The sequence below is a fragment of the Caenimonas terrae genome (genome assembly GCF_042655405.1).
Classification (GTDB): Bacteria; Pseudomonadota; Gammaproteobacteria; order Burkholderiales; family Burkholderiaceae_C; genus Ramlibacter; species Ramlibacter terrae_A.
The window spans coordinates 342,468-568,342 of the sequence record NZ_JBHSMF010000010.1 but is presented as its reverse complement, the minus strand read 5'-3'; the positions used below and the strand labels follow the sequence as shown (position 1 = coordinate 568,342).

The window sequence follows — 225,875 nt, the reverse complement described above, 5'->3', positions numbered from 1 at the left end:
ACGCCAAGTTCGACGACGAGAGGAGCGAGTTCTCGGGCTACCTCAAGCTGTGGCAGTGGATCCACGATGCCCGTGGCGGTCACGACAACGAGCACAAGCTGTCCAACCGCCAGTACGAGCAGCTGCTGCGCCAGAACTTCGTCAACATCCGCCGGGTGCGCGAATGGCGCGACATCCATTCGCAGCTGCACACCGTGGTGGCCGAACACAAGTGGAAGCTCAACACCCAGCCGGCCAGCTACGAGCAGCTGCACAAGGCGATGCTGTCGGGCCTGCTGGGCAACGTCGGCTGGAAGCTGGAAGAGGCGTCGAGCAACGCCGCCACCGGCGCGCGCGGCCCTTCGACGGGGCTCAGGACAGGCGGCGGCGAATACCTGGGCGCGCGCGGTATCAAGTTCTTCCCGCATCCGGGCGCCCACCTGAAAAAGAAGCCGGGCCGCTGGATCGTGGCGGCGGAACTGGTGGAGACCACGCGCCTGTTCGGCCGCGGCATCGCCAACATCGACCCGACCTGGATCGAGGAGGTGGCCGGCCACCTGCTGAAGAAGCAGGTGCTGGACCCGCACTGGGAGAAGAAGGCCGGCGACGTGATGGCGCTGGAGCGCGCCACGCTGTACGGGCTGGTGGTGTACAGCGGACGCCGGGTCGCCTTCGGCCCGATCGACATGCACGGCGCGCGCGAGATCTTCATCCGCGAGGCGCTGGTGGCCGGCCAGTGGGAAACCAAGCTGCCGTTCCTGGCCGCCAACCTCAAGCTGGTCAAGCAGGTGGAGGAACTGGAACACAAGTCGCGCCGGCAGGACGTGCTGGTGGACGACGAACTGATCTACGCCTTCTACGACCAGCAGCTGCCGCCGGACGTGTTCAGCGCGCACGGCTTCGAGCACTGGTACCGCGAGGCCAGCCGCGCCAACCCCAACCTGCTCAAGCTGTCGCGCGACGAGCTGATGCGGCACGAGGCCGCCGGCATCACCACCAACTCGTTTCCCAAGACCATCCGCCTGGGCGGCGTCGATTGCGCCGCGACCTACCTGCACGAGCCGGGCGACGCACGCGACGGACTGACGGTGGACGTGCCGCTGTTCGTGCTGAACCAGGTCAGCGACGACCGGGTCGACTGGCTGGTGCCCGGCATGCTCAAGGACAAGGTGCAGGCGCTGCTCAAGAGCCTGCCGCAGCGGCCGCGGTCGCGCTTCGTGCCGCTGCCGGAGTCGGCCACGAAGCTGGCGGCCATCCTTAGCGCTGACACGCACTGGGAGCGCGGCTCCTTGACCGACGCATTGCTCAAGATGGTGCGCGACCAGACCAGCCTGGACGTCAAGCGCGCCGACTTCAAGCTGGACATGGTGCCGGCCCACCTGTTCATGAACCTGCGGGTGGTCGACGAGCACGGCCGCCAGCTCGGGATGGGCCGCAACCTCGGCGCGCTGAAGGCGGAGCTCGGTGTGCAGGCGCGCGGCGCGTTCCAGGCGCTGGCCGGGATGAAGGCGCGGACGCTGGAGCAGGTCCCCGCCGCCGCTGCGGCCGGGAACCGGGGTGGGGCCGGTGGCGCCGCGCAGGGGCGTGCGCCGGCCAGCCTGCCCGCCCGCGCCGCAGGTGCGGAGCAGCGTTACACCGCATGGACCTTCGGCGAGCTGCCCGAGCTGATGGAGATCCGCAAGGGCGGCACCAGCCTGGTCGGCTTCCCGGCGCTGGTCGACCAGGGCGACGCGGTGGCGATCGAGGTGTTCGACGAGCCGGACGTCGCCGCGGCCAAGCACCGCGCCGGCCTGCGTCGCCTGTTCGCGCTGCAGCTGAAGGACGCGATCAAGTACCTGGAAAAGAACGTCCCCGAGCTGCAGAAGATGGCGGTGGCCTACATGTCGCTGGGCACGCAGGAAGAACTGCGCGACCAGATCATCGAGGTGGCGCTGGACCGCGCCTTCCTGCTCGACCCGCTGCCGACCGACGAAGCCGCGTTCAAGCGGCGCATCGAGGAAGGGCGCGGCCGCCTGACGCTGATCGCCAACGAGGTGGCGCGGCTGGCCGCCACCATCCTGCTGGAGTACGGCGCCGCGGTGCGCAAGATCAAGGACACCAGGATCCAGCCGGAAGCGACGGCCGATGCGCTGCAGCAGCTGCAGCGGCTGATGCCAAAACGCTTCCTGGCCGTGACGCCGTGGCCGCAGCTGCAGCACTTCGCACGCTATCTCAAGGCCGTCACGCTGCGCCTGGACAAGCTGCGCGCCGACCCGGCGCGCGACGCCTCCAGGCTGTCGGAACTGCGGCCGCAGGAGCAGCGCTACTGGCGGCTGGTGGCCGAACGCAAGGGCGCGGTGGACGAGCGCATGAGCGAATTCCGCTGGCTGCTGGAGGAGCTGAGGGTGAGCTTCTTCGCCCAGGAATTGCGCACTCCCCAGCCCGTCAGCGTCAAGCGGCTGGACAAGGTCTGGGCGCAGTTGAACAGCTAAGCGCGGCGGCCGCCTTTCAGTGCGCCGGCGAGGGCAGCGCCAGCGAAGCGCCCTGAGCGTGGCTGCCCACCCGGAACGCGTCGACCACGTTCTTGAGCCGCCCGGCCTGTTCCCGCATGCTGCCGGCCGCCGCCGCCGCTTCCTCCACCAGGGCGGAGTTCTGCTGCGTCATCTCGTCGAGCCGGTGGGCCGCGCTGTGCACCTCGCCGATGCTGACCGACTGGGCCGTCGCCGCGGTGCTGATCTCGCCGATCATCACCGTCACGCGCTGCACGCCGGAGACGATTTCCCCCATCGCCTTGCCGGCGTCCTGCACCAGCCGCGAGCCGCCTTCGACCTTGTCGGTTGAGGTGGCGATCAGCGCCTTGATCTCGCGGGCCGCCGTGGCCGAGCGGTGCGCCAGGGTGCGCACTTCACCCGCGACCACCGCGAAGCCGCGGCCCTGGTCGCCGGCACGCGCCGCCTCCACCGCTGCATTGAGCGCCAGGATGTTGGTCTGGAACGCAATGGCGTCGATGACGCCGATGATTTCGCTGATCTTGCGCGAGGCGACGGTGATCTCGTCCATGTTGGAAACCACCTGGGCCACAATGTCGCCGCCGCGGTGGGCGGCCTGGCTGGTGATGCCGGCCAGGCGGTTCGCTTCCTGCGCCGCCTCGGCGCTCTGCTGCACGCTGACGGTCAGCTGCGCGATCGACGATGCGGTGTGCTGCAGGTTGGACGCGGACGCTTCGGTGCGGGCGCTGAGGTTGGCGTTGCCGGCGGCGATCTCGGCCGAGGCCTCGGCGATCGACTCGCTGGCGGCACGGATCGTCCCCACCGTGTCGCGCAGCCGTCCCGCCATGGTGGCGATCGCGGCATTGAGCGAGCGGCCGTCGCGCTCGGCGGGCCGGCCCTCGAGCTGCAGGTCGCCGTCCGCGATCCTGCGGGTCAGCAGGTGGAGGGTGTCGGGCTCTTCGCCCAGCTCGCGCCAGACCGAGCGGATCACGACCTTCGACGCCAGCCCCAGCACCGCGAGCACGACGATCCCGATCGCCAGCGTCACCCACAGGCCGGAGCCGACGCCGGTGACCGCCTGCGCCTGCAGCGAATCGGTCAGCGCCACCGCCTGTGCCAGGTCGCGCCTGACCAGCGCGTCCAGCGCCGACTGCGCCGACTGCATGCGGCGCACGTCGTCGCCGGCGTCGGCATGGGTGAGCATCTTGCTGGCGGCGCCGAGCGCGGCCACGTGATAGCTGTCATAGGCGGCGAGCAGGTCGGCGGCCAGCTGCGACTTGCCGTCCAGCGCCCCAAGCGCCTGGACGACGCCGCGGGTGCGGTCGACGGCGGCCCGCACTTCCTTGAGCTTGTCGGCGTCGCCCTCGACCGCGGCCGATTGCAGCAGCAGCCGGAACTGCTCGATGCCCTGGTCGGCCAGGCGCAGCTGCTGCAGGGCCGGCGCCTCCACCTTGCTCAGGCGGTTGAGTGCCTGCAGCGTGCGGGCACCGACGTAGTAGCTGGCGGCAACGCCGACCACGAACACGAGAGCCGCCGCCAGCGGCAGCATCCAGATCTTGGTTCGGAACTTCACCGGTGCCTCCGCGCGGATTCAGTCAAGGGAGAGAACCACTTTCACCGTGGGATCGACAGCGGATTTCTCGATGTAGCCGACCGCCTTCGGATCGGCGGCCACCGCCTTCTTCACCGCGGCGGAGTCGGCCAGCTGGCGCGGCGCCTGCGCCTTGCCGCTGAACACCAGCCGGGCCCAGGTGGCCTTGACCTGGGCGACGTCGCGGCCGGTGGCCTTGCGGTAGAAGTCGGCATAGACGCCGGAGCCTTCGGGCTGGTCGACCGGCGCCAGCGACTGGCTCTTGCCCAGGAACAGGTCGGAGACCTGGTCCTTGCTCAGGGGGGTGGCGGATGCGGGGTTGGCGATCACGACCAGGTCGGCGGCGCCGGCGCAGGTGGCGACAAGTGCGAGGGCCGCGATGAATGGGGAACGCAGTTTCATGGCAGCCTCCTTCAGAACACGAAGTCCAGCGCGACGCTGAGCAGGTTGTAGCTGCTGCCGCGCACCAGCGCCGGCAGCGGATGCGCCAGCTGGCCGGCCGAGCCCGCGCCGTTCCTGACATGGTCGTATTGCAGCTTCAGCGCCGTGTTCTTCATGAAGTCCCAGCGCACGCCGGCCGAGACCGTGGTCTGGGAGCCGTTGAACTGGTTGTTCAGCAGCGCGTTCAGGCCGGCGTTGAGCGGCGCGGCGGGCGGGAGGGGAATGCCCGGCTCGTTGGCGACGCTGGACCTGGACCTGGCATAGGTGGCATACGGCGTGAAGCTGGCGAAGCGGTAGCCGCCCGTGAGGTACCACGAGCGGCTGTCCGTCAGGATGCCGGCGCCGCGGAAGTCGACCAGCTCCGCCATGGCGAACCACTGGCCGGGGTCGTAGCTGGCGGCCAGCGTGAAGGACGAGGTCTTCATGTCGGTGAGGCGGTATTTCTGGACGAGGGCGCCGGCCTGCGGCCCGATCGGCGCCGGCAGCGCGGAGAACTGCCCGATCGCGCCGAGCAGGGTGTCAACGTTGGCCAGCTGCATGTCCAGCTTGTTGGCCGTGTAGCCGGCGCGCAGCGTCAGGTCGCCGGACTGGACCGAATCGTTGATGCCCCAGCCGGCCTTGGACTTGACCTTGCCCGATTCCAGCCGCGCGGTCGCCGTGCCGTAGTAGGCCTGCAGCGTGTTGGTGAAGCTGCCGAACTGCTTGCGGTAGGACAGGTCGACGCCGTCGTTGCTGGTGATCGGGATCACGCCATAGACCTCGACCGGCGGGCGCACCCAGGGTTGCGCGTAGCCGACGAAGCGGGTGTCCGACACCAGGAACGACGGCGCGGCGATGCGGCCGGCGCGCAGGCTCAGCTCCGGTGTGGCCTGGAACTTGACGTTGGCCCACTCCACGTTCGGGCGGTAGTTGTTGTCGTAGGTGTGCTGCGAGACCACCTGCAGCACCGCGGACCAGCGGTCGCCGAACTTCGCGTCGACCTGGGCGCCCAGCTTGCTGTCGACGCCGAAGGCCCAGTCGCTGGTCGCGCCGGCGCCGTTCGGCTGGAAGATCGTGCCGACGAAGTCGGCGTTGTGCTCGCTCGAATGGGTGGCGGCCAGCGTGCCGAAGCCGCTGAACTTGATGTCGGGCGCGGTCTGCGCCTGGGCCGCGCCGGCCAGGCTGGCGGCGGTCAGGGCGAGGAGGAGGGGTCTCAGCGAAAGCGTCATAGTGGGGTTCTCTTGAAAGATAAACTTACTAAAGTTACAAGAGAATACAATTGACGTGGCAAAGCCGCACCCTGAAAAGTGGGGGCCTGCGCGCGACGACGCCCGCTTTCGTGCGCTTTTCCACAAAGCCGCGTCCGGGACGGTCGCGGAGCGGCCGGCGTCGTGGCGCCAGGGCAACAACTGGGCGGGAATCAGCTGGTCGAGAGCGCCTCGAGGCAGTGCCACGGCAGCTCGAAGCCGCGGTTGGCGTCCAGGATGGCGCGGGTGCGGATCAGCGGCGCCTGCGACTGCACGTTGCCGAAGATGGTGGCGAAGGCCACCTCGGCGGCGTCGCGGCCGGTGCCGATGCGCATGAAGCCCATCGGGATCGAGGTCCCGGACGGGTCGAAGATGTACCAGCGGCCGCCCAGGTACACCTCCACGTAGGCGTGGAAGTCTGGCGGACCCAGCGCCGGGTCGGCGCCGAAATCGGTGCCGGTGGCCATCCGCGCCGGGATGTTGACCGCCCGGCACAGGGCGATCATCAGGTGGGCGAAGTCGCGGCAGACGCCGACCTGCTCGATCAGCGTGTCGACGGCCGACGTGTTGGAGTTGCTGGTGTTGGACGTGAAGGTCACGTGCTTGCGCACCCACTCCTGGATCGCCAGCACCCGGCTGTGGCCCTGGCGCAGCTGGCCGAACTCGTTGATCGCGAACTTCACCAGCCGGTCCGACTGGCAGTAGCGCGACGGATAGATGTAGGCCATCACGTCCAGCGGCATCTGCCGCACCGGCACCTCGGCCAGGGTCGACGGATCGGCCCGGTGCTGGTTCAGGTCCACCGTTCCCGAGTAGGACACGGTGAGCGGGCCCTGTTCGGCGTGCAGCCGCATGAAGCGGTTGCCCGTCACCAGCTCGGTGCTCACCTCCGCCGCCACCGGCTGGCTCAGTGCCAGGTTCTCGTGCGAGATGGTCTGCCACGGCGTCTGGGCCGGGTGGATGTTGAAGATGAAGTCGGCGCCGTACGGATCGTTGACCTGGTAATACAAGTCGATTTGCAGTTCGAGTCGGATCATTGGGTATTGCTCATGGCCTGGCAGGCCGCGGATTGCGAGACGCAGAACTGCACGAACTGTTCCAGGCCCAGGGATTTGTCGAAAAAGGCGTCGGCGCCCGCCTGCCTCGCGAAGTCGGCAACCGGTGCCCGGCTGTAATTGGACAGCACCACCGCCTTCTGGTGCGGCTTGCGCCGGCGGCAGCGCCGCAGCACGTCGAAGCCGTGGCCCTCGCGCAGGAACAGGTCCACCACGGCCAGGTCCCAGCCGGCCGGGTGCCGCTCCAGCCACTCGCCGGCCTGCGCGCCGGTGGCAAACACCTCGACCAGCCGGGTGCCCGGAATCGCTTCCAGGATGCCCCCGATCTGCTTCTGGATCTCCATGCTGTCTTCCACCAGCAGTACCTTCATCACCGCGTGTCTCCGTTGTTCGAAACGATGCCCCGATGTTCTCAGCAGTTGACCGCGGCCGCTGTAGGAAGGCAGCGCCTCTGCACCATGGCGGACAAAAAAGAAGGGCGCCGAAGCGCCCCTGGGATGCCGGCAGCGGCCGCTAGCGGCGCAAGCCGCTGGCCGATGCGAGCGTGCCCGGCCGCGCCTGCGGCGCCCGGGGCTCACCCATCGCGCCGGCGCCGGGCAGGGCCTTGGCCGGCTGGGTGGCGATCCGGCACTGGCGCTCCGGATCGAGCGTGATGAAACCGCGGTTGGACGAGCCGACCACCTTGCTGATGCCTTCGTAGATGCTGCGCTGGTTGTTGCAAGCCATGTCTGGAACTCCTGTACTGCCGCAGGCTGCGCGCCTGCGGCCAGGAATTTGCATGCAGCGCCGGTTGCTGGCTGTCGGACAGCACCACACCGGCCTGTAGGAATGGCCTTCTGCCGGGCTGGTATGCCCCGGCCATTGCGAAGCCCGGTCAGGCGGCGGGAAGCGGCTTGGGCGCGCTGTCCAGCGGATCGTCGTCCACGTGGTTCTCGCCCATCTTGCGTTTGCGGATCATCGCCGCCAGGGCGGTCTGGGCGCCTTCGCCGCTGCCGCCGGCGCCGGCGGGTTGGGCCGGGTGCGAAGCGGGGATCGGGAGGATGGGGTCGCTCATTGGCCCTGCACTCCCGCTGCGTCGTCGGCCCCGCCGGTCTGGTGCCGGTGCTCCCGGCCCTGCGAAATCATGTGGGCCAGGGCGCTGGCGGCCCCGTGGCCGCTGTTGCCGCCTTCGGATTGTTCCGGGTGCTGCTGCGGCTCGCTGGAGCCGTGTTCTTCCTTCGTATCGTTCTGTCCGCCCATGGGGTCGCTCCTTTGTTTTGCCGTGCAGGCACAGGGGCCCGGCTTGGTGCAAGTCTGCGCAACCTCGGCCGCAGGAGCGGTCGGAAAGGCCCCAGACGATTTGTAGGAAAGTTTTGACCGCGAGCGCCGGAGCGTGGCCATCCGCGCTGTGCGGGCCCGGATTGCGTCGGTAAAAAAGAAAGGCCGGCCGCCAACTCATCCGGGCGTACCATGCGCTGAATCAGTCAAGGACAGCTTTCCGTGCCCACCCAGGACAGTCGCAAGCTTGCCGGCACGCTCGAGCGCCTGGCCGCCGAAGGCGACAACACCACCCGGATTGCCGATGCCGTCGTCTCGACATGGCAGGCGATCGACTCCGCGCTCGCGCCCGTCATCGGCGGGCGGGGCGTCTCGGCACTTTATTGCCGCAGCCTTTACCTGGTGCGCGAGCGTCATCCGTGGCTGGCCGCCGTCAATGGCGGCATCGGGTCGGACATGGACCTTGGCCTGCTCGCCGCGGCGCTGGCGCAGCAGGACAGTTGCACAGCGGCCAGCGCCGCCGGCGACCACCTGCAGGCTGTCTACGAGCTGCTGCGCAGCCTGATCGGGCCGGCGTTGACCGGACAACTTCTGCGCTCGGCGTGGGACAACCCATTCGGCGGAGCGCCCGCCCAGGATCGCACGCAATGAACGAAAAAGTCACCATCAATCGACTGCCCACCGGCGTGCCCGGACTCGACGAAGTTCTGGGCGGCGGCCTGCCCGAGTTCTCCTTCAACCTGATCGCCGGCCCGCCGGGCTGCGGCAAGACCACGCTGGCGCACCAGATGATGTTCGCGCTGGCCTCGCCCGAGCGGCCGGCGCTGTACCTCACGGTGCTGGGCGAGCCGACGCTCAAGATGCTGCGCTACCAGCAGCAGTTCGACTTCTTCGACGGCAAGCTGGTCAACCAGGCGGTGCGGTTCATCAACCTGGGAGAAGACGCGCTCACCGGCAACCTGGACGCCGTGCTGGCCCGCATCGCGGCGGAGGTGCACGCCCACGGCTCGTCGCTGGTGTTCGTCGACTCGTTCCGCTCGGTGGTGCTGGCGGGCACCGCGCCCGGCGACCCGCACAACAACCTGCAGCACTTCATGCAGCAGCTGGCGATGCTGATGACCAGCTGGCAGGCCACCACCTTCCTGATCGGGGAGTACTTCACCGAGACCGACGCCAACCCGGTGTTCACCGTCGCCGACGGCCTGATCTGGCTGCGCCAGAGCGTGCAGCGCAACTCGATGGTGCGCAAGCTGGAGATCATGAAGATGCGCGGCCAGTCCACCCTGCCGGGCCTGCATCCGTTTCGCATCAGCAACCGCGGCATCGAGGTGTTCGCGCCGCCGCAGCTGGCCACCCACACGCTGGACGCGCCGGTGGTCAAGGGCCAGGCGGCGCCGCGCCTGCGGCTGGGCGTGGACCGTCTAGACGACATGCTGGGCGGCGGCCTGCCGCGCGGCTATTCGTTGCTGGTGGCGGGACCCTCGGGCTCCGGCAAGAGCATCCTGGCCGCGTCCTTCCTGGCCGAGGGGGCGCGCAACGGCGAGACCGGCGTGATCGCGGTGTTCGAGCAGCGGCCCAACCAGCTGCGCAGCCCTGTCATCACCGAGCTGATCCGGGCCGGCCGGGTGGGGCTGGTCAACACCCATGCGCAGGACCTGTCGATCGCCGAAGTGCTGCGGATGCTGATGGCCGAGATCGAGCGGCTTGGCGCGACCCGCGTCGTGATAGATTCGCTGTCGGGCTTCGAGCTGAAGCTCGCCCCGACCTTCCGCGAGGACTTCCGCGAGTCGCTGTTGCGGCTGGTGTCGGCGCTGGCCAGCGTGGGCGTGACGGTGCTGATGACGTCCGAGCTGGAGGACCGCTATACCGACCTGCGCTTCAGCCCCTACGGCACCGCCTTCCTCACCGACGCCATCATCGTGCAGCGCTACATCGAGGTGGACAGCCGGCTGCGCCGCATGCTGGCGGTGGTGAAGGTGCGCGGCAGCATGCATTCGAACGAGTTGCGCGAATACACCATCGACGACGGCGGCCTCGTGATCGGCGAGCTGCTGGAGGACCAGGAGGGCTTGCTCGGCGGCCGGCCGACCCGCAAGGACGGCACGGACGCGGCAGATCGCTCGCCATGAGCGCCGGTCCCGATCCGGTCCTGCGCGCCGAGGCCATGGCCGAGGCCAGCCGCATCCAGGCCGAGATCGACGCCTCCCGCGAGGAGCTGGCGGGGCTGCGCAGGCAGGTCGCTGCAGCGCGCATCGAACTGGTCAGCGGCCGCGCGGCCCACCTGGTGGAGGCCAACGAACACCTGGTCCTGGCGGCGCTGGCGGCCAGGCGCCAAGCGGAAGCCAGCGAGCGGGCGCTGCGCGAGATGGCGGAGGCGGCGGAACTGGACAGCCTCACCGGGCTGCCGCTGCCGGGCCTGCTGCGGTCGCGGCTGGCCACCTTGATCGCCGACGCCAGGGAGGACGGCAGCGGCGCCCATGTGGCGCTGGTGCTGCTGAACCTCACAGACTTCAAGCTGATCAGGGACACGCTGGGCCATGCGACCGGCGACCAGGTGCTGCAGCTGGCCGCCCGCACGCTCGAGGCCGCGGCGCGCCCGATCGACACCGTCAGCCGGCACCGCGGCGACGAGTTCCTGATCCTGCTGCCGCAGCTGGCCGATGTCTCGGAGGCGGTGGAACATGCGGCCAGGATCGTGGGCGCGCTGGGAGCGCCCACGATGCTCAACCAGCAGGTGCTGCGGCTGACCGCCAGCGCCGGCATCGCCGTCTACCCGCAGGACGGCACCGACGCCGATGCCTTGACCGAGCGCGCGGTGGCTGCGATGTACCTGGCCAAGTGGCGCGGCCTGGGCAGCTATGCGTTCCAGGGCGAGTCCGGCGGCGCTGAACGCAGCCCGCAGCTGCGCACGCTGGAGGCGCTGCGCCAGCCGCTGGTGGACCACCGCTCGGCCGCGACCGCATCGATGCGCCGCAACGACCAGCTGCAGGAGGCCAACACGCAGCTGCTGCTGGCGGTGCTCACCGCGCAGGACCTCAAGCAGGCGGCCGAGCAGGCGCTGGAGCGGCAGACCAATTTCCTGGGCGTGCTGGCCCACGAGCTGCGCAACCCCCTGACCCCGATCCGCAATGCCGCCGCCATCCTCGGGCGCATTCCCACCGAAGGCCCGCTGCTGGGCAAGCTGCAGGGCATCATCGAGCGCCAGGTGCGCAACATGTCGCGCATGGTGGAAGACCTGCTGGACGTGTCGCGCGTGAGCAGCGGCAAGCTGCGGCTGGAACTGGTCTCGGTGGACATGAATGGCCTGATCGACGACGTGGTGCAGGCCTGCCGGCCCTCGATGGACACGCGCTTGCAGCAGTTCGACGTCCACCTGGCGGCCGGCCCGTTGCAGGTCTGCGGCGACGCGCTGCGGCTGGCGCAGGTGCTGGGCAACCTGCTGGACAACGCATCCAAGTACACGCCCGAGGGCGGCCGGGTCGGGCTGCAAGCCTCTGCCGACGGCGATCGCATGGTGCTGACGGTGAGCGACAACGGCATCGGCATCACGGCCCAGGCGCTGGCCACCATCTTCGAGCCCTTCGTGCAGGAGCAGCACGCCACCCTGTTCAACGGCAGGGGCCTGGGAATCGGGCTGACCGTGGTGCGCGAACTGGTGGAAGGGCACGGCGGCACGGTGAGCGTCGCCAGCGCCGGCAAGGGCCTGGGCAGCCGCTTCACGGTGACGCTGCCGCTGGAGCGGGATCCTCCGGCCGGCTAGGCCTGGTCGCTATTGAGCTTGTGGCGCGTGAGTTCGCGCAGGTGCTCGATCACGCTGGCCGAGCCCTCGCCCGAGCGCGCACCCGGCGAGGACGAACCGTCGGCCTCGCGGGCCGCCTGCTCCAGCCGCTGGCGGTCCCTCTCCTCGGAGCTCAACAGCTCGGCGACCACGTTCAAACTCTCTCCGGCGTCGCGCAGCTTTTCCTCGACCTGCTCGGTGTGGCTGACCGCCTTGGCCAGCTCGGCGTCGCTGACGCTGCCGGCCAGCTTGTCGGTCATCACGACGTTGGCCAGGTGCAGCTCCGCCTCGGCCAGCTGGATGTCCTCCTGCACCTTCTCGGTGGTGGACTTGGCGCTGGCAACGCGGTTGCCGATCAGGTGTCTGGAGGGGGAGGGGCTGCTGCTGCGCATCCGCGCATTTTGCGTCAAACGCCGGGGGCGGGATACGGGGCCGGCCCGCGCCGGATCGAATTGCGCGTGAATGCGGGACAAGTTTGTGGATAAGCTGGGATTAGCTGTGGGTTGCCCGGCCGATCGCACGGCCCGGCGCGGCTTCGCCCCGGCCGTGTAGTTAGATTGCTTATGCAACGGGCAGCGCCGCCGGTTTGCCGGCGCCGGGAAAGCCGCCGGCGCACGCTTTGCGCCCATGGCGGCGCGATTGCAGTACGCTGGCGGGCGTCGTCCGGACGCTGCCCTTACCCATCATGAAATACAAAGACTATTACGAGGCGCTCGGCGTTCCCCGCGACGCCGACCTGGCGCAGATCAAGAAGGCCTACCGCAAGCTGGCGCGCGAGCACCACCCCGACGTGTCCAAGGCCGGGGGCGGCAGCGAGGCCCGCTTCAAGGAAGTGGCGGAGGCCTACGCCACGCTCAAGGACCCCGAGAAGCGCAAGGCATACGACGAGCTCGGGCGCCGGCCGCAGGGCGAGGAATTCGCGCCACCGCCGCAGTGGGAGCAGCACTTCGGCAGCCGCGCCGGCGGCTTCGGCGACATCGACCTGGAAGAACTGCTGGCCTCGCTCGGGCGCGGCCGCGGCGCAGCCGGCGCGGGTGCGCGCGGGCCCCGGCCGGTGGACGGCCGCGACTACGAGACCACCGTCTCGCTGGGGCTGGAAGACGCGCACCGCGGCACCACGGTCAACCTGGAGGTCGGCGAGGGCCAGGGCGCGCGCACGCTGGAAATCAAGATCCCGCCCGGGGTCACCGACGGCCAGAAGCTGCGCCTGAAGGGCAAGGGCGGCAAGGGCCGCAACGGCGGCGCCGACGGCGACATCTACCTGCACCTCACGCTGGCGCCGCACCCGGTGTTCCGGGTGGACCGCCACGACCTGTACTTCGACCTGCTGCTGGCGCCGTGGGAGGCGGCGCTGGGTGCGGAAGTCGAAGTGCCCACGCTCGACGGCCCGGTGGTGCTCACGGTGGCGCCCGGCACCCGGTCGGGCCGCAAGCTGCGGCTGCGCGGACGCGGCATGGCCAACGGCAGCGGCGGCCGCGGCGATTTGTATGCGGTGGCGCTGATCGACGTTCCGCCCACGCTGAGCGAGCGGGAACGCGAGCTGTTCGCGGAACTGGCCAAGGTTTCCAACTTCAACCCACGCGGAGGGCAGCATGGCAACGCAAGCAGGTGAGCGCGGCGAGTTGGCGTGGCTGGACGGCCGCGAGACCATCACCGTGACGGAGCTGTCGCGGGTCTGCGCGCTCAGCGCCGCCGACCTGGAGGAGCTGGTCGGCTACGGAGCGCTGGAGCCGCTGCGCGCCCCGCTGCCGGAAACGCTGTTCAGCGCCGAATGGGTGATGCCGCTGCGGCAGGTCGCCCGGCTGCGGCGCGACCTGGACCTGGACCTGTACGCCGTCTCGATCCTGCTGGGCCTGATCCAGCGCATCGAGGGCCTGGAAGGCGAGCTGCGCTCGCTGCGGGCGCGCAGCGCAGGCTGAGCGCGGCGCCGGTCCGCCGGGCGCTCAGCCGGCGGCGGCCGGGCGCGAGCAGGCCACCTTGTGCAGCAGCTCCACCAGGATCATCTGTTCGCCCGCGCTGAGCGTGGAGAGCGCCGCCCGTTCGCCGTCCACGATGGCCTGCGTGGCCTTGCGCGCCAGCTCTTCCCCCAGCTGCGTCGCCTGCAGCGCCTGCGAGCGGCGGTCGTCCGCGCTGCGGCCGCGCGCGATCCAGCCCCTGGCTTCGAGGCGGTCGATGATCGCCGTGATGTGGGGCGCAGTGACGGCCAGCGCGCGTGCCAGCCGCGCCTGCGAGCCGCCCGGGTTTTCCGCGATCAGCGTCAGCACCGTGTATTCGACCGGCCGCAGCGCGAACGGCTTGCCGGCATGGCGCGCGAACAGGCCGTTGGTGACGATGGCCGCCTGCGCCAGCTGGTACCCCAGCACGAAGTGCAGCTTGGCCTCGGCCAGCTGGCCGGCGGGCGTGACGTCGGGGCGGGGGGCGCGCTTGGCTGGCATGGCCAATTGTGCCTGCTCCGATTGCATCATTAGCTGAACCATATGAGCCGCGTGTGTGCAGGGAAACTACCGATTCTTGGCGATCATTGATTCATTAACTTAATGGTTTTACCCAACACCAGGAGACGCCGAATGTTCCATCCTTCCATGCAGGCCGCGTCGGCGCTCGCCGTCTGCGCCGCGCTGACCGCCTGCGGCGGCGGCGGCGGGGACGACCCGGTGCGGCTGTCCGCCGCCACCGGCGCCCCCCTGTTCGGCAGCTGCGCCGACCTGGCGCCGCGCCTGTCGACGCTGGCCAACACCACCATCACGGCCGTGAATTCGGTGCCCGCCGGATCGCTCACCGTCGCCGGCCAGCCGATTGCCGCGCACTGCCAGGTGCTGGGCAAGATGTTCAGCCGCACCAGTGCGGTCGACGGCAACGCCTATGCGATCGGCTTCGAGATGCGGCTGCCGCTGGCCTGGAACGGCCGCTTCTACCACCAGGGCAACGGCGGCATCGACGGCGCGGTGGTGCCGGCCACCGGCCCGGTCAACGGCGGCGGCGCCCTGACCAATGCGCTGCAACAGGGCTTCGCGGTGCTCAGCTCCGACGCCGGCCACGCCGGCGCGCTCGGCCCGAACTTCGGCATCGACCCGCAGGCCCGCCTGGACTACGGCTACCAGGCCGTCGCCAAGCTCACGCCGATGGCCAAGAGCGTCATCAGTGCCGCCTACACCAAGGGCCCGGACCGCTCTTACTTCGGCGGCTGCTCCAACGGCGGGCGCCACGCGATGATCGCGGCCACCCGCTACGCCACCGACTACGACGGCATCCTGGCCGGCTCGCCGGGCTACAACCTGCCCAAGGCGGCGATCGCCAGCATCGCCGGCGGGCAGCTGTACGCGAGCGTCGCGACCAACCCGGCCGACCTGTCCACCGCCTTCACCACCGCCGAACGGGCGCTGCTCGGCGCCTCGGTGCTGGCCAAGTGCGATGCGCTGGACGGCGCGACCGACGGCCTGATCCAGGACGTGGCGGCCTGCCAGGCGGCGTTCGACCTGCAGCGCGACGTGCCGACCTGCACCGGCGCCCGCGACGGCACCTGCCTGTCGGCGGCGCAGAAGACCGTGATCGGCAAGATCTTCAGCGGCCCGACCACCAGCAACGGCGCGCTGATCTACTCCAGCTTCCCCTACGATTCCGGCGTCTCCGGCTCCGGCATCCCGTTCTGGGAGTTCATCTCGCCGCTGGCCCTGGACTCGGGCGCGGTCGGCCTGATCTTCAAGACGCCGCCGGAGAACGCCAGCGGCTTCAACGGCCCGGCCTTCACGCTCAGCGCCAACCTGGACACGCTGGTGGCGCAGATCTTCGCGACCAATGCGCTGTACACCGAGTCGGGCATGAGCTTCATGACGCCGCCCAACCCGACCGACATGTCGGTGCTGAACAAGCGCGGCGGCAAGATCATCCTGTACCACGGCGTGGCGGACCCGATCTTCTCGGTCAACGACTCGCAGGCCTGGTACAAGGGGCTGCAGGCCAACAACGGTGGCGACGCTTCCGGCTTCGCGCGCTTCTACCGCGTCCCCGGCATGGGCCATTGCTCCGGCGGCCCGGCCACCGACCAGTTCGACGCGCTGACGCCGCTGGTCAACTGGGTGGAGAAGGGCATCGCGCCCGATGCCATCGTGGCCCAGGCCCGCGGCGCCGGCAATGCGGGCGGCGTCAACCCGGACGTGCCGGCCGGCTGGGCCGCGGACCGCACCCGGCCGCTGTGCCCCTACCCGAAGGTCGCGCGCTACAACGGCAGCGGCAGCCTGGAGCTGGCCAGCAGTTTCAGCTGCAAGTAGCGCCCGGAGTAGCACCCGGCGGGGGATGCGCGGGCCGGACGGGCTGATCCAGATCAAGCACCGGCCGGTGCCGCCGGAGCACAATCGGCCGGCTCCGGGAGTCACTCATGGCTGGCTTGCTCCGCTCCATCCTCCGCGCCGTGCTGGGCGCGGGCGTCCTGTCCCTGGCGATCGGCACCGCCGCCGCCCAGGGTGTGCGCCCGGCCGGCGCGACCGAACTGCAGAACCGCTACGCCGCGCTGCGTCCGCAACTGGAGAAGAACGCCTACGGCGGCCCGATCTACATCGAGTCGGCCGAAGGCTCGCGCAGCAGCCGCGGCGATATCTACGCGGTGCTGAACTCGCCGTTCGCCGCGGTGAACGCGGCGCTTGCCGATCCGGCCCACTGGTGCGACGTGCTGATCCTGCACCTGAACACCAAGCTGTGCCGCAGCGGCACGGCCGGCGGGACCACCCAGCTGGACCTGCGGATCGGCAAGAAATTCGACCAGCCACTGGTGGACGCGCCGAGCGTGGTGTTCTCCTGGCGTGCCTTGCCGCAGGCCGCCGACTTCCTCAACGTGCAGCTGGACGCGCAGGACGGCCCCTTCGACACCCACGACTACCGCATCATGCTGGAGGCGGTGCCGCTGGACGGTGGCCGCACCTTCCTGCACCTGGGCTACTCGTTCGAGTACGGGACCGCCAGCCACCTGGCGCTGCACCTTTACCTGGCCACCATCGGCCGGTCCAAGGTGGGCTTCTCGACCCTCGTCGCCAGGCCCGGCGCCGAGCCCGAACTGGTGGGCGGCGTGCGCGGCATGGTCGAACGCAACACGATGCGCTACTACCTGGCGATCGAGGCGTACCTGGGCGCGCTGTCGGCGCCGCCGGCGCAGCAGCTGGACAAGCGGCTGCAGGCGTGGTTCGACGCCACCGAGAAGTTCCCGCGCCAGCTGCACGAGCTCGATCGCACGACCTACCTGGAGATGAAGCACCGCGAGTACCGGCGCCAGCAGGCAGGCCAGCAATGATTCGCGGGCCGCTTGATTTGCATCAAGCGCCCCCGGCCGGTGGGATGCAAAACTTTCTGCGTGCTTCCCCCTCATCAACTTCCAAGGAGAGACCTCAATGAACAAGACCCTGCTTGCCGTCGGCCTGGTGCTGGCGCAGATGCTCGCCGTCAACGCCTTTGCCCAGAGCAAGGGCGAAGCCGATCCGGCCGGCGCCATGGCCATGCCCGCGGCCAAGGCCACCCCCGCCGAAAAGGCGGCTGCCAAGGCTGCCCGCAAGTCGGAAGGCGCCAAGGTGGCCAAGACTGCCACGCCCGGCGATGCCATGCCGGCCAGCGAAGGCGTCGCCAAGAAGCACACCAAGGCGGAACGCAAGGCCGCTGCCGCCAAGCGCAAGGCAGAGGCCGCAGCCGCGGTCAAGAAGGGTGAAATCCCGGCCGGCGAAAAGTAAGCTGAATTACGCCGCAGGCTGCTGCCTGCGGCCACCCGGGCCGGTGGTTTCCGCAAGGAGGCCACCGGTCTTCTTTTGCGCGGCCGTCCTCACTGCCAGACGAAATACAGCCAGACGCACAGGCCCGCGCCCACCAGGTACATCAGCCAGGTCTGCGGGGTGACATAGGGGTAGAACATCAGCGCGACGCCGATCCACTTGGGCCGGGGCAGCTTGGCCCGCCGGCCGTGCCGCCACGCGGCCAAGCCGACGATGCCGAACAGGATGGCGCCGACGATGTAGGGGGGGCTGGGAATTTCCAGGCCGAAGGCCTGCAACATGTCGGTGAAGCTCACTCCAGCGTGAACCCGATTTTCAGCGTCACCTGCCAGTGCGCGACCTTGCCGTCCTTGACGTGGCCGCGGGTCTCGGTGACGGTGAACCACTGGATGTTGCGCAGGCTTTCGCTGGCCTTGGCGATGGCACCGCTGACGGCGTCCTCGATGCTGGTGGTGGACGATCCGGTCAGTTCGATGCTCTTGTAGACGTGGTCCTGGCTGCTCATGGTGTGCTCCTGGCCGCGGGAGGGCGGGGGCCCAGGATACGCCAACGCGGTGGCTGTGCGCCGGCCCCGGCACGGCCGTCCGCCCTAGCTCGGCATTGGATGTTTTCTGACAAGCCCATCCATGCACCCGCTGCTAATCTGGTCGCTGTCGAGTCTGTCCGAACCCAAACCATGGGCCACCAATGACCATCACAACGAAAGCCGCGCCGCCATCGATCTCCACCGGCATCGAGGGCCTGGATTCCATCCTCGGCGGCGGCCTGACGCCCTACCGCACCTACCTGGTGGAGGGCGAGCCGGGCACCGGCAAGACCACCACCGGCCTGCAGTTCCTGGCCGAGGGCGCACGCCACGGCGAATCGGTGGCCTACATCACCCTGGCCGAAACGGCCGAGGAGCTGGAGGCGGTGGCCGAGTCCCACGGCCTGAACCTGGATGGCATCCACGTGCACGAGGTGCTGCCGTCCGAGGACCTGCTCAAGGCCGAACAGCAATACACGATGTTTCACCCGTCCGAGGTGGAGATGGCCAACACCACCCAGCTGATCCTGTCGGTGATCGAGGAGCGCAAGCCCACCCGGGTGGTGCTCGACTCGCTGTCCGAGCTGCAGCTGCTGGCCGACACGCCGCTGCGCTACCGGCGCCAGGTGCTGGCGCTCAAGCAGTTCTTCTCGCGCCGCAACTGCACCGTGATGCTGCTGGACGACCGCACCGCGGCGGCGGCCGACCTGCAGGTGCGCAGCATCGCCCACGCCGTGATCCAGCTGGAACAGACCGTCAAGGACTATGGCGCCGAGCGGCGCCGGGTGCGCGTCATCAAGTACCGGGGCCGCAACTTCGTCGGCGGCTTCCACGACTACAACATCCTGCGCGGCGGCATCGCGGTGCACCCGCGGCTGGTGGCCGCCAGCTCGCGCGGCATCCGCCAGCGCGTCCAGCTGCGCAGCGACCTGCCGGCGCTGGACGCCATGCTGGGCGGCGGGCTGGAGGAGGGCACCAGCACGCTGATCGTGGGACCGCCGGGCACCGGCAAATCCTCGCTGGCGGCCCAGTTCGTCGCCGCCGCCAACAAGCGCGGCCAGCACGCGGCGATGTTCCTGTTCGAGGAGTCGACCAGCAACCTGCTCAATCGGACCGACGGCCTGGGCCTGCCGCTGCGCCAATGGGCCGACCAGGGCGTGCTCACCATCCAGCAGGTGGACCCGGCGGAGCTCTCGCCCGGCCAGTTCGCCGCCGCCGCCTGCCGCGCGGCCGACGCCGGCGCCAAGGTGATCGTGATCGACAGCCTCAACGGCTACCTCAACGCGGTGCCGGACGAGCGCTTCCTCACCACCCACCTGCACGAGCTGCTCACCTACCTGGGCCAGCGCGGCATCGTCACGCTGCTGGTCGGCGTGCAGCAGGGCATGCTGGGCGGCAACATGTCCAGCGCGCTGGACGCCAGCTACATCGCCGACAACATCCTGATGCTGCGCTACTTCGAGGACGAGGGCGAGGTGAAGCAGGCGATCTCGGTGTTCAAGAAGCGCGGCAGCCTGCACGAGCGCACCATCCGCGCCTTCTCGATGTCGGCCCGCGGCATCCAGGTGGGCGGGCCGCTCAAGGGCTTCCGAGGCATCCTCACCGGCGTCCCGGTGCCGACGGCGCCGCCAGCCGTCAACGCGGACAGCTGATGGAACGCCGCATCCTGATCTACGTCGGCACCACCCAGGACGGGGTGCTGGCCAGCCAGGTGCTGCAGTCCGCCGGCCTGGTGTCGCAGGTGGTGGTCGGCATGCAGTCGCTGCTGGCCGAACTGGCGCGCGGCTGCGGCGCACTGCTGGTGGCCGAGGAGGTGATCGCCGGCTCGGCGATGCAGCCGCTCAAGGTCTTCATCGGCCTGCAGCCCGCCTGGTCGGACCTGCCGGTGCTGGTGCTGACGCTGCGCGGCTCGCCCTCGGTGGAAGTGCAGCGGGCCGTGGAAAGCCTGGGCAACGTGACGCTGATCGAGCGGCCGGTGCGCACCATCGGCCTGGTCAGCGCCGCCCGCTCGGCATTGAGAGCGCGGGATCGCCAGTACCAGGTGCGGCTGGCGGACCAGCGCAAGGACGAATTCCTGGCGACGCTGGCGCACGAGCTGCGCAACCCGCTGGCGCCGATCCGCACCTCGATGTCGATCCTGCGCCGGCTGGCGCCGGCAGCCAACGTCGCCCGCATCGTCGACGTGGTGGACCGGCAGGTGGTGCACCTCACGCGGCTGGTGGACGACCTGCTGGACGTGGCCCGGATCAGCACCGGCAAGGTGGCGCTGCAGGCGCGCCGCACCACGGTGCGCTCGGTGCTGACGCACGCGCTGGAGATCTCCGGTTCGGCCATCCAGGACAAGGCCCACACGCTGAAGGTGGAGCAGCCCGAGGGCGAGTTCGCGCTGAACGCCGATCACGCGCGGGTGGTCCAGAGCGTGGCCAACCTGCTGGTCAACGCCGCCAAGTTCACGCCCGAGCACGGCGAGATCGAGCTCGCTGCCGAGGTGCAGGGCGACACGGTGCGCTTCCGCGTCAAGGACAACGGCCGCGGCCTGCAGGAGCAGTCCAAGGGCCGGATCTTCGAGCTGTTCGCGCAGGCCACGGTGCCCGGCGAGCCGGCCAGCGGGCTGGGCATCGGCCTGAACCTGGCCAAGCGCTTTGCCGAGATGCACGGCGGCAGCATCAGCGTGAGCAGCGACGGGCCGGACCGCGGCAGCGAGTTCGTGCTCAGCCTGCCGGTGGTGCTCACGTCCGACGGCGCCGAGGCGCCTGCGACGCCGCCGCCCGCCGCGGCGCCGCAGGCCCATGGCGCCGCCCGCAAGATCCTGGTGGTGGACGACAACGTCGACGCCGCCGACACGCTGGAGGCGCTGCTCAGCATCGAGGGCTTCTCGGTGGCGGTGGCCTACGACGGCGAGGCCGCGCTGGCGGCGGTGCGCAGCGATCCGCCGGCGATCGTGCTGATGGACATCGGCATGCCCAGGATGGACGGCTACGAGGCGGCCCGCCGCATCCGCCAGGAAACCGAGGGCATCCGCCTGATCGCGCTGACCGGCTGGGGCCAGGACCTGGACCGGCACAAGGCCGAGGCGGCCGGCTTCAACACCCACTTCGTCAAGCCGGTCGACCTCGAGCAGTTGCTGTCCACGATCAACGAATAGCGCTCACGCGGCCTCGGCCCGCCGGCGCAGCCCGCGCGCGAAGCTCCAGCCGGCCACCGGCAGCGCCAGCGCCGGCAACAGCAGCAGCGGCGTCGCACCGAAGCGGTCGAACAGGAAACCGGCGACGCTGACGCCGATCGCCTGGCCGGCGAACAGGCAGAACGCGAACAGCGCCACCGCGGTGCCGCGCACCGCCGGCGCCATCTGGGTCGCGTGCGTCTGCAAGGTGTTGTGGTACAGGTAGGTGCCGAAGCCCACCAGCAGCGCGATCGGCCCCGCCAGCTGCCAGAACGGCAGCGCCAGCCAGGCCAGGAAGCCACCGCCCATCACCCAGCCGCCGGCCAGCGCCATCCGCCGTTCGCCGTAGCGCCGCACGATGTGGCGCGCGCTGAGGGCGTACGCCAACCCGCCCAGCGCGTACAGCGCGAGCAGCGCCGAGGCCGCCGTCAGGCTCAGGCCGAAGCGCCTGTGCAGGTAGGCCGGCAGGTAGGCCATCGGCCCGAGCAGGAACACGCCTTCGGCCAGCGCGCAGGCCAGCACCACGCGGGCCCAGCGTTCCTGCAGCACGGTGCGCAACTGCAGCAGGTAGCCGGCGCCGCCGCGGCCGCCGGCCGGTGCCGGCCGCGGCGCGCTGCGCAGCCGCGCCAGCATCAGCACAGCCACCGCAAAGTAGCCCGCCGACAGCGTGAAGAAGGCGCCGCGCCAGCCGGCTGCCGAATCGGCGAACAGTCCGCCGGCCAGCTGGCCGGCCATCATTCCCGACAGCGTGCCGGTCAGGAAGCGGGCCAGCGTGGCCTGCCGCTGCTCGTAGGGGACGGCGTCGCCGATCCAGGCCATCGCCATCGGGATGATGCCGGCCGCCGCCATGCCCCAGGCCGCCCGCGTTGCGACCAGCACGCCGAAGCGCGGCGCCAGCGCGCTGGCCAGGGCGCCGGCGGAGCAGCCGAAGACGGCGGCGCACATCAGGCGCGCCTTGCCGTAGCGATCGCCCAGCGGCCCGAACCCCAGCTGCATCAGGCCGTAGGCGACCGAGAAGGCGATGATCACCGCGCCGGCGGCGCCGGCCGTCAGGCCGAAGTCGGCGCCCAGCCGGGGCAGCAGCGAGTCGCAGATGCGCAGCGCGGCGCCGCTGAAGAAGCCGGCGCTGGCCAGCAGCATGATGGTGGTTTCGGCACGGGGGGCGGGGACGGGATCGATGGCGGTAGTCATTCGCGGCCAAGTGTGCCACCGACGACGCGGCGGTCTCCGACATCGATCGCGGCTGCTGCTGGCTAAGCTGCGGCGATGAGATTGCTTGCCCGCGCCACCATCACCGTCGACTGCGAACGCGATTGCCCGGTGGTCGCCATGCTGCGTCCGCGCAGCGGCACCGCGCAGTGGGTGATTTCCGAGCGCTACGAGGTGGCGCCCTGGGTGCCCGCCACCGAATACGTGGACGGCTTCGGCAACCTGTGCCAGCGCTACACCGTGCCGCAGGGCCGCTCCACCATCGCGGTGGAGTCGGAAGTGGAAGTGGCCGACCAGCTCGGCGTGGACCTCCATGCGCCGGCGACGCCGATCGCTGCGGTGCCGGACAACGTGCTGGTGTACCTGCTGCAAAGCCGCTACTGCCCCTCCGACAAGCTGGAGGACGAGGCCCGCGCGATCGTCCAGGGGACGGCGCCCGGCTATGCGCAGGTGGAACGGATCCGCCAGTGGATCCACGACAACCACGACTACCGGTACGGCGTCAGCCACGAGAGCACCGACGCGATCGACACCATGCAGGCCAAGGCCGGGGTCTGCCGCGACTTCGCGCACATCGGCGTGGCGCTGTGCCGCAGCCTGAAGATCCCGGCGCGGGTGGTGGTGGGCTACCTGCACCAGCTCGATCCGATGGACCTGCACGCCTGGTTCGAGGCCTTCGTCGGCGACCGCTGGTACACCTTCGATGCGACGCAGACCGAGCCGCGCGGCGGCCGCGTCGTGGTCGCCTACGGCCGCGACATCGCCGACGTCGCCTTCCTGTCCAACTACGGGCCGATGGAGATCAGGGAGATGACGGTGAGCGTGGAGAAAGTGTGATGCGCTGAGCGCATTCGCTTTTTGATGTGACTGGCACGGCCGCCGACCGGGCCAACCGGCGGACGCGCGAGCCTAGGTAGCGACGGCAAGGCCGGATCAGGTCCGGCATGACAGTCAGCGCAGGTTGCCCGTGTGCCCCAGTGAATAGCGGCCCGGCTGCGGCCAGACCGTCAGGCCGTGGGGTTCGCGGCCCACCTTGACGCGGTCGACCGCGCCGGTGCTGGTCTCGAAGCGGTACACCTCGTTGTCGTAGCGGCCGGACAGCCACAGGTAGCGGCCGTCGGCGCTGACGTTGCCCATGTCGGGGCTGCCGCCGCCTGGCACCGGCCAGGTGGTGAGCACCTTGCCGCTGGCGAAATCGATCACCGCCACGCTGCCCTGGCCGTGGCGGCGGCCGCGGATCTTGTTGCTGCCGCGGTTGGCCACGTACAGCCGCTTGCCGTCGCGGCTGGGATAGAGCCCGTGGGTGCCGACGCCGGTGGGGATGAAGCCGATCTGCTTGAAGCTGTCGAAGTCCACCAGGTGCACGCCGTCGGCGATCATGTCGGCCACGTAGAAGGTCTTGCCGTCGGGCGAGGCCCGCACGTCCTGCGGCATCCCGACCAGCACGCTGCCGTTGGTGCGCGGCTGCATGTGGCCCATCATGTCGTGGCCGCCCGGGTTGCGGGCCCGGGCCAGCCTGGCGGCGGCCTTCTCGAGCTGCTCCATCGCCTCGGGCCGGTTGAAGTGCGGGCTCAGCGTGATGGTGCCGACCACCTTGCGGTTGACCAGGTCGATCTTGGTCAGGCCGCTGTTGAACTCGCAGGTGAAGAGGGCGTAGCGGCCGTCGATCGAGAAATCGGCGTGGTTGATGCCGGCGCAGTCCGGCGTCGGGATCGAGAACGCCAGCTTCATGGTCTGCGGATCGCGGAAGTCCAGCCGCTTGTACGCCTCCGCCACCACGATGGCGTACTTGCCGTCCGGCGACCAGTACAGGTTGTACGGGTCGTCCACCGCGATCGCCCGGCCCGGCTTGCCGGTGAGCGGATCGATCGGCGTCAGGCTGCCGTCGGTGCGGCCCTCGGCATTGTTGGCCACCCACAGGGTCTTGAGGTCCCAGGACGGCACGATGTGCTGCGGGTCGATGCCGACCTTGAAGGTGTCCACCACCTTCAGCGTGGCCGGGTCGATGACGGAGACCGAGTTGTCCGAGCGGTTCGGCACGTAGACCCGCGGCAGCGCGCCGGCGACGGCGGGCGACAGCTTGCCGGGACCGATCTCGCTGTAGAGGTTGAGCGGGTCCGCCACCGGCGGCATGCCGGGGATGGTGGCCACAGCAGGAGCCGCACGGGGCGCCGGCGCCTGGGCGGCGGCGGGTTGCAGGCAGGCTGCGATCGTGGCGATCGCGAGCGTCGACAGGCTGGTTCGGTAATGCATGGAGTCGGGAGCTCTTGGTTCTGGTCTAGTGGGTCTTGACGGCTTGCCGGATCGCTTCGACGGTCCGCTCGACCGTCATGTCGATGCCGATTGTGCCCAGTGCGGCGCTGGCGCGGGACGGATCGCCGACGATGCCGGTGGCGGCTTCGCCGCCGGAGGACTGCATGCGGTCGGCGCGCACCTTGGCCGGATCGACCGCCAGCATCAGCGCGGTGTCCGCCGCGCCGGCGTGCACGCCGATCTGGGCATCGGTCAGGCCCTTGGCCCGCAGCGCCTGGTTGAAGCCGTCGCTGGCGGCCTGGTAGTAGGCGCCGATGTAGTGGACGTGGGCGCGCGAGCCGGCCCATTCGCGGTTCAGGCGCTGCGCCAGGTCGCGCAGCTGGCCCTGGTAGCCGCCGTGGTCGCCGAGCAGCACGATGTCCAGGAAGCCGGCCTGGCGAAAGCTGCGGGCGGCGCCGGCCAGGATGCCGGCGAAGGCGTCGTCCGGAACCGAGATCGTGCCCGGGAAGCGCATGTGGCCGGCCGGCGGCGTGATCCGCCCCTCCGGCACGTAGGCCAGCACCGGCGCCACCAGCGCATTGCCCAGCTTGGCGGCGATCCGGGCCGACAGGGCGGCGGCGCGGAAGTTGTGCTTGCCCAGTGCCATGTGCGGGCCGCTCTGCTCGGTGCCGCCCACTGGAATGATGATGGTGGTGTGGCCGGCCTGCACGACGTCGCGCACCTCGGTCCAGGTCATGTCCTCCAGCAGCACGCCGGGCGCCGCCAGCGCCGCCAGCGGCTGGGCCAGCGTGAGCGCGGCCAGCAACGCTGCGGCAGCGCTGCGCCGGAGAAACGTGAGATTCATGCCCCGATTCTAGAAGGCCGGCATGGCGGGCCTCAGGCCGCCGCCGCTTCGCCTTCTTCCACCTCGCCGCCGAGCGCTTCCAGCAGGTCCGGAATCAGCGCCGACAGTTCGCCGGTGAGGATGGCGGCGTCGGCGTCGAAGCCGTCGTCGTCCTTGCCGGCCTTCTGCACGCCGTCCATCACCACGTCCAGCAGCTTGAGCTTGCGCACCTGGGCGCTCTCGGTCAGCACGAAGGAGACGCGGTCGTCCCAGGTCATGGCCAGCTGGGTCGGCAGCTTGCCGGCGGCGATGTGCTGGGCCACCTCGTCGATCTCCAGCGTGTGGCGCGAGTAGCGCACCGCCGACTTCTGTTCGTCCGGCGTCTTCAGTTCGCAGTCGCGGTCGACCGTGAAGCTCACCGGCGCCTCGCGCGTGGCCAGCCAGTGCGACATGCACGCCACTGCCGATTCGTTGGTCTGCACCGGCCGCACCAGGATCGGCACTGCGCCAGGCACTTCGCTCAGCGCCTCCACCAGGGCGGTGACAACCTTGTCGGCGCCGGTGATGCTGCCGGAGTCGACCACCAGCAGCTTGTTGACCGGGTCCAGCCACACCAGGGTGGTGGAGCGCTTGGTGAAGGCGCGCGGCAGCAGGTCCTGCACCACTTCCTCCTTCATTTCCTTCTTGATGCGCGCCGACACGCGCTCGTTGCCGGTTTCCTGCTTGTACTTCTCGATCCGTTCCTCCACCGCCGCCTTGACGGCCGAGGCCGGCAGCGCGCGGCGCTCGGTGCACAGCTTGAGGATCAACTGGCCGCCGACGCTCTCGGCCAGCAGCTGGCTCTTGTTGCCGCGCGGCGGCACCCAGCCGTGCGAATCGGGTTGCGTCGGGCCGCAGGGCAGGAAGCGCGCGCCCTGCAGCGCCTGCTCCAGGGCGTCCAGCGGCGGCAGGACGAAGTCGTTGGCGATGCGAAAAAAGGATGCAGTCTTGAACATGGAATGGGGAATGCCGGGCGCCGGGCCCGGAAGGCGGCAAAGGGGCGGATTCTAGGCGAGCGCGGCGGGCCGCCTACGCTCGGTCCACTGTGTTAGGGACTCGCAGGCCCGCGCCAGCGCCAGCACGTCCAGGTCGGCCAGGGCCGGCCCGACGATCTGCATGCCCATCGGCAATCCTTGCGCACTGAAGCCGACCGGCATGCTCGCCACCGGCAGGCCGGCCAGCGTGAAGGGCGTGACGATCTCCATCCAGCGGTGGTAGGTGTCCATCGCCGTGCCAGCGACCTGGCCCGGCCAAGTGAGGGTGGCGTCGAACGGAAACACCTGCGCCGTCGGCGCGACCAGGTAGTCGTAGCGCTCGAACAATTTGCGCAGCGCCTGGTACAGCGCCGTGCGGTTGGCCGAGGCCTGGTACAGCTGCGCCGCGGTCAGCGCGTGGCTCTGCTCGATCTCCCAGACCGCCTCCGGCTTGAGCAGCGCGCGCTTGTGCGGATCGGCATAGAGCGCGCCCAGCTTGCCGCCCACCAGCAGCTGCCGCAGCCGCAGCCAGGCGCTCCAGTTGCGCTCGCGCGCGAACTCCAGGGTGCAGGGCTCAACCACGCAGCCGAGTTCCCCGAAGCGCTTGAGGGCCGCCTCGCACAGCGGCACGATGCCCGGCTCCAGCGGCAGGTCGGGCCAGATCGACCCCAGCCAGCCGATGCGCTTGCCGTGCGCGCGGCCGATCGGGTCCGGCGCCTCGGCGTCCGGCAGCGTGTCGGTGAGCGAGAGCGGGGCGCGTGCGTCCCAGCCCGACATCGTCGACAGCAGCCGCGCGACGTCCTCCACGCTGCGGCCCATCGGGCCCTCCGTGCCCAGTTGCTGGAAGAACGCGTCCTCCGCCGGCACCGCCGGCACGCGGCCGCGCGACGGCCGGAAGCCAACCAGGTTGTTGAAGGCCGCCGGATTGCGCAGCGAGCCGCCCATGTCGCTGCCGTCGGCCACCGGCAGCATGCGCAGCGCCAGCGCCACCGCGGCGCCGCCGCTGCTGCCGCCGGCCGTGCGCGAGGGGTCGTAGGCGTTGAGCGTGGTGCCGAACACCGGGTTGTAGGTGTGCGAGCCCAGCCCGAATTCCGGCGTGTTGGTCTTGCCGATCACGATCGCACCGGCTGCCTTCATGCGTTGCACGAACAGCGCGTCGGCCGCGGCGGGCCGCTGGCCGATGGCCGGCGAGCCCATGGTGGTGGGCAGGCCCTGCGCATCGGAGAGGTCCTTCACCGCCACCGGAAAGCCGTGCATCCAGCCGGCGCGCTGTCCCTGCGCCAGCGCGTCGTCGCGCTGCTTCGCCTCGGCCAGCAGCGTCGGCGCGTCGCGCAGCGACACGATGGCGTTGAACTGCGGATTGAGCGCCTCGATGCGCGCCAGGCTGGCCTGCATCAGCTGCACGCAGGAGATGTCGCGCTGCGCGATGCGGCGCGACAGGGCGGTGGCATTGAGGTCGAGAATGTCGGTGTCGGTCATGGGTGGATGCTAATCGCCGTGCCGCACGATGCGCAGGCCTTCGTCGCGGCCCGGGGCGACGAAGTGCCGGGTGATCTCGTCGTACTGCGCCTCGCTGGTGCGGAAGGGATGCAGGCCCGACGCGTTGCGCAACCGCAGCCGCTCCTTGCAGACGCTGTCCGGCACGTCGAGCCAGTGGACAACGTGTGCCGCTGCCGCGTCGTCGGCCAGCGACCTGGCCCAGGCGCGGGTGGCGAGGGTGTTGGCCGGAAAGTCCAGCACCACCGACACCGCGGCGCGCAGCAGCGCTTGCACGTGCGGCCCCATGGCCTGGCGCAACAGCGCGGCACAGCGCTGGTAATCGGCCAGCTCCAGGATCTCGCCCGGATACAGGCGCGACAGCCAGTCGTCCTCGCTGATGCCGATGGTGGCCGGCTGCGCCGCCAGCGCCTGCACCAGGCGCGACTTGCCCGCCGCGATCTTGCCGCAGACCGAATGCAGCGTGGCTGCAGGTGCGATCGGGTCCATCGCCGGAGTATGCCGCACGGCACGGCGTGCGCCGCAGCAGGTACAGTGGGCCGGTCCACCTGCATCACCCATGGAACCAGCCGCCCTCTACCGGATCGCCGTCGACGCCATGCGTGCGCGCGGGCTGCTGCCCGAGTTCACGCCGCAGGCGCTGGGCGAGGCGCAGGCGGCGCGCGGCACCGGCGCCGGGCCGGGCGCGGACGTGCGCGACCTGCGCCAGCTGTGCTGGTTCTCGATCGACAACGACGACACCCGCGACCTCGACCAGCTCAGCGTGGCCCAGCCGCTGGCCGGCGGCAGCGCGCGGCTGCTGGTGGCGATCGCCGACGTCGACGCCATGGTGCGCCCCGGCGGCGCGGTCGACGACCATGCCGGCGCCAACACCACCTCGGTCTACACCGCGGCTGGCGTGTTCCCGATGCTGCCGGAGGTGCTGTCCACCGACCTCACGTCGCTGCACCAGGGCCAGGAACGGCTGGCGCTGGTGGTCGACATGCTGGTGCAGGCGGACGGCACGGTGGCCTCGGCGCAGATCTACCGGGCATCCGTGGTCAACCGCGCCAAGCTCACGTACGACGGTGTCGCCGCCTGGCTCGACGGCCAGGGACCGCAACTGCAGCAGCTGGCGGGCGTGCCCGGACTGGAGGAGCAGCTGCGGCTGCACGACGCCCTGGCCGCCCGGATGCGGCAATGGCGCCAGCAGCGCGGCGCGCTGGACCTGAAGACCGCATCGGCGCGGCCGGTCTTCGTCGACGGCGCGCTGGTGGACCTGCGGCCCGAGATGGGCAACCGGGCCAAGGACCTGATCGCCGACCTGATGATCGCCGCCAACGGCGCCACCGCGCGCTTCCTGGCCGCGCGGGGCATGCCATCGCTGCGCCGCCTGCTGCAGGCGCCGCGGCGCTGGGACCGGATCGTGGCGCTGGCGACGGCGCAGGGCGGCCAGCTCCCCGCTGCGCCCGACGCGCTGGCGCTGGACCGCTTCCTGTCGGCGCGCCGGCTGGCCGACCCGGCCGGCTTCGCCGACCTGTCGCTGGCGGTGGTCAAGCTGCTGGGCTCGGGCGAGTACGCGGCCGCGCCGGCCGGTGGCAACGGCGGCGGCCACTTCGGCCTGGCGGTGGAAGATTACGCGCATTCGACCGCGCCGAACCGCCGCTTTCCCGACCTCGTGACCCAGCGGCTGCTGAAGGCGGCGCTGGCGGGCGAGGCGCCGCCGTATTCGGCCGACGCGCTGGCCGCCATCGCGCAGCATTGCACGCTGCAGGAGGACAACGCCAACCGGGTGGAACGGCAGGTGCTGAAGGCGGCGGCGGCCTTCCTGCTGGCCGGCCGGATCGGCGAGAGTTTCGACGCCATCGTCACCGGCGCCGCCGCCAAGGGCACCTTCGTGCGCATCGCCAGCCCGATGCTGGAGGGCCGGGTGGTGCGTGGCTTCGAGGGGCTGGACGTGGGCGACACGCTGCGGGTCCGGCTGGTGGCGGTGGATGCCGAGAAGAGCTTCATCGACTTCGAGCGGGCCTGAACGGGATGGCGCAATGGCGGACGACGAAGGCACGGTGTAACGTCCTGAAAGCGGCCTTGCATCCCGCCGCTGCCGGCGCCATGTGCGGCAGACTGGCCCGCCGGGCCTGGAGACGAAAGGATCTGCGATGTGGAAACGGCTGACCCTGCTCTGGGTCCTGGTGCGCGGCGATGCCCGCCAGCTCTGGTTCGCGCTGCGCCATCCGCAGGCGCCGGCCTGGCTGAAGGTGGGCACGGCGCTGGTGGCGCTGTACCTGGTGTCGCCGATCGACCTGATCCCCGACTTCATTCCCTTCGTCGGCTACCTGGACGACATGATCATCGTGCCGCTGGCCATCCGCTGGCTGCTGGGCCGCCTGCCGCCGGAGATTGCGGCGGCTGCCGCCGCGCGCCGCGCCGGCTGACTGTGTACGATGGCTCCTCCCGAAACCGGAGGACGCCATGGAGACCGTGATCCGCCGCCAGACACTGGCCGACCTGCTGCACCGCAGCGCCAAGCGCTTTCCGGCAAAGACCGCGATCGTCTGCGGCCAGACCGCCTGGACCTACGCGCAGTTCGACGCCGTCTGCGACCGCGTTGCCGCCGGCCTGGCGCAACGCGGCGTCGCCAAGGGCTCGCGGGTGGCGGTGCTGGCGCGCAACTCGCACGCCTTCGCGGCGATGCGCTTCGCGCTGGCGCGGCTCGGCGCCGTGCTGGTGCCGGTCAACTTCATGCTCAAGGCCGACGAGGTGGCGTTCATCCTGCGCCACGCGCAGGCGCAGATGCTGGCCACCGATTCCGGGCTGGCGGACCTGGCCCGCGCCGCGGCGGCGCTGGACACCCAGGTGCGCGATTTCGTCTGGCTGCCTTCGGAGGACCCGAGCACGCCGGCGCCGGGCATGCTGAGCTTCGACACGCTGGCCGCCAGCACCGCCGCATTGCCGGAGACGGAACTGGCCGGGACCGACCTGGCGCAGATCGTCTACACCAGCGGCACCGAGTCCAGCCCCAAGGGCGCGATGCTCACGCACGACGCCGTGATCTGGCAGTACGTGAGCTGCGTGGTGGACGCCAGCATCGCCTCGGGCGACATGATGCTGCACGCGCTGCCGCTCTACCACTGCGCGCAGCTCGATGTCTTCCTCGGCCCGGCGATCTACGTAGCGGCCACCAACGTCATCACCGCCAAGCCGACGCCCGACAACCTGCTGCCATTGATCGCGCGCCACCGCATCAGCTCCTTCTTCGCGCCGCCCACCGTGTGGATCTCGCTGCTGCGCTCGCCGCTGCTGGAGAACACCGACCTGTCGACGCTGCGCAAGGGCTACTACGGCGCTTCCATCATGCCGGTGGAGGTGCTGCGCGAACTGGCGGCGCGGCTGCCGGAGGTGCAGCTGTGGAACCTGTACGGCCAGACCGAGATCGCGCCGCTGGCGACCATGCTCGGGCCGCAGGACCAGCTGCGCAAGCCCGGCTCCTGCGGCCGGGCGGCGCTGAACGTGGAAACGCGGGTCGTCGACGACGCGATGCAGGACGTGGCGCCCGGCGCGGTCGGCGAGATCGTCCATCGCTCGCCGCACCTGATGCTGGGCTACTTCCACGACGACGAGCGCACCAGGGCGGCGTTCGAGGGCGGCTGGTTCCATTCGGGCGACCTCGGCACCATCGACGACGAGGGCTACATCACGGTGGTGGACCGCAAGAAGGACATGATCAAGACCGGCGGCGAGAACGTCGCCAGCCGCGAGGTGGAGGAGATGATCTACCGGCTGCCCGGCGTGTCGGAGGTGGCCGTGATCGGCGTGCCCCATCCGCACTGGGTGGAAGCGGTGGTGGCCGTGGTGGTGGTGAAGAACGGCCAGACCCTGGTGCAGGAAGAGGTGCTGGCGCACTGCGCCCGCCAGATGGCCTCCTTCAAGAGCCCCAAGGCGGTGGTCTTCACCGACGCCATCCCCAAGAATCCCAGCGGCAAGCTGCTCAAGCGCGAGCTGCGCCAGCGCCACATCGACCTGTTCAAGACACGCTAGAAGGAACGCAATGGATCTCCAGCTCCAGGGCAGGCATGCCCTCGTCACCGGCGGCAGCAAGGGCATCGGGCTGGCCTGCGCCCGCGGGCTGCTGGCGGAGGGCGCCCGGGTCAGCCTGGTGTCGCGCGGCAAGGACAACCTGGCGGCCGCCAGGCAGTCGCTGCTGGCCGAATTCCCCGGTGCCGGCGAGCGCATCGCGCTGTATCCGGCCGACCTGCAGGACGCTGCAGCGGCGGCGGCGATGGTGGCGCAGGCCGAGGCCGGCGGGCCGATCGACATCCTGGTCAACTCCGCCGGCGCGGCCCGCCGCACGCCGCCCGACGATCTGACGCCGGCCGACTGGCATGCGGCGATGCAGGCCAAGTACTTCACCTACATCCACGTGATCGACCCGGTGATCAAGCGGATGGGCGCGCGCGGGCAGGGCGCGATCGTCAACGTGGTCGGCGCCGGCGGCAAGGTGGCGGGCGCCACGCACCTGCCCGGCGGCGCCGCCAATGCGGCCCTGATGCTGGCCAGCGCCGGCCTGGCCGCCGCCTACGGCCCGCGCGGCGTGCGTGTCAACGCGGTCAATCCGGGCATCACCCGCACCGAGCGCATGCAGCAGGGACTGGAGGCGGATGCCAGGCTGGCCGGCAACACGCCCGAGGAGGCGCTGGCCCAGATCAGCGCGCGCCTGCCGCTGCGCCGCATCGCGACGCCCGACGAGATCGCCAACGCCGTGGTGTTCCTGTGCTCGCCGCGCGCCAGCTACATCACCGGCGCCATCGTCGCGATGGACGGGGCGATGACGGCGATGGTGGTCTAGCCGACGCGATGGACCGCGCGCAAGGAACTGACATGTCGAGAATGCGTTGACGCCATGAGTGCAGCTGCTCCTCCCACCATCCGCGACCTGCGCCCGGGCGAAGCGCCGGCGCTGGGCCGGCTGCTGGTCGCCGCCTATTCGCAGCTGGAAGGCTTCCCGACGCCGCAGCAGCAGCCGCGCTATTACGAGATGCTGGCCGGCATCGGCAGCTTTGCCGACAAGCCCGGCGCCCGCGTGCTGGTGGCCGTGTCGGCCGACGGCCAGTTGATGGGCGGCGTCGTCTACTTCGGCGACATGGCCCAGTACGGGTCGGGCGGCGCCGCCACCGCGGTGCGCAATGCGTCCGGCATCCGCCTGCTGGGCGTGGACCCCGCGTTCCGCGGCAGCGGTGCCGGCAAGGCGCTGACGCTGGCCTGCATCCGGCTGGCGCGGGAGCAGGGCCACGGCCAGGTCATCCTGCACACCACGCAGGCGATGCAGGTCGCCTGGCGGCTGTATGAAAGCCTGGGCTTCGTGCGCGCGGAGGACCTGGATTTTTCGCAGCAGGGTTTGTCGGTGTTCGGCTTCCGGCTGGCGCTGGCTTCGGCGCCACCGGCGCTGGAACGCATCGACCACATCCACGTCTTTGTCGCCGACCGGGCGGCCGCGCAGCGCTGGTACGCGGAGGTGCTCGGACTGACGCCGGCGGCGGGCCAGGAAGCCGCGGCTGGCGGAGCGCCGGTCACCGTCGGCAATCCGTCGGGCAGCGTGCAGCTCGCGCTGTTCGAGCGCCCGCCCCAGGCGTGCCGCTCGGTCGTCGCCTTCGCGGCGACCGGCAGCGAGTTCCTGGCCTGGCGAGCGCACCTGGCGGCCAGCCTGGGGCGCACCGTCGACGCCGTCGACCACGACGACGCCTGGTCGATGTACTTCCACGATCCCGACGGCAACCCGTTCGAGATCACCACCTACGACTACGACGCGGTCCGCGGCCGGCTTTGAGCGCTTCCACGCCGCCACCGATGCTCCGGTTCGTCGCGCTGTTTCGCGGGATCAACGTGGGCAAGGCCAAGCGCATCGCGATGGCGGACCTGCGCGCGCTGCTGGAATCGCTGGGCTACGCCGATGTGAGCACGCTGCTCAATAGCGGCAACGCGGTGTTCGAGGCGGCGGCGGCCCCCGCGGAAAAGCACGCCTACGGCATCCGCGACGCGGTGGCCAGGCAACTGGGCGTCGACGCGCTGGTCGTGGTCAAGTCCGCGCGCGAGATCGCCGCCATCGTGGCCGGCAACAAGCTCGCCGCCGTCGCCACCGATCCGAGCCGGCTGCTGGTCGCCGTCACCAACCAGCCGGCGGCGCTCCAGGCCATCGAAGCCCTGGGCCGCACCGGCTGGGGCGAGGAGGAGGTCCTGGTCGGCAAGCACGCCGCCTACGTCTGGTGTCCGCAGGGCATCCTCCAGAGCAAGGCGGGCGCCGCCTTGCTCAAGGGCCTGGCCGAGTCGGGCACGACGCGCAACTGGGCCACCATCGAGAAGCTCCACGCGCTGCTGCAGGCCGGCGCTGCACCGACAACCTAGGAACCGCCATGCTCGAACTGCGACCAAGCTGCGAACACTGCAACAAGGCGCTGCCGCCGGACGCGACCGACGCGCGCATCTGCAGCTTCGAGTGCACCTTCTGCGCCGCCTGCGTCGATGCGGTGCTGGCCGGCGTCTGCCCCAATTGCGGCGGCGGCTTCGCGCCCAGGCCGGTGCGGCCGGCGACCAACTGGAAGGGCGCCAACTTCCTGGGCAAGTATCCGGCGAGCACGACCGTCAAGCACCGGCCCGTCGATCCGGCGGCGCACGCGGCCTTCGCCGCGCCGATCCGGGACATCGCGCCGGAACGCCGCTGACGGCGCGCCTAGCCTGCGCGCGCCGGGTCTGGCCCGTGCATGCGCTGCAACTGCGCGAAGCTCACCAGCCGGCCGGCGATCGCGCTGGCGGCGACGGTGGACGGGCTGGCCAGCCAGACCTGGCCCGGCCCCGAGCGGCCCGGGAAATTGCGGTTGATGGCGCTCACCGTCACCTGGTCGGCCCGCTCTGAAACGCCCGGGCCGGCGTTGATGCAGGCGCCGCAGCCCGGCTCCACCAGCTCCACCCCGGCGCGCTGGAACACCTCCATCATGTTCTCGGCCTGGCAGTGCTCGCGTACGTCCTGGCTGCCGAACTGCAGGTAGAAGCGGGTGTGGGGCGCGATCGCCAGTCCCCGCTCCAGCGCCCACTTGAGCACCTGGTGGTAATGCCGCAGGTCCTCGCGCTTGCCGCCGGTGCAGGAGCCGCCGTACGCGATGTCGACGGCGACCGGTTCCTGCAGCTGCGACAGCTCGATGCCGTTGCCCGGGTCGCCGGGCCGCGCCAGCATCGGTTCCAGCGCGCTGCAATCGACGTCGATGGTGTGGGCGAACTCGGCGTCCAGGTCGCTGCGCATCCACAGGTCCAGCACCATCGCCACCCCGCGCCGCTCGCGCAGGAAGGTCAGCGTCTCGGCGTCGGGCGCGACGATGCCGCAGAAGCCGCCGATCTCGGCCGCCATGTTGGTCAGCGTGGCGCGCTCGTCGGTCGTCATCTCCAGCAGGGCCTCGCCGCTGTACTCGATCACCTGGCCGATGGCGCGGCCCTCGCGTACGTAGGGCAGCCGCAGCAGGTGCAGCACCACGTCCTTGGCCTGCACGCCGGCCGCCAGCCGGCCATGGAGCCGCACCCGGCAGGTCGGCGGCACCGTCACCCGCACGTCGCCGGTGAGCCAGGCGTTGGCCATCTCGGTGGCGCCGACGCCGAAGGCCAGGGCGCCGAGCGCCCCGCAGTGGGGCGTGTGCGAGTCCGTGCCGATCACCAGCTGGCCCGGCTCCACGTAGCGTTCGGCCATGATCGAATGGCTGATGCCCTCGGCGCCGTCGCGCCCGCGCAGGCTGCCGTGCAGCGTGAGCTTGTGCTTCTCGCAGAAAGCCTGCTGGTAGCCCGCCATCGCCTGCGCCGCGTCCAGCAGGCCGATGGCCCGCCGCCCGGCCGGCATGCTGCTGTGGATGAAGTTCAGGTGGTCGGCGAAGCAGACGATGGAGCGCGGCTCGCGCAGCTTCAGGTCCGCGCCCATCTCCTGCTCCAGGAAGCGGATCGCCATCGGCGACACGTACTCGTGCGCATAGCGCCAGTCCGCGCGGGCGAACAGCGCGTCGCCCGGCTGCACCGCGGCGCGCCGGCCGGCCCGCGCCCGCGACAGGATCTTCTCGGCATAGGTCATCGGCCGCGGCGGCGCCGCCGGCGGGATGGCGACCTCGCCGTTGGCGCGGGCCCGGCTGAAGGCGAACAGGCCGCCGCGGCGGATGATGTCGGCGGTGATCGGGTCTTCCCCGCGGGTGAATTCCTCGATCGGGATCGGCTCGCCGCGGCGGATGCGCTCGATCAGGCCGAAGTCCGTGGACGTGAGCAGGCCCAGGTTGTGGCAGTTCTGGCGGTAGATGCGCTCGAAGCTGCGGGCGATCACCAGCCGGATGCCGGCCAGCCGCTCGGCGTAGGGGCTGGCCTCGCGCGACGAGCCCTTGCCATAGCGCTGGCCCGCCACGGTGACGGCGAAACCGCCGTGGCGGACGCTGCCGGCGGCCACCGGCGCCTGGCTGCCGCACTTCAGGCCCAGGTAGGGGTATTGGCCCAGCCTCTCGTCGAAGTAGTAGCAGATCCAGGCCGGCGTGATCTCGTCGGTGGAGACGTCGTCGCGCAGCGGCAGGGCCTGCTCCAGCGACAGGTCTTCGCCCGCGAGCTGGCGCCGCACGGCATCGGCGTCCTGCGCCAGGAACAGCACGCGGCCCTCGAATGTCACTTGCATCGCAGCTTCTCCTCGGACGGATGCGCGGTGGCCGCGACGGCGGCTGCCACCGTGCAGGATTCTCGCACCGGGCCGGGGGCTGCGGCGGGGGCCGCGGGTGTGGCGCCGATGCCGACGCCGGGCCCTCCGTTCATCCGGCTGCCCGGGCCTGCTGACCGAAAGTCCGATACCCTAGGCTGGCATTCAGGGACCCAGGGAGCAACAGCATGACCAAGCGCCCCATTGCGGACTTCGACGAGACCCGCGCCGGCTTTCGCTCCGGCGAAGGCACGGACAGCGTGATGCGGCACCTGATGGCCGCGGCGCGCCGCCTGCAGAAACGCAAGAACGAGGCGCCCGATTCGCGCGGCCCGGCCCGGGACAGCGGGCCCGGGGACGGCACGCTGGACATCCAGCTGCCGCCCTGAGCGCCAGGGCGCGGCCGTCAGAACTGCGCGGGCAGGGCCGCGGCCTTCGCGTTGAGTTTCTGCTCGTAGAACTCGTCGGTCGTCCCGCCCGGTGCCAGCGCCTGCTGCATCGCGACCTCGCCCATCGGCGCGAGCTCCTGCGCCGTCCCCTGCTCGAACCACCTGCCGCCGGACAGGATGCCGACGCCGGCCAGCACCGCAACCAGCAGCGCAGAGGCGCCGATCCACTGCAGGGTGCGGACCTGCTTGACGTTCAGATTGCTCATGGCTTCACCTCGTGAAGGAAAAGAGGGAAGGCCAGTCTGCGCGCCGGCCGTGGGCGCGGCATCACCCATCCGAGGGAGGTGTCGCCGCTCAGCCTGCCACGCTCCACCACGATGGGAGGAGGTCGCGCACCGCGGGCTGCGCGAAGCGGTCGTCGATCAGGTAGACCACGCCGCGGTCCTCGCGGGTGCGGATCACGCGGCCGGCCGCCTGCACCACCTTCTGGATGCCCGGATAGAGGTAGGTGTAGTCGTAGCCGGCGCCGAAGGCCTGGCCCATGCGCGCCTTCATCTGCTCGTTCACTTCGTTGACCTGCGGCAGGCCCAGCGTCGCGATGAAGGCGCCGACCAGCCGGTCGCCGCGCAGGTCGATGCCTTCGCCGAAGCTGCCCCCCAGCACCGCGAAGCCGACGCCGCGGCCGCCGGGCGCGAAGCGTTCCAGGAAGGCCGTGCGCGCGCCTTCGTCCATGCGCCGCTCCTGCTCCCACACCGGCAGCAGGGGATGCTGCTCGCGCAGCAGGGAGGACACCAGCTGCAGGTAGTCAAAACTGCTGAAGAAGGCCAGGTAGTTGCCCGGTGCGTCGGCGTAGCGCTGCGCGATCAGCCGCACGATCGGCGCCGCGGAGCGCTGGCGGTGCGGATAGCGGGTGGAGATGGTCCTGACCACCTGCACGGCGAGCTGCTGCGGCTCGAACGGCGAGGCGACGTCGATCCAGGCGCAGTTCTCCGGCAGGCCCAGCATGTCCCGGTAGTAATCGCGCGGGCTGAGCGTGGCCGAGAACAGCGCCGCCGACTGGGCGGCGCCAAAGCGCGCCTTCAGGAACGGCGCCGGCACCACGTTGCGGATGCACAGGGTGGCGTCGTCCTGCCTGCGCGCGGCGCCGGCCGGCTCCAGCGTGACGTCGAACAGCGAATGGCTGCCGAAGGCCTCGGCCAGCCGCGTGAACTGCAGCGCCCCGAAGTAGAACTGCTGCAGCGACGCATCGGGCTGGGCCGGCGTTTCGGCCAGGTGGTCGGAGACGGCCGCCGACGCCTGCTGCAGCGCCGTCACGAAAGCGTCGGGCAGGGCGTCGCGCGCTTCATACGGTTTGAGCTGCACGCTGTGGACCGCGTTCCAGGCCCGCTGAAGTTTGTCGAACGGGCGCTTGAGCGCCGCCGGCGCCTTGCGCCGCACGGCGCGGAAATCGTCCTGCCGCAGTTCGGCGCTGTACATGCGGCGGGCCCGCTCCACCATGTTGTGGGCCTCGTCCACCAGCACGCCGACCTTCCACTCCTGCGCCAGCGTCATCGCGTACAGCATGGCGCTGCCGTCGAAGTAGTAGTTGTAGTCGCCCACCACCACGTCGCTCCAGCGCGCCAATTCCTGCGCCAGGTAGTAGGGGCAGACGCCGTGCCGCAGCGCGACCTCGCGGACGGCGGCGCGATCCATCACGGGGGCGGCCAGGCTGTCGGCGCGGGCGCCGGGCAGGCGGTCGTAGAAACCGCTGGCCAGCGGGCACGAGTCGCCATGGCAGGCCTTGTCCGGATGCTCGCAGGCCTTGTCGCGCGCGGTCAGCTCCAGCACCCGCAGGGGCATCGCCGGCGCGCTGGCGCCGATCAGGGCGAGCGCATCCAGCGCCAGCCGGCGGCCCGGCGTCTTGGCCGCGAGGTAGAAGACCTTGTCGATCTTCTGCGCCGGGCAGGCCTTGAGCAGCGGGAACAGGGTGCCGACGGTCTTGCCGATGCCGGTGGGCGCCTGCGCCAGCAGGCAGCGGCCGTTGGCGGCGATCTTGTAGACCGCCTCGGACAGCTCGCGCTGGCCGCTGCGAAATTGCGGGTGCGGAAAGGCCAGCACGGCCAGCGCCGCATCGCGCGCCTCGCGGTGCGCCAGTTCCTGCGCCGCCCAGGCCAGGAAGCGGCCGCACAGGGTCTCGAAGAACAGCCGCAGCTGCGGCGCGGAGTGCGCTTCCGAGATCGCCGTTTCCTGCTGCGTCGCGATGTCGAAGTACACCAGCCGCAGCGTCAGCTCGCTCAGGCCGCGCGCTTCGCACAGCAGCCAGCCGTAGACCTTGGCCTGGGCCCAGTGCAGGTGCCGGTGGTTGGCCGGCTGGCGCGCCAGGTCGCCGCGGTGGGTCTTGATCTCCTCCAGGACGTTCCGGGCGCTGTCGTAGCCGTCGGCGCGGCCGCGCACCGTCAGGTGCATGAACTCGCCGCGCAGGCTGAGCTCGCGCTCGTAGTGCGGGCCGCGGCGGCCGGTGACCAGCTGGTGGCCGGCGATGCCTTCCTGGGCGCTGGGCGCGGGCGTGAAGCGCAGGTCCAGGTCCCCCTGCCTGGCCGCGAATTCGCACAGGGTGCGGACGGCGACGACGTACTGCATGGACCCACTGTACAAGAAACCAGTGGCGGGGCGCCGGTGCGGGCCGCACTGGTCCGCAAAGGATGACCAATGGCAGGGCGGTTCGACTACGCCGCTAGCGCGGCAGCGGCATTAATTTGCTGGATGAACCAAACCCCCGACCACCACGAGCCGGCGTCCGACGGCGCCGAAGAACGAGTGACCGGTCCGTTCCTGGGCTACCACGTCGCCGCGCTCGGCTGCTTCGCCGGCGAGGGCACGGGCTTTCGCGGCTTCTACCGCATCTGCCGCGAGCCACCGGCCAGCTACTGGACGGCCGACTACATCGTGCAGGGCCGCTGCGGTCCCGAAGCGTCCTGCTGCGACGATGCGATGCGCATGGCCGAACAGGCCGCGGCCTCGCAGATCGAAGCGATGGGTGCCGGCACGGCGGAGCACAGCCCGACAAGCACCCGGCGCTTCGGCTGACACGGCCGGGCTGCGTGGCACCACACCATCGCATCCTGCCGCGCCAATCCGGACGCGGTGCAAATCGAGACCTGAACCAAGGACTGCCATGAGCTACAAGAATCCCGAGAACAAAGACGCGATCACCGGCGAACCCGGCTCCCACCCCGTCGGCACCGGTGTCGGCGCCAGCGGCGGCGCGGTGGCGGGCGCAGTGGCAGGCTCCGTCGTGGGTCCGGTCGGAACCGTGGTCGGTGCCGTGGTCGGCGCCGTCGTCGGCGGCCTGGCCGGCAAGGAAGTGGCGGAGCACACCAACCGCACCGCCGGCGGCGCACCCAGCGAGCACAAGCTCGGCGAAGGCACCGGCGCAACCGCCGGCGCCCTGACCGGTGCTGCGGTCGGCTCGATCGGCGGCCCGGTGGGCACCGTGATCGGCGCTGCCATCGGTGCAGCTGCGGGCGGCTCGGCCGGCCGCGGCGCTGCCGAAGTGGTGAACCCCAAGCGCACCGATGCGCTGGCTGAACACAACCTGGGCTCCGGCGTGGGCACCGGCACCGGCGCCATGACGGGCGCAGCCATCGGCGCGATGGGCGGCCCGGTGGGCGCGGCTGTCGGCGCGGTGGTCGGCGCTGTCGCCGGCTCGGCTGCAGGCAAGGGCGTGTCGCAGACCTTCAACCCGAAGGCCGAAGACAACTTCTGGCGCGACAACTACAACCGTTCGCCCGACTACATCGACGGCTACACCTATGACGACTACGCACCTGCGTACCGCACGGGCTACGAGGCCTTCGGCAACAACCGCGGCACCAGCTACGAGGCGGCCGAAGCCACCATGCGCAGCGACTGGGAGCGCACCAAGGGCACCTCGCGCCTGACCTGGGAACAGGCCCGCAGCGCCACCCGCGCCGGCTGGCACCGCGTCGAGCGCGCCATTCCGGGCGACTTCGACGGCGACGGCCGCTAAAAGGGCTTGACCTTGCCATTGGGGCAAGGTTGAGACTGGCATGGCTCGATTTGAGGCCATGTCCAAACGCATCCGTTACCTGTTCGCCTGGCTGGTCCTTGCAGCGTTGCCGCTGCAGGGATTCGCCGCCGCCTCCATGCTGTTCTGCGGCATGGGGGCGGCCGTCGTTGGGACGGCGCAGGCCCACCACGACCACGCGGCGCATTCCCACGCGCATGCACATGCGGTCAAGGGCGTGGAGGGCGGCGTGGCGCAGCAGCTGCCGGACGCCGGACACAGCTGCGGCGTCTGCGCCGCCTGCTGCCACGGCGGTGCGATCGCCCAGACCCCGCACGTGCTGGCGATGGCCTCGCTGCCGCTGGCCCCGGCTGCCGAGCCTTTCGTGCGGATCGATCCGCGCCCTTCGTCGGTCCCCGACAAACCTCCCCGTTCCTGAAGCAGTCCCGCGCCATCGCGCCCTGCGCGCCGCCGGCGCCTTGCTTCCATTTCCGAACGTGCGAGAGGTCTCCATGAACCACCTGCTGCGGGCCGCGTGCCTGCTTGTCCTTCCATCCCTGCTGGCCGTCCCGCTGGCGGCGCAGCCGTTGCCTGCCCCGGCCGCCCTCGAGGGCTACCGCAGTTTCGACGAGCCCAAGCCGATCCCGTGGCGGGAAGCGAACGACACCGTCGGGCGCATCGGCGGCTGGCGCGCCTACGCCCGGGAAGCGCAGGGCGCCACCGCGTCCACTGCGCCGGCGCCCGCGCCCGCAGCGTCGGCGCCGGGCCGGCCCGCCGCCCAGCAGCATCCGGGGGCAAGGCCATGACGCCGCGCCTGCGCCTTGCCGCCGTCGCCGCCGTCGCGTTGGCACTGTCCGCCTGCGCCACGCCCGGCATCGACGATGCGCTGCGCCAGGCCAATGCCGGCCTTGGCGATTTCACCGGCGGCAAGCTGGAACTGAGCCGCTCGCCGCAGCAGGACCTGGCGCGCAGCCAGCTCAGCGACGGTCTGTTGTCGGCCCCGCTGGCGATGGATGGCGCGGTGCAGCTGGCGCTGGCCAACAGTCCGGCCCTGCAGGGCCTGATCGCCGAACGCTGGGCCGATCTGGCCGAAGCTGAGCGGGCCGGCCGCATCGCCAACCCCCTGTTCACCTTCGACCGGATGCGGATCCGGGGCGACCTGGAGCTGGGGCGCCTGCTGTCGATCGGGCTGCTGGACCTGCTCACGCTGCCGCAGCGGCGGGCGCTGTCGCGCATCGAGGGCGAGCAGGCGCGCGTCCAGCTGGCCGCCGGGGTGGTGGACCAGGTCGGCCAGGTGCGGCGGGCCTGGGTGCGGGCGGTGGCGTCGCAGCAGTCGCTGGCCTATGCGCAGCAGGTCGACCGGGCCGCGCAGGCCGGCGCCGAACTGGCGCGCCGGATGCAGCAGGTCGGCAATTTCAGCAAGCTGCAGCGGGCCCGCCAGCAGGCGTTCTACGCCGACGCGGCGGCGCAGCTGGCCTCGGCCCGGCACGCGGCGCTGGCGGCGCGCGAGGAACTGGTCCGGCTGCTCGGGCTGGACGACGCCCAGGCCGCGCGGCTGCAACTGCCGCCGCGGCTGCCGGAGCTGCCGGCGCAGCCGCGCGACCCGCAGCAGCTCACCGCGGCGGCGCTGCAGCAGCGGCTGGACGTGCAGCTGGCGCGGCTCAAGCTCGACGCCGCCGGCAAGTCGCAGGGCCTGAACCTGGTGGCCAGCCTGGTCGACGTCGACCTCGGCGTGCGGCACGACACGGTGGACGAAGCGGGCCAGCGCGCCAACCGCAACGGCTATGAGCTGGCGATCCGGCTGCCGCTGTTCGACCTGGGCGATGCGCAGCGCGCCGCGCTGGACGCGCAGTCGCTGGCGGCGGCCAACCGCTACCAGGGCGTGGCGCGCGCGGCTTCCTCGCAACTGCGCCAGGCCTATTCGGCCTACCGCACGGCCTACGACCTGGCTCGCCATTACCGCGACGAGATCGTGCCGCTGCGCAAGACCATGCAGGAGGAAAACGTGCTGCGCTACAACGGCATGCTGATCGGCGTGTTCGAGCTGCTGGCCGACACCCGCGAGCAGATCGCCAGCGTGATGGCGGCCATCGACGCGCAGCAGCAGTTCTGGCTGGCCGATGCCGCGCTGTCCTCCACCCTGATCGGATCGCCATGAACAGCAGAAGAAACTTCCTCTCCGGGGCCGGCGCCATCACCGGCGCGCTGGCCGCCGCCTCGGTCAGCCGGGTGGCGCTGGCTGCGCTGCCCGAACCGGTGATCCAGAGCAAGCCGGACACGATGGCGCCGCTGGTGCCGGACAGCGGCCGGCCGTACAACCCGGTGGTCACGCTCAACGGCTGGACGCTGCCCTGGCGCATGAACGCCGGCGTCAAGGAATTCCACCTGGTGGCCGAGCCGGTGGTGCGCGAGATGGCGCCCGGCTTCAAGGCCCACCTGTGGGGCTACAACGGCCAGTCGCCCGGCCCGACCATCGAGGTGGTGGAGGGCGACCGGGTGCGCGTGTTCGTCACCAACCGGCTGCCCGAGCACACCAGCGTCCACTGGCACGGCCAGCGCCTGCCCAACGGCATGGACGGCGTCAGCGGCCTGACGCAGAAGGCGATCGAGCCGGGCAAGACCTTCGTCTACGAGTTCGTGGCGCGCCATCCGGGCACCTTCATGTACCACCCGCATGCCGACGAGATGGCGCAGATGGCGATGGGGATGATGGGCTTCTGGGTGACGCACCCCAGGGGCCGGCATCCGCTGATCGACCAGGTGGACCGCGACTTCGTGTTCCTGCTCAATGCCTACGACATCGAGCCGGGCTCGGCCACGCCCAAGATCATGACGATGCTGGATTTCAACCTGTGGTCATGGAACAGCCGGATCTTCCCGGGCATCGATTCGCTCAACGTGCGCCAGGGCGACCGGGTGCGCATCCGGATGGGCAACCTGACGATGACCAACCACCCGATCCACCTGCACGGCCATTCGTTCACGGTGACCGGCACCGACGGCGGCCCGGTGCCGAAGAGCGCGCGCTGGCCCGAGGTGACCACCGATGTCGCGGTCGGCCAGATGCGGCAGCTGGAGTTCGTCGCCGACGAGCAGGGCGACTGGGCGGTCCACTGCCACAAGAGCCACCATACGATGAACGCGATGGGCCATGACGTGCCGACGATGATCGGCGTCGACCACCGCAAGGTGGTCAGGGAACTGACCGACCTGATCCCCGACTACATGGTGATGGGGGAGCGCGGCATGGCCGACATGGCGCAGATGGAGATGCCGCTGCCGGACAACACGGCGCCGATGATGACCGGCCAGGGGCCGTTCGGCGCGGTGGAGATGGGCGGGATGTTCAGCGTGCTGAAGGTGCGGCGCGGCCAGCCGGCGGGCGATTACCGCGACCCGGGCTGGTTCAAGCATCCGGCCGGCAGCGTCGCGCGCGAGGTCGCCGGCGCGCTGCCGGACGCCCCGGCGGCGGCCGCGCCCGGCACCGGCGCGATGCCGCGCCAGGCGCCGGCCGCCACCGACGTCGAAGTGCAGATTCGAAAACCGAACGGCCATGCGGGCCATCATTGAAAGGGACAGGATGAACAAGCGATTGTTGTTGGCAGCGGTGCTGGCTTTGTCGGCCGCCGCGAGCTTCGGGCATGGCGATGCGAAGCCGGCCGGGGCGGCCGGGCCCGCCAGGGAGCAGACGGCCTGGGGGATCGCCGGCGACCCGCACGCGGCCAGGCGCACCGTCACGATCACGATGGGTGACGACATGCGCTTCGATCCGGCCGCCATCACCGTCAGGCAGGGCGAGACGGTGCACTTCCGGGTGAGGAACAGCGGCAAGCAGGTGCACGAATTCGTGCTCGGCACCAAGCAGGAACTGGACGAACACGCGGCGCTGATGCTCAAATTCCCGGCCATGGAACACGACGAGGCCCACATGGCGCACGTCAAGCCGGGTGAAACCGGCGACATGGTGTGGAACTTCAACCGGGCCGGCGCATTCGAGTTCGCGTGCCTGGTTCCCGGCCATGCGCAGGCCGGCATGGTGGGCAAGCTCACGGTCACGGCCGCCAGGGGGAAATCACATGAATGACACCACCACGCGATTCGCACCGCAGCGCCGGCGCCTGCAGTGGCTGGCCGGCGCCGTGCTGGCGCTCGGCCTGCTGGCCGCGCCGGCATTCGCCCAGGGCGAGCTGACCAACGGCGAGGTGCGCAAGATCGACCTGGAGAACCGCAAGATCACGCTGCGGCACGACCCGATCAAGAGCCTGGACATGCCGGCCATGACCATGGTCTATCAGGTGCCGCCGGAACTGGCGCTGGACAAGCTCAAGGTGGGCGACAAGGTGCGCTTCGCGGCGATCGAGGCGGCCGGCAAGTACACCGTCACCGAGCTGCAGCCGGCGAAGTAGCCGGCTGCCCGGGCCGCGGCCTCAGGGCTTGCCCATGCCGCCGTGCTGGTGGTGGCCGGCCATGGCGTCGGCGCCGTGGTCCGACAACTGGGCCTCGAACCACTGGTGCAGCGCCATCACCAGCTTGGGATCGGAGGTGCGGTAGCGCAGTTCGGCACCCGCGGCCACCTCGCGGTAGTCGACCGCGATCTGGCCGGGGCCGGCCGCCTTGAGCTCGGCCAGGCCGGGCATCTCGTCGCCGTGGATGTGCGCCGGGCCCGAGAAGTCGCCGTGCAGGAATTGCGTGCGCAGCTCGCTCAGGTGCTGGCGCACCAGCCGGACCTGCTGCCGGTCGTCCGCGTGCTTGGCCACGACCCGCTGGACCCCGCCGTCGGCGGTCCTGGTGAAGACATGGGTGGTGGCCGCCAGGCTGAACGGCATCACGTCGCCGCCGCGCCGGGCCACGTCGGCCTGGCGCGAAGCATCGGCGGCGCCGGCGGCGAGCGGCAGGGCGAGAAGCGCCAGCAGCGCCATCTGCAGGAAAGGCTTGTTCATGCCGGCCATCATCGCAGGTTCGCGGCCCTGCGGATCAGCCTCACTTCGCCTCATCGATCATCCGGATGGTCGACGCTTCCACCTCGTCGGCGACCTTGCCGAGCGCGGGGTCCTGCGACAGGCCGGCCAGCATCTGCGCCGGGCGGATCAGGCCGATCATGGTCTTGCCCTTGTCGGTGAAGACGGAGATGCGGCACGGCAGCGCCATGTTCAGCCGCATGTCGGCGGCCAGCACCTTGGAGGCCTGGAGCGGATTGCAGACTTCGAACACCTTGCACTCCTGGTCGAAGGCGATGCCCTTGCTGCGCAGGGTGGTGCCCAGGTCGTGCACATGAAGCATGCCGAAGCCGTTGCGCCCCACGGCGGCTTCCAGGTCGGTGGCCGCCTGGCTGAACGGTTTGGCTGACTCGACGATGTAATACATGGACATGGTGGTCTTTCCTTTGCTGCGCCGCCGGTCGGCGGCATCGTTGCAGCATAAGCCGGACGGCGCGCACGCGCCTTGACGAACCGCAAACTGCGCCGCGTTGCCGTGGCGCCGGATCTTCTGCCGTGGCGCTTGACATTCCAATGGTGGGAAGGTTCAAAGTGGCTCCATCGACAACTTGCGGAGATACCAGATGATTGCGTTCGAAGTGAAAGACATGACCTGCGGCCACTGCGTCGCGACGATCACCAAGGCGGTGAAGGCGGTGGACGGCAACGCCACGGTGCGGGCGGACCTGGCGGCCCACTTGGTGACGATCGACACCCGCGCCGCCGATGCGGCGAAGCTGAAGGCGGCCATCAGCGAGGCAGGCTACACGCCGGTGGCTCTGCCCGCCACGGCGGTCTAGCCGCCGGATGCTGCGCGGCACATGCCATTTCCTTGCGCCCACCAAGGACTTGATCGCCGCCGCTTGACCCTGCCATGATGTCAATGTTGACACTGGACCCCATGGACACCTCCACCACCCCCGATCTGCAGGCGCTCACCGACTGGACCTTTCCGGTCGAGGGGATGACCTGCGCCTCCTGCGCCGGCCGCGTCGAAAAGGCGCTGGCCGCGCTGCCTGGCGTGACCCAGGCCAACGTCAACCTCGCCACCGAAACGGCCACCGTCACGGCGGCGCCGCAGGTGGACCTGGGTGCGCTGCGCGGCGCCGTCGAGAAGGCCGGCTATGCGGTCGGCGAACAGGCGGTGCAACTGGACATCGAGGGCATGACCTGCGCCTCCTGCGTGGCGCGGGTGGAGAAGGCGCTGCTCAAGGTGCCCGGCGTGCTGTCGGCCGAGGTCAACCTCGCCACCGAGCGCGCGCAGGTGAAGCTGGCCGGGCGCGAGCCGGACATCGCGCGCCTGCTGCAGGCGGTGCAGCAGGCGGGTTATTCGGCGCGGCCGGTGGGAGCGGCAGATGCCCGCACTGCCGCCGCCCGGCGCAACGACTGGTGGCCGGTGGCGGTCGCGGCGGTGCTGTCGCTGCCGCTGATCGTGCCGATGATCGCGATGGCATGGGGCGCCGACTGGGCCCTGCCGGGGTGGGTGCAGCTGGCGCTGGCGACGCCGGTGCAGTTCTGGCTGGGCGGCCGGTTCTACCGCGCCGCCTGGAAGGCGCTGAAGGCCCGCACCGGCAACATGGACCTGCTGGTGGCGCTGGGCACCTCCGCGGGCTACGGGCTGAGCGTCTGGCAGCTGTCCAGGCACTCCAGCCACGGCATGCCGCACCTGTATTTCGAGGCATCGGCGGTGGTCATCACGCTGGTGCTGCTGGGCAAATGGCTGGAGACGCGGGCCAAGCGCCAGACCACCGAGGCGATCCGCGCGCTGAACGCGCTGCGGCCCGAGACGGCCCGCGTGCGGCGGGACGGCGCGGAGGTGGAGGTGCCGGCGGCGCAGGTGGCGGTCGGCGACATGGTGGTGATCCGCCCCGGCGAGCGGGTGCCGGTGGACGGGGTCGTCGCCGAGGGCGCCAGCGAGGTGGACGAATCGCTGATCACCGGCGAGAGCCTGCCGGTGGCCCGGCACGAGGGCGACAAGGTGACCGGCGGCGCGGTCAACGGCCAGGGCCTGATGGTGGTGCGCACCACGGCCGTCGGCGCCGAATCGACGCTGGCGCGGATCGTCCGGCTGGTGGAATCGGCGCAGGCCAAGAAGGCGCCGATCCAGCGGCTGGTGGACCGGGTCAGCGAAGTGTTCGTGCCGGTGATCGTCGGCATCGCCTTCGTCACGCTGCTGGCGTGGGGGCTGGCGACGGGCGACTGGTCCAACGCCATCCTCAACGCGGTGGCGGTGCTGGTGATCGCCTGCCCCTGCGCGCTCGGGCTGGCGACGCCGACCGCGATCATGGCCGGCACCGGCGTCGCCGCGCGACACGGCATCCTGATCAAGGACGCCGAGGCGCTGGAGATCGCGCACAGCCTGAAGACGGTGGCCTGGGACAAGACGGGCACCCTGACCGAGGGCCATCCGCGGCTGGTGGCGGCCGAACCGGTGGCCGGCGGCGACCGGCAGGGCCTGCTGGCGCTGAGCGCCGCCATCCAGTCCGGCAGCGAACATTCGCTGGCGCGGGCCGTGCTGGAAGCGGCGGCCGCGGAGCACATCACGGTGCCGCCGGCTACCGGACTGCGCGCCCTCGCCGGCCGCGGCATGGCGGCGCAGGTGCAGGCGCGTTCGCTGCTGCTGGGAAGCACGCGACTGATGCAGGAGTCGGGCGTCGAGCTGTCGGCGCTGGCGGAACGCGCGCAGCAGCTGCAGGCGCAGGGCGCCACCGTCTCCTGGGTCGCGGACGTCGGCGGCGCACCGGCGCTGCTGGGCCTGCTGGCCTTCGGCGACACGGTCAAGCCGGCCGCCGCGCGCGCGGTGGCGCGGCTGCGCGAGCTCGGGGTGCATTCCGTGCTGGTCTCGGGCGACAACCGCGGCAGCGTGGCGGCGGTGGCCGGGGAGCTGGGCATCGAGGACTTCCGGGCCGACGTGCTGCCCGGCGACAAGGCCGCCATCGTGGCCGAACTGAAGGCGGGCGGGGTGCGGGTGGCGATGGTGGGCGACGGCATCAACGACGCGCCGGCGCTGGCCGCCGCCGACGTCGGCATCGCGATGTCCACCGGCACCGACGTGGCGATGCACGCCGCCGGCGTCACCCTGATGCGCGGCGACCCGGCGCTGGTGGGCGACGCGATCGACATCTCGCGCCGCACCTACGCCAAGATCCGGCAGAACCTGTTCTGGGCCTTCGTCTACAACCTGGTCGGCGTGCCGCTGGCCGCCTTCGGCCTGCTCAATCCGGTGATCGCCGGCGCCGCCATGGCCTTCAGCAGCGTCAGCGTCGTCACCAACGCGCTGCTGCTGCGCAACTGGAAAGGAAGCTCGCGATGAACGCAACCGGTCCCTACAACGTGGGCGAGGCGGCCCGCCTGTCCAACGTCTCGGCCAAGATGGTGCGCCATTACGAGTCGCTCGGATTGCTGCCGACGGTGACGCGCACCGACTCGGGCTACCGCCAGTACACCGACAAGGAAGTGCACACGCTGCGCTTCATCCGCCGCGCCCGCGACCTGGGCTTCAGCATGGCGGAGATCGCCGAGCTGCTGGCGCTGTGGCAGAACCGCCGCCGCCCCAGTGCCAGCGTCAAGCGCATCGCCACCGAGCACGTCGCCGCGCTGGACGCCAAGATGGCCGAGATGGCGGCGATGCGCAAGACGCTGCAGCACCTGGTGCACTGCTGCCACGGCGACGACCGGCCGGATTGCCCGATCCTGGATGAACTGGCCGGGGAGCGGCCCGCGCATTGAGGCGGCGGCCGTGGCGGCTGGTGCTCGCCGCGTCTGGATGCCGGATCAGCTCCGGCATGACAACACTACGCCTGCACGGCCTGCGGATGAAAGGTCTTGGGGATGCCGGCGGCGGCGACGCCGCTGCGCAGCGGCTCGTCCGGCAGCGCCTGCGCCAGCAGCGTGCGGGCGCCGATCAACTGCTGCAGGTCGATGCCGGTGCCGAAACCCATGCTTTCCAGCATGAACACCAGGTCCTCGGTGACGATGTTGCCCGACGCGCCGGGCGCGAACGGGCAGCCGCCCAGGCCGGCCAGGCAGGAGTCGAAGCTGCGGATGCCTTCCTCCAGCCCCGCCAGCGCGTTCGCCAGGCCCAGGCCCATGGTGTCGTGCAGGTGCAGCTTGACCAGCCTGGCGCCGATGGCGTCCTGGGTGGCACGCACCACCGAACGGATCTGCGCCGGATGCGCGTAGCCCACGGTATCGGCCAGCGCGATGCAGTCGACGCCGGTGTCGGCCAGCGCCCTGGCGACCTTCGCCACCCGCGCCTGCGGCACGTCGCCTTCCATCGAGCAGCCGAAGGCCGTCGCGGCGGCCGCGTCGATGCGCATCGGCCGCGACTGCGCGCGCACCCAGTCGACGATCTGGCGCACCGCCTCGACCTGTTCGTCGGTGCTCTTGTTGACGTTGGCGCGGCTGTGGCTGTCGCTGACCGAGATCGGGATCGCCACCACGTGGGCGCCGGCCTCGTAGGCCGAGATCGCGCCGCGCAGGTTGCCGGCCAGCGCGCAGACCGTCAGGCCGGCGATCTCCAGCGCGCCCTTGACCACCTCGCCGGTGTCCGCCATCTGCGGCACCAGCCGCGGCGACACGAAGCTGCCGACCTCGATCTCCCTGAGCCCCGACGCCGCCAGCTGCGCGATCCAGCGCAGCTTGACGTCGGTGGCCATGCGCTGGTGGACGATCTGCAGGCCGTCGCGAGGGCCGACCTCGCAGATGCTCACGTGCTGGTTCATTGCTCCACCCTGATGTTGGCGTTGGTGATGACCGCCTTCGACTTGGCGATGTCGGCCTTGATCAGCGCGCCGAATTCCTCCGGGCTGGCCGGGCTGGGGTCCAGGCCCTGGCCCAGCAGCGCGGTGCGCACGTCGGGACGCTGCAGGATCTTGTTGATGTCGGTGTTCAGGCGGGTGACGATCGACTGCGGCAGGCCGGCCGGCGCCATGATGCCGTAGTAGGAGACCATGCTGAAGTCCTTGTAGCCGGACTCGGCCACCGTCGGCACGTCCGGCAGCGAGGGATTGCGCCTGGGCGAGGTGACGGCCAGCGCCCGGATCTTGCCGGCGTTGAGCAGCGATGCGGCCGACGAGATCGACGAGCCGGCGAACTGCAGGTGGCCGCCCACCAGGTCCACCAGCGCAGGGCTGGAGCCCTTGTACGGGACGTGCTGCAGCTTGATGCCGGCGTCGTACTGCAGCATCTCCAGCGCGATGTGCACCGCGCCGCCGGTGCCGGAGGTGCCGTAGCTGATGCTGCCCGGCGCCGCCTTGGCGGCCTTGATCAGGTCGCCCAGCGTGCGGAAGGGCGAGCTGGCCGGCACGATCAGCACCATCGGCGTGGTCGCCACCAGCGCCACCGGCGTCAGGTCCCTGACCGGGTCGTAGGCAACCTTCAGCAGCAGCGGGATCAGCGACACGTTGTCGGTCTGCGCCACCACCAGCTCGTAGCCGTCGTTGCGCGAACGCGCGGCTTCGGCCAGGCCCAGCGCGGTGCCGGCGCCGGGCTTGTTGTCGGGAACGACGGTCCAGCCGTTCAGTTCGTTGAGCTTGGTGCTGATCAGGCGGCCGATGAAGTCGGTGCCGCCGCCGGGCGTGGACGGAACGATCACCCGGATCGGCTTGGCCGGGTAGGCCTGTCCTGAGCCTGTCGAAGTGGGCTGGGCCTGCGCCAGGCCGCAGGCGGCGGCCAGGGCGAGCAGGGCGAAGAGGTTGCGGCGGATCATGGGTTTGTCTCCTGTGTGGATGTGTGAAGTGTTCAGGCGGCGACGACGCCGTGTTCGATCAGGCTGGCGATGCGCTCGTCGTCCAGGCCCAGGCCGCGCAGGATGGACCGGGTTTGCGCGCCCACCGGCTGCGGGTCCAGCCGCTTGCCCATCTTCTGGCCGTCGAACTCGATCGGCAGGGCGGCGGCGTCCACATGCTGGCCGCCGGGCATGGTGGTGGGAATCAGCGCGCCGCCTTGCTTGAGGTGGGGGTCGCTGAGCAGATCATAGGGCTGGCGGATGGGACCATAGGACAGGCCCGAGGCCTCCAGCGCGGCGCACAGGTCGGCGGTCTTCCACTGCTTGAGGATGGCCGCCACTTCGGGCACCAGCCAGGGCCGCGCGGCCTCGCGCTGGACGGCCGTGCGCAGGCGCTCGTCGGCGGACCAGCCCGCCGGCAGGAAGTCCTGGCAGAAGGTCTGCCAGTTGGCGTCGCTGACCACGGCCACGAAGATCCGGCCGCCGTCCTGCGTGTCGAAGATGTCGTAGACGCCCCAGGGCGGCGTGCGCTTGTCGCCCATCGGCACCGGCGCCTGGCCGCTGAGCTGGTGCTGGGCGATGAACTGCGCCACCAGCAGCAGGTTGTTCTCGAACAGGCCGGCGCGCACCTGGCGGCCGCGGCCGGTGCGCTGGCGGTCGTGGAGCGCGGCCAGCGCGCCCACCACGCCGAAGGTGCCGCCCAGGATGTCGTTGACCGAGGGTGCCACGCGCTGCGGCGCGCCGGTGCTGCCGTTGATGTAGGCCATGCCGCCCATCATCTGCACCACTTCGTCGAGCGCGGTGCGCTGCTTGTACGGCCCTGACAGGAAGCCCTTGAGCGACACATAGATCAGGCCCGGGTTGGCGGCGGACAGCGAGGCGTAGTCCAGGCCGTACTGGGCCAGGCTGTCGTCGCGAAAGTTCTCGATCAGCATGTCGCAGCCCAGCGCCAGCTGGCGCACCAGGGCCTGGCCCTCGGTGGACTTGAGGTCGACCGCCAGGCTCTGCTTGTTGCGGCTGAAGACCGGGAAGTAGCCGATGCCCGAGCCCTTGAGGCGGCGCGTGCGGTCGCCGTCCAGCGGCTCCACCTTGATCACCTCGGCCCCCAGGTCGGCCAGCACCAGCCCGCCGGCCGGGCCCATGATCATGTGCGACAGCTCCAGCACCTTGACGCCGCGCAGCGGCAGTTCGTCGTCGGGGAGGAAGGCGTGGGAGGGGCTTGGGGTCGAACTTTCAGCGGTCATCAGCCATCATCCCGCAGGGCGCGGGTTTGAAAAAGTGATGGTTGGGAACTGCGAAGGTCTCGGGCGGAGAGGGTGGGGGAAACCCGGGGCAACGTAGGCGGCCGTTGAGTGGGAGTTGAGGCGGCGGGCTTCGTGCGGAAAAGGCGAAGTCCGCTATGGGGTCGGGAGCGGCCATCACGCCGCTACTGCGCTGGGAGCCCCTTTCAGGCCAGATGCAACGTCGGTGAATGACTGCTTCAGACTGGGAGTCGACGGTCACGTCAGGCCGTGTAAATGACAGCGTTCGCCGACACCGGTCATTGGCGACAGGCGCGCTGCGAACGCGATTGGCCGGAAGCAGACTTCCGCATTCATGCCTGGCCCGCCCCCGAAAGCTCTCACCCCCGTGCCATCCCGCCGTCGCGGAACAACTCGAGACGGGTGACGAAGCTCCTCTATCTTCTTGCTTCGTTACTCGACGCAAAGAATCGCTCCAGCTTGCCGCGTTCCAGAGCGTCAGTTGAAAAAGTGCTGGTCAAGGGGCGGCGTGATTCACCTAGAAGGGGAATGGCTGCCAAAGGGTGACTGTAAGTCAGCCCCCCAGCCTTGACGGGCCTGAACGCATCGCTCCCTTCAGGACTGACTACGAACATGCGCATTCCACTAGCGGTGGCCGAAATTAACGCTTCGTTTACGTGCTCGTCTCTCCAGCCATAGCCAATCACCATCAGTCGCGTATTCCCCACCGCCAACTGTGCGCGGAACTCTTCGAAGTAGTCACGCAGGAGCTCGTTGCCGGCGATGGTGCTTTGCTTTTGCGTGCCCATCACCACGACATCTCCGCCGAGTCGGTCTCGCCAATTCACCGAACCGTGCAGCTTGTAGATCGGCTGCAAGTTGGAGTCGCGACGAAACTCTGTCCGTGTCCACGCTCCGGAATCGCGAAGCTTTTCTCCCGGGGTGCGCTCTGCAAAGGACATCGGCGGTAGCATGCCCGGGAAATGAAAGCCGGCGAACCCTATATCGTCGTATGGTGGCACCGTATAGTGCAATTCAAACAGGAGATCCTGGTTGAGGGTGAAAATCGCATCGAATTTCATCAGGAACCGCTGTACGCACATGTGCGGAGCGAAGTCAAACTCCATGGACGACAACGCGGCGAGCGCGCCATTCATATCGCCGAAAGACGCCATCAAGGCGCCATACAACGCGGTAAGCTGGTCCTCCACAGAGACGGTCGGGTGTGTGTCGTAGGCGTCCCGTAGCTCCCCCAGCAGACCTTCGTAGTCGCCCACTGAGCGTTGCAGCCGCTGGTGGAGCTCGGCATGCTCGGATACGCGCCCAAGCAGATCGCCGACTAATTCGGAAGCAAGCCAACCGCCCCAATTTCGGGTGAATCCGGCACCCAGCAGCAAGATGTGCATTTGTTTTTCCTGAACCGTATCCTAGTGCGAGGAGCATCTGTCATCGTTCGCACAGGTCCGCTTGCGCGCTCCCCGGAGATCCTATCGCTTGTTGACTGAGGGGTACGCCGGTCGCGCGGAGCATGGAAGCCGGTGGCATGAGCTGATGAATTTTGCCCTCCAAGCCGCCAATGGCAAAGTCCACGACATGAGCAAAAACTCGCCACCACATTCTGAGATGGACAAGCTGTCCAGTGACCTTGCGGGGCAGATTTCGAACGCCCCTAAGCACTTCGCCGGCTGGTACGTGCCCGTGTTCAAGACGGACCCTCAGGACGCTCCATATCATTATGGGACGGCATTCGGCGTGGAGATCAACGACACCCCATACTTGGTGACTGCTGCGCACGTGCTCGCAAAGGATCCGAACAACGTCAGCGATGGATCGGGTGTGGGTCTTGTCTTCTGCGAGGGACAGCTCCGAGAGCTGAGTCCATATGATCAGATTCGCCTAACAATCCCCGCAGACGGCTCCACTGTCGATGTTGTGGCCGTTCGGCCAAGAAGCCTCGATCTCCGAAAAGTGTTCAGCGGGTTTTTCAAAGTCGAGCACGTCTTCCGTGACAACCTTCGGCCAAACATGTACTTGGCAGCATGCGGTTTTCCGGAAACAAAGAATCGGCGGGCGACTTGGGCGCAGACGCTAGCCCAGCGGCCCTATGCATATTTCGGCCTTGCATCCGACGATTCCATGCGCGTGGCCTTGGGCTTCAACGGTGCCCACTTCTGCCTGGACTTTGACGTTAGGTGGACGTTTAGGAATGGCTTCGGCGGCTTCAAAGCTCCAGCACCGCATGGAATCAGCGGAGGGCCGGTTCTCGTAGTCCACGACTTCGGCGATCCCCTTCGCGTTTTGAGCCCTCGGCTGATCGGCGTTGGGATCGAAACACGACAGAAGATGAAGTGCTTCGTGTGCGTTGACCTTCGATACCTGCTTACTGAGCTTTCCCGGCTGCCCTCTTAGGGTGGGACCTAGAAGTGGTACTTGTCGCTGCGTCGACGGAAGGCCTCCTCAGATCCCTCCATGATGTCAACCACGGCCTGTACAACATGTCGGCGATCAAGCCCCCCTAAGGTTCGCTGCATGCCGCGCCCATCTCTCGCTTCGAGCGCCAAGATGAACTCGGCGTCGCCATTCACCGGCAGGTTCGCGTTGTGGGTTGCGATTAGTAGTTGCCGGCCTTCCTTTGCGGACCTCAGATCCGTCACCAAACTCTTGTAGATGAAGCTCGCGTCAAGTTCGTCTTCCGGTTGGTCGATGACGATGGGTCCATTCCCCATCGCCAAGATCATGTTCAAGAGAACTGTGTTTCGTTGGCCTTCCGACAGGGTTCCCAGCAGGTTGCCTGCAGCGGACCCGTCCTCTCTAAAGAGATCTACATCAACCTCGTCGTCGATCCTTGTCCCTCGAGCTGCCTCCCACATCTCGCGAGCATCTGCGCTGTCCAGATATGCGAGTAACGCGGGTTGCAGGTCATCGGCCATCTCCCCGTACAGGTAGGGCAGCGCGCGGGGATCGCCTCGCCCTGCTTCAACGATTTCCCAAGGCGACGGCAAATCTTGCCTGCTTTTCCAAGCTTGGTAGATATCACTCCCGAGTTCCTCCCATCGCCGCGCCAGTTTTCCGCGGCCGTCGCGCGGCGCCAGCCGAAGCCACCTATCCAAGAAGGATTGGCGATCTCCCATATACCCGACGTGGACGCGTATGGATTGCGAGACGACCTTGGACTGCAGCGCGCCTGCCACACGGGCTCTCAAGTCGAACTGCGTCCGCCAGAGTTGCTGGAGTGCCTGCAACGTCTCGTCTAGTGCGGACGCATCCGCAGAACACGTCTGTAGTTCCGCCTCTCTAGCGTCGATGAACGAGATCTTTGTCTGCCGTTCCTGCGTAAGCTCTTCAAACTTTGTCAGGTTTTCGACAGTGAGGCCCTTCGCCTCGCAGGCAAGCCGGAAATTCTGACGAGCATCCGCAATGGCTGCGAGCGGGCTCTCTCGGGCAGTATCGCCCAAGATGTTTTGGAACTGATTCTTGAGTCTTTGAAGGCTGTCGCCAGTCTCCTTCTCAAACTCTGCGCGAGCCTCGTTGAGCGCCGTGAGGGCAGCCCTAAACCAGCCGATCTCCGGCCAAGTTGCGGAGGTTCCCGGCAGCGCCAGGTGAGGCGCCGAAAGAGACATGACGTAGTTCGTCGCGGCCTGCAGCTCGTCTTCCGCCCGCTTTGCCAAGTCCTTGAGGAATGCGTCAGCCTCTACAGCAGCTTGGCTCGCCTTTGCCTCTTCTTCCACCGAAGTCAGAGCCTCCAGTTGCCGAGCGATCTCAACGGACGCCTGGCGGGCCGACCTGATTTCCCCTTGTAGCCGGCGACATTCCTGCGCGGCCTGAAAGCACCGTTTCAGTCTTGACTGAAGGTCAAGCTCCTCCTGTTCAAGCTGCTCGAGCTCGGGGCCTGCGGCCGAGTCGACAATCTCTCGGACCTTTGCTCTTCCCGCCCCATCGCTCGTGAAGCGAGTTAGCTCGCCTTGGCTAAAGAACTGCGCCTGCAAACGGCGCAAAACAGTTGGAACGTCGTCCACTGCGCGGCTGAGAATCTGCCTTGGCGTCGCTGACGCCGGTGAGTACAGCAAGATGTCGCGAACCCCTCTGTCGGTTTCATACTCCACCTGCACTTCTCCGGAGGTTTCGCGAAGAGAAGCAAATATCTGCTGCCGCTTCTTCTCGAGGGCTGGGTCAAGCGAGCCGCGGTCAGGCTGCTTGGAATCGAGCGCCAACCGAAGATACTCAAGCAAAGTCGACTTACCGCTTCCTCTGCCGCCGATCACGCAGTTCAAGTTTTCGGAGAAATGAACGGCCTGATCTGCCATGAACCTGGCTCCCTTGATCGAGACCGAAACGATTCTTGCATGTGCGTGAGAGTCACTCGGATTCGGTCCAAGCAAACGTATGCGCGACGCTGGGTCAAGGAATGCCTGACGAAGCGCAGTCACGGAAGGTTTCGACATACGCACCCACGTATGCCGATACCCCAGGCAATTCGGCCCCGCCGATCCATCCTTTGAAGTCCTGAGAGATTTCGCATCGGACGACATGACCGCGGCAGGCTGGCGACCAGCCCGGGCCCACTCGGGGCTCTTGGCTAGAAGGATGTCACTCGCCCGCTTGGACAACGGAAGCGAGGTGACTTCCACCGCGTACAAGTCTAGATTGTGATAGTCCTGAACGTTTCTGGCATTGCACAGGATTCCGTCGTTCTGGTCAGCATGCGCGGCGATGCAGATGCCGCCGTGCTCGTCTTGAACAACATTCAGAAGCTTCTTCAGACTGACGCTCTCGCCAGCGATCCTTAGCGGCTCTGGGCGACCGTTTCTGAACCTACTGCCTTCTACAAGTCCGAGCCGAGTGAGGATGCCGTGCACGCGACGGACGTGGGACAGTTGTCTGGCTGGATCGAACAGGCAAAGAACGTGGTACCCGATGTCCACTTCAAATCCCGGCAGGATGAACAACGGGGGACGGCTAAGTTCCCGCGCGACGCTCTTGTTCTGCTCGACTAGGTGCGTGAGAAACCAATCGCGCGGTTCCAACTTCGCGGAAAAGTTGTGGTCGGTAATCCCAACCACTTCGAGCCCCAGTTCGTGACACCTGCGCAAGTAAGTCCTGGCGGTCTCTTGCAACCTCGATTCATCGGGAATTGACGGATCTAACCTGTCGCTGCCTTCCACCTTCCTTGGACCAGTGGCAGGGCGCCTCGGCTCAGACAGCTTCGTCTCGACGTCAAGCCAGTTGGTGCTGTCCTCAGGCGTCTGCAACTGAAAATCGCACTTAAACCAGCGCATTCCTTCCGAAGTAAGCAATCTGTTCTCCATTGTCGACGTTAGCGCACGACGGGGCATCTTTGCAGCGGCGGGGAGCTCACGCTTGGGAACACACGCAGCAGTACGCCCAACTAGAACGTGAGCTCAGGTGGAACGTTCCGGTGACGTCAGGCGTCGCCCAAGTTGTATTCCTCTCGCAAGTGCCCGGGCTCCGCTTCGATGACGGCCTTCAAGAGCGTTAGCGCGGCCTGCACCAAGTCTCGGTCTCGGTTGCCTTCAGATGGATGGTGCTTACCACCGTGGAACAGATTGTGACGCACCTGGACCGCGGCATTAACTGCGCGTTCAATTTCGTTCTGTCCCGCGTACAGGACCGGTTGCCAGCCTGCGTCAAACGTTTGAACCATCGGAGGAGCCTCCGACAACAACCTGACAGCATCAGCCAAATCGCTTCCCTCCGGCACGCGAAGCCAGCGGCCGGCCCCTTCCGCGAGCATCTGCCAAGCGGCAGAAACCATTCCTCGGGCGTTTCGCTTGTACTCGGTTTCCTTCATCGCGTATTCGCACCTTGCGCATACGGCGACAAACTCCAACACGAGGTCACGGTGAACCTTGAAATTCTGGAATGGGTCGGTCAGCGCCACGATTCTTTTCAAAGCCGATGCCGCATTCTTCCACAGCGTCCCGATACTTCAACTCTGACTAGAGAAAACGCCCGATTGCGCTAGTCAGAGTTCTCTGTGCAACGGTTGCTTTCGACCCGATGTCGTCGGTCGCGCTTCTACAGCTCAGGGTAACTCAATGGCTGCATTGGGGCGGAAACCGTGAAGTTTGCTTCCACCCACGACCGACCGCAACCGCTGCGAGGCGGACCTTGCCCCAGCGGACTGTTTGAGACTGGGGGCGGTCGATCAGGTTGGGGCCGCCCGATGACCGCTGTCACCGGTACCTGACTTTGGCCGACATGCGCGGCGAGGGACAACGCCTGGCCGGAAGCTGCCGTAAGCGCGCAGAATCACCCAAAATGCCGGAAACTCCAGTCCTCACAGCGACTTGCGATGTCGGCTATTGCGCGTTATTGCGCAGCGCGCTCGATATTGCGACCGCGTAGTTTGTGGGACAACCCCAACAGCATGTAGTTAACTCACGGGAACGTACCGCATTGCTCGCCTGCATTCGGGAGTGCCTCTGTTCAATCGTGAATCCGCGCTTTTACGAGAATGCGCGAGGATTTCAGGGCGAGCTACTTGCGCAGTTGTCGAAGCTGTCGGCCCCCGCGCCCGAAACGTACACGAAGGTCGCCTGCGGGCTGTGCTTGGCCAAGCGCTCGGCCACCGCTAGGGTAAGGCCGAACGTCACTGCGGAGTACTGCTCTTCGGACAGGCCGGCGGCCGATATTCCCAGGCAGAAGAAACAGGCGTCCACATCGCGCAGGTCGTCGTCAGAGATTTCGGAGGGGTTCGTCGCGAAATTGGGGCTCACCACCTGAATCAGTCTGGGATTGTGAATCGGAAGCGAAGAGCGCCCGATGGACACCACCTGTCGGACGTCTGGCGCAAGCGGGCACTCTCGCAAGACACCGCCGCCCACCATCCCGGATGCTCCGAACAAAAGAATGCGTTTCGCGGCTTCCATTAGTTCCTCGCGACGTTGGCGGCGCGCCATTCCGAGGGGGTTTGCTCCTCCCATTGCCGAAACGCACGGAAGAACGAATTCTGGTCCTCGTAGCCCAGCATGAAGCCAACCTCGATAAGAGCGAGCGACTCGTCTGCCAAGTACTCCAGTGCGAGCTGGTGCCGTGTTTCGCTGACGAGCGCCTGGAAGGTGACGCCCTCATCAGTCAGTCGGCGCTGCAGCGAACGCTCGCTCATCGCAAGCTCCGATGCGACCGAGCGAATGTCCGGACGCCCGGCCGTCAGGCGGCGCCGGAGCACCCACTTCGCCTGTGCCGCCACAGACTCAAAAGCTCCATGGTGCTCCAGGCGACGGTCCAACTCAGGAGCGAGGACGTCCAGCAAGTCCTTGTTGTAGGTGGCAAAGAGCTTGTCCAAGTCCGCTCGACGAAAGGTGATGCGGTCCAATTTGGCGGCGAACTGAACAGGACAGCCGAAGTAGCGCTCAAGCGCTGACTTCGCAGCTGCCGGGCGCGCAAGCTCCAGGCCAAGAGGAATCAGGCGCTCTGACGTGCCGCGCCGACCCAGCTCCAAAAAGGATGCCATCGTCGCATCAACGAGCGAACAAGGAACGCTGGCGGAACCGGCATGGGGCCAGTGCACCACGAGTTCGGCACGCTCGCCAACTTCGCGTAGTGCGACGTCCTCTGGCGCGCACAGGCGCTTGAACCGTGCTACCCGACTGAGCGCGTCGCGGAAATCCCTGGCGTGCTGTGCCGCAACGAAGGGGAGCGGCATCACGGCCCCGTCCAGCGCGGTAGCGATGCGCACTCCGATGGCAGCGTCCCGGCTGACCGTTTCGACGGCCCGCCACACCGCGAAGAACTGGGCAGTTGAAACAGGGGTGTCATCCTTCAGCACGCTGAGAGGAAGCTGCGCCAAGCGGGCAACTTCAGCTCGGCCGACTCCAACCCGCTTGAGTCCCTCCCACAACGTAGGAGGGACCTTCAGTTTGTCTTGCAGCGACGCGACCATGGCCCTTACTTTGCCTGGAAGCCACCGTCCACGTTCAGCACATGACCGGTGACGAAGCTGGCTTCGTCGGAGAGCAGCCAGCAGATGGCGTTTGCTACTTCCTCAGGCCTGCCGAGACGATTCATCGGATGCATTGCTGCAATGCTGGACTCGTTGTAGTTGGGGTCGCCGCCATCAAGCTGCGCAGCGATGATGTCCGTCTTGATGGCGCCGGGCGCGACGCCGTTGACACGGATGCCTTGGGTCGCATGGTCGAGGGCGGACGACTTGGTGAGGCCCACGACTGCGTGCTTGGTGGAAGCATACGGCCCGGCCCAGGCAATTCCGTTCAAGCCGGCAATGGAGGCCAGGTTGACGATGGCGCCGTTACCCTGCTTCACCATCTGGGCGAGTTCGTGCTTCATGCTGAAGTACACGCCCATGATGTTGGTGTCGACCATGGCACGGTAGTTGTCGCTGCTCGACTGCACGAGCGTGCCCGTTTCATTGGAAATGCCGGCGTTGTTCACTGCCATGTCGAGACGGCCGAATTCAGAAACGATGCCATCAATCAGCGACTTGACGGCGGCTTCATCGGCGACGTCGTTCTGAACGAAGCGCACTTGCGCGCCGTCGCGAGCTGCCGCGACTACTTCGGCCACGGCTGCCTTTCCGGTTTCGGCTCTGCGGCCAGTCATGATGACGGTCACGCCACGCGCGGCCAGCTTGAGGGCGACGGCTTTGCCAATGCCGGTGGCGCCGCCGGTAATCAGTGCTACTTGGTTGGTCATTTCGGAACTCCTAGTTGGTGGAAGACGTCCGGACGGTGCGTCCGGCGCCACTGAAATGTAGGACTTTGCGCCAAGTCGCAATATGCAGAACACGCCACGTAACTCGCAGAGTATGCCAACCTGAACGAAATGTTCGGAAGCTCAACGATGAGCGGCAGGCAGCAGGACGCGCCCAGGCGTGAGCGGGCCGGAGTGGCTAGACTAAAAGCGCGCGCTACATGGAGGATGGGTCAAGCCAGTCTTCCTTCGCAGGCGACGTTCCCGTTCCCTGTTGGGACCACGCAGCTCTCCCGCGGGCTCATCCGCATGCACCAGTACTTCCGCGGGGAGTTGGTCAAGCGGTAGAGGAGCGAAGATGTGCTCGTCGGCCGGCCGTATGCCACCAGCAGATGGCTGCCATCGAATCCCTGCTTATGTTCATGGGTGCGAACTTCGACCCGCGCCTGCTGAAGGCGAAGCGCGCCTTTCCGAAGATTGGCCCTCTGGAATACGGTCAGATTCGCTCCGGCGCCTTGTCAGCGCTGAAACGGGCCGGCGACTGGCGGACCTACAACCAAGTCCTCGACGACAACCGCTGCAAAGCAGTCGTTCCTGCCGGCCGCTAGGAGCGGTCGCCAGAGGGCCGTGCTGCCCCAGTTGCCGCAGGGCGTAAGTCCTCTCCGGCCACAAGCAGTCATCGCCATACCCGTCCGCGGCCGCGGCAGTCAAGTCGCCGACCGCGCGATCCGCTCGACCAGCGCCTCAAGTTCGTCCAGTTCGAAGGGCTTCCTCAGCGGATGGGCGGTCGGGCCGAGGGACCGGGCGACGTCGCTCAAGTCACCCCCGGAGCAGACGATCACCGGCAACCCCGGGTTCTGACCAAGGGCCTCGCGCGCCACGTCGAGGCCCGAGCCGTCGGGCAGGTTGATGTCGGTCATCAGCAGGTCCACGTTCTGCTCGCGCAGCGCCGCGCGCGCGCCGGCGCCGTCAGCCACGCACACGACCAGGCGATCCGCAGTGGCGAGCAACTCGGCGAACGACTCGCGCACCAGCGCGTTGTCTTCGACGTAGAGGATGACGAAAGGCTTGGCGGTCATGCTATTTGGTTTCCGATGACCAGGGAAAGTTGATGTAGTTGTCGCGCGTTTCGAAACAGATATTGCCGTACATCTTCAGATAAGACGCGCGCCGCGACGGATCGGCATACACCGCGCCGGGGTTGGCCGTATCGCGTTCGTAGTCCGCGATGTTGCTGGTGGTGAGCGCCTTCGGCAGGATGTCCATTGCCTGTGGGATGGATTTTCCGTCCAGCCAATCGGCGGCCTGCTGGCCCATCGCATAACCGAAGATGGATGAAGCAAGGCTGATGCTCGCCTTGTAGGGGCTGCCGCCTTTCTTGATTTCGGCGACCGCTTCCTGCTCGCCGTCGATGCCGCCCAGAAACTGGTCCGCCCGCGCCTTGCCCGCTTCGCGCAATGCCGCCAGCGCTCCCAGCACCACCGTGTCCGCGCCGAGCACCACATCGATGTTCGGTTGCGCCAGCAGGATCGTCTTCATCGTGCGATATCCGCCCTCCTTGTCGACCGTGGCGGGCGAAATGTCCGCGACGATCGTCACGCCCGGCAGTGTCCGCAGGGTGTCGCGCATGGCGGTGAAACGCGGCGCCAGGAATTGCAGGCTGTCATGCGTCAGCAGCACCACCTTGGCCTTTGCGCCCAGCCGCGTGCGGATGTAGTTGGCCGCCGCTTCCGCCAGAACCTTGCCGGTCAGGTATTGCGGCGCGTTCAGCACCGTCGTCGCCGGCGGCGCCACGATGGCACCCACATAGGCGCCCGCGCCGAACACCTTCTTCAGAGCCGGCGCCAGCGACGGCGGATCGATCGGCGCCACCACGATCGCACCCGTCTGATCGGTCGCAATGCCGCCCACCTGTTTGATCATCAGCGCGGGATCGTTGTTCGCAAAGGCAACGCTGTAGCCGAGGCCCCGCGCGCGCGCTGCGGCTTCCAGCCCGCGTCCCACGCCCTGCATGAATTCGCGCCGGTTGTCCTGCACGAAGACCAGCTTCTTCTGCAACCCGGTTGGCGCCCTGCAGGAAGGCCGCGCCGCATCGTAGGCGGGCAACTTGACCGGCGTGGTCAGCCCCTCGCCGCCAGCGGCAAACGAAGCGCCGCAGAGAAACGCAAGCGAAGCGATCGCAGACAGCCGGAATTTCATCGCAGGTCCCATCACGCATTCGCCGTCGTCAGCACCAGCCGCGCAGCCGTCCCCGGCGCGCGGTTGATGTATTCCACAGTTGTCTGCAGCGACGACGCCATCGTATGAATGATCTTGCTGCCCAGCCCCGTGCCGGCATGCTTGGCGTTTGCCGCCATCCCCACGCCATCATCCTCGACCGTCAGTTCGGCCCTGCCGTCGCCCAATCGCTTCAGCCGCACCCGCACTTCGCCCGGCTTGTCGTCGGGATAGGCATATTTGAAGGCGTTGGTGACCAGTTCCTGGACGGCCACGCCCAGGCTGACGCTGGCGTCAGTGCGTAGCGAGATCGGCTCCAGATAGCATTTCAGGATGGCGGTATGGCCGTCCTTCTTCATCGCCGTTTCCAGATTGCCCAGCATGGCGCCCAGATAATCGTCCAGCGCCACGTTGGTCACATCGCCGGATGTGTAAAGGCTCTTGTGGATCAGCGAGATGGCATTGATCCGCGATTGCGTTTCGCGCAATGCATCCTTGGCCGCGGTATCGGTGACGGAGCGCAATTGCATCCCCACCAGCACCGCCACCAGCTGCAGGCTGTTGGCCACGCGGTGATTGACCTCGGTCAGCAGGACTTCCGCGCGTTCCCGCGCCATGGCCAGATCGGCCGTGCGGGTCTTCACGCGTTCTTCCAGGCTCAGATTGATGGCCCGCACTTCGTCGCGCGCCAGTTTCAGGTCCTGGCCGTTGCGGTAGACGGTAAAGGCCACCACGAACACCACCAGGATGATGACCACGGCGGCACCCGCCGAGATCCAGCGCAGCAGCGATGCATTGCGCTGCTGTTCTGCGCTGTCGAGCGCTGCGCTCTCGTCGGCGGTCAATACCGCGCCATAGAGAAAGACGTTGATTTCGTCCATCAGCGTCTTGCCGCGATTTTGCCGGAGCAATGCCAGGGCATCGGCATCGCGGCCGGCGCTTTTCAGCGCAATGGTGTTGTCCATCTCTGCGATCTTTTCGCCGACCGCCTCCGACAACCGGGGCAGCATGGCCCGGTTCGGGGCATCCGGGGCAATCATCCGGCCCAGATCATCCAGCTCCTGCCGCGCCCGCGTCTTGGCCGTGTCGTAAGGGGCCAGGTAGATCTGGTTGCCGGTCAGCAGAAATCCGCGCTGGCTCGACTCCGCGGTGCGCAAATGATCGCGCAGATCCACCGCGACGATGCGGATCGAGCGCTGCAATGCCGATTGCTCGAACAGGCTGTTGCCGCGTTCCACCAGCCAGATGGTGGCGCCCACGATCACGATCAGGGCGAGAAAGCCGATCGTCAGGCCCGCGCCAACGCCCAGCGCCAACCGGCTTCGTCCGAACATCAATCGACTTTCAAGGGGCTGGATGGGCAAGAAATGAGCGCGCTCCTTCGCTGTGCTCCGTACTGTCTGGCAATCTATCAATGATGATACTAGCCTGTGTGATGAACGCCGTAGGGGTCGACCCCTGCCGATCTCGCGGCGGCATCGCTGCATCGGCGACGCCGGCGCCGTTCGAAACGCTACCGCCAGTTCGGCATGGAGAGCGTTCCCTGCTCGTGGTACCCAGAAGTACGCCGATTCGGCTTGCTGCTGCGTTGTCGCTGGCGGTCCACAACGCCTAGACAGAGCGGGCATCCACGCGGTCTAGCCAACGCAGGACCGCCGGCACCACGATGCCCGGTTGTTCCAGAGTCGTCATATGGCCGGACACCTCGACGGTCACCAGTTCCGCGTCGGGCAGGAGGGCTGCCATTTCCTCGCTCAGTGCAAGAGGAGTCACCTGGTCTTCGCGCCCACACAGCACCAACGCGGGAACCCGCAGATCCTTCAGCATGGCGCGGCTGTCGACGCGGTCCATTGAGGCCTGCTGCTGTCTGGCAAAGCCCGCGCTTCCCACGGACGCCGCCATGTCGGCCAGCAGCGAGAGAAGCGCCTTGTCTTGCAGACGTGAGGGATGCACCACCCGGGACGCAAACCCCGCGGCAATCTGGCCTAGGGTCGCCGTGCCGCGGCCCATCGCCTGCACCATGCGCACGCGCGCCTGCCTTGCCTCTTCGGAGTCCGCACCCGCGCCTGTGTCCAGGAGCCCAAGACCGGCAATCCGCTCAGAGGCCTGGCGGCAGACTTCCAGGGCAACGTAGCCGCCCAATGAAAACCCCGCCACGGCAAACGACCCGGGCGGCAGGGCGGCGATTGCTTCGCGCGCCGAGTCCACCACGCTTGCATGCAGATGCGTCGGGGCAATGTGAACGCGGCGACCGGCACCCAGCACGGGCAGGAGCGGGCTCCACACGCGCTCGTCGTTCATGAGGCCGGGCAGGAGGAGGACAGGCGTGGGCTGGTTCATGGAGTTGTTATAACTGTGCAGTCGACTGCACAGTCAAGCCCCAGGAGAACGCGATGTGGATTGCCGAATTTGCGCGGCGTGGAGGTGTGAAGCCCACAACCGTGCGTCACTACGTCCGTGAGGGCCTGCTGACGCCCAAGGCCGGCCTGGCGGGTGGATCGAGGCCTTACCTCGAATTCACTGACACAGACCTGCGGCTACTGAACGCCATCCAGGCGGGGCAGTCCGTGGGGATGTCGCTGCGCGAGATCCAGACGCTCGTTGCCGAGCGGCGTTCGGGGAATGGCAAGGGAAAGATGCTTAGGGCGTTGGTCAGCCAGCGTGACAAGTTGAGGCGCCGCGGCATCGAGCTCCACACGATGCTGTCATTCCTGGATCAAAAGATCGCCTGGCTGGAGGCTGGGGCGAGTGGGCCAGCGCCCGCGCTGAGGCACGCGACGAGTTCCTGATGGCTGCTGCAGCTCAAGACCTGCGAAGAATGGCCCGCTGGCTCACACCGGCAACTGTATGCAGTGACCGGACGCGCCGCGGACGTTGCAGACGGCACACGAGACTTCTCCCCCGCCTCAATCCCCACCCCCCGCCGCGCTCTCCCGCAAATGCGCCACGAACGCCTGCGCCGCCACCGGCAGCGTGTCGTAGTCGCGCACGGCGATGAAGCTGCGCGGCTGGGCCCAGTCGTCGGCCAGCGGCACGAAGCGCAGGCCCAATGATTTTTCCTTGGCGGCCTTGAGGTACAGCGGCACCACGCCCACGCCCATGCCGCGCGCCACCAGGGTGCAGATGGTCTCGAACGAGCTGACGCGGGCGCGGACCGTGCGCGAGGTGCGCGCGGCGCGGGCAGCGTCGTCGAACACCTGGCTGATGCCGCTGTCGCGGCTCAACTCCACCAGGTCGTCGGCCAGCAGCTGCGCATAGGCCAGTTGCGCCGCCTCGGCCAGGGCGTGGCCCGCCGGCAGCACGGCGGCCAGTGCGTAGCGCCGATACGGGAAGACCTGCAGGCCCTCGTGGCTGGCGAACTCGGAGGCGATGCCCACGTCGGCCAGGCCGTCGCGCACGCCGCGGTAGATGGCCGGCGTGGTGCGCTCTTCCACGTCGATCTCGATCTGCGGCCGCTCGGTGCGAAACCGCATGATGTCGGCCGGCAGTTCGCCCGACAGCGACGTCACGCTGGCCAGCACCTTGATCAGGCCGCGCACCCCCTCCACATAGCCGGCCATTTCGCGTTGCATTCTGTCCATGCCTTGCAGCAGGTTGCGGGCATGGTGGGCCAGGGCCTGGCCGGCCGGCGTGGGGTGCACGCCCTTGACGCTGCGGTCCAGCAGGGGCACCTTGAGTTCCGCCTCCATCTCGGAGATGCGCTTGCTCACGGCCGAGGGCACGATGGCCTCGCGCGCCGCGGCGCGGGCGATGCTGCCTTCCTCCAGCGTGGCCAGGAACAGGCGGATGGACACGGGGTCGATGTCGCGCATGCCGTCCTCCTTCACATGCCCGAGGAATAGGGCGCGAATCCGCGCTGGTTCTCGTCGATCTGCAGGGTGCGGCCCAGCGGCGGGAAGGCGCGCTGGGCGCAGTCGGCCCGGTCGCAGACCTTGCAGCCGGCGCCGATCAGGGTGGCGGCGTCGGGGTCGGTCAGGTTCAGGCCCTTGGCATAGACCAGGCGATCGGCGTAGCGCACGTCGCAGCCCAGGGCCACGGCAAAGATGCGCCGGGGCGCGCCGTAGCCGCCCCGCCGGTGTTCCACCGTGCGCGCGATCCACAGATAGGTGCGGCCATCGGGCATGCGCGACAGCTGCGTCAGGATGGTGCCGGGCTGCGAGAAGGCTTCGTACACGTTCCACAGCGGGCAGGTGCCGCCGTGGCGCGAGAAGTGGAAGTCCGCCGTGGACTGGCGCTTGGAGACATTGCCCGCGCGGTCCACCCGCACGAAGAAGAAAGGCACGCCGCTGCCCGGAGCGTGGCGCATGGTGGACAGCCGGTGGCCGATGGTCTCGAAGCCGACGCCGAAGCGGTCGCTCAGCAGCTCGATGTCATAGCGCAAGGCCTCGGCCGTGTCCTGGAACAGGCGGTTGGGCAGCACCAGGGCGCCGGCGAAGTGATTGGCAAAGCCCAGGCGCGCCAGGCTGCGCGCCTGCGACGTGGTGAAGGACTCCGCGGTGGTGAAGGCGTCGATCTGGCTGCCCATCTCCAGGAAGGCCAGCTGCACGCCCAGCTGGAAGGCCTGCTGGCCCGGGTCCATGTCGCAGGCCAGCGACATGGTGGCGCTGGCCGCGTCGTAGCTGCGCAGCGCCTGGTCCGATGCGCGGGTGCTGGCGTCCAGGCGCACGCGGACGCCGTGGTGCCTGGCCAGCCTGTCCTGCAGCCGGACCAGCAGGTCGGCCGCATGCACCGGGCCGGGCGCCATGCCGTCGGTGACCGCCTCATAGAGCTGCTCGGCCTGCTCGTCCAGCACCGCCATGTGGTCGTGGCGGGTGTAGAAGAATTCGCGCACCTCTTCATAGGGCTGCAGGGGCGCGGCGGGACCGGCGCCCGGCCGGTCGCCGTCGGCGCCGGCGATGATGGACGACAGCCTGTCCTCGATGGCGCGCGACCGGCTGTGCAGGTGCAGCAGCACCCGCGCCACCGCGGGCAGCTGCGAGGCCACCACCTTGGCTTCGGCCAGGGGCACGGCCAGGCCCTCGGGGTCGCGGGTGAACACCGACTGCAGATCACTCAGCCGGCGGGCGTTCTCGTCGTCCGAAAACAGCTGCAGGTCGATGCCGTGGGCGGACTGCAGGCGCAGCAGCACGGGCACCGTCAGCGGGCGCTGGTCGTTCTCGATCTGATTGAGGTAGCTGGGCGAGATCTTGAGCGAGGCCGCCAATGCGGCCTGGGTCAGTCCCTGGCGCTCCCGCAGCGTCTTGAGGCGAATGCCCATGTAGGCCTTGGTCATCTTCGCAAACCTCGCAAATTTGCATGGATCAGAGTCGGTAGATTCGCATTTTAGCGTTGCGACCCGGCGAAAACTTTGCGAAGATTGCAATGTTATGACCGAGCCGAATCGAACCCCAAGCCCCGCCGCCAATCTGGACCAATGGACCAAGGCCGCCGCCAAATCGGCCCCCGGCGGCGACGTGGATGCGTTGAACTGGCACACGCCCGACGGCATCACGGTCAAGCCGCTGTACACCGCGGCCGACACGCAGGGCCTGCCGCACACCGATTCGCTGCCCGGCTTCGCGCCCTACCTGCGCGGACCGCAGGCCACCATGTATGCGGCGCGCCCGTGGACCATCCGCCAGTACGCGGGCTTTTCCACCGCCGAGGAATCGAACGCGTTCTACCGCAAGGGCCTGGCCGGCGGCGGCCAGGGCGTGTCGGTGGCCTTCGACCTGGCCACCCACCGCGGCTACGACAGCGACCATCCGCGCGTGACCGGCGACGTCGGCAAGGCCGGCGTGGCGATCGACTCGGTGGAGGACATGAAGATCCTGTTCGACGGCATTCCGCTGGACAAGGTGTCTGTTTCCATGACCATGAACGGCGCCGTGCTGCCGGTGCTGGCCGGCTATATCGTGGCGGCCGAGGAGCAGGGCGTCTCGCAGGACAAGCTGAGCGGAACCATCCAGAACGACATCCTCAAGGAGTTCATGGTCCGCAACACGTACATCTATCCGCCGCAACCCAGCATGCGGATCATCGGCGACATCATCGAGTACACGGCGAAGAACATGCCGAAGTTCAACTCGATCTCGATCTCGGGCTACCACATGCAGGAGGCCGGCGCCAACCAGGCGCTGGAGCTGGCGTTCACGCTGGCCGATGGCATGGAGTACGTGAAGACGGCGCAGGCCAAGGGCCTGGACGTGGACGACTTCGCCGGCCGGCTGTCGTTCTTCTGGGCGATCGGCATGAACTTCTACCTGGAAGTGGCCAAGATGCGGGCCGCCCGCGTGCTGTGGCACCGCATCATGAGCGGCTTCGGCGCCAAGAATGCCAAGAGCCTGATGCTGCGCACCCACTGCCAGACCTCCGGCTGGAGCCTGACCGAGCAGGACCCGTACAACAACATCGTGCGCACGACCATCGAGGCGATGGCCGCGGTGTTCGGCGGCACCCAGTCGCTGCACACCAACAGCTTCGACGAAGCCATCGCATTGCCCACCGAGTTCAGCTCGCGCATCGCCAGGAACACGCAGCTGATCATCCAGGAAGAAACGCACATCCCGAACGTGATCGACCCCTGGGCCGGCAGCTACATGATGGAGAAGCTGACCGCCGACATGGCCGATGCCGCCTGGAAGATCATCGAGGAAGTGCAGGCCATGGGCGGCATGGTCAAGGCCGTGGACAGCGGCTGGGCCAAGCTCAAGATCGAGGCGGCGGCGGCCGAGAAGCAGGCGCGCATCGATTCCGGCAAGGACGTGATCGTCGGCGTCAACAAGTACAAGCTGGACGAGCACGCCCCGCTGGAGATCCGCGACATCGACAATGTGATGGTGCGCGAGCAGCAGATCGCGCGGCTGAAGCAGGTCCGGGCCTCGCGCGACGGGGCCAGGGTGCAGAAGGCGCTGGACGCGCTGACGGCGGCGGCCGACAAGGGTGACGGCAACCTGCTGGCGCTGTCGATCGACGCCGTGCGGGCCCGCGCCACCGTCGGCGAGATTTCCGATGCGCTGGAAAAGGTCTTCGGGCGCCACCGCGCCGACACGCAAAAGGTGACCGGTGTGTATGCAGCTGCCTACGATTCAGCCGAGGGCTGGGACAAACTCAAGAGCGAGATCGCGGCCTTCGCGCAGGAGCAGGGCCGGCGCCCGCGCGTGATGATCAGCAAGCTGGGGCAGGACGGCCACGACCGCGGCGCCAAGGTGGTTGCCACGGCATTCGCCGACCTGGGCTTCGACGTCGACATCGGCCCGCTGTTCCAGACGCCCGAGGAATGCGCGCGCCAGGCGATCGAGAACGACGTGCATGCGGTGGGCGTCAGCACGCTGGCCGCCGGCCACAAGACGCTGGTGCCCGCGATCATCGAGGAGCTCAAGAAGCAGGGCGGCGGCGACATCATCGTCTTCGTCGGCGGCGTGGTGCCGCAGCAGGATTACGAATTCCTCTACAACGCCGGCGTCAAGGGCATCTACGGCCCGGGCACCCCGATTCCCGCGTCGGCCAAGGATGTGCTCGAGCAGATCCGCAAGGCGCTGGGCTGAAGATGAGGATTGGCCATGCCCTCCGTTCGGGCGCTCACCTCCGTTCGGGCGCTCACCTCCGTTCGGGCTGAGCCTGTCGAAGCCCTCGCACAAGAATTCGCGTGAAGCCTTTCTACGTGTACATGTTGCGGTGTTCGGACGGCTCCTACTACGCGGGCCAGACCGACGATCTGGAGGCGCGGATGCAGCAGCATGGCGCCGGGGAGATCGGCTATACGTCGACGCGCAAGCCCGTCGAGTTGGTGTGGCAGGGGGAGTTCGATAGCAGGGAGGGCGCGATTGCGTTCGAGCAGCAGATCAAGGGCTGGTCAAGGGCGAAGAAGGAAGCGTTGATGGCGGGCGATTGGGAACGGATCAAGGGACTGGCGAAGTCGAAATCCTCGCCAGCAAAATCCGTTCGCCCTGAGCTTGTCGAAGGGAAAAGGACCGTTCGCCCTGAGCCGGTCGAAGGGCTTGCGGGGCTTCGACAAGCTCAGCCCGAACGGAGTAACACCGTTCGCCCTGAGCCTGTCGAAGGGAAAAGGACCGTTCGCCCTGAGCCGGTCGAAGGGAAAAGGACCGTTCGCCCTGAGCCGGTCGAAGGGCTCGCGGGGCTTCGACAAGCTCAGCCCGAACGGAGTAACACCGTTCGCCCTGAGCCTGTCGAAGGGAAAAGGACCGTTCGCCCTGAGCCGGTCGAAGGGCTCACGGGGCTTCGACAAGCTCAGCCCGAACGGAGTAACACCGTTCGCCCTGAGCCTGTCGAAGGGAAAAGGACCGTTCGCCCTGAGCCTGTCGAAGGGCTTGCGGGGCTTCGACAAGCTCAGCCCGAACGGAGTGGGGCTCAGCCCGAACGGGAGTTGCTGGATCGCATCCTTGATCAATCGCAAGCCCAGCAGCAGCGCCGCGCCGTCGCCAAGGCGATCACGCTGCTGGAATCCACCCGCGCCGACCACCGCGCGCAGGCCGACCAGCTCCTCACCGACCTTCTGCCCCACACCGGCAACTCGTTCCGCCTGGGCATCAGCGGCGTGCCGGGGGTGGGCAAGAGCACCTTCATCGAGGCGCTCGGGCTGTTCCTGATCGCGCAGGGCCATCGGGTCGCGGTGCTCACCATCGATCCGTCCTCCACCGTGTCCGGCGGGTCCATCCTCGGCGACAAGACCCGCATGGAACGGCTGTCGGTCAATGAGCGCGCCTACATCCGGCCCAGCCCCTCGAGCGGCACGCTGGGCGGGGTGGCGGAGAAGACGCGCGAGGCGATGCTGGTGTGCGAGGCCGCCGGCTACGACATCGTGATCGTGGAAACGGTGGGCGTGGGCCAGAGCGAAACGGCCGTGTCCGGCATGACCGACATGTTCGTGCTGATGCAGCTGCCCAATGCCGGCGACGACCTGCAGGCGATCAAGAAGGGCGTGATGGAGCTGGCCGACCTGGTGGTGGTCAACAAGTCCGATCTCGACGCCGGCGCCGCCACCCGGGCCCAGGCCCAGATCACCAGCGCCATGCGGCTGTTCGGCCAGCACGGCGACCCGCACCATGCGCTGCACAACAAGGACGCGTGGCACCCCACGGTGATCCAGCTCAGCGCGCTGGGCGGCGACGGCGTGGAGCGCTTCTGGAAGGAGGTGACGCACTTCCGCCGCCTGCAGACCGCCAACGGCGCCTTCGCGGCCCGCCGCAAGCGCCAGGCGCTGGACTGGATGTGGGAACGGATCGAGGCCGGCCTGAAGCAGGATTTCCGGCAGCACCCGGCGGTGAAGAAGATGATGCCGGCGCTGATGCGCGACGTGGAAGAAGGAAGGGTGCCGGCGTCCGCCGCGGCCCGGCAGCTGCTGGCTGCGAATACACCAACCGTTCGGGCTGAGCCTGTCGAAGCCCATGCGAACATTGTCTCAAGCCCTTCGACCCTTCGACAAGCTCAGGACAGGCCGAGCTCAGGGCCAACGGAATAACTGGCGAACTATTCATGCAAGACATCCTCGCGCAACTGGAACAGAAACGCGCCGCGGCGCGCCTGGGGGGCGGCCAGAAGCGGATCGACGCCCAGCACAAGAAGGGCAAGCTGACGGCGCGCGAGCGGCTGGAACTGCTGCTGGACGAAGGCACCTTCGAGGAATGGGACATGTTCGTCGAGCACCGCTCGGTGGACTTCGGCATGGCCGACAACAAGATCCCCGGCGACGGCGTCGTCACCGGCTACGGAATGATCAACGGCCGGCTGGTGTTCGTCTTCAGCCAGGACTTCACCGTGTTCGGCGGCGCCCTGTCCGAAGCCCACGCGGAGAAGATCTGCAAGGTGATGGACCAGGCGATGAAGGTCGGCGCCCCGGTGATCGGCCTGAACGACTCGGGCGGCGCGCGGATCCAGGAGGGCGTGGCGTCGCTGGGCGGCTATGCCGACGTGTTCCAGCGCAACGTGATGGCCTCGGGCGTGGTGCCGCAGATCAGCATGGTGATGGGCCCCTGCGCCGGCGGCGCCGTGTATTCGCCGGCGATGACCGACTTCATCTTCATGGTCAAGGACTCGAGCTACATGTTCGTCACCGGCCCCGAGGTGGTGAAGACCGTCACCCACGAGGAGGTGACGGCGGAGGAGCTGGGCGGCGCCATCAGCCACACGACCAAGAGCGGCGTGGCGGACCTGGCGTTCGAGAACGACGTCGAGGCCATGATGATGCTGCGGCGCCTGTACAACTACCTGCCGCTGAACAACCGCGAGAAGGCGCCGGTGCGCCCCAGCAAGGATCCGGCCGACCGCATGGACAAGTCGCTGGACACCCTGGTGCCGGACAACGCCAACAAGCCCTACGACATGAAGGAGCTGATCGCCAAGACGGTGGACGACGGCGACTTCTTCGAGCTGCAGCCCGAGTACGCGCAGAACATCATCATCGGCTTCGGCCGCATGGAAGGCCAGACGGTGGGCATCGTCGCCAACCAGCCGCTGGTGCTGGCCGGCTGCCTGGACATCAGGAGCTCGATCAAGGCCGCGCGCTTCGTGCGCTTCTGCGACGCCTTCAACATCCCGGTGATCACCTTCGTCGACGTGCCCGGCTTCATGCCCGGCACCAGCCAGGAATACGGCGGCATCATCAAGCACGGCGCCAAGCTGCTGTACGCGTATGCGGAGTGCACCGTGCCCAAGATCACCGTCATCACGCGCAAGGCCTACGGCGGCGCCTACGACGTGATGAGTTCCAAGCACCTGCGCGGCGACGTCAACTTCGCCTGGCCGAATGCAGAGATCGCGGTGATGGGCGCCAAGGGGGCGGTGGAGATCATCTTCCGCGAGGACAAGGGCGACCCGGCCAAGCTGGCCGCCAAGGAGGCGGAATACAAGGCGCGCTTCGCCAACCCCTTCGTCGCCGGCGCCCGCGGCTTCATCGACGACGTCATCCTGCCGCACGAGACCCGCAAGCGCATCTGCCGCTCGCTGATCATGCTGCGCGACAAGAAGCTCGAGAACCCGTGGCGCAAGCACGGGAACATTCCTCTCTGAATTCGGACAGCCAACGCGGACAACCGGACGCAGAACACGCAGAAGCAACGCGGAAGACGCAGAAAAGACAATGAAGAATCGACCGGGTCCTTTCTGCGATTTCTGCGTCGCTTCTGCGACTTCTGCGTCCTTGCCCCCGAATTAAGGACTCATCATGTTCACAAAGATCCTCATAGCAAACCGGGGCGAGATCGCCTGCCGCGTCATCAAGACGGCCAGGAAGATGGGCATCCGCACGGTGGCGGTGTATTCGGACGCCGACCGCGACGCCCGGCACGTGGAGCTGGCGGACGAAGCGGTGCACATCGGGGCGGCGCCGTCGCGCGAGAGCTACCTGCAGGCCGACCGGATCATCGCGGCCTGCAAGCAGACCGGCGCCCAGGCCGTGCACCCGGGCTACGGCTTCCTGTCGGAGAACGAGGCGTTCGCCCGCCAGGTGGAAGAAGAAGGCCTGGTGTTCATCGGGCCCAAGCACTATTCGATCGCGGCGATGGGCGACAAGATCGCGTCCAAGAAGCTGGCGAAAGAGGCCAACGTCAACACCATCCCCGGCTTCAACGAGGCGATCCAGAGCGCCGACCAGGCGGTGGGCATCGCCAGGGACATCGGCTACCCGGTGATGATCAAGGCCAGCGCCGGCGGCGGCGGCAAGGGCCTGCGCGTGGCCTACGACGACAAGGAAGCCTTCGAAGGCTTCACCGCCTGCCAGAACGAGGCGCGCAACAGCTTCGGCGACGACCGGGTCTTCATCGAGAAGTTCGTGGAGGAGCCGCGCCACATCGAGATCCAGGTGCTGGGCGACTCGCAGGGCAACGTGATCTACCTCAACGAGCGCGAGTGCTCGATCCAGCGCCGCCACCAGAAGGTGATCGAGGAGGCGCCGTCGCCCTTCATCAGCGAGGCCACGCGCAAGGCCATGGGCGAGCAGGCGGTGGCGCTGGCCAAGGCCGTCAAGTACCAGAGCGCCGGCACGGTGGAATTCGTGGTCGGCAAGGACCAGTCCTTCTACTTCCTGGAGATGAACACCCGGCTGCAGGTGGAGCATCCGGTCACCGAGTGCATCACCGGCGTCGACCTGGTGGAGCTGATGATCCGGGTCGCGGCCGGCGAGCCGCTGCCGCTGGCGCAGGCCGACGTCAAGCGCAACGGCTGGGCGATGGAATGCCGGATCAACGCCGAGGACCCGTTCCGCAATTTCCTGCCGTCCACCGGGCGCCTGGTGCGCTTCCAGCCGCCCAGGGAGACGATGTGGGCCGCCGACACGCAGCACCTGTTCGGCGTGCGGGTGGACACCGGCGTGCAGGAGGGCGGCGAGATCCCGATGTTCTACGACTCGATGATCGCCAAGCTGATCGTGCACGGCACCGACCGCAGCGACGCGATCGCCAAGATGCGCGAGGCCCTCAACGGCTTCGTGATCCGCGGCGTCTCCAGCAACATCCCGTTCCAGGCGGCGCTGCTGGCGCACCCGAATTTCGTCAGCGGCGATTTCAACACCGGCTTCATCGCCGAGCACTACGGCAAGGGCTTCCGCGCGCAGGACGTGCCGCACGGCGATCCACAGCTGCTGGTGGCGCTGGCCGCGTACGTCAACCGCCGCGCGCTGCAGCGTGCCGCCGGCATCAGCGGCCAGTTGCCCGGCCACGAGTTCACGGTGGGCGAAGAGTTCGTGGTCGTCGTGCTCGGCGACGAAGGCAGGCATCGGCGCGAGCCGGTGACGGTCAGCGACTTCCAGGCCCAGTCCGGCTCCAGCGCAGTGACCGTCGGCGCGACGCGCTACGACATCTGCAGCAGCTGGCACCTGGGCGCGGCCCGCATCCGCGGCACCGTCAACGGCCAGCCCTTCACCGCGCAGGTGGAACGCGGGATCGGCAGGAACCCGCTGGCGATCCGGATCGCCAACAACGGCACGCGGCTGGACGCGCTGGTGTTGACGCCGAGGGCCGCCGAGCTGCACGCGCTGATGCCGTACAAGGCGCCGCCGGACATGAGCCGCTACGTGCTGTCGCCGATGCCGGGCCTGCTGGTGGACGTGGCGGTGCAGCCGGGCCAGAAGGTCCAGGCCGGCGAGCGCGTGGCGGTGATCGAGGCGATGAAGATGGAGAACGTGCTGTTCGCCGTCGCCGACGGCGTGGTGAGCAAGGTGCTGGCGGCCAAGGGCGAAAGCCTGGTGGTGGACCAGCCGATCGTGGAGTTCGCCGCGTGACGCGGCGCCCGGCGCGCAGTTCCTTTCCGCAACACCAGGTGCAGTCATGACCAATCGTCCCTTCAAGGTGCTCGGCATCCAGCAGATCGCCATCGGCGGCCCCGACAAGACCCGGCTGCACCAGCTGTGGGTGGAGCTGTTCGGGCTGGAAGTGACCGGCACCTTCCGCAGCGCCAGCGAGAACGTGGACGAGGACATCTGCGCCATCGGCGCCGGACCCCTGCGGGTCGAAGTGGACCTGATGCAGCCGCTGGACCCGGACAGGAAGCCGGCGGTCCATACGACGCCGCTCAATCACGTCGGCCTGTGGATCGACGACCTGCCCGCGGCGGTGCAGTGGCTGACGGCGCAGGGCGTGCGCTTTGCCCCCGGCGGCATCCGGCGCGGCGGCTCCGGCTTCGACATCTGCTTCATCCATCCCAAGGGCAACGAGCAGTCGCCGGTCGGCGGCGAGGGTGTGCTGATCGAACTGGTGCAGGCGCCGGCTGAGGTGATCAAGGCCTTCGCGGCCCTCGCGGGCGACTAGGCGGCGGCGCGCCGCCGCCGCGCGGCGCTGAAGTACCACGCATCCAGCGCCGCGGTGCCGGCCAGCAGCAGCCACCAGAGCGCGCCGGCCAGCCGGGCCGCCGGCGAGACATCCATCTTCGGCCCGCTGGCAGCCCACAGCACCGGACCGACGACGCCCATCAACAGCAGGCCGGCGGCGGTGAGCAGCACCGCGCCGCTGGCAAAGCGGTCCTGCAGCAGCTGGCCCAGGCCGGGCAGGGCGGCGGAGGCGATCACTTCGTGCCAGCGCCGGCCGGACTGGCGCGCCGCCGGCGCCACGGCCCGGGCCCGGCCGGCGGCGGTCAACGCCTCGAGCAGTTGCAGCACCCGCCGCGCCGCCACCTGGCTGGCCGCAAAGCCCTGCAGCACGCTGCCGTCCTTGAACCGGACGTACAGGTTGACCCGCCGGTGCAGCCAGCGCCGCCGCCAGCGTGTCAGCCAGCGGTCCGCCGGCGGCGCTTGCCTGGCGACCTCGGCGACGCTGTTGCGCGGCCATTGGCTGACCAGCCGGCGCTCGCGCGGGCTGGCGGCGAACAGCAGGAGGCGCTGGTTGGTCACCAGCAGCCAGCGCGGACGCCATCCGAGCAGCAGCACGGTCTCGCGCGGTTGCTCGTTGGGCAGCGCAATCGCATCGAAGTCGTCGTAGCGGCCCAGCCAGGCGACGGCGCGGCGGTTCAGGATGGCTTCGCGCGCGGGGTTGGCCGAGAGCATGTCGTGGCGGCGGCGCTCAAGGGCCATCCATGCCACCAGCGGCAGCCACAGCAGCAGCCACTTGGACAGCAGTGCGCCCCAGAAGCCGTGCACCAGTCCGGCCGCGGCCAGCCTGGGCAGGGCGAAGCGCGGCCACCAGGACAGCACGGCAAAGACGAAGGCCAGCCGCAGCAGGTAGGGCAGGGCCACCACCCAGGCCCATTGCCAGGCGGCCTGGCCGCGCGTGATCGCAGGGGTGCCCACCAGGTAGGGCGGCCGCTGCGCGATCACCTGCTGGCGCGCCACCGTCTTGGAACGTCCGTAGGCGGCCATGCCCAGCAGCAGCAGCGTGGCGGCAGGCAGGAACACGTAGCGCGAGGACAGTTGCGACCAGTACTGGCGCCGCTCCAGCATCGCGTCCAGTTCGGCATTGACCGCCGGGTCGCCGAACCGGGGCAGTTCCTCCCGCCGGGCGGAGTAGCGGGCGAGCTGGTACTTCGCGCCGTCGATCACCAGCAGGTCCCCGTTGAACCAGGCGATGTCGCGCACGACGGCGATCGGCTCCCGGTTGTAGACGGCCTGGCTGCCGTCGGGAAAGATGTCCACCACGTGGCCGGGCTCCATCAGGGCGCCGACGCGGCTGACGGTGGCGACCGGCGGCTGCTGCGTGAGCGCCTGGGGCGCGCCGCCGGAAGCCGCCAGTTCGCCGAGGAAGGCATAGGGCAGCGTGGTGTCGCGCAGGTCGATGGTCTGCTTCAAGGCCAGCGTCCTGGTGTCCAGCAGGCGCAGCTTGAAGCTGTTGGTGTCGGTGGTCCACCAGCCCTCGGGGCTGTGCCACAGGCCGTTGGTGAAGCGATACAGGCCCGGTGCGGTGCGGCCCTTGAAGTTGCCCTCGCCGTCGAACAGCAGCACCGCGTGGCCGCCGCCGGTGGCCACCGCGATGTCCCATTGCGGCGACACCGCGACGTGGATGGCGCCGCTCGCATGGCCTTCGAACTGCGGCGGCCATTTCGGCCGGATGGTGCGCACCCGCGACAGGTCGGCCCGCTTGACCACCTGCCAGCTGGTGTCCTCGCGGCTGGTGAGCAGGGCCTGACCGTCGGGCGCCGGCACGATGTTGCTGACCGCCGCGGCCAGGCCCAGGTCGGCCGCCGTCTTGCGGGCGATGCGGCTGCCGGCGGCGTCGAGCACCCACAACTCCTCGTTCACGCTCAGCCACAGGGCCTGGTCGCCCATCGCCTGCATCGCGCCCGGCCCCTGGATCGCGATCATGCGCTGGCTGGCGTAGTGCATCGCGCCGATCGCCGCGAGCGCCAGCGCGAGCAGGGCCACCGCGATCCCGCGCCAGGCTGCCGCCGACAGATGTGTCCTCATCGCCGCCCCTCTCGTTTTTCCGCATCCTACTTGACGGCACAATCGGGGCCATGGACCTCTCACGCATTGCGCGCCGGCGCTACACGCCGTTCGCCACCCCGCTCGAATTCCTCCCCAACTTCACGCGCGCCCTGGCGCAGACCTGTCCGGGCGGCAAGGGCCCGAACGTCTGGATCAAGCGCGACGACATGCTGGGCCTGTTCCCCGGCGGCAACAAGACGCGCAAGCTCGAATTCCTGGTGGCCGACGCGCTCGCGCAGGGCGCGGACACGCTGGTCACCTGCGGCGCGCCGCAGTCCAACCACTGCCGCATCACGCTGGCGGCGGCGGTCAAGGAGGGCCTCAAATGCCGCTTCGTGATCGAGGAGCGCGTTCCCGACAGCTATGACGACAACGCCAGCGGCAACCACTTCATGTTCAGGCTGATGGGCGTGGAGGCCATCACGGTGGTGCCGGGCGGCAGCAACATGGCGGACGCCATGGGCAAGATGGCGGCGGAAGTCGCGGCGCTCGGACGCAAGGCCTACATCATTCCGGGCGGCGGCTCCAACGCGCTCGGCGGCCTGGGCTACGTGGCCTGCGCGCAGGAACTGCAGCAGCAGTTCTTCGAGCAGGGCGTGTCGATCGACCGCGTGGTGGTCGGCTCGGGCAGTTCGGGCACGCACGGCGGCCTGCTGGCCGGGTTCCTCGGCAACCACATCAACATCCCGATCGTCGGCATCGGCGTCAGCCGCGACCCGGCCGACCAGGAGCCGCTGGTGTTCAAGGAGGCGCAGGCGGTGGCCGACCTGCTGGGCACCGGCATGCAGATCCCGCGCGCGTCGGTGGTCAGCATCGGCGGCTACTGGCAGCCCAAATATTCGGTTCCCAACGAGAAGATGGTGGAAGCGGTGCAGCTGCTGGCGCGCACCGAAGGCATTCCGCTGGACCCGGTGTACACCGGCAAGATCATGGCCGGACTGATCGGCGAGGCGCGGCGCGGCTTCTTCAAGCCGGGCGAGAACCTGCTGTTCCTGCACACCGGCGGGCTGCCGTCCCTGCACGCGTACGAGGCCCAGGTGCTGGGACGCACGCCCGTGGCGCCCTGACGACGCGCACGTGACGCAAACGGAGGGGGCGCGTTTGCGCGCTGGCGCCGGCTGCGCATGTCAGTGAGAATCGGTCCACCAGATGGACCAGGCCTCGCCCCCACCGCTTTCCTCCGGCCCGCAAGGGCCGCTTGCCGTCCAGGACGCCATCCTGCGCTGCCAGGCCGCGCTGCTCGCGCGCGCCGGCCTGGCTGACGCGGCCAGCGCGCTCGCCGTCGAACTGGCCGAACTCCTGTCCTGCCACCGCGTGAGCATCGCGCTGCTGGACGGCGACAAGCTGCGCATCGTCGGCAGCTCGCAGGCCGCCGAGCCGGACCAGCGCCACGCGGCCTCGGTGGCGATCGTCGCGGCGATGCACGAGGCGATGGACCAGAAGCTGAGCGTCGCCTGGCCGTCGGCCGCGTCCGCCGCCCCGGTCAGCCTGGCGCAGCGGCAACTGGCCGGCAACGGCCAGGCCTGCAGCGTGCCGGTGGTCAGCGGCGGCAGCGTCGTGGGCGCGATCACGCTGGAGCGCGCCGGCGGCGCCCCGTTCTGGCCGGCGCAGATCGCGCTGTGCGAAGACGTCGCCAGCTTCGCCGGCCCGGTGCTGGAATTGAAGCGCGCCGCGCAGTTGCCGTGGTACAGGAGGATGGCGCAGCCGCTGCGCAGCACCCTGGCGGCGCCCGGCAGGCGCCGCGCTGCGTGGGCCGCCGGCCTGCTGGCGGCTGCGCTGCTGATGGCGCTGCCGCTGCCCTGGCGGGTGAGCGCGCCGGCCCGGCTGGAGGGCTCGGTGCAGCGCGCGGTGGTGGCGCCGGCCGACGGCTTCCTGCAGCAGGCCAACGTCCGCCCCGGCGACCGCGTCACCAGCGGCCAGGTGCTGGCGCAGCTGTCCTCGCAGGACCTGGAGCTCGAACGCAAGCGGCGCGAGAGCGAACTGCGCCAGCACGAGGGCGGCTACCGAGCGGCGCAGGCGCGCAACGACCGCACCCAGATGGTGGTCAGCCAGTCGAAGGCGGCCGAGACCCAGGCCCTGCTCACGCTGGCCGAGACGCAGATCGACCGGACGAAACTGCAGGCGCCGTTCGACGGCATCGTGATCAAGGGCGACCTGTCGCAGACGCTGGGCGCGCCGGTGCAGCGCGGCGAGGTGCTGATGGTGCTGGCGCCCAATGACAGCTTCCGCCTGATCCTGGAAGTGGACGAAACCGACATCGCGGCGATCCGGCCCGGCCAGCGGGGCCAGCTGGCGCTGGCAGCGCAGCCGGAGCGGCCGCTGGCCTTCACCACGCGGCGCATCGTGCCGGTGGCCACCGCGGCCGACGGCCGCAATTACTTCGAGGTGGAGGCTGCGCCCGACCAGGCGCAGGCCAATCTGCGGCCCGGCCTGAGCGGCGTGGGCAAGATCGAGGTCGGCGAGCGCAGCCTGGGCTGGCTGCTGTTCCACCGCGCCTTCGCCTGGCTGCGCCTGTCGCTCTGGACGGTGGCGCTGTAGATGGCCGAAGCGCTGGTCAGCGGTTCCTGGTACCGCGTCGCGCCGCTCAAGCCCAGCCTGGTCGCGGGCCTGAAGATCGTCCGGCACGAGGTGCGCGACCAGGTCTGGCACATCCTGGTGGAACCGGGCTCGGGCCGGCAGCTGCGGCTCAATCCGGCGGCCTATGCGTTCGCCGGCCGCTGCAACGGCAACGCCACCGTCGAAAGCCTGTGGACGCTGCTGCTGGAACGCAAGGGCGACGACGCGCCGACGCAGGACGACATCCTGCGGCTGCTGGCGCAGTTGTTCCGCGCCGGCATGGTGCAGTTCGACGCCGCGCCCTACCTGTCGCTGCTGTTCTCGCGCCGCAGCGAGGAGGGCCAGCGCAAGCGCCGCGCCTTCATCAACCCGCTGATGGTGCGGATGAAGCTGTTCGACCCGACGCGGCTGCTGGACCGGCTGGCGCCGCTGGCGGCGCTGCTGGGGCGCTGGAGCGTGTTCGCGCTGTGGCTGCTGGCCGTCGCCCTGGGCGCGCTGGCGGCGGCGGTGAATTTTCCGCAGCTCAAGGCCGAGGCCCTGCGGGTGCTGGCGACGCCTTCGAGCTACGCGCTGGCCTGGGTCTGCTACCCGGTGGTGAAGACGCTGCACGAGATCGCCCATGCGATGGCGGTGCGCCGCTTCGGCGGCGCGGTGCACGAGATGGGCATCTCGCTGGTGTTCCTCACGCCGGCGCCGTATGTGGACGCCAGCGCCGCCAACGGCTTCGCCAGCGCCCGGCAGCGCGCCATCGTCAGCGCCGCCGGCATCATGGTGGAACTGGCGCTGGCGGCCGCGGCGATCGCCGCCTGGCTGGTGCTCAGCCCCGGGCTGCTGCGCGACGGCGCGCTGGCGGTGCTGCTGATCTGCTCGGTCTCCACCATCGTGTTCAACGCCAATCCGCTGCTGCGGCTGGACGGCTACCACCTGCTGTGCGACGCGCTGCAGCTGCCCAACCTCGCGCTGCGCAGCCAGGGCTGGTGGACCACGCAATGGCGCCGCCTGATCGGCGCGGAGGGCGCGCTGCCGCCCAGTGCGCTGGCCAAGGGCGAGCTGAAGTGGCTGGTGCTCTATGCGCCGGCCTCCTGGATCTACCGCCTGGGGCTGCTGTTCGCGCTGGTGTTCTGGCTGGGCCACCAGTCGTGGCTGATGGGATGGCTGGCGGGCCTGCTGGTGCTGGGTTGGCTGGTGAAGGCGGTGCTGGCAGCGTTGCTGCGCTCGGTGGCGGAATCGGCCGATCCGGGGGCACGGCGGCGGGCGCTGGTGGCGGCGAGCGCGATCGCGCTCGGCTCCGTGCTGGCCTTGTTCGTCCTGCCGGTGCCCTCCAGCGTGGTGGCGCGCGGCGTCGTCTGGCCGCCGGAGCGCGCCCAGCTGCGCGCCGAATCGGCCGGGTTCGTCGAGGGCGCGATGGCGCGCGACGGCAGTCCGGTGATGGAGGGCGACGTGGTGCTGACGCTCGCCGACCCGGTGCTCGCCGCCCAGCGTGACAAGACCGACAGCGAGAAGTCCGGCCTGATGGCGCAGCAATACACCGCGCTGCTGCAAGACCCGGCGCGCGCCGCCGAACTGGGCGAGGACCTGGCGCGCAACGACGCCGAACTGCAGCGGGCGGACCAGCAGCTGGCGGATCTGCAGCTGCGCGCCAAGACCGGCGGGCGCACCGTCTGGCCGCACGAGCGCGACCTGCCCGGCAGCTTCGCCCAGCGCGGCACCATGCTCGGCTACGTGCTGTCCCCGGAGCCGGCGCAGGTGCGCGCGGTCCTGCGCGACGAGGACATGCTGCGGGTGCGCGGCCGCGTCAAGGCGATCGAGGTCAGGCTGGCGGAGGCGCCGCTGACGCCGCACGCGGCGCAGTTGCGCAACGAAACGCCGGCGGCGACGCGCCAGCTTCCCAGCGCCGCGCTGGGGGACCGCCAGGGCGGCCCGGTCAGCGTCGATCCGGCCGACAAGGACGGCCTGCGCACCCAGTTGCCGGTGTTCCTGCTGGACGTGCTGGTGCCCAGCGTGACGCCCGACCACATCGGCGGCCGCGCCTGGGTCAAGCTGGTGCTGGAAGACGAGCCGCTCGGCCTGCAGGGACTGCGCGTCTTGCGGCAGTTGCTGGTGCGGCAGTTCAGCCCCACCGGCCAGACGTGAAAGAGCGCGCCGCGAGCTGGCCGTTCCCCGGGCTGGTCTGGGGCGACTATCCGCAGCAGGCGCCCGCCGCAGCGGGTGCCCGTCCCCGTGCCCGGCCGCTGTCGCCGCGCCGCCTGCGCGCCTTCGCCGATGCTGCGGCCGCATTGCCGCTGCAGCCCTTGTCGGCGCTGCCGGCCCGGCTGCAGGCGCTCAGGCAATCGGCACCGGAGGGCGACGCCTGGCTGCTGGAAGCGTTCGGCAGTGCCGGCAGCGCCCTGGCCCTCACCCTGGGCTTCGCCCCCCACCGCCAGCAGCTGCTGGCGGCACGCGTGTTGCTGGACAACCGGCTGGTCGAAATGGCCACCGGCGAAGGCAAGACGGCGGCGATTGCATTGGCGGCGGCAGTGGCGGCGCTGGCCGGCACGCCGGTGCATGTGATCACGGCCAACGACTACCTGGCGCAACGCGATGCCGGCCGGCTGCGGCCGTTTTTCGCGCTGCTCGGGCTGCGGGTCGATTGCGTCACCCAGCCGATGGCGACGGACCAGCGCCGGCTGGCCTACGCCTGCGACGTGACCTACTGCACCGCCAAGGAGATCGCGTTCGACTACCTGCGCGACGCCATGGCGCGCACCGGCGACCTGTCGGCGCTGGAGCAGCGGGCGCGCCGGCTGCAGTCGGTGTCGCCGGCCGCGCCGCCCGTGCTGCGCGGCCTGTGCATGGCGATCCTCGACGAGGCCGACACGGTGCTGATCGACGAGGCGCGGATGCCGCTGGTGCTGTCACAGGGCAGCGGCTCGCAGCCGCAGGAGGCGTTCCACCGCGGCGCGCTGGCGCTGGCCCGCCGGCTGGAGGAGGGCCGCGATTTCCAGCGCCGCGGCGACCGCGGCATCGAACTGACGCCGGCCGGCCTGCTGCGCCTGCCGCAGTGGCCGGTGGCCGGCCATCCGCTGTACGGCCACCGCGCCCACCGCCAGTCGGCGCTCGAGCTGGCGCTGACGGCGCTGCACGTGCTGCGCCGCGACCACGACTACGTGGTGCGGGAAGGGCAGGTGCAGTTGATCGACGAGACGACGGGCCGGGCGGCGCCGGGCCGCGCGTGGTCGCAGGGGCTGCACCAGATGGTCGAGTTGAAGGAGGAAGTTGCGCTCACGCAGAGCAACTCGACAGTGACACAGATCACGTTCCAGCGTTTTTTTCCGCGCTACCTGCGACTGGCCGGCGCCAGCGGCACATTGGGCGAGGCGCGGGCCGAGCTGAAGGCGGTCTACGGCCTGCAGCTGGTCGTGGTTCCGCCACGGACGCCGCCCCGCGTGACGCGGCTGCCGGTGCGCGTCTTCCCCGATAGCAACAGGTTGTGGCAAACAGTCGCCGCGACCAGCGCGGCGCTGCAACAGCAGGGGCGGCCGGTGCTGGTCGGCACCGATTCGGTAGCGCAATCCGAGGCCCTGTCCCGCGCCTTGACGGCGCACGGTCTGGAGCACCGGGTGCTCAATGCGCGCCAGGACGAAGGCGAGAGCGAACTGATCGCCGCCGCCGGCCAGTGCGGCCGGATCACCGTCGCCACCAGCATGGCGGGCCGCGGGTCCGACATCCTGCTGGATGCAACTGCGGTCAAGGTTGGCGGTTTGCACGTCATCCTCTGCCAACACAATGCCTCCAGCCGGATCGACCGGCAGTTCCTCGGCCGCGCCGGGCGCCAGGGACAGCCGGGCAGCAGCCAGGCGATGCTGGCGCTCGATTTCCCCCTGTTGCAGCGGTGGTGGCCGCGCTGGTGGCTCGGAGTGGTCGCTGCGCTGGGGTGCCCGCTGCTGCTGAGCGTTCCGATGCTTCGCCTTGCGCAAGCGGGGGAATCCTTTACGCAAAGGAAACAACGTGTAACACTCTCCCGCATCTCGGCCGCCCAGGAACGGGACCTGACCTTCAGCCGCCAGCTTTCACCATGAAATCCTTCCGCCGCCTCCTGCTCCTCGCCCTGCTGGCCCCCGGGACCGCGTCCATGGCGGCGCAACCGCTTGGTTGCCTGATCGAGCCGTTCCGCGTCTCCGACATCGGCAGCCCGGTGATCGGCGTCATCGAGGCGACGCTGGTGGAGCGCGGCGACATCGTCCGTGCCGGCCAGCCGATGGCGACCCTGCGGGCCGACGTCGAGCGGCAGTCCGTTGCGGTCGCGGCCAGCAAGGCCCAGGCGATCGGCGAATTGCGGGGTGCGGAGGCGACGCTGGAACTGGCGCGGCAGAAGCTGGGGCGGGCCAGGGAACTGGCCGACCAGCAGTTCATTTCCGGCCAGGCGCTGGAGCAGGCGAGGGCGGACTTCGAGGTGGCGGAGCACCGGCTCGGGCAGGCCCGCGAGCAGCGCGCCGTGTTCGCGCGCGAGCAGGACCTGGCCCAGGCGCAGCTTGGCCTGCGCACCATCCGCAGCCCGATCGCCGGCGTGGTGGCCGAGCGCTTCCTGTCCGCCGGCGAGCGGGTCGAGGAAAAGGCGATGTTCCGGGTGGCGATGGTCAATCCGCTGCGGGTCGAGGTGGTCCTGCCTTCCACCTATTTCTCCGCGGTGCGCTCCGGGATGACCGTGACCGTCACGCCCGATTTCCCCGGCGCTTCGCCGCGGCTGGCGCGCGTCACGGTGGTGGACCGCCTGATCGACGGCGCCAGCAACACCTTCCGCATCCGGGCCGAATTGCCCAACGCCGACTATTCGCTGCCGGCGGGACTGCGCTGCAAGGCCGACCTGGGCGACAGCAGTCCGCTGCCGGCCGGCAAGCCGCCAGCGCGTCCGGGCTCCAGCGGCACCGATACGTCGATGCGCCTGCAGCTGGCCCCGGCGCTGGTGTCGCTGACCCGCAAGCCCTGATGCAAAGGCGCACCTGACATGGCCTGGCTCCGCCGACTGACCGCTGGCCGGGCCCATCGAAGCGTGCCGGTGGCGGAGGTGATGGAGCCCCGCATCCTTTACTCGGCCGACCTGGCCGCCGGACTGGCGCTGGGCAACCTGGCGGGCGTGGCGCAGACGCGCACCCTGACCGAAGGAGGCGATTACGCCGCGACGCTGCAGGAGGCGCCGGCCGTTTCCGTGGCCGCCGCCTACGCCGCCAGCGCGCTGAGCTTCGAGGACAACCGCGGCCACGGCGGCCAGGCCGATTTCTACGCCCGGGGCAGCGGCTACGGCATTGCGCTGGACGGCGGCAACGCGACGCTGACGCTGGCCGGCGCCAGCGGCCAGCAGACCGTGCGGCTGCAATTGCAGGGCGCCAACGCAGCCAACGCCGAGGGCCAGGGGCTGCTGCAGGGGCGCAGCAACTACATCCTGGGCGCGGACGCGTCGCAGTGGCGCACGGACATCGCCAACTACCAGTCGGTCAGCTACCGCGGCGTCTACGACGGCGTGGACCTGCGCTACTACGGCACCCAGCGCCAGCTCGAATACGACTTCGTCGTCGCCGCCGGCGCCGACCCCGGCGCGATCGGGCTGCGCTTCAGCGGCGCCGAATCGGTGAGTGTCGCCGCCGACGGCGACCTGGTGCTGCGGCTGGCCGGCAGCGGCAGCGAGGTGCGCTTCAAGGCGCCGGTGAGCTACCAGCGCGGCGCCGCCGGCCTGGAGGCGGTTGCCAGCCGCTACGAGATCCGCGCCGACGGCAGCGTCGGCTTCGAGCTCGGCAGCTACGACCACAGCCGCGCGCTGGTGATCGACCCGGTGCTCGACTACGCCACCTATTTCGGCACCAGCAACGTGGAATCGGTGCTGGCCACCACCACGGACGCGGCCGGCAACGTGTACGTGACCGGCCGCACCACCAGCAGCAATGCGCCGCTGAATGCGTCGGTCGGCCCCGGCGGCGGCGCCGGCGACATCTTCGTGGCCAAGTTCAGCCCGGACCTGTCGACCCTGCTGTTCTCCACCCGCATCGGCGGCACCGGCGACGAGCAGGGCAACGCCATCGCGGTGGACGGCGCCGGCAACATCGCGGTGACGGGCTGGACCAATTCCTCCGACTTCCCGCTGCTGAACGCGACCGACTCGACCCTCAACGGCCAGGACGCGGTGATCTTCAAGCTGAACGCGAGCGGAACGCTGGCCTTCAGCACCCTGATGGGCGGCAACTCCAGCACCGATTCGGGCAACGCGATTGCCTTCGACGGCGCCGGCAACGTCTACGCCGCCGGCCAGGCGTCCGACAACGGTCTGCTGCCGGCGCTGCTGTCCGCGGTGTTCGGCACATCGGACAACGCTTTCGTCAACAAGTACGGCAGCACCGGCACCGTGGTCTACCAGCAGGTCCTGGGCGGCAGCGGCAGCGACGTGGCGACCGGCATCGCCGTCGGCACCGGCGGCGACGTCTACCTGGTGGGCAACACCTCGTCGGGCAACATGGCGACGCCGGGCGGGCACGACACGGCCCTGGGCGGGGCGATCGACGGCTTCCTGGCCCATCTCGACGCGGCCGGCTCCACCCTGTATTCGACCTACGTGGGATCCGTGGACGCCGACACGCTGACGGCGGTGGCGATCGACGGCAGCGGCAAGGCCTACCTGGTGGGCGAAACCCGCGCGAAGAACAACGCGCCGTTCGAGATCAAGGGCAACGCGTGGCTTCCCACCACCACCGTCAACAACGCGGACACCGGCTTCCTGCGGATCTACGACACGGCCCAGACCGGCGCTGCGTCGCTGACCTATTCCAGCTATGTGGGCGGTTCCGGCACCGACCGGCCGACCGGCGTCGCGCTGTCCGGCGGCCGCATCGTCGTGGTCGGCGGCGCCGGATCGACCGATTTTCCGGTGACGACCGATGCCGCGCAGTCGACCAACGCCGGCGCGGCGATGTTCGTCGCGGTCGTGAACTCGGGCGTCGGCGGCAGCGCCGCGCTGGACTACGGCACCTACTACGGCTCCGGCCTGACCGTCGGGGGCATTGCCGCCAGCAACTCCGTCGTCTCCATCGCAGCCACCACCTCCACCTCCGGGCTGGCCAGGCCGGGCGCCTACGATGCGGCGCCGCAGGGCCAGGACGGGTTGATCGTCCAGCTGAACCTGAGCTCCGCCAACATGGCGCCGGTGCTCGCCGGCGCCGACAACCTGCCCGCCATCCTGGAGGACAGCAGCGGCGGGACCGGCGTGCTTGTTTCCCAGCTGCTGGGCAGCCACGTCACGGACAGCACCGGCGCGCTGGCCGGCATCGCCGTGACCGCTGCGCCTGCCACCAACGGCAACTGGCAGTATTCGCTCGATGGCGGCACCAGCTGGAGCACGGTCGGCGCCGCCGTGTCGCCGACGGCTTCCCTGCTGCTGGCCTCGGACGCGCAGACGCGGGTGCGCTTCGTTCCGGCGGCCAACTACGCGGGCAGCGCCGGCATCAGCTTCCGGGCCTGGGACCGCACCAGCGGGACCGCCGGGGGCAGCGCCGACACCAGCAGCAACGGCGGCAGCACCGCCTTCAGCGTCGCGATCGCGACCTCCAGCATCACCGTCACCGCGGTCAACGACGCGCCGGTGCGGCTGGCGGGTGCCATGAACGACGTGACGGTGCTGGAGAACTCCGGCAAGTCCAGCCTCGGGCTGACCCCCATCAACTACGGCCCGGGCGGCGGCGCCGACGAGGCCGGCCAGACGCTGACCTTCACCGTCACCTCGGTTCCGCCTTCCAGCCTGGGCAACATCCTGCTGCTGGACGGCACCGTGGTGGTCAGCGGCAACAGCTACCTGCTGTCCGACCTGCAGAAGGTGAAGTTCAGCACCGCAGCCAATGCCAACGGCAGCGGCGTCTTCAGCTTCAATGTCACCGACAACGGCAGCCCGGCGGCCACGCTGGTGCAGAGCCTGAACATCATCGTCACGCCGGTGAACTCGCCGCCGGTCAACACGCTGCCCGGCGCCCAGACCGCCAGCGAAGACACGGTGAAGGTGTTCAGCAGCGCCAGCGGCAACGCGCTGAGCGTCGCGGACGTCGACAGCACCAGCCTCACCACCACCGTCTCCGTGGGCAGCGGCGTCCTGACGGCGCAAGCCTTCGCCGGGGCGACCATCAGCAACAACGGCAGCGGCTCGGTGACGATCAGCGGCAGCGCCGCCGCCATCAACGGCGCGCTCGACGGGCTGACCTACCTGGGTGCGGCGGACTTCAACGGCGGCGACACCCTCACGCTGCTCACCAGCGACGCCAGCCTGAGCGACAGCGACACGCTGGCCATCACCGTCGCCCCGGTGGCGGACATCGTGGCCGACGCCGTGACCACCGCAGAGGACACGCCGATCGCGTTCAACGCCGTGACGGGAACGGCCGGCGCCAGCGCGGACAATTTCGAGGACCCGGCCCGCGCCGTGAGCGCGGTCACCCAGGGCGCCAACGGCAGCGTGAGCTTCACGCCGGCGGGCGTGCTGACCTACACCCCGAACGCCAACTTCAACGGCACCGACAGTTTCACCTACACGGTGAGCGCGGGCGGCTCCACCGAAACCGCGGCGGTGACGGTGACAGTGACGCCGGTCAACGACCCCCCGGTGAACACGGTGCCGGCAGCGCAGGCGGCGACCGAGGACGTGGCGCTGGTGTTCAGCGCCGCCAACGGCAACGCCATCACGGTGGCCGACCCCGACGGCGGCCAGCTCACCACCACCCTCACGGCGAGCAGCGGCACGGTGACCGCGCTGGCCTTCGCCGGCGCCACCATCAGCGGCAACGGCACGGCAACGGTCACCGTGAGCGGCACGGCGGCCGCCATCAACGGCGCGCTGGACGGCCTGCGCCACGCGGCCGTGGCGGACTTCAACGGCAGCGCCACGCTGACGGTGGCCACCAGTGACGGCAGCCTTGCCGCCAGCGACTCGATTGCGATCAACATTGCCCCGGTCGCCGACGCCGTCGCCGATTCGGCCAGCACCCGCTTCGGCACGGCGGTGACGGTCAACGTGCTGGGCAACGACAGCTTCTCGAACCCGGCGCGCACGATCACCCAGGTCAACGGCGCGGCGATCGCCGACGGCGGGCCGGCAGTGGCGGTGGCCAACGGCAGCGTGGCGCTGGTCTCCGGCAGCCTGGTGTTCACGCCTCAGACCGGATTCACCGGCGTCGCGCCGGCCTTCAGCTACACCGTCGCTTCCGGCGGCGTCACCGAGACGGCGAACGTGACGGTCACCGTCAGCGCTGCGGCGCCGCCGTTCAACAACGTGCCGGGAACGCAGGCCACCAGCGAGGACACGCCCAAGGTGTTCAGCAGCGCCAACGGCAACGCGATCAGCGTCGGGGATGCCGACAGCCCGACGCTGACCACCAGCGTCACTGCGTCGAACGGCAAGCTGACGGCGGTGGCTTTCGCCGGCGCGACCATCACTGGCAACGGCACCGGTTCGGTCAAGATCAGCGGCACCATTGCCGCGATCAACGGGGCGCTGGACGGCCTGAGCTACGCCAGCGCGCCCGACTACAACGGCGCGGCGACGCTGAGCGTGTCCACCGACGACGGCGTGCTGGCCAACACCGACACCATCGCCGTCACGATCGCTGCGGTGGCCGACATCACGCCCGACAGCGTCACGACGGCGGAAGACACGCCGGTCAGCTTCGACGCCATCGCCGGCACCGGCGGCGCCACGCCGGACAACTTCGAGGACCCCGGCCGGGCCGTGGCCTCGGTCACGCAGGGCGCCGGCGGCAGCGTCAGCTTCACGCCGGCCGGCGTGCTGACGTACACGCCCAACGCCAACTTCAACGGCACCGACAGCTTCAGCTACACGGTCAGCGCCGGGGGCGTCACCGAGACGGCGACGGTGAGCATCACGGTCACGGCAGTCAACGATCCACCGGTGGCCGTCAACGACACGCTGGCGGCGACCGAAGACACGCCGGTGACCTACACGGCGGCGCAGCTGCTGGGCAACGACACGGACGTGGACAGTCCCAACTCCGCGTTGACCGTCGCGGTTGTCACCAGCGGCACCGGCGGCACCGCGGTGCTCAATGGCAACGGGACGGTGACCTTCACGCCGAACGCCAACTTCAACGGCGCGGCCAGCTTCACGTACCTGGTCAGCGACGGTGCGGCGACCAGCAGCGTTGCCGGTGCCGTCACCGTGAACGTTGCTGCCGTCAATGACGCGCCGGTGGCAGTCGACGACAACCTGGCCGCCAACGAGAACATGCCGGTGACCTATGCGGCGGCGCAGCTCCTGGGCAATGACACGGACGTCGACGGCCCGGCCCTGTCGATCGCAGCGGTGACGGCCGGCGCCGGCGGTAGTGCGGTTCTCAATGCCGACGGCAGCGTCACCTTCACGCCCGGCGCGAATTTCAGCGGGACTGCCGGTTTCAGCTACACCGCGACCGACGGCTTGAGCGTGAGCAACGTCGCCAATGCAACGGTGAACGTCGCGGCGGCGGCGCCAGCACCGGCCCCAGCGCCAGCCCCCGCCCCGGCACCTGCACCTGCACCTGCACCTGCACCTGCACCGGCGCCCGCGCCTGCACCAGCGCCTGCACCTGCACCGGCGCCCGCGCCTGCACCAGCGCCTGCACCAGCGCCTGCACCAGCGCCTGCACCAGCGCCTGCACCGGCACCGGCACCAGCACCAGCACCAGCACCAGCACCGGCACCGGCACCGGCACCGGCACCGGCACCGGCACCTGCGCCGGCACCAGCACCCGCACCAGCGCCAGCACCAGCGCCGGCACCAGCACCAGCACCTGCACCTGCGCCAGCTCCAGCTCCAGCTCCAGCTCCAGCTCCAGCTCCAGCTCCAGCTCCAGCTCCAGCTCCAGCTCCAGCTCCGTCCACAGCGCCGGCGCCCGCGCCGACGACGGCCCCGGCGCCCGCTCCGACGGCTGCCCCCGCACCGGCCCCGACCGCCGCGCCGGCGCCGAGCCCGTCCGCAGCGCCGGCTCCAGCGCCAGCCCCTGCGCCAGCCCCGGCGCCGGCGCAGCTTGTCGCCGAGCCGGTCGTCGCGCCCGCGCCTGCGCCCCAGCAGGGACAGGCGGTGCGCGAGCCGGTGGCGCAGACGGTGGTCGTTCCGGTGGCCGCCGCAGCGGCGGCCGCGCCGGCGCCGGCCGCTGCGATCCGTCCACGGCCCGAGTCCGGCATCGGCGCCGATGCCGGCATCCCGGTCGTCGAAGGCCAGGTCCCGGCCGCGACGGCGCAGGAGCGTGCCCTGTCCTCGCTGGTCAGCCAGGTGCTGGGCGCGCTGGACCCGGCGCGCAGTGCGCAGCTGGCGGCGCACGACATCCGCGGCATCGAGCTGGTCTCCTTCGACCTGTCCGAGGCGCCCCAGATCCGCTTCACCCTGTCCGCGCACAGCGACGGTGCGGCAGTGGAAGACCTGCAGCGCACCCTGCGTTCCACCGCGTTCGCCGGCCAGCTCGACCGGCTGCGCGACGACATGCAGGACGACCTCCAGCTGGACAAGTCCGTCACCATCACGGTGGCCGGGATGTCGCTCGGCCTGTCGCTGGTCTATGTGCTGTGGCTGATCCGCGGCGGCGTCCTGATGGGAAGCTACCTGTCGGCGCTGCCGGCCTGGCGGGTGCTCGATCCGCTGCCGGTGCTGTCTCGGGTGGACGACGAGGCGCAAGAGGATGACGAGGCGCTCGATGCAGTGGCGCAGCGCCCGGGCAATCCGCTGCGGAGTTTCGGATGAAGCTGCTGGGCACCCGCACCTACATCTCGCTCGGCCTGGTGTCGCTGGTGAGCAGCGCGCTGCTGGCCGCGTCGTTCCTCGGCCTGGTGCCGGACCGGGTCGGCGCGGTGCGCGAGGGTCGCATCGCGCTGGCCGAATCGATCGCCGCCACCAGCACCGCCTTCCTGAGCAGCTCCGATCCGCGCCGGCTGGAAGACGTGCTGCGCTTCGTGCAGAAGCGCAACGCCAGCCTGCTGTCGCTGGGGTTGCGCCAGAGCGACGGCCGGCTGGTCATCACGGCCGGCGACCACGCGCGCAACTGGCTGCCGATGGACAGCCCCCGCGCCGCCGACTCGCAGATCATGGTGCACCTGTTCGCGGGCAGCCAGCCCTGGGGCGAGCTGGAGTTGCGCTTCCAGCCGCTGGTGGCGCCCGGGCTGCTGGGCGTGCTGCAGACGCCGCTGATCCCGCTGATGGCGCTGTGTTCGCTGCTGTGCTTCCTGGGCTTCCAGGTCTACCTGACGCGGGTGCTGCGGCATCTGGACCCGTCGCAGGCCATCCCGGGCCGGGTGCGCTCGGCGCTCGATTCGCTGACCGAGGGCCTGCTGGTGATCGACCAGAAGCAGGCCGTGGTGCTGGCCAACGAGTCCTTCGTCAAGCTGCTGGGGCGCTCCAACGAGCAGCTGATGGGGACCGACGTCGGCGCGATCGCATGGCTCGACGACACCGGCCAGCCGCTGGTGGCCGGCCAGCCCTGGACCCAGGCGCTGGAGCAGGGCGTGGTCCAGCGCGACCGCCAGCTGCGGCTGCGCGATGCCGGCGGCGCCGAGCGCAGCTTCGTCGTCAATTGCTCGCCGGTGCTGGGGACGGCGGGCAAGGCCGGCGGCGTCCTGATCAGCCTGGAAGACGTCACGCTGCTGCAGCGCAGCCAGGTCGAACTGCGCCAGGCCAGGGACGAAGCCGAGGCGGCCAACCGGGCCAAGAGCGATTTCCTGGCCAACATGAGCCACGAGATCCGCACGCCGATGAACGCCATCCTGGGCTTCACCGAACTGCTCAAGCGCGGCTACAGCAAGAGCGAGCGCGAGTCCTCGCGCTACCTGGACACCATCCACAGCAGCGGCCGCCACCTGCTGACGCTGATCAACGACATCCTGGACCTGTCCAAGGTGGAGGCGGGCCATCTGGAGATCGAATCCGGGGCCTGCATGCCGCACCTGGTGGCGCAGCAGGTGGTGGCCGAACTGTCGGTCAAGGCGCAGGAGAAGGGCATCGGGCTGGAGCTGGCGCCCGAGGGCATGCTGCCCGAGACCATCAGCTCCGATCCGGCGCGCATCCGCCAGGTGCTGCTCAACCTGGTCGGCAACGCCATCAAGTTCACCGAGAGCGGCGGCGTGACGGTGCTGCTGCGCTGCAGCGGGCATCAATACGTCATGGAAGTGCGCGATACCGGCATCGGCATCGCCCCCGAGCGCATCGACGCCATGTTCGAGCCCTTCACCCAGGCCGACGCCTCGATCACCCGCCGCTTCGGCGGCACCGGCCTGGGCCTGGCCATCAGCCGCAAGCTGGCGCGGGCGCTGGGCGGGGACCTGGTCGCGGCCAGCGAGCCGGGCGCCGGCACCACGCTGAGCTTCAGCTGCGACGCCGGGCCGCTGGCCGGCGTGAAGCTGCTCACGCCGGCGCAGGTGCTGGCTTCGCGGCAGGCGGTGGCGGCGGCCCCGGCCGCGCGCTGGCGGATTCCGGCGTCGCGCGTGCTGGTGGTGGACGACGGCGCCGAAACCCGCGAGCTGGTCACGCTGGTGCTCACCGAACAGGGCCTGTGGATGGAGGAGGCCGAGAACGGCCAGGAGGCGCTGGACAAGGTGGCTGCCGGCGGTTTCGACCTGATCCTGATGGACATGAACATGCCGGTGATGGACGGCTACACCGCGGTGAAGACCTTGCGCGCGCGCGGCGTGGCGACGCCGATCGTGGCATTCTCCGCCAACGCCATGAAGGGCTACGAGGAAGAAGTGCTGGCGGCGGGCTGCAACGCGTGCCTGAGCAAGCCGGTGGACATCGACATGCTGATCGGCTGCGTCGCCGGGCTGCTCGGTGGCGAACGGCTGGCGGCTGACCCGGCAGGCGTGGCGCAGTTGCAGATCCCGCTGTCCGCCCCGTCCCCGCTCGGGATGGACCTGGCCCAGGCACATGGCGGGGCCACGGCGCCGATCCATTCGCGCTTCGCCCGCCATCCGCGCCTGTCCGCGATCGTCGGCAAGTTCCCGGATCGCCTGCGCGAGCGGCTGGGCAACGCGCAGGCGGCCCACAGCAGCGGCAACTTCGACGAACTCGACCGCTTCGGCCACTGGCTTGCCGGCTCGGCCGGAATGATGGGCTACGACGGCCTGACGGCACCGGCGCGCGAACTGGAAGCCCGTGCCAAGGCCGGCGACGCCGAAGCGACGGCCGCATTGCTGGCCCGGCTGGACGCGATGTGCGACCTGCTGGTGGTGCCGCAGCCGCTGGCGGTTTCAGGGCTGGCCGCAGAGCCAGCACAATGACGCCATGAGCACCGATCCGGAAAGCACCATCGCCGCCAGCGGCAGCAGCGGGCCCAGCACGGTCTTCATGCCCGGCGACGAACGGCTGGCTGACCGGCGCATGGGAGCCGTCACGCCCGAACAGATGGTCTGGGCCCACGGGTCGCTGAACGGCCTGACCGAGGCGGCCATCATGATGGTGGACGACGAGCCGCTGAACATCGAGATGACCGAGGCCTTCCTGGAGGACGCGGGCTACCGGCACTTCGTCTCCACCACCCAGTCGGAGCAAGCGGTGGAGCTGATGCGTTCCCGCCGCCCCAGCCTGCTGCTGCTGGACCTGTCGATGCCCAAGGTCAGCGGCATGCAGATCCTGAAGGTGATGCGCGACGACCCGGTGCTGCGCCACGTGCCGGTGATCGTGCTGACCAGCACCCACGACCCGCAGGTCAAGCTGCATGCGCTGTCGCTGGGCGCGATGGATTTCCTGTCCAAGCCGGTCGACCCCAGCGAGCTGGCGCTGCGCATCCGCAACACCCTGGCCGCCACCGTGTACCGCGACTACCTGGCCGAGCACGATCCGCTGACCACGCTGCCCAACAAGCTGCGCTACAAGGAGGCGGTCAAGACGGCGCTGGCGCGGCCGGCGCAGCGCCGGGCCAAGGGAGCGCTGATCCACATCGGCGTCGACCAGCTGGCCAGCGTCAACGACGCCATGGGGCGGGCGGTCGGCGACCAGCTGATGCAGCGCATCAGCAAGCGGCTGGCCAGCTGCGTGGAGGCCGAGGCCGCCGATGCGGGCGCCGGGGCGGACGACCGGCCGACGCTGTACCGCTTCGACGGCGACGAGTTCGCGGTGCTGGTGCCGCAGATGGAGAGCGTCGAGACCACCGCCGACTTCATCAACCGGCTGCTGGATGCGGCGTCCACTAGCTTCAACCGCGGCGGTAGCCAGGAGATCTTCGTCACCTGCAGCATCGGCGTGGCGGTGTTCCCGGACGACGGCGACGAGATCGACAGCCTGGTGACCAACGCCGGCCTGGCGATGCGGCACGCCAAGAGCTCCGGCCGCCACACCTACGAATTCTTCTCCGGCGAGCTCAACGAAAAGGCCGTGCGCTCGCTCACCCGCGGCGCCGACCTGCGGGCGGCGTTCACCCGCGAGCAGGTGGAGGTGCTGTACCAGCCCCGGCTGCACACGCTCACCGGCAGCCTGGCGGGCGCCCAGGCGGTGGTGCGCTGGATCCATCCCTCGGGCGAGGTGTTCGAGGGCGACGCCGTGCTGAACATGGCGACCACCGCCGAAATGAGCATGGCGCTGGCGGAATGGACGCTGGGCCAGCTGCGTGACCAGAACAAGGAATGGCGCGCGGCGGCGCTGCGGCTGCCGCGCGTGGGCGTGCCGGTGTCGCTGGATCTGCTGGCCCTGCCGCACCTGGTGGACATCCTGCGCAAGAGCATCCGTGCCGGCCTGCAGCCGCAGTACCTGAGCGTGGAGCTGCGCGACGGCGCCGACCTGCAGCCCACCCCCGACAACCTGGAAGCCCTGGCGGGCCTGAAGAAGATGGGCGTGCACTTCGTGCTGGACCACTTCGGCGGCGCCGGCTCCAGCCTGCTGCAGGTGGGGCGCCTGCCGGCCGACGAGGTCAAGCTGCACCAGCAGTTCTTCCGGGAAGCCGGCAATGCGCCGTTGGCCGGCGCGATGCTGGACATGGCCCGCAGCATGCACCTGCGCACCGTGGCCACCGGCATCGAGACCGAAAGGCAGCTCGCGCTGCTGGAAGAAAAGCGCTGCGACGAGTACCAGGGGCCGCTGGCGGGTCCGCCGCTGAAGGCAGCGGCCTTCGCCCGCAAGTGGATGAGCGCGCAAAGCTAGCGGCGCCGGCGCAAAATCTGACAAGCTGCGGGATTCACCCGAGAGCAGGGAGCGCCCCGGCAGGCATAGACTGCCCCGGGGGACCCAGGTCCCAGGCTGCAGCGCCCCGTCCCGGGGTGCCGCGGGCAAGGCAAGGAGACAGCATTGCAGCGAACCGACATTGCCAACCCGGCCTACTTCCACAAGGTCGTCGATTGCCAGTACGCCTGCCCGGCGCACACCCCGGTCCCCGAATACATCCGCCTGATCGCCCACGGCCGCTACAGCGACGCCTACATGATCAACTGGGTGTCCAACGTGTTCCCGGGCATCCTCGGGCGCACCTGCGACCGCCCCTGCGAGCCGGCCTGCCGCCGCGGCCGGGTGGAGGAGAACAACGGGGCCGATCCGGAGCCGGTGGCGATCTGCCGGCTCAAGCGGGTGGCCGCCGACATGAAGTCCGACGTCGGCGCCCGCATGCCCAAGGCCGGCGCCAGCAACGGCCGGCGCATCGCCTGCATCGGCGCCGGCCCGGCCTCGCTCACCGTGGCCCGCGACCTGGCGCCGCTGGGCTACGAGGTGACGGTCTATGACGGCGAGGCGAAGGCCGGCGGCTTCATCCGCACCCAGATCCCGCGCTTCCGGTTGCCCGAGTCGGTGATCGACGAGGAGACCGGCTACATCCTGGACCTCGGCGTGAAGTTCAAGAGCGGCGAGCGCATCGAGTCGATGAAGGCGCTGATGCAGCAGGGCTACGACGCGATCTTCGTCGGCTGCGGCGCGCCGCGCGGGCGCAACCTGGAGCTGCCCGGCCGCCAGGAGGCGGCGGCCAACATCCACATCGGCATCGACTGGCTGGCGTCCGTTTCGTTCGGCCATGTCACCAGCATCGGCAAGCGGGTGATCGTGCTGGGCGGCGGCAACACGGCGATGGACTGCTGCCGCTCGTCGCGCCGGCTCGGCGGCACCGACGTCAAGGTGATCGTGCGCAGCGGCTTCGACGAGATGAAGGCCTCGCCCTGGGAAAAGGAAGACGCGATGCACGAGGGCATCCCGATCATCAACTTCCACGTGCCCAAGGCCTTCGTGCACGAGGGCGGCAAGCTCACCGGGATGACCTTCGAGATCGTCAAGGCCGTCTATGACGCCAGGGGCAAGCGCAGCCTGGTGCCCACCGGCGAGCCGGAGGCGTTCTTCGCCTGCGACGACGTGCTGGTGGCGGTCGGCCAGGAGAACGCCTTTCCCTGGATCGAGCGCGACAGCGGCATCGCGTTCGACGAGCACGGCCTGCCGGTGCTGGACAAGACCAGCCTGCAGGCCAGCGTGCCGAACGTGTTCTTCGGCGGCGATTCCGCCTTCGGCCCGAAGAACATCATCACCGCCGTCGCCCACGGCCACGACGCCGCGGTGTCGATCGACCGCTTCCTCAACGGCGAGGACGTGCGGGTGCGGCCCGACCCGATGGTCAACCTGGTGTCGCAGAAGATGGGCATCCACGAGTGGAGCTACGACAACGACACCGCCAACGACAGCCGCTACAAGGTGCCGTGGGCCAAGGCGGAGAAGGCGCTGGCCAGCATCAAGGTGGAAGTGGAACTGGGCTTCGACGTCGCCACCGCCGTGAAGGAGGCCGGCCGCTGCCTCAATTGCGACGTGGAGACGGTGTTCGCCGAGCCGCTGTGCATCGAGTGCGACGCCTGCGTGGACATCTGCCCGATGGACTGCATCACCTTCACCGAGAACGGGGAGGAGGCCGAGCTTCGCACCCGGCTGAAGGCGCCGGCGCTGAACCTGGCGCAGGACCTGTACGTCTCCGGCGGCCTCAAGACCGGCCGCGTGATGGTCAAGGACGAAGACGTCTGCCTGCACTGCGGCCTGTGCGCCGAGCGCTGTCCGACCGGGGCGTGGGACATGCAGAAGTTCCTGCTCAAGATGACGCCGGCCGGGCCGGCCGCGCGGGATTCCGGTCGGGCTGAGCCGGCCCTTCGACAGGCTCAGGGCGAACGGGTGTCGGGACAAGTTCAGGGCGAACGGGTGGGTGTCCGGGGGGCCGCAGCATGAACCGCATCGAAGCCGTCAACGATTTCGTCATCAAGTTCGCCAACGTCAACGGCTCGGGCTCGGCCTCGGCCAACGAACTGTTCGCCAAGGCCATCCTGCGCATGGGCGTGCCGGTCAGTCCGCGCAACATCTTTCCCAGCAACATCCAGGGCCTGCCGACCTGGTACGAGGTGCGGGTGACCGAGCAGGGCCACCTGGGGCGGCGCGGCGGCATCGACATGATGGTGGCGATGAACCCGCAGACCTGGGACGCCGACGTCGCCGAACTGGAGCCGGGCGGCTACCTGTTCTACGACAGCACGCGGCCGCTGCCGCCGGAGAAGTTCCGGCCCGACATCCACGTGATCGGCATGCCGCTGACCGAGATCTGCAACGCGGTCTATTCCGATCCGCGCCAGCGCCAGCTGTTCAAGAACATCGTCTACGTGGGCGCGCTGTCGGTGCTGCTGGAGGTCGATGCGGCCGCGATCGAGCAGCTGTTCGGCGAGCAGTACAAGGGCAAGGAGAAGCTGCTGGCCTCCAACGTGCAGGCACTGCACCTGGGGCGCGATTTCGTCAAGGAGCACCTGCCGTTCCCGCTGGGCATCACAGTGCGGCGCTCGGACAAGGTGGGCGACCGGATCTTCGTCGACGGCAACAGCGCCGCGGCGCTGGGCTGCGTCTACGGCGGCGCGACGGTCGCGGCCTGGTATCCGATCACGCCGTCGTCGTCGGTGGCCGAGGCGTTCGAGAAGTACTGCAGCAAGCTGCGGGTCGACCCGGCCACCGGCCAGCACCGCTACGCCATCATCCAGGCCGAGGACGAGATCGCCTCGATCGGCATGGTGGTGGGCGCCGGCTGGAACGGCGCGCGCGCCTTCACGGCCACCTCGGGGCCCGGGGTCTCGCTGATGACCGAGTTCATCGGGCTGGCCTATTTCGCCGAGATCCCGGTGACCATCATCGACGTGCAACGCGGCGGCCCGTCCACCGGCATGCCCACCCGCACCCAGCAGGCCGACATCATCTCCTGCGCCTATGCCTCGCACGGCGACACCAAGCACGTGCTGCTGTTCCCCGAGGACCCGCACGAATGCTTCGAGCACGCGGCCGCGGCGCTGGACCTGGCCGACCGGCTGCAGACGCCGGTGTTCCTGATGACCGACCTGGACATCGGCATGAACCAGCGCCTGTGCCAGCCCTTCGCCTGGGAGGAAGGGCGCGGCTACGACCGCGGCAAGGTGATGAGCGCGCAGGAGCTGGAAGCCGGCCGGGACTTCGGCCGCTACAAGGACGTGGACGGCGACGGCATCCCCTGGCGCACCCTGCCGGGCACCCATCCGACCAAGGGCAGCTATTTCACCCGCGGAACGACCCGCGATGCCTACGCCCGCTATTCGGAGCGCGGGCCGGACTACATCTACAACGTGGAGCGGCTGCTCAAGAAGTTCGCCACCGCGGCGGCGCTGGTGCCGCAGCCGGTGCTGCGGCCGGCGGCCCGGCCGACCCGGCTGGGGGTGATCTACTTCGGCTCCACCAGCCCGTCGATGCACGAGGCGCTGGAGGCGCTGGCGGCCGACGGCATCGAGCTGGACGCGCTGCGGCTGCGGGCATTCCCCTTTCCCGCCAGCGTGGCGCAGTTCCTGGCCGACCACGACAAGGTGTTCGTGGTGGAGCAGAACCGCGACGCGCAGATGCGCAGCCTGCTGGTCAACGAACTGGAGATCGACCCGAAGCGGCTGGTCAAAGTGCTGCACTTCGACGGCACGCCGATCACCGCGCGCTTCATCACCAGGGCGATCACGCAGCATCTGCGGCCCGATTCCGCCAGCCCGGCCCCCGCCATCCCGCAACCCCGGAAGCAAGCAGCATGACCTACCTTGCCAAGCCCCGCCTGCATCACCCGTCGCTGCACACCAACAAGGTGGGCTACACGCGGCGCGATTACGAGGGCAAGATCTCCACGCTGTGCGCCGGCTGCGGCCACGACTCGATCTCGGCGGCGATCATCGAGGCCTGCTGGGAGCTGGACATCCAGCCGCACCGGGTCGCCAAGCTGTCGGGCATCGGCTGCAGCTCCAAGACGCCCGACTATTTCCTGGGCGCCTCGCACGGCTTCAACACGGTCCACGGGCGGATGCCGTCGGTGCTCACCGGCGCCAACCTGGCCAACCGCGAGCTGCTGTACCTGGGCGTGTCGGGCGACGGCGATTCCGCCTCCATCGGGCTGGGCCAGTTCGCCCACGCCATGCGCCGCGGCGTGCGGATGGCCTACATCGTGGAAAACAACGGGGTCTACGGCCTGACCAAGGGCCAGTTCTCGGCCACCGCGGACCAGGGCTCGAAAAGCAAGAAGGGCGCGATCAACAGCGACAGCCCGGTGGACCTGGTGGCGATGGCGCTGCAGCTGGGCGCCACCTATGTCGGGCGCGGCTTTTCCGGCAACAAGGCGCAGCTGGTGCCGCTGATCAAGGGCGCCATGGAGCACGGGGGCGCCGCCTTCATCGACGTCATCAGCCCCTGCGTGGCCTTCAACAACCACCCGGGCAGCACCAAGAGCTACGACTACGTGCGCGAGCACAACGAGGCGGTGAGCCGGATCGACTTCATCACCGAGCGCAGCGAGATCACCGTCAGTGCCCAGCCGGGCGAGGTGGTGGACGTGCGCCAGCACGACGGCTCGCTGCTGCGCCTGCGCAGCCTGCATTCGGACTACAACCCCACCGACCGCCATGCGGCGATGAATTTCATGCAGGCGCACCAGGCGCGCGGCGAGATCGTCACCGGCCTGCTCTATGTGGACCCGCTGGCGACCGACCTGCACACCTCGTGCAACACCACGGCGACGCCGCTGAACGCGCTGGACGCGCCGCAGCTTTGCCCCGGCGCCGGCGCGCTCGGAAAGATCAACGCCTCCTTGCGTTAGGCCGCCCGCGCGCCTACATTGAATCGGAGGAGGCCCATCATGGCTGAACGCAGGGTTTTCGAGCCGGTGTCGCAAAAGCGTGTCGTCAGCATCGGGCCGCAGGCCAGCGTGCGGGACGCGGCCGGCGTGATGACGCGGGCCAATTGCGGCAGCGTGCTGGTCATGGAGCCGCCGCAGACCCTGCTGGGCATCGTCACCGAGCGCGACCTGATGACCCGGGTGCTGGCCAAGGGCCTGGACCCGGAACGCACCACGGTGCGCGAGATCATGACGCCCAATCCCACCTGCGTGCCGCCCGAGACGCTGGTGTCGGATGCGGTGGTCATCATGCTGGAACGGGGTTTTCGCCACCTGCCGATCGTCGGGCCCGGGTCCAGGATCCTGGGCGTGTTCTCGGTGCGCGACGCCTTGCCGCGGGAAATCGGCGCGGCGCTCGGCCAGGCCGAATTCAACGAGCAGGTCAACGACGCCCTGGGCTAGGGCGCGCCGCCGCGGCGGGCCCGGGCGCGCGCCAGCGCCGCCTCGATCACCGCGCGCTTGCGCTGCGACTCGGCGCCCTGTGCACCATGCGTGTGCGCCGGCAGGTCCGCCAGCTTCTCCACGGCCTTGCGCTCCAGCCGTTCGCCGGTGGCCTGCTGCTCGCGCTGCGCCTTGGCCAGATGGAATGCATAACGCTGCAGCGCGCGGGCGGCCTGCGGCTGCGACCAGGCCTGCCAGCCGCTGCGCTCGCCGGTGACGTTCTCCAGGCTGATGCAATCCACCGGGCAGACGGCGATGCACAACTCGCAACCGGTGCAGTCCGGCTCGATGACGGTGTGCATGCGCTTGTTGCTGCCCACGATCGCATCGGTGGGACATACCGGCAGGCACAGCGTGCAGCCGATGCACCAGGCCTCGTCGATCACGGCGACGCTGCGCGGGCCTTCGGTGCCGTTGGCCGGGTTCAGGGGGAGGGCGGGGCGGCCGGTGATGGCCGCCAGCCGGGCGATGCCCTCGGCGCCGCCGGGCGGGCACTGGTTGATGCCGGCCTGGCCGTCGGCAACCGCCTGCGCGTAGGAAGCGCAGTCCGGGTAGCCGCAGCGGGTGCACTGGGTTTGCGGCAAGGCGGAATGGATCCGCTCGGCCAGCGGCGTCACGACGTCTGCGCGACCTTCTTGCCCGGCGCCTTCAGCGCGGTGGAACTCTTGCCGCTACCCTTGACCATCGGGCCCTTGTCGTGTTGTGCGATGAAGTCGCGCACCTGCGGGTAGACGGTGTCGCGCCAGCGGCGGCCGCTGAAGATGCCGTAATGGCCCGCGCCCTTGACCTCCAGGTGCTTCTGGCGCGACTTGGGCACGTTCACGCACAGGCCGTGGGCGGCTTCGGTCTGGCCGGAGCCGGAGATGTCGTCCAGTTCGCCTTCGACGGTGAAATGGGCGGTGGTGGTGATGTCCTCCGGCCGCACCCGTTCGAGTTCGCCCTCCTGGCTGATCACGTCCCAGGTACCGTTGACCAGCGCGAACTCCTGGAACACGATCCGGATGGTCTCCAGGTAGTAGTCCGCGTCCATGTCCAGCACGGCGTTGTACTCGTCGTAGAACTTGCGGTGCGCCTCGGCGCTGGTGTCGTCACCGGCGATCAGGTGCTTGAAGTAGTCGTAGTGGCTGGACATGTGGCGGTCCGGGTTCATCGCCACGAAGCCGGTGTGCTGCAGGAAGCCCGGATAGACCCGGCGGCCGGCGCCGGGAAAGCTGCTCGGAACGCGGTAGATCACGTTGTTCTCGAACCATTCGAAGCTCTTGTTCATCGCCAGGTTGTTCACCGCGGTGGGCGACTTGCGGGCGTCGATCGGACCGCCCATCATCGTCATGCTCAGCGGCGTCACTTCGCCGCGGCTGGCCATCAGGGACACGGCGGCCAGCACCGGCACGGTCGGCTGGCACACGCTGATCACGTGGCAGTTGCCGTAGATGCCCTGCAGGTGGCGGATGAACTCCTGCACGTAGTTGACGTAGTCGTCCAGGTGGAACTCGCCCTGTTCCAGCGGCACGGTGCGGGCGTTCTTCCAGTCGGTGATGTAGACCTTGTGGTCCTTGAGCATGGTGCGCACGGTGTCGCGCAGCAAAGTGGCGTAGTGGCCGGACAGCGGCGCCACGATCAGGACGGCCGGCTGGCCCTTGAGCCGCTCCAGCGTCTTGGGGTCGTCGGAGAAGCGCTTGAAGCGGCGCAGCTCGCAGAACGGCTTGTCGACCTCGATCCGCTCGTGGATCGCGACGTCGATGCCGTTGACGTCCACCGTGGTGATGCCGAACTGGGGCTTCTCGTAATCCTTGCCCAGGCGATAGGCCAGGTCGTAGCCGGCCGCGACGCGCTGGGCGAAGGGGTTCTGGCCGAACGGGGAGAGCGGGTTGCTGTAGAGCTTCGCGGCAGCCTGCGCAAAGTCCGCGAATGGCTCCATCAGGTTGCGCTGGGCTTCGTAGATCTGGTAGAGCATGGGTCGCTTTGAAGTTGCTGCAGTGCAATATAGCACCTGTGGTCGCGCTGACGAAGGGAGCATCCCCTAGTCCGCGCGCAACGGTCGGGCGCCGGCCGATCCCGGATAATTCCGGTCAAATCGAACCAATATGCGGCGCAGAAATTTCATGGCGGTGGCCGGCGGGCTGGCCGCGACGGGAGCGGAAATGACCCAGATCAGTTCGGCGGCGGGCCTGCCGGCGCTCCAGGGCCTCAAGCCCAGCCCGCGGATGCCGGTGCTGTTCGTCGGCCACGGCAGCCCGATGAACGCCATCGAGGACAACGAGTACCGGCGCAGCTGGGAGAGCCTGGGGCGCGATTTCGGCGCCCGCCTGCCGCAGCCGCAGCCGCAGCTGATCCTGTGCATCTCGGCCCACTGGCTGACCCATGGCTGGTGGCTGACCGGCATGGACCGGCCCAAGACCATCCACGACTTCGGCGGCTTCCCGCAGGCGCTGTTCGACCAGCAATACCCGGCGCCGGGCGCTCCGGGCGTGGCCCGGGAGCTCAGTGCGCTGCTGCGCCAGCCGGCGGTGGGCATCGACGCGCAGGAATGGGGCTACGACCACGGGACCTGGTCGGTGCTCAAGCCGATGTTCCCCAAGGCGGCGATCCCGGTGGTGCAACTGAGCATGGATTACGGACGGCCGCCGGCCGAACACTTCGCCCTGGGCCGCCAGCTGCGGGCCCTGCGCGAACGCGGCGTGCTGATCGTGGGCAGCGGCAACATCGTCCACAACCTGCGCGCCACCCGCCGCGGGGCTTCATCCATCCAGGCCTACGACTGGGCGATCGAGTTCGACGGCAGGATCGCCCAGGCGATGGAAAAGGGCGACATGCAGGCGCTGCAGGACTTCCTGCAGCTGGGATCGGTGGCCCAGCTGGCCCACCCGACCTACGACCACTACCTGCCGCTGCTGTACGCCGCCGGCGCGGTGGACGCCAGCGAGCAGCCGCACTTTTTCAACGCGAGCTACCAGTCGGCATCCATCTCGATGCGCTCGGCGCTCTGGGGCTGAGGCTCAGAGCACCCGCCAGACCAGGCTGCCCCCGGTGAGCAGCAAGACGCCGTAAAGCACCTGCAGGAAGCGCTTGCGGTCCAGCCGCAGCGTGATGCGATGGCCGATGTACAGGCCCAGCACCATCGCCGGCAGCAGGGCCAGCACCAGCAGCAGCAGGGCCGGATTGAAATAGGTGCCGGCCACCAGGAACAGGCCCACCCGGATGGTGGAGCTGATCGTCAGCACGGCGGTCTGGGTGGCGCGGATCTGCTGGGGATCCTCCAGCCGCCGCAGCAGGTACATGGAATAGACCCAGCCGCCGGCGCCGAACAGCGCGCTGAGCACGCCGCCGGCGCCGCCGTACCACCAGGCCCAGCCGGCAGCCAGCGGCGGCTGCGGCGCCTTCGGCCGCAGGCCGTTGAGCGCATACAGCACCACGAACACGCCCAGCAGCAGCATCAGCGTGGGCACGGGCACCGCGAACAGCAGCCAGGCACCCAGCGCACTGCCGATCACCATGGCCGGCACCAGCCGCAGCACCTCCTTGCGCACCACGTGCGCGCCCAGGCGCAAGCCGTTGGTCCAGGACGCCACGAAGTCCGTCAGCGCCAGCGCGGGGACGACCGTGGACAGCGGCAGCACGTGCGCCAGCAGCGGCGCCGACACCAGCGTGGTGCCGAAGCCGACCATGCCGAACACCACGTAGGCGACGACCAGGGTCGGCTCGGCGACCAGCAGGACGAGCAGGTCAGGCAGGTGCAGCCAGCCGGGCATGCGGCCGGGCGCTCAGAGCACCTTGGCGATGGACGCGCAGACGTAGTCGATGTTCTTGCTGTTCAGGGCCGCCACGCACATGCGGCCGGTGTCGGTGCCGTAGACGCCGAATTCATTGCGCAGCCTCACCATCTGGTCCTTGGTCAGGCCGGAGTAACTGAACATGCCGATCTGCTGGGTGATGAAGCCCATGTCTTCCTTCACGCCGGCGCCCTTGAGCTTTTCCACCAGCGCCGTGCGCATCTGCTTGATCCGCAGCCGCATGTCGCCCAGTTCCTTCTCCCAGAGCGTGCGCAGTTCGGGCGTGTTCAGCACCAACGCGACCACCATGGCGCCGTGGATCGGCGGGTTGCTGTAGTTGGTGCGGATCATGATCTTGAGCTGCGACAGCACGCGCGCCGCTTCCTCCTTGTCCTGGCAGACCACCGACAGCGCGCCGACCCGCTCGCCGTACAGGCTGAAGCTCTTGGAGAACGAGGTGGAGACGAAGAAGTTCTGGCCGGAGGCGACGAACTTGCCGACCACGGCGCCGTCTTCCGCGATGCCGTAGCCGAAGCCCTGGTAGGCCAGGTCCAGGAACGGCACCAGCTTGTGCGCCTTCACCGTCTCGATCACCTTGTCCCACTGCTCGGGCGAGATGTCGTAGCCGGTGGGGTTGTGGCAGCAGGCGTGCAGCACGACGACCGTGCCTTCGGGCGCCGCCTCCAGTCCGGCGAGCATGCCCTCGAAGTCGATGCCGCGCCTGGCGGCGTCATAGTACGGATAGGTTTCGACGGCGAAACCGGCCTGGCTGAACAGCGCCCGGTGGTTTTCCCAGCTCGGATCGCTGATCAGCACCTTGGCGCCGGGATTGATGCGCTTGAGGAAATCGGCGCCGATCTTCAGCCCGCCGGTGCCGCCCAGGGCCTGCACCGTGGCCACCCGGCCGCTCTTGACCGGCTCGCTTTCGGCCCCAAATACCAGGCTCTTCACCGCCGAGTCATAGGCGGCGATGCCGTCGATCGGCAGGTAGCCGCGCGCCTTGGGCGCTTCCATCATCTGCTTTTCGGCCTGCTGCACGCACTGCAGCAGCGGCAGCTTGCCGTCGTCGTCGTAGTACACGCCCACGCCGAGGTTGACCTTGTGGGGGTTGGCATCGGCGTTGAACTGCTCGTTGAGGCCCAGGATCGGGTCGCGCGGGGCCATTTCGACGGCGGTGAACAAAGACATGTGAATTCCTAAGGGGGATGTTGCAAGCGAAGAGGCCGGCGCTGTTGTACTCTGTCCGGTTGCCCCAATTTTAACTGTCCTGCCCATCACCCTTGCTGCCCATGTCCGATCTGTCCGAAGTCATCGAAGAAGAGAAAAAAGGCGAGTTCATCAGCTTTCCCGATTCCCCGTTCGAGCTGTTCCTGCCCTATCCGCCGGCCGGGGACCAGCCGGCGGCGATCGACAAGCTGGTGGAAGGCGTGCGTGACGGCGAGGTGTTCCAGACCCTGCTGGGCGTGACCGGCTCGGGCAAGACCTTCACCATGGCTAACGTGATCGCCCGGCTGGGCCGGCCGGCGATCGTGTTCGCGCCGAACAAGACGCTGGCGGCGCAGCTTTACAGCGAGTTCCGCGAGTTCTTCCCGCACAACGCGGTGGAGTATTTCGTCAGCTATTACGACTACTACCAGCCCGAGGCCTACGTGCCGCAGCGCGACCTGTTCATCGAGAAGGACAGCTCGATCAACGAGCACATCGAGCAGATGCGCTTGTCGGCCACCAAGAGCGTGCTGGAGCGGCGTGACACCATCATCGTGGCCACGGTCAGCGCGATCTACGGCATCGGCGCCCCGGAGGACTACACGCAGATGCGGTTCATCACCCGCGTGGGCGACAAGATCGGCCAGCGCGACATCATCTCGCAGCTGATCCGGATGCAGTACAACCGCAACGAGCAGGACTTCGCGCGCGGCACCTTCCGGGTGCGCGGCGACACCATCGACATCTTCCCGGCCGAGCATTCGGAGCTGGCCATCCGCATCGAGCTGTTCGACGACGAGATCGAATCGCTGCAGCTGTTCGACCCGCTCACCGGCCGCGTCCGGCAGAAGGTGCCGCGCTTCACGGTCTATCCGTCCAGCCACTACGTGACGCCGCGCGAAAAGGTGGTGGGGGCGGTGGAGAGCATCAAGCTGGAGCTGAGCGAGCGGGTCAAGGAGTTCGTCTCGCAGGGCAAGCTGGTGGAAGCGCAGCGGATCGAGCAGCGCACCCGCTTCGACCTGGAGATGCTCAGCGAGATCGGCCATTGCAAGGGCATCGAGAACTACACCCGGCACTTGTCGGGCGCGCCGCCCGGGGCGCCGCCTTCCACCCTGACCGACTACATGCCCAAGGACGCGCTGATGTTCCTGGACGAGAGCCACCAGATGATCGGCCAGCTCGGCGCCATGTACAGCGGCGACCGCTCGCGCAAGACCACGCTGGTGGAATATGGCTTCCGGCTGCCGTCGGCGCTGGACAACCGGCCGCTCAAGTTCGAGGAGTTCGAGGCCCGGATGCGGCAGGTGGTGTTCGTCTCGGCCACCCCGGCGGCCTACGAGAACGAGCATGCCGGCCAGGTGGTGGAGCAGCTGGTGCGCCCGACCGGGCTGATCGACCCCGAGGTGGAAGTGCGGCCGGCCACCCACCAGGTGGACGACGTGCTGCAGGAAATCCGGATCCGCGCCGACAAGAACGAGCGGGTGCTGATCACCACGCTGACCAAGCGGATGGCCGAACAGCTGACCGACTACCTGACCGACAACGGCGTGAAGGTCCGCTACCTGCACAGCGACATCGACACGGTCGAGCGGGTGGAGATCCTGCGCGACCTGCGGCTGGGCACCTTCGACGTGCTGGTGGGCATCAACCTGCTGCGCGAGGGCCTGGACATTCCCGAGGTGTCGCTGGTCGCCATCCTGGATGCCGACAAGGAAGGCTTCCTGCGGGCCGAGCGCTCGCTGATCCAGACCATCGGGCGGGCCGCGCGCAACCTCAATGGCCGGGCGATCCTGTACGCGGACCGGATGACCGAGTCGATGAAGAAGGCGATCGGCGAGACCGAGCGGCGCCGCGTCAAGCAGATCGCCTACAACCTGGAACACGGCATCACCCCGCGCAGCATCCAGAAGAAGGTGCGCGACCTGATCGACGGCGTGTACAGCGAGAAGGCCAGCAAGGAGATGGAAAAGCAGGAGCTGCAGCGCGCGATGACCCAGGACATGTCGGAAAAGGACGTGGCCCGGGAGATCAAGCGGCTGGAAAAGCAGATGCTGGAGCACGCCCGCAACCTGGAGTTCGAAAAGGCGGCGCGGGTGCGGGACCAGCTTGCCGTGCTGAAAGAACAGGCGTTCGGGGCCGTGGTCCACGACAATGTGGTGGTGCCGGTCCAGGGCGGAAAGCGGCCGTGAACTGATCAGTCTAGTTACCTGACAAGAATTGCGGGTCTTGTGCTATACTTGACTCAATTAGTCAACATCAAGAAAACGTAAGAAATCGGTCTGGGAAGAGGCCGATGGGGCCCGGCGAAAGCCGGGTGCGGGCGGAGACGGGTTCACCCCCGGCATAAGCCAGAGGGTGTTTTATACGAAGCCAAGCATTAAGGAGCCTTCGATGCGTCTCACAACCAAAGGCCGCTTTGCGGTCACAGCCATGATCGACCTGGCTCTGCGCCAGAACAATGGTCCCGTCACGCTGGCGGCGATCAGCCAGCGCCAGCAGATTTCGCTGTCCTACCTCGAGCAGCTGTTCGGGAAGCTGCGCCGGCACGAGCTGGTGGAGTCCACCCGCGGCCCCGGCGGCGGCTACACCCTCGGCCGCAAGGCGGCGGACATCACCGTGGCCGACATCATCGTCTCGGTCGACGAGCCGATCGATGCCACCCAGTGCGCCGGCAAGGAAAATTGCGGCGACGAGGGCGGCCGCTGCATGACCCACGAGCTGTGGGCCGCGCTGAACCAGCGCATGGTCGAATTCCTCGACTCCGTCACCCTGCAGAAGCTGGTCGACGACCAGCTGGCCAAGGGCATCCAGATCGAGGACAAGCCGGCGGTGAAGCGCGCGATTTCGGCGCAGCCGGTGGTCAAGCCGATCCGCGTCAACGCGCCGAACTCGGTGTTCGCCCTGGGCAATTCGTTCGCCAAGTCCTGAGATCGACACGGCCTTTGTAAAACAGCGATCCTTGAAGCCGACCTTCACCCACCGCCAGCAGAAGCAACAGAGCCAGCCATGGACATGACTCCGCATTTCCCGATCTACATGGACTACGGCGCGACCACCCCGGTGGACCCGCGGGTGGTGGACGCCATGATTCCCTGGTTGCGCGAGCACTTCGGCAACCCTGCCTCCCGCAGCCACGCGTGGGGCTGGGAAGCGGAAGCGGCAGTGGAAAAAGCCCGCGGCGAGGTGGCGGACCTGATCGGCGCCGACCCGCGCGAGATCGTCTGGACCTCGGGCGCGACCGAGTCGGACAACCTGGCCCTGAAGGGCGCGGCCCACTTCTACAAGACGCGCGGCAAGCACCTGATCACCGTCAAGACCGAGCACAAGGCCGTGCTGGACACCATGCGCGAGCTGGAGCGCCAGGGCTTCGAGGTGACCTACCTCGACGTGCAGGAAGACGGCATGCTGGACATGGACGTGCTCAAGGCGGCGATCCGCCCGGACACCATCCTGATCAGCGTCATGTTCGTCAACAACGAGATCGGCGTGATCCAGGACATCCCCGGCATCGGCGCGCTGTGCCGCGAGAAGGGGATCATCTTCCACGTCGACGCGGCGCAGGCCACCGGCAAGGTGGAGATCGACCTGAAGACGCTGCCGGTGGACCTGATGAGCCTGGCCTCGCACAAGACCTACGGACCCAAGGGCATCGGCGCGCTGTACGTTCGCCGCAAGCCCCGCATCCGGCTGGAAGCGCAGATGCACGGTGGCGGCCACGAGCGCGGCATGCGTTCGGGCACGCTGCCCACCCACCAGATCGTCGGCATGGGCGAGGCCTTCCGCATCGCCAAGGCGGAGATGGCGCAGGACAACGCGAAGGCGCGCGCGCTGCACCAGCGGCTGCTCGACGGGCTCAAGGACGTGGAGCAGGTGTTCCTCAACGGCCACGCCGAGAAGCGGGTGCCGCAGAACCTGAACATGAGCTTCAACTTCGTCGAAGGCGAATCGCTGATCATGGGCATCAAGGGCCTGGCGGTGTCGTCCGGCTCGGCCTGCACCTCGGCCTCGCTGGAACCGAGCTACGTGCTGCGCGCCCTGGGCCGCAGCGACGAACTTGCGCACAGCAGCCTGCGCATGACCATCGGCCGCTTCACGACCGAAGAGGAAATCGACTTCGCCATCGCCACCATCCGGCAGAACGTCGCCAAGCTGCGCGACCTCAGCCCGCTGTGGGAGATGTACCAGGACGGGATCGACATCAGCTCGATCCAGTGGACCGCACACTGAATTCAAAGAGGTATTGCCATGGCCTATTCCGAAAAAGTCGTTGATCACTACGAGAACCCGCGCAACGTCGGCTCCTTCGACAAGGGCGACGAGAGCGTCGGCACCGGCATGGTCGGTGCGCCCGCCTGCGGCGACGTGATGAAGCTGCAGATCAAGGTCAACCCGCAGACCGGGGTGATCGAGGATGCGCGCTTCAAGACCTACGGCTGCGGCTCGGCCATCGCCTCCAGCTCGCTCGTCACCGAGTGGGTCAAGGGCAAGACGCTGGACCAGGCCGCTGCGCTGAAGAACAGCCAGATCGCCGAGGAACTGGCGCTGCCGCCGGTCAAGATCCACTGCTCCATCCTCGCCGAAGACGCCATCAAGGCGGCGGTCGAGGATTACAAGAAGAAGCACGCGCACTGAAATGGCGATCTCCCTGACAGAAGCAGCCGCGCGCCACGTCACCCGCTACCTCGGCAAACGCGGCAAGGGCGTCGGGGTGCGCCTGGGCGTGAAGACCACCGGCTGCTCCGGCCTGGCCTACAAGCTCGAATACGTGGACGAAGTGGCGCCCGAGGACATCGTCTTCGAGGACCACGGCGTCAAGGTGCTGATCGATCCCAAGAGCCTGGCGTACATCGACGGCACCCAGCTCGATTTCGTGCGCGAGGGCCTCAACGAGGGCTTCAAGTTCAACAACCCCAACGAACGGGACCGGTGCGGCTGTGGCGAGAGTTTCCGCGTCTGAAGCGCGTCCCGTCGCACCGAAAAAACCGCCTTGCTTCGTGATGGCGGTTTTTTTTATCAAGCGATGACCCCCAAGCTCAGCTCCAGCGACTTCGAACTGTTCGGACTGCCCGAGCGGTTCGCGCAGGACATGGCTGCCATCGACTCGAGCTGGAAGCAGCTGCAGCGCGAAGTGCATCCCGACAAGTTCGCCGCGCAGGGCGCCGCCGCCCAGCGGGTGGCGATGCAATGGTCCGTGCGCGTCAACGAGGCGTACCGGCGGCTGCGCGATCCGCTGGCGCGCGCCGCCTACCTGTGCGAGCGGCGCGGCGCGCCGATCGAGGCGGAGAGCAACACGGCGATGCCGGCGGATTTCCTGCTGCAGCAGATGGCCTGGCGCGAGGAGCTGGAACAAGCGCAATCGGAAGACGCGCTCGCGCGCGTCAACGCGGAGCTGACGAAGGCCCGCGCCGACGCCTTCGCCCGGATCGAGCAGGCGCTGGACCAGTCGGGCGACGCTGCGGCGGCCGCGCGGCAGGTCCGGGCCCTGATGTTCATCGAACGCTTTGCCCATGACGTCGAAGCGCGCTTCGACGAGCTGGGACAATAGGCTCCTCATATGGCACTGCTGCAAATTTCAGAACCCGGGCAATCGCCCGACCCGCACCAGCGGCGCATCGCGGTCGGCATCGACCTGGGCACCACGCATTCGCTGGTGGCGGCGGTGCGCAGCGGCGTCGCCGAGTGCCTGCCCGATCCGCAGGGCCGGACCATCCTGCCTTCCGTGGTGCGCTATCTCGAGGACAACGGCCGGCAGATCGGCTACGACGCGCAGGCGGCGCAGGCGCAGGATCCGCGCAACACCATCGCCTCGGTCAAGCGTTTCATGGGCCGCGGGCTGGCCGACATCGCCAATCGCGACAAGCTGCCTTATGAGTTCGCCGAGGCCGGCGATGCGGGCACGGGCATGGTGGCGCTGCGCACGCGGGCCGGCGAGAAGTCGCCGGTGGAGATCAGCGCCGAGATCCTGGCCACCCTGCGCTTTCGCGCCGAAGACACGTTCAACGACGACCTGTACGGCGCCGTCATCACCGTGCCGGCCTACTTCGACGAGGCCCAGCGGCAGGCCACCAAGGACGCGGCGAAGCTGGCGGGGATCAACGTCCTGCGGCTGATCAACGAGCCGACCGCGGCCGCCATCGCGTACGGCCTGGACAACGCCAGCGAAGGCATCTACGCGGTGTACGACCTGGGCGGCGGCACCTTCGACATCTCGATCCTGCGCCTGACGCGCGGCGTGTTCGAGGTGATCGCCACCGGCGGCGATTCGGCGCTGGGCGGCGACGACTACGACCGCGCGCTGGCGCAGGCGATGCTGGAGCGCTGCGGCCTGCAGGCGGCGACGCCGGGCGACAAGGCGGCCATCAAGATGGCGGCGCGCTCGGCCAAGGAAGCGCTCTCCGCGGCCGAAACGGTCACGGTGCCCGTGAAGCTGGAACAGGCCAGCGCGGAGGTCACCCTGCAGCGAGCCGAGTTCGAGGCGCTGACGGCGGCGCTGACCGCCCGGACGATGACGTCCGTGCGCAAGGCCCTGCGCGATGCGAAGCTCGCGAAGGAAGACGTGCAGGGCGTCGTCATGGTGGGTGGCTCCACCCGCATGCCGCAGGTCCAGCGCGCGGTCGGCGAGTTCTTCGGGCGCGCGCCGCTGAACAACCTGAACCCGGACGAAGTGGTGGCGCTCGGCGCCGCGATCCAGGCCAACCTGCTGGCCGGCAACGACCCGGGCGGCGACCTGCTGCTGCTGGACGTGATCCCGCTGTCGCTCGGCATCGAGACCATGGGCGGGCTGGTGGAGCGGATCGTTCCGCGCAATGAAACCATTCCCACCGCCAAGGCCCAGGACTTCACCACCTACAAGGACGGCCAGACCGCGCTGGCGCTGCATGTGGTGCAGGGCGAGCGCGACCTGGTCAAGGACTGCCGCAGCCTGGCGCGCTTCGAGCTGCGCGGCATTCCCGCGATGGCGGCCGGCGCGGCCCGCATCCGCGTCACCTTCACCGTCGACGCCGACGGCCTGCTGAGCGTGAGCGCCAAGGAGCAGGGCAGCGGCGTGGAGGCGCGGATCGACGTCAAGCCGTCGTACGGCCTGTCGGACGAACAGGTCGCCAAGATGCTGCAGGACAGCTTCACCACCGCGGAGCAGGACATGAAGGCCAGGGCGCTGGTGGAAGCGCGCGTCGATGCCGACCGCATGCTGATCGCCACCCGAAGCGCGCTCGACGCCGATGCCGGCCTGCTGGACGCCAGCGAGCGGGCCGAGATCGATGCGTTGATGGACCAGTTGCGCGCGGTGGCGGCCGACAGCAGCGATGCCGAGGCCATCGAGGCGGCGACCAAGGCGCTCGCCAGGGGCACCGAAGCCTTCGCCGCCGAGCGCATGAACCACGGCATCCAGCAGGCGCTGGCCGGCCGGAACGTGGAAACGATCTAGAAGAAGTACAACGACATGGCCATCATCCGCATCCTGCCGCACCCCGAGTACTGTCCCAAGGGCGCCGAGATCGAGGCGACCGCCGGCACCTCCATCTGCGAGGCGCTGCTGGAACACGACATCAAGATCGAGCACGCCTGCGACATGAGCTGCGCGTGCACCACCTGCCACGTGGTGGTGCGGGAAGGCTTCAACTCCCTCAACGAGATGGACGAGAACGAGGAGGACCTGCTCGACCGGGCCTGGGGCCTGGAGCCCAACTCGCGGCTGTCGTGCCAGGCCATCGTGGCGCAGAAGGACCTGACGGTGGAGATCCCCAAGTACTCCATCAACCACGCCAAGGAAAATCACTGAGGCGATAATCGCCCCCATGCGCCAGATCGTCCTCGACACCGAAACCACGGGCCTGTCCGCCGAAGGCGGCGACCGCATCATCGAGATCGGCTGCGTCGAACTCGTCGCCCGCAAGCTGACCGGCAACAACCGGCACTTCTACCTCAACCCGGAGCGCGAGAGCCACGAGGACGCGCTCAAGGTGCACGGCATCAGCAACGACTTCCTGCGTGACAAGCCGAAGTTCGGCGCCGTGGCCGACGAACTGATGGAGTACCTGCAGGGCGCGGAAGTGATCATCCACAACGCCGCCTTCGACGTCGCCTTCCTGAACAAGGAGCTGGAGCTGATCGGACGGCCGGGGTTCAGGAGCGTCGTCTCGCAGGTGACCGACACGCTGGCGATGGCCAAGGAGATGTATCCGGGCAAGCGCAACAGCCTGGATGCGCTGTGCGACCGGCTGGGCGTGGACAATTCGAGCCGCACCCTGCACGGCGCGCTGCTGGATGCGGAACTGCTGGCGGACGTCTACATCAACCTCACGCGCGGCCAGGACGCGCTGCTGATCGACGTCGGCGCGCACGACCACATCGGCGGCATCACCACGCGCGTCGACCTGACGCAGTTCACGCTGCCGGTGCTGCTGGCCAGCGAGCAGGAAAGCGCCGCCCACGAGGAAGTGCTCAAGCAACTGGACAAGGCCAGCGGCGGCAAGACGCTCTGGCGGCTGGCCCAGCCTGTGGCATAATTCGAGGCTGTCCTGAAAACGGACAGCAACGTCCCGGCCACGCCGGGGCACGGGTGATTAGCTCAGCGGTAGAGCACTGCCTTCACACGGCAGGGGTCGCAGGTTCAAACCCTGCATCACCCACCAAGAGAATCAATGAATTACGGCGCCTTCGGGTGCCGTTTTCGTTTGCGGTACGCAAAGACTACGCAGATCCCGCAAGCGGTTCCTGCTGTGTGCCGCTGTTAGGTTCCAGATTGGCTTGGGTGCCATCGCATCAGGGCCACGAACCGGCAAACGGCTTGCGCTCAGTCGCGCACCCAGATTTCCAGGAGTTTTCGCATCCGTTCAGCGTCCCTTCGCTGCGAGCCGTTCGGCCACCGCTGACAGCTTTTGAACCGAGTCTGTTTGGTTGAGCAGTTCATTGCCGGCGTCCTCTAGCAGATCGTATTCGCCTTTCTCATTGGCGCGAAGGTGCGTCACCGGCGTCGCAGGCGGTCGCATGGGGGTGCACAACGCCGTCAGGGTGGCTCGTGTGTTGGTCGCTGACGCACAGACGCGGGCCGAGGCGTGGGCCCCAATCCCCGTCTCAACATTCCGACAATTCCAGTTCACCTGCGCTACACTTCGCAAATCGCAATGGAGCCGCTGAGGGGTTCTGGGGAACGGACAAGGGGACGGTCCTGGAATCAGGGTCGTCCAATGTGCTGGACATGTCGGGACGCATCCTCTGTCCCGCCTGGCCCGCTTCAGTCCGGCCGGGGCCCGGCGAGCTTGACGGTCCGGGTCCGACTCGGCGCGATCGCGGTTGAAAGGCTCGAATGAGAAATGAGACGTCCCGAGAAGCCCCTGGTACACCGGCGATCGATATCGACTTCACGCTTGCGCCGTCGAATCGCCCCCTTGCCGGCTACGACGTCGAAGAATGGCGGGGCCGGTTGAAGTTGAGCAAGTTCAACGCCGAGCATGCCTTGGGGTGTCGCAACCCCAACCAGTACAACAAGCTGTGTCACCACAAGATCCTGCCGCAGAACGTCGAGCTTCTGATTCGGCTGTACGACGAGATCCCGAAGGCCGCTGGCTGGGACAGCTACACCCTGCGGGAATTGTTCGACAGGATGTATGCCGACGATCTCGCGAAGTTCGCTGGGACCGAGCATCAGGTTGCGGCACGGGTCGATCTGGGCAAGCGATTCACCAAGATGCTGGGCCGCAGTCATGCGCGTCGCTACGACTGGCTCGAATCGGATCCGAAGAAGAACGAGAAGGACCAGTTGACGCACATCGTGATCGAGTGCCTGCTGGCCAAGCTCAAGCAGGCTGACGATCCGCGCGAGGTGCTCGAACGCCTGGCCAAGAAGGTGCTGATGCTGCGGGGCTTCAACCTCGACAGCGAACTGCCGGTGCCCACGCCCGAACGTCCGCCGGTTCGCCACAAGGCCGGGCGCAAGAGCTCCTCCGAACGCGAACGCCTGGCAGGCGCGCCCCTTGCGCTTGCCGCGCCCAAGGCGACGAGAGCGCCCAGCCGGGACATTCGCGCCATTGCGCATGCGCTGCACAAGGAGGAGACCGCGCGCGGTGGCCCGAAGAGAACCAAGACCAAGACCGCCGGCGCCGGCGTGCGGGAGTGAGACCGAACCGATGAGACCGAACAAGCTCGACATGATCTCGATGTCCCTGCTGGTCATGACCAGGGACATGCCGGACTCGGTGAAGCTCAAGGACAGTTCCCTGGACTACGAGGGCCGCGAACAAGACACCTCAGGCCGCCTGATCACGGGCGCCTACGGTTCCACTTCGCGGCAACTGGCCCTGGTGGCGGCGTCCGCGTGGACGCACAAGCATCAGGGCGCCAAGGCCGGACCGAACAGGATGCTGGTCCTGGACATGAACTACCGTGTCGACAACTTCAAGCTCACGCGCGAGCAGGGACGCCCCGACCTGATCGCCATGACAGGCTGGATGCACATGGACCGGTTGCAGGTCGATTACCGGGACGAGATCAAGCACGACTGGCTGCGCTGGATCGCCAAGGACAAGGGCAAGCAGACCGCGATCGTCCTGGAAGACGTCAAGCTCGCGGATATCGCCCTGCGCTATCCCCAGTACGTCGCCAAGATGATGAAGGACCACTCCGAGATCATGGTGGTGGTCCATCCGGTCAGGCTCACGGTCAAGCCGGACGAGGTGTTGTGGGCTGCGACGGTTCGCTACGAGCCCGAGCGCATGGATACGCCGCATATCCGTTTCATGCCTGACATTCAGGTCATCGTCTGACGCGCGCGCCGGGCGGGGGTTCTACGCATCACCCGATTCGAAGAGGTGGTTGGTTGCGTCAGTGAAGCACAGCCTGACGGTTCCGACCGCACCATCACGTTGCTTCGCGACGCTCATCTCTGCGATGCCGGGCTCACGCGTGTCGGGGTTATCGATGAACCTGATCACGTCGGCATCCTGTTCGATGTTTCGCCGATTCTGATGCTGGCCATTGCCATTGCCATTGCCAACGCCGGGGCGAGGGCGCCTGGCCCCTGGGCACGGCCGTTGTCCGCGCTCAAGGGGAGCGATCAAGGCCCGGGACGAGACCATCGAACGCGATAGGGCGGAATTTGCGCCGGCGCGAACCTATCCGGGGATGACACCGTGGCCGAGGGCAAGCCCACAGTGCTGCCCACGGTCAACAGCGGGAAGCTAGCTCTGTTGCCGTTTAATGCAGTCTGCGCTAGGATCGTGCTGGAAACTATATAGTTAGGACTGACCAAGCGGTTCCGTTATCAAGCCCCCCAGCAATCGAGCGCCTTGAGAGAAGACCATGACCATGTCAAACGCAACGCCCTGCGTCAGGAGCGTGCGCAGCACAGGAAGAGTGCAGCAGGCGCCTGGCCGCCAGGCAGCACCCATGGGACGAGCGCGCATGCGGCGCGATCTAACACCGTCGCCTAGGGTCGTCTCTCGCATCCGGTCCAACAGGCCAACGCTGTGCGGCAGAAATACATCAAAAGGTGCGAGCCCGATGCTGGGGGATCTTGCGGCGTTGCGCGCGGAGCCCGTCGGTGGAAACCAATTGGGACGCCCAATCTGGCCGGAGCTTCCCCACGCGTACGCAGGAGGAAGAGGACCGGTCACCGATCAAGGAATTCTCGTGCTTGCGCTGCCCGCAAGTCCGCGGATGCTGGGCAGGGGGGCCTCTGCGCAGCTAACCTGCCCCGTTGGGGCGAACATGTAGGACCTATATGCAACTGAGTACTTTCGGAGAGCACACCGCCGTTGCGGGCCAGGTCGGTTACCGCGAGCTGCTGGCGGACGAGCTGCTCATGGTGGGAGGGGGAGAGGGTGACGGTGACCCCGGCGATTGCAGCGCTATCGGCGATTGCGGCGCCGATGGATCCGCTCCGTCTGACCCAGGCGTCGGCGAGGACGGGTCAGCACCGGGCGCCGCTTGTCCTGGCATCTGTGGGTCCATGGAGGCCGGCTTTGCCGGATCCTAGTCGGTGACCGCAGGAGGGCGTGCAACGCCCTCCTGCATTTCAATTGGGACCTTCTCGCGATCCGACTGCCATCCGCATGTCCAGAAAACATGCTATCGAATAGCGTTTTGCGACCTGTAAGTCGTCCGGGGACAAGAAATCGTCTCTTGACTCGAACTTTTCCACCTATTTGATGCCATCGAGCGCGCCCTTTGACAGGTGCCACACGATTCAATTTTCCGGTCGCGCCCGACAACCTTCACCGCCGTAGCCTCCGCCGGATTCGCGTCCACGACCCCAATGCACCTGCGATAGCCGGGCCGCCGGCATCACCGCACTCACATCGCCACCGTCTGCCATCAGCAGAAACGGCGGCCACGCGAGTTGAGCCAACTGTGAGATGGTTGCCGCCTTGCGTATTAATAAAAAGTGCATTAGGATCGTGACGCAAACGATATTTAGTGCGTCGAATCTGTCGTTGTGCTGTCAAGACCACCGCAGCAATGAGCGCCTTGTGAGAAGACGAAGACCATGTTCAACGCTACTTCCTACGTCAGGAGCGTGCGCAGCACAAGCGCAGGGCTGCATCGCCGCCAAAGCGATGCAGCAGTCGCTTGGTCGACGAGCAGCGCCACGTGGGGCGAGCACGCATTGCGGCGGGGCTCCAAGTCCCACGGCTTGGAATGGTCTTGCCCATCCAGCCGAGCAGGCGCGATGGTGCAAGAGAAACAACCCAACACGCGCGGGCCCGACGCCGAAGCCGTTAGGGGGCGCCCCTTTGCGCTCGCCGTGTTGTGGAAAGCTGCCTTGACAACAGTCTGGCGATATCTTCCACGTTCATACCCGAGAGGAAGAACGTTAGTTACAGATCACGGAATTCTCGTGCTTGCGCTGTCCGGCAAGTTCGCGGATGCTGGGCAGAGGGGTCTCTGCACAGCCAACCAGCCCCCTTCGGGGCAAACAGTGGGACCTATATGCAACTAAGTACTTTCGGAAAGCACATCGCACCCGGCGGCCAGTTCGGTTACCGCGAATTGACGGCGGACGAGTTGCTCTTGGTGGGCGGAGGAGATGGAGAAGGAGACGGTGGCTGTAGCGCGAGCGGCGATTGCGGGGACAGTTCGTCGGACCCCGGCGGCGTCGTCGTCGCAGGTCTGTCCGACACCGTGAACGCAATCGGCCAGAGCATCGCCGCCATCGGCGCTGCGGCAGCAGTTGCGGTTGCAACGGACGGCGTCTCCGTTGTCATCGGGGCTGCCATCGCGGTCGGCACCGCTTTGGGGGCAATCACCAGCCCAGGGATGGGCGGGTCGGACGCGGGGGCTGGCGCGGCGACGACCGGAAACCCGATGGGAGATCCGAGCCCGGGGGATTCCGGCCCCTGATCAGACGAATCAGCTATGAACGCGCGCGCACGCCATCTCTGCACAGCGTGCGCGCCATTACGGGAGCCTCTGCATGTGCCTTTTCTGCCAGTGGATGCAAAGCGTCACGTCAATCCTTCTGAGTCTTGCCCTGTTCCAGAGCTCAGCTTTCGCGGCGGAACCGGACCAGCCGCTCGTGTTTTCGTTGAGATCGGAGACGGGCCTCACCGCCTGTCTGGTCGCCATCAATCACATGGTGTTGCGTGCGGCCGAAGAGTCATCCGACATCGTTGGCTGTGAGCAGCGGGCCCGTGCGTTGGTGTTCGAGGCGGCACCGTTACCAAAGGAAGGCTATTCCTTGGCCAAGTACGTGCGCGGCAACGGCGATCCGGCAATCCAGGACCTCAGCGATGCGACGGTCAGAAAGATAGTCCCTGCGCTCAAATCGGCGCTGTACAGCCCGGAACAAATCAAGCAACTGCTGGCGCTCCATCCAGTCGCCGTGTATCGCGCCCTGATCTATTCAAAGGTCCTCTCGGACGTGAAGTTTGTGCCGAACCTGGACTTGCTGCTGATGAACGCGGCGCGGCAAAGGAATTTCGAGATTCGCGAGTTGGAGGGCGTGGATGCCTACATCGACCATGAGCGGACTTTGACGGCCGGGCAGCTTGACCAGATCCTGTTCAATCTGTGCGACCTGTTCATCGATCCGACGCGCTTGCAGACGGCCCGCACCTTGATTGACAAGTACGCACACGACTTGTCGGCGCAGCCGGACGTTGACACCGCGTGGAAGAAGAAGGTCTGGTTCAACACTGTCGCGCTGGGGCTGCCCGCATTCACGGTCGCACACGACGTGGACGAGCGAAATCCATTGCTCGTCAAAGGCCTCTTGAGCGCGATGGACGAAAGGTCGCCGGTACTCGTTTTTGTTGGCGCAGCGCACCTTGGCGGCCCGCAAGGATTGATCAAACTGCTCGAAGATCAGCACGTCACGGTCACTCGCGTGCGCTGAACGTTCATCCTCCGAAGAAGACAATATGACCTACGCCATCATCTCCGCGCTGTCTATCGTCGCACTCTTGCTGTTTGCCAGCTTCTGGGTCCCCAGTGGCCGCGCTGGCTTGGACCAACCCTCACTTGAGAGTAGCCGCGGGAACTTGCGTACGTACGGGATCGCGTTCATCAGTACCGCTGCGGCGCTGTTCGTTTGGCACGCAATGACGGACGGCACATTGGGCCTGTCGTTGACCGATTTCATGATTGCCTGGGGTTCGATGCTCGTCTTCACGCCGGGTGTGCGCAGAACGCTACAAATCGCCAAACGCTTTGCGTTTCGCAAATGAGTCCAAAGCCCTCAAGCCTCTTCCGGCAAGAGGCACTGGACCACAAACGAGACACCTGGCTCGGCGAAATCTTGCTCGCGCGGCCGACGTCTTTTTCCATCCTGTCAGTCGCCTTCCTTGGTATTGCCTTCGCGCTACTGGCCTTCCTGGTGTGGGGAGAGTACACAAAGAAGGCACGCTCGTCCGGCTATCTGGTGCCCGACCAAGGGCTGCTCAAGATCTTCGCCCAGCAGTCCGGTGCAGTTTCTGCTTTGCGCGTCCGCGAGGGACAGCTAGTGAAGAGGGGAGACGTTCTGGCGGTGATCTCCACGGAACGCACGAGCGAGAGCGGAGATACCCAGGCTGAAATTTCCAAGCAGCTCACGATGCGTCGGATGAGTCTGGTGGGCGAGCAAGTCAAGACCCGTCAGATGTACGCGGAGCAGTTGAACTCGGCCACGAAGCGCCTTGGGAACTTGTCCCAGGAAAGAGAGCAACTCACCCGAACCATCCAAGCCCAGGAGCAACGGGTCCGTCTTGGGGAGGAATTGGTCGCGCGAAACGTTCGTCTTGCAACGGCAGGTTTCGTTTCAGACATGACCCTGCAAGAAAAGCAGGCCGATCTCATCGATCAGCAGAACCGCTTGAGAGACTTGCAGCGGGCCAGGATCTCGATCGAGCGGGATTATCTGAGCCTGGAGACAGACCTGAGGGTGCTTCCGCTCAAGGAGAGGAATGACCTGGCGGCGACCGACCGGGCAATCAGCGAAATCGCCTCGACAGGGATGGAAAATGAAGCACGACGCGAGTCGTATGTGGTGGCTCCCCAGGATGGCATGGTGACGGCGCTGCAGGCGGACACGGGACGCCAGGCGAGTCCGAATCAGCCTCTCATGAGCCTCATCCCGGCGGGCACGCATTTGCAGGCCGATCTGTATGTGCCGAGCCGTTCGGTCGGCTTCATTCGCGTGGGCAACTTCGCCCAGCTGCAGTACCAGGCCTTTCCGTATCAGAAATTTGGCAGCCAGCCAGGTCGGGTCGTCAAGATCTCACGCACCGCGGTTCCGGCGCAGGAACTGCCGTTTCCGGCGTCCCCTGCCGACGTCTATTACGTCATCACGATCCTTCCCGACCAGGGGCACGTTCTGGCGTACGGAAAGAAGGAGGAACTGCAGGCGGGAATGCAAGTCGATGCGGACGTCTGGCTGGACAAGCGGACGCTGCTCGAATGGATCCTCGAGCCTCTGTACAGCATTTCCGGGAGACTGTGATGGAGGTCCTTGAAGGATTGAAGCTGGGCCTGGGCAAGAAGGTGCCATTGCTGCTCCAGACTGAAGCCGCCGAGTGCGGCCTGGTCTGCCTGGCAATGGTGGCTGGGTACCATGGATACCGAACGGACCTCGCAAATCTGCGCACACGGTTTGCGGTGTCACTCAAGGGGCTGAATCTGTCCCAACTTATTCAGATCGCGGGTCGGATGGAAATGTCATGCCGACCGTTACGTGCCGATCTGGAGGCGCTGGGGCGATTGAATCTGCCTGTCATCCTCCACTGGAACCTTAACCATTACGTGGTGCTGAAGCAGGTCAGGCGCGATAGGCTCGTCATTCACGACCCGGCATTGGGTCTGCAGATTTTGACTTACGAAGAAGCGTCAAAGCACTTTACTGGCGTGGCGCTGGAACTTGAGCCCACCCTCAAGTTCGCAAAGCGCGAAGAACGCAGTTCGATGCGCCTGCGTGGCCTCATGGGCCGCGTGCGAGGGCTTGGGTCGTCGCTCGTGCAAGTGCTCGCCCTGGCGCTGGCGCTGGAGATCTTTGCGATGGTCGGCCCGTTCCTGATGCAGTGGATTGTCGACGACGCGCTAGTCTCCGGTGACAAGGACCTGCTCACCGTCATCGTGACCGGCATCCTGTTGCTGGCCTTGCTCAGGACCGTTGTCGCGCTGGTGCGATCCTGGGTCCTGCTTCATCTTGGCAGCAGCCTGAATCTGCAGTGGACGTCCAATGTTATGAATCACCTGTTGCGCCTGCCAACGTCCTTTTTTGAGAAGCGTCACATCGGCGACATTGTTTCAAGGTTCGGCGCTGTTTCGGCGATTCAGCAGACCTTGACCACGGGCCTGGTGACAGCAATCCTCGACGGCTTGATGGCGGTGACGACATTGGTCATGATGTTCATCTACAGTCCTTCGTTGGCCGCGATCGCGCTTGGCGCCGTCGTGTTGTACGGGCTGCTGCGTCTCTTGCGCTACGACGCCCTGAGGACCGCGTCTCAGGGCCAGATCGTCCGGCTCGCGCGGCAGCAGTCGCACTTCATGGAGACGGTCCGCGGGATTCAGGCGATCAAGCTGTTCAATCGCCAGGCCGATCGCGCCACCCGGTTCCTCAAGATGACAGTCGACAGCACCAACTCCGGCATCGAGATCCAGCGCTTGAGCATTGCCTTTCAGGCAATCAACACCTTGCTTGTTGGCATTGAAGGGGCCTTGATTCTTTGGCTCGGGAGCCGCTCCGTGCTGGATCGGTCGTTCACGGTTGGTATGCTCATTGCGTTCATTTCCTACAAGGACCAGTTTACGACTCGCATCATGAGCCTGATCGACAAGGGTATCGACGTCCGAATGCTGCGCCTGCACGCGGAACGATTGTCTGACATCGTGCTGGCGAAGCCGGAACCAGACTTGCCCCGTCCTTTCTTTTCCTCTGAAACCGTGGAGACGACAATTGAGCTGAGGAACATCCGTTTTCGCTATGCTGACGGGGAGCCGTGGATCATTGACGGCCTGTCGCTCACCATCGCAAAGGGCGAGTCGGTCGTGCTCGTCGGCGGATCAGGGTGCGGCAAGACGACACTGCTCAAGATCATGTTGGGGCAGCTCGAGCCTGTGGAAGGCGAGGTTCTGATTGGTGGCATTCCGCTGAAACAGCTCGGCCTGACCTACTACCGCAGCATGATCGGCGTTGTCATGCAGGACGACAGGCTGTTCGCAGGCTCGCTGGCGGACAACATCTCGTTCTTCGATGAAGCACCCGACCAGCAATACATTGAAGAGTGTGCGAAATTGGCGCGCATCCACGAGGAGATCGGCAAGATGCCAATGGGCTACAACTCGCTGGTCGGGGACATGGGGACGTCGCTGTCCGGCGGGCAAAAGCAACGGGTCGTGCTCGCGCGGGCTTTGTACAAGCGGCCGAGTTTCATCTTTCTCGATGAAGCGACGAGCCATCTCGACACGAGGCTCGAGGACGATATCAACGCGGCGATTTCGCGCTTGAGCCTGACCCGGGTCGTCGTTGCGCATCGGCCTGAAACGATACGAGCCAGTGGCAGGGTTGTGTCGCTTTCGCGGGCGTCGAGCGTCAGGCAGGCGACAACGGCATCCGCTGAACGGCTCGCCGGCACTCACTGAGGGCGCCAGATATCGTAGGCAGATCGCGTGCACGGAATTTCGTCGCCATCGGGGACGCTCGGGCGCGCAAGGGTTCCCTGCGGAACTGGGAGAACGTCAGGGAGGCTTTAACTTGTATCATCCTCTGTCCGAATGGCCCGAGCTCAATTCCTTCCCCTGAAGACCACTTCCCAAGTGGCATTTATCGACGACGACCGACCTTATCTGGACGCGTTGCAGCTGGTCATTCCCGATTGGATGGCGGCCAGCTACCACGTAGAACCAGACAGCCTCGGCCTGGTGCTTGAGCACAGCCGCAAAATGCTGCAGGAGGAGCGTGAACTGTTGTCCAGGATCAGTTTGCGCAACGGCCTGGTGGGGTCGGCCGCGGTCAGTGCGGCCCTCGAGTACCTTGCCAGCCCCGTGCGCTTTGACATCGTGGCGCTCCTCGTGGCCGATTTCGGAATGCCGCGCGAGAACGGGGTAAACCTGTGCCAGCGCTTCCGGATGGCCGGAATGCAGCGCCTGCTGCTCACCGGCATGGCAGACCAGGCGATGGCGATCAGCGCGTTCAATGCCGGAGCGATCGAGCAGTATGTTCCCAAGCAAGCCACTCACCTGCTGGATGAACTCGTGGCCCAGATCCAGGCCCAGATCGATGTGTCGTGCGATCGCCGCAGCGAAGTCCTGCTGGAACGTCTGCCGACCGAGCTTCGCCGCCAGCTGGCCACGGGCCCGGTCGTCAGGGCGCTTGACGATCTCTTGCAGGGGCATCACGTCACTGAATGGGTGCTGGTCCCACAGCCCCAGGGTCTGGTCTGCGTCACCGCCGACGGCAGCGTCCTGTGGGTGCAGCTGGAGAACGAACAAACCAGCAGGGAACTGGCCGAAGGGCTCGAGGCTGAAGGCTGGGACGACGCAGTGATCGGCTCGGTCCTGCGTGGGGACATGATCGTCGATCTGGATTTCGCATCCCAGATCGATCGCCAGGCGAGAGCCCAGGCCGCCACCGAACTACAGGAGCGGCCACGGTTGGCGGCTGCCGTGTTCGAAGTGCGAGATCTTCCAGATGGCCTTCGACCGGCGACCAGGCAGGGCAGGCAGGCGGGCCACCAGGCGCCCGCATAACTGGATCGAAGACCACGGCTTGTCCACAGATCCTGTGGACAAGCAAAACGCATCAAGCCGGAATTCGATTCTTCACGCCAACGTTGGCCACCCCGAGCCGGCGCCGGTGGGTGTGAACCAGAGCCTGATCGTCGCGCCCTGGCCCGGTGGCGAAAGAACCTCGATCGCACCTCCCAGTGACTGCATCACGCGCTGCGAGAACAGCAGGCCCATTCCCGTGCCACCGGACTTCGCACGGGTCGTGACGGGCTCGCGCAACAGCCGTGCAAGGACTTCAGGTGCGATCCCCGGGCCATTGTCGACAAACGCAATGCAGGGACGACGCGGGGTACCCCGCGACCCATCGAAACCCACCTGAATCCGCAGTCGGGGACCCTGCCGATCGCGAAGCGCCAGCAGGGCGTTTCGGGTCAGGGTGCACAGGACAAGGTACAGCAGATCCCGGCGCCCCGGAAGGTCGAAGTCCTCCTCGATGCAGCTCTGGACCGACGAGCGCTCATCGCTTGCGAAAGGAAACTCCTGCAGCAGCGACCGCACCAGGCCAGCCGCGCTGATCGACGGGCTGGCCGCCCCTGGATACGCATCCCGGGCTGACTGGACAAACGTCGAGACCAGCGACTGGCAATACAACGCGCGCGCACCTGCATCGCGTAGCGCGTTCATCACCTGGCCTGGCCGGTTCTCGGCGAACTGCACGATCCCGGGTGGGATGTCGGCACCGGCAAGGTGCCGCTGTTCCACGGCGTGCACGAAGTTGCGGACCGTGGCAAGTGGCGTGTTCAGTTCGTGCGCCAGAAAGCCCAGCGTTTCGCGCATCGCCGAGACGCGGCCTTCATTGAGTGCATGCTCCAGTGCCCGCGTCCGGTGCAACGCTAGCGCCTCGCGCAGCACGGCGCGGGTGTCGTCCTCCTCCAGTGGCTTCTCCAGGATCCGCATCACGCGCCCCTCGTTCACCGCAGCGATGGCGAGGTCCTTCTCGGCATAGGCGGTCACCAGGATTCGCACCAGGTGCCCGAAGTCCCGCTGCACCCTTCGCAGCAGGCTCATGCCGTCCTGCTCTGGCATGCGGTAATCCGTCAGCAGAACGGCGAATGCTTCGCCCCGCTGCGCAAGAATGTCCAGCGCTTCGGGGACGGTCGATGCAGTGACGATGGTGAACTCGTCGCCAAACAAAGCAACAAACCACTTGCGCGCAGCGGACTCGTCGTCTACGAAGAGGATCGAGCGAGCCTCGAGGTGCGAATCAGCAGTTGGCATGGACGAAGGGAACCTATTTCACGCCAACGGCGGGATCGGACGACTGGCAATAGGCCCGAAGCGACGCGTCGGTGCAGGCCGCCCGCGCGCGGATCTGCTCCAGCCAACCGTCTTGTGGCGGCCAACGTTTGTCCTCCACCAGCGGCACGTAGATGCGACGTACCAGCTGGTGCAGCGAAGCAGCGCCCGCGTCTGCGCTCATTCCCAGAAGGGAGTGGAGCGCGTCGCGGCACAGCTGCTCGTTCTGCTTGTCGCTGGCTTCCTCCAGGACGGCGATGAGTCGCGCCGACTCCTTGAAATAATCGCGCAGCAGTTCGTCCACCAAGCCGATGCGGCGGAACGACTCCAGGCGCTTGATGTTCAGGAGCGCCGAAGGATCCTCGAGCGCCGCGTTCGGGCTGGCGATCGCCGCGAGCTGCTCGCGCGTGGCCACGTCCTCGGGACCGGCAACAGCACCGTGGGCCAAAACGTCCCGCAGCATCTGGTAAAGCACGCCAGGGTCGACCGGCTTGATCAGGAAGCCATTCATGCCGGCCTCGCGCGCCGCGGTGACTGTCGCCTCGTCGGAATGTGCGGTCAGCGCGATGAGGGGAACATTCGCGCTTGCGGTCTTTCCGCGCCGGATCTCCGAGGCGGTTTCCAGGCCGCCCTTGCCTGGCATGCTCAGGTCCAATAGGACCGCGTCCCACATTGCGCCGCCGGCCGCCAGTAGGTCTAGGACGGCCTGGCCATGCGCCGCCTCCGTCACGTCGATTCCAACATCGTGCAGGTACGCCGCCATTGCCTTGCGGTTGTAGAGGTTGTCGTCAGCAAGCAGGACTTGGCGGCCGGACAACAGCGTCCCGCCGGGCCGGCACCGCGCCGTCGGTCGCTGATAGGCGCTCATCAACCCCTGCAGCAATGGCAGCAGCGAACACGGCTTGCCGATGCAGCCGTCCATACCGGCCTTTTCGGTCTTGACGCGAACGCTGCGCTCCGGCTCGCTCGTATAGGCGACCACGCAGACATCTTTGTTGAGCGGCACCTTGCCGTGGCGGATCCTGTCGGCGACGTCATATCCGTCGAGCGCCGGCATATTCAGATCGAGGACCACCAGCGCGTACTTGTTTGCCGCCAGAAGATCAAGCGCCTGACTGCCATCACTGGCCTCATCGATGTGCGCGCCCAGCGACTGCAGGTTGCGCACGGTGGAGGAACGCAGCGAAGCACTGTCGTCCACCACCAGAATGCGCTTGTTCTGGAACGTCGAGCGAGCGGCTTGCAGAACGCCCACGCTGTAATCGTGCGATTCCTGCGAGCTCACCGGTGGAAGGCGCAACGTGAATTCGGTGAACCTGCCAAGCGCCGAATGCACTTCGATGGACCCGCCGAATGCCGCCATCACCCGCTTGCAGTACGTCAGGCCCAAGCCCGTTCCACCCTCCTTTCCGGCCGAGCGGAAGGGCTCAAACAGGTGCTCCATCGCCAGCGGCGTCAGGCCCGGGCCATTGTCACGGATGCGCACTTCGTGCTTCTCAACCGTGACGGACACAATCCCGTCCTCGCGCAACTTCAGGTGGTACAGGGAGTTCTTGATCAGGTTGAAGAGGACGAAGAGATAGGCTGTCTCGTCCCCTCGGAACTCGAAGTCGGCGAGCACCACCAGGCGTACCTGGGTCCTCTGTTCGTCACTGTCGTACCCGTACTCCTGGACCGCCTTGCGGCTGCAATCACCGGCGGAAAGCAGCCCAAAGGCGCCTCTGTCCAACGGCTTGGCACTGACTTCGTCCAGTGTCATGGTGATGACCTGCAGGCCCCGACTCACCGCGACCTCGCCTTCTGCCAACTGGCGATAGAACACGTCGATGCTGCGCGGCCCCAGGGTCTGCGGCTGCGCTTGCGAACCGGGGGCTGGCAACTCGTGGCGCATGCGGTCGAACACGTGCCGGATCTGGCCGAGCGGATTGCGGATCTCGTGCGCGATGGAACCAGCCAGCGCCTGGGTTGCTCTTAGCTTGCGTTCTGTCTCGAGCTGTTCGGTGGAGAACTTGAAAAGGTTGCCACCCAAGACGATGACGGCGAAGGCTGGAATCTGCGCCACGAGGTCCATCGGAATGTGGGGCGCCGGATGGGTGAGGGAGTAGAACAGGCTGGCCAGCCCGGTGCCGGCCGCGAGCATCACTAGTGTATTGCGCCAGTCCGTGAGCAACACGATGAACACCAGCGTGATGAAACAGTTCGAGATGGACGGGATCCCGCCGCCACGCTCAAGGCTGCGATACACGGTGATGGCGGGCAGGCAAAGCGTCAACGTCACATAGGAGTAGCCGATGTAGTAGGGCTTGAGCCGGTCAGGCCACCGGTCCCTCAACGCCAGCCCGACGAAGAGCGCGAGGCCGGCCACCCGCAATGCGATGTCGTCGAACAGATCCGGGTTGGGTCGGGTGAACCTGATGAGATAGAACAGGATGTACCCGACGATGCCGATATAACTCATGTACACAAGGCGCGGCGGGCCGTAGGCGTGGTAGGCCTCGTACCTGTCGTAGAGGCTACGTAACCACTTGGAACGCCAAGGCTTGTTCACCGTAAAACCCTCCCGCCGGAAAGCAAGGTCCGATCGCGCTCGCACCAGCGCCTTCACAGGAGAGCGCACACGATGTCTGCCCTCAGCAGCGAGCCGGCGTGGCTGGGATCGTCCAGGTCGACCCGAGCGCCCATTGCTGAGCCATGTCTGCCTTTATACACGGCTGGTAACAGTCCGCCCGGATTGAGAGGTAACTGGCGTTGCTGTCCCTCGAAAGCAGCCCGTCCTTCTCGTCCGAATGGACGGGGTGGTACAGAACGGGACGGATGAACCCGCATGGCCTACCCGCCGGAACAAGTAGCCGTTGCGCGCAGGGCTACCGACGCCGGCGCATTCGTGAACGGGAACGCATGGCTGGCAATCCTTCGCGCTTCGGAGAATTGACGAATGCACGCGCACCGCCCGGCCGTCACCGGGGCGGGACGCGACGACTGCAAAGGCGAGCTCGGCCGTAGGTGGGTATCCACCAGCTGCGAAAGTGCATGAACTAAGCAGCAGCTTCTGCGTGATGCAGGATTTTTTTGACCCTCGCCAGCTGACCAGCGAATGGCTTGTTTCATTGGAGTTCGCCGGGGTTTTCCCTCACGCAACAAGCTGCAGGTTGAACGGAACCTGTCGGATCGGACAGGTTGACCGCGCCCATTGCATGCTCTGACAATTTATTTGCCCCAGCCAACTCCGGCAAACCGCAACGAGGGCCCCAGACCATGATGATGACGAATTGTTCCGAAGCGACCGCCGCCTCTGGTGCGGTCCTTCCGATTCATGCGAAGGACGTGGCCGGGACGCCACCGGTCCACTTGGCGAGCAAGTCGGCGCCATCGCAGTCCATGGCACATGTTCCAGCCTGCATGTGCAACCCTGTGGACATGATGCACGCCCAGGCCACCATGTTCTCAGCGGCGGCCGGTGACCTCGACGCCGCTCGCCGCGAGCATCCAGCATGGTTCGACCGGTACGACGAGGGCGCGCTCGACCGGGCCGGTGCCGCCGACCTCATGGAGTTGATGAACACGGCGCCCAGCAGCTTCACCCGCGGGATGGTCTTTGGCGCCTTCATGGCACGCATGGAACTCGCCGGGGTCACCGGCGCCGGATTCTGAGCAAGCCCGTCCCGTCGGCGGGCGGCTGAGCAGGTGCGCTACAGAGCCCCGATCATCAGGGCGTTCCTGATGCCCGCAGCGGTGTTCTTTGCGCCAAGTTTGCGCGATGCGTTGCTCAGATGAAGCCGGACGGTGCGCTCAGTGCAGTGCAGCCAGGCCCCGGTCTCGGCCGCCGTCAAACCGCGGAAGATGTAGCTCAGGCACTCACGCTCGCGCAGCGTCAGTCTGCAGCGTTCCAGCGCCAGTGCGGTCTTCAGCCGGGGCCACGATCCCATGACATGCCACAACGCAAGCGCCGCCGACTCGTGATGAAAGGTCCCGTGCCGCGAGAACAACAAGATCTCGAATCCGCGCCGGCCGACCACCGGCATCCGGACGCGGATCACCGACTGAAGATCCTGGGCGATCAGCTGGTCCCGGCCCGGAATCGACGATGACTGCAGGTCAAGCCAGCTCACCTGAGGTTCCGTTCGCGGGTCGACATCCGGACCTGGCGCGTGCCGCACGCTGAAAAATGCTCCGAGCTGTTCCACCGATGGCGGAAAGGCGGCAACCACGTCGACGAGATCTTCGATTTCGCCTCCCGACCCGCACATCACGCCTGTCACGACAACGGCCGCGACCCCGTGGTCCTTCAACTGAAACGCCATGCGTTCCAGCAACACCAAGGAGTCTTCGGTCTCGACGACGGGACTACTCATGCAGACACTTTACGGGTTGGGCAGATGGATGCTACACGACGTATCCAGCGCCGCCGACTTGAAGGACCACGGCTGTCGCACGCCCGTGCGTGTGCGCGCGCGTGATTCCGATTGGGCGCGGGATCGACTATCGCCCCGGCACGATGGAGTCATTCCACACAATCGGTCAACCGTGCCGGCGCGCAGGGCTTGGTTGAGGCAATTTGGCCAGGGGTGCCCGCTCGATCCGAAGATTCCCAAGCTCGCAAAGTTGTGCGCCGTGCGTCGCGCGCGCGGAACCATCGCCTAGACTGACCGATCGACAAAGCCGGAGCATGCGTATGGGTTGGGACGCCATCGTGGTGGGAGCAGGGCTTAACGGGTTGGCTGCTGCCGTGCACCTGAGCAGCAAGGGCTGGAAGGTGTTGGTGCTCGAGCGTGCTGCGACGCCGGGCGGTGCGGTCAAGACGGCCCTTCGGCAATTGACCAGGCGCATCTATCCATTGGATGCAGCGGATGCTGCCGTGCCTATCACGGTGGATGTCCCCGATCATGCAAGAGGCCGATTGGGCCAAGCTGAAGGCGATCTGCCATTGATAACGAGCGTGCCGGTGTGGGCTCTCGGCCTGCTCTCGCGTGTTGACGGCAGGAGCATCACAATCGCGCCGTCCGCAGCTCGGTCCGCACACCACTTGGAAGCGCCCATGTTCAAACCGCTCCTCGTTGCCTTGGGCGCCCTTGCCGCCGCCCTGTCGTTGGCCCAGACCGCGCCGCCCGCCGCGCCTACCGTGCGCCTGCGCCGCACCATCGAGAAAGTCGACACCACGACGCTGACCGTGAAGGAGCGCAGCGGCGAGGTCATCACCCTGGTTCGTCCGGCGGATATGGCCGTGACCGAAGTCGTGCCGATCAGCCTGGCGGACATCAAGCCCGGCAGCTTCGTTGGCACCGCGGCCATGCCGCAGCCGGACGGCACGCAACTGGCGCTGGAGGTGCTGGTGTTTCCCGAGTCGGCGCGTGGCAGCGGCGAGGGACACTACCCTTGGGATCTTCAGCCACAGAGCACGATGACGAACGCCACGGTGGCAGACCTGGCGGCGGCCCCGGCGACGGTTCCCGGCGGCCAGCGGCTGACCCTGCGCTACAAGGGCGGGGAGAAGATCGTCATCGTTCCAACCAACGTGCCGGTGGTGACTTTCAAGCCGGGCAAGGAGGACGAGAAAGCTTTGCTCCTGCCCGGCGCACATGTCCTCGTGACCGCGCAGCAAAAAGACGCGAAACCCACGGCCGTGCGCGTGCTCGTCGGTCGCGATGGGTTCGCACCGCCCATGTAGGCGACCCTCATGTGCCGGCTTGGGTGAGGCGCCGGCCCCGCTGTTCGGCCCGTTCCCGGCCCGGTTCTCAGCTCTCCGCGGTGAAGCCGATCGACTTGACGATCGGACCCCAGCGGTCGTGGTCGGACTTCAGGCGTGCCGCGAGTTCGCCGGGCGTGGAGGAGATTGCCTCCAGTCCCATGACTGCCAAGCCGTCGACCACATCCGCGGATGCGAGCGCCGGGCGAAGGGCGGCGTTCAGGCGCGACACCGTGTCCGGGGTCGCGGCCGCAGGAAGGAAAAATCCGAACCACTCCGAAAACGCCATGTCCTTGAAACCCTGCTCCACCAGCGTGGGTACGCCGGGCGCGAACTTGCTGCGGGCCGCGCCCGATGCGCCGAGGATGCGGATCTTGCCGGTGGACAGGTGGGGCAGGAATTCGCCGATGGGCGCCGAAACCGCAGGCAGTTGCCCGCCCATCATGTCGAGCACGGCCGGTTGCGAGCCGCGGTACGAGGCATGCCGCAGTTCCATGCCCGCATTCTTCCCGAGCAGCGCGCCGATGAAGTGGGGCACGGAGCCGGCCGCCGGCGAACCGAACGCGGCCCGTGCCGGGTCCTGCCGTGCCCAGGCCAGGAACTGCGGGACCGTGGTGACGCTCACCGGCACGGCGGGACCCACCGCGAAGCCGAAGTCGAACTGCGCGCCCAGTGACACCGGCGCGAAATCCGCGAACGGGTCATAGGCAAGCTTGCGATAGATGTGCGGGTAGATCCCCAGCATCGACATGGGAGTCTGCAGGATGTTGGTACCGTCGGCGGGCATCGAGCGCACCGCCTGGACGGCGATCTGGCCGCCGGCGCCGGTCCGGTTCTCCACCACGACCGAGCGCGCATAGCTCCCCGTCATGCGCGCCGCTAGCCGGCGGCAGATGGTGTCGGAGGTGCCTCCGGGCGGGAAGCCCGTGATGAAGCGGGCCGTGTCGGGCATGCCGGCCTGGGCGAAGGCGGGGCCGGCGAGGCTCGCCGCGGCCGAAGCCCCGGCGGCAAGGAAAATGCGACGCTGCATGGTCATCTCCGGAATGGGATCGAGGCAGTGTGGCAGGTCACGGTCCAAGTGCAAGAGGGGACCTCCCGACGGCGCCTGGTCGTCAGCGGAATCCCGGGGGACGTCCGCATCGGGGCGGAAGCCGTCATCAGCCAACGGAAATGGGCACCTGACTGACACCTGTTGCAGCCAGTGCAAGTACCGAGGGGCCGCTACAGCACCGTGTGTTTGAAGATGAACGTCGCAATGGCGTCCACCACGCCGTCTGCCATCGGCAGCGACGGGTCTGCGTAGCTTGCGAGGTTCGCCGCGCGCCCGCTGCCGGGAACGCGCTTCAGCACATGGTTGGCGTCGGTGACCAACGCGAGTTCGGCGGCGGGGCAAGCGCGCGTGAGCAAGATCGCATCCCCCATGCCGACCTGCAGGTTGCGATCACCCTGCACCACGAGGACCGGCTTGCCGTAGCGGGCGATCTCCCGCGCCGGGTCGATCGCCATCGTGTGGATCAGGAAGTCCTGCACCCGCGGATCGAACAGCCCAAGCGGCCGGCCGGGAGCGGCGACCAGGATCGCCGCGCAAATGCCCGGATCGCGGTCGCCCGCCAGCAGGGCGACATGCCTGCTCCTCCCCTTGGTCAAGTGTCCGACACCGTGGCGCAGCAGCGTGTGTCATGCACAACTTGTACTTGAAATCCATCGTCCCGGCTCAGAATTGCCCAAAACGCTGGACGCGGAGACTCCCCGCAAGCGGTCTTCCGACGCGTCACCGCCACGAGGATGACGCGACTGACACTGTGGTTCGCGACGGGGCGGGGTGGGTGCTGGGCCAACGGCGGCCATGCCCGTCGCCACGCGTTGCGCGAAGCCGGTCGCGGTGTCGAGACATAGAAAGAAGGGCTGCCCGCCCTGCAAGCTTCGCGCTTGCGGCATCATCGCCCGATGGAAGCCTCTACTCCCAGCCGCACCGCACTCATCACGGCGCTGATGCGCTCGCTGCATGGCCGCCTCGACCCGCTGCCGCTGCTGCAAGATCCCTGGGGTGAGCGGCTCGTGCCGAGCAGCGTGCGCGAAGCGGTCGCACGGCGCGCGCTGGAACGCCTGCCGCAAGCCTCACGCGCCGCAGCCGCAGCGGATTTACCGAGCCTTGCGGACCGCACCTTGCGCGCGACCTCTTCCTACACGGGCGTGATCACGCGTTCCCGCTTCACAGAGGATGCGCTGCACCAAGCTGTCGCGCGCGGCGTGCGCCAGTACGTGCTGGTGGGCGCCGGTTTCGACAGCTATGCACTGCGCGTGCCGGCGGCTGCGCGGGATTTGCGCATCTACGAGGTCGACCATCCGGCAACCCAGTCGCACAAGCTGCGCCGCCTCGAGGCGGCCGGCATCGCCCGTCCGGCTGCCGCCCGGTTCCTGGCCGCCGATCTCGCGAGCGAAGACCTTGCCGCCGTGCTTGCGCGCTCCGATTTCGATCCGCTCGCTCCCGCATTCTTCTCATGGCTGGGAGTGACGATGTACCTGACGCGCGCGGCGAACGAGCAGGCGCTGCGCAGCGTCGCATGCTGCGCAGCGTCCGGCAGCGAACTGGTGTTCACCTACATCGACGCCCTGATCTTCAGGCCCGAATCGGGCGAGGCGTACGAGCGCTTCGAGCGCCTGCGGGGCGAGGTGGCAGCCCTCGGCGAGCCGTTCCTCTGCGGCTTCGATCCCGCCACGCTCCCGCAGGAACTGGCGGCGCTGGGCTTCGATCTCCTTGATGACCTGACTGATCGCGTCCTCGTGGCGCGCTACGACCCGCATGGCCGCAATGGCCTGCGGACTTCAGGGCACAGCCGAATCGCGCGGGCGCGTGTGCGCTAGACCGCCACTCGCACTCGCGGCCGGCAGGTGCCGGCCACAGCGGACCTCATGGCCCAACGTAGTCCAGCACACGCAGGCCGTCTCGGTGCGCAGGCTGTACTGCAGATGATGCGCGCGCTCCCCGACTTGGTCCGCATTCGCTCTCCAGAGCCCCTCTACTTCTATCGGACGCGGAATCAACTGACGCCGCTTGAGTGGTGGATGCTGGTTCAGCCACTGCGCTTGCCCTTGGCGCGCTTTTCTGGATGCACCGGTGGGGGTGTTGAGTCTGATCTGCTTGGCAATCGAGGAACACGTGGAGTGCTTGTGGGTTTGGCCGCTGCCAGGGGGAGCAGCAACGCAACCCCATCGACGGTGCGTGCGACACGGGAGTGCCGCAAGCTGTCTCAGAGCACAGGCCCGAGCGTTGCAATGAGGTTGTTCCAGAGTCGGCGCCACATCGGCCAGGCCGCCACCATCTCGCGCGTGACAGGCCTGGACCGCGTGATGTAGTCCTGCTGACGTGCGCGCATCACTGCGGTGAGGGCGGCATCCTGGAGGAGGATGTTGTTCTCGTAATTCAGGTCGAAGCTGCGACGGTCCAAGTTGGCCGAGCCGATCAAGGTGACCTCGCCGTCCACCGTGAGCGACTTCGTGTGCAGCAAGCCGCCTTCGTACTCGTAGATCTTGACCCCGGCGGCGAGCAGGTCGGCGTAGTAGCTTCGGCTCGCCGCGCCAACGATCCACGAGTCGTTTCTCGCGGGAAAGACGATCGACGTGTCCACGCCGCGATAGGCGCTCGTGCACAGCGCATTCTGCAGCGAATCATCGGGGACGTAGTAGGGCGTCGTGACGACGAGCTCGCGGCGCGCTGCGAACATCAGGGACTCGAACATCTCGGGCATCGCCGAAAACCGGATCGTCGGACCGGTGCCGACGACCTGCGCAATCACGCCGCCGGCCATCGGCACTGGCAGCGGCTTGCGCAGCATGTCGTTGAGGTCCTCGTCGACGTCGGTCATCCAGTCGCTCGCGAACAGGAACTGGTTCTGCCGGGCAACCGGCCCTTCGAAGCGCATCACGGTGTCCACCCAGGGCGCGAATTTCGCCTTCACGAGGAACTCGGGATCGGCGCAATTCTGGCTGCCGCAGTAGGTGATGCAATCGTCAATCACCACGATCTTGCGATGGTTGCGCAGGTCGATGCGTCCGTGAAATGGGCGCATCAGAAGGTGGCCCATCGGCAGACCGGCGGCCACCCGCACACCGGCCACGCGCATCGCGTGCCAGTGCTCTGATTTGATGATCGGTCGCGAACCGAGATCATCCGCCATGACCCGACAGGTGACGCCGCGGCCAGCTGCGCGCTTCAGGGCCTCGACGACCTTGAGGCCGTTGCGATCGGGCAGCCAGATGTAGAACAGAACATGGACGTGATCCCGCGCGGCATCGATGTCGGCCACCAAGGAGTCGATCATGGCGTTGGAGTCGTGCATCACCTGCGCGCGATTGCCTGCGACGGGTTCGAAGCCGCTGACCGACCGTCCAAGATCGAACAGATGTCGATAGCGCCCGGCGATCGCCGCCGCGACGCTTGCCGCGTCCCCGGCCGGGCGGCAGGGAAATGGCGGCATGCTCTTGAGGACGCGATGCAGCCGCTGCGCGCGTCGGCGGCCGATGTTCACTTCGCCCAGCATCAGGTAGGCCAGCAGGCCTGCCATGGGCAAAGTGCCGACCACCACCATCCACGCAATGCGCGACGCCGGATCGCGATGGGGCCGAAGCAGGATGCGCGCGATGGCGGCCAGCTGGAGCAGCCCGACGAATGCGATGACGGCCAGTGAGTGGCGGAACGCCTCGATCATGGACAACCCTGTGTAGTGACTCGCTGGACGGTCGCCGATTATGGCCGTGCGGGTTGAGCACGGCTGAAGGCAACCCGTGCGGGACGGCGCTTGACGGCCCTGAGTTCACGCCTGCCGTGGCCTCGCAGCCGGCCGCGCTGCCCATCGCACGGTCGAAGCGCGGCTCTGACGGGACGGCGCCTGCCTGAGTTCCGTGCCAACAGTCAGTTCGGATCCCGCCGCATGACGGTTAGGGAGCCGCCAGCTTCCCGAATGTTGGATTGTCCGGTCAACTAGATCGATGGCTTGGCGTGCAGGTTCCTGTAGCGGGCAATCTCCGCCTTGAGGTCGGAGTACTGTTCGCACGGAAGCCAGCACAGCGAATCGAGCGCCTTCAGTTCCTGTTCGGCCCGGGCAAGGTCGCCGATCTGCAGATACGCTTCGCCCAGGTACTCGTGCGCCCCCCGGTGCTTCGGGTCGATCTTCAGCGCCCTCGCGTAGTCCCTGAAGGCGGATTCCAGATCGCCCATGCGGCGCTTTGCGTGGCCCAGCTCGTTCCAGGCGTCGGCGTCGTCCGGCTTGCGCTGCGCGTACGCGCCCATGCGGGCCACGACCTGGCCCCAATCCTGCCGCTTGACCGCGTCCATCGCGGCGCGGAAGTCGGGATCCTGCAGCACCACTTCGCCGCCACCGCCGCCGCCACCCCCCCCACCGCCGCCGGCGCCCGATGCGGACAGCGATATGGCAAGGGAGAGGACGCAAACCAGTGCAGGCGCAATGTTCGAGCGTTTCATGTCGGCTCCTTACGGTTGTCCGTTGAATTGATTCGGCGGCTCACTGCAGGTCGATCCGGCCGTAGACACCATGGGTGCCGCCACCGGGCCCGGCGGCGTAGAACAAGGTGTTCGACGGCTGGGCATTGAGGCCGTTGCCAAAGGCGATGCCGTGCAGCCCGTCGATCGCGATCGGGCCGCCGGTCGCCGTCGACAGCGTCCCGAGCAAGGCTCCGCTGGTCGGATTGAAGGCGTTGATGCGTCCGTCGCCGGCATTGGCGACCAGCAGGGCGTTGCTGAACTGGCCGAAATTCGAGGGCGCCATCGCGATCCCCCACGGCGCATTGAGCGGGCCGCCGGCCGGGATCAGGCGCTGGACCAGGTTGCCGGCGGTGTCGAAGGTGTCGACGGTGCCCAGACCCGCGCCCGCGACCTGGGCGCTGGCCGAAGCGTCCTGCCTGGCGTAGGCGACATAGATCAGGCCGCCCAGCGCCTGGATCCCGAACGGTGCGTAGCCCGGGGGCAGGGCCGGGTCCACGAACGCCCCTGCCACGTTGACACTGGTGAAGTTCGAGTCGAACACGTCGACCTTCGCGCCATGGAAATCGGCTGCATAGAGCCGGTCCGCTGCGCCCTGGCTTGCAAGCGCCAGGCCCGTGTAGACGGCACCGGCCGCGGCATTGTCGACTGCCGTGATGGCGTTGCCCGGATCGACACCGGGTGTCCAGCCCGACACAGTGCCCGCCGCGCCCGCGAAGATGAACACGCTCGCGGCAGAGACGCCATTGCGGGTGACATTGAAGCTCTGCTTGCCGTTGAAGGCGATCCCGGTCGGCCGCGCGCTGCCTGCGTGGCCCGCCGGAATCGCCACCACCAGCGATTGCGGCACGCCGTTGCCGTCATAGAGCGTCGACGTCGACGTCCCGTTGTCGGCCACCCAGACGAATCCTTGCGGGTTGAATGCCACGCCCCAGCCATTGACCAGGTGGAGGTCGCCATTGGAGCTCTGATACGGACTGTCGGCGGTGCCGACGTCCGCGACCAGATTGGTTGCCGCATAGCTGGTGCCGGTGGCGGGCGTCGTCGCCGGCATGCTGCCGGAGGAGTAGCCGCCGCCACTGGCGCTGCCACCGCTGCCGCCGCCGCATGCGGCCAGGGCGAACGCAGTCGCGGCGACGATTCCATACAAGAGCGTTGCGTGGCGCATGATCTTCTCCGGACGGTGATGGCCGCTGCGCCCCCGTGGGCAGCGATTCCGACGGTTTATTCCGCCCCGGGCCCGGAAGGTTCATCCGGCCAAGGCGTGCGGGCGATCGACTGGCGTCAGAACGAATAGGAGGCGCTGAACACCAGGGCGCTGCGCCGGCCGTCGTAGGCGGCCGGCACGGGACCACCCCGGCTTGCCACCGTCCACGCGACCTGCAGATCAATGTCGCGCAGCCGCCAGCCTGCGCCCGCGCGCAGGTCGACCCGGGCGCGTCTGGTGCCGGCGTTGCCGGGCTCGGTGCCGGCCAGGGGCAGCAGCAGGCCCACATGCCCGAACAGCCGCGCAACGTCGCCGAGCTGCTCATCAACGCTGGCATCGAGGTACGCCGTCTGCGTGTGCTGGCCGAAGTAGTCGGGCGAGTAGTTCAGCCGCAGGCTCCAGCGCTCCCCCTGCAGGCCTGCGTATGCTTCCGCAAAATCGAACCTGCGTTCGCCGGCAAAGTGGCTGTAGCTGGCGCCGACGTCGAAGCTGCGCCCGGCTGCCAAGGGTGTCACGTGCCCGGCGTAACCGAGGGACTGGAGGTACCGTTCGCCACGTGCCAGGCGGGCCTGGGTCGCCGAGCCTCCCCCATACCAGCCAGAGGCCGCATCGATGTTGGCGCTGAGGCGGACGGTTGGTTTGGCGCCGCTGAGCGAGACGCCGCGAAACCGGTAGTCCGAGTCGACGCTGATGCTTCCACCCAGCTGGGCGCGGGCCGGGCTCGACAGCAGCAGCCCGCCCGCGACGCAGGCTGCAACACTCCCGTCCCGCGCAAGCGCCTGGAGGCTGCGCACTTCAATGACGCGCCAGCGAATGGACGTCGGCTCCCGGGCTGCAGCTGCAATCGCAGGAGGGCGCTGCATGCGACAGGCTGGCGCACGCGTCGATCCTTCCGTCGAGGCCCGACACCAGATCTGTCGCCGCCAGGGCGCGCTCGTGACCGCCGGCCGCCCCGATGCGCGATCGCGCATCGAGGATCAGCGCAAGAAGCCCGCTGACGTGGGCGGCAGCGTAAGAGGGACCTGAGACAAAGCCCCAGCGGGACCCGGGCACGGTCGTCAGGATGTCGGTGCCGGGGGCAGCGAGAGCGCCGCCGGCCTTGTCCGACGGCAGGTCGGCGACGGCAATCACGCCCGGCAGTGCAGCCGGGAAGCCGCCGTCCGCAAGGTTCCGGTTGGCCGCTGCAACCACTGCGACTCCCCTGGCGAGGGCCAGCTCGATCAGGCGCTGGATGAGAGGGTCGACCGGGCCGCCCAGGCTCAGGTTGATGACGTCCGCGCCCCGCCGGAGCGCGGCGTCCAGGGCCCGCGCCAGGCTCAGGCTGCTGCACAGGGTGTCGGCCGTGGACCGCTGCCAGCAGGCGCGTAGGGCGAGCAGGCGAACGTGCGGCGCGATGCCGACGATGCCGCTGCGGTCGTCGCCGCGCGCCGCGATGATCCCTGCGACCGCGGTGCCGTGCAGCTCGGCGGCGTCGGGCGAATCGGTGAGCAGGTTCAGCCTGGCGTCGGCCTGGCCCGACAGGTCCGGGTGGTCCGCCTGGATGCCGCTGTCGATGACCGCGACGCGCACCCCATGGCCGGTCGCCGTTCGATGCAGCTCGGCCAGGTGCCATTGTTGCGCCGCCGGCTGCAAGTTGAACAGCCGCGCATCCTGTCCCATGGGACGGAACACGTTCATCACCTGTGCCCATGCCACCCCCGGCTCACGCGCCAGCCGGTCGGCGATCTCGGCGGGAGCCGACGCTTCGGGGACGTCCATCGCGTAGCAATCCACCCCCAGCAGCGGCATCGGCCAACCGCTGGCCAGGCGCAGGCCATACGAGCGCGCGAGCGCCGCGGCAACGCGCCGCCGGGCAGAGACGCCGGCCGGATTGGCATAACCGCCCGAGTCGTTTGCGTCGGGCCGGAAGTGCGGCGGCGGCATGGTCAGGAACACCAGCACCTGATGCGGGGGAGCGGCCTGCGCGTCGGCAGACGCCGGTGCCAGCCATGACAGCCACGCCAGCATCCAGGCGAGCACAAGCGGCCTGATCACCTGGCTTCTCCTTCCAGCGATTCCACGCGCAGGACAGCACTGTCGGCTCGCATGCGTTGCATCGCCCCGGCCGAGAGCGCCGGCAGCTGCAGCAGGTAGGCGTCCGTCACGGTCGGACCCCCGACCAGCCGCGCACCGCCGGCTCTCAGGGCCCGCCGGATTTCCGCCTCGGTGGCGCCCGGACGGAAGACGATCAGGGCATTGGCGGCAGGCGCGCTGGGCGACGCCCCCAGCGCGCGAAACTCCGCGTCCGGCCGGGGCACGCCCGGCCAGACTAGCGCCAGCACGAGCACCACCACCAGGGCCCCCTGGAAGCCGAGCGCCAGGGGCACCCAGCGCGCCTTCAGCCAGGCGATGGCCGGGGCGGCCCGGCGCTTCATGGGCGCACCAGCCGGCCCCAGCTGGGCGCGCAGTGCGGCCCAGCCGCGGTCGACGTCGGCGGCCGAGGCCGGGCCGCTGGTCGGGACGCAACGCCTGAGCCGTTCGTGCCATCGGGCGTCGGCCTGGCACCGGGGGCACTGCGCCAGGTGGGTCTGCACGCGCTGCCCCTCGGCGGGACCGAGCGTCCCATTGACATACCACGCAAGCAACGCCTGGACGCGGTGGTGCTCGTCATTGTCGAGCGGGATGATGCGAGCCATCACAGCCAGTCCCCCAACTGGCCTGTCACCTGCGCACGCAATTGCCGAATGCCATGGAACATCCGCGTCTTCACGGTACCGACCGGGCAATCCATGATCTGGGCAATTTCGGCGTAGGGCAGGTCGTGAAAATACGTCAGGACGATCACGTTGCGCTGCTCATGCGAGAGCGCCTGCAGCGCGCGCCCCAACGCCGCCTGGTTTTCGGCCTGGAGATGCGCGCGTTCCGGGCCGGGGACTTCGCTCGGCCGTTCATCGGCATCCGGCTCTGCCACCGGTACATCCTGGGATCGCAGCGCCTTGCAGACGATGCGATAGGCGATCGCGAAGATCCAGGTCGAGACCTTGCTCTGGTGGTTGTACGTCTGCGCGCACCGCCAGACGGCCATCATGGTGTCGTTCAGGCTCTCCTCGACGACGCAACGGCGCGGCGTCATCAAGGACAGGAAGCGGGTCAGGCGCGGATGGTAGGCGCGGTAGAGCGTCTCCAAGGCGCCGACGTCGCCCGCGGCGACACGGGCGATCAAATGCACGTCGGCCGCGTCGCTCGCGCGCCCGTCCGCAAGGACGGGCGCGGCGGTCGCCGCCAGCGATGGCCTGGCTGTCTCCTCGGCCGTGGAATGATGCATGGGCACCCCGGTCTCGATTTTGTCGTTAGTTCCATGCTGCGTACAAAAGGTTCAGCGGCGGGCCTGAGGATGTACGCGAGTCAGGTCGATCCGCGTGTACCGTGGGCCAGAAGACCGCGGGTTTTCAAAACGCCATGTGCACCGTCCTGATACGACCACGCTCTCCCCAGGGGAGAAATCGGCTGCGTGGTGACTGTTCGGACTTCGAGTAAAGCTGAAATCATCCCAGCCCGAGAGCGGCTCGACGAGGCGTCGATGGCGGTGAAGCAAGCGTTCTCCGACACATCTCCTGGAGCAGCGACCGTGCTGTCGGGCCGAGACGGGCGGGGTGTTGCAGGTGTAGCATCCACACGGCAGTGGTCGCAGGTTCAAACCCTGCATCACCCACCGGAATTGCATGGAGAAATCAAGGACTGAGGAGAACTACCCGGTCCTTTCTTTCGTTCGGTCGTGGTGAGCCGCCATAGCGCGCGGTTTTCTCCTGGTCTACTGCAACAAGCGGCCTTTGAAAAATTCGATCCATCGGTCATAGCCCGTCTTCGGGTTTCCGCGATTTCCGCTGGTGACACCCCGGGTCATGCATTCGGATTGCATGGCTGCCAGCCCCTGCGGCGTGGCCGGGAACGCCTTTCCGGAAGATTCGAGGATCAAGCGGTCGCCGTCGCGCAGTGAACTGCAGCCGGCCGGGTTCTGCGCCCTGGCGCTGTAGGCCACGGGGCTGGGCGCATCAAAGTCGTGAAATTCGCCGGCGAGCACCTGGACCTCCACGGTTCCCCCGCGCGCGTTCATCCATTGCGCTTGTTTCGCACAAACCTCCGCAGGAACATCCGTGTCCATTTCGCCGATGACGATCAGCATGGGAACGGGTTGGAAGCGCTCGAGGGTCGAACGCTCGAAGCAGCCCGGATAGAGCGCGACAGCTGCGGCCCACGCGGGCGCGCTCAACCCGGTCGCCTGTTCGACGATTTTTGAAATGAAGGGCCGGGTGGCATGGATGACCGCTCCGCCACCCATCGACTCACCGATGTAGCCAAGCTTGGCGTCATTCCACTGCGGCATCGCCTTGAGCCGGCCGGCGACGACCATCGCATCGATGGCGATGCTCTGGGTATGGGCGCCCTTCTCACGGGCAGCGTTGTAGTCGAAGTGGACCTTGGTGACGCCTCGTGGCGTCCAGTGGTCGATCACGGCGGCATCGATGCCTGCCGAGGCCAGGGAACGAGCATAGTCGCTGTGGCGCTTGTCCAGACCGCCCGAGCCGTGGCTGATGACGACCAGGGCTGTGTGCTTGCCGGAGGGCGACTGCGCAAGGTAAACCGGAAGCGTCACCGGCCGGCATGCAAAGGCCGGCGTATTCCAGACGCCAGCGCAGGTCACCGAGGGCAGGGCGATGGTCCGAAGCCCGGCGGGATCGAAGTCGGTACGCTCCACTGGCGCGAACTGAGCATGCGCCAGGAGCGGCAATGCACAGGCGATGGTGCCAAAGAGATGGTTGACGACGGCGACGTGGCGTCGCATGCGGACCGCAACCGCCCCAAGCAGAGACTTCGGGTCGTGCGCATCAAAGTGGGTTATGGTCATTTCGGCGCTATCGCTTGTGACGGTGTCGGCGCACGGCCGAAGTTCCAGTATCTGATATCCATGGACCGCGTTCAACACACTGAGCAACTTGAAACGGCCGCGCAGCAATGCGCGGGCGCGGATCTGCCGAAATGCAGCCCACAGAAATCCTATGGCAACCAAGCCCGGCACGGAAGCGGCAATCAAACGGATCGCCCACATCAAATCGCATCTTGACCTTGGTTTCAATGTCGAGGCATGTGTTCGGAATGTCGAGAGCGGCCGCGGCAACGTCACTGCAAGCCTTGCGCGATTGTCGGCACACGCCGAGGCGAGCGCGATGTTCGCCTGGTTCGAGCATGGGGATCTGGATGCGATGAGGCAGTGGTGCCATGTGGCGGCCAAGCTGGACCAGGCGCGGTACCGGATGGACGACGACACGCTCAATACCCGAGCGAAGATGCTCCAACTGTTCCTGCCGCTCAATTCTTACTGGCGCTTGCCGAGCATGACGTTGGGAAAATGGAAGCAGTCCTTCAGTCCCTGGTTACTCCGAGGTCGGTGGCGGGCCGGAACAATGATGAGAGTGGCTTTACCGAGGACCTGATTTCCAAGGCGGCGGTGATCTATGCAAAGATTGCCTGGCGAGACGGGTACCGTCTCCAGCCGAATTCACCTCTGGTTCCCGAGGAATGGCTGCCGGCCACACCACTTGCCAAGTACAGCAATCACTACGGTTTCTTGAACTAGTTGCCATGGCGATCGCGGCAAGTGCATGCCGGCGACGCCTCGCGCGGCCGTCCTAGCCGGCCTGCTGCAGCCTCGCCTGGGCATCCTTCTTGCCGATCGACCGGATCGCCGCGATCGCGGCAAGATTCTTCTGCCGGGGCCTGGACTTGCCTTCCTCCCACTTGTACACCGACTGGCCCGAGGCGCCGATCAAGGTCCCGAAGTCCGCCGCTGACAGCCCGAGCCGCTGACGGTTCTTCGCCAGCCCCTTCGCGCTGAAACGCACTCCGGATGGCTCCTGTTCGCCCTGGGGGGATGCCTCGACACGGGAAACGGCCTTGCGCGAGCGCCGCAGCTGTTGCTCCAGCACCTGGGTTCGGCGCTTGAGCGCGGCGATCTCCGAGCGATAAGGCGCGATGGCCCGCCGCAGGCTGCTGGTTTCGTCGCGGATCGTCTTGCGCGCGATGCGCTGGATTTCGGCTTTCAGGGCGGAGGCAATGTTCGGCATGGCGGTCAAACGGTCCTTTTCGGGTGGGGAGTCCTCAATGTTGAGGATAAGCCAAGATTGAAATCTGCGATTTCTGGCAAAAAGATGGTAATGCCGTATGCGCCAGCAAAGCTGCTCGCGCGACCTGGCAGCCGGCGCGAATTCCAATACGACATGTGCTGGTTGTTCGCTTCTGGAAGGAGACACAAGTGGACATGAATGCTTCGCCCGATAGCGCGAAGTTGGCACAAGCCAATGCGGACCATGACGCGACGCCATCCACGGCCGCGGATTTGCTGAGGCAGGTGGAGCCGGGCAATCTCGCGGAAGCCGAGTTGCCCACGTACATCTTTCTCTTGAACCATGTCTTGGGCGAGAAACTGTCGGCGTGGGACGAGGCGCTGACGCGGCATGAACGCGTCCTCGCGCTGCCGGCCGTCAAGCCAGGCTATTGGCGCCAGGCAGGGGCCGCTGCATTGGCGGCCGGCAACGCGCAGGCCTTGGGCCGTTTCAGCGTCGGGTACGCAAAGGCGACCGATGCCGACCTGGCACGAGCGAGCGAGGTGATCCAACTCGGTGCGGCGGTCCATCAGGCGCCTTCCCTGCCGGCCGGCGAAGCAGCGCGCCTGACGGGCGACGTTCTGGCGGCACTGGACGCGCCGTTCTGGCGGACTGGCACCGAGCTGGATTCGGCTGTCGCCTCCGGTCTCAACAATCTGGCGAGCGGACTCATGGAGCGTCCCGCATCGGATCTGGCGGATTCTGCGCTCGGCGAGGCGGTGTCGCGCTGCGCGGCGCTGGCCCACGCGTTCTGGCGGCGCGCCGGAACCTGGGTCCATGCCGAGCGCGCGCTGTACCTGCGTGCCACCGTCGCCACGGCGCTTGGTGACTTCCAATCTGCGCGCCGGCATTGTTCCGAAGCATTGGCATTGCTGGACGAGAACGACTTGAAGGGCGAACAGCCAGTGGATCGGGCATTCCTGGAACTGGAGCGCGCGCATGCATGCAGGCGGCTCGGACGAGCCGATGAAGCGGAAGTCGCGGCGCAGCGGTCCGAGCAGCTGGCGCGTTCGTTCCAGGATCCCGGCCTGCGGACGTGGTTTGATTCGCGGCGGGCTTCCCTCGCCGCAAGTGACGCGCCGTGAATCGACCGGAGTGAATGGCGATGGGTTGCGCCCTGTCGATCCGCCGGTCCGAGCGCGCAGCCGCCCACGCCGGGAGCGCGGGCTCGCAGGAGGGTGGCCGGTGAGCCACAATCGACGCCATGAGCCCGATGGTTGTTTACATCCCCGGCACCACTGCGCTGGTGCTCGATTCGCCCCACAGCGGCGTGTCCTATCCCGACGACTTCCGCCATTGCTGCGACTTCGCCATGCTGCGGATGGCGGAAGACACGCATGTGGAGAAGCTGTACGACTTCGCGCCGTCCCTGGGCGCCGCCTGGATCGAGGCGCTGTTCCCGCGCAGCTATCTGGACGCCAACCGCAATGTCAGCGAAATCGACGTCACGCTGCTGGACGACGAATGGCCGGATGCGGTCGAAACCGAGGCGGCGACGCTCGCCAAGGTGAAGCTGGGCAAGGGGCTGATCTGGCGCTGCACCGACGACGGCGCGCCGCTGTATGACCGCAAGCTCACGGTGGCCGAGGTCCGCCAGCGGATCGACAGCTGCTGGAAGCCCTATCACCAGGCGGTGGAGTCGGCGATCGAGGCGGCCCATGCCAGGCACGGCTACAGCATCCACGTCAACTGCCACTCGATGCCGGCGGTGGCTTCGGAGTTCGCCACCGGCTACCCGGGCATGGTGCACGCCGACTTCGTGATCGGCGACCGCGACGGGACGACGGCCGATCCCCGGTTGTCGCAGCGCCTGTGCGACTTCCTGCGATCGCTCGGTTACGACGTCGCCTACAACCACCCGTACAAGGGCGTGGAACTGGTCCGCCGCTACGGCGATCCGGCGCGCAACCGGCATGGCATCCAGGTGGAGGTCAACCGTCGCCTCTACATGAACGAGCGGACGCTGGAGCCGACAGCGGGGTTCGGCCAGCTGCGCACCGACCTGCGGGCCATGGCCACGATGCTGCTGGAGACCGACCCGCGGAGCCTGGCCTGATGGACCGCGTCGATGCACTGGTGATCGGCGGCGGCGCCGTCGGTCTGGCGGTGGCGCGGGCGCTGGCCCAGGCCGGGCACGAGACGGTGGTCGCGGAGGCCCGCAACGCGATCGGCCAGGGCGTCAGTTCGCGCAACAGCGAAGTGATCCACGCCGGCCTGTACTACACGCCCGGCTCGCTCAAGGCCAGGCTGTGCGTGCGCGGCAAGGAGCTGCTGTACGCACTGTGCGCAAGCCACGGCGTCGACCATCGCCGCTGCGGCAAGCTGACGGTGGCCAACAGCGATGCCGAAGCGGCCGCCTTGCGCGGCCTGCAGCAGCGCGCTGCCGCCAATGGCGTGCCGGTGGACTGGCTCGACGCGGCGCAGGCCATTGCGCTGGAGCCTGCGTTGCGTTGCCAGGCCGCGCTGCTGTCGCCCAGCACGGGCGTGGTCGACAGCCATGGCTTCATGCTGGCGCTGCAGGGCGACCTGGAGCGCGCCGGCGGCATGGTGGCCCTGGAGTCCGCCGTCGCCTCCGCAGCGCTCTCGCGGAGCGGGCCGCACGTGGTCCGCATGGCCGACGGCAGCGAGCTCGCGGCCTCGATCGTGGTCAATTCGGCCGCCCTGGATGCCTGCAGCCTGGCGCGCCGCTTCGAGGGCCTGGCGCCTCAGTTCGTCCCCAGGGAGCACTTCGCCAAGGGCAACTACTACGCGCTCTCGGCCAGGGCGCCGTTCACCCACCTGATCTATCCGGCGCCGGCCGATGCCTGGCTGGGCGTCCACCTGACGCTGGACCTGGGCGGCCAGGCCAAGTTCGGCCCCGACATCGAGTGGCTGGACGTGGAAACGCCGCAGCAGATCGATTACGCGGTCGACCCGCGCCGCGCCGATGGCTTCTACGCCGAAGTGCGCCGCTACTGGCCCGGGCTGCCGGACGGCGCACTGGCGCCCAGCTACAGCGGCGTGCGGCCCAAGATCCATGGGCCGGGCGAGCCGGCGGCGGACTTCCGCATCGACGGTCCGGCGCTGCACGGCGTGCCCGGGCTGGTCAACCTGTTCGGCATCGAGTCGCCGGGCCTCACCAGCGCCCTGGCGATCGCGCAGCTGGTGGTGGCGATCGCGGGCAAGCGCTAGGCGCGCAGGCGCCGGATGGCCTGGGCGGCCTGCCTGACCAGGGTCGGGCCGCGATAGACCAGGCCGGTGTAGATCTGCACCACGTCGGCGCCGGCGCGGATCTTGGAGACGGCGTCGTCGGCACTGAGGATGCCGCCGACCCCGATGATCGGAAACGACGGCCCCAGCGCCGCGCGCAGCTGGCCGATCACGCGGTTGCTGGCTGCGAGCACCGGCGCACCGCTCAGGCCGCCGGTTTCATCGGCATGCGGCAGTCCCTTGACCGCATCGCGGGCGATCGTCGTGTTGGTGGCCACCACGCCGTCCATGCGGTGCCGGCGCAGCGTGGCGGCGATCACGTCGACCTGCGCCTGGTCCAGGTCCGGCGCGATCTTCACGAAGATCGGGACCCGGCGGCCATGGGTGCGGGCCAATTCCTCGCGCCGGGCGGCGATCGCACCGAGCAGGCCGTCCAGCGCTTCGTCGCCCTGCAGCGCGCGCAGGTTCTTGGTGTTCGGGCTGGAAATGTTGACGGTGACGTAGTCGGCGTGCGGGTAGACGCCCTCCAGGCCCACCAGGTAGTCGCTGGTGGCGTCCTCGATCGGCGTCGCCGCGTTCTTGCCGATGTTCAGCCCCAGGATCCGTCCCTTGCTGCGGAACGACGAACGCCGGACGTTGGCGACGAAGGCATCCAGTCCCTCGTTGTTGAACCCGAGCCGGTTGATCAGCGCGTTGGCCTGCGGCAGGCGGAACATGCGCGGCCGCGGGTTGCCGGGCTGGGGCTTGGGCGTCACCGTGCCCACTTCGACGAAGCCGAATCCCATCGCTCCGAGGCCGTCGATGCAGCGGGCGTTCTTGTCCAGCCCCGCCGCCAGCCCCACGCGATTGGGAAAGCGCAGTCCCGCCAGCTCGATCGGGTCGCTGACGGCGGCGCTGCCGAAGGCGCATTCCAGCGCCGTGCCCTGCAGGCGGGCCAGCGAATCCATGGTCAGCTCATGGGCCGTCTCGGGATCGAGCGAAAACAGGAAAGGGCGGGCCAGCGAGTAGGGGAACAGCGACATGGATAATTCGTGGATGCAACCCAAGGATTGTCGCAAATGACCCAGGACGAACTCAAAGCACTGGTGGGGCAGGCGGCCCTGCAATACGTGCGGCCGGGCGAAATCATCGGCGTGGGAACCGGCTCCACGGTCAACAAGTTCATCGACGCGCTGGCCGCCAGGAAGGACAGCATCAAGGGCGCGGTGTCCAGTTCCACCGCGTCCACCGAGCGCCTGCTGGCGCTGGGGATCAAGGTGTTCGACTCCAACGAGGTCGACGACATCGGCGTGTACATCGACGGCGCCGACGAGATCGACAACCGCGGCTACATGATCAAGGGCGGCGGGGCGGCGCTGACGCGCGAGAAGATCGTCGCTGCGCAGTCGCGCCAGTTCGTCTGCATCGCCGACGAATCCAAGCTGGTGGGCGTGCTGGGGCGCTTTCCGCTGCCGGTGGAAGTGATCCCGATGGCGACGCGACGCGTGATTCGGCAGTTCGGCGCGATGGGCGGCAGCGCCCTGGTGCGGCTGAAGGACGGCAAGCCGCTGGTGACCGACAACGGCCAGCACATCCTGGACGTGACGGGGCTGACCATCAGCGAGCCGCTGCGCTTCGAGAACGAGGTCAACCAGTGGCCGGGCGTGGTGACGGTGGGCGTGTTCGCCCACCAGAAGGCCGCAGTCTGCCTGCTCGGCACCGCCCAGGGCGTCAGGACGATGACCTTCTGAAACCTTGGGGACAGACCTTCAGCTCTGTCCCCAACTGACTGGGCTTGGGGACAGACCTTCAGCTCTGTCCCCAACTGTTCAGGCAGCGATCAGAACTTGATGCCGGCCGGGTTGTCGCCCTGTTCCTGCGGCGGCGGGCTGGGCGCGCGCGCCTGTTCCGGCTGGGCCTCGGGGACCGGCACCGGCGCGGGCCGCTGCACCGCGACCATGGGGGCGGGCGGCGGGTTGCGGTAGGCAGCAGGCAGCGTGGCCCGGGCGGGGTAGCCGGCCGCGTCCAGGAACTGGCCCCACTCCGAATCGGAAAAGCCCTTGATCTGCTGGCCGCCCACCGTGAGCATCGGGATCGAGGTGTCCCCGGCCAGCCGCTGCAGGGCCTGCGCGTCTTCGGGGGTGGTGATGGTTTTCTCGGTGAAGGGCACGCCGCGGCTGCTCAGGTAGGCCCGGCCGGACCCGCACGGGCCGCAATTGTTGCCGGTGTACAGCGTCACCGGATACTTGCTGGCGACCTGGCGCAACTCGAAGGGCAAGCCGGCGCCACTGGCCCCGCCGGCGCCGCCGCCCGTGCCCAGCGGCACGACCGGCGCCTGCTTGGCATTGGCCTCCAACGGTGGCTTGTCGGAAAAGGTGACCTTGCCGTCCGGGCCGACGATCCGGTAGACCTGCTGCGCGTTGACGGATGCGGCGAGCGTCATGAGAGCGGCGAGGCCGATCAAGCTGGCGACAACATGGGGACGGGCAAATGACATGGGGCGGGGCTCCTGGTTCTGGCGGTCAGTGAATTCAGGCCATGCCCTGGTGGCGCAGCAAGGCGTCGAGCGATGGTTCGCGGCCCCGGAAAGCCTTGAACGATTCCATCGCCGGCCTGCTGCCGCCGGCCTCCAGGATGGCCTGCCGGTATTTTCGCCCGGTTTCCACGTTGGGCGCACCGTCTTTTCCCGCGGTCTCCTCGAATGCGGCGTAGGCGTCGGCCGAAAGGACCTCCGCCCACTTGTAGCTGTAATAGCCGGCCGCGTAGCCGCCGGCGAAGATGTGGCTGAAAGTATGCGCCGTGCGGCTGAATGCGGGCGGCTGGATCACTGCCACCTCCTGGCGCACATTCGTCAGCAAGGGCATGAAATCCTGCGAGGGTTCGTGGTCGGTATGCAACAGCATGTCGAACAGGGCGAACTCGATCTGGCGCAAGGTCTGCAGTCCGCTCTGGAAATTGCGCGCAGCAAGCATTTTTTCGTACAGCTCGCGCGGCAGCGGCGCGCCGGTGTCCACGTGCGCCGTCATGTGCTTGAGGACGTCCCATTCCCAGGCGAAGTTCTCCATGAACTGGCTGGGCAGTTCCACTGCATCCCACTCCACTCCGCTGATGCCCGAGACGTCGCGCTCGTTCACCTGCGTGAGCATGTGGTGCAGCCCGTGGCCGAACTCGTGGAACAGCGTGGTGACGTCGTCGTGCGTCAGCAGCGGCGGCTTGCCGTCCACGCCATCGGCGAAGTTGCACACCAGGTGCGCCACCGGCGTCTGCAACTGGCCGGTGTCGGGCCGCAGCCAGCGCGCCCGCACGTCGTCCATCCAGGCGCCGCCGCGCTTGCCGGTGCGGGCCGACGGGTCGAGGTAGAACTGGCCGACCAGCTGGGTGGGCGCGGCGAGGTCGCGCGCGCCGGGAACGCTGCGTTCGATCCGGTAGAACTCAACGCCGGGATTCCAGACCGGCGCGACGTCGCGCCGGATGGTCACTTCGAACAGCGTCTCGACGATCTTGAACAGGCCGGCCAGCACCTTGGGCGCGGTGAAGTATTGCTTGACCTCCTGCTCGCTGAAGGAATAGCGCGCCTCCTTGAGCTTCTCGCCGATGTAGGGCCAGTCCCAGGCCTGCGGGTCTTGGAGCTGCAGGTGGTCCGCGGCGAAGGCCCGCATGTCGGCCACGTCCTTCTCTCCATACGGACGCGCCTTGGCGGCCAGGTCGCGCAGGAACGAGATCACCTGCTGGGGCGACTCCGCCATCTTGGGCACGACCGACACCTCGCCGAAGTTGCGGTACCCCAGCAGCAGCGCCTCTTCCTGTCGCAGCGCCAGGATCTCCTGGATCAGCGGGCTGTTGTCGAACTTGGCGTCGCCCTGGTCGCTGGCGCGGGTGACGTAGGCGCGGTAGAGCGTCTCGCGCAGCTTGCTGCTGTGCGCGAACTGCATCACGGGCAGGTAGCAGGGCATCTTGAGCGTCAGCTTGTAGCCGCTCTTGCCCTCGGCCGCGGCGGCCGCTCGCGCGGCCTGGATGACGTCCTCGGGCACGCCATTGAGTTCGCCATCGCCTGCGTAATAAGCATAGGCGTCGGTCGCGTCGAGTGCGTGCTCGCTGAACTTCTGGCTCAGTTCGGCCTGCCGCTCCTGGATCCGCGAGAAGCGCTCCTTGGCCGGGCCGGCCAGTTCGGCGCCGGACAGCACGAAGTTGCGCACCGCGTTCTTGTGGGCCTGGCGTTGCTCGGGATTGAGCGTCGCCGGATCGATGGCCTTGTACTTGGCATAGAGGCGCTCGTCGGCGCCCAGGCGGGTCCAGAACTCCGTCACCCGCGGCAGCGCCTCGTTGTAGGCGGCGCGGAGTTCGGGCGTGTCGGCCACGCTGTTGAGGTGGCTGACGGCGCCCCAGGCCCGGCCCAGCCGCTCGGTGGAGGTGTCCAGCACCTTGGCGATTTCCTCCCAGCGCGCCGGAAAGGCCGGCTGGGTGACCTGTTCCAGTGCCTCGTTGGCGCTGGCCAGCAGCGTGTCCAGGGCCGGCGCCACATGGGCCGGCTCGATCTGGTCGAACAGGGGGAGGGAACTGAAGTCGAGAAGGGGATTGCTCATCGCCTGCATTTTGCGGCAGGCCGGCGCAATTCAACCGCCGCCCGGATCAATCGTCTGGATCAGCGCGATTGGCGGCGGCCCGTTCGGCGGCCTCCAGCGTGTTGACCAGCAGCATGGCGCGGGTCATCGGGCCGACGCCGCCCGGCACCGGCGTGATCCACCCGGCCACTTCCTTCACGCCGTCGAAGTCGACGTCGCCGCAGAACTTGCCTTCGTCGTTGCGGTTCATGCCGACGTCGATCACCACAGCGCCCGGCTTGACCATGTCCGCCGTCAGCACGTTGCGCTTGCCGACCGCTGCAACCACCACGTCGGCCTGCAGCGTCATCGCCTTCAGGTCGCGGGTGGCGCTGTGGCAGATGGTGACGGTGGCGTTCTTGCCCAGCAGCATCATCGCCATCGGCTTGCCGACGATGTTGCTGCGGCCGATCACCACCGCGTGCTTGCCCTTGAGGTCGTAGCCGATCGATTCGAGCATCTTCATGCAGCCGTAGGGCGTGCAGGGCCAGAAGCCGGGCCGGCCGACCATCAGGGCGCCGGCGCTGGCGACGTGGAAGCCGTCCACGTCCTTCTCGGGCGCGATCGCCTCGATCACCTTGCTCGCATCCATGTGCCTGGGCAGCGGCAGCTGCACCAGGATGCCGTGCACGGCCGGATCGCGATTGAGCACGCCGATGCGCTCCAGCAGCGCACTTTCCGCCATGTCGGCGGGGTAGCGCTCCAGCGTCGCCTCCAGCCCGGTCTCGGCGCTGTCGTTGACCTTGTGCTTGGTGTAGACCTGGCTGGCCGGGTCTTCTCCGACCAGGATGATCGACAGCGCCGGCTGGATGCCGCGCGCCTTCAGCGCCGCGGTGCGGCCGGCGACCTCGGCGCGGATCTGCCTGGCAAGCGCGTTGCCGTCGATGATCCGGGCCGTCATGCCTTCTGCGCGTTCTGCCCCAGAGCGATCTTGAGCAGGTCCGCCACCGTGTTGGCGTTGAGCTTTTCCATGATGTTGGCGCGGTGCGCCTCCACCGTCTTGATGCTGATTCCCAGGTCGTCGGCGATCTGCTTGTTCAGCCGCCCGGCGACGATGCGCTCGAGCACCTGCGCCTCGCGCGAGGTCAGCTTGGACAGCAGGGCGTCGCGGCTGGCCGCGCTCTGCGACTCCGCGAACGCGCCCTTGGCGTGATCGAGCATGCGCTCCACCAGGTTCACCAGCTCGTCTTCCTTGAACGGCTTCTGGATGAAGTCCATCGCGCCCTTCTTCATCGTGTTCACCGCCATCGGCACGTCGCCGTGGCCGGTGATGAAGACGATGGGCAGCGGCGACTTGCGCTCCAGCAGGCGGTCCTGCAGTTCCAGCCCGGTCATGCCGCCCATGCGGATGTCGACGATCAGGCAGGCCACCTCGCGCGGGTCGTAGCGGGACAGGAAGGATTCGGCCGAATCGAAGCAGCGGACCCGGTAGTCCTTGCCTTCCAGCAGCCACTGCAGGGAATCTCGCACCGCCTCGTCGTCGTCGACGACGTAGACCGTGCCCTTCTTGGGAATCAAGCTCATTCGTCCGTCTCCACGCTGTGAGCTGCGGTCATGCAGTCACTCCCGCGTTCTTGTTGGCCAGGGGGTTCGGTGCGCCGGAAACCGGGATCCAGAAGGAAAAACGGCAGCCAGATACCTCGGAACCATTGTAGAGGTTCTCCGCACGCATCCGTCCCTGGTGCGATTCGACGATGGTGCGGCACAGATTCAGGCCGATGCCCATGCCTTCCACCTTGGTGGAGAAGAACGCTTCGTAGAGCCGGTCCATCACCTCCGGCGCCAGCCCGGCGCCGGAGTCCTGCACCGAGAACTCCACCACCGGCTGCGCCTCGACATGCTTGGGGACGACGCGCAGTTCGACGGTGCGCCGGGCCGCCGGCCGCTGCGCATGGTCGATCGATTCGGCGGCGTTCTTCAGCAGGTTCACCAGCACCTGCTCGATCAGGATCGGGTCCACCAGCAGCGTCGGCAGCCGGGCCGCGACGTAATGCGACAGCCGCACGTTGCGGCGGCGCAGTTCGATGTCGGCCAGTTCCACCGCCTCGTTGACCATCAGCGTCACGTCCGACAGCGTGCGGTTGGGCTCGCTGCGCTTCACGAAGGAGCGGATGCGCTGGATGATCTGGCCGGCGCGCTGGGCCTGGCGCGCGGTCTTCTCCAGCGCGGCCAGCAGGTCCACCTCGTTGATCTGCTTGCCCTTGATGCGCGAGACCAGGCCGTTGCAGTAGTTGTTGATCGCGGTCAGCGGCTGGTTCAGCTCGTGGGCGACGCTGGATGCCATCTCGCCCATGGTGATCAGCCGGCTGGCCGACTGCGCCCGCTCGGCCTGCGCCGCTGACTGTTCCTCGGCATGGCGGCGCGGCGTGATGTCGGTGGCGATCACCATCTGCGCCAGCCGGCCGTCCACCCAGTTGAGATAGCGCGAGCGCACCTCCAGCCACTTGCCGAGCTCCGGCACGAAGATCTCGGCGTTCTCCGATTGCGCCGCCGTCAGCGTGCTGGTCGGCAGGCCGACGAAGGAATCGACGTCGTCCACCGACTCGTCGCTGCGCGGATGGTCCGGCACGCCGGCCTGCGCCACCATCTGCAGGTGGCCGGCGGTCTGCACGCCGAACCACAGCCGGTACAGCTTGTTGGCGAACAGCAGCTCCTCGCTGCCCAGGGGCGCGACCGACACCGAGGCGTCCAGCGCTTCCAGCACCGTGGTGAAGCGCTCATAGGAGGCGGACAGCTGCTCGCGGATCCGGTTCGGCTCGGTGATGTCGGTCATCGATGTCATCCAGCCGCTCTGGTGGCCCTTGGCGTCCACCAATGGCGACACGTACAGGCGGGCGTCGAACAGCTTGCCGTCCTTGCGCTTGACCCGCACCTGGAAGCCGCCGGTGGTGGTGCGCCCCTGCAGTTCGTCGTCCAGCCGCGCCGCCAGCTGTTCGCGGTCGGATTCGGGCCAGTACGGGAACGGCGGCGTGCGGCCCACCAGCTCCGATTCGCTCCAGCCGGTCATCTGGCAGAAGGCGGCGTTCACGTACGTGATCTGCCCCTGCATGTCGAGTGCCCGCATGCCGGTGAGCATGGAGTTCTCCATCGCGCGGCGGAAATTGGTCTCCGCGATCAACGCGTGCTGGGCCTGCATCCGGCGGCGCGTGTGGCGCCAGTTGCCGATCAGCATCCAGGCCGTCATTGCGGACAGCGCACCCACCAGCCAGAACAGGCCGCTGCCGATCACGCCCAGCGAGGTGCGATAGGCCTGCGCCCGGATCACCAGCCCGTTGCCGACCGGCGAGACCGGCACTTCGTATTCGTTCGGGCGCGTGGCCCACGGCAGCAGGTTGGCCGGATTGCGCGCCGGCAGCGCCGTGCCGGCCAGCACCCGGCCCTTGCCATCGAGCAGCGCCACCGCGTACTTGGCCGAGACGTCGGCCGGCACGCCATAGCGCAGCAGGCCGTCGATCGAGTATTCGCCCAGGATCACGCCGCCGAACTTGCCCTGCAGCGTCAGCGGCACGTGCAGCTGCAGCATGCCGGTGCCGTCGCTGCCGGCAGTGGGCTGCGAGTAGACCGGCTGCTGCAGGTCGCGCGCCAGGCCGTACATGGTTTCGGTTTCTCCGACCCGCAGCACAGTGCCCTCGGCGCGCAGGTGCGCGTTGGGCACGCTGGGGGCGGAGTAGCTGGCCTTGATGCGGCGGCGCTCGTCGATCCAGCTGAGCGCCTGCAGCTCGGGATACTGGATCACCATCGACTCGGCGCGGCCGGCGAATTCCTCCGTGTCCACTTCCAGGTTGGAGATGTCGCGGGCGATCCGCATCAGCTGTTCCTGCCGCTCCAGCAGCCGCAGCCGCACCCGCTGCTGCGCGTATTCCACGTCGCGCTTGACCGCTTCCTGCTCGCGGTCCATTTCCTCCAGCCGCAGGTAGAGGAAGGCCGAGGCGATCGCCGCCAGGAACAGCGCGACCGCGGCCAGCGGCGCCAGCATCGCGAAACGGTCCTGGCGCACCGGCGTCTGCCGGCGCCACCAGCGGCGCCAGACGCCGGGCGGGGGCGGCGCTTCGGGTCCGAATTCGCTGACGGTGACGGGTTCTTGCATGAGGTTGGGAGTGTAGGCCCAGCGCATTGGTGCCCCCCGGGGCACTGTTCTTTTCCAGGAACCGTGCAGATCAGCCAGAGATTCACATTGTGAAATCGATACGCACCATTTGAAATCGCGGGATTTCTGTGCGACACTTTCGCCGCGTACGGGAACGCCGTACTAAATTACGTCAGCCAATAAGAGACAAGGAGACACCATGTCAGCACAGCCAGACAACATGTTCGGCGGCGCAGCCAACGATCCCGACGAACAGGAAACCCGCGAATGGGTCGACGCGCTGGCCGCGGTGATCTCCAGCGAAGGCCGCGAACGTGGCCACTTCCTGCTGGAACAGCTGCTCGAGGAAGCGCGCCAGCACGGCATCGACGAGCCCTTTTCCGCCACCACCGCCTACGTCAACACCATCGAGCCGGAAGACGAGGAGCGCTGCCCCGGCAACCTCGAGATCGAGGAACGCCTGCGCGCCTACATGCGCTGGAACGCGATGGCGATGGTGGTCAAGGCCAACCGGCTGCATCCGGAGGACGGCGGCGACCTCGGCGGCCACATCAGCTCCTTCGCTTCGCTGGCCACCATGTTCGGCGCCGGCTTCAACCACTTCTGGCACGGCGAAACCGCCGACCACGGCGGCGACTGCCTCTACATCCAGGGCCATTCCTCGCCCGGCATCTATGCGCGGGCCTTCCTGGAAGGGCGCCTGAGCGAGGAGCAGATGCTCAACTTCCGCCAGGAGGTGGGCGGCAAGGGCCTGTCAAGCTATCCGCACCCCAAGCTGATGCCCGAGTTCTGGCAGTTCCCGACGGTGTCGATGGGCCTGGGCCCGCTGATGGCGATCTACCAGGCGCGTTTCCTGAAGTACCTGCATGCCCGCGGCATCGCCAACACCGAGAACCGCAAGGTCTGGGCCTTCCTGGGCGACGGCGAAATGGACGAAGTGGAAAGCCTCGGCGCGATCGGCGTCGCCACCCGCGAGAAGCTCGACAACCTGATCTTCGTCGTCAACTGCAACCTGCAGCGCCTGGACGGCCCGGTGCGCGGCAACGGCAAGATCATCCAGGAGCTGGAGGGCGAATTCCGCGGCGCCGGCTGGAACGTGATCAAGCTGATCTGGGGCAGCTACTGGGACCCGCTGCTGGCGCGCGACAAGGAAGGCATCTTGCGCAAGATCATGATGGACACGGTGGACGGCGACTACCAGGCGATGAAGGCCAACGACGGCGCCTTCGTGCGCAAGAACTTCTTCGGCCGCGATCCCAAGGCGCTGGAGATGGTGGCCAACATGAGCGACGAGGACATCTGGCGGCTGCAGCGCGGCGGCCATGACCCGCAGAAGGTCTACGCGGCGTACCACAAGGCGGTGAACACCAAGGGCAAGCCGACGGTGCTGCTGATCAAGACCGTCAAGGGCTTCGGCATGGGCAAGGCCGGCGAGGGCCGCAACATCGCCCACCAGGCCAAGAAGCTGACCGACGACGACATCCGCACCTTCCGCGACCGCTTCAACATCCCGATCCCGGACGAGAAGCTGGCCGAGATCCCGTTCTACAAGCCGGAAGAACACACGCCGGAGATGAAGTACCTGCATGCGCGCCGCGAGGCGCTCGGCGGCTACCTGCCCAAGCGGCGCGCCAAGGCGCAGGAGAAGCTGGCCGTGCCGCCGCTGGAAGCCTTCAAGGCGGTGCTCGATCCGACGGTGGAAGGCCGCGAGATCAGCACCACGCAGGCCTACGTGCGCTTCCTGACGGCGCTGCTGCGCGACAAGGAACTGGGGCCGCGGGTGGTGCCGATCCTGGTCGACGAAGCCCGCACCTTCGGGATGGAAGGCCTGTTCCGCCAGATCGGCATCTACAACCCGGCCGGCCAGCAGTACACGCCGCAGGACCGCGACCAGGTGTCCTACTACAAGGAAGACCAGTCCGGCCAGATCCTGCAGGAAGGCATCAACGAAGCCGGCGGCATGGCCAGCTGGATCGCGGCGGCCACGTCATACTCGACCAGCAACCGGATCATGATCCCGTTCTACGTCTACTACTCGATGTTCGGCTTCCAGCGCATCGGCGACCTGGCCTGGGCGTCGGGCGACATGCAGGCGCGCGGCTTCCTGCTGGGCGGCACCTCCGGGCGCACCACGCTCAACGGCGAAGGCCTGCAGCACGAGGACGGCCACAGCCAGATCCTGGCCGGCACCATTCCCAACTGCGTGAGCTACGACCCGACCTTCGCGCACGAAGTCGGCGTGATCATGCAGCACGGCCTCAAGCGCATGGTGGAGCGGCAGGAGAACGTCTTCTACTACCTCACGCTGCTCAATGAGAACTACCCGATGCCCGGCCTGCAGCCCGGCACCGAGGAACAGATCATCAAGGGCATGTACCTGTTCAAGGAAGGCGCCAGGGCGGCGAAGGCGCCGACGGTGCAGCTGCTCGGCTCCGGCACCATCCTGCGCGAATCGATCGCGGCGCAGGAGCTGCTGGAAAAGGACTGGGGCGTGTCGGCCAATGTCTGGAGCTGCCCCAGCTTCAACGAGCTGGCGCGCGAGGGCCAGGACGCCGAACGCTACAACCTGTTGCACCCGACCGGCACGGCCCGGGTATCGTTCGTCGCCCAACAACTCGAAAAACACGGCGGCCCGGTCGTGGCTTCCACCGACTACATGAAGGCGTTCGCCGAGCAGATCCGCCCGTACATTCCCAGCGGCCGTACCTACAAGGTGCTGGGCACCGACGGCTTCGGCCGCAGCGATTTCCGCAGCAAGCTGCGCGAGCACTTCGAGATCAACCGCCATTACATCGTGGTCGCCGCGCTGAAGGCGCTGAGCGAGGAGGGCGCGGTGCCGGTGGCGAAGGTCGCCGAGGCGATCGGCAAGTACGGCATCAAGGCCGACAAGGTCAACCCGCTTTACGCCTGATCGCTGGACAACAAGAAGACGACCCGGAGAACAACAACATGGCACTGATGGAAGTGAAAGTCCCCGACATCGGGGACTTCGACGAGGTTTCGGTCATCGAACTGCTCGTCAAGCCCGGCGACACGGTGAAGGCGGAGCAGTCGCTGGTGACGGTGGAATCGGACAAGGCCTCGATGGAAATTCCGTCGTCGTCGGCCGGCGTCGTCAAGGAGCTCAAGGTCAAGCTCGGCGACAAGGTCAGGCAGGGGTCGGTGCTGGTGATGCTGGAATCGGACTCCGTTCGGGCTGAGCCTGTCGAAGCCCCGCGCGAGGCGAGCCCTTCGACCGCTTCGACAAGCTCAGGACAGGCAAGCTCAGGGCGACCGGTGGAACAGAAGGCGCCCGCACCGGTAGCGCCTGCCGCCGCCGCAACGGGCCCGGTCGAGGTGCGCGTGCCGGACATCGGCGACTTCAAGGACGTCGCCGTGATCGAGCTGCTGGTCAAGCCCGGCGACACGGTCAAGCCCGAGCAGTCGCTGATCACGGTGGAATCGGACAAGGCCTCGATGGAGATTCCCTCGTCCGCCGCCGGCGTGGTCAAGGAACTGAAGGTCAAGATCGGCGACAAGGTCAACATCCGATACCTGGTGCTGGTGCTGGAGGGCAGCGCAGGCGCGGCAAGCCCTGCAGCACCGCCAACGACGCCCCAGAAGAGCGAGAGCGCCAGCGCGAGCGCTGCTCCCGCCGCGGCAACCGCATCGGCGCCGGCGCCCGAACGCACCATCCCCACCGCTGCGCTGCCGCCGCACGAGCCGGCCGCGCCCACCGGCGCGCTGCCGCATGCGTCGCCATCGGTGCGCAAGTTCGCGCGCGAACTCGGGGTGCCGCTGGCGGAAGTCAAGGGCTCGGGCCCCAAGGGCCGGATCACGCAGGAGGACGTGCAGGCGTTCACGCGTTCCGTGATGCTGGGAGACACCCAGACCAAGGCGCTGGCGGCGAAGGCGCCGGCGGGCGGCGCCGGGGCGGGGCTGAACCTGCTGCCCTGGCCGAAGGTGGACTTCGCCAGGTTCGGGCCGGTGGAGCGCAAGGAGCTGTCGCGGATCAAGAAGATCAGCGGCGCCAACCTGCACCGCAACTGGGTGATGATCCCGCACGTCAACAGCTACGACGATGCCGACATCACCGAACTCGAGGAATTCCGGGTCGCCACCAACAAGGAGAACGAGAAGGCCGGCATCAAGGTCACGATGCTGGCCCTGGTGATCAAGGCAGTGGTGGCCGCGCTGAAGAAGTTTCCCGACTTCAACGCCAGCCTGGACGGCGACCAGCTGGTCTACAAGCAGTACTTCCACATCGGGTTTGCCGCCGACACGCCCAACGGGCTGGTGGTGCCGGTGCTGCGCGATGCCGACAAGAAGGGCATCCTGCAGATCAGCCAGGAGATGGGCGAGCTGGCCAAGAAGGCACGCGACGGCAAGCTCAGCGCCGGCGAGATGCAGGGCGGCTGCTTTTCGATCAGCTCGCTGGGCGGCCTGGGCACCACCTATTTCACGCCCCTGATCAACGCGCCCGAGGTCGCCATCCTGGGGCTGTCGCGCAGTTCGACCAAGCCGGTCTGGGACGGCAAGGCCTTCCAGCCGCGCCTGATCCTGCCGCTGTCGCTGTCCTACGACCACCGGGTGATCGACGGCGCCGCCGGCGCCCGCTTCAATACCTACCTGGCCCAGGTGCTGGCGGATTTCCGCCGCGTGCTGTTGTGACGGAGCGCCGCTGAATGACGACAGTCGTAGTAGTACGCAAGGCGGGGCAGATCGCCATCGCCGCAGACACGTTGGTGACTTTCGGGGATACGCGGCTGGCCCACCGCTTCGAGGACAACACCAAGATCTTCCAGGTGGAAACCGACGGCGGCCCGAGCTACATCGGCATGGCGGGCACGGTGGCGCACTTCCCGGTGCTGCGCAAGGCCATGGGCTCCATGCCGCGCGAGATCCTGAAGCTGGGCAGCAAGGACGAAGTGTTCGACACCTTCACCAAGCTGCACCCGTACCTCAAGGACAACTTCTTCCTGCAGACCAAGGAAGAGGACAGCGATCCCTACGAATCGAGCCAGTTCAGCGTGGTGATCGCCAACGCCACCGGCATCTACGGGCTTTACAGCTACCGCGAGGTGTTCGAGTTCAAGGAGTTCTGGGGCATCGGCTCGGGCCGCAGCTTCGCGCTCGGTGCAATGCATGCCGCGTACGGCAAGGCCAAGACGGCCAGGGAAGTGGCCGAGGCCGGCATCGCGGCCGGCTGCGAATTCGACCGCAATTCCGCCGGCCCGGCCGACATCTTCACCGTCAAGATGAAAGAAAAGAAATGAGCACGATCGAAGTCAAGGTTCCGGACATCGGCGACTTCGACGAAGTCGCGGTGATCGAGTTGCTGGTCAAGCCGGGTGACAGCGTCAGGGTGGAGCAATCGCTGGTGACGGTGGAGAGCGACAAGGCCTCGATGGAGATCCCTTCCACCCATGCCGGCGTGGTCAAGGAGCTGAAGGTCAAGCTCGGCGACAAGGTCAAGCAGGGGTCGGTGCTGCTGGTGCTGGAAGCTGCGGCTGCCGCGGCGGGTGACGCCAAACCGCCGGTCGATCAAGCAAAGACGGCGCCTGCTGCCGCACCGGTGGCCGGCCAAGCATCCGCACCTGCGCCAGCTGCCGCTGCGGCGCCCGCAAGTTCCTATTCCGGCGGCGCCGACCTCGAGTGCGACATGCTCGTTCTGGGCGCCGGCCCCGGCGGCTATTCCGCTGCCTTCCGCGCCGCCGACCTCGGCATGAAGGTGGTGCTGGTGGAGCGCTACGCCACGCTCGGCGGCGTCTGCCTGAACGTCGGCTGCATTCCGTCCAAGGCGCTGCTGCACGTGGCGGCGGTGATGGACGAAGTCAGCCACTTCGAGGCGCTGGGCGTGAGCTACGGCAAGCCGCAGCTGGACCTGCCCAAGCTCAAGGCGCACAAGGGCAAGGTGGTGGGCAAGCTGACCGGCGGCCTGGCGGCGATGGCGAAGATGCGCAAGGTCACCATCGTGCGCGGCTACGGCGAGTTCCTCGATCCGCACCAAGTGCAGGTGCAGGAAACGACCGGCACCGGCCAGGAGAAGACGGGCAAGAAGCAGACCGTCAAGTTCCGCAACTGCATCATCGCGGCCGGCTCGCAGGCGGTGCAGCTGCCGTTCATGCCCAAGGACCCGCGCGTGGTGGATTCCACCGGCGCGCTCGAACTGGCGGGCGTGCCCAAGCGCATGCTGATCCTGGGCGGCGGCATCATCGGCCTGGAGATGGGCACCGTGTATTCGACGCTGGGCGCGCGGCTGGACGTGGTGGAGATGCTCGACGGCCTGATGCAGGGCGCCGACCGCGACCTGGTCAAGGTCTGGCAGAAGATGAACACGCCGCGCTTCGACAACATCATGCTCAAGACCAGGACGGTCGGCGCCGAGGCCACCAGGGACGGCATCCGCGTCAGCTTCGAGGGCGAACAGGCGCCCAAGGAACCGCAGGTCTACGACCTGGTGCTGCAGGCCGTCGGCCGCAGCCCGAACGGCAAGAAGATCGGCGCCGAGAAGGCGGGCGTCGCGGTCACCGATCGCGGCTTCATCCCGGTGGACATCCAGATGCGCACCAACGTGCCGCATATCTTCGCCATCGGCGACATCGTCGGCCAGCCGATGCTGGCCCACAAGGCGGTGCACGAGGCGCACGTTGCCGCCGAAGTGGCGGCCGGCGAGATGACCGGGGACAAGGCATTGAGCAGCGCCGCCTTCAACGCCCGGGTGATCCCCAGCGTCGCCTACACCGATCCGGAGGTCGCGTGGGTGGGCCTGACGGAGGACCAGGCCAAGGCCGAGGGCATCGCCATCAAGAAGGGCCATTTCCCCTGGAACGCTTCCGGCCGCGCCATCGCGAACAACCGCGACGAGGGCTTCACCAAGCTGCTGTTCGACGCGGCCACGCACCGCATCCTGGGCGGCGGCATCGTCGGCACCCATGCCGGCGACATGATCGGCGAAGTGGCGCTGGCCATCGAGATGGGCGCCGACGAGATCGACATCGGCAAGACCATCCACCCGCACCCGACGCTGGGCGAAAGCATCGGCATGGCGGCCGAGATCGCGCACGGAACCTGCACCGACGTGCCGCCGGCGCGCAAGTAGAAGCAGTCGAAAAAGGGGAGGGCGTCCGGTGCCGCAGTGGCGCCGGACGACGGCCGTCAGGGCTGGGCGGCCTGCGGGTCGAACGCCGGGACGGCGGCCGTTTGCACGCGGCGCGCACCGTCGAAGCGGCGGGACCAATACGCGACGCCCATGTCCTCAACCCGGACCTGGGCGCCCGGCTTGGGCGAATGGATGAATTTGCCTTCGCCCACGTAGATGCCGACGTGGCTGAACGCACGGCGCATGGTGTTGAAGAACACCAGGTCGCCGGGCTGCAGGTCCTTGCGGTCGATGGCTTGCGTGGCGGCGGCCTGCTCGTCGGCCTTGCGTGGCAGCACGAGGCCGACGGTCTGCTCGTACATGGCGCGGACGAAGCCGCTGCAATCGAAACCGGTCTCGGCCGAATTGCCGCCGCGGCGATAAGGCACGCCCAGGAATCCCATGGCGTTGAGGACCAGATCGGAAGCCTTGTCGGCAACCCGGGTGCGCACCCGTTCCAGCTTGTCCAGCAAGCCCTTGTCGGCGATGAAGCGGCCCATCTCGTCGTCCGCCGGCGCTGCCACGGCGACGCGCGACGCGCAGCACACGAACAGGAAAATGCAGAGCCAGCGGGACATGGGAGCGAGGTTATCGACCAGCTCCTCAGAAGTCAAGCGAGCTGCAAAACGCAAGCCGTTGATTCGTATCGAAAATTAAACGGGCCCCAGCCGCTCGTCGGAGCTTGGCCAGGGGTGCCGCCGCGCCGCGGCACGATCAAGATCAAGGCTTGACCAGGCCCTTGCGAACCGCGTAGAGCGTCAGGCTGGCGATGTCGTTCAGCCGCAGCCGCTCCATGATTCGGGCGCGATGCACGTCGACTGTCTTGGGCGACAGGCCCAGCTCGAACGCGATTTCCTTGGAGGCGCGGCCCTGGGCGATCAGCTTGAGGATCTCGATCTGGCGCGTCGTCAGCTCGTCGTCGATGGTGGGCTCGGAGGGCTGCAGCAAGCGTTGCGCGATCGTCGGGCTGAAATAGCTGCCGGTCGCCATCACGCTGCGCACCGCCTGTTCCAGCTCGAACGGCGGGGCGTCCTTCATCAGGTAGCCGCAGGCGCCGTTGGCCACTGCGCGCTTGACGAAATCGACGGTGTCGTACATCGACAGCACCAGCAGCCGCACCTTCGGCTGGCGGGCGTGGATGTGCGCGATCGCCGCGATGCCGTCCATGCGCGGCATCGAGATGTCGGTCATGACGACATCGGGCTCCAGGCTTTCGACCAGCTGGATCAGTTCCTGGCCGTCGCGCGCTTCCGCCACCACCTGGACGCCGTCGATCATGGACAGCAGCGCCTTGATGCCGGAGCGGACCAGGTCGTGGTCGTCCGCAAGGACCACCCGGATGGGACGCTGGGTCGAGTCTGGTTTCATCGTATTTTCGCCATCGGCAAATGTACCGCCCCGTTCACAACACGGCCCGCAAGGCCACGCCGGCCCCCGGCCTGGTACGGATTAGCAGGCGGCCGCCGGCCAGTTCGGTGCGTTCGATCATCCCGTACAGGCCGACATTGCGTTCGCTGGGCTGGCCGGACAGCAGGTCGTGCTTGTCGAAGCCCACGCCGTTGTCGATCACCAGCACGCCGATGCGGTCGTGCGGCAGGAAGCGCAGCCGCACCCACACATGGGTCGCCTGCGCGTGCCGCGCCACGTTGTTCATCGCTTCCTGCACCAGCCTGACCACGACCGAGGCCGTTTCGCTCAGGCTGGCCGGCTCGGTCCCGCGGGATGTGACCGTGCAGCGCAGGTCGGCCGGTTCGGCGATGCGCTGCACCGCGCTCTGGACCGCGGCCACCAGGCCCAGCAGGTCCAGTTGGGCCGGGCGCAGCGAGAACGACAGGGTCTTGAGTTGCGACACCGCGCCCTGCGCCATCTCCATTGCGGTGTCCGTGTGCTTGGTCGCCGCCTGCGCGTCAGCGGCCAGCTTCTTGGCCGCATGCAGATGCAGCACCATGCCGGTCAGGGTCTGGCCCAGCTGGTCGTGCAATTCGCGGGAGATCAGCGTGCGTTCGCGTTCCTGCGCGACCACCAGCCGGGCCGACAGCTTCTTGAGCCGCCGGTAGGCCGCTTCCAGCTCCAGCCCCAGCTGTTCCTGCTGCGCCAGCCGGCGGCGCTCGGTCATCACCCGTTCGATGATCTGCGGCAGCGTGCCCAGCTTGTCCTTGGTCAGGTAGTCCTTGGCGCCGCAGCGCAACACATGCACGGCGGCCTCTTCCCCGATGGCCCGCGTCACCACGATCAGCGGGGTGCCGCAGCGCCGCGCCACGAGGATCTGCAAGGCGGCGTAGGGCGAGAACCTGGGCATGTTGAAGTCGCACAGGATGGCGTCGAAATCCTCCGACACGGCATCCAGGAAGGCATTGGCGTCATCGACCCGCCGCAGGACGTAGCGGCGGTGAGGATCGGCGCGCTCGAGGGTGAGCGCCATCAGCTCGACGTCGTCCGGGTTGTCCTCGACGCACAGCAATCGGATGGTGGGAGATGCTGTTGCGAAGGTGGACACGGGATGGTGGGTGCGGGAGCTGGATGAATCGGTGGTGCGCCGAGTTTAACGTCCTGCTGTGCCAGGTCAGCATCTGGTCGGGAGCTTCCCTTGGAGCGGGAGGGCTAGGGAATTTTCTTAACCCGCACACAGTTTTCACTTAGTTTCAAAACGTTTCAACGTGTTTTCATACGTGTCAAGGCGCAGTTGTCTTTGCATCGGAGGGCCACATCATGAAATCGCAATTCGAACCCACGACCGTTCAGCAGCCCGACAGTGTCGGCGGCTCGGCGCGCTCCCGGGTCGCGCGGGTGGCGCGGGCGGTGCACAGGATCGAGCCTGCGGTCGGCGTGACCGTGGCCCTGGCGACCGGCTGGCGCGCCGCCACGACCAACTCGGAGCTGCCTTGGCTGTGGCTGTTCTGCCTGTTCGCGCTCGGCATCGCGTGCTGGGCCGGCTGGCGCCGGTCGGTGGCGCAGTTCGAGATCGCTGCCCGGGGCCTGGCCCTGCTGGCCGCAGGTCTGCTGTTGCACACCTATGGCGGCGTTCCAGGCGGCGCCGCGGGCGTGTACTTCTTCTGGCTCGGACTGCCCGCGCTGTATTACGTCTTCGTGCTGAAAGCGCCGTACGCGTCGCTGATTGCAGTGGCGGCGGTCGCCGAATTCACCCTGGCGGCCCTGTGGATCGGCGGCGACACCCTGTCCTCGCTGGCGGTGCAAGGCGCCTACCTGCTGATCGTGCCGATGCTGGTCGCGATGAAGCTGGGCTCGCTCGCGCGCCGCCGCTCGCCGCGGGCGGGCGACGCCCGCACCGACCGCAGCACGGCCCTGTACAACCGCAGCGGCCTGCTCACGCACGGCAGGGAGCTGCTCGCGCATTGCCGTGCCGAACGCCGCGAGCTGACGCTGGCCGTGTTCGACTGCGGCGACCTGCTGGAGGCCCGCAGCATCTATGGCAACCGCACCAGCCGCAAGCTGGTCGACACCATCGTGCGCAAGCTCGGCCTGCTGGCCGGCGGCCAGGGGCTGGCCGCCCGCACCGGCCCGACCCAGTTCGCTGTGGCAATGCCGATGTCGCGCGACAAGGCAGTGCAGGCAATCGAGCGCCTGCTGGGCAATCCGACCCGCTTCGAGCTGGAGGGCAGCAAGAGCGAGATCGTGCTGGTGCCCCACGTCATGGTGGAAGTGGTGCCGGCGGCCGGCACGGTGGAGCGGATGTTCGCGGCCCTGTGCCGCGGCCTGGTGCGGGTGCAGGAAGAAGAGCGGATGCGCCAGCGCTACCTGCAGCGCGAACGCGAACGCCATTCGCGCCCGATGCTGATCGCGGCCGAGGCGCCGGTGGCCAGGCCGTCGCGGGTGCCCCGGCTCGACCCGGATCCGGTCGTCGTGCACCAGATCCCGAACACCATCCCGATGCCGCTGTCGGCCCGCTGAGCCGCTCAGGCGCGCGGGGGCGGGACCGGCAGGTCCACCATCACCGGCTGGCCGGGAGTGCTGCAACCTGTGTCGCAGCATTTGCCCGGCTGCCGGTTGCGCGTGATGGCCCGCTCCGGATCGTGCGGCGCGCTGGCCGGCCCGCCGTCGGCGCCGATGCCGCGCTCCAGGATCCGTTCGACCAGTTCCACCTTGGAGCCGATCGGGTAATTGCGGTAGATCTCCTGCTTCATGGCGGCCGGCGAGCCGCCGCCATGCAGGCTGATCACGCTGTACCAGCCGCCCTGGTAGCCGGCCGTCAGGTCCTCGATGAAGCGCGCGGTCTCGATCCGCTGTTCGTACGGCACCGCGGGGTTGGCGCGCAGCACCTCGGACAGCCTGGCCGCCGTCTCCGGGTTGTGGTCCTCGTCGGGGCCGGGCAGGGTGACGATCAGGCCGCCGCTCACATAGTGGGCGATCCGGTGCATGTCGTAGATCTGCGTGGCCAGCAGCAGCTTGCCGATGTTGGAGAACACCGGGTCGGGCATGAACGTGTGGCTGTGCTCGTCTTCCTTCCCGTAGACGCTGGCCGCCACGCCGCAGGCGAAAAAGCCCTCGGTGATCTTGATCAGTTCCACCATCTGCTCGCGCAGGTGCGTCTCGCGGCCCGGATCGAAGCCGTTGGCCTCGCACATCAGGGCGCCGGCGCCGATCAGCAGGTCGCCGAAGCCGGCGCGGGCGCCGATGCAGGTATGCCGGTGGTGGGTGGCGTAGCTGTACGTCAGGTGCCCGGAATGCTCCCACTCGCCGGCATAGAAGACGCTTTCCCACGGCACGAGCACCTTGTCGAACAGCACGACGCCGGTGCTCTGCCCGTACTTGCGGCTGAACAGGGCGTCGCCGTGTTCGAGCTTGTCGCCCGGACGGCCGGCCGGGCGGGCGACGATGGTGATGCCCGGCGCGTCCACCGGCACCGCGCAGCACACCGCGAAATCGGCGTCCTCCTTGCCCATGTTGCGGCAGGGCATGACCAGCAGTTCGTGCACGTAGGGCGCGCCGGTGACGATTGCCTTGGTGCCGGAGATCACGATGCCCTTCGCGTTGCGCTCGACCACGTGCACGTAGCTGTCCACGTTGGCCTGCTCGTGCGGACGCCGGCTGCGGTCGCCCTTGGCGTCGGTCATCGCAATGCCCAGCGTCAGGTCCTGGTCCTGCACCCGATGCAGGTAGTTGAGAAAGCGAGCCGTGTGCTCGCGCGTGCCCCTGGCGTCGTCGATGCGGGCGCTGACCTGGCCGATCGCATTGAGCGCGTCGTGCGTCAGGTAGCGCTGGGCGCAGCCGGTTTCCTGGCAGACCAGCCGCACCGCTTCCAGCTTGTTGAGCAGGTCGCCGGCGCTGGTGTCGATGTGGGTCATGCGGTTGACCGTCTTGCCGCTGGTGTGCTGCACCGCCCGCATCACCGGCGCGTACTTGTCCTTGAGCGCGTAGTCGTAGGTCAGGGCGATGGCGTTGAGGCCGGGCTGGAACGCGGGCTCGTCGGCCACGTTCTCTACCCGGCGGCCGTCCACGAACACGGCCGGCCGGTAGCGCCGCAGCGATTCGCGGTAGTCCCGGCCCGACATCAGCAGGGCCGTGGAAGCGGTTGCGTTCATCCTGTCTCCTGTTTCGGTGAATTTTGAACAGACAATAGCGCAACACCGACCAAGGAAACGACACCCATGCTGCTCGACGCCGACGACTCCCAGCTGGTGCTGGTGGATTACCAGGCCCGGCTGATGCCCGCCATCCACGAAAGCCCGCTGGTGCTGGCCAATGCCCTGCGGCTGGCCCGGCTGGCGCAGCTGATGGAGGTGCCGGTCTGGGGCACGCAGGAGAATCCGGCGGCCCTCGGCGAGAACCCGCCGGAACTGCGTGCCCTGTGCCGCAAGACGCTGGCCAAGATGCATTTCAGTGCCGTCGCCGACGGACTGGTGGAGCTGCTGCGGCCGCCGGCGCGGCAGCAGCAGGGCGGCAACGCCCGCAGCCTGCCCAAGCACCTGCAAAAGCCGCAGCAGCAGCCGGCCGAGGGCCGCAACACGGTGGTGATCGCCGGCTGCGAGGCCCATGTCTGCCTGCTGCAGACCGCGCTCGACCTGCTGGACGAAGAGTTCGAGGTCTGGGTGGTGACCGACGCCTGCTCCTCGCAGAGCGAGCGCAACCGCGACGCCGCCTTCGACCGGCTGGCCGGCGCCGGCGCCGAACTCGTCACGACGCAGATGGTGGCCTTCGAATGGCTGCGCACGGCCGACCATCCGGATTTCCGCGAAGCACTCGCACTGATCAAGTAGGAGCAAGCGATGTTCAAGGCACTGCAATTGAACAAGGCCGAGGCGGGGTTCTCGGCCGCGGTGGTGGAACTGGAGGACGCGCAGCTGCCGGCCGGCGACGTGCTGGCGCGGATCGAGCATTCGACGCTGAACTACAAGGACGCCCTGGCCATCACCAACAAGGGCCCGGTGGTGCGCGCCTGGCCGATGGTGGCCGGCATCGATGGCGCCGGCACGGTGCTGGAGTCGACCCATCCGAAGTGGAAGGCCGGCGACCGCTTCGTCCACAACGGCTGGGGGCTGGGCGAAACCCGCTGGGGCCTGCTGTCGGGCCATGCCCGCCTGCAGGGCGACTGGCTGGTGGCACTGCCCGCGGCGTTCACGACCCGCCAGGCGATGGCGATCGGCACCGCCGGCTACACCGCGATGCTGTGCGTGCTGGCGCTGGAGCAGCACGGCGCCAAGCCGGGCGACGGCGAGGTGCTGGTGACCGGCGCCACCGGCGGCGTCGGCAGCGTCGCCACCGCGATCCTGGGCAGGCTGGGCTACAAGGTGGTCGCCGCCACCGGCAAGACCTCGGAAGCCGCCTATTTGCAGAAGCTGGGTGCCAGTTCGGTCATCGACCGCGCCGAGCTCGCCGCGCCGGGCAAGCCCCTGCAGAAGGAACGCTGGGCGGCCGTGGTCGACCCGGTCGGCTCGCATACCCTGGCCAATGCCAGCGCCCAGACCCGCTACGGCGGCGTGGTGGCGGCCTGCGGCCTGGCCCAGGGCGCGGACTTTCCCGCCACCGTGATGCCCTTCATCCTGCGCGGCATCACGCTGGCCGGCATCGACAGCGTGATGGCGCCGCTGGCGCGCCGCCAGCTGGCCTGGGACCGGCTGGCCCGCGACCTCGACCCGGCGCTGCTGGAGACCATCACGACCGAGATCTCGCTGGAGCAGGCGCCGGCCCGGGCGGCCGATCTGCTGGCCGGTCAGGTTCGTGGAAGGCTGGTGGTCACAATCGCCTGAGACCAGTTTCACGGAGACGCAGATGGCCCCGCCCGACCGCAGCAGCTATTCCGAGTTCTACCGCCGCTCCATCGAGGACCCCGACGGGTTCTGGGGCGAGCAGGCGGCCTTGATCGACTGGCAGACCCGGCCGGCCCGGATCTGCGACGACAGCAACCCGCCGTTCACCCGCTGGTTCGTCGGCGGCACCACCAACCTGTGCCACAACGCGGTCGATCGCCACCTGGCGGCGCGGGCCGGGCAGCCGGCCCTGATCTGCGTGTCCAGCGAGACCGACAGCGAGCGCGTCTACACCTTCCGCCAGCTGCATGACGAAGTGCAGCGCGCCGCCGCGATGCTGCAGACGCTGGGCGTCAACAAGGGCGACCGGGTGCTGATCTACATGCCGATGATCGCGGAAGCGGCGTTCGCGATGCTGGCCTGCGCGCGCATCGGCGCGGTCCATTCGGTGGTGTTCGGCGGCTTCGCCTCGGTGTCGCTGGCCTCGCGCATCGAGGATGCGCAGCCCACGGTGATCGTCAGCGCCGACGCCGGCTCGCGCGCCGGCAAGGTGGTGCCCTACAAGCCGTTGCTGGACGAGGCGATCCGGCTGTCCACGCACAAGCCGGCGGCCGTGCTGCTGGTGGACCGCGGCCTGGCGCCGATGGAACGCACCGCCGGCCGCGACCACGACTGGGCGGCGCTGTCCGGGCAGCACGCGGGCGTGCAGGTGCCGTGCGAGTGGCTGCAGGCCACCGACATCAGCTACACCATCTACACCAGCGGCACCACCGGCCGGCCCAAGGGCGTGCAGCGCGACGTCGGCGGCTATGCGGTGGCGCTCGCCGCGAGCATGAAGCACATCTTCCTGTGCGAGCCGGGCGAAACCTATTTCTCCACCAGCGACATCGGCTGGGTGGTGGGCCACAGCTACATCGTCTACGGCCCGCTGATCGCCGGCATGGCGACCATCATGTACGAGGGCCTGCCGATCCGGCCCGACCCCGGCGTGTGGTGGAGCCTGGTCGAGAAGTACAGGGTCAGCGCGATGTTCAGCGCGCCGACCGCGGTGCGCGTGCTCAAGAAGCAGGACCCGGCCTTTCTCAAGAAGTACGACCTGTCCAGCCTGAAGGCCCTGTTCCTGGCCGGCGAGCCGCTGGACGAGCCCACGGCGCGCTGGATCAGCGAAGGGCTGGACGTGCCCATCATCGACAACTACTGGCAGACCGAGAGCGGCTGGCCGATCCTGACCATCGCCAACGGCGTGGAGCGCCAGGCCAGCAAGTTCGGCAGCCCCGGCGTGCCGATGTACGGCTACAAGGTGAAGATCCTGCACGAAAGCACCGGCGAGGAACTGACCCGGCCCAACGAGAAGGGCGTCGTCGTGATCGAGGGGCCGACGCCGCCGGGCTTCATGCAGACCGTCTGGCGCGACGACGAGCGCTTCGTCAACACCTACTGGAAGAGCATTCCCGGGCGGCTGGTGTACAGCACCTTCGACTGGGGCATCCGCGACGAGGACGGCTACTACTACATCCTGGGCCGCACCGACGACGTGATCAACGTGGCCGGCCACCGGCTCGGCACCCGCGAGATCGAGGAAAGCATCTCCAGCCATCCCAACGTGGCCGAAGTGGCGGTGGTCGGCGTGGCCGACCCGCTCAAGGGCCAGGTCGCGATGGCTTTCGTGGTCGCCCGCGACACCTCGGCGCTGGCCGACGAGGCGTCGAAGCTGCGGCTGGAAGGCGAGATCATGAAGCAGGTCGACGAGCAGCTCGGCGCCATCGCCCGGCCGGCGCGGGTGCGCTTCGTCACGCTGCTGCCCAAGACGCGCAGCGGCAAGCTGCTGCGGCGCGCCATCCAAGCGGTGTGCGAAGGCCGCGACGCCGGCGACCTGACGACGATCGAGGACCCTTCCGCGCTGCAGCAGATCCGCGAGCTGCTGGCCGGTTAGGCCGGCGCGCGGTCGCGTGCGCTTACGCGGGCTTCTTGGCCACCACCAGGAAGCCGGCCAGCGGCTGGTCTCCCTCCATGCGCAGCACCTGCTCCTCCACCGACAGCTCGGTGAAGCCGGCGGCGCGGCACAGCGCTTCCACGTGGCTGCGCTTGTGGGCATAGCGGCCGCTGGGGCGCAGCACCAGGTCGGCCTCGTCTTGCGCGGCGGTCTCGCAGGAGAAGATGAACTGGCCGCCGGGCAGCAGGATGCGGTACGCATCGGGAATGGCCGCCGTCAGGTCGCCCACGTAGATGAACACGTCCAGCGCGGCGATCACGTGGTACAGCGACGCCGGCGTTTCCTTCAGCGCATCGAGCACGTTGACGTGGTGGAAGCGGTCGTAGACCTGGTGGCCGGCGGCCTGCGCGGTCATCGGCTCGGACAGGTCCACGCCGATCAGGTAACCGTCGATGCGGCCCAGGCAGGCGCCCAGCAGGCCGGTGCCGCAGCCCAGGTCCAGCACGTTGAGCTTGAGGTCCGGGTGGCTGGCCTTGATGATGTCGGCCACCTGCCTGGGCAGCTTGTACTTCAGGCCGCGCACCAGGTGGTCGTCGAACTGGTAGGCGATGGAGTCGAACAGGCCCTTGACGACGGCCTCGGGTTGGGAGGGCGGCGTCTCGCCGGCCGCGAGGGCCCGCAGGAACTGGTATTCCTGGTTGTCCGGCTCGCGTTCGAGCAGGACCGCGCAGTCCTTCAGCGCGGCCTCGTCGTCCTTCATGGCGTGCAGCGCCTGGGCGCGTCCCAGCAGGGCGGCGTTGTTGCCGGGTTGCCGCTCCAGGATGCCGCTGTAGCACCGGACCGCGTCCTCGTGGCGGCCGACGCGCCGCAGGTCGGTGGCCAGCAGCAGCTGGATCGCGTCGTTGCCGGGCACCACTGCGGCCAGGTCGTTCAGCCAGCTGAGCGCCAGGTCGATGCGCGACGCGTCGTGCGCCACGTCCACCATCCGGGCCAGCACCTGCGGGTTGCGCGGGTCGAGAGCGACGGCGCGCCGTGCATGGTCCAGGGCTTCGTCGAAGCGCCCGAGCCGGGCCAGCAGGGCCGCGTATTCGGTGACCGACACCGGCCAGGTCGGTTCCAGTTCCACTGCGCGCCGCGCCGCTTCCTCGGCGCGCTGCGGATTGCCGGCCGCCTCGCCCAGGCGCATGCCCAGCAGATAGACCCGCGGGTCGCGCGGCGCTGACTTGGCGACGCCGTTGAGGCGTTCGGCTGCCTCCGACAGTTTCCCGCTGGTGATGAGATGCTGCACGGTCTGCAGGCGCTTGGCGATGGGATCGGCGGGAGTCGAGGTGGTCATTGGTCGCTACTGCTGGACGTAAACCACGCATTATCGGCGACAGCCAGAGGGCGACCCGAACGGTGGCACAATCGAACCTGCAACCGGCCCTTCCAGCCACAGTCGCATCCGCCAACCGGTCAAGCCGTGCCGCGGAAGGTTCTCAAACCAGCTAAAGCCACCCGCAGGGCGGCGGAAAGTCAGCGCTATGAGCGAGCCCAGCTCCGTCTACACGGCCTATCAAGGCAATTCCTATCTCTTCGGCGGCAACGCGCCCTATGTCGAGGAGATGTACGAAAACTACCTCGCCAATCCCGGCAGCGTGCCTGACAACTGGCGCGACTATTTCGACGCGCTGCAGAACGTGCCCGCGGTCGACGGCAGCAATGCCAAGGACGTCCCGCACCAGCCGGTTATCAACGCATTCGCCGAGCGCGCCAAGCAGGGCGGCACCAAGGTGGTGGTCGCCAGCGGCGCCGACTCGGAACTGGGCCGCAAGCGCACCGCCGTCCAGCAACTGATCGCCGCCTACCGCAACGTCGGCGCCCGCTGGGCCGACCTCGACCCGCTCAAGCGGACCGAGCGCGAGAAGATCCCCGAGCTCGACCCCGCCTTCTACGGCTTCACCGACGCCGACTACGAGACGGTGTTCCACACCGGCAATACCTTCTTCGGCAAGGAGACGATGACGCTGCGCGAGCTGCTCAACGCCTTGCGCGAGACCTACGCCGGCACCATCGGCGCCGAGTACATGTACCTCACCGACCAGGCCAAGAAGCGCTGGTGGCAGCAGCGGCTGGAAAGCATCCGCAGCAAGCCCAACTTCGCGGCCGACAAGAAGAAGCACATCCTGGACCGGGTGACGGCAGCCGAGGGCCTCGAGCGCTTCCTGCACACCAAGTACGTCGGCCAGAAGCGCTTCTCGCTGGAAGGCGGCGAGAGCTTCATCGCTTCGATGGACGAACTGATCCAGGAAGCAGGCGTGCGCGGCGTGCAGGAGATCGTGATCGGCATGGCGCACCGCGGCCGCCTGAACGTGCTGGTCAACTCGCTGGGCAAGATGCCGGCCGACCTGTTCGCCGAGTTCGACCACACGGCCAAGGAAGACCTGCCTTCCGGCGACGTCAAGTACCACCAGGGCTTCAGCTCGGACGTCACCACCCGCGGCGGCCCGGTGCACCTGAGCCTGGCCTTCAATCCCTCGCACCTGGAGATCGTCAACCCGGTGGTCGAAGGCTCGGTCCGGGCCCGGATGGACCGGCGCGCCGACCCGCTGGGCAAGCAGGTGCTGCCGGTGCTGGTGCACGGCGACGCCGCCTTCGCCGGCCAGGGCGTGGTGATGGAAACGCTGGCGCTGGCCGAGACCCGCGGCTACTTCACGGGCGGCACGGTCCACATCGTCATCAACAACCAGATCGGCTTCACCACCAGCGATCCGCGCGACAGCCGCTCCACGCTGTACTGCACCGACGTGGTCAAGATGATCGAGGCGCCGGTGCTGCACGTGAACGGCGACGATCCGGAGGCGGTGGTGCTCGCGACCCAGCTGGCGCTGGACTACCGGATGGAGTTTTCCAAGGACGTGGTGGTGGACATCGTCTGCTTCCGCAAGCTCGGGCACAACGAGCAGGACACGCCGTCGCTGACCCAGCCGCTGATGTACAAGAAGATCGCCGCCCACCCCGGCACGCGCAAGCTCTACGCCGACAAGCTGGCGGCGCAGGGCCTGGGCGAGACGCTGGGCGACGACATGGTCAAGGCGTATCGCGCCGCCATGGACGCGGGCAAGCACACCACCGATCCGGTGCTGACCAACTTCAAGAGCAAGTACGCGGTGGACTGGAGCCCGTACCTGGGCAAGAAGTGGACCGACGCCGCCGACACCGCCATCCCGATGGCCGAGTGGAAGCGCATCGCCGAGCGCATCACCACCGTGCCGGCCAACTTCACGCCGCACCCGCTGGTCAAGAAGGTGCTGGACGACCGCGCCGCGATGGGCCGGGGCGAGTCCAACGTCGACTGGGGCATGGGCGAGCACATGGCCTTCGCCTCGCTGGTCGCCAGCGGCTACCCGGTGCGCCTGTCGGGCGAGGACGTGGGCCGCGGCACCTTCACACACCGGCACTCGGTGCTGCACGACCAGAACCGCGAGCGCTGGGACATCGGCACCTACGTGCCGCTGCAGAACGTGGCCGACAACCAGGCCCCGTTCGTGGTCATCGACTCGATCCTGTCGGAGGAGGCGGTGCTGGGCTTCGAGTACGGCTACGCGTCCAACGACCCCAACACGCTGGTGATCTGGGAAGCGCAGTTCGGCGACTTCGTCAACGGCGCCCAGGTGGTGATCGACCAGTTCATCGCCTCGGGCGAGGTCAAGTGGGGGCGCGTCAACGGCATCACCCTGATGCTGCCGCACGGCTACGAGGGCCAGGGCCCGGAGCACAGCTCGGCGCGGCTGGAGCGCTTCATGCAGCTGTCGGCCGACCTGAACATGCAGGTGGTGCAGCCCACCACGGCCAGCCAGATCTTCCACCTGCTGCGCCGCCAGATGGTGCGCGGGCTGCGCAAGCCGCTGATCATCATGACGCCCAAGTCGCTGCTGCGCAACAAGGACGCCACCTCGCCGCTGTCCGAGTTCACCAAGGGCGGCTTCCAGACCGTGATCCCGGAGAACCGCGAGCTCAAGGGCGACAAGGTCAAGCGGGTGGTCATCTGCTCGGGCAAGGTGTACTACGACCTGGCCAAGAAGCGCGAGGAGAGGGGCGCCGACGACGTCGCCATCCTGCGGGTGGAGCAGCTCTATCCGTTCCCGCACAAGGTGTTCGCCGCCGAACTGCGCAAGTACCCGAACGCGACCGAGCTGGTATGGACCCAGGACGAGCCGCAGAACCAGGGCGCCTGGTTCTTCGTGCAGCACTACATCCACGAGAACATGCTGGAAGGCCAGAAGCTGGGCTACTCCGGCCGCGCCGCCTCGGCCTCGCCGGCCGTGGGCTATTCGCACCTGCACCAGGAGCAGCAGAAGAGCTTGGTCGACGGGGCCTTTGCAAAACTCAAAGGCTTCATCCTGACCAAGTGATATTCGGGCGCGCAGCGCCGGAATATCTCCGCGCGGTCGACCCGGACTGAGCCGGTCACCGCGCGGCAATCCCAGAACAACTAGGAACCGAAATGTCTATCGTTGAAGTCAAAGTCCCGCAGCTGTCCGAATCGGTTGCAGAAGCAACCCTGCTGACGTGGAAGAAGAAGCCCGGCGACGCGATCTCGATCGACGAGATCCTGATCGAGATCGAGACCGACAAGGTGGTGCTGGAAGTGCCGGCGCCGGCGGCCGGCGTGCTGGCGGAGATCGTGCAGGCGGACGGCGCCACGGTCGTCGCCGAACAGGTCATCGCGAAGATCGACACCGAAGGCAAGGGCGCCGCCGCCGCTCCGCCCGCTGCCGCAGCGCCGGCTGCCGCGCCTGCCGCCGCCCCTGCGGCAGCACCGGCCTCGGCCGCCGCCGCCACCGGCGGCTCCAAGGCCGGCATCGCGATGCCGGCCGCCGCCAAGCTGATGGCCGACAACCAGCTCGCTTCCGGCTCGGTGCCCGGCACCGGCAAGGACGGCCGCGTCACCAAGGGCGACGTGCTCGGCGCGGTGGCCGGCGGGGGTGCCAAGCCTGCCGTCGCACCGGTCGCGGCCGCTGCCGCGGCGCCGCGCGCCGCGCTGCAGGCCGTCAGCGCCCCGGTCGGCGCGCCCAGCCTGGGCGAGCGCCCGGAGCAGCGCGTTCCGATGAGCCGGCTGCGGGCCCGCGTCGCCGAGCGGCTGCTGCAATCGCAGCAGAGCAATGCGATCCTGACCACGTTCAACGAAGTGAACATGGCGCCGGTGATGGAGATGCGCAAGCGCTTCCAGGAGAAGTTCGAGAAGGAGCACGGCGTCAAGATCGGCTTCATGAGCTTCTTCGTGAAAGCCGCCGTCCACGCGCTCAAGAAGTACCCGGTGATCAACGCCTCGGTGGACGGCAACGACATCGTCTACCACGGCTACTTCGACATCGGCATCGCGGTGGGTTCGCCGCGCGGGCTGGTGGTGCCGATCCTGCGCAACGCCGACCAGATGAGCTTTGCCGACATCGAAAAGAAGATCGCCGAGTACGGCGCCAAGGCGCGCGACGGCAAGCTGGGCATCGAGGAGATGACCGGCGGCACCTTCTCGATCTCCAACGGCGGGGTGTTCGGCTCGATGCTGTCCACGCCCATCATCAACCCGCCGCAGTCGGCCATCCTGGGCGTGCACGCCACCAAGGACCGCGCGGTGGTGGAGAACGGCCAGATCGTCATTCGCCCGATGAACTACCTGGCCCTGAGCTACGACCACCGCATCATCGACGGCCGCGAAGCGGTCCTCGGGCTGGTGGCGATGAAGGAAGCGCTGGAAGATCCGGCGCGCCTTCTCTTCGATATTTGAAACCATCAACAAGGACGAGGCTCCGCAAGGAGCCTCGTTATCGGTCGTGACAAGCAAACAATTTGACGTCGTCGTCATCGGCGCCGGCCCCGGCGGCTACATCGCGGCGATCCGCGCGGCCCAGCTGGGCTTCTCGGTGGCCTGCGTCGACGAGTGGAAGAACGGCAAGGGCGGCCCGGCACCGGGCGGCACCTGCACCAACGTCGGCTGCATTCCGTCCAAGGCGCTGCTGCAGTCGTCGGAGAATTTCGACCAGGCCGGCCACCATTTCGCCGACCACGGCATCAACATCCAGGGCCTGGAGATGGACGTCGGCAAGATGCTGGCGCGTAAGGACCAGGTGGTCAAGCAGAACAACGACGGCATCCTGTTCCTGTTCAAGAAGAACAAGGTGACGTTCTTCCACGGCCGCGCGTCGTTCGCCGCCAAGGCCGAGGCCGGCTACGAGATCAAGGTGGCTGGCGCCGCCGAGGAATCGCTTACCGGCAAGCATGTGATCGTCGCCACCGGCTCCAACGCCCGTGCCTTGCCGGGCGCGCCCTTCGACGAAGAAAACATCCTGTCCAACGACGGCGCGCTTCGCATCGGCGGCGTGCCGAAGAAGCTGGGCCTGATCGGCTCCGGCGTGATCGGCCTGGAGATGGGCTCGGTCTGGCGCCGCCTGGGCGCGGAAGTGACGGTGCTGGAAGCGCTGCCCACCTTCCTGGGCGCGGTCGACGAGCAGATCGCCAAGGAAGCGCACAAGGCGTTCACCAAGCAGGGACTGAAGATCGAACTGGGCGTCAAGGTCGGCGCGGTCAAGACAGCCCCTTCGACGGGTTCAGGGCGGTCGGGAGGCGTCTCGGTCGCATGGACCAACGCCAAGGGCGAGGCCCAGGTGCTGGAGGTGGACAAGCTGATCGTCTCGATCGGCCGCGTGCCCAACACCATCGGCCTGAACGCGGACGCGGTGGGGCTGAAGCTGGACGAGCGCGGCGCGATCCTGGTCGACGACCAGTGCAAGACCAACCTGCCCAATGTCTGGGCGGTGGGCGACGTGGTGCGCGGCCCGATGCTGGCGCACAAGGCGGAAGAGGAAGGCGTCGCGGTGGCCGAGCGCATCGCCGGCCAGCACGGCCACGTCAACTTCAACACCATCCCCTGGGTGATCTACACCAGCCCCGAGATCGCGTGGGTCGGCCAGACCGAGCAGCAGCTCAAGGCCGCCGGCGTCAAGTACAAGGCCGGCACCTTCCCGTTCATGGCCAACGGCCGGGCGCGGGCGCTGGGCGACACCACCGGCATGGTCAAGTTCCTGGCCGATGCCGCCAGCGACGAGATCCTGGGCGTGCACATCGTCGGGCCGATGGCCAGCGAGCTGATCTCCGAGGCGGTCGTCGCGATGGAGTTCCGCGCGTCGTCCGAGGACATCGCGCGCATCTGCCACGCCCATCCGTCGCTGTCGGAGGCGACCAAGGAAGCGGCGCTGGCCGTCGACAAACGGACCCTCAATTTCTGATCGACCCTGCAACGTGCCCTCGGTCCGTGAAGTCTACGAAGCCGAACTGAAGGCGCGCGGCTACCGCAGCGACCCGGCGCAGCTGCGCGCGGTGGAAGCGCTGGACCGCTGCGCGCGCGAGTGGGGGGCCTTCAAGGAGCAGCGCTCCAACGCCTTCAAGAAGCTGATCAACCGGCCGGCGATCCCGCGCGGCGTCTACATGTACGGCGGCGTCGGGCGCGGCAAGAGCTTCCTGATGGACTGCTTCTACACGGCGGTGCCGCTGGTGCGCAAGACGCGGCTGCACTTCCACGAGTTCATGCGCGAGGTCCACCGCGAGCTGGCCGACCTGCAGGGCACGGTCAACCCGCTGGACGTCCTGGGCGAGCGCATGTCGCGGCGCTACCGGCTGATCTGCTTCGACGAATTCCACGTCGCCGACATCACCGACGCGATGATCCTGCACCGGCTGCTGGCGGCGCTGTTCGACAACGGCGTCGGCTTCGTCACCACTTCCAACTTCAAGCCCGACGACCTGTATCCGGACGGCCTGCACCGCGACCGCGTGCTGCCGGCCATCGCACTGCTCAACGACAAGCTGGAGGTGATCAACGTCGACGACGGCAAGGACTACCGCGCCATCGCGATGGAGAGCGTGAAGCTGTATCACACGCCGCTGGGCCCGCAGGCGGACGCCGAGATGGACGACGCCTTCAGCCGGCTGGCCGAGAGCCACGACGAGGATCCGGTGCTGCACATCGAGGCGCGCGAGATCCGGGCCCGCCGCAAGGCCGGCGGCGTGGTGTGGTTCGACTTCAGGACGCTGTGCGGCGGCCCGCGCTCGCAGAACGACTACCTGGAGATCGCCAGCCAGTTCCATACCGTGCTGCTCAGCGACGTGCCCCACATGCCGGTGCGCATGGCGTCGGAAGCGCGCCGCTTCACCTGGCTGGTCGACGTGCTGTACGACCGCCGCGTGAAGCTGATCATGTCCGCCGCCGTGGCACCCGAGGCGTTGTACACGGACGGCCCGCTGGCGCACGAGTTCCCGCGGACCGTCTCGCGGCTGGCCGAGATGCAGTCGGCCGCCTTCCTTGCGCTGGAACACCGGACCGTCGACACTGGCCTCACATGAAACCGTTGCTGTATTGCCTGGCCCTGCTGGCGGCCGCATTGCCGGCCTGGGCCCAGGGCGACGCCGCCGAGCAGGCCGAACGGGCCCGCATCGAGGCCGGGCGCAAGCAGGCCGAATCCCAGCTGGTCGTGCAGGAGCGGGCCTGCTACCGGACATTCGCCGTCACCGACTGCCTCAAGGCGGCGCGGGCCGCGCGCCGCGACCGCCTGACCGAGCTGCGCCGCCAGGAGCTGGTGCTCAACGACGCCGAGCGCAAGCGCCGCGCGCAAGAGCAATTGCGCAGCCTCGAGGAGCGCAATTCGCCGCAGAAGGAACAGGAAAACGCCGCGCAGCGCGCCGAGGCGGTGGCGCGGCAACGGGACAAGCAGCAGGCCCAGGCCGAGCGCGCCGCCGAGCGGGCGCAGAACGCGGCATCGGCCCCGGTGCGCGCCGCCCGCACCGTGCAGGCCGCGCGCGAGCGCCAGGCCACCACCCGGAGCGCCCGCGAGCAGCGCGTCCACAACGCGACCGAAGAGCTGCGCCAGTCGCAGGAGCGGCAGCAGCAAGCCAAGGAGCGGCAGGAGCGGGTCGCGCGGCGCCAGGCCGAGGCCGCCAAGTCCGGCATCAAGCCGCTGCCGGTGCCGCCCTGAGCGGCGGGCCCGCTAGCTGTCCAGCGGCTCGAACTTGACGATCACCAGCGACAGGTTGTCGCCGCCGCCTCGGGCCCGGGTGCGGGCCTTTTCGATCAGGAACTCGGTGGCTTCGCGCGGCGACAGGGACGACAGCACCGAACCCAGCTCGCTCGGGCTGAAGTAATGCCAGACGCCGTCGCTGCACGCCAGCAGCACGTCGCCCGGGCGCAGCTGCGGAATGAAATGGACGTCGGCCGGCGGATCGTCGTCCGAGCCCAGGCAGCCCATCAGGATGTTGGACTGGGGATGGACGTTGGCTTCTTCCTCGGTGATCTCGCCCTTTTCCACCAGCGTCTGCACGTAGGAGTGGTCCATCGTGCGCTTGACCAGCTTGCCGGCGTGGAAATGGTAGATCCGCGAATCGCCGGCATGGACCCAGTGGCAGTCGCCGGCCGGGTTGATCAGGAAGGCGGCCAGCGTGCTGTGCGGCTCCTGTTCCGAGGAGATCGCCGTCAGCTTGATGACGATGTGCGCCTCCTGCACCATCTGGCGCAGCAGCGACGGTGCGTCGTCGCGCTCGGGCGCATAGCGCTCGAACAGCTGCTTGGCGGTCATCATGACCTGGTCGGAGGCCTTGCGCCCGCCGCTGCGCCCGCCCATGCCGTCGGCGACGATCCCCAGCACGCAGCCCGGCACCCGGGGGTGGCTGACCAGCGCGATCTGGTCCTGCTGGTATTCGCGGTCACCCTTGTGGATGCCGGTGGACGCGGTGAGTCGGTAACCTTTTGACATTTGTGCTGTCGGATCTTTCATTGCCCTTGGAGGCGGCGGTGGCTGCGCTCGATTCGGGCGTGGAAGACGTATTATCGAACGAACCGGCCATGCGCCTCTGCCGACTATTTCCTTGGACTCCAATCTCCACTCTCCCGAGCGTCGGCTGATCGAACTGCGCATGGAGCACGCCGACCTCGATGCGATGATCGACCGCGCCGCCGAAGCCAGCCCGGTCGACGAATTGATGATGCGGCGGCTGAAAAAGCGCCGGCTGGCGCTGCGCGACCAGATTTCCCGGCTGGAGCTGGCCCTCGACCCCAAAGAACCCGCGTGAGTCTGTCCCTTGAGCCTTGAGCCCGCGGTCCGGGAGGCGTTCGCGCCCCACGGCGTGCTGTCGCGCGCCGCCGACGAATTCCTGCCGCGCCAGGGCCAGACCGAGATGGCGCTGGCGGTGGCGCGCACCATCGAGCAGGGCGGCGCCCTGGTGGTGGAGGCGGGCACCGGCGTCGGCAAGACCTTTTCCTACCTGGTGCCGGCGCTCCTGAGCGGCGAGCGGGTGCTGCTGTCGACCGCCACCAAGACCCTGCAGGACCAGCTGTTCGGCCGCGACCTGCCACGGCTGGTGCAGGCGCTGGGGCTGCCGGTGCGCACCGCCCTGCTCAAGGGCCGGGCCAGCTACCTGTGCCTGCGCCGCATGGAGCTGGCACGCAGCGAAGGTTCGCTGCCGGACCGCAGCTCGCTGCGTTCGCTGGCCAAGATCGAGGAATGGGCGGTCGCCACCCGCACCGGCGACCTGGCGGAGCTGCCCGGGCTGGACGAGCGCTCGCCGCTGATCCCGCTGGTCACGTCCACCCGCGACAACTGCCTGGGCTCCCAATGCCCCAAGTTCCACGCCTGCCACGTCAACAAGGCGCGGCGCGAGGCGCTGGCGGCCGACGTGGTGGTGGTCAACCACCACCTGTTCTTCGCCGACCTGGCGGTGCGGGAATCGGGCATGGCCGAACTGCTGCCGACGGTGCGGGTGGCGATCTTCGACGAGGCCCACCAGCTCAACGAAACCGGCGTGCAGTTCCTCGGCGCCCAGATCACCACCGGGCAGCTGCTGGACTTCGGCCGCGACGTGCTGGCCGCCGGCCTGCAGTTCGCCCGCGGGCTGGCCGACTGGTCGGCGGTGGCGTCGGGCATCGAGCGCGCCGCCCGCGACCTGCGGCTGGTGGTCGGCCGCACGGCACCGGGCGCCAAGCTGCGCTGGACCGGCGAGGCGCCGGAGCAGGTGGATCCGCAGCCCTGGCTGCAGGCGCTGGATGAACTGCGGCAGGCCTTCACGGATGCCACGCAGGCGCTCGCCACCGTCAGCGAGATCGCCCCCGACTTCGTGCGGCTGCACGAGCGGGCCAGCGTGCTGGCGCAGCGCGCCGCCACCTTCGCCCAGCCGTGCGCGCCGGAGTCGGTGCGCTGGGTGGACGTGGGCCACCAGCTGCGGCTGGTGGAGTCGCCGCTGGACATCGCGCTGGCGGTGCAGGACAAGATGTTGAAGCAGCGCGGCGACGACGCCGAGCAGTCGCGCAAGGCCTGGATCTTCACCTCCGCCACGCTGGGCGACGACCCCAGGCTGCGCTGGTTCACCGAGCCCTGCGGGCTGGGCGACGCCGAGATCCTGCGGGTCGGCAGCCCCTTCGATTACCTGGTGCAGGCTGCCGTCTACGTGCCGCGCGACCTGCCCAAGCCCAACGACCCCGCGCACAGCACCGAAGTGGCCAGGCTGGCGGGCGACGCGGTGCGGCGGCTGGGCGGCCGCACCATGGTGCTCACCACCACGTTGCGGGCGCTGCGCAGCATCGGCGAGGCGCTACAGGCGCGCTTCGAGGGGTCGCTGGAGGTGGAGGTGCTGGTGCAGGGCCAATGGCCCAAGCGCCGGCTGATCGAGCGCTTCCGCGAGGGCGATGCCGACGGCCGGCCCGGTTGCGTGCTGGTCGCTTCGGCGTCGTTCTGGGAAGGGGTGGACGTGCCGGGCGATTCGCTGCAGCTGGTGATCATCGACAAGCTGCCGTTCCCGCCGCCCGGCGATCCGCTGGTGGAGGCGCGGGCGCAGCGCCTGGAGGGGCAGGGCCGCAGCGCGTTCAACGACTATTTCGTGCCGGAGGCGGCGGTGGCGCTCAAGCAGGGGGCGGGCCGGCTGATCCGGCGCGAATCGGACCAGGGCCTGCTGGTGGTGTGCGACACCCGGCTGGCGACGATGGGCTATGGGCGCCGGCTGCTGGCCGCGTTGCCGCCGATGCGCCGGCTGCAGTCGGCGCAGGAATTCGATGCCGCCGTGGAAGCGCTGGGGGCTACCAGAACTTCCACCACGCTTCCTGGGCCGACTTGACGCCGCCGCCGCGTCCCAGGAAGGCGCTGTTCGGGTAGTTCTTCTCCATCACGCGCCGCGTGTCGTCGCGCAGCTGGGTCATGCCCAGCGCGTCGTAGGAGCGCACCATGATGAACAGCGCCTCTTCCAGCGCGGGCACCGTCTGGTAGTCCTTCAGGGCGGTCTGCGCGCGGTTGATCGCGGCCACGTAGGCGCCCCGGCTGTAGTAATAGCGGGCCACGTGCACTTCGTACTGCGCCAGCGAGTTGACGATGTAGTTCATGCGCGCCCTGGCGTCGGGCGCGTAGCGCGAATCGGGGAAACGGGCCACCAGTTCCTTGAACGACTCGAAGGATTCCTTGGCCGCCTTCTGGTCGCGCTCGGACAGGTCCTGGCGCGCCAGGAAGGCGAAGGCGCCCAGGTTGTCGTTGAAGTTGACGATGCCCTTGAGGTACAGCGCATAGTCCATCGCCGGGCTGGCCGGATGCAGCTTCATGAAGCGATCCAGCGTCGCCTCCGCCTGGGCCTGGTCGCCGCTCTTGTATTGGGAGTAGGCCTTCTCCAGCTGGGCCTGCTGCGCCAGCGGCGTGCCGGCCGCGCGGCCCTCGAGCTTCTCGAACAGCGGGATCGCCTTGTCGTAGGCGCCCGAGCTCTGTTCGTCCTTGGCTTCCGCATAGAGCTTGTTCGGGCTCCAGGTGGCCGTCTTGTCGTCCGAAGTGGAGGAGCAGCCGGCCAGCAGCGCTGCCGCTCCCAGCAGCAGGGAGGGGACAACCGATAATTTCACGCTAGCCATCGCTTGGTACTTTCAGGAACAGGGCAAATTGATTATATCGGCCACCCCCCTCGAGCCCGAGGCGCAGACCCTGCCGGACGAGGGCGCCGACGCCGGTCCGGACAGCGAACTGCGTCCCTTTTCCATCGGCGCGCAGCAGCATGGCGAGCGTCTGGACCGCGCGCTGGCGCTGCTGGTGCCCGAGTTCTCGCGCAGCTACCTGCAGCAGCTGATCGAGTCCGGCGCGGTGCAGCTCAATGGCCGCCCGGCCGGCAAGGCGGCGCACAAGGTCAGGGCCGGGGACGCCGGCACGGTGGAATTGCGGCCGACGCCGCAAAGCCAGGCGTTCAAGCCCGAACCGATGGCGCTGGACATCGTGTTCCAGGACGAACACCTGCTGGTGCTGAACAAGCCGGCCGGGCTGGTCGTGCACCCGGCGCCCGGCAACTGGAGCGGGACGCTGCTCAACGGCCTGCTGGCGCATGACGCTGCCGCCCAGTTGCTGCCGCGCGCGGGCATCGTGCACCGGCTGGACAAGGACACCAGCGGCCTGATGGTGGTGGCCCGCAACCGCGCCGCGATGGATGCCCTGGTGCAGGCGATCGCTGCGCGCGAGGTTGCGCGCCAGTACGTCGCGCTGGCGCACAAGCAGTGGACCGGGCCCCGGCACCGGCAGGTGGATGCGCCGATCGGGCGCGATCCGCGCAACCGGCTGCGGATGGCGGTGGTCGACCTGGAGCGGCATGCCGGCAAGGCGGCTGTGACCGCCTTCGACCTGCTGGAGAACGCCGATGCCGGCTGCCTGGTGCGCGCCACCCTGCAGACCGGCCGCACCCACCAGATCCGCGTCCACATGGCCAGCATCGGCCATCCGCTGGTCGCCGACGAGCTGTACGGCGGCGCGGCCGCTGCCGGCATGCAGCGGCAGGCGCTGCATGCGGTCCGGCTGGCCTTGGTGCACCCGGCCACGCAGCAGCCGCTGGAGTTCCGCTCGCCGCTGCCGGCCGACATGGCGGCGGCGCTGGACGCCTGGGGGCTGCGTTACAATCCGCCCAATGGCTCTTGAGCCACGCCCCGCGCCCGTCCGCGCAGGCATGCGATGCGCCTCCTGGTGGCGCCGCCCCGATGAAATTGCCCGCCCGTTGGCGCCTTTTCCTGGAACCACAAGACCATGAATACGGCGGACGCCAAGCGCGTCCTCGAAACCGCGTTGATCTGTTCGCAGCAGCCCCTGCCTGTGCGGGAGCTGCGCGTCCTGTTCAATGACGAACTCGGCGCCGATACCATCAAGTCGCTGCTGGAAGACCTGCGCCTGGAATGGACCCAACGCGGCGTGGAGCTGGTCTGCGTGGCCACCGGCTGGCGCTTCCAGAGCCGGCCCGAGATGCGCGAATACCTCGACCGGCTGCACCCCGAGAAGCCGCCGCGCTACACCCGCGCCACCCTGGAAACGCTGGCGATCATCGCCTACCGCCAGCCGGTCACCCGCGGCGACATGGAAGACATCCGCGGCGTCACCATCAACGCCATGATCATCAAGCAGCTGGAGGACCGCGGCTGGGTGGAGGTGATCGGCCACCGCGAGGCGCCGGGCCGGCCGGCGCTGTTCGCCACCACCCGGCAGTTCCTGGACGACCTGGGCATCGAGTCGCTCGACCAGCTGCCGCTGCTGGACAACCCGGCGCAGCAATCGGCGATGTTCGAAGCGCTCGCCGCCGGCGGCACCCAGCCCGACCTGGCCATCGGCGAGCAGCCGGCGGCCCTGGACGATGCCGACGCCCTCCCACTGGATTCCACACAGCCCCCCGAGGCCGCGGCGGACGCGCCGCCCGTGCCACCCGATGACGAAAGTGCCGCCGACGATGCGGCCCAAGCAGTCGAGACCTGACCCATGAAGCAACCGGTGACCGGCCCCAGCGACGAGCCCACGCTCGAGGAGCTGGAAGAAAAAGAGGCGGCGGCGCACGCGCGCCGCGCGCAGGAGCTGGAGCGATTCGGCGCCGACGACGAGGACCCGGACGAAGACGAGGACGACGAGGATGACGAGGACGGCGAACGCAAGGCCCGGCGCGCCGCGCCGGCCGAGCCGCCCAAGCCGATCCTGTTCGCCGACGTCGTCTCCGGCCAGTTCGACGCCGACGAGGAAAGCCCGGAAGTCGGCCTGCCCAAGCGGGTGCTGACCCCGCAGGCCGACACGCCCAAGCTGCACAAGGTGCTGGCCCAGAGCGGCCTCGGCTCCCGGCTGGAGATGGAGCACCTGATCACGCAGGGCCGGATCTCGGTCAACAACGAGCCGGCCCACATCGGCCAGCGGATCCAGTTCGGCGACCAGATCAAGATCAACGGCAAGCCGATCCGCTACCGGATCGCACCTCCGCCGGCGCGCGTCATCGCCTATCACAAGCCGGTCGGCGAGATCGTCAGCAGCGACGATCCGCAGAACCGCCCGACCGTGTTCCGCAAGCTGCCCAAGCTGTACCAGGGCAAGTGGCAGTCGGTGGGGCGGCTGGACCTGAACACCGAAGGCCTGCTGCTGTTCACCAGCTCGGGCGAGCTGGCCAACAAGCTGATGCATCCGCGCTTCGGCCTGGAGCGCGAATACGCGGTCCGGGTACTGGGTGCGCTCAGCGCCGAGGAAAAGCAGCGGCTGCTCGACGGCGTCGAGCTCGAGGACGGCCGCGCGGCCTTCGGTTCGATCGAAGAGGGCGGCGGCGAAGGCGCCAACACCTGGTACCGGGTGACGATTTCCGAGGGCCGCAACCGCGAGGTGCGGCGCATGCTGGAAGCGGTGGGCCACGCCGTGAGCCGGCTGATCCGCATCCGCTATGGCGCGATGGTGCTGCCGCGCGGCCTCAAGCGCGGCGCCTGGATGGAACTGGACGAACGCGACATCCGCGAGCTGATGAACGCCGCCGGCGCCGCCGAGCGGCCGCTGGGTGGCCGGCCCCCGCGCGGCGAAGGCGAGGCACCGGGGCAGGGCGACGGCGCGCCCGGGCGCGGCGGGCGCAACCGCCGCCGCGGCAACCGCGGTGGCACCGGCCCGCGTCCGGGCAGCGGCCAGGGTGAAGGCCAGCAACAGCAGCGCGGCGGGCCGCCCGGCGGCGGCGGTGGCGGCCTGGGCCGCAACGCCGGCGGCCAGGGGCAGCAGCGCCGCCGCAAGGACCGGCAGGGCGGCGACCGCGGTGCCGATCGCCAGGCCGGCGCCGCGGCCCAGCCCGACCCGATGAAGACCTCGCTGGGCTACATCGGCGCCGACAGCTTCACCCGCCAGCGCCAGGGCGGTGCCGGCGGCCAGCGCGGCCCGGGCGGCGGCCAGCGCCGCGGTGGTGGGGGCGGTGGTGGGGGCGGTGGTGGCGGTGCCATGGGCGGCGGGGGCGGCGGCCAGCGCCGCGGCGGCCGCGGCCGCTGAAGCGCGCCGTCCAAAGCCAAGGTCACTGCGGCGGCGCCGGGCGCTGCCGCATGCGCAAGCTAAAATAAGAGGCTTTGCCGAACTTTCGACCCGCGGCAAGTCCTAACAATTACTCTCAAGCTCAGGAAACCCGAAAATGGCTATCGAACGCACCCTCTCCATCATCAAGCCTGACGCCGTGGCCAAGAACGTGATCGGGCAGATCTACGCACGCTTCGAGGCCTCCGGCCTGAAGGTCGTCGCCGCCCGCATGGCCCACCTGTCGCGCCGCGAAGCCGAGCAGTTCTACGCCGTCCACAAGGAGCGACCCTTCTTCAAGGACCTGGTCGAATTCATGATCTCCGGCCCGGTGATGATCCAGGCGCTGGAAGGCGAAAACGCCATCCTGAAGAACCGCGACCTGATGGGCGCGACCGACCCGAAGAAGGCCGCCGCCGGCACCATCCGCGCGGATTTCGCCGACAGCATCGACGCCAACGCGGTGCACGGCTCCGACGCCGCGGAAACGGCCGCCCAGGAAGTGGCCTTCTTCTTCCCCGGCATGGACGTCTTCTCGCGCTGAGCGGCGCGCGAACCTCATGCGATGACGGCCAGTCCTGAGCCAAGTCGAAGGGCCAATCTTCTCGACTTCGATCTGGAAGGCCTGGCCGCGTTTTGCGAAACGCTGGGCGAGAAGCGCTTCCGCGCGACCCAGCTGTTCCGCTGGATCCACCAGAAGGGCGCGACCGACTTCGACCAGATGAGCGACCTGGCCAAGTCGCTGCGCGAGAAGCTCAAGACCAGCGCCCGGCTGCAGGCGCTTCCCATCCTCACCCAGCACGAATCGAAGGACGGCACCATCAAGTGGCTGTTCGACGTCGGCCATGGCGATGCGGTGGAGGCGGTCTTCATTCCCGAAGACGACCGCGGCACGCTGTGCATTTCCTCCCAGGCCGGCTGCGCCGTGGGCTGCCGCTTCTGCTCCACTGGCCACCAGGGGTTCTCGCGCAATCTCAACACCGGCGAGATCGTGGCCCAGCTCTGGTTCGCCGAGCATTTCCTGCGCAAGCACCTGCAGCGCGACGAGCGGATCATCTCCAACGTCGTGATGATGGGAATGGGCGAGCCGCTGCAGAACTACTCGGCCCTGTTGCCGGCGCTCAAGGTGATGCTGGACGACCACGGCTACGGCCTGTCGCGCCGCCGCGTCACGGTCTCCACCTCCGGGGTGGTGCCGATGATGGACCGGCTCGGGCAGGACTGCCCGGTGGCGCTGGCCGTGTCGCTGCATGCGCCCAACGACGCGCTGCGCGACAACCTGGTTCCCCTGAACAAGAAGTACCCGCTGGCCGAACTGCTCGATGCCTGCAACCGCTACCTGGAGCACGCGCCGCGCGACTTCATCACCTTCGAATATTGCATGCTCGATGGCGTCAACGACCAGCCGGAGCACGCACAGCAGCTGGTGGAACTGGTGCGCAGGCACGGCGGCCGCGGCGTCTCGTGCAAGCTGAACCTGATTCCGTTCAATCCGTTTCCGGCATCCGGGCTGGTGCGTTCGCCACAACACCGGGTGCAGGCTTTCGCGAAAATCCTGATCGATGCTGGTATCGTCACCACTGTGCGCAAAACCAGAGGAGACGACATCGACGCGGCCTGCGGCCAGCTCGCCGGTGACGTCAAGGACCGCACCCGCGTGGGTGAGAGGATCTCCCGACAACGCACCGTGATGTTGAAACAGGTGCCGGCCGACGCCCGCGCCGCCAAGGAGACCTGAATCCATGAACGACGCTGTGCGCCGAGAGAAGCTGCGGACCGCCCTGGCCTGGTGCTGGCTGGCCGGGGCGCTGCTGCTGGCCCTGGGCGGCTGCGCCGCCCGCAACGGCGACGCCACGGGAGCCAACGTCGACATCGTCACCGCGTCGGACGAACCCGATGCCCGCAAGCGGGCCCGCATCCGGATGGAACTGGCGGTCGGCTACTTCGAGCAGGGCCAGACCACCGTGGCGCTGGACGAACTCAAGCAGGTAATCCTGGCCGACCCGACCTTTCCGGACGCCTACAACCTGCGCGGCCTGATCTACATGAAGCTCAACGACATGAAGCAGGCGGAGGAAAGCTTCCGCCGCGCCGTCTCGCTCAATTCGAAGGACTCCAACGCGCAGCACAACTACGGCTGGCTGCTGTGCCAGCAGGGCCGCTACGACGAAGCCAACCGCGCCTTCAACGGCGCCATGGCCAATCCGCTGTACGCGGAGCGGGCCAAGACGCTGATGGCCAAGGGCCTGTGCGAGGCCCGCGCCGGCCGCAAGGACGACGCCGAGCGCAGCCTGGCGCGCTCCTACGAACTGGACGCCGCCAATCCGGTCACCGGCTTCAACCTGGCGAACCTGCTGTTCCAGCGCGGCGAGTATTCGCGCGCCCAGTTCTACATCCGGCGCCTGAACAACACCGAGCTGGCCAACGCGGAAACCCTGTGGCTGGGGATCAAGGTCGAACAGAAGCTCAACGACCGGGTGGCGATGATGCAGCTGGCCGACCAGCTCAAGCGCCGCTTCCCGCAGTCGCGCGAGATGGGCTTCTACGACCGCGGAGCGTTCAATGAGTGAGGCGCCGGGCCACGGGCCCGCGTCCGGCTTCGATGCGGCCGCCGCCGATGCGCCCAGCGCCGGCACGCTGCTGCGGCAGGCGCGCGAACAGGCCGGCCTGCATGTGGCCACGCTGGCCGCGGCGCTGAAGGTGCCGGTGCGCAAGCTGGAGGCGCTGGAGGCCGACCGCTTCGACGAGCTGCCCGATGCGGTGTTCGTTCGTGCCCTGGCCGCCAGCGTGTGCCGCAACCTCAAGCTCGATCCGGCGCCGGTGCTGGAGCGCCTGCCCGCCACCGGCGGGCCGCGGCTGGCGCCGAGCGAAGGCGGCATCAACGCGCCGTTCCGTTCGCCGCGCGACGGCGCCGCTCCGGCCTGGCGCGAGCAGCTGTCGCGGCCGGTGTTCATCGTCGTCGCCGCGCTGCTGCTCGGCGCGCTGGTGGTGGCGCTGCTGCCGCTGCGCCATGACGGTGCCGGCACCGAGGCTGCGGCCCCGCCGCCGGCGCCGGTGCCGGCTCCCGAGCTGGTGGTCGCCAGCGCGGAGCCGACCGCCGCGCCCGCACCGTCCGCGGACCCGGCACCGGCAGTGGTCACGGCTGCGGCGCCGGCCGCAAGCCTCGCCGCCGCGACCGTCCCCGCCGCCGCCAGACCCGCCAAACCTGCCAGCGCCGCCGCCGCAACAGCAGCAGCAGCGGCTGCCCCCGCCGCCGCAGCGGCCTCCGCCTCCGGCCCGGCCGCCACCGGCATCGTGGTGTTCAAGGCCAGGGGCGAATCCTGGATCCAGGTGACCGACGCCAAGGGCGGCGTCCCGCTGCGCAAGCTGCTCACCGCCGGCGAATCGGCCGGCGCGTCCGGCCCGCTGCCGCTGGCCGTCACGGTCGGCAGCGTCTCGGCCACCGACGTGCAGGTGCGCGGCAAGCCGTTCGACCTGGCGCCGGTCTCGCGCGACAACGTGGCGCGCTTCGAGGTGAAGTGATGGACCAACCCTGCCTGCCGATCGAACCGGCATTCCCGAAACCGCGGCGCTCGCGCCAGGCGCAGACCGTCTGGGGCTCGCGCATCGTCACCGTCGGCGGCGACGCGCCGGTGCGCGTGCAGTCGATGACCAACACCGACACGGTGGACGCCATCGGCACGGCGATCCAGGTCAAGGAGCTGGCGATCGCCGGCTCCGAGATGGTCCGCATCACCGTCAACACGCCGGAGGCGGCGGCGCAGGTTCCTTACATCCGCGAGCAGCTCGATCGCATGGGCATCGACGTGCCGCTGATCGGCGACTTCCACTACAACGGCCACCGTCTGCTGACCGACTACCCGGCCTGCGCCGAGGCGCTGTCGAAGTACCGCATCAACCCCGGCAACGTCGGCAAGGGCGACAAGCACGACCGCCAGTTCGGCCAGATGATCGAGGCGGCGATGCGCTGGAACAAGCCGGTGCGCATCGGCGTCAACTGGGGCAGCCTGGACCAGGAACTGCTGGCCGGCCTGATGGACACCAACAGCCTGCGGCCCGAGCCGTGGGACGCCAGGCTCGTCATGTACGAGGCGCTGATCACCTCCGCCATCGGATCGGCGCAGCTGGCCGAGCGAATGGGCATGGACGGCAACCAGATCATCCTGTCGTGCAAGGTCAGCGGCGTGCAGGACCTGATCGCCGTCTACCGCGAGCTGGCCAGGCGCTGCGACTACGCGCTGCACCTGGGCCTGACCGAGGCCGGCATGGGCACCAAGGGCACGGTCGCTTCCGCGGTGGCGCTGGGCATCCTGCTGCAGGAAGGCATCGGCGACACCATCCGCGTGTCGCTCACGCCGCAGCCGGGCGAAGCGCGCACCCAGGAGGTGGTGATCGCCTCCGAGATCCTGCAGTCGCTGGGCCTGCGCAGCTTCGTGCCCAGCGTGACGGCCTGCCCGGGCTGCGGCCGCACCACCAGCCAGACCTTCCAGGTGCTGGCCAAGGAGATCGACGACTACCTGCGGGCGCAGATGCCGGTCTGGCGCAAGAAATATCCCGGCGTGGAGAAGATGAAGGTGGCAGTGATGGGCTGCATCGTCAACGGCCCGGGCGAGAGCAAGCATGCGGACATCGGCATCAGCCTGCCCGGCACCGGCGAGGCACCGGCCGCGCCGGTGTTCATCGACGGCCAAAAGGCCCTAACTCTTCGCGGCGACAACATCGCCGCCGAGTTCCACCAGATCGTCGAAAACTACATCGAAAAGCGCTTCGGCCAGCTCGCCGAAACCGCCTGACCCGACACAACATGGCCGACAAACTGAATGCCGTCAAAGGCATGAACGACATTTTGCCGCCCGACTCGGCGCGCTGGGAGTGGCTGGAGGAGAAGGTGCGCGCGCTGATGGCGCGCTACGCCTACCGGATGATCCGCACGCCGATCGTGGAGCCCACGGCGCTGTTCGTGCGCGGCACCGGCGAGACCACCGACATCGTCGAGAAGGAGATGTATTCCTTCGAGGACCGCCTCAACGGCGAGCAGCTGACGCTGCGGCCGGAAAACACGCCCGGCGTGGTGCGGGCGGCGATCGAGCACAACCTCACGTACGACGGCGGCAAGCGGCTGTATTACATGGGCCCGATGTTCCGCCACGAGCGGCCGCAGCGCGGGCGCTACCGCCAGTTCTATCAGCTCGGCGCCGAGGTGCTGGGCTTCGGCGGCCCGGAAGTGGATGCCGAACTGATGGTGCTGGCCTGGCAGCTGCTGGCCGACCTGGGCCTGCGCAACGTCCGCGTGGAGATCAACAGCCTGGGCATTCCGCCGGAGCGGCAGGCCCACCGCGCCGCGCTGGTGAAGTACTTCGAGCAGCACGCCGGCCTGCTGGACGAGGATGGCAAGCGCCGGCTGCACAGCAACCCGCTGCGCATCCTGGACACCAAGAATCCGGCGCTGCAGCAGATGGTGCAGGAGGCGCCCCAGCTGCTGTCCTTCCTGGGCGAAGCCTCGATGGCGCGCTTCGAGACCGTGCGCTCGCTGCTGGCCGCCTGCGGGGTGCCGACCTCGGTCAATCCGCGGCTGGTGCGCGGCCTGGACTATTACAGCCACACGGTGTTCGAGTTCATCACCGAGGAGCTGGGCGCGCAGGGCACGCTGTGCGGCGGCGGCCGCTATGACGGCCTGTTCGAGGTGCTGGGCGGCAAGCCGACGCCGGCGGTCGGCTGGGGCATGGGCCTGGAGCGGGTGCTTGAGCTGGTGAAGGAGCAGGGGACGGCGATCGAGCCGCCGGCGCCGGATGCGTACGCCGTCATCCCGGACGCCGCAGCGCTGCCGCAGGCGCTGGCGCTGCTGCAGCAGCTGCGCGCCGCCGGCATCAGCGTGCAGATGCACGCGGGCAGCAGCGAAGGCATGGGCAGCATGAAATCGCAGTTCAAGAAGGCCGACGCCAGCGGCGCGCGCTTCGCCCTGATCTTCGGCGCCGACGAACTGGCCGCCGGCGAGGTCACGCTCAAGGCCCTGCGTGACGGCAGCGGCGCGCAGGAGCGGCAGCCGCTGGCCGATCCGCTGGCATGGGCACGGAAACTACAATCGGCGGCTTGACACAAGAATCACAATGGCAAAACCACTCGACCTCGAAGAACAGGAACAGCTTGACGAACTCAAGCACTTCTGGAAAAACTACGGCAACCTGATCACCTGGACGCTGATCGTGGTGTTCGGCGCGATCGCCGCCTGGAACGGCTGGCAGTACTGGCAGCGCAGCCAGGCCGCGCAGGCATCCGCCATGAACGAAGAAGTGGAAAAGGCGGTCGCCGCCGGGGATACCGCCAAGCTCGAACGCGCCTTCAGCGACATGAAGGAAAAGTTCGGCGGCACCACCTTCGCCCACCAGGCCGGCCTGCGGGCGGCCAAGGTGTTCGCGGAAAAGGGCAAGCCCGACGCCGCCAAGGCGGCACTGCAGTGGGTGGCCGACAAGTCCTCCGACGAGGGTTACCGCGCAACGGCGAAGCTGCGGCTGGCGGCCGTGCTGGCCGATGCCAAGTCGTACGACGAAGCGCTGCGGCAGCTCGATGGCGAGTTCCCGGTGGAATTCGCGCCGCTGGTGGCGGACCGCCGCGGCGACATCTACAACCTGCAGGGCAAGAAGGCCGAGGCCAAGGCTGAATACCTCAAGGCCTGGAAGGGCCTGGACGAACGGACCGAATACCGCAAGCTGGTCGAAGTCAAGCTGACGGCGCTGGGCGCAGACCCGAATCCTCCCGCCGCCGCCGCGGTCCCCGCGCCCGCCGGCGCCGCATCTGCAGGAACGAAATCATGATGGCGCTGACGAAGCGGGCCTCGGCCCTGGCCTTGCTGGCGGCGCTGGGCGGCTGCTCGATGATGCCGACCTGGATGAGCGGCGCTGCCGAAAAGCCCAAGCCGGCCGAACTCGGCCCCAATGTCGCCCTGATCAGCGTGCGCCAGGCCTGGACCGCGCGCATCGGCCCGGTCGGCCTGCCGCTGGCGCCCACCGTCCACGGCACCAGCGTGGCGCTGGCCAGCAGCGACGGCACCGTGACCCAGCTCGATGGCAACACCGGCCGCGTGCTGTGGCAGGGCAATGCCGGCGGCCCGGTCTCGGCCGGGGTCGGCAGCGACGGCAAGCTGGTGTCGGTGATCACCCAGGCCAACGAGGTCGTGACCTTCGCCGGCGGCAGCACGCCGCTGTGGCGCCAGAAGCTGGTGGCCCAGTCGTACACCGCGCCCTTCGTGGCCGGCGGCCGGGTCTTCGTGCTGGCCGCCGATCGCTCGGTCTCGGCCTATGACGGCCAGACCGGCCGCCGGCTGTGGAACCAGGTCCGCCCCGGCGAGCCGCTGGTGCTGCGGCAATCGGGCGTGATGCTGGCGGTCGGCGACACGTTGCTGGTCGGCCTGGGCGGCCGGCTGGTCGGCCTGAACCCCGGCAATGGCCTGCCGCGCTGGGAAGCGCCGATCGCAACGCCGCGCGGCACCAACGACGTGGAGCGGCTGGTGGACCTGGTCGGCACCGTGAGCCGGATCGGCAACTCGGTGTGCGTCCGCGCCTTCCAGGCCCGGGTCGGCTGCGTCGACGGCGAACGCGGCGGCGTCCAGTGGACCAAGCCGGCCAGCGGCGCCGAGGGCCTGGCCGGCGACGACCGGCTGGTGTTCGGCACCGAGAGCGACGGCAAGGTCCTGGCCTGGCGCCGCGACAACGGCGAGCGCGCCTGGAGCTCGGACCGGTTGCTGCATCGCGGCCTGACGGCGCCGCTGGCGCTGGGCCGCTCGGTGGTGGTCGGCGACAGCACGGGGCTGGTCCACATGCTCTCGCGCGAGGACGGCACGCCCCTGAACCGGCTGTCCACCGACGGCACCGCCATCGCTGCGCCGCCGGTCCTGGTGGGCAACACCATGGTGATCGTGACGCGCGGCGGCGGCGTCTACGGCTTCGTGCCGGAATGAACTGAACCCTCATCGGATTTCGTGAAACCTGTCATCGCCCTGGTCGGACGCCCCAATGTCGGCAAGTCCACCGTGTTCAACCGGCTGACCAAGTCGCGCGACGCCATCGTCGCCGACTTCGCCGGGCTGACGCGGGACCGCCACTACGGCACCGGCAAGCAGGGCAGGCACGAGTACATCGTCATCGACACCGGCGGCTTCGAGCCGACGGCCGAGAGCGGCATCTACATGGAGATGGCCAAGCAGACCCGCCAGGCGGTCGCCGAGGCAGACGTGGTGATCTTCGTGGTCGATGCCCGCGCCGGTGTCTCGGCGCAGGACTACGACATCGCCAACTACCTGCGCAAGCTGGGCAAGCCCACGGTGCTGGCGGCCAACAAGGCCGAGGGCATGACCGACGGCGTCAAGCTGACCGAGTTCTACGAGCTGGGCCTGGGCGACGTGCACGGCATGTCGGCCGCCCACGGCCAGGGCATCCGCGACCTGGTCGACCTCGCCCTGGAGCCGCTGAACCTGCCCGAGCCGCAGGAGGAGGACGAGGAGGCCGACAGCGGCGTGATCAAGCTGGCGGTGGCCGGCCGCCCCAATGTCGGCAAGTCCACCCTGATCAACACCTGGCTGGGTGAAGAGCGCGTGGTCGCCTTCGACCAGCCGGGCACGACCCGCGATGCGATCAGCATCCCGTTCGAGCGCGGCGGCCAGCGCTTCGAGCTGATCGACACTGCGGGCCTGCGCCGCAAGGGCAAGGTGTTCGAGGCGATCGAGAAGTTCTCGGTGGTCAAGACGCTGCAGGCGATCGAATCGGCCAACGTGGTGCTGCTGCTGCTGGACGCCACCCAGGGCGTGACCGACCAGGACGCCCACATCGCCGGCTTCATCCTGGACAGCGGCCGCGCCGTGGTCGTCGCCATCAACAAGTGGGATGCGATCGACGCCTACCAGCGCGAGATGGTCAAGCGCTCGATCGAGACCCGGCTGGCTTTCCTGAAGTTCGCGGACATGCACCCGATCTCGGCCATCAAGCGCCAGGGGCTGGGCCCGGTCTGGACCTCGATCGCCGCGGCGCATCGCTCGGCCATGGTCAAGATGTCCACGCCGGTGCTCACCCGCCTGCTGCTGGAGGCCGTGCAGTTCCAGCAGCCGCAGCGCTCGGGCATGTACCGGCCCAAGCTGCGCTACGCGCACCAGGGCGGGATGAATCCGCCGATCATCGTGGTGCACGGCAATTCGCTGGAACACGTCACCGACGCTTACAAGCGCTTCCTGGAAGGGCGCTTCCGCAAGGAATTCAAGCTCACCGGCACGCCGCTGCGCATCGAGATGAAAACCTCGAAGAATCCGTACGCCGGCAAGGAAGAATAGAGGCCCTCGGCACCGCGGCCCTTGAAGTGGGGAAAGGGGCCCCAAACTCCTCTTTCAGCCGGGGAGGATTTCGTGCCGCCGGACTACTTACTCGGCGCTCCTGCTGTGGTAAGGTGATATTTCCAACACCACTTCCGAACACGGAGAATATCGTGAGCAACAAAGGGCAGTTACTACAAGACCCCTTCCTCAACACCCTGCGGCGGGAACACGTGCCAGTGTCGATCTACCTCGTCAACGGCATCAAGCTGCAGGGTCAGATCGAGTCTTTCGACCAATACGTCGTGCTGCTGCGCAACACCGTGACGCAGATGGTCTACAAGCACGCCATCTCCACCATCGTCCCCGGGCGCGCCGTCAATTTCTCGACGGCCGAAGCCGGCGAGGCTGGCCCCACCTGAGCCCGCTCACAGGCGCCGACGGCGCAGCCGCCCCGGGCTTGTTGAACCCCGATTCCCTGGTTTTCACGTTTGTCCGAATCACTACATCCTGACATCCCGGCCCTGCTGGTCGGGGTGGACCTTGGGCTGCCCAACTTCGACGCCGAACTCGAAGAGCTCGGCCTGCTGGCCCAGACCGCCGGCATGACGCCGGTCGCCCGCGTCGCCTGCCGCCGCAAGGCGCCCGACGCCGCGCTGTTCATCGGCAGCGGCAAGGCCGACGAGATCAAGGCGCTGGCCGAGCAGACCGGCGCCGTCGAGATCCTGTTCGACCAGTCGCTCAGCCCGGCCCAGCAGCGCAACCTGGAGCGCCACATCGGCCTGCCGGTCAACGACCGCACGCTGCTGATCCTGCAGATCTTCGCGCAGCGCGCGCGCAGCCACGAAGGCAAGCTGCAGGTGGAACTGGCCCGGCTGCAGTACGTCAGCACCCGGCTGGTGCGGCGCTGGTCGCACCTGGAGCGGCAGACCGGCGGCGCCGGCGTGCGCGGCGGCCCGGGCGAAAAGCAGATCGAGCTGGACCGCCGGATGATCGGTGAGGCGATCAAGCGCACCAAGGAGCGCCTGGTCAAGCTCAAGAAGCAGCGCCAGACCCAGCGCCGCCAGCGCGAGCGCCAGGGCGCCTTCACCATCTCGCTGGTCGGCTACACCAACGCCGGCAAGTCGACGCTGTTCAACGCGCTGGTCAAGGCCCGCGCGTACGCCGCCAACCAGCTGTTCGCCACCCTGGATACGACCACGCGCCAGCTCTATCTCGGCAACGAGGAGGGCGGCGGCCGTTCGGTCTCGCTGTCCGACACCGTCGGCTTCATCCGCGACCTGCCGCACGCCCTGGTGGCCGCCTTCGAGGCCACGCTTCAGGAGGCGGTGGATGCCGACCTGCTGCTGCACGTGGTGGACGCCGCCAATCCGCACCACCCGGAACAGATCGCGGAGGTCCAGCGGGTGCTGGACGAGATCGGCGCCGGCGCCGTGCCGCAGATGCTGGTGTTCAACAAGATCGATGCGCTGCCGCCGGGCCAGCAGCCGCTGCAGGAGAGCGACCTGTTCGAGCTGGACGGCATGATGCTGCCGCGCGTGTTCGTCAGCAGCAAGACCGGCCAGGGCCTGGCCGAACTGCGGCGCCAGCTGGCGCAGCTGGCCGGGCCGGCGCCGGGCGGCGCCGCCGCGCCGGCGCCCGAAAGCCCCGTCAGCCCCGAAAGTCCCGAAATCCACGACCAGCCGGCCTGATTGGGCACAATCGGGCGGCAACAAACACAATGAGATCGAGCGCATGAACCTCCAATTCCGCAGCCTGCCGTGGACCGGGCTGAAGGGCCGTTTCCGGGGCATGTTCAACCTGAACGATCCGCGCTGGGGACGGGGCGACGACAACGGCCAGAAGTCCGAGGGCGGGCCGCCCAAGGGCCCGAACCAGGGCCCGCCGGACCTGGACGAACTGTGGCGCGACTTCAACCGCAAGCTCGGCGGCCTGTTCGGCGGCAAGGGCCGGCGCCCGGACAGCGGCGGCGGCCTCGGCGGCGGCGACGGCGGCGGCGGGTTCCAGCCCGACATGCGCAGCGCCGGCATCGGCGCGATCGTGGTCGCGGCGGTGGTCGTGCTGATCTGGCTGGGCACCGGCTTCTTCATCGTGCAGGAAGGCCAGCAGGCCGTGATCACGCAATTCGGCAAGTACCACGGCACGGTGGAGGCAGGCTTCAACTGGCGCCTGCCCTGGCCGATCCAGCGCCATGAGACCGTGAACCTGACCCAGCTGCGCTCGGTGGAGATCGGCCGCAACAGCGTGGTGCAGGCCACCGGCCTGAAGGAATCGTCGATGCTGACGCAGGACGAGAACATCGTCGACGTGCGCTTCACCATCCAGTACCGCCTGAAGAATGCGGCGCAGTTCCTGTTCGAGAACCGCAACCCGGACGACGCCGTGATCAAGGCCGCCGAGTCGGCGATCCGCGAAGTGGTGGGGCGCGTCAACATGGACGACCTGCTGGGGCGCAACAGCGAGAACATCCAGCGCGACGTGGCCAAGTCGATCCAGGTCCAGATGGACCGCTACAAGACCGGCATCGAGGTGCAGAACGTCAACATCCAGAACGTGCAGCCGCCCGAGCAGGTGCAGGCCGCGTTCGACGACGCGCTCAAGGCCGGCCAGGACCGGGACCGGCTCAAGAACGAAGGCCAGGCCTACGCCAACGACGTGATCCCGCGCGCCAAGGGCGCGGCGGCGCGGCTGAAGGAAGAGTCCGACGGCTACAGCGCGCGCATCGTCGCGCAGGCCGAGGGCGACGCCCAGCGCTTCCGCTCGGTGCTGGCCGAATACCAGAAGGCGCCGCAGGTCACGCGCGACCGCATGTACATCGACGCGATGCAGCAGGTCTACAGCAGCGTCACCAAGGTGCTGGTCGATTCCAGGCAGGGCAACAGCCTGCTGTACCTGCCGCTGGACAAGCTGATCCAGCAGGCCAGCGCGACCGCCGCCGCCGACAGCAGCAGCAGCAGCGCCGGCTCGCCGGCGGCCGCCACGCCGGCGCTGCCGGCCTCGCCGGCCGCCATCCCGGGCGACTCGCGCGCCCGCGACAACTCGCGCACCCGCGACCGCGAAACCCGCTGACCGGCCGGAAGACCATACAAATGAACAGAATCGGATTCGTCGTCTCCACCGTGCTGCTGGCGCTCGCGCTGCTCAGCTCGATGCTCTTCGTGGTCGACCAGCGCCAGTTCGGCGTGGTCTATTCCTTCGGCCAGATCAAGGAAGTGATCACCGAGCCCGGCCTGCGCTTCAAGCTGCCGCCGCCGTTCCAGAACGTCGTGTTCCTGGACCGCCGGGTGCTGACGCTGGACAGCCCGGAGACTGGCTCGCTGCAGACCGCCGAGAAGAAGAACCTGGTGATCGACTGGCTGGTGAAGTGGCGCATCGCCGATCCCAAGCAGTTCATCCGCACCAACAGCGGCGGCGTCAACATCAGCACGGCGGAAAACCGCCTGACCTCGGTGGTGCAGGACGCGCTGAAGAACGAGGTGAACAAGCGCACGGCGCGCGAACTGCTGGCCAGCGAGCGGCAGGAAGTGATGCAGGGCGTGCAGCAGCGGCTGGCCGACGACGCCAAGTCCTTCGGCATCGAGATCGTCGACGTGCGCATCAAGCGGGTGGACTACCCCAAGGAAGTGGCCGATTCGGTCTACCGCCGGATGGAGTCCGAGCGCAAGCAGGTGGCCAACGAACTGCGTTCCACCGGCCAGGCCGAGGGCGAGAAGATCCGCGCCGACGCCGACCGCCAGCGCGAGGTGATCCTGGCCAACGCCTACCGCGACGCCCAGAAGGTCAAGGGGGAGGGCGATGCCAAGGCCTCGGCCACCTATGCCGAGTCCTTCGGCCGCGACCCGCAGTTCGCGCAGTTCTACCGCAGCCTGGACGCCTACAAGTCGAGCTTCAACAAGAAGAGCGACGTGCTGGTGGTGGACCCGGCCTCCAGCGACTTCTTCAAGGCGTTCCGCGGCAACGCCGCCGCTGCCGCACCGGCCACGCGGAAATAGCCTTGGACAGCGACGTGTGGTGGGCTGCCATGGCCCTGATGCTGGTGTTCGAGGGGCTGTTTCCCTTCCTGTCCCCCAAGGGCTGGCGCCGCACCTTCGAGCGGCTGCTGGCCATGCACGACGGCCAGATCCGCTTCTTCGGGCTGGTCAGCATCGCCCTGGGCCTCGGGCTGCTCTGGCTCGTCACCTAGAAGACGGGCGCGGGTCAAGGACGCAGGAAGCGCAGAAGAATTCCGCTGGCTTGAATCCTTCAAGGTCTCTTCTGCGTGTTCTGCGTTGCTTCTGCGTCTTCTGCGTCCTTGCCCCCGCTTTCTTCCCTCTCTTCCTTGGCCTGTAAAATACTGTTTTTAACAGCGCCCCAAAATTCATGTCCGCCTGGGTCCTGCCGGATCACATCGCCGATGTCCTGCCGTCCGAGGCGCGGCGCATCGAGGAGCTTCGCCGCGAATTGCTGGACACGGCGCGCGGCTACGGCTATGAGCTGGTGATGCCGCCGCTGCTGGAGCACCTGGAGTCGCTGCTCACGGGCACCGGCGAGGCGCTGGACCTGCAGACCTTCAAGCTGGTGGACCAGCTCTCGGGCCGCATGATGGGCCTGCGGGCCGACACCACGCCGCAGGTGGCCCGCATCGACGCCCACCTGCTCAATCGCCAGGGCGTTACCCGGCTTTGCTACTGCGGCCCGGTGCTGCACACCCGTCCCGACCGCCCGCACGCCACCCGCGAGCCGCTGCAGTTCGGCGCCGAGATCTTCGGCCACGCCGGCCTGGAAGCGGACCTGGAGGCACTGATGCTGGCGCTGGACTGCCTGCGGGCCAGCAGCGTCACGCAGCTCACGGTCGACATGGCGGATGCCCGCATCGTGCGGGCGCTGCTGGAGGGCGTCGCGCTCGCCGCACCGGCGCTGGCGGCGCTGCACGCCGCGCTCGCGGCCAAGGACGGCAGCGCGCTCAGGCAACTCACGCGCGACTTTCCGGCCGCCGCCCGCGAGGGCCTGCTGGCTCTGCCGTCCCTGTACGGGGATGCCGGCGTCCTGGACAGGGCGCGGCAGCTTCTTCCGGACCGGCCCGCAGTGCGCCAGGCGCTGGAGCAGCTGCGGTGGCTGGGCAGCCAGATCACCGGCGCCAGCGTCAGCTACGACCTGGCCGACCTGCGCGGCTACGCGTATTACAGCGGCGCGCGCTTCGCCATTTACACGCCGGGCGCCAGCGACGCGCTGGTGCGCGGCGGCCGCTACGACGAGGTCGGCGCCGTGTTCGGCCGCAACCGGCCGGCGGTGGGCTTCAGCCTGGACCTGAAGGAACTGGTGGGCGTCGCCGCCCGCCGGCCCCTGAAGGCCGCCATCCGTGCGCCCTGGGGCGAATCGGCCAGCCTGCGCGCCGCCATCGCGGCCCTGCGCGGCCGCGGCGAGACCGTGGTGTGCGTGCTGCCCGGCCACGACAGCGAACTCGACGAGTTCGAGTGCGACCGCGAGCTGGTGGACGCCGCCGGCATCTGGGCCGTCAAGTCCCTTTGATTTCTTCATTTTCGAGTTTTCCATGAACAAGACAACAGGTCGCAACGTCGTCGTGGTCGGCACCCAGTGGGGCGACGAGGGCAAGGGCAAGCTGGTGGACTGGCTGACCGAGATGGCGCAGGGCGTGGTGCGCTTCCAGGGCGGCCACAACGCCGGCCACACGCTGGTGATCAACGGCATCAAGACGGCGCTGCACCTGATCCCCAGCGGCATCATGCGCCCGGGCATCAAGTGCTACATCGGCAACGGCGTGGTGCTGTCGGCGGCCAAGCTGTTCGAGGAGATCGAGGGGCTGGAGAAGGCCGGCGTCGAGGTGCGCTCGCGCCTGCGCATCAGCGAGGCCTGCCCGCTGATCCTGCCGTACCACGCGGCGCTGGATATCGCGCGCGAAACCCTGCGCGAGCAGGGCGGCAGCGAGAAGATCGGCACCACCGGCCGCGGCATCGGCCCGGCCTACGAGGACAAGGTGGCCCGCCGCGCCCTGCGCGTGCAGGACCTGAAGCACCCGCAGCGCTTCGCCGAAAAGCTCAAGGTGGTGCTCGATCTCCACAACTTCACGCTGACCAACTACCTCAACGCGCCGGCGGTCGACTTCCAGCAGGTGTACGACGAGGCGATGAAGCACGCGGAACTGCTCTTGCCGATGGCGGCCGACGTCTCGCGCGAGCTGAACGAGGCCCACATCCACGGCGACAACCTGCTGTTCGAGGGCGCGCAGGGCACGCTGCTGGACGTGGACCACGGCACCTATCCCTACGTCACCTCCAGCAACTGCGTGGCCGGCAACGCGTCGGCCGGCGCCGGCGTCGGCCCGGGCATGCTGCACTACATCCTGGGCATCACCAAGGCGTACTGCACCCGCGTCGGCGGCGGCCCGTTCCCGACCGAACTGGACTGGGCCACGCCCGGCACCGTCGGCTACCACCTGTCCACGGTCGGTGCCGAGAAGGGCGTCACCACCGGGCGCAGCCGGCGTTGCGGCTGGTTCGACGCGGCGCTGCTCAAGCGGTCGGCGCAGGTCAACGGCCTCACGGGCCTGTGCATCACCAAGCTCGACGTGCTGGACGGCATCAAGGAACTGAAGCTGTGCACCGGCTACGAGCTCGATGGCGGATACACCGACATCCTGCCGCTGGGCGCCGACGAGATCGCGCGCTGCAAGCCGGTCTACGAGACCATGGAAGGCTGGAGCGACAGCACCGTGGGCGTGACGCAGTACGACAAGCTGCCGGTCAATGCGCGCCTGTACCTGCAGCGCATCGAGCATTTCGCCGGCGTGCCGATCCACCTGATCTCCACCAGCCCGGATCGCGACCACACCATCATGACGCGCCACCCGTACCTCGCGTAATTTCGGATCGACCCAAGGAACCACCACATGTTGACGGAAGACGGCAAGCACCTGTACGTGAGCTACGACGAGTACCACAATCTGATCGAGAAGCTGGCGATCAAGGTGCACCAGTCGGGTTGGCAGTTCGACACCATCCTGTGCCTGGCGCGCGGCGGGATGCGGCCGGGCGACATCCTGTCGCGCATCTTCGACAAGCCGCTGGCGATCATGTCGACCAGCTCCTATCGCGCCGACGCCGGCACCATCCAGGGCCACCTGGACATCGCCCGCTTCATCACCACCCCCAAGGGCGAGATCGCCGGCAAGGTGCTGCTGGTGGACGACCTGGCCGACTCCGGCAAGACGCTGCATGCGGTGATGGACATGCTGCGCAACAACTACAAGCCGATCACCGAACTGCGCAGCGCCGTGATCTGGACCAAGGGCCTGTCCAGCTTCCAGCCCGATTACTCGGTGGAATTCCTGCCGACCAATCCCTGGATCCACCAGCCCTTCGAGAGCTACGACAGCATGGGCGCGCAGAAGCTGCTGGACAAGTGGAAGGTTTGATGGATCGTCGTCAAATTTCCGGCTGCGCCTGAAATTTGTCGCCGGGTTGATCAGTCAAAAAGCTTGGGGCGGCCCGGCGCTTTTTTGAAGCATTAAAGACAACGAAGCCGCTGCGCGGCGCAGAGCTGTCATGCCGGACTTGATCCGGCATCCAAGCGCCTGAAGACGAATACCGTCGGTCAAGAGAAGAAGCGCTTCTTCCTCTTGATAGACGGTATTTCTTCTGGCGTCGCGCATGGATCCCGGGTCAAGCCCGGGATGACAGCTTCTCCGGGTCAAGCCCGGGATGACAGCGTCATCGTTGGCCGAAGCTTGCGCCCTTGAACAATTCCTTGAACTCCCTCGGCTGCGAGCGCCAGTACTGTTTCGGCGCAGTCACCTGCGCGCCGAGTTCGGCGGCGGCGTGCCAGGGCCAGCGCGGGTCGTAGAGCATGGCGCGGGCCAGCGATACGGCGTCGGCCTCGCCGTCGGCAATGATGGCTTCGGCCTGCTTCGGCTCGGTGATCAGGCCCACCGCCATCGTCGGCATTCCGGTCTCCGCTTTCACCCGCTGCGCATAAGGCACCTGGTAGCCCGGCCCGAGCTTGATCGCCTGCTGCGGCGAGACGCCGCCGGTGGTGACGTGGATGGCGGCGCAGCCGCGCGTGGCCAGCACCTTGGCCATCGCCACCGTGCCCTCGATGTCCCAGCCGCCCGGCACCCAGTCGGTGGCGGAGATGCGCGCCCACACCGGACGCTGGGCCGGGAAGTTGGCCCGCACGATGTCGAAGATCTCCAGCGGAAAACGCATCCGGTTCTCCAGGCTGCCGCCGTAACCGTCGCTGCGCTGGTTGGCCAGCGGCGACAGGAACTGGTGCAGCAGGTAGCCGTGCGCGGCATGCAGCTCGATGCCCTCGAAGCCCAGGCGGGCGGCGCGCCGGGCCGTGGCGGCGAAATCGTCGCGGATCTTCTGCATTCCCGCGGCATCCAGTGCCAGCGGCGCGTCCTCGTGCGGCGAGTGCGGCAGGGCCGAGGGCGCCAGCGTCTTCCAGCCGCCCGGCTGCCCCGGCAGGATCTGCGCGCCGCCGTCCCAGGGCGCATTGCTGGAGGCCTTGCGTCCCGCGTGGCTGATCTGGATCGCCAGCGCGATCGGCGAGATGGCGCGGACCGCCGCGATGATGCGGGCCAGGCCGGCCTCGTTGGCGTCGCTGTACAAGCCCAGGTCCTGCGGCGAGATGCGGCCTTCGGGCGACACCGCCGTCGCCTCCAGGATCAGCATGCCCGCGCCCGAGATCGCCAACTGGCCCAGGTGGATCATGTGCCAGTCGCCGGGCGTGCCCTCCAGCGCGGAGTACTGGCACATCGGCGCGATCACGATGCGGTTGGGCAGCTCGAGCTGGTCGAGCCGCCAGGGGCTGAAAAGATGGCTCATGCGGGTTCCGGTGCGGTCAGGGCACCGATTTCAGCACGAACCCGCGCTCAGCGCGCGCGGCCGGCCAGCACCCGGTAGAGCCCGCGCAGCAGCAGCAGCGCCAGCACCGCTTCGACCAAGGTCGCGGCGAAGGCGACCACGGCATTGCGCTGGCCCAGGCGGCGCCGGAACTTGGCGACCATGCGCTCGGCGGCGATCTCGATGCTGTCGTAGAAGGCCGGCACCACCAGCAGCGTCAGCATGGTGGCCGTGATGGTGCCGCCGATGATCGCGATCGCCAGCGGCCGGTAGAAGTCGCCGCCCTGGCCCAGGCCGATCGCCACCGGCAGCATGCCGGCGATCAGCGCGAAGGTGGTCATCAGGATCGGCCGCAGGCGGGCGCGGCCGGCGGCCATCAGCGCGTCCTCGCGCGCCACCCCCTGCGCTTCGCGCTTGCGGGCGGCGTCCAGCAGCAGGATGGCGTTCTTGGCCACCAGGCCCATCAGCATGATGATGCCGATGAAACTCATCAGGTTGAGCGTTGCCCGGGTCGCCAGCAGCGCCAGCACCACGCCGATCAGGCTGAGCGGCAACGACAGCATCACCGCCAGCGGGGCGGTGAACGAGCCGAACTGCACCACCAGGATCAGGTACATCAGGCCGACGCCCATCACCAGCGCCGTGGTCATCGCGCCGAACACTTCCTTCTGGTCCTTGCCGGCGCCGCCCAGCTCCACGCCGTAGCCCGGCGGGTACTCGATCTGCTGCGCCAGCTTGAGCGCGTCGCTGGTGACGTCGCCGGAGGCGCGCCCCTGCGCATTGGCCGACACGGCGATCATCCGCTTGCCGCCCAGGTGCTGGATCTGCGCCGGGCCCTGGCCCATGCTGATGCTGGCGACCTGGTTCAGCGGCACCACCATGTTGCTGTTGGCCACCGCGATCGGCAGCCGCTCGATGTTCTCGGCGTCGACCCGGTCGGCCGGATCGAGCCGCACCGCGACGTCGCGCGACTCGCCGGTCGGGTCTACCCAGTCGCCGACCTCCACCCCGGCGAAGGCGACGCGCAGGGCCTGCGCCGCATCGTTGACCGAGATGCCCAGCGAATTGGCCAGGCCGCGGTTCAGCTCGATCTTCAGTTCGTCCTTGGGACTCTGCTCGGACAGCCCGACGTCCACGGCGCCCGGCACCGAGCGCAGCCGCTCCATGAAGGCATTGGTGATCTCCAGCAGGGTGCGGCCGTCGCTGCCGTAGAACTGGATCTGCACCGGCTTCCTGGTGCCGTTGTTCAGGTCGTCCATCACCACGTATTCGGCGCCCACCAGCTGCGCCATCAGCCGGCGCAGGTCCACCGCGATCTCCGCCGCGCGGCGCTTGCGCTCGGTGCTCTTGCCCAGGTCCACGTAGACCCGGCCGCCGCCGATGTTGATCACGCTGTTGGTCGCCTGCGCCTCGGGCAGCGTGCGCGCCAGTTCCGCCGCCTTCTCGATCTTCAGCCGGGTGTATTCCAGGCTGGCGGAGGAGGGCGTGCGCACCTCCACCGCGACCATCCCGGCGTCCTGCAGCGGCAGGAAGCTGGAGCCGCCGAAGGCCGCATGCAGGCCGATCGCGCCGGCGAAGCTGCCGGCCGCCGCCAGCGCCATCCAGCGGCGGTGGTGCAGCGCCCAGGCGATCACGTTGCCGTAGCGGTCGGCCTGGTGGTCGAACCAGGTGTTGAAGCGGGCCAACCAGCGGCCGATGCCGGTGCGTTCGCGCTGCAGGTGGCCGACCGGGTCGCCCCAGTACGCCGACAGCATCGGGTCCAGCGTGAAGGAGATGAACAGGCTGACCAGCACCGAGCAGGCGACGGTGAGGGCGAACGGCCGGAACCATTCGCCGGCCACGCCCGGCATGAAGGCCACCGGAATGAAGATGGCGATGATCGAGAAGGTGGTGGCGGCCACCGCCAGCCCGATCTCGGCGGTGCCGGCGCTGGCGGCGGTGCGGCGGTCGGCGCCGCGCTCCATGTGGCGCACGATGTTCTCGCGCACCACGATCGCGTCGTCGATCAGCACGCCGATGGCCAGCGACAGGCCCAGCAGCGTCATCAGGTTGAGCGTGAAGCCGCACAGCCAGACTGCGATGAAGGCCGTGATGGCGGAGGTCGGCAGGCTCAGCGCCGTGATCAGCGTCGAGCGCCAGGAGTTGAGGAACACGTAGACCACGAAGATGGTCAGCAGCGCGCCCAGCGTCAGCGAGTGGATCACGTTGTTCAGGTTGTCCTGCGCGTCCTCGCCGCCGTCGCGCGTCACCGCCAGCACGGTGCCGGCCGGCAGCGTCTTGTTGATCTCGTCGACCAGCTTGCGCGCGCCGGCGGCGACGCTGACGGTGCTGGCGTCGCGGGCGCGGGTGATCGACAGGCTGACGTTGGGATGGGCGCTGCGCACGCTGAAGCTGTCCAGTTCGGCGAAGCCGTCCACCGCGCTGGCCACCTGGCCCAGGCGCACGATCTCGTTGCCGCGGCGCTTGACGATCACCTGAGCGAAGTCGGCCGGCGACTCGATCCGGCCGACCAGCCGGATGCTCTGGTCGTTGAGCGGGCCGACGATGCGCCCGACCGGCGCCGTGGTGTTCTGGCCGCGCAGCGCGTCCACCACCTCGGCCACCGACACGTTGAACTCGCGCAGCCGGTCGGCCTTGAGCAGCACGCTGAGCTCGCGCTTGAGCGAGCCGGTGACGGCGACGGTGGAGACGCCCGGCACGCCGCGGAACTTGTCGGCCAGCACGTCCTCGGCCAGCCGGGAGATGGCGGCGTGGCTTTGCGAGGTGGACGACAGCGCGATGTCCATGATCGGGAAGGTGCCGGGGTCGCGCCGGCGGATCACCGGCTCGCGCATCTCCACCGGCAGCTTGTAGCGCACCGTGGAGATCGCGTTGCGCACCTCGTCGGCCGCCTCGATCATGTTCTTGTCGAAGTTGAAGATCGCGATGATGCTGGCGTTGCTGTCCTTGGCGGTGGAGCGGATCTCGTAGACGCCGGCGATGCCCTGCAGCGACTTCTCGATGCGGTTGATGATCTCGCGCTCGACCGTCTCGGGCGCGGCGCCCGGGTACAGGATCTCGATCGACAGCACCGGCTGCTCGACGTCGGGAATCTCGTTGACCCGCAGCTTCTGCAGCGCCAGCAGGCCCAGGCACATCAGCGCCAGCACGATCACCACCGTGGCCACCGGCCGCTTGATGCTGAAGTCGGACAGGAACATGGCGTTAGCGCGTGGGCGCCGAAGCGGGGGAGGCGGCGGTCGGCGCCGAGGCCGCATGCTGCACCGCCTGGCCGTCGCGCAGCGTGCCGATCGGATGGCGCAGCAGCCGGTCGCCGTCGGCGACGCCGGCGCGCACCACGAAGTCGCCGCGCCGCGGATCGCGTTCGCCCAGCGTCAGCGCCACCTTCTGCAGCCGGTTGTCGGCCACCCGCCAGGCCCAGGTGCGGTCGCCCTCGCGCACCAGCGAGGAAGCGGGCAGCACGATGGCGGTGGTGGTCGCGGCCTCCACCCGGCCTTCCGCATACAGGCCGGCCAGCCGCGCCGGCGCCTCGCCGACGATGTCCACCAGCACTTCCACCTGGCGGGTGGTGGCGTTGGCGGTGGGACTGACCAGCCGGATCCGGCCGCTGAAGTCCTGGCTGCCGTAGCCGTTCACGCGCAGGCTGACCGCCTGGCCGGCGTGCACCGACTGGATCGCGTCGGAGGAGACCAGGCCCTCGAAGCGCAGGCTGCGCGGGTCGATCACCTTGAGCAGTTCCTTGCCGATCTGCGCCGTGTCGCCGGCCGATACCTTGCGGTCGCTGACGATGCCGTCGAACGGCGCCCGCGCCTCGGTGCGCTGCAGCTGCTGGCGCGCCTGCACCAGCCGGGCCCGGGCCGCCGACAGGTCGCTCTGGGTGTTGTTGCGCCGGATCTCGGCGTCTTCCAGCTGCTGCGTCGAGGCCATGCCCGAGGCGCGCAGGGTGCTCAGGCGCTGCAGCTGGCGCTCGGCCTGGTCGGCGGCCTGCACGCCGACCCGCTCGGCCTCCTGCGCGGAAAGCAGCGAGTCGCGGATCGCGGTGTCGTCCAGCCGCACCAGCAGGTCGCCCTTGCGCACCGCCTGGCCGTTTTCCTTGAGCACCGCCAGCACGATGGCCGAGACTTCGGCGCGCAGGTCGGCGCGGCGGTCCGGCTGGATCGAGCCGGTGATTAGCGGACCGGCGGACACGCTGCCGGTATGCGCGGTGATCAGATCTTCCGGAGTGATCAGCAGGGTCGGCGGCGCGACCGGCGCGCTCTTGGCGGCGCCCGGGCCGCAACCGGTGAGAGCGGCGCCGACTGTCAGCGCCAGCGGCAGGAACAGGGATTTCAAGAAGGATCTCCTCGTTGCGATGACGGATTGGTCGCGGCTTGTGGCCGCAGCTTCCGTTTCTATCGAGGAGTGATCTTAACGACCGCGGCGGGCGGGTCTTTTCCGGCGGTGCGACGTCGTGTTGGCATGCTACCATCGGGCCGGTTTCTTGCTTCAGGATTCGACGGGCCGCGCGGTCCACAATGCTTCGATACAAGGATGGTGCGATGACGTGGTCGATCCTGGCGCGGGACGAGCAGGGCCAGCTCGGTGTGGCGATCGCCAGCCGCTTCTTTGCCGTGGGCGCGCTGTGCGTCCACACCCGGCGCGGCGTCGGCGCCCTCAGCACGCAGGCGCTGATGAATCCGCTGTACGGGCCGGCCGGCCTGGGGCAGCTGGCGGCCGGGGCGTCGGCGCAGGAGGTGGTCAACCATCTGACCAACGCCGATGCCGGCCGCTCGCAACGCCAGCTCCATATCCTGCCCGCCACCGGCAGCCCGGCAGCCCACACCGGCGCCGCCTGCGTGGACTGGTGCGGCCACCTGCTGTTCGACGATTTCAGCGTCGCCGGCAACATGCTGGTTGGTGCCGGCGTGATCGAATCGACCGCGCAGGCCTTTCGCGATGCCGCCGGTCAGCCGCTGGCGCTGCGCCTGCTGGCGGCGATGGCGGCGGGCGAAGCGGCCGGCGGCGACAAGCGCGGCAAGCAGTCGGCGGCGCTGCGCATCCACGGCGACGAGGACTATCCGGCGCTCGACATCCGGGTCGACGACCACGTGGAGCCGATCGCGGAACTGCAGCGCCTTTACGACAAGAGCCTGGAGCGCTTCCAGCCCTTCCTGGCCTGCCTGCCCGGGCGCCACGACGCCACCGGCCTGACCGACCGCGCCGAGATCGAGGCGCGCATCGCGGCCTTTCACAGCCAACCCCGGAGCGCACGCTGATGGCCCTGCTGGAGGTGACCGACCTGCGCACCCATTTCGCGACCGACGACGGCGAGTTTCCGGCGGTGGACGGCGTCAGCTTTTCGGTGGACGCCGGCCGCACGCTGGCCATCGTCGGTGAATCCGGTTGCGGCAAGAGCGTGACCTCGCTGTCGATCATGGGCCTGGTGCCCAGCCCGCCCGGGCGCATCCGCGGCGGCTCGATCCGCTTCGAGGGCCAGGAGCTGGTCGGCGCGCCGGCGCGCACGCTGCAGGACCTGCGCGGCAACGGCATGGCGATGATCTTCCAGGAACCGATGTCGTCGCTGAACCCGGCGTTCACCATCGGCGAGCAGATCGTCGAGGGCCTGCTGCGGCACCGCCGGATCTCCCGCGCCGAGGCGGTGGAGCAGGCGCTCAAGGCGCTGCGCAAGGTGCGCATCCCGTCGCCCGAGCAGCGCTTCCACGACTACCCGCACAAGCTGTCGGGCGGCATGCGCCAGCGCGCGATGATCGCGATGGCGCTGGCCTGCGAGCCGCGCCTGCTGATCGCCGACGAGCCGACCACGGCGCTGGACGTCACCATCCAGGCCCAGATCCTGGAGCTGATCCGCACGCTGCAAAGCGAAACCGGCACCGCCGTCATCCTGATCACCCACGACCTGGGCGTGGTGGCCGAAGTGGCCGACGAGGTGGTGGTGATGTATTCGGGCCGCGTGGTGGAGCGCGCGCCGGTGCAGCAGTTGTTCGACAGTCCGCAGCATCCGTACACGGTCGGCCTGCTCGGCTCGATCCCGCGGCTGGACGTCGAACGCACCCGGCTGGCCTCCATCGAGGGCCAGGTGCCCAGCCCGCTGCGCCGGCCGGCCGGCTGCAAGTTCGCCGACCGCTGCCCCTTTGTCATCGACATGTGCCGGGCGCAGGACCCGCCGCTGCGCGAGGTCGGCGCCCAGCACCAGTCGGCCTGCTGGCGCGCGCCGCTGGATCCGCGCGAATTGCTGGCGGCGCCGGAAGTGGCGGCGGCATGAACGCTCCGCTGCTGCAGGTGGAAGGCCTGGTCAAGCATTTCCCGGTGCGCCGCGGCGTGCTCGGGCGGGTGGCAGGCGCAGTGCGCGCCGTCGACGGCGTGGACCTGCGCATCGGCGCCGGCGAGACGCTGGGTGTGGTCGGCGAGTCCGGCTGCGGCAAGTCCACGCTCGGCCGGCTGGTGCTGCGGCTGATCGAGCGCACCGGCGGCCGGGTGCTGTTCGAAGGCGAGGACCTCGGCACGCTGGACGCGGGCGCGATGCGGGCGCGGCGCCGCTCGCTGCAGATCATCTTCCAGGACCCGTATTCCTCGCTCAATCCGCGCATGACGGTGGGCCAGACCCTGGCCGAGCCGCTGATGCTGCACGGCCTGCACCGCGGCCGGCACCGCGAGCGGGTGGCCGAACTGCTGGCGACGGTGGGCCTGGCGCCGGAGCACGCGCAGCGCTATCCGCACGAGTTCAGCGGCGGCCAGCGCCAGCGCATCGGCATCGCCCGCGCGCTGGCGGCCGAGCCCAAGCTGATCGTCTGCGACGAGGCGGTGTCCGCGCTGGACGTGTCGGTGCAGGCGCAGGTGGTGAACCTGCTGCAGGACCTGCAGCGGCAGTTCGGGCTGGCCTACATGTTCATCGCCCACGACCTGGCGGTGGTCAAGCACATCGCCGACCGGATCGCCGTGATGTACCTGGGCCGCATCGTCGAACTGGCCGACCGGCGCGCGCTGTTCGCGGCGCCGCGCCATCCCTACACGCAGGCGCTGCTGTCCGCCATCCCGCTGCCGGACCCGGCGCTGCGGCGCGAGCGCGCGCTGCTGGCCGGCGACGTGCCCAGCCCGATCGATCCGCCCAGCGGCTGCCATTTCCACACCCGCTGCCCGTACGCGCGGCCGCTGTGCTCGCAGCAGTCGCCGCCGCTGGAGGCGCCGGACGGCCATGCGGTCGCCTGCCACTTCTGGCGTGAGATCCCGCCGCCCGCGGCGCTGCCCCGGCCGGCGGCGCAGGCACCGTCGCGCCACCGCCTCGATCTGCTGCAATCGGCGTTCAGCGCCGGGTTGCCGGCCTGACCCCCATCGACCACCCGTAGGAGAACGCTTATGCAATTCAAACGACTCATCCTGGTGCCGCTGCTGCTCGCCCTCGGCGCGCTCACGGCGCAGGCGCAGACCCTGCGCATCGGCCTGGCCGAAGACCCCGACGTGCTGGACCCGACGCTGGCGCGCAGCTTCGTCGGCCGGGTGGTGTTTTCGGCGCTGTGCGACAAGCTGCTGGACATCGACGAGAAGCTCAACATCGTGCCGCAGCTGGCCACCAGCTGGGAGTGGTCGGCCGACAGCAAGGCGCTGACCATGAAGCTGCGCCAGGGCGTGACCTTCCACGACGGCGAGAAGTTCGACGCGGCGGCCGTGAAGTACAACATCGAGCGCCACAAGACCATGCCCGGCTCCAACCGGCGCGGCGAACTGGCGCCGGTGGCCAGCGTGGACGTGCTCGATCCGTCCACCGTGCGGCTGAACCTGTCGGCGCCGTTCTCGCCGCTGCTGGCGCAGCTGGCCGACCGCGCCGGCATGATGGTCTCGCCCAAGGCGGCCAAGGCCGAGGGCGACAAGTTCGGTGCCCACCCGGTGTGCTCCGGCCCGTTCAAGTTTGTCGAGCGGGTGGCGCAGGACCGGATGGTGTTCGAGCGCTATGCCAACTACTGGAACAAGGGCGCGATCCACTTCGACAAGGTGATCTACACGCCGATCCCCGATGCGACGGTGCGGCTGGCCAACCTGCGCTCGGGACAGCTTGACTTCATCGAGCGCGTCGCCTCCAGCGACATGGACAAGATCCGCGCCGACAAGAAGCTCAAGACCTCGCGCATCACCGAGATCGGCTACCAGGGCATCACGATCAACGTCGGCAAGAGCGAGATGGCCAAGAAGAACCCGCTGGGCCGCGACGCCCGCGTGCGCGAGGCGTTCGAGCTGTCGCTGGACCGCCAGGGCCTGGTGCAGGTGGTGATGGACAACGAGGCGGTCGCCGGCAACCAGTGGGTCGCGCCGAACAACCAGTTCTACGCCAAGAACGTGCCCATGCCCAAGCGCGACATCGCGCGCGCCAAGGCGCTGCTCAAGGAGGCAGGCGTGCCCAATCCCAGCTTCACGCTGGTGACGCCGACCACCTCGGACGCCCAGCGCATCGCGCTGGTGGTGCAGGCGATGACGCGCGAGGCCGGCTTCGACGTCAAGATCCAGGCCGCCGAATTCGCCACCTCGCTGGACATGGCCGACAAGGGCAACTTCGAGGCCTACGTGCTGGCCTGGAGCGGCCGCGCCGACCCGGACGGCAACGTCTACAGCTTCGACGCCTGCAAGCAGCCGCTCAACTACTCCGGCTACTGCGACGCCGAGACCGACGCGTTGCTCAACCAGTCGCGCGCGCTGCGCGATCCGGCCGAGCGCAAGAAGGTGTTCGAGAAGGTCGCGGCCAAGGTGCTCAAGGACCGCCCGATCGTCTACCTGTACCACCGCAACTGGCTGTGGGCCTACAGCCCGAAACTCAGCGGCGTGCGCGAGATCCCGGACGGCCTGCTGCGCGTCAGCGGGCTGAAGCTGGCACCGTAAGCCCGCGCCCGCGATGTTCGCCTACCTGGTCCGCCGCCTGGCGTCGCTCGCACCGACACTGGTGCTGGTGTCGATGCTGATCTTCGGCCTGCAGCAGCTGCTGCCCGGCGATCCGGCCAAGATCCTGGCCGGCGAGGACCAGGACCCGCAGGTGGTCGCCTACCTGCGGGCCAAGCTGCACCTGGACCAGCCGCTGCCGGTGCGCTATGGCTACTGGGTGGGCGGCGTGCTGCGCGGCGACCTGGGCGAATCGTCGCGCAACCAGGAGCCGGTGGCGCAGCTGATCGCGCAGAAGCTTCCGGTGACGGTGGAACTGGCCCTGATGGCGATGACCATCGCGCTGCTGATCGGCATTCCGGCCGGCATCGTGTCGGCGGTCGGCCGCGGCGGGGTCTGGGACTACCTGGCCAACGTGTTCGCGCTCTGGGGCCTGTCGACGCCGAACTTCTGGCTCGGCATCCTGATGATCATGCTGTTCTCGGTGCAGCTGGGATGGCTGCCGGCCTCCGGCTATGTCAGTCCGTCGGAGGACCTGGCCGCCAACCTCAAGTCGATGATCATGCCGGCCTTCGTGCTGGGCAACGCGATCGCGGCGGTCCTCATGCGCCACACCCGCAGCGCGATGCTGCAGGTGCTGTCGGCCGACTACGTGCGCACCGCCCGGGCCAAGGGCCTGAACGAGCGCACGGTGGTCATCAAGCATGCGCTGCGCAACGCGCTCACGCCCATCATCACGCTGGGCGCGCTGGAGCTGGGCACGCTGCTGTCCGGCGCGGTGCTGACCGAGCAGGTCTTCACCATTCCCGGCTTCGGCAAGCTGATCGTCGACTCGGTCTTCAACCGGGACTACCTGGTGGTGCAGGGTGTGGTGCTGGTCACGGCCACGGCCTACATGACGCTGAACCTGCTGGCGGACCTGGCCTATTTCCTGGTCAACCCGCGGCTGCGGCACTGAGATGAGCACCGTCCTGAACACCCCCATCGTCGGCACCGCTCCGGTGCGCGAGGCCGGCCCGTGGCAGCGGGCCTGGCGCCGGTTGCGGCGCCGCCACGGCGCCTTGTTCGGGCTGGCGATCGTGCTGCTGTTCGTGGCGCTGGCCGTGTTCGCGCCCTGGATCGCGCCGCACGACCCGGTGGCGGCGAGCTGGGCGGCCATTCGCAAGGCGCCCACCGCGCAGTACTGGCTGGGCACCGACGAGATCGGCCGCGACGTGCTCTCGCGCGTCATCTGGGGCACGCGGGCCTCGCTGCTGGCCGGCGTGGTGTCGGTCTCGATCTCGCTGCTGATCGGCGTGCCGCTGGGGATGGCGGCCGGCTTCCTGGGCGGCGTGGTGGACGCCGTGATCTCGCGCGTCACCGACGCCTTTCTGGCCTGCCCATTCCTGATCCTGGCGATCGCGCTGGCGGCCTTCCTCGGGCCCAGCCTGACCAACGCGATGATCGCGATCGGGGTGTCGGCGGCGCCGGTGTTCGTGCGGCTGGCGCGCGGCCAGGTGCTGAGCGTGAAGGTGGAGGATTACGTGGAGGCGGCGCGGGCGGTGGGCAACTCGCCGCTGCGCATCGCGCTGCGCCACATCCTGCCGAACATCACGGCGCCGCTGGTGGTGCAGGCCACGCTGGCGATCGCGGCGGCCGTCATCGCCGAGGCCAGCCTGTCGTTCCTGGGCCTGGGCCAGCAGCCGCCGGCGCCCAGCTGGGGCAGCATGCTCAACACCGCGAAGAACTACATCGACAACTCGCCGTGGATGGCGATCAGCCCCGGCGTCGCGATCTTCCTGCTGGTGCTGTCGTTCAACCTGCTAGGCGACGGGCTGCGCGACGCGCTGGATCCGCGCCAGCGGTAGCTGTCATTCCGGGCACTGGCGCGGAAAACGGATACCGTCGATCAAGATCAAGAGGCGCTCGGTCCTTGATCGATCGTATTGGTGTTCGGCAGGGATGGATCCCGGATCGAGTCCGGGACGACACGGACGCTAACGCTAAGCGCCGTGCAAGGCGCCGAATTCCGAAGGCGTGGTTTCCAGCGTCATCGAGGTCAGGCGCGCCACCGGGATCTCGTGCGCCATGCCGGCGGTCTGGGCCAGGTGGAACAGCACCGAGGTCTGCTCGCGCAGCGCCTCCACCTTCTCGTACATGCGGGCGATCACCACCGGGTCCTCGCCCGAACGCGACCGCGTGACCAGTTCGCCCTCCATCACCCGCAGCTTCTTGTAGGAGCGCCGCCAGGTGGTGAAAGTGTCTTCGGTCAAGGGCATCCGGGCCATTCTAGGGATGAGGCTGCTTACACCCCGGGAGCGCATGTAGCTTGTGTGTCGAACTGTGTGTGTTGATGCTGAGGCACACTGGGCCATGCCAGGCGAACTGCAAGCCGATCTCGCGTTGCGACAGCAGGTGCAACGGGCGCTGCGTGAGCACAGCGTGCACGCGGCGGACATCGGTGCACACCGCGCCGCTGCCGTGGCGGTGGCCATCTGCGAGGAAGGCATGGGCGCCGACCTGCCCGGCATCGCCGCACCTGCCGCCTGGAGCACGCAGGCGGCCTTGCTGCTGACCCGGCGGGCACAGGGCCTGCGCAACCACGGCGGCCAATGGGCGCTGCCGGGCGGGCGGATCGAGCCCGGGGAATCGGCGGAGCAGGCAGCGCTGCGGGAGATGGCCGAGGAGGTCGGCCTGTTGCTCGATCCGGCGGCGGTGCTGGGACGGCTGGACGATTTCAGCAGCCGCTCGGGCTTCGTGATCACGCCGGTGGTGGTGTGGGCCGGCAGCGCCCGCAAGCTCGCGCCCAATCCGTCGGAAGTGGCCAGCATCCACCGGATCCCGCTGGCCGAATTCCTGCGGACCGATGCACCCATGCTGGAGGCGCTGGAGGGCAGCGAGCATCCGGTGCTGCGCATGCCGGTCGGCGAGCGCGCGATCGCCGCGCCGACGGCCGCCGTGCTGTACCAGTTCCGCGAGGTCTGCCTGCTGGGACGCGCCACCCGGGTGGCCCACTTCGAGCAGCCGCTGTTCGCGCGCAAGTGAAGCTGCCGCCGGGGTGGCGCGATCCCGGGGCATTCCACCTTGCCGTCCGTCCGGGCGCTACCATCGGCGCATGAGCCACAAGTCGACCGACCTCGTCCACCACCCCTACGTTCCTCCGGCCGGCTTCCTCGCCCCGCAGCCGGGCGTGTTCAAGGCATCGACTGTCATCTTCGCCAACGTTGCCGCACTGCGCGCCCGCGACTGGCGCTACAAGGACGGCTACACCTACGGCCTGCACGGCACGCCCACCACCTTCCAGCTGGAAGAGCGGATCGCGACGCTGGAAGGCGGCAGGCACTGCGTGCTGGTGCCCAGCGGCCTGGCCGCGATCGCCAACGTCGACATGGCGCTGCTGGCGGCCGGCGACGAGGTGCTGATCCCCGACAACGCCTACGGCCCGAACAAGGCGCTGGCCGAGGGCGAACTCAAGCGATGGGGCATCAGCCACCAGCTGTATGACGCGATGAACCCGGACGACCTGCGCGCGCGCATCGGTCCGAAGACCAGGCTGGTCTGGCTGGAGGCGCCCGGCTCGGTCACCATGGAATTCCCGCCGCTGGCCCGGCTGGCGGCCGTGGCCCGCGAACGCGGCGTCACCACGGCGCTGGACAACACCTGGGGCGCCGGCCTGGCCTTCGACGGCTTTGCCAGCGGCGCCGACGTGGTGGTGCAGGCCCTGACCAAGTATCCCAGCGGCGGCGGCGACGTGCTGATGGGAAGCGTCGTCACCCGCGACGACGCGCTGCACCTGAAACTCAAGCTGGCCCACATGCGGCTGGGGTTCGGCGTCGGCGCCAACGATGCGGAGACCGTGCTGCGCTCGCTGCCCAGCATCGAACTGCGCTACCGCGCCCATGACCGGGCGGCCCGCGCGCTGGCCGGCTGGCTGCGCCAGCGCCCCGAGATCGCGCACCTGCTGCATCCGGCGTTCGAGGGCTCGCCCGGCCACGCCAACTGGAAGGCGCTGTGCACCGGCGGCGACGCCGGCGGCGAAGGTCTGGCCGCCGGCCTGTTCTCGGTGGTGTTCGACGAGCGCTACGCCAGCGCGCAGGTAGATGCCTTCTGCGATGCGCTGCGCCTGTTCAGGCTCGGTTATTCCTGGGGCGGGCCGGTCAGCCTGGTGGTGCCGTACGACATCGCCACCATGCGCGATGCCCGCCTGGCCACCTGGCCGAACAAGGGCGTGCTGGTGCGCTTTTCGGTCGGCCTGGAAGCGGTGGAGGACCTGCGCGCCGACCTGGAGCAGGCCCTGGGCGCACTGTCCGGGGCCCGCTGACCGCCATGCACGATCAAGCCATCTTCGAGGCGATCTCGTACGCATCGCCGCTGGGCGTGTTCCAGGCCGATGCCGGCGGCGCGCTGCTGGAATGCAGCGGCCGCTGGCAGTACCTGCTGCGCACGGACGGCCGGCGCGCGCTGGGCCGCGGCTGGCTGGACTCGGTCGATCCGCAGGACCGCCAGCGGGTGGCGCAGGGCTGGGAGACGGCGGTGGCGTCGCAAAAGCCCTTCGACATGGAATTCCGGCTGGCGCCGCTGCAGGCCGGCGGCGAACCCGGCTACGTGCGGATGGAGGCACGGCCAGCGGTCTGGGGCCAGCCGCCGCGGCCGGGCTTCGTCGGCGTCGCCGGCGACATCTCGCAGCGCAAGAAGGTCGAGGAGCAGCTGCGCTCCGCCAACCGCTTCCTGGAGCGGGCCGAAAAGCTCAGCGGCGTGGGCGGCTGGGAAGCCGACCTGCGCACCCGCACCGTCAAGTCGACCGACCAGAACTGCCGCATCTTCGACCTCGAGCCGGGCCACCAGGGCAGCTTCAGCAGCTACCTGCGCCGTTTCGCCAGGGAGGCGCAGCTCCAGCTAGTGCGGGCCGTGCGGCATTCGATGCGCAGCGGCGAATCCTGGGACCTGAACCTGCAGATGGTGACGGCGATCGGCCGGCCGATCTGGGTGCGTTCGGTCGGCGTCGCCGAATTCGAGGACGGCCGGCCGGTGCGGCTGGTAGGGGCGCTGCAGGACATCACCGACCAGCACGGCTCGAGCGAGGCGCTGCGCGAGAGCGAGGAGCGGCAAAAGCGCGCCATGGACGCGTCGCGGCTGGCCCTGTGGGACCTGGACCTGGAGACCGGCCTGGGCTACCTGTCGGAGAACTGGTCGGAGCTGATGGGGCAGGCGCGCCGGGTGACGGTCACCTCCGCGCGCGACCTGATCGACCGCGTCCCCGAACACGACCGCGAGCGGATCGGCATGGCCCTGACCGCGATGCTCAAGGGCACGGCGGAGCGCTACGACGTCGAACATCAGGTGCAGCGCGACGACGGCCGCATGATCTGGATCCACAGCCAGGGCCGGGTGTCCAAGCGCAGCCCGCGCGGCTGGGCCCTGCGGGCCACCGGCACCAACCAGGACATCACGGCGCGCAAGCTGGCCGAGCTGGAACTGGCGCGCGCCGCCGCGATCACCAAGGCGACGCTCGATTCCACCGCCGACGGCATCCTGGTGGTGGGCGGCGACCGCCAGATCCTGCTGTTCAACCGGCGCCTGCTGGAGATGCTGAACATCCCGGCGGACCTGATGGGTGCCACGCGCGAAACCTGGGGCGACATCGTGGTGTCCCAGGTGAAGGATCCGCAAGGCTACGTTCGCCGCGTGCTGGCGCTGTACGAGACACCGCAGGACGAGTCCTTCGACATCCTGGAGTTCACCGATGGCCGCGTGTTCGAGCGCTATGGCCGGCCGCTGGCGCTGGAAGGCTCGGGCACCGGGCGGGTGTGGAGCTTTCGCGACGTGACGGCCAGGAGCCAGGCCGATGCCGCGCTCAAGCGCGCCAAGGAAGCAGCCGAGGCCGCCAACCGCGCCAAGACCGACTTCCTGGACACCATCAGCCACGAGATCCGCACCCCCCTGAACGGCGTGCTGGGGATGGTCCGGCTGCTGATGGAGGAGCAGCTGATGCCGCAGCAGCGCCGCTATGTGGAGCTGGCTGCCTCCAGCGCGCAGTCGCTGCTGGGCCTGATCAACGACATGCTGGACCTGGGCAAGATCGAGGCCGGGCGGATGGAGTTCGAGCACGTCGAGTTCAGCATCGTGGAGCTGGCGCGCGAGCTCGGCGACCTCTACGGCCTGCGCGCCCGGGAGAAGGGGCTGAGCTTCGACCTGCGGATCGATCCGGCGGTGCCCGCCAAGGTGGTGGGGGACCCCGGCCGGCTGCGGCAGGTGCTGGAGAACCTCCTGAGCAATGCCCTGAAGTTCACCGAATCCGGGCTGGTCGGCCTGGACATCCATCCGGCAGCGCCGGTGGACGGCCGCGTGATGCTCGGCTTCACGGTGCACGACACCGGCATCGGCATTCCGCGCGAGGTGCAGGAAGGCCTGTTCCAGCGCTTCTTCCAGGGCGACAGTTCCACCACCCGCGAATACGGCGGCACCGGCCTGGGCCTGGCGATCGTCAAACAGCTGTGCGAGCAGATGGGCGGGCGGGTCACTCTCAACAGCGAACCGGGCCGCGGTGCGTCGTTCCGCTGCGTGCTGCCGTTCGCGCCGGCGGCGCGCAGCGCCGGCCGGGCCGCGGCGCCGGCGG

The 225,875-nt window shown here is 68.2% G+C and carries 198 protein-coding genes, 1 tRNA gene and 1 pseudogene (1 of these 200 only partly in view); 123 read left to right on the top strand and 77 right to left on the bottom strand.

Going from position 1 to position 225,875, the window contains the following annotated elements:
- Positions 1 to 2,450: the 3' portion of an ATP-dependent RNA helicase HrpA gene (gene hrpA, locus ACFPOE_RS21890; protein ID WP_376852468.1), read on the top strand. 1,540 nt of this gene lie to the left of the window's left edge; only the last 2,450 of its 3,990 coding nucleotides appear in the window; the start codon falls outside the window, past its left edge; it ends in the stop codon at positions 2,448 to 2,450.
- Between the two features lie 16 nt (positions 2,451 to 2,466).
- Here hrpA and ACFPOE_RS21885 read toward each other — a convergent pair whose 3' ends face one another.
- From ACFPOE_RS21885 to ACFPOE_RS21850, 8 genes are all read right to left on the bottom strand, one after another.
- Positions 2,467 to 4,020, bottom strand: coding sequence for a methyl-accepting chemotaxis protein (locus ACFPOE_RS21885; RefSeq protein ID WP_376852448.1), 1,554 nt, complete (start codon positions 4,018 to 4,020; stop codon positions 2,467 to 2,469).
- Positions 4,021 to 4,038: 18 nt separating this feature from the next.
- Positions 4,039 to 4,440 carry a hypothetical protein gene (locus ACFPOE_RS21880; protein ID WP_376852447.1) on the bottom strand — a complete coding sequence of 134 codons (402 nt, stop codon included), beginning with the start codon at positions 4,438 to 4,440 and terminating at the stop codon, positions 4,039 to 4,041.
- A gap of 11 nt (positions 4,441 to 4,451) precedes the next feature.
- Entirely contained in the window at positions 4,452 to 5,687 is a 1,236-nt protein-coding gene (locus ACFPOE_RS21875; protein WP_376852446.1) for a porin, read from the bottom strand.
- Between the two features lie 191 nt (positions 5,688 to 5,878).
- Positions 5,879 to 6,742: a transglutaminase-like domain-containing protein gene (locus ACFPOE_RS21870; protein WP_376852445.1), complete on the bottom strand. Its 864-nt coding sequence runs from the start codon at positions 6,740 to 6,742 to the stop codon at positions 5,879 to 5,881.
- Positions 6,739 to 7,131, bottom strand: a complete 393-nt coding sequence (locus ACFPOE_RS21865; RefSeq protein ID WP_376852467.1) for a response regulator — start codon at positions 7,129 to 7,131, stop codon at positions 6,739 to 6,741. Before ACFPOE_RS21865 ends, ACFPOE_RS21870 begins: the two co-directional genes overlap by 4 nt.
- A gap of 142 nt (positions 7,132 to 7,273) precedes the next feature.
- Positions 7,274 to 7,486, bottom strand: coding sequence for a hypothetical protein (locus ACFPOE_RS21860; RefSeq protein ID WP_376852444.1), 213 nt, complete (start codon positions 7,484 to 7,486; stop codon positions 7,274 to 7,276).
- A 148-nt stretch (positions 7,487 to 7,634) separates the two neighbouring features.
- Complete coding sequence (locus tag ACFPOE_RS21855) at positions 7,635 to 7,814, bottom strand: hypothetical protein (RefSeq protein ID WP_376852443.1); 180 nt, start codon at positions 7,812 to 7,814, stop codon at positions 7,635 to 7,637.
- Positions 7,811 to 7,999, bottom strand: a complete 189-nt coding sequence (locus ACFPOE_RS21850; RefSeq protein ID WP_376852442.1) for a hypothetical protein — start codon at positions 7,997 to 7,999, stop codon at positions 7,811 to 7,813. The genes ACFPOE_RS21855 and ACFPOE_RS21850 overlap by 4 nt, the downstream gene beginning before the upstream one ends.
- Before the next feature lie 240 nt (positions 8,000 to 8,239).
- Between ACFPOE_RS21850 and ACFPOE_RS21845 the strand changes: the two genes are divergently transcribed.
- From ACFPOE_RS21845 to ACFPOE_RS21835, 3 genes are read left to right on the top strand one after another with little or no spacing between them, the layout of a single operon-like run.
- A complete protein-coding gene (locus ACFPOE_RS21845; protein WP_376852441.1) occupies positions 8,240 to 8,668 on the top strand; it encodes a hypothetical protein in 429 nt (142 codons plus the stop codon).
- Positions 8,665 to 10,146 (top strand): ATPase domain-containing protein, encoded by a 1,482-nt coding sequence (locus ACFPOE_RS21840; protein ID WP_376852440.1) that lies wholly within the window; start codon positions 8,665 to 8,667, stop codon positions 10,144 to 10,146. The genes ACFPOE_RS21845 and ACFPOE_RS21840 overlap by 4 nt, the downstream gene beginning before the upstream one ends.
- On the top strand, positions 10,143 to 11,777 hold the full coding sequence (locus tag ACFPOE_RS21835) for a sensor histidine kinase (protein WP_376852439.1): 1,635 nt from the start codon (positions 10,143 to 10,145) through the stop codon (positions 11,775 to 11,777). The genes ACFPOE_RS21840 and ACFPOE_RS21835 overlap by 4 nt, the downstream gene beginning before the upstream one ends.
- On the opposite strand, the gene ACFPOE_RS21830 is transcribed toward ACFPOE_RS21835, so the two are convergent.
- Complete coding sequence (locus ACFPOE_RS21830; protein ID WP_376852438.1) at positions 11,774 to 12,187, bottom strand: hypothetical protein; 414 nt, start codon at positions 12,185 to 12,187, stop codon at positions 11,774 to 11,776. The two genes, ACFPOE_RS21835 and ACFPOE_RS21830, sit on opposite strands and share 4 nt — an antisense overlap.
- Before the next feature lie 293 nt (positions 12,188 to 12,480).
- On the opposite strand from ACFPOE_RS21830, the gene ACFPOE_RS21825 reads away from it, so the two are divergent.
- Positions 12,481 to 13,407, top strand: coding sequence for a DnaJ C-terminal domain-containing protein (locus tag ACFPOE_RS21825; protein ID WP_376852437.1), 927 nt, complete (start codon positions 12,481 to 12,483; stop codon positions 13,405 to 13,407).
- Entirely contained in the window at positions 13,388 to 13,714 is a 327-nt protein-coding gene (locus tag ACFPOE_RS21820) for a chaperone modulator CbpM (RefSeq protein WP_376852436.1), read from the top strand. The genes ACFPOE_RS21825 and ACFPOE_RS21820 overlap by 20 nt, the downstream gene beginning before the upstream one ends.
- Positions 13,715 to 13,738: 24 nt before the next feature.
- Here ACFPOE_RS21820 and ACFPOE_RS21815 read toward each other — a convergent pair whose 3' ends face one another.
- On the bottom strand, positions 13,739 to 14,230 hold the full coding sequence (locus ACFPOE_RS21815) for a MarR family winged helix-turn-helix transcriptional regulator (RefSeq protein WP_376852435.1): 492 nt from the start codon (positions 14,228 to 14,230) through the stop codon (positions 13,739 to 13,741).
- A gap of 132 nt (positions 14,231 to 14,362) precedes the next feature.
- On the opposite strand from ACFPOE_RS21815, the gene ACFPOE_RS21810 reads away from it, so the two are divergent.
- The 3 genes from ACFPOE_RS21810 (at position 14,363) to ACFPOE_RS21800 (ending at position 17,506) form a co-directional block, all read left to right on the top strand.
- Entirely contained in the window at positions 14,363 to 16,063 is a 1,701-nt protein-coding gene (locus ACFPOE_RS21810; RefSeq protein WP_376852434.1) for a tannase/feruloyl esterase family alpha/beta hydrolase, read from the top strand.
- Positions 16,064 to 16,170: 107 nt separating this feature from the next.
- Positions 16,171 to 17,076 (top strand): hypothetical protein, encoded by a 906-nt coding sequence (locus ACFPOE_RS21805; protein ID WP_376852433.1) that lies wholly within the window; start codon positions 16,171 to 16,173, stop codon positions 17,074 to 17,076.
- Between the two features lie 97 nt (positions 17,077 to 17,173).
- The gene (locus tag ACFPOE_RS21800; RefSeq protein ID WP_376852432.1) at positions 17,174 to 17,506 is read left to right on the top strand and encodes a hypothetical protein; all 333 of its coding nucleotides are present in this window, start codon (positions 17,174 to 17,176) and stop codon (positions 17,504 to 17,506) included.
- Positions 17,507 to 17,595: 89 nt separating this feature from the next.
- On the opposite strand, the gene ACFPOE_RS21795 is transcribed toward ACFPOE_RS21800, so the two are convergent.
- Both ACFPOE_RS21795 and ACFPOE_RS21790 read right to left on the bottom strand, forming a co-directional pair.
- A complete protein-coding gene (locus ACFPOE_RS21795) occupies positions 17,596 to 17,841 on the bottom strand; it encodes a hypothetical protein (protein ID WP_376852431.1) in 246 nt (81 codons plus the stop codon).
- Positions 17,838 to 18,050, bottom strand: a complete 213-nt coding sequence (locus ACFPOE_RS21790) for a dodecin (RefSeq protein ID WP_376852430.1) — start codon at positions 18,048 to 18,050, stop codon at positions 17,838 to 17,840. Before ACFPOE_RS21790 ends, ACFPOE_RS21795 begins: the two co-directional genes overlap by 4 nt.
- A 182-nt stretch (positions 18,051 to 18,232) precedes the next feature.
- On the opposite strand from ACFPOE_RS21790, the gene ACFPOE_RS21785 reads away from it, so the two are divergent.
- Positions 18,233 to 19,723, top strand: a complete 1,491-nt coding sequence (locus ACFPOE_RS21785; RefSeq protein WP_376852429.1) for an ATPase domain-containing protein — start codon at positions 18,233 to 18,235, stop codon at positions 19,721 to 19,723.
- Positions 19,723 to 21,216 carry a hybrid sensor histidine kinase/response regulator gene (locus ACFPOE_RS21780; protein ID WP_376852428.1) on the top strand — a complete coding sequence of 498 codons (1,494 nt, stop codon included), beginning with the start codon at positions 19,723 to 19,725 and terminating at the stop codon, positions 21,214 to 21,216. The genes ACFPOE_RS21785 and ACFPOE_RS21780 overlap by 1 nt, the downstream gene beginning before the upstream one ends.
- Before the next feature lie 3 nt (positions 21,217 to 21,219).
- Here the strand turns inward: ACFPOE_RS21780 and ACFPOE_RS21775 are convergent, their stop codons facing one another.
- On the bottom strand, positions 21,220 to 22,425 hold the full coding sequence (locus tag ACFPOE_RS21775) for an MFS transporter (RefSeq protein WP_376852427.1): 1,206 nt from the start codon (positions 22,423 to 22,425) through the stop codon (positions 21,220 to 21,222).
- Positions 22,426 to 22,500: 75 nt separating this feature from the next.
- Here ACFPOE_RS21775 and ACFPOE_RS21770 point away from each other — a divergent pair, with 75 nt between their 5' ends.
- Entirely contained in the window at positions 22,501 to 23,280 is a 780-nt protein-coding gene (locus tag ACFPOE_RS21770; RefSeq protein ID WP_376852426.1) for a transglutaminase family protein, read from the top strand.
- A gap of 114 nt (positions 23,281 to 23,394) precedes the next feature.
- On the opposite strand, the gene ACFPOE_RS21765 is transcribed toward ACFPOE_RS21770, so the two are convergent.
- The 5 genes from ACFPOE_RS21765 to ACFPOE_RS21745 are packed head-to-tail and all read right to left on the bottom strand — an operon-like array spanning position 23,395 to position 28,518.
- Positions 23,395 to 24,696, bottom strand: a complete 1,302-nt coding sequence (locus tag ACFPOE_RS21765) for a YVTN family beta-propeller repeat protein (protein WP_376852425.1) — start codon at positions 24,694 to 24,696, stop codon at positions 23,395 to 23,397.
- 25 nt (positions 24,697 to 24,721) lie between these two features.
- The gene (locus tag ACFPOE_RS21760; protein WP_376852424.1) at positions 24,722 to 25,540 is read right to left on the bottom strand and encodes a creatininase family protein; all 819 of its coding nucleotides are present in this window, start codon (positions 25,538 to 25,540) and stop codon (positions 24,722 to 24,724) included.
- 32 nt (positions 25,541 to 25,572) lie between these two features.
- Positions 25,573 to 26,514 (bottom strand): recombination-associated protein RdgC, encoded by a 942-nt coding sequence (locus tag ACFPOE_RS21755; RefSeq protein WP_376852423.1) that lies wholly within the window; start codon positions 26,512 to 26,514, stop codon positions 25,573 to 25,575.
- 51 nt (positions 26,515 to 26,565) lie between these two features.
- On the bottom strand, positions 26,566 to 28,011 hold the full coding sequence (locus ACFPOE_RS21750) for an amidase (RefSeq protein WP_376852422.1): 1,446 nt from the start codon (positions 28,009 to 28,011) through the stop codon (positions 26,566 to 26,568).
- A 9-nt stretch (positions 28,012 to 28,020) separates the two neighbouring features.
- Complete coding sequence (locus ACFPOE_RS21745) at positions 28,021 to 28,518, bottom strand: P-loop nucleotide/nucleoside kinase family protein (protein ID WP_376852421.1); 498 nt, start codon at positions 28,516 to 28,518, stop codon at positions 28,021 to 28,023.
- 70 nt (positions 28,519 to 28,588) lie between these two features.
- On the opposite strand from ACFPOE_RS21745, the gene ACFPOE_RS21740 reads away from it, so the two are divergent.
- The 7 genes from ACFPOE_RS21740 to ACFPOE_RS21710 all read left to right on the top strand — a co-directional run bounded on the left by ACFPOE_RS21740 (position 28,589) and on the right by ACFPOE_RS21710 (position 34,724).
- Positions 28,589 to 30,040, top strand: coding sequence for an RNB domain-containing ribonuclease (locus ACFPOE_RS21740; protein WP_376852420.1), 1,452 nt, complete (start codon positions 28,589 to 28,591; stop codon positions 30,038 to 30,040).
- Between the two features lie 127 nt (positions 30,041 to 30,167).
- Positions 30,168 to 30,443, top strand: a complete 276-nt coding sequence (locus ACFPOE_RS21735; RefSeq protein ID WP_376852419.1) for a YkvA family protein — start codon at positions 30,168 to 30,170, stop codon at positions 30,441 to 30,443.
- Positions 30,444 to 30,480: 37 nt separating this feature from the next.
- Positions 30,481 to 32,046: an acyl-CoA synthetase gene (locus ACFPOE_RS21730; RefSeq protein ID WP_376852418.1), complete on the top strand. Its 1,566-nt coding sequence runs from the start codon at positions 30,481 to 30,483 to the stop codon at positions 32,044 to 32,046.
- 10 nt (positions 32,047 to 32,056) lie between these two features.
- Positions 32,057 to 32,854, top strand: a complete 798-nt coding sequence (locus ACFPOE_RS21725) for an SDR family oxidoreductase (protein ID WP_376852417.1) — start codon at positions 32,057 to 32,059, stop codon at positions 32,852 to 32,854.
- A gap of 54 nt (positions 32,855 to 32,908) precedes the next feature.
- Positions 32,909 to 33,832 carry a GNAT family N-acetyltransferase gene (locus ACFPOE_RS21720; RefSeq protein WP_376852416.1) on the top strand — a complete coding sequence of 308 codons (924 nt, stop codon included), beginning with the start codon at positions 32,909 to 32,911 and terminating at the stop codon, positions 33,830 to 33,832.
- 20 nt (positions 33,833 to 33,852) lie between these two features.
- Positions 33,853 to 34,407, top strand: a complete 555-nt coding sequence (locus ACFPOE_RS21715; protein ID WP_376852415.1) for a DUF1697 domain-containing protein — start codon at positions 33,853 to 33,855, stop codon at positions 34,405 to 34,407.
- An 8-nt stretch (positions 34,408 to 34,415) separates the two neighbouring features.
- Positions 34,416 to 34,724, top strand: coding sequence for a DUF1272 domain-containing protein (locus ACFPOE_RS21710; RefSeq protein WP_376852414.1), 309 nt, complete (start codon positions 34,416 to 34,418; stop codon positions 34,722 to 34,724).
- Positions 34,725 to 34,732: 8 nt separating this feature from the next.
- Here ACFPOE_RS21710 and ACFPOE_RS21705 read toward each other — a convergent pair whose 3' ends face one another.
- A complete protein-coding gene (locus ACFPOE_RS21705; protein ID WP_376852413.1) occupies positions 34,733 to 36,691 on the bottom strand; it encodes an aconitase family protein in 1,959 nt (652 codons plus the stop codon).
- 206 nt (positions 36,692 to 36,897) lie between these two features.
- Here ACFPOE_RS21705 and ACFPOE_RS21700 point away from each other — a divergent pair, with 206 nt between their 5' ends.
- A complete protein-coding gene (locus tag ACFPOE_RS21700) occupies positions 36,898 to 37,098 on the top strand; it encodes a hypothetical protein (protein ID WP_376852412.1) in 201 nt (66 codons plus the stop codon).
- Between the two features lie 17 nt (positions 37,099 to 37,115).
- Here the strand turns inward: ACFPOE_RS21700 and ACFPOE_RS21695 are convergent, their stop codons facing one another.
- Positions 37,116 to 37,364: a hypothetical protein gene (locus ACFPOE_RS21695; RefSeq protein WP_376852411.1), complete on the bottom strand. Its 249-nt coding sequence runs from the start codon at positions 37,362 to 37,364 to the stop codon at positions 37,116 to 37,118.
- A gap of 88 nt (positions 37,365 to 37,452) precedes the next feature.
- Entirely contained in the window at positions 37,453 to 39,717 is a 2,265-nt protein-coding gene (locus tag ACFPOE_RS21690; RefSeq protein ID WP_376852410.1) for an ATP-dependent DNA helicase, read from the bottom strand.
- 123 nt (positions 39,718 to 39,840) lie between these two features.
- Between ACFPOE_RS21690 and ACFPOE_RS21685 the strand changes: the two genes are divergently transcribed.
- The 8 genes from ACFPOE_RS21685 to ACFPOE_RS21650 all read left to right on the top strand — a co-directional run bounded on the left by ACFPOE_RS21685 (position 39,841) and on the right by ACFPOE_RS21650 (position 45,510).
- A complete protein-coding gene (locus ACFPOE_RS21685; protein ID WP_376852409.1) occupies positions 39,841 to 40,164 on the top strand; it encodes a hypothetical protein in 324 nt (107 codons plus the stop codon).
- A gap of 88 nt (positions 40,165 to 40,252) precedes the next feature.
- Positions 40,253 to 41,107: a glycine zipper domain-containing protein gene (locus ACFPOE_RS21680; RefSeq protein WP_376852408.1), complete on the top strand. Its 855-nt coding sequence runs from the start codon at positions 40,253 to 40,255 to the stop codon at positions 41,105 to 41,107.
- Positions 41,108 to 41,165: 58 nt separating this feature from the next.
- Positions 41,166 to 41,543 (top strand): hypothetical protein, encoded by a 378-nt coding sequence (locus tag ACFPOE_RS21675; protein WP_376852407.1) that lies wholly within the window; start codon positions 41,166 to 41,168, stop codon positions 41,541 to 41,543.
- Between the two features lie 73 nt (positions 41,544 to 41,616).
- Positions 41,617 to 41,910: a hypothetical protein gene (locus ACFPOE_RS21670; protein WP_376852406.1), complete on the top strand. Its 294-nt coding sequence runs from the start codon at positions 41,617 to 41,619 to the stop codon at positions 41,908 to 41,910.
- A complete protein-coding gene (locus tag ACFPOE_RS21665) occupies positions 41,907 to 43,262 on the top strand; it encodes a TolC family protein (protein ID WP_376852405.1) in 1,356 nt (451 codons plus the stop codon). The genes ACFPOE_RS21670 and ACFPOE_RS21665 overlap by 4 nt, the downstream gene beginning before the upstream one ends.
- Complete coding sequence (locus tag ACFPOE_RS21660; protein ID WP_376852404.1) at positions 43,259 to 44,674, top strand: multicopper oxidase family protein; 1,416 nt, start codon at positions 43,259 to 43,261, stop codon at positions 44,672 to 44,674. The genes ACFPOE_RS21665 and ACFPOE_RS21660 overlap by 4 nt, the downstream gene beginning before the upstream one ends.
- 10 nt (positions 44,675 to 44,684) lie before the next feature.
- Positions 44,685 to 45,188 (top strand): cupredoxin domain-containing protein, encoded by a 504-nt coding sequence (locus tag ACFPOE_RS21655; protein WP_376852403.1) that lies wholly within the window; start codon positions 44,685 to 44,687, stop codon positions 45,186 to 45,188.
- Positions 45,181 to 45,510, top strand: a complete 330-nt coding sequence (locus ACFPOE_RS21650) for a copper-binding protein (protein WP_376852402.1) — start codon at positions 45,181 to 45,183, stop codon at positions 45,508 to 45,510. The genes ACFPOE_RS21655 and ACFPOE_RS21650 overlap by 8 nt, the downstream gene beginning before the upstream one ends.
- Before the next feature lie 21 nt (positions 45,511 to 45,531).
- Here the strand turns inward: ACFPOE_RS21650 and ACFPOE_RS21645 are convergent, their stop codons facing one another.
- A complete protein-coding gene (locus ACFPOE_RS21645) occupies positions 45,532 to 46,044 on the bottom strand; it encodes an aspartate carbamoyltransferase (protein WP_376852401.1) in 513 nt (170 codons plus the stop codon).
- Positions 46,045 to 46,084: 40 nt separating this feature from the next.
- Positions 46,085 to 46,474 (bottom strand): DUF302 domain-containing protein, encoded by a 390-nt coding sequence (locus tag ACFPOE_RS21640; RefSeq protein ID WP_376852400.1) that lies wholly within the window; start codon positions 46,472 to 46,474, stop codon positions 46,085 to 46,087.
- A 190-nt stretch (positions 46,475 to 46,664) separates the two neighbouring features.
- Between ACFPOE_RS21640 and ACFPOE_RS21635 the strand changes: the two genes are divergently transcribed.
- Positions 46,665 to 46,880, top strand: coding sequence for a heavy-metal-associated domain-containing protein (locus ACFPOE_RS21635; protein WP_376852399.1), 216 nt, complete (start codon positions 46,665 to 46,667; stop codon positions 46,878 to 46,880).
- On the opposite strand, the gene ACFPOE_RS21630 is transcribed toward ACFPOE_RS21635, so the two are convergent.
- Complete coding sequence (locus tag ACFPOE_RS21630; protein WP_376852466.1) at positions 46,831 to 47,046, bottom strand: hypothetical protein; 216 nt, start codon at positions 47,044 to 47,046, stop codon at positions 46,831 to 46,833. The two genes, ACFPOE_RS21635 and ACFPOE_RS21630, sit on opposite strands and share 50 nt — an antisense overlap.
- On the opposite strand from ACFPOE_RS21630, the gene ACFPOE_RS21625 reads away from it, so the two are divergent.
- The gene (locus ACFPOE_RS21625; protein WP_376852398.1) at positions 46,982 to 49,393 is read left to right on the top strand and encodes a heavy metal translocating P-type ATPase; all 2,412 of its coding nucleotides are present in this window, start codon (positions 46,982 to 46,984) and stop codon (positions 49,391 to 49,393) included. The two genes, ACFPOE_RS21630 and ACFPOE_RS21625, sit on opposite strands and share 65 nt — an antisense overlap.
- Entirely contained in the window at positions 49,390 to 49,809 is a 420-nt protein-coding gene (cueR, locus tag ACFPOE_RS21620; protein ID WP_376852397.1) for a Cu(I)-responsive transcriptional regulator, read from the top strand. Before ACFPOE_RS21625 ends, cueR begins: the two co-directional genes overlap by 4 nt.
- 65 nt (positions 49,810 to 49,874) lie before the next feature.
- On the opposite strand, the gene ACFPOE_RS21615 is transcribed toward cueR, so the two are convergent.
- The 4 genes from ACFPOE_RS21615 to ACFPOE_RS21600 all read right to left on the bottom strand — a co-directional run bounded on the left by ACFPOE_RS21615 (position 49,875) and on the right by ACFPOE_RS21600 (position 54,455).
- Positions 49,875 to 50,804, bottom strand: coding sequence for a hydroxymethylglutaryl-CoA lyase (locus tag ACFPOE_RS21615; RefSeq protein ID WP_376852396.1), 930 nt, complete (start codon positions 50,802 to 50,804; stop codon positions 49,875 to 49,877).
- Complete coding sequence (locus ACFPOE_RS21610; protein ID WP_376852395.1) at positions 50,801 to 51,790, bottom strand: Bug family tripartite tricarboxylate transporter substrate binding protein; 990 nt, start codon at positions 51,788 to 51,790, stop codon at positions 50,801 to 50,803. Before ACFPOE_RS21610 ends, ACFPOE_RS21615 begins: the two co-directional genes overlap by 4 nt.
- A gap of 32 nt (positions 51,791 to 51,822) precedes the next feature.
- Positions 51,823 to 53,052, bottom strand: a complete 1,230-nt coding sequence (locus ACFPOE_RS21605; RefSeq protein ID WP_376852394.1) for a CaiB/BaiF CoA transferase family protein — start codon at positions 53,050 to 53,052, stop codon at positions 51,823 to 51,825.
- A 434-nt stretch (positions 53,053 to 53,486) separates the two neighbouring features.
- Positions 53,487 to 54,455: an SIR2 family protein gene (locus ACFPOE_RS21600; protein ID WP_376852393.1), complete on the bottom strand. Its 969-nt coding sequence runs from the start codon at positions 54,453 to 54,455 to the stop codon at positions 53,487 to 53,489.
- 145 nt (positions 54,456 to 54,600) lie between these two features.
- Between ACFPOE_RS21600 and ACFPOE_RS21595 the strand changes: the two genes are divergently transcribed.
- Positions 54,601 to 55,458 (top strand): hypothetical protein, encoded by an 858-nt coding sequence (locus ACFPOE_RS21595; RefSeq protein ID WP_376852392.1) that lies wholly within the window; start codon positions 54,601 to 54,603, stop codon positions 55,456 to 55,458.
- A gap of 8 nt (positions 55,459 to 55,466) precedes the next feature.
- Here ACFPOE_RS21595 and ACFPOE_RS21590 read toward each other — a convergent pair whose 3' ends face one another.
- The 5 genes from ACFPOE_RS21590 to ACFPOE_RS21570 form a co-directional block, all read right to left on the bottom strand.
- Positions 55,467 to 58,355, bottom strand: coding sequence for a TrlF family AAA-like ATPase (locus ACFPOE_RS21590; protein WP_376852391.1), 2,889 nt, complete (start codon positions 58,353 to 58,355; stop codon positions 55,467 to 55,469).
- 116 nt (positions 58,356 to 58,471) lie between these two features.
- Positions 58,472 to 58,948, bottom strand: coding sequence for a hypothetical protein (locus ACFPOE_RS21585; protein ID WP_376852390.1), 477 nt, complete (start codon positions 58,946 to 58,948; stop codon positions 58,472 to 58,474).
- Between the two features lie 589 nt (positions 58,949 to 59,537).
- Positions 59,538 to 59,939 carry a Rossmann-fold NAD(P)-binding domain-containing protein gene (locus ACFPOE_RS21580; protein ID WP_376852389.1) on the bottom strand — a complete coding sequence of 134 codons (402 nt, stop codon included), beginning with the start codon at positions 59,937 to 59,939 and terminating at the stop codon, positions 59,538 to 59,540.
- On the bottom strand, positions 59,939 to 60,952 hold the full coding sequence (locus ACFPOE_RS21575; protein ID WP_376852388.1) for an AraC family transcriptional regulator: 1,014 nt from the start codon (positions 60,950 to 60,952) through the stop codon (positions 59,939 to 59,941). Before ACFPOE_RS21575 ends, ACFPOE_RS21580 begins: the two co-directional genes overlap by 1 nt.
- 5 nt (positions 60,953 to 60,957) lie before the next feature.
- Positions 60,958 to 61,722 (bottom strand): SDR family NAD(P)-dependent oxidoreductase, encoded by a 765-nt coding sequence (locus tag ACFPOE_RS21570; RefSeq protein WP_376852387.1) that lies wholly within the window; start codon positions 61,720 to 61,722, stop codon positions 60,958 to 60,960.
- Positions 61,723 to 62,111: 389 nt separating this feature from the next.
- Between ACFPOE_RS21570 and ACFPOE_RS21565 the strand changes: the two genes are divergently transcribed.
- On the top strand, positions 62,112 to 62,327 hold the full coding sequence (locus tag ACFPOE_RS21565; RefSeq protein ID WP_376852386.1) for a hypothetical protein: 216 nt from the start codon (positions 62,112 to 62,114) through the stop codon (positions 62,325 to 62,327).
- Between the two features lie 99 nt (positions 62,328 to 62,426).
- Here ACFPOE_RS21565 and ACFPOE_RS21560 read toward each other — a convergent pair whose 3' ends face one another.
- The 4 genes from ACFPOE_RS21560 to ACFPOE_RS21545 all read right to left on the bottom strand — a co-directional run bounded on the left by ACFPOE_RS21560 (position 62,427) and on the right by ACFPOE_RS21545 (position 66,276).
- Positions 62,427 to 62,798, bottom strand: a complete 372-nt coding sequence (locus ACFPOE_RS21560) for a response regulator (RefSeq protein WP_376852385.1) — start codon at positions 62,796 to 62,798, stop codon at positions 62,427 to 62,429.
- Between the two features lies 1 nt (position 62,799).
- A complete protein-coding gene (locus ACFPOE_RS21555) occupies positions 62,800 to 63,918 on the bottom strand; it encodes a sugar ABC transporter substrate-binding protein (RefSeq protein WP_376852384.1) in 1,119 nt (372 codons plus the stop codon).
- An 11-nt stretch (positions 63,919 to 63,929) separates the two neighbouring features.
- Complete coding sequence (locus ACFPOE_RS21550) at positions 63,930 to 65,300, bottom strand: sensor histidine kinase (protein ID WP_376852383.1); 1,371 nt, start codon at positions 65,298 to 65,300, stop codon at positions 63,930 to 63,932.
- Between the two features lie 247 nt (positions 65,301 to 65,547).
- A complete protein-coding gene (locus ACFPOE_RS21545) occupies positions 65,548 to 66,276 on the bottom strand; it encodes an alpha/beta fold hydrolase (RefSeq protein ID WP_376852382.1) in 729 nt (242 codons plus the stop codon).
- A gap of 53 nt (positions 66,277 to 66,329) precedes the next feature.
- Between ACFPOE_RS21545 and ACFPOE_RS21540 the strand changes: the two genes are divergently transcribed.
- Positions 66,330 to 66,725, top strand: coding sequence for a helix-turn-helix domain-containing protein (locus ACFPOE_RS21540; RefSeq protein WP_376852381.1), 396 nt, complete (start codon positions 66,330 to 66,332; stop codon positions 66,723 to 66,725).
- A 117-nt stretch (positions 66,726 to 66,842) separates the two neighbouring features.
- On the opposite strand, the gene ACFPOE_RS21535 is transcribed toward ACFPOE_RS21540, so the two are convergent.
- Positions 66,843 to 67,748 (bottom strand): LysR family transcriptional regulator, encoded by a 906-nt coding sequence (locus ACFPOE_RS21535; RefSeq protein WP_376852380.1) that lies wholly within the window; start codon positions 67,746 to 67,748, stop codon positions 66,843 to 66,845.
- Positions 67,749 to 67,759: 11 nt separating this feature from the next.
- On the bottom strand, positions 67,760 to 69,208 hold the full coding sequence (locus ACFPOE_RS21530) for a short-chain fatty acyl-CoA regulator family protein (protein WP_376852379.1): 1,449 nt from the start codon (positions 69,206 to 69,208) through the stop codon (positions 67,760 to 67,762).
- A 94-nt stretch (positions 69,209 to 69,302) separates the two neighbouring features.
- Between ACFPOE_RS21530 and scpA the strand changes: the two genes are divergently transcribed.
- From scpA to ACFPOE_RS21500, 6 genes and pseudogenes are all read left to right on the top strand, one after another.
- Positions 69,303 to 71,462 carry a methylmalonyl-CoA mutase gene (scpA, locus tag ACFPOE_RS21525; RefSeq protein ID WP_376852378.1) on the top strand — a complete coding sequence of 720 codons (2,160 nt, stop codon included), beginning with the start codon at positions 69,303 to 69,305 and terminating at the stop codon, positions 71,460 to 71,462.
- Positions 71,463 to 71,584: 122 nt separating this feature from the next.
- Positions 71,585 to 71,773, top strand: a pseudogene (locus ACFPOE_RS21520) (GIY-YIG nuclease family protein); the annotation flags it as partial.
- Between the two features lie 531 nt (positions 71,774 to 72,304).
- Positions 72,305 to 73,396, top strand: coding sequence for a methylmalonyl Co-A mutase-associated GTPase MeaB (gene meaB, locus ACFPOE_RS21515; protein ID WP_376852465.1), 1,092 nt, complete (start codon positions 72,305 to 72,307; stop codon positions 73,394 to 73,396).
- Between the two features lie 14 nt (positions 73,397 to 73,410).
- Entirely contained in the window at positions 73,411 to 74,943 is a 1,533-nt protein-coding gene (locus ACFPOE_RS21510; protein ID WP_376852377.1) for an acyl-CoA carboxylase subunit beta, read from the top strand.
- Between the two features lie 154 nt (positions 74,944 to 75,097).
- A complete protein-coding gene (locus tag ACFPOE_RS21505) occupies positions 75,098 to 77,149 on the top strand; it encodes an acetyl-CoA carboxylase biotin carboxylase subunit (RefSeq protein ID WP_376852376.1) in 2,052 nt (683 codons plus the stop codon).
- A gap of 46 nt (positions 77,150 to 77,195) precedes the next feature.
- Positions 77,196 to 77,675, top strand: a complete 480-nt coding sequence (locus tag ACFPOE_RS21500; protein WP_376852375.1) for a VOC family protein — start codon at positions 77,196 to 77,198, stop codon at positions 77,673 to 77,675.
- Here ACFPOE_RS21500 and ACFPOE_RS21495 read toward each other — a convergent pair.
- On the bottom strand, positions 77,672 to 79,759 hold the full coding sequence (locus ACFPOE_RS21495; protein ID WP_376852374.1) for a hypothetical protein: 2,088 nt from the start codon (positions 79,757 to 79,759) through the stop codon (positions 77,672 to 77,674). The two genes, ACFPOE_RS21500 and ACFPOE_RS21495, sit on opposite strands and share 4 nt — an antisense overlap.
- Positions 79,760 to 79,809: 50 nt before the next feature.
- Here ACFPOE_RS21495 and cuyA point away from each other — a divergent pair, with 50 nt between their 5' ends.
- The 12 genes from cuyA (at position 79,810) to ACFPOE_RS21435 (ending at position 103,878) form a co-directional block, all read left to right on the top strand.
- Positions 79,810 to 80,847 (top strand): D-cysteate sulfo-lyase, encoded by a 1,038-nt coding sequence (gene cuyA / locus ACFPOE_RS21490; RefSeq protein ID WP_376852373.1) that lies wholly within the window; start codon positions 79,810 to 79,812, stop codon positions 80,845 to 80,847.
- An 82-nt stretch (positions 80,848 to 80,929) separates the two neighbouring features.
- Positions 80,930 to 82,318: an efflux RND transporter periplasmic adaptor subunit gene (locus ACFPOE_RS21485; RefSeq protein ID WP_376852372.1), complete on the top strand. Its 1,389-nt coding sequence runs from the start codon at positions 80,930 to 80,932 to the stop codon at positions 82,316 to 82,318.
- Positions 82,319 to 84,469 carry a PqqD family peptide modification chaperone gene (locus tag ACFPOE_RS21480; protein ID WP_376852371.1) on the top strand — a complete coding sequence of 717 codons (2,151 nt, stop codon included), beginning with the start codon at positions 82,319 to 82,321 and terminating at the stop codon, positions 84,467 to 84,469.
- The gene (locus tag ACFPOE_RS21475; RefSeq protein ID WP_376852370.1) at positions 84,466 to 86,394 is read left to right on the top strand and encodes a preprotein translocase subunit SecA; all 1,929 of its coding nucleotides are present in this window, start codon (positions 84,466 to 84,468) and stop codon (positions 86,392 to 86,394) included. The genes ACFPOE_RS21480 and ACFPOE_RS21475 overlap by 4 nt, the downstream gene beginning before the upstream one ends.
- On the top strand, positions 86,391 to 87,302 hold the full coding sequence (locus ACFPOE_RS21470; RefSeq protein ID WP_376852369.1) for an efflux RND transporter periplasmic adaptor subunit: 912 nt from the start codon (positions 86,391 to 86,393) through the stop codon (positions 87,300 to 87,302). The genes ACFPOE_RS21475 and ACFPOE_RS21470 overlap by 4 nt, the downstream gene beginning before the upstream one ends.
- 18 nt (positions 87,303 to 87,320) lie before the next feature.
- Positions 87,321 to 94,073: a beta strand repeat-containing protein gene (locus ACFPOE_RS21465; RefSeq protein ID WP_376852368.1), complete on the top strand. Its 6,753-nt coding sequence runs from the start codon at positions 87,321 to 87,323 to the stop codon at positions 94,071 to 94,073.
- Positions 94,070 to 96,598, top strand: coding sequence for a hybrid sensor histidine kinase/response regulator (locus ACFPOE_RS21460; protein ID WP_376852367.1), 2,529 nt, complete (start codon positions 94,070 to 94,072; stop codon positions 96,596 to 96,598). The genes ACFPOE_RS21465 and ACFPOE_RS21460 overlap by 4 nt, the downstream gene beginning before the upstream one ends.
- Before the next feature lie 4 nt (positions 96,599 to 96,602).
- Entirely contained in the window at positions 96,603 to 98,453 is a 1,851-nt protein-coding gene (locus tag ACFPOE_RS21455) for a GGDEF/EAL domain-containing response regulator (protein ID WP_376852366.1), read from the top strand.
- A 144-nt stretch (positions 98,454 to 98,597) separates the two neighbouring features.
- Entirely contained in the window at positions 98,598 to 100,493 is a 1,896-nt protein-coding gene (locus ACFPOE_RS21450; protein ID WP_376852365.1) for an FAD-dependent oxidoreductase, read from the top strand.
- Positions 100,490 to 102,346, top strand: a complete 1,857-nt coding sequence (locus tag ACFPOE_RS21445; protein WP_376852364.1) for a 2-oxoacid:acceptor oxidoreductase subunit alpha — start codon at positions 100,490 to 100,492, stop codon at positions 102,344 to 102,346. Before ACFPOE_RS21450 ends, ACFPOE_RS21445 begins: the two co-directional genes overlap by 4 nt.
- On the top strand, positions 102,343 to 103,398 hold the full coding sequence (locus ACFPOE_RS21440; protein WP_376852363.1) for a 2-oxoacid:ferredoxin oxidoreductase subunit beta: 1,056 nt from the start codon (positions 102,343 to 102,345) through the stop codon (positions 103,396 to 103,398). Before ACFPOE_RS21445 ends, ACFPOE_RS21440 begins: the two co-directional genes overlap by 4 nt.
- A gap of 39 nt (positions 103,399 to 103,437) precedes the next feature.
- Positions 103,438 to 103,878: a CBS domain-containing protein gene (locus ACFPOE_RS21435; protein WP_376852362.1), complete on the top strand. Its 441-nt coding sequence runs from the start codon at positions 103,438 to 103,440 to the stop codon at positions 103,876 to 103,878.
- On the opposite strand, the gene rsxB is transcribed toward ACFPOE_RS21435, so the two are convergent.
- Entirely contained in the window at positions 103,875 to 104,534 is a 660-nt protein-coding gene (gene rsxB, locus ACFPOE_RS21430) for an electron transport complex subunit RsxB (RefSeq protein WP_376852361.1), read from the bottom strand. The two genes, ACFPOE_RS21435 and rsxB, sit on opposite strands and share 4 nt — an antisense overlap.
- Complete coding sequence (locus ACFPOE_RS21425; RefSeq protein WP_376852360.1) at positions 104,531 to 105,871, bottom strand: polyhydroxyalkanoate depolymerase; 1,341 nt, start codon at positions 105,869 to 105,871, stop codon at positions 104,531 to 104,533. The genes rsxB and ACFPOE_RS21425 overlap by 4 nt, the downstream gene beginning before the upstream one ends.
- 187 nt (positions 105,872 to 106,058) lie before the next feature.
- Here ACFPOE_RS21425 and ygiD point away from each other — a divergent pair, with 187 nt between their 5' ends.
- The gene (ygiD, locus tag ACFPOE_RS21420; RefSeq protein WP_465251315.1) at positions 106,059 to 106,910 is read left to right on the top strand and encodes a 4,5-DOPA-extradiol-dioxygenase; all 852 of its coding nucleotides are present in this window, start codon (positions 106,059 to 106,061) and stop codon (positions 106,908 to 106,910) included.
- Between the two features lie 3 nt (positions 106,911 to 106,913).
- On the opposite strand, the gene ACFPOE_RS21415 is transcribed toward ygiD, so the two are convergent.
- Together ACFPOE_RS21415 and ACFPOE_RS21410 are read right to left on the bottom strand one after the other, a co-directional pair.
- Entirely contained in the window at positions 106,914 to 107,666 is a 753-nt protein-coding gene (locus ACFPOE_RS21415) for a sulfite exporter TauE/SafE family protein (protein ID WP_376852359.1), read from the bottom strand.
- A 12-nt stretch (positions 107,667 to 107,678) separates the two neighbouring features.
- Complete coding sequence (locus ACFPOE_RS21410; RefSeq protein ID WP_376852358.1) at positions 107,679 to 108,875, bottom strand: amino acid aminotransferase; 1,197 nt, start codon at positions 108,873 to 108,875, stop codon at positions 107,679 to 107,681.
- A 101-nt stretch (positions 108,876 to 108,976) separates the two neighbouring features.
- On the opposite strand from ACFPOE_RS21410, the gene uvrB reads away from it, so the two are divergent.
- The 12 genes from uvrB to ACFPOE_RS21350 all read left to right on the top strand — a co-directional run bounded on the left by uvrB (position 108,977) and on the right by ACFPOE_RS21350 (position 119,656).
- Positions 108,977 to 111,082, top strand: coding sequence for an excinuclease ABC subunit UvrB (gene uvrB, locus ACFPOE_RS21405; protein ID WP_376852357.1), 2,106 nt, complete (start codon positions 108,977 to 108,979; stop codon positions 111,080 to 111,082).
- 202 nt (positions 111,083 to 111,284) lie between these two features.
- Positions 111,285 to 111,821 carry a Fe-S cluster assembly transcriptional regulator IscR gene (iscR, locus tag ACFPOE_RS21400; RefSeq protein ID WP_376852356.1) on the top strand — a complete coding sequence of 179 codons (537 nt, stop codon included), beginning with the start codon at positions 111,285 to 111,287 and terminating at the stop codon, positions 111,819 to 111,821.
- A 78-nt stretch (positions 111,822 to 111,899) separates the two neighbouring features.
- Entirely contained in the window at positions 111,900 to 113,120 is a 1,221-nt protein-coding gene (locus ACFPOE_RS21395) for an IscS subfamily cysteine desulfurase (protein WP_376852355.1), read from the top strand.
- An 18-nt stretch (positions 113,121 to 113,138) separates the two neighbouring features.
- Positions 113,139 to 113,525 (top strand): Fe-S cluster assembly scaffold IscU, encoded by a 387-nt coding sequence (gene iscU, locus ACFPOE_RS21390; RefSeq protein ID WP_376852354.1) that lies wholly within the window; start codon positions 113,139 to 113,141, stop codon positions 113,523 to 113,525.
- A gap of 1 nt (position 113,526) precedes the next feature.
- Positions 113,527 to 113,850 carry an iron-sulfur cluster assembly protein IscA gene (gene iscA, locus ACFPOE_RS21385; protein ID WP_376852353.1) on the top strand — a complete coding sequence of 108 codons (324 nt, stop codon included), beginning with the start codon at positions 113,527 to 113,529 and terminating at the stop codon, positions 113,848 to 113,850.
- 63 nt (positions 113,851 to 113,913) lie between these two features.
- Positions 113,914 to 114,438, top strand: a complete 525-nt coding sequence (gene hscB, locus ACFPOE_RS21380; RefSeq protein ID WP_376852352.1) for a Fe-S protein assembly co-chaperone HscB — start codon at positions 113,914 to 113,916, stop codon at positions 114,436 to 114,438.
- A gap of 9 nt (positions 114,439 to 114,447) precedes the next feature.
- Positions 114,448 to 116,319: a Fe-S protein assembly chaperone HscA gene (hscA, locus tag ACFPOE_RS21375; RefSeq protein WP_376852351.1), complete on the top strand. Its 1,872-nt coding sequence runs from the start codon at positions 114,448 to 114,450 to the stop codon at positions 116,317 to 116,319.
- 15 nt (positions 116,320 to 116,334) lie between these two features.
- On the top strand, positions 116,335 to 116,673 hold the full coding sequence (fdx, locus tag ACFPOE_RS21370; protein WP_376852350.1) for an ISC system 2Fe-2S type ferredoxin: 339 nt from the start codon (positions 116,335 to 116,337) through the stop codon (positions 116,671 to 116,673).
- A gap of 16 nt (positions 116,674 to 116,689) precedes the next feature.
- Positions 116,690 to 117,400: a DNA polymerase III subunit epsilon gene (gene dnaQ / locus ACFPOE_RS21365; RefSeq protein ID WP_376852349.1), complete on the top strand. Its 711-nt coding sequence runs from the start codon at positions 116,690 to 116,692 to the stop codon at positions 117,398 to 117,400.
- Between the two features lie 51 nt (positions 117,401 to 117,451).
- A tRNA-Val gene (locus ACFPOE_RS21360) sits at positions 117,452 to 117,526 on the top strand.
- 674 nt (positions 117,527 to 118,200) lie between these two features.
- Positions 118,201 to 119,010, top strand: coding sequence for a hypothetical protein (locus tag ACFPOE_RS21355; RefSeq protein WP_376852348.1), 810 nt, complete (start codon positions 118,201 to 118,203; stop codon positions 119,008 to 119,010).
- 40 nt (positions 119,011 to 119,050) lie between these two features.
- Positions 119,051 to 119,656, top strand: a complete 606-nt coding sequence (locus tag ACFPOE_RS21350; protein WP_376852347.1) for a hypothetical protein — start codon at positions 119,051 to 119,053, stop codon at positions 119,654 to 119,656.
- Between the two features lie 21 nt (positions 119,657 to 119,677).
- On the opposite strand, the gene ACFPOE_RS21345 is transcribed toward ACFPOE_RS21350, so the two are convergent.
- On the bottom strand, positions 119,678 to 119,968 hold the full coding sequence (locus ACFPOE_RS21345) for a DnaB-like helicase C-terminal domain-containing protein (protein WP_376852346.1): 291 nt from the start codon (positions 119,966 to 119,968) through the stop codon (positions 119,678 to 119,680).
- 1,852 nt (positions 119,969 to 121,820) lie between these two features.
- Between ACFPOE_RS21345 and ACFPOE_RS21340 the strand changes: the two genes are divergently transcribed.
- From ACFPOE_RS21340 to ACFPOE_RS21315, 6 genes are all read left to right on the top strand, one after another.
- Positions 121,821 to 122,231, top strand: coding sequence for a hypothetical protein (locus tag ACFPOE_RS21340; RefSeq protein WP_376852345.1), 411 nt, complete (start codon positions 121,821 to 121,823; stop codon positions 122,229 to 122,231).
- Between the two features lie 73 nt (positions 122,232 to 122,304).
- Positions 122,305 to 123,225, top strand: a complete 921-nt coding sequence (locus tag ACFPOE_RS21335; RefSeq protein WP_376852344.1) for a TraB/GumN family protein — start codon at positions 122,305 to 122,307, stop codon at positions 123,223 to 123,225.
- A 25-nt stretch (positions 123,226 to 123,250) separates the two neighbouring features.
- Positions 123,251 to 123,556: a hypothetical protein gene (locus tag ACFPOE_RS21330; protein ID WP_376852343.1), complete on the top strand. Its 306-nt coding sequence runs from the start codon at positions 123,251 to 123,253 to the stop codon at positions 123,554 to 123,556.
- Entirely contained in the window at positions 123,553 to 124,806 is a 1,254-nt protein-coding gene (locus tag ACFPOE_RS21325) for an HlyD family secretion protein (protein ID WP_376852342.1), read from the top strand. The genes ACFPOE_RS21330 and ACFPOE_RS21325 overlap by 4 nt, the downstream gene beginning before the upstream one ends.
- Positions 124,806 to 126,947, top strand: a complete 2,142-nt coding sequence (locus ACFPOE_RS21320) for a peptidase domain-containing ABC transporter (RefSeq protein ID WP_376852341.1) — start codon at positions 124,806 to 124,808, stop codon at positions 126,945 to 126,947. Before ACFPOE_RS21325 ends, ACFPOE_RS21320 begins: the two co-directional genes overlap by 1 nt.
- Before the next feature lie 174 nt (positions 126,948 to 127,121).
- Positions 127,122 to 128,054 (top strand): response regulator, encoded by a 933-nt coding sequence (locus ACFPOE_RS21315; RefSeq protein WP_376852340.1) that lies wholly within the window; start codon positions 127,122 to 127,124, stop codon positions 128,052 to 128,054.
- A gap of 72 nt (positions 128,055 to 128,126) precedes the next feature.
- Here the strand turns inward: ACFPOE_RS21315 and ACFPOE_RS21310 are convergent, their stop codons facing one another.
- Both ACFPOE_RS21310 and ACFPOE_RS21305 read right to left on the bottom strand, forming a co-directional pair.
- The gene (locus ACFPOE_RS21310) at positions 128,127 to 129,311 is read right to left on the bottom strand and encodes a response regulator (RefSeq protein ID WP_376852339.1); all 1,185 of its coding nucleotides are present in this window, start codon (positions 129,309 to 129,311) and stop codon (positions 128,127 to 128,129) included.
- Positions 129,312 to 129,324: 13 nt separating this feature from the next.
- Positions 129,325 to 131,787 (bottom strand): response regulator, encoded by a 2,463-nt coding sequence (locus ACFPOE_RS21305; protein WP_376852338.1) that lies wholly within the window; start codon positions 131,785 to 131,787, stop codon positions 129,325 to 129,327.
- 959 nt (positions 131,788 to 132,746) lie between these two features.
- Between ACFPOE_RS21305 and ACFPOE_RS21300 the strand changes: the two genes are divergently transcribed.
- Complete coding sequence (locus ACFPOE_RS21300; protein WP_376852337.1) at positions 132,747 to 132,980, top strand: hypothetical protein; 234 nt, start codon at positions 132,747 to 132,749, stop codon at positions 132,978 to 132,980.
- Positions 132,981 to 133,018: 38 nt separating this feature from the next.
- Here ACFPOE_RS21300 and ACFPOE_RS21295 read toward each other — a convergent pair whose 3' ends face one another.
- Positions 133,019 to 133,681, bottom strand: a complete 663-nt coding sequence (locus ACFPOE_RS21295; protein WP_376852336.1) for a helix-turn-helix transcriptional regulator — start codon at positions 133,679 to 133,681, stop codon at positions 133,019 to 133,021.
- A gap of 320 nt (positions 133,682 to 134,001) precedes the next feature.
- Here ACFPOE_RS21295 and ACFPOE_RS21290 point away from each other — a divergent pair, with 320 nt between their 5' ends.
- Positions 134,002 to 134,994, top strand: coding sequence for an FAD-dependent oxidoreductase (locus ACFPOE_RS21290; RefSeq protein ID WP_376852335.1), 993 nt, complete (start codon positions 134,002 to 134,004; stop codon positions 134,992 to 134,994).
- Between the two features lie 67 nt (positions 134,995 to 135,061).
- Here ACFPOE_RS21290 and ACFPOE_RS21285 read toward each other — a convergent pair whose 3' ends face one another.
- Both ACFPOE_RS21285 and ACFPOE_RS21280 read right to left on the bottom strand, forming a co-directional pair.
- Complete coding sequence (locus ACFPOE_RS21285; protein ID WP_376852463.1) at positions 135,062 to 136,048, bottom strand: Bug family tripartite tricarboxylate transporter substrate binding protein; 987 nt, start codon at positions 136,046 to 136,048, stop codon at positions 135,062 to 135,064.
- A gap of 185 nt (positions 136,049 to 136,233) precedes the next feature.
- Complete coding sequence (locus ACFPOE_RS21280; protein WP_376852334.1) at positions 136,234 to 136,659, bottom strand: alpha/beta fold hydrolase; 426 nt, start codon at positions 136,657 to 136,659, stop codon at positions 136,234 to 136,236.
- Positions 136,660 to 136,959: 300 nt separating this feature from the next.
- Between ACFPOE_RS21280 and ACFPOE_RS21275 the strand changes: the two genes are divergently transcribed.
- Positions 136,960 to 137,877, top strand: coding sequence for a class I SAM-dependent methyltransferase (locus ACFPOE_RS21275; RefSeq protein WP_376852333.1), 918 nt, complete (start codon positions 136,960 to 136,962; stop codon positions 137,875 to 137,877).
- Between the two features lie 386 nt (positions 137,878 to 138,263).
- Here ACFPOE_RS21275 and cls read toward each other — a convergent pair whose 3' ends face one another.
- From cls to ACFPOE_RS21235, 8 genes are all read right to left on the bottom strand, one after another.
- On the bottom strand, positions 138,264 to 139,721 hold the full coding sequence (gene cls, locus ACFPOE_RS21270; RefSeq protein WP_376852332.1) for a cardiolipin synthase: 1,458 nt from the start codon (positions 139,719 to 139,721) through the stop codon (positions 138,264 to 138,266).
- A 272-nt stretch (positions 139,722 to 139,993) separates the two neighbouring features.
- Positions 139,994 to 140,494, bottom strand: a complete 501-nt coding sequence (locus ACFPOE_RS21265; RefSeq protein WP_376852331.1) for a tetratricopeptide repeat protein — start codon at positions 140,492 to 140,494, stop codon at positions 139,994 to 139,996.
- A gap of 40 nt (positions 140,495 to 140,534) precedes the next feature.
- Positions 140,535 to 141,680, bottom strand: a complete 1,146-nt coding sequence (locus ACFPOE_RS21260) for a TIGR03118 family protein (RefSeq protein ID WP_376852330.1) — start codon at positions 141,678 to 141,680, stop codon at positions 140,535 to 140,537.
- Positions 141,681 to 141,796: 116 nt separating this feature from the next.
- Positions 141,797 to 142,513 carry a TorF family putative porin gene (locus tag ACFPOE_RS21255; protein ID WP_376852329.1) on the bottom strand — a complete coding sequence of 239 codons (717 nt, stop codon included), beginning with the start codon at positions 142,511 to 142,513 and terminating at the stop codon, positions 141,797 to 141,799.
- Position 142,514: 1 nt separating this feature from the next.
- The gene (locus ACFPOE_RS21250) at positions 142,515 to 143,753 is read right to left on the bottom strand and encodes a S8 family peptidase (RefSeq protein ID WP_376852328.1); all 1,239 of its coding nucleotides are present in this window, start codon (positions 143,751 to 143,753) and stop codon (positions 142,515 to 142,517) included.
- A complete protein-coding gene (locus tag ACFPOE_RS21245; protein ID WP_376852327.1) occupies positions 143,750 to 144,394 on the bottom strand; it encodes a zf-HC2 domain-containing protein in 645 nt (214 codons plus the stop codon). Before ACFPOE_RS21245 ends, ACFPOE_RS21250 begins: the two co-directional genes overlap by 4 nt.
- The gene (locus tag ACFPOE_RS21240; protein ID WP_376852326.1) at positions 144,394 to 145,023 is read right to left on the bottom strand and encodes an RNA polymerase sigma factor; all 630 of its coding nucleotides are present in this window, start codon (positions 145,021 to 145,023) and stop codon (positions 144,394 to 144,396) included. Before ACFPOE_RS21240 ends, ACFPOE_RS21245 begins: the two co-directional genes overlap by 1 nt.
- A 486-nt stretch (positions 145,024 to 145,509) precedes the next feature.
- Entirely contained in the window at positions 145,510 to 146,805 is a 1,296-nt protein-coding gene (locus tag ACFPOE_RS21235) for a dienelactone hydrolase family protein (RefSeq protein WP_376852325.1), read from the bottom strand.
- Between ACFPOE_RS21235 and ACFPOE_RS21230 the strand changes: the two genes are divergently transcribed.
- Positions 146,756 to 147,190 carry a hypothetical protein gene (locus tag ACFPOE_RS21230; RefSeq protein WP_465251314.1) on the top strand — a complete coding sequence of 145 codons (435 nt, stop codon included), beginning with the start codon at positions 146,756 to 146,758 and terminating at the stop codon, positions 147,188 to 147,190. The two genes, ACFPOE_RS21235 and ACFPOE_RS21230, sit on opposite strands and share 50 nt — an antisense overlap.
- A gap of 195 nt (positions 147,191 to 147,385) precedes the next feature.
- Here ACFPOE_RS21230 and ACFPOE_RS21225 read toward each other — a convergent pair whose 3' ends face one another.
- Complete coding sequence (locus ACFPOE_RS21225; RefSeq protein ID WP_376852323.1) at positions 147,386 to 147,820, bottom strand: helix-turn-helix domain-containing protein; 435 nt, start codon at positions 147,818 to 147,820, stop codon at positions 147,386 to 147,388.
- A 194-nt stretch (positions 147,821 to 148,014) separates the two neighbouring features.
- Between ACFPOE_RS21225 and ACFPOE_RS21220 the strand changes: the two genes are divergently transcribed.
- From ACFPOE_RS21220 to ACFPOE_RS21210, 3 genes are all read left to right on the top strand, one after another.
- A complete protein-coding gene (locus tag ACFPOE_RS21220; RefSeq protein ID WP_376852322.1) occupies positions 148,015 to 148,944 on the top strand; it encodes a hypothetical protein in 930 nt (309 codons plus the stop codon).
- A 119-nt stretch (positions 148,945 to 149,063) separates the two neighbouring features.
- On the top strand, positions 149,064 to 149,915 hold the full coding sequence (locus ACFPOE_RS21215) for an N-formylglutamate amidohydrolase (RefSeq protein WP_376852321.1): 852 nt from the start codon (positions 149,064 to 149,066) through the stop codon (positions 149,913 to 149,915).
- Entirely contained in the window at positions 149,915 to 151,030 is a 1,116-nt protein-coding gene (locus ACFPOE_RS21210) for an NAD(P)/FAD-dependent oxidoreductase (RefSeq protein ID WP_376852320.1), read from the top strand. Before ACFPOE_RS21215 ends, ACFPOE_RS21210 begins: the two co-directional genes overlap by 1 nt.
- Here the strand turns inward: ACFPOE_RS21210 and ACFPOE_RS21205 are convergent.
- Positions 151,027 to 152,070, bottom strand: coding sequence for a quinone-dependent dihydroorotate dehydrogenase (locus ACFPOE_RS21205; protein WP_376852319.1), 1,044 nt, complete (start codon positions 152,068 to 152,070; stop codon positions 151,027 to 151,029). The genes ACFPOE_RS21210 and ACFPOE_RS21205 overlap by 4 nt on opposite strands.
- Positions 152,071 to 152,106: 36 nt before the next feature.
- Here ACFPOE_RS21205 and rpiA point away from each other — a divergent pair, with 36 nt between their 5' ends.
- Entirely contained in the window at positions 152,107 to 152,778 is a 672-nt protein-coding gene (gene rpiA / locus ACFPOE_RS21200; RefSeq protein WP_376852318.1) for a ribose-5-phosphate isomerase RpiA, read from the top strand.
- A gap of 89 nt (positions 152,779 to 152,867) precedes the next feature.
- Here rpiA and ACFPOE_RS21195 read toward each other — a convergent pair whose 3' ends face one another.
- Genes ACFPOE_RS21195 through ACFPOE_RS21175 form a run of 5 tightly spaced genes read right to left on the bottom strand, consistent with a single transcriptional unit; the run spans position 152,868 to position 159,715 of the window.
- Positions 152,868 to 153,524 carry a glutaredoxin domain-containing protein gene (locus ACFPOE_RS21195; protein WP_376852317.1) on the bottom strand — a complete coding sequence of 219 codons (657 nt, stop codon included), beginning with the start codon at positions 153,522 to 153,524 and terminating at the stop codon, positions 152,868 to 152,870.
- 34 nt (positions 153,525 to 153,558) lie between these two features.
- Positions 153,559 to 155,610: a M3 family metallopeptidase gene (locus tag ACFPOE_RS21190; protein WP_376852316.1), complete on the bottom strand. Its 2,052-nt coding sequence runs from the start codon at positions 155,608 to 155,610 to the stop codon at positions 153,559 to 153,561.
- Positions 155,611 to 155,656: 46 nt separating this feature from the next.
- Complete coding sequence (locus ACFPOE_RS21185) at positions 155,657 to 156,529, bottom strand: bifunctional methylenetetrahydrofolate dehydrogenase/methenyltetrahydrofolate cyclohydrolase (protein WP_376852315.1); 873 nt, start codon at positions 156,527 to 156,529, stop codon at positions 155,657 to 155,659.
- Positions 156,526 to 157,152, bottom strand: coding sequence for a response regulator transcription factor (locus ACFPOE_RS21180; protein WP_376852314.1), 627 nt, complete (start codon positions 157,150 to 157,152; stop codon positions 156,526 to 156,528). The genes ACFPOE_RS21185 and ACFPOE_RS21180 overlap by 4 nt, the downstream gene beginning before the upstream one ends.
- Positions 157,153 to 157,180: 28 nt before the next feature.
- On the bottom strand, positions 157,181 to 159,715 hold the full coding sequence (locus ACFPOE_RS21175; protein WP_376852313.1) for a PAS domain-containing sensor histidine kinase: 2,535 nt from the start codon (positions 159,713 to 159,715) through the stop codon (positions 157,181 to 157,183).
- 199 nt (positions 159,716 to 159,914) lie between these two features.
- Here ACFPOE_RS21175 and aceE point away from each other — a divergent pair, with 199 nt between their 5' ends.
- From aceE to lpdA (ACFPOE_RS21155), 4 genes are read left to right on the top strand one after another with little or no spacing between them, the layout of a single operon-like run.
- Positions 159,915 to 162,626, top strand: a complete 2,712-nt coding sequence (gene aceE, locus ACFPOE_RS21170) for a pyruvate dehydrogenase (acetyl-transferring), homodimeric type (protein ID WP_376852312.1) — start codon at positions 159,915 to 159,917, stop codon at positions 162,624 to 162,626.
- A 38-nt stretch (positions 162,627 to 162,664) separates the two neighbouring features.
- Positions 162,665 to 164,365 carry a dihydrolipoyllysine-residue acetyltransferase gene (gene aceF, locus ACFPOE_RS21165; protein WP_376852311.1) on the top strand — a complete coding sequence of 567 codons (1,701 nt, stop codon included), beginning with the start codon at positions 162,665 to 162,667 and terminating at the stop codon, positions 164,363 to 164,365.
- Between the two features lie 14 nt (positions 164,366 to 164,379).
- A complete protein-coding gene (locus ACFPOE_RS21160; RefSeq protein WP_376852310.1) occupies positions 164,380 to 164,970 on the top strand; it encodes an Ntn hydrolase family protein in 591 nt (196 codons plus the stop codon).
- Complete coding sequence (gene lpdA, locus ACFPOE_RS21155; RefSeq protein ID WP_376852309.1) at positions 164,967 to 166,796, top strand: dihydrolipoyl dehydrogenase; 1,830 nt, start codon at positions 164,967 to 164,969, stop codon at positions 166,794 to 166,796. The genes ACFPOE_RS21160 and lpdA (ACFPOE_RS21155) overlap by 4 nt, the downstream gene beginning before the upstream one ends.
- A 56-nt stretch (positions 166,797 to 166,852) precedes the next feature.
- Here lpdA (ACFPOE_RS21155) and ACFPOE_RS21150 read toward each other — a convergent pair whose 3' ends face one another.
- The 3 genes from ACFPOE_RS21150 to ACFPOE_RS21140 form a co-directional block, all read right to left on the bottom strand.
- Positions 166,853 to 167,413, bottom strand: coding sequence for a C40 family peptidase (locus tag ACFPOE_RS21150; protein WP_376852308.1), 561 nt, complete (start codon positions 167,411 to 167,413; stop codon positions 166,853 to 166,855).
- Between the two features lie 142 nt (positions 167,414 to 167,555).
- Positions 167,556 to 168,203, bottom strand: a complete 648-nt coding sequence (locus ACFPOE_RS21145; protein WP_376852307.1) for a response regulator — start codon at positions 168,201 to 168,203, stop codon at positions 167,556 to 167,558.
- A gap of 34 nt (positions 168,204 to 168,237) precedes the next feature.
- Positions 168,238 to 169,332 carry a hybrid sensor histidine kinase/response regulator gene (locus ACFPOE_RS21140; RefSeq protein ID WP_376852306.1) on the bottom strand — a complete coding sequence of 365 codons (1,095 nt, stop codon included), beginning with the start codon at positions 169,330 to 169,332 and terminating at the stop codon, positions 168,238 to 168,240.
- A gap of 212 nt (positions 169,333 to 169,544) precedes the next feature.
- On the opposite strand from ACFPOE_RS21140, the gene ACFPOE_RS21135 reads away from it, so the two are divergent.
- Complete coding sequence (locus tag ACFPOE_RS21135; RefSeq protein ID WP_376852305.1) at positions 169,545 to 170,744, top strand: diguanylate cyclase domain-containing protein; 1,200 nt, start codon at positions 169,545 to 169,547, stop codon at positions 170,742 to 170,744.
- Positions 170,745 to 170,749: 5 nt separating this feature from the next.
- Here the strand turns inward: ACFPOE_RS21135 and ACFPOE_RS21130 are convergent, their stop codons facing one another.
- Positions 170,750 to 172,375 (bottom strand): 4-hydroxyphenylacetate 3-hydroxylase family protein, encoded by a 1,626-nt coding sequence (locus tag ACFPOE_RS21130; protein WP_376852304.1) that lies wholly within the window; start codon positions 172,373 to 172,375, stop codon positions 170,750 to 170,752.
- 66 nt (positions 172,376 to 172,441) lie between these two features.
- Between ACFPOE_RS21130 and ACFPOE_RS21125 the strand changes: the two genes are divergently transcribed.
- From ACFPOE_RS21125 to ACFPOE_RS21115, 3 genes are read left to right on the top strand one after another with little or no spacing between them, the layout of a single operon-like run.
- On the top strand, positions 172,442 to 173,050 hold the full coding sequence (locus ACFPOE_RS21125) for an isochorismatase family protein (protein ID WP_376852303.1): 609 nt from the start codon (positions 172,442 to 172,444) through the stop codon (positions 173,048 to 173,050).
- 9 nt (positions 173,051 to 173,059) lie between these two features.
- Positions 173,060 to 174,040: an acrylyl-CoA reductase (NADPH) gene (gene acuI / locus ACFPOE_RS21120; RefSeq protein WP_376852302.1), complete on the top strand. Its 981-nt coding sequence runs from the start codon at positions 173,060 to 173,062 to the stop codon at positions 174,038 to 174,040.
- Positions 174,012 to 175,973 (top strand): propionate--CoA ligase, encoded by a 1,962-nt coding sequence (locus ACFPOE_RS21115; protein ID WP_376852301.1) that lies wholly within the window; start codon positions 174,012 to 174,014, stop codon positions 175,971 to 175,973. The genes acuI and ACFPOE_RS21115 overlap by 29 nt, the downstream gene beginning before the upstream one ends.
- Before the next feature lie 22 nt (positions 175,974 to 175,995).
- Here the strand turns inward: ACFPOE_RS21115 and ACFPOE_RS21110 are convergent, their stop codons facing one another.
- Complete coding sequence (locus tag ACFPOE_RS21110) at positions 175,996 to 177,309, bottom strand: tetratricopeptide repeat protein (RefSeq protein ID WP_376852300.1); 1,314 nt, start codon at positions 177,307 to 177,309, stop codon at positions 175,996 to 175,998.
- 187 nt (positions 177,310 to 177,496) lie between these two features.
- On the opposite strand from ACFPOE_RS21110, the gene ACFPOE_RS21105 reads away from it, so the two are divergent.
- From ACFPOE_RS21105 to ACFPOE_RS21085, 5 genes are all read left to right on the top strand, one after another.
- Positions 177,497 to 180,367 carry a 2-oxoglutarate dehydrogenase E1 component gene (locus tag ACFPOE_RS21105; protein ID WP_376852299.1) on the top strand — a complete coding sequence of 957 codons (2,871 nt, stop codon included), beginning with the start codon at positions 177,497 to 177,499 and terminating at the stop codon, positions 180,365 to 180,367.
- 92 nt (positions 180,368 to 180,459) lie between these two features.
- Positions 180,460 to 181,740 carry a 2-oxoglutarate dehydrogenase complex dihydrolipoyllysine-residue succinyltransferase gene (gene odhB, locus ACFPOE_RS21100; RefSeq protein ID WP_376852298.1) on the top strand — a complete coding sequence of 427 codons (1,281 nt, stop codon included), beginning with the start codon at positions 180,460 to 180,462 and terminating at the stop codon, positions 181,738 to 181,740.
- A 46-nt stretch (positions 181,741 to 181,786) separates the two neighbouring features.
- Positions 181,787 to 183,238, top strand: a complete 1,452-nt coding sequence (gene lpdA / locus ACFPOE_RS21095; RefSeq protein ID WP_376852297.1) for a dihydrolipoyl dehydrogenase — start codon at positions 181,787 to 181,789, stop codon at positions 183,236 to 183,238.
- 13 nt (positions 183,239 to 183,251) lie between these two features.
- Positions 183,252 to 184,352: a cell division protein ZapE gene (gene zapE, locus ACFPOE_RS21090; protein WP_376852296.1), complete on the top strand. Its 1,101-nt coding sequence runs from the start codon at positions 183,252 to 183,254 to the stop codon at positions 184,350 to 184,352.
- The gene (locus tag ACFPOE_RS21085; RefSeq protein ID WP_376852295.1) at positions 184,349 to 184,981 is read left to right on the top strand and encodes a hypothetical protein; all 633 of its coding nucleotides are present in this window, start codon (positions 184,349 to 184,351) and stop codon (positions 184,979 to 184,981) included. The genes zapE and ACFPOE_RS21085 overlap by 4 nt, the downstream gene beginning before the upstream one ends.
- Before the next feature lie 12 nt (positions 184,982 to 184,993).
- On the opposite strand, the gene ACFPOE_RS21080 is transcribed toward ACFPOE_RS21085, so the two are convergent.
- Positions 184,994 to 185,755, bottom strand: coding sequence for a PP2C family protein-serine/threonine phosphatase (locus ACFPOE_RS21080; RefSeq protein WP_376852294.1), 762 nt, complete (start codon positions 185,753 to 185,755; stop codon positions 184,994 to 184,996).
- Positions 185,756 to 185,867: 112 nt separating this feature from the next.
- Between ACFPOE_RS21080 and ACFPOE_RS21075 the strand changes: the two genes are divergently transcribed.
- Positions 185,868 to 186,071, top strand: coding sequence for a YdcH family protein (locus ACFPOE_RS21075; protein ID WP_376852293.1), 204 nt, complete (start codon positions 185,868 to 185,870; stop codon positions 186,069 to 186,071).
- A gap of 9 nt (positions 186,072 to 186,080) precedes the next feature.
- Positions 186,081 to 188,105, top strand: a complete 2,025-nt coding sequence (locus ACFPOE_RS21070) for an ATP-dependent DNA helicase (protein ID WP_376852292.1) — start codon at positions 186,081 to 186,083, stop codon at positions 188,103 to 188,105.
- Here the strand turns inward: ACFPOE_RS21070 and ACFPOE_RS21065 are convergent.
- A complete protein-coding gene (locus ACFPOE_RS21065; protein WP_376852291.1) occupies positions 188,068 to 188,877 on the bottom strand; it encodes an outer membrane protein assembly factor BamD in 810 nt (269 codons plus the stop codon). The two genes, ACFPOE_RS21070 and ACFPOE_RS21065, sit on opposite strands and share 38 nt — an antisense overlap.
- Positions 188,878 to 188,905: 28 nt before the next feature.
- Here ACFPOE_RS21065 and ACFPOE_RS21060 point away from each other — a divergent pair, with 28 nt between their 5' ends.
- The 20 genes from ACFPOE_RS21060 (at position 188,906) to ACFPOE_RS20965 (ending at position 208,989) form a co-directional block, all read left to right on the top strand.
- Entirely contained in the window at positions 188,906 to 189,922 is a 1,017-nt protein-coding gene (locus tag ACFPOE_RS21060; protein ID WP_376852290.1) for an RluA family pseudouridine synthase, read from the top strand.
- A 105-nt stretch (positions 189,923 to 190,027) separates the two neighbouring features.
- Positions 190,028 to 190,744, top strand: coding sequence for an SMC-Scp complex subunit ScpB (gene scpB, locus ACFPOE_RS21055; protein ID WP_376852289.1), 717 nt, complete (start codon positions 190,028 to 190,030; stop codon positions 190,742 to 190,744).
- Positions 190,745 to 190,747: 3 nt separating this feature from the next.
- Positions 190,748 to 192,265, top strand: coding sequence for a pseudouridine synthase (locus tag ACFPOE_RS21050; protein WP_376852288.1), 1,518 nt, complete (start codon positions 190,748 to 190,750; stop codon positions 192,263 to 192,265).
- Positions 192,266 to 192,401: 136 nt separating this feature from the next.
- Positions 192,402 to 192,827, top strand: a complete 426-nt coding sequence (gene ndk / locus ACFPOE_RS21045; RefSeq protein WP_376852287.1) for a nucleoside-diphosphate kinase — start codon at positions 192,402 to 192,404, stop codon at positions 192,825 to 192,827.
- Between the two features lie 21 nt (positions 192,828 to 192,848).
- The gene (gene rlmN / locus ACFPOE_RS21040; RefSeq protein ID WP_376852286.1) at positions 192,849 to 194,021 is read left to right on the top strand and encodes a dual-specificity RNA methyltransferase RlmN; all 1,173 of its coding nucleotides are present in this window, start codon (positions 192,849 to 192,851) and stop codon (positions 194,019 to 194,021) included.
- A gap of 4 nt (positions 194,022 to 194,025) precedes the next feature.
- Positions 194,026 to 194,853, top strand: coding sequence for a type IV pilus biogenesis/stability protein PilW (gene pilW, locus ACFPOE_RS21035; protein WP_376852285.1), 828 nt, complete (start codon positions 194,026 to 194,028; stop codon positions 194,851 to 194,853).
- Positions 194,846 to 195,805 carry a helix-turn-helix domain-containing protein gene (locus ACFPOE_RS21030; protein ID WP_376852284.1) on the top strand — a complete coding sequence of 320 codons (960 nt, stop codon included), beginning with the start codon at positions 194,846 to 194,848 and terminating at the stop codon, positions 195,803 to 195,805. Before pilW ends, ACFPOE_RS21030 begins: the two co-directional genes overlap by 8 nt.
- Positions 195,805 to 197,076, top strand: coding sequence for a flavodoxin-dependent (E)-4-hydroxy-3-methylbut-2-enyl-diphosphate synthase (gene ispG / locus ACFPOE_RS21025; RefSeq protein ID WP_376852283.1), 1,272 nt, complete (start codon positions 195,805 to 195,807; stop codon positions 197,074 to 197,076). The genes ACFPOE_RS21030 and ispG overlap by 1 nt, the downstream gene beginning before the upstream one ends.
- An 11-nt stretch (positions 197,077 to 197,087) precedes the next feature.
- Complete coding sequence (gene hisS, locus ACFPOE_RS21020; RefSeq protein ID WP_376852282.1) at positions 197,088 to 198,377, top strand: histidine--tRNA ligase; 1,290 nt, start codon at positions 197,088 to 197,090, stop codon at positions 198,375 to 198,377.
- Positions 198,378 to 198,390: 13 nt separating this feature from the next.
- Positions 198,391 to 199,095, top strand: a complete 705-nt coding sequence (locus ACFPOE_RS21015) for a YfgM family protein (RefSeq protein WP_376852281.1) — start codon at positions 198,391 to 198,393, stop codon at positions 199,093 to 199,095.
- Positions 199,092 to 200,237, top strand: coding sequence for an outer membrane protein assembly factor BamB (bamB, locus tag ACFPOE_RS21010; RefSeq protein WP_376852280.1), 1,146 nt, complete (start codon positions 199,092 to 199,094; stop codon positions 200,235 to 200,237). The genes ACFPOE_RS21015 and bamB overlap by 4 nt, the downstream gene beginning before the upstream one ends.
- Positions 200,238 to 200,258: 21 nt before the next feature.
- Positions 200,259 to 201,599 (top strand): ribosome biogenesis GTPase Der, encoded by a 1,341-nt coding sequence (gene der, locus ACFPOE_RS21005; RefSeq protein WP_376852279.1) that lies wholly within the window; start codon positions 200,259 to 200,261, stop codon positions 201,597 to 201,599.
- A 152-nt stretch (positions 201,600 to 201,751) separates the two neighbouring features.
- Positions 201,752 to 202,000 carry an RNA chaperone Hfq gene (gene hfq, locus ACFPOE_RS21000; RefSeq protein ID WP_376852278.1) on the top strand — a complete coding sequence of 83 codons (249 nt, stop codon included), beginning with the start codon at positions 201,752 to 201,754 and terminating at the stop codon, positions 201,998 to 202,000.
- A 69-nt stretch (positions 202,001 to 202,069) separates the two neighbouring features.
- Positions 202,070 to 203,269, top strand: a complete 1,200-nt coding sequence (hflX, locus tag ACFPOE_RS20995; RefSeq protein ID WP_376852277.1) for a GTPase HflX — start codon at positions 202,070 to 202,072, stop codon at positions 203,267 to 203,269.
- A gap of 43 nt (positions 203,270 to 203,312) precedes the next feature.
- Positions 203,313 to 204,647, top strand: a complete 1,335-nt coding sequence (gene hflK, locus ACFPOE_RS20990) for an FtsH protease activity modulator HflK (protein WP_376852276.1) — start codon at positions 203,313 to 203,315, stop codon at positions 204,645 to 204,647.
- 20 nt (positions 204,648 to 204,667) lie between these two features.
- On the top strand, positions 204,668 to 205,570 hold the full coding sequence (gene hflC, locus ACFPOE_RS20985) for a protease modulator HflC (protein WP_376852275.1): 903 nt from the start codon (positions 204,668 to 204,670) through the stop codon (positions 205,568 to 205,570).
- Positions 205,571 to 205,572: 2 nt separating this feature from the next.
- Positions 205,573 to 205,761, top strand: a complete 189-nt coding sequence (locus ACFPOE_RS20980; protein ID WP_376852274.1) for a DUF2065 domain-containing protein — start codon at positions 205,573 to 205,575, stop codon at positions 205,759 to 205,761.
- Between the two features lie 176 nt (positions 205,762 to 205,937).
- Positions 205,938 to 207,086 (top strand): ATP phosphoribosyltransferase regulatory subunit, encoded by a 1,149-nt coding sequence (locus ACFPOE_RS20975; RefSeq protein WP_376852273.1) that lies wholly within the window; start codon positions 205,938 to 205,940, stop codon positions 207,084 to 207,086.
- Between the two features lie 22 nt (positions 207,087 to 207,108).
- Entirely contained in the window at positions 207,109 to 208,437 is a 1,329-nt protein-coding gene (locus ACFPOE_RS20970) for an adenylosuccinate synthase (RefSeq protein WP_376852272.1), read from the top strand.
- Between the two features lie 27 nt (positions 208,438 to 208,464).
- Positions 208,465 to 208,989 carry a phosphoribosyltransferase gene (locus ACFPOE_RS20965; RefSeq protein ID WP_376852271.1) on the top strand — a complete coding sequence of 175 codons (525 nt, stop codon included), beginning with the start codon at positions 208,465 to 208,467 and terminating at the stop codon, positions 208,987 to 208,989.
- A gap of 54 nt (positions 208,990 to 209,043) precedes the next feature.
- Here the strand turns inward: ACFPOE_RS20965 and ACFPOE_RS20960 are convergent, their stop codons facing one another.
- The 4 genes from ACFPOE_RS20960 to ACFPOE_RS20945 are packed head-to-tail and all read right to left on the bottom strand — an operon-like array spanning position 209,044 to position 214,750.
- Entirely contained in the window at positions 209,044 to 209,226 is a 183-nt protein-coding gene (locus ACFPOE_RS20960; protein ID WP_376852270.1) for a hypothetical protein, read from the bottom strand.
- 58 nt (positions 209,227 to 209,284) lie between these two features.
- A complete protein-coding gene (locus ACFPOE_RS20955; RefSeq protein ID WP_376852269.1) occupies positions 209,285 to 210,400 on the bottom strand; it encodes an NADH:flavin oxidoreductase/NADH oxidase in 1,116 nt (371 codons plus the stop codon).
- Positions 210,401 to 210,447: 47 nt separating this feature from the next.
- On the bottom strand, positions 210,448 to 213,618 hold the full coding sequence (locus ACFPOE_RS20950) for an efflux RND transporter permease subunit (RefSeq protein WP_376852268.1): 3,171 nt from the start codon (positions 213,616 to 213,618) through the stop codon (positions 210,448 to 210,450).
- A gap of 4 nt (positions 213,619 to 213,622) precedes the next feature.
- Positions 213,623 to 214,750 carry an efflux RND transporter periplasmic adaptor subunit gene (locus tag ACFPOE_RS20945; protein WP_376852267.1) on the bottom strand — a complete coding sequence of 376 codons (1,128 nt, stop codon included), beginning with the start codon at positions 214,748 to 214,750 and terminating at the stop codon, positions 213,623 to 213,625.
- A gap of 206 nt (positions 214,751 to 214,956) precedes the next feature.
- On the opposite strand from ACFPOE_RS20945, the gene ACFPOE_RS20940 reads away from it, so the two are divergent.
- From ACFPOE_RS20940 to ACFPOE_RS20915, 6 genes are read left to right on the top strand one after another with little or no spacing between them, the layout of a single operon-like run.
- Positions 214,957 to 215,673: a DUF1028 domain-containing protein gene (locus tag ACFPOE_RS20940; protein ID WP_376852266.1), complete on the top strand. Its 717-nt coding sequence runs from the start codon at positions 214,957 to 214,959 to the stop codon at positions 215,671 to 215,673.
- Positions 215,673 to 216,680: an ABC transporter ATP-binding protein gene (locus ACFPOE_RS20935; RefSeq protein WP_376852265.1), complete on the top strand. Its 1,008-nt coding sequence runs from the start codon at positions 215,673 to 215,675 to the stop codon at positions 216,678 to 216,680. Before ACFPOE_RS20940 ends, ACFPOE_RS20935 begins: the two co-directional genes overlap by 1 nt.
- On the top strand, positions 216,677 to 217,741 hold the full coding sequence (locus ACFPOE_RS20930) for an ABC transporter ATP-binding protein (protein ID WP_376852264.1): 1,065 nt from the start codon (positions 216,677 to 216,679) through the stop codon (positions 217,739 to 217,741). Before ACFPOE_RS20935 ends, ACFPOE_RS20930 begins: the two co-directional genes overlap by 4 nt.
- A 30-nt stretch (positions 217,742 to 217,771) precedes the next feature.
- Complete coding sequence (locus tag ACFPOE_RS20925) at positions 217,772 to 219,283, top strand: ABC transporter substrate-binding protein (RefSeq protein WP_376852263.1); 1,512 nt, start codon at positions 217,772 to 217,774, stop codon at positions 219,281 to 219,283.
- A 13-nt stretch (positions 219,284 to 219,296) separates the two neighbouring features.
- On the top strand, positions 219,297 to 220,238 hold the full coding sequence (locus ACFPOE_RS20920) for an ABC transporter permease (protein ID WP_376852262.1): 942 nt from the start codon (positions 219,297 to 219,299) through the stop codon (positions 220,236 to 220,238).
- 13 nt (positions 220,239 to 220,251) lie between these two features.
- Entirely contained in the window at positions 220,252 to 221,127 is an 876-nt protein-coding gene (locus tag ACFPOE_RS20915) for an ABC transporter permease (RefSeq protein ID WP_376852462.1), read from the top strand.
- Positions 221,128 to 221,262: 135 nt separating this feature from the next.
- On the opposite strand, the gene ACFPOE_RS20910 is transcribed toward ACFPOE_RS20915, so the two are convergent.
- A complete protein-coding gene (locus ACFPOE_RS20910; RefSeq protein WP_376852261.1) occupies positions 221,263 to 221,538 on the bottom strand; it encodes a hypothetical protein in 276 nt (91 codons plus the stop codon).
- Between the two features lie 94 nt (positions 221,539 to 221,632).
- Here ACFPOE_RS20910 and ACFPOE_RS20905 point away from each other — a divergent pair, with 94 nt between their 5' ends.
- The 3 genes from ACFPOE_RS20905 to ACFPOE_RS20895 all read left to right on the top strand — a co-directional run.
- Positions 221,633 to 222,304 carry an NUDIX hydrolase gene (locus ACFPOE_RS20905; protein ID WP_376852260.1) on the top strand — a complete coding sequence of 224 codons (672 nt, stop codon included), beginning with the start codon at positions 221,633 to 221,635 and terminating at the stop codon, positions 222,302 to 222,304.
- Between the two features lie 70 nt (positions 222,305 to 222,374).
- Positions 222,375 to 223,580 carry a PLP-dependent transferase gene (locus ACFPOE_RS20900; RefSeq protein ID WP_376852259.1) on the top strand — a complete coding sequence of 402 codons (1,206 nt, stop codon included), beginning with the start codon at positions 222,375 to 222,377 and terminating at the stop codon, positions 223,578 to 223,580.
- A gap of 5 nt (positions 223,581 to 223,585) precedes the next feature.
- Positions 223,586 to 225,875, top strand: a 2,290-nt coding sequence (locus tag ACFPOE_RS20895) for an ATP-binding protein (RefSeq protein ID WP_376852258.1), incomplete at its 3' end; no start/stop codon positions are given.

Excerpts from the sequence above, each read along its gene's own strand:
- ACFPOE_RS21880 (WP_376852447.1), bottom strand. The coding sequence starts at position 4,440 with ATGAAACTGCGTTCCCCATTCATCGCGGCCCTCGCACTTGTCGCCACC.
- ACFPOE_RS21875 (WP_376852446.1), bottom strand. The coding sequence starts at position 5,687 with ATGACGCTTTCGCTGAGACCCCTCCTCCTCGCCCTGACCGCCGCCAGC.
- ACFPOE_RS21870 (WP_376852445.1), bottom strand. The coding sequence starts at position 6,742 with ATGATCCGACTCGAACTGCAAATCGACTTGTATTACCAGGTCAACGAT.
- ACFPOE_RS21865 (WP_376852467.1), bottom strand. The coding sequence starts at position 7,131 with ATGAAGGTACTGCTGGTGGAAGACAGCATGGAGATCCAGAAGCAGATC.
- ACFPOE_RS21860 (WP_376852444.1), bottom strand. The coding sequence starts at position 7,486 with ATGGCTTGCAACAACCAGCGCAGCATCTACGAAGGCATCAGCAAGGTG.
- ACFPOE_RS21855 (WP_376852443.1), bottom strand. The coding sequence starts at position 7,814 with ATGAGCGACCCCATCCTCCCGATCCCCGCTTCGCACCCGGCCCAACCC.
- ACFPOE_RS21850 (WP_376852442.1), bottom strand. The coding sequence starts at position 7,999 with ATGGGCGGACAGAACGATACGAAGGAAGAACACGGCTCCAGCGAGCCG.
- ACFPOE_RS21840 (WP_376852440.1), top strand. The coding sequence starts at position 8,665 with ATGAACGAAAAAGTCACCATCAATCGACTGCCCACCGGCGTGCCCGGA.
- ACFPOE_RS21835 (WP_376852439.1), top strand. The coding sequence starts at position 10,143 with ATGAGCGCCGGTCCCGATCCGGTCCTGCGCGCCGAGGCCATGGCCGAG.
- ACFPOE_RS21830 (WP_376852438.1), bottom strand. The coding sequence starts at position 12,187 with ATGCGCAGCAGCAGCCCCTCCCCCTCCAGACACCTGATCGGCAACCGC.
- ACFPOE_RS21825 (WP_376852437.1), top strand. The coding sequence starts at position 12,481 with ATGAAATACAAAGACTATTACGAGGCGCTCGGCGTTCCCCGCGACGCC.
- ACFPOE_RS21820 (WP_376852436.1), top strand. The coding sequence starts at position 13,388 with ATGGCAACGCAAGCAGGTGAGCGCGGCGAGTTGGCGTGGCTGGACGGC.
- ACFPOE_RS21815 (WP_376852435.1), bottom strand. The coding sequence starts at position 14,230 with ATGCCAGCCAAGCGCGCCCCCCGCCCCGACGTCACGCCCGCCGGCCAG.
- ACFPOE_RS21810 (WP_376852434.1), top strand. The coding sequence starts at position 14,363 with ATGTTCCATCCTTCCATGCAGGCCGCGTCGGCGCTCGCCGTCTGCGCC.
- ACFPOE_RS21805 (WP_376852433.1), top strand. The coding sequence starts at position 16,171 with ATGGCTGGCTTGCTCCGCTCCATCCTCCGCGCCGTGCTGGGCGCGGGC.
- ACFPOE_RS21800 (WP_376852432.1), top strand. The coding sequence starts at position 17,174 with ATGAACAAGACCCTGCTTGCCGTCGGCCTGGTGCTGGCGCAGATGCTC.
- ACFPOE_RS21790 (WP_376852430.1), bottom strand. The coding sequence starts at position 18,050 with ATGAGCAGCCAGGACCACGTCTACAAGAGCATCGAACTGACCGGATCG.
- ACFPOE_RS21785 (WP_376852429.1), top strand. The coding sequence starts at position 18,233 with ATGACCATCACAACGAAAGCCGCGCCGCCATCGATCTCCACCGGCATC.
- ACFPOE_RS21780 (WP_376852428.1), top strand. The coding sequence starts at position 19,723 with ATGGAACGCCGCATCCTGATCTACGTCGGCACCACCCAGGACGGGGTG.
- ACFPOE_RS21775 (WP_376852427.1), bottom strand. The coding sequence starts at position 22,425 with ATGACTACCGCCATCGATCCCGTCCCCGCCCCCCGTGCCGAAACCACC.
- ACFPOE_RS21770 (WP_376852426.1), top strand. The coding sequence starts at position 22,501 with ATGAGATTGCTTGCCCGCGCCACCATCACCGTCGACTGCGAACGCGAT.
- ACFPOE_RS21765 (WP_376852425.1), bottom strand. The coding sequence starts at position 24,696 with ATGCATTACCGAACCAGCCTGTCGACGCTCGCGATCGCCACGATCGCA.
- ACFPOE_RS21760 (WP_376852424.1), bottom strand. The coding sequence starts at position 25,540 with ATGAATCTCACGTTTCTCCGGCGCAGCGCTGCCGCAGCGTTGCTGGCC.
- ACFPOE_RS21755 (WP_376852423.1), bottom strand. The coding sequence starts at position 26,514 with ATGTTCAAGACTGCATCCTTTTTTCGCATCGCCAACGACTTCGTCCTG.
- ACFPOE_RS21750 (WP_376852422.1), bottom strand. The coding sequence starts at position 28,011 with ATGACCGACACCGACATTCTCGACCTCAATGCCACCGCCCTGTCGCGC.
- ACFPOE_RS21745 (WP_376852421.1), bottom strand. The coding sequence starts at position 28,518 with ATGGACCCGATCGCACCTGCAGCCACGCTGCATTCGGTCTGCGGCAAG.
- ACFPOE_RS21740 (WP_376852420.1), top strand. The coding sequence starts at position 28,589 with ATGGAACCAGCCGCCCTCTACCGGATCGCCGTCGACGCCATGCGTGCG.
- ACFPOE_RS21735 (WP_376852419.1), top strand. The coding sequence starts at position 30,168 with ATGTGGAAACGGCTGACCCTGCTCTGGGTCCTGGTGCGCGGCGATGCC.
- ACFPOE_RS21730 (WP_376852418.1), top strand. The coding sequence starts at position 30,481 with ATGGAGACCGTGATCCGCCGCCAGACACTGGCCGACCTGCTGCACCGC.
- ACFPOE_RS21725 (WP_376852417.1), top strand. The coding sequence starts at position 32,057 with ATGGATCTCCAGCTCCAGGGCAGGCATGCCCTCGTCACCGGCGGCAGC.
- ACFPOE_RS21720 (WP_376852416.1), top strand. The coding sequence starts at position 32,909 with ATGAGTGCAGCTGCTCCTCCCACCATCCGCGACCTGCGCCCGGGCGAA.
- ACFPOE_RS21715 (WP_376852415.1), top strand. The coding sequence starts at position 33,853 with ATGCTCCGGTTCGTCGCGCTGTTTCGCGGGATCAACGTGGGCAAGGCC.
- ACFPOE_RS21710 (WP_376852414.1), top strand. The coding sequence starts at position 34,416 with ATGCTCGAACTGCGACCAAGCTGCGAACACTGCAACAAGGCGCTGCCG.
- ACFPOE_RS21705 (WP_376852413.1), bottom strand. The coding sequence starts at position 36,691 with ATGCAAGTGACATTCGAGGGCCGCGTGCTGTTCCTGGCGCAGGACGCC.
- ACFPOE_RS21700 (WP_376852412.1), top strand. The coding sequence starts at position 36,898 with ATGACCAAGCGCCCCATTGCGGACTTCGACGAGACCCGCGCCGGCTTT.
- ACFPOE_RS21695 (WP_376852411.1), bottom strand. The coding sequence starts at position 37,364 with ATGAGCAATCTGAACGTCAAGCAGGTCCGCACCCTGCAGTGGATCGGC.
- ACFPOE_RS21690 (WP_376852410.1), bottom strand. The coding sequence starts at position 39,717 with ATGCAGTACGTCGTCGCCGTCCGCACCCTGTGCGAATTCGCGGCCAGG.
- ACFPOE_RS21685 (WP_376852409.1), top strand. The coding sequence starts at position 39,841 with ATGAACCAAACCCCCGACCACCACGAGCCGGCGTCCGACGGCGCCGAA.
- ACFPOE_RS21680 (WP_376852408.1), top strand. The coding sequence starts at position 40,253 with ATGAGCTACAAGAATCCCGAGAACAAAGACGCGATCACCGGCGAACCC.
- ACFPOE_RS21675 (WP_376852407.1), top strand. The coding sequence starts at position 41,166 with ATGTCCAAACGCATCCGTTACCTGTTCGCCTGGCTGGTCCTTGCAGCG.
- ACFPOE_RS21670 (WP_376852406.1), top strand. The coding sequence starts at position 41,617 with ATGAACCACCTGCTGCGGGCCGCGTGCCTGCTTGTCCTTCCATCCCTG.
- ACFPOE_RS21665 (WP_376852405.1), top strand. The coding sequence starts at position 41,907 with ATGACGCCGCGCCTGCGCCTTGCCGCCGTCGCCGCCGTCGCGTTGGCA.
- ACFPOE_RS21660 (WP_376852404.1), top strand. The coding sequence starts at position 43,259 with ATGAACAGCAGAAGAAACTTCCTCTCCGGGGCCGGCGCCATCACCGGC.
- ACFPOE_RS21655 (WP_376852403.1), top strand. The coding sequence starts at position 44,685 with ATGAACAAGCGATTGTTGTTGGCAGCGGTGCTGGCTTTGTCGGCCGCC.
- ACFPOE_RS21650 (WP_376852402.1), top strand. The coding sequence starts at position 45,181 with ATGAATGACACCACCACGCGATTCGCACCGCAGCGCCGGCGCCTGCAG.
- ACFPOE_RS21645 (WP_376852401.1), bottom strand. The coding sequence starts at position 46,044 with ATGAACAAGCCTTTCCTGCAGATGGCGCTGCTGGCGCTTCTCGCCCTG.
- ACFPOE_RS21640 (WP_376852400.1), bottom strand. The coding sequence starts at position 46,474 with ATGTCCATGTATTACATCGTCGAGTCAGCCAAACCGTTCAGCCAGGCG.
- ACFPOE_RS21635 (WP_376852399.1), top strand. The coding sequence starts at position 46,665 with ATGATTGCGTTCGAAGTGAAAGACATGACCTGCGGCCACTGCGTCGCG.
- ACFPOE_RS21625 (WP_376852398.1), top strand. The coding sequence starts at position 46,982 with ATGGACACCTCCACCACCCCCGATCTGCAGGCGCTCACCGACTGGACC.
- cueR (WP_376852397.1), top strand. The coding sequence starts at position 49,390 with ATGAACGCAACCGGTCCCTACAACGTGGGCGAGGCGGCCCGCCTGTCC.
- ACFPOE_RS21615 (WP_376852396.1), bottom strand. The coding sequence starts at position 50,804 with ATGAACCAGCACGTGAGCATCTGCGAGGTCGGCCCTCGCGACGGCCTG.
- ACFPOE_RS21610 (WP_376852395.1), bottom strand. The coding sequence starts at position 51,790 with ATGATCCGCCGCAACCTCTTCGCCCTGCTCGCCCTGGCCGCCGCCTGC.
- ACFPOE_RS21605 (WP_376852394.1), bottom strand. The coding sequence starts at position 53,052 with ATGACCGCTGAAAGTTCGACCCCAAGCCCCTCCCACGCCTTCCTCCCC.
- ACFPOE_RS21600 (WP_376852393.1), bottom strand. The coding sequence starts at position 54,455 with ATGCACATCTTGCTGCTGGGTGCCGGATTCACCCGAAATTGGGGCGGT.
- ACFPOE_RS21595 (WP_376852392.1), top strand. The coding sequence starts at position 54,601 with ATGAATTTTGCCCTCCAAGCCGCCAATGGCAAAGTCCACGACATGAGC.
- ACFPOE_RS21590 (WP_376852391.1), bottom strand. The coding sequence starts at position 58,355 with ATGGAGAACAGATTGCTTACTTCGGAAGGAATGCGCTGGTTTAAGTGC.
- ACFPOE_RS21580 (WP_376852389.1), bottom strand. The coding sequence starts at position 59,939 with ATGGAAGCCGCGAAACGCATTCTTTTGTTCGGAGCATCCGGGATGGTG.
- ACFPOE_RS21575 (WP_376852388.1), bottom strand. The coding sequence starts at position 60,952 with ATGGTCGCGTCGCTGCAAGACAAACTGAAGGTCCCTCCTACGTTGTGG.
- ACFPOE_RS21570 (WP_376852387.1), bottom strand. The coding sequence starts at position 61,722 with ATGACCAACCAAGTAGCACTGATTACCGGCGGCGCCACCGGCATTGGC.
- ACFPOE_RS21565 (WP_376852386.1), top strand. The coding sequence starts at position 62,112 with ATGGCTGCCATCGAATCCCTGCTTATGTTCATGGGTGCGAACTTCGAC.
- ACFPOE_RS21560 (WP_376852385.1), bottom strand. The coding sequence starts at position 62,798 with ATGACCGCCAAGCCTTTCGTCATCCTCTACGTCGAAGACAACGCGCTG.
- ACFPOE_RS21555 (WP_376852384.1), bottom strand. The coding sequence starts at position 63,918 with ATGAAATTCCGGCTGTCTGCGATCGCTTCGCTTGCGTTTCTCTGCGGC.
- ACFPOE_RS21545 (WP_376852382.1), bottom strand. The coding sequence starts at position 66,276 with ATGAACCAGCCCACGCCTGTCCTCCTCCTGCCCGGCCTCATGAACGAC.
- ACFPOE_RS21540 (WP_376852381.1), top strand. The coding sequence starts at position 66,330 with ATGTGGATTGCCGAATTTGCGCGGCGTGGAGGTGTGAAGCCCACAACC.
- ACFPOE_RS21535 (WP_376852380.1), bottom strand. The coding sequence starts at position 67,748 with ATGCGCGACATCGACCCCGTGTCCATCCGCCTGTTCCTGGCCACGCTG.
- ACFPOE_RS21530 (WP_376852379.1), bottom strand. The coding sequence starts at position 69,208 with ATGACCAAGGCCTACATGGGCATTCGCCTCAAGACGCTGCGGGAGCGC.
- scpA (WP_376852378.1), top strand. The coding sequence starts at position 69,303 with ATGACCGAGCCGAATCGAACCCCAAGCCCCGCCGCCAATCTGGACCAA.
- ACFPOE_RS21510 (WP_376852377.1), top strand. The coding sequence starts at position 73,411 with ATGCAAGACATCCTCGCGCAACTGGAACAGAAACGCGCCGCGGCGCGC.
- ACFPOE_RS21505 (WP_376852376.1), top strand. The coding sequence starts at position 75,098 with ATGTTCACAAAGATCCTCATAGCAAACCGGGGCGAGATCGCCTGCCGC.
- ACFPOE_RS21500 (WP_376852375.1), top strand. The coding sequence starts at position 77,196 with ATGACCAATCGTCCCTTCAAGGTGCTCGGCATCCAGCAGATCGCCATC.
- ACFPOE_RS21495 (WP_376852374.1), bottom strand. The coding sequence starts at position 79,759 with ATGAGGACACATCTGTCGGCGGCAGCCTGGCGCGGGATCGCGGTGGCC.
- cuyA (WP_376852373.1), top strand. The coding sequence starts at position 79,810 with ATGGACCTCTCACGCATTGCGCGCCGGCGCTACACGCCGTTCGCCACC.
- ACFPOE_RS21485 (WP_376852372.1), top strand. The coding sequence starts at position 80,930 with ATGGACCAGGCCTCGCCCCCACCGCTTTCCTCCGGCCCGCAAGGGCCG.
- ACFPOE_RS21480 (WP_376852371.1), top strand. The coding sequence starts at position 82,319 with ATGGCCGAAGCGCTGGTCAGCGGTTCCTGGTACCGCGTCGCGCCGCTC.
- ACFPOE_RS21470 (WP_376852369.1), top strand. The coding sequence starts at position 86,391 with ATGAAATCCTTCCGCCGCCTCCTGCTCCTCGCCCTGCTGGCCCCCGGG.
- ACFPOE_RS21465 (WP_376852368.1), top strand. The coding sequence starts at position 87,321 with ATGGCCTGGCTCCGCCGACTGACCGCTGGCCGGGCCCATCGAAGCGTG.
- ACFPOE_RS21460 (WP_376852367.1), top strand. The coding sequence starts at position 94,070 with ATGAAGCTGCTGGGCACCCGCACCTACATCTCGCTCGGCCTGGTGTCG.
- ACFPOE_RS21455 (WP_376852366.1), top strand. The coding sequence starts at position 96,603 with ATGAGCACCGATCCGGAAAGCACCATCGCCGCCAGCGGCAGCAGCGGG.
- ACFPOE_RS21445 (WP_376852364.1), top strand. The coding sequence starts at position 100,490 with ATGAACCGCATCGAAGCCGTCAACGATTTCGTCATCAAGTTCGCCAAC.
- ACFPOE_RS21440 (WP_376852363.1), top strand. The coding sequence starts at position 102,343 with ATGACCTACCTTGCCAAGCCCCGCCTGCATCACCCGTCGCTGCACACC.
- ACFPOE_RS21435 (WP_376852362.1), top strand. The coding sequence starts at position 103,438 with ATGGCTGAACGCAGGGTTTTCGAGCCGGTGTCGCAAAAGCGTGTCGTC.
- ACFPOE_RS21425 (WP_376852360.1), bottom strand. The coding sequence starts at position 105,871 with ATGCTCTACCAGATCTACGAAGCCCAGCGCAACCTGATGGAGCCATTC.
- ygiD (WP_465251315.1), top strand. The coding sequence starts at position 106,059 with ATGACCCAGATCAGTTCGGCGGCGGGCCTGCCGGCGCTCCAGGGCCTC.
- ACFPOE_RS21415 (WP_376852359.1), bottom strand. The coding sequence starts at position 107,666 with ATGCCCGGCTGGCTGCACCTGCCTGACCTGCTCGTCCTGCTGGTCGCC.
- ACFPOE_RS21410 (WP_376852358.1), bottom strand. The coding sequence starts at position 108,875 with ATGTCTTTGTTCACCGCCGTCGAAATGGCCCCGCGCGACCCGATCCTG.
- uvrB (WP_376852357.1), top strand. The coding sequence starts at position 108,977 with ATGTCCGATCTGTCCGAAGTCATCGAAGAAGAGAAAAAAGGCGAGTTC.
- iscR (WP_376852356.1), top strand. The coding sequence starts at position 111,285 with ATGCGTCTCACAACCAAAGGCCGCTTTGCGGTCACAGCCATGATCGAC.
- ACFPOE_RS21395 (WP_376852355.1), top strand. The coding sequence starts at position 111,900 with ATGGACATGACTCCGCATTTCCCGATCTACATGGACTACGGCGCGACC.
- iscU (WP_376852354.1), top strand. The coding sequence starts at position 113,139 with ATGGCCTATTCCGAAAAAGTCGTTGATCACTACGAGAACCCGCGCAAC.
- iscA (WP_376852353.1), top strand. The coding sequence starts at position 113,527 with ATGGCGATCTCCCTGACAGAAGCAGCCGCGCGCCACGTCACCCGCTAC.
- hscB (WP_376852352.1), top strand. The coding sequence starts at position 113,914 with ATGACCCCCAAGCTCAGCTCCAGCGACTTCGAACTGTTCGGACTGCCC.
- hscA (WP_376852351.1), top strand. The coding sequence starts at position 114,448 with ATGGCACTGCTGCAAATTTCAGAACCCGGGCAATCGCCCGACCCGCAC.
- fdx (WP_376852350.1), top strand. The coding sequence starts at position 116,335 with ATGGCCATCATCCGCATCCTGCCGCACCCCGAGTACTGTCCCAAGGGC.
- dnaQ (WP_376852349.1), top strand. The coding sequence starts at position 116,690 with ATGCGCCAGATCGTCCTCGACACCGAAACCACGGGCCTGTCCGCCGAA.
- ACFPOE_RS21355 (WP_376852348.1), top strand. The coding sequence starts at position 118,201 with ATGAGAAATGAGACGTCCCGAGAAGCCCCTGGTACACCGGCGATCGAT.
- ACFPOE_RS21350 (WP_376852347.1), top strand. The coding sequence starts at position 119,051 with ATGTCCCTGCTGGTCATGACCAGGGACATGCCGGACTCGGTGAAGCTC.
- ACFPOE_RS21345 (WP_376852346.1), bottom strand. The coding sequence starts at position 119,968 with ATGGTCTCGTCCCGGGCCTTGATCGCTCCCCTTGAGCGCGGACAACGG.
- ACFPOE_RS21340 (WP_376852345.1), top strand. The coding sequence starts at position 121,821 with ATGCAACTAAGTACTTTCGGAAAGCACATCGCACCCGGCGGCCAGTTC.
- ACFPOE_RS21335 (WP_376852344.1), top strand. The coding sequence starts at position 122,305 with ATGTGCCTTTTCTGCCAGTGGATGCAAAGCGTCACGTCAATCCTTCTG.
- ACFPOE_RS21330 (WP_376852343.1), top strand. The coding sequence starts at position 123,251 with ATGACCTACGCCATCATCTCCGCGCTGTCTATCGTCGCACTCTTGCTG.
- ACFPOE_RS21325 (WP_376852342.1), top strand. The coding sequence starts at position 123,553 with ATGAGTCCAAAGCCCTCAAGCCTCTTCCGGCAAGAGGCACTGGACCAC.
- ACFPOE_RS21320 (WP_376852341.1), top strand. The coding sequence starts at position 124,806 with ATGGAGGTCCTTGAAGGATTGAAGCTGGGCCTGGGCAAGAAGGTGCCA.
- ACFPOE_RS21310 (WP_376852339.1), bottom strand. The coding sequence starts at position 129,311 with ATGCCAACTGCTGATTCGCACCTCGAGGCTCGCTCGATCCTCTTCGTA.
- ACFPOE_RS21305 (WP_376852338.1), bottom strand. The coding sequence starts at position 131,787 with ATGAGTTATATCGGCATCGTCGGGTACATCCTGTTCTATCTCATCAGG.
- ACFPOE_RS21300 (WP_376852337.1), top strand. The coding sequence starts at position 132,747 with ATGATGCACGCCCAGGCCACCATGTTCTCAGCGGCGGCCGGTGACCTC.
- ACFPOE_RS21295 (WP_376852336.1), bottom strand. The coding sequence starts at position 133,681 with ATGAGTAGTCCCGTCGTCGAGACCGAAGACTCCTTGGTGTTGCTGGAA.
- ACFPOE_RS21290 (WP_376852335.1), top strand. The coding sequence starts at position 134,002 with ATGGGTTGGGACGCCATCGTGGTGGGAGCAGGGCTTAACGGGTTGGCT.
- ACFPOE_RS21285 (WP_376852463.1), bottom strand. The coding sequence starts at position 136,048 with ATGACCATGCAGCGTCGCATTTTCCTTGCCGCCGGGGCTTCGGCCGCG.
- ACFPOE_RS21275 (WP_376852333.1), top strand. The coding sequence starts at position 136,960 with ATGGAAGCCTCTACTCCCAGCCGCACCGCACTCATCACGGCGCTGATG.
- cls (WP_376852332.1), bottom strand. The coding sequence starts at position 139,721 with ATGATCGAGGCGTTCCGCCACTCACTGGCCGTCATCGCATTCGTCGGG.
- ACFPOE_RS21265 (WP_376852331.1), bottom strand. The coding sequence starts at position 140,494 with ATGAAACGCTCGAACATTGCGCCTGCACTGGTTTGCGTCCTCTCCCTT.
- ACFPOE_RS21260 (WP_376852330.1), bottom strand. The coding sequence starts at position 141,680 with ATGCGCCACGCAACGCTCTTGTATGGAATCGTCGCCGCGACTGCGTTC.
- ACFPOE_RS21245 (WP_376852327.1), bottom strand. The coding sequence starts at position 144,394 with ATGGCTCGCATCATCCCGCTCGACAATGACGAGCACCACCGCGTCCAG.
- ACFPOE_RS21240 (WP_376852326.1), bottom strand. The coding sequence starts at position 145,023 with ATGCATCATTCCACGGCCGAGGAGACAGCCAGGCCATCGCTGGCGGCG.
- ACFPOE_RS21230 (WP_465251314.1), top strand. The coding sequence starts at position 146,756 with ATGGCAACCAAGCCCGGCACGGAAGCGGCAATCAAACGGATCGCCCAC.
- ACFPOE_RS21235 (WP_376852325.1), bottom strand. The coding sequence starts at position 146,805 with ATGTGGGCGATCCGTTTGATTGCCGCTTCCGTGCCGGGCTTGGTTGCC.
- ACFPOE_RS21225 (WP_376852323.1), bottom strand. The coding sequence starts at position 147,820 with ATGCCGAACATTGCCTCCGCCCTGAAAGCCGAAATCCAGCGCATCGCG.
- ACFPOE_RS21220 (WP_376852322.1), top strand. The coding sequence starts at position 148,015 with ATGAATGCTTCGCCCGATAGCGCGAAGTTGGCACAAGCCAATGCGGAC.
- ACFPOE_RS21215 (WP_376852321.1), top strand. The coding sequence starts at position 149,064 with ATGAGCCCGATGGTTGTTTACATCCCCGGCACCACTGCGCTGGTGCTC.
- ACFPOE_RS21210 (WP_376852320.1), top strand. The coding sequence starts at position 149,915 with ATGGACCGCGTCGATGCACTGGTGATCGGCGGCGGCGCCGTCGGTCTG.
- ACFPOE_RS21205 (WP_376852319.1), bottom strand. The coding sequence starts at position 152,070 with ATGTCGCTGTTCCCCTACTCGCTGGCCCGCCCTTTCCTGTTTTCGCTC.
- rpiA (WP_376852318.1), top strand. The coding sequence starts at position 152,107 with ATGACCCAGGACGAACTCAAAGCACTGGTGGGGCAGGCGGCCCTGCAA.
- ACFPOE_RS21195 (WP_376852317.1), bottom strand. The coding sequence starts at position 153,524 with ATGTCATTTGCCCGTCCCCATGTTGTCGCCAGCTTGATCGGCCTCGCC.
- ACFPOE_RS21190 (WP_376852316.1), bottom strand. The coding sequence starts at position 155,610 with ATGAGCAATCCCCTTCTCGACTTCAGTTCCCTCCCCCTGTTCGACCAG.
- ACFPOE_RS21185 (WP_376852315.1), bottom strand. The coding sequence starts at position 156,529 with ATGACGGCCCGGATCATCGACGGCAACGCGCTTGCCAGGCAGATCCGC.
- ACFPOE_RS21180 (WP_376852314.1), bottom strand. The coding sequence starts at position 157,152 with ATGAGCTTGATTCCCAAGAAGGGCACGGTCTACGTCGTCGACGACGAC.
- ACFPOE_RS21175 (WP_376852313.1), bottom strand. The coding sequence starts at position 159,715 with ATGCAAGAACCCGTCACCGTCAGCGAATTCGGACCCGAAGCGCCGCCC.
- aceE (WP_376852312.1), top strand. The coding sequence starts at position 159,915 with ATGTCAGCACAGCCAGACAACATGTTCGGCGGCGCAGCCAACGATCCC.
- aceF (WP_376852311.1), top strand. The coding sequence starts at position 162,665 with ATGGCACTGATGGAAGTGAAAGTCCCCGACATCGGGGACTTCGACGAG.
- ACFPOE_RS21160 (WP_376852310.1), top strand. The coding sequence starts at position 164,380 with ATGACGACAGTCGTAGTAGTACGCAAGGCGGGGCAGATCGCCATCGCC.
- lpdA (WP_376852309.1), top strand. The coding sequence starts at position 164,967 with ATGAGCACGATCGAAGTCAAGGTTCCGGACATCGGCGACTTCGACGAA.
- ACFPOE_RS21150 (WP_376852308.1), bottom strand. The coding sequence starts at position 167,413 with ATGTCCCGCTGGCTCTGCATTTTCCTGTTCGTGTGCTGCGCGTCGCGC.
- ACFPOE_RS21145 (WP_376852307.1), bottom strand. The coding sequence starts at position 168,203 with ATGAAACCAGACTCGACCCAGCGTCCCATCCGGGTGGTCCTTGCGGAC.
- ACFPOE_RS21135 (WP_376852305.1), top strand. The coding sequence starts at position 169,545 with ATGAAATCGCAATTCGAACCCACGACCGTTCAGCAGCCCGACAGTGTC.
- ACFPOE_RS21130 (WP_376852304.1), bottom strand. The coding sequence starts at position 172,375 with ATGAACGCAACCGCTTCCACGGCCCTGCTGATGTCGGGCCGGGACTAC.
- ACFPOE_RS21125 (WP_376852303.1), top strand. The coding sequence starts at position 172,442 with ATGCTGCTCGACGCCGACGACTCCCAGCTGGTGCTGGTGGATTACCAG.
- acuI (WP_376852302.1), top strand. The coding sequence starts at position 173,060 with ATGTTCAAGGCACTGCAATTGAACAAGGCCGAGGCGGGGTTCTCGGCC.
- ACFPOE_RS21110 (WP_376852300.1), bottom strand. The coding sequence starts at position 177,309 with ATGACCACCTCGACTCCCGCCGATCCCATCGCCAAGCGCCTGCAGACC.
- ACFPOE_RS21105 (WP_376852299.1), top strand. The coding sequence starts at position 177,497 with ATGAGCGAGCCCAGCTCCGTCTACACGGCCTATCAAGGCAATTCCTAT.
- odhB (WP_376852298.1), top strand. The coding sequence starts at position 180,460 with ATGTCTATCGTTGAAGTCAAAGTCCCGCAGCTGTCCGAATCGGTTGCA.
- ACFPOE_RS21085 (WP_376852295.1), top strand. The coding sequence starts at position 184,349 with ATGAAACCGTTGCTGTATTGCCTGGCCCTGCTGGCGGCCGCATTGCCG.
- ACFPOE_RS21080 (WP_376852294.1), bottom strand. The coding sequence starts at position 185,755 with ATGTCAAAAGGTTACCGACTCACCGCGTCCACCGGCATCCACAAGGGT.
- ACFPOE_RS21065 (WP_376852291.1), bottom strand. The coding sequence starts at position 188,877 with ATGGCTAGCGTGAAATTATCGGTTGTCCCCTCCCTGCTGCTGGGAGCG.
- scpB (WP_376852289.1), top strand. The coding sequence starts at position 190,028 with ATGAATACGGCGGACGCCAAGCGCGTCCTCGAAACCGCGTTGATCTGT.
- ACFPOE_RS21050 (WP_376852288.1), top strand. The coding sequence starts at position 190,748 with ATGAAGCAACCGGTGACCGGCCCCAGCGACGAGCCCACGCTCGAGGAG.
- ndk (WP_376852287.1), top strand. The coding sequence starts at position 192,402 with ATGGCTATCGAACGCACCCTCTCCATCATCAAGCCTGACGCCGTGGCC.
- rlmN (WP_376852286.1), top strand. The coding sequence starts at position 192,849 with ATGACGGCCAGTCCTGAGCCAAGTCGAAGGGCCAATCTTCTCGACTTC.
- pilW (WP_376852285.1), top strand. The coding sequence starts at position 194,026 with ATGAACGACGCTGTGCGCCGAGAGAAGCTGCGGACCGCCCTGGCCTGG.
- ACFPOE_RS21030 (WP_376852284.1), top strand. The coding sequence starts at position 194,846 with ATGAGTGAGGCGCCGGGCCACGGGCCCGCGTCCGGCTTCGATGCGGCC.
- ispG (WP_376852283.1), top strand. The coding sequence starts at position 195,805 with ATGGACCAACCCTGCCTGCCGATCGAACCGGCATTCCCGAAACCGCGG.
- hisS (WP_376852282.1), top strand. The coding sequence starts at position 197,088 with ATGGCCGACAAACTGAATGCCGTCAAAGGCATGAACGACATTTTGCCG.
- ACFPOE_RS21015 (WP_376852281.1), top strand. The coding sequence starts at position 198,391 with ATGGCAAAACCACTCGACCTCGAAGAACAGGAACAGCTTGACGAACTC.
- bamB (WP_376852280.1), top strand. The coding sequence starts at position 199,092 with ATGATGGCGCTGACGAAGCGGGCCTCGGCCCTGGCCTTGCTGGCGGCG.
- hflK (WP_376852276.1), top strand. The coding sequence starts at position 203,313 with ATGAACCTCCAATTCCGCAGCCTGCCGTGGACCGGGCTGAAGGGCCGT.
- hflC (WP_376852275.1), top strand. The coding sequence starts at position 204,668 with ATGAACAGAATCGGATTCGTCGTCTCCACCGTGCTGCTGGCGCTCGCG.
- ACFPOE_RS20975 (WP_376852273.1), top strand. The coding sequence starts at position 205,938 with ATGTCCGCCTGGGTCCTGCCGGATCACATCGCCGATGTCCTGCCGTCC.
- ACFPOE_RS20970 (WP_376852272.1), top strand. The coding sequence starts at position 207,109 with ATGAACAAGACAACAGGTCGCAACGTCGTCGTGGTCGGCACCCAGTGG.
- ACFPOE_RS20965 (WP_376852271.1), top strand. The coding sequence starts at position 208,465 with ATGTTGACGGAAGACGGCAAGCACCTGTACGTGAGCTACGACGAGTAC.
- ACFPOE_RS20960 (WP_376852270.1), bottom strand. The coding sequence starts at position 209,226 with ATGCGCGACGCCAGAAGAAATACCGTCTATCAAGAGGAAGAAGCGCTT.
- ACFPOE_RS20955 (WP_376852269.1), bottom strand. The coding sequence starts at position 210,400 with ATGAGCCATCTTTTCAGCCCCTGGCGGCTCGACCAGCTCGAGCTGCCC.
- ACFPOE_RS20950 (WP_376852268.1), bottom strand. The coding sequence starts at position 213,618 with ATGTTCCTGTCCGACTTCAGCATCAAGCGGCCGGTGGCCACGGTGGTG.
- ACFPOE_RS20940 (WP_376852266.1), top strand. The coding sequence starts at position 214,957 with ATGACGTGGTCGATCCTGGCGCGGGACGAGCAGGGCCAGCTCGGTGTG.
- ACFPOE_RS20935 (WP_376852265.1), top strand. The coding sequence starts at position 215,673 with ATGGCCCTGCTGGAGGTGACCGACCTGCGCACCCATTTCGCGACCGAC.
- ACFPOE_RS20930 (WP_376852264.1), top strand. The coding sequence starts at position 216,677 with ATGAACGCTCCGCTGCTGCAGGTGGAAGGCCTGGTCAAGCATTTCCCG.
- ACFPOE_RS20925 (WP_376852263.1), top strand. The coding sequence starts at position 217,772 with ATGCAATTCAAACGACTCATCCTGGTGCCGCTGCTGCTCGCCCTCGGC.
- ACFPOE_RS20920 (WP_376852262.1), top strand. The coding sequence starts at position 219,297 with ATGTTCGCCTACCTGGTCCGCCGCCTGGCGTCGCTCGCACCGACACTG.
- ACFPOE_RS20910 (WP_376852261.1), bottom strand. The coding sequence starts at position 221,538 with ATGCCCTTGACCGAAGACACTTTCACCACCTGGCGGCGCTCCTACAAG.
- ACFPOE_RS20905 (WP_376852260.1), top strand. The coding sequence starts at position 221,633 with ATGCCAGGCGAACTGCAAGCCGATCTCGCGTTGCGACAGCAGGTGCAA.
- ACFPOE_RS20900 (WP_376852259.1), top strand. The coding sequence starts at position 222,375 with ATGAGCCACAAGTCGACCGACCTCGTCCACCACCCCTACGTTCCTCCG.